214 protein-coding genes, 12 tRNA genes, 1 rRNA gene, 1 other RNA gene, 1 pseudogene, 4 riboswitches and 1 other annotated feature (2 of these 234 running past the window's edge) are annotated in these 230,686 nt (G+C 40.3%); of the genes and pseudogenes, 68 read left to right on the top strand and 161 right to left on the bottom strand.

Going from position 1 to position 230,686, the window contains the following annotated elements:
• The 7 genes from spoIIIAE to ACQV1I_RS09045 form a co-directional block, all read right to left on the bottom strand.
• Positions 1-296, bottom strand: partial view of a stage III sporulation protein AE gene (gene spoIIIAE / locus ACQV1I_RS09075; protein ID WP_094699097.1) — the beginning only. 889 nt of this gene lie to the left of the window's left edge; the window shows 296 of its 1,185 coding nt (coding positions 1-296); it begins with the start codon at positions 294-296; the stop codon falls past the left edge of the window.
• 19 nt (positions 297-315) lie between these two features.
• Complete coding sequence (spoIIIAD, locus tag ACQV1I_RS09070; protein ID WP_018672574.1) at positions 316-705, bottom strand: stage III sporulation protein AD; 390 nt, start codon at positions 703-705, stop codon at positions 316-318.
• 14 nt (positions 706-719) lie between these two features.
• Positions 720-923 (bottom strand): stage III sporulation protein AC, encoded by a 204-nt coding sequence (gene spoIIIAC / locus ACQV1I_RS09065; RefSeq protein WP_003337900.1) that lies wholly within the window; start codon positions 921-923, stop codon positions 720-722.
• A gap of 16 nt (positions 924-939) precedes the next feature.
• Positions 940-1,458 (bottom strand): stage III sporulation protein SpoIIIAB, encoded by a 519-nt coding sequence (gene spoIIIAB, locus ACQV1I_RS09060; protein WP_116333897.1) that lies wholly within the window; start codon positions 1,456-1,458, stop codon positions 940-942.
• The gene (spoIIIAA, locus tag ACQV1I_RS09055) at positions 1,446-2,408 is read right to left on the bottom strand and encodes a stage III sporulation protein AA (protein ID WP_018672572.1); all 963 of its coding nucleotides are present in this window, start codon (positions 2,406-2,408) and stop codon (positions 1,446-1,448) included. Before spoIIIAA ends, spoIIIAB begins: the two co-directional genes overlap by 13 nt.
• A 135-nt stretch (positions 2,409-2,543) precedes the next feature.
• Positions 2,544-3,035, bottom strand: a complete 492-nt coding sequence (locus tag ACQV1I_RS09050; RefSeq protein ID WP_094699099.1) for a CD1247 N-terminal domain-containing protein — start codon at positions 3,033-3,035, stop codon at positions 2,544-2,546.
• A 54-nt stretch (positions 3,036-3,089) separates the two neighbouring features.
• Positions 3,090-3,356, bottom strand: a complete 267-nt coding sequence (locus tag ACQV1I_RS09045) for a YqhV family protein (RefSeq protein WP_094699102.1) — start codon at positions 3,354-3,356, stop codon at positions 3,090-3,092.
• A 153-nt stretch (positions 3,357-3,509) separates the two neighbouring features.
• Here ACQV1I_RS09045 and ACQV1I_RS09040 point away from each other — a divergent pair, with 153 nt between their 5' ends.
• The 3 genes from ACQV1I_RS09040 to ACQV1I_RS09030 are packed head-to-tail and all read left to right on the top strand — an operon-like array spanning position 3,510 to position 5,550.
• A complete protein-coding gene (locus ACQV1I_RS09040) occupies positions 3,510-4,331 on the top strand; it encodes a phosphosulfolactate synthase (RefSeq protein WP_094699104.1) in 822 nt (273 codons plus the stop codon).
• Positions 4,322-5,041, top strand: coding sequence for a 2-phosphosulfolactate phosphatase (locus ACQV1I_RS09035; protein ID WP_116333698.1), 720 nt, complete (start codon positions 4,322-4,324; stop codon positions 5,039-5,041). The genes ACQV1I_RS09040 and ACQV1I_RS09035 overlap by 10 nt, the downstream gene beginning before the upstream one ends.
• Before the next feature lie 38 nt (positions 5,042-5,079).
• On the top strand, positions 5,080-5,550 hold the full coding sequence (locus ACQV1I_RS09030; protein WP_018672568.1) for a DUF441 domain-containing protein: 471 nt from the start codon (positions 5,080-5,082) through the stop codon (positions 5,548-5,550).
• Positions 5,551-5,733: 183 nt separating this feature from the next.
• On the opposite strand, the gene ACQV1I_RS09025 is transcribed toward ACQV1I_RS09030, so the two are convergent.
• On the bottom strand, positions 5,734-7,911 hold the full coding sequence (locus tag ACQV1I_RS09025) for a YcdB/YcdC domain-containing protein (RefSeq protein ID WP_116333697.1): 2,178 nt from the start codon (positions 7,909-7,911) through the stop codon (positions 5,734-5,736).
• The gene (locus ACQV1I_RS09020) at positions 7,902-8,471 is read right to left on the bottom strand and encodes a sigma-70 family RNA polymerase sigma factor (RefSeq protein WP_116333696.1); all 570 of its coding nucleotides are present in this window, start codon (positions 8,469-8,471) and stop codon (positions 7,902-7,904) included. The genes ACQV1I_RS09025 and ACQV1I_RS09020 overlap by 10 nt, the downstream gene beginning before the upstream one ends.
• A 167-nt stretch (positions 8,472-8,638) precedes the next feature.
• Here ACQV1I_RS09020 and ACQV1I_RS09015 point away from each other — a divergent pair, with 167 nt between their 5' ends.
• Positions 8,639-9,211 carry a DUF1349 domain-containing protein gene (locus ACQV1I_RS09015; protein ID WP_116333695.1) on the top strand — a complete coding sequence of 191 codons (573 nt, stop codon included), beginning with the start codon at positions 8,639-8,641 and terminating at the stop codon, positions 9,209-9,211.
• A gap of 92 nt (positions 9,212-9,303) precedes the next feature.
• Here ACQV1I_RS09015 and ACQV1I_RS09010 read toward each other — a convergent pair whose 3' ends face one another.
• The 5 genes from ACQV1I_RS09010 to ACQV1I_RS08990 all read right to left on the bottom strand — a co-directional run bounded on the left by ACQV1I_RS09010 (position 9,304) and on the right by ACQV1I_RS08990 (position 13,275).
• Entirely contained in the window at positions 9,304-10,401 is a 1,098-nt protein-coding gene (locus tag ACQV1I_RS09010) for a peroxiredoxin family protein (protein ID WP_161555065.1), read from the bottom strand.
• Between the two features lie 121 nt (positions 10,402-10,522).
• On the bottom strand, positions 10,523-11,080 hold the full coding sequence (gene efp / locus ACQV1I_RS09005) for an elongation factor P (protein ID WP_018672563.1): 558 nt from the start codon (positions 11,078-11,080) through the stop codon (positions 10,523-10,525).
• A 41-nt stretch (positions 11,081-11,121) separates the two neighbouring features.
• A complete protein-coding gene (locus ACQV1I_RS09000) occupies positions 11,122-12,195 on the bottom strand; it encodes a M24 family metallopeptidase (protein ID WP_116333693.1) in 1,074 nt (357 codons plus the stop codon).
• A gap of 28 nt (positions 12,196-12,223) precedes the next feature.
• Positions 12,224-12,673, bottom strand: coding sequence for a type II 3-dehydroquinate dehydratase (gene aroQ / locus ACQV1I_RS08995; protein ID WP_094699303.1), 450 nt, complete (start codon positions 12,671-12,673; stop codon positions 12,224-12,226).
• 62 nt (positions 12,674-12,735) lie between these two features.
• Positions 12,736-13,275, bottom strand: a complete 540-nt coding sequence (locus ACQV1I_RS08990; RefSeq protein ID WP_116333692.1) for a YqhR family membrane protein — start codon at positions 13,273-13,275, stop codon at positions 12,736-12,738.
• A gap of 134 nt (positions 13,276-13,409) precedes the next feature.
• On the opposite strand from ACQV1I_RS08990, the gene ACQV1I_RS08985 reads away from it, so the two are divergent.
• Positions 13,410-14,354 carry a DUF1385 domain-containing protein gene (locus ACQV1I_RS08985; RefSeq protein WP_094699120.1) on the top strand — a complete coding sequence of 315 codons (945 nt, stop codon included), beginning with the start codon at positions 13,410-13,412 and terminating at the stop codon, positions 14,352-14,354.
• Between the two features lie 26 nt (positions 14,355-14,380).
• On the top strand, positions 14,381-14,719 hold the full coding sequence (locus tag ACQV1I_RS08980; protein WP_094699122.1) for a TMEM14 family protein: 339 nt from the start codon (positions 14,381-14,383) through the stop codon (positions 14,717-14,719).
• Positions 14,720-14,725: 6 nt separating this feature from the next.
• Here the strand turns inward: ACQV1I_RS08980 and ACQV1I_RS08975 are convergent, their stop codons facing one another.
• The 3 genes from ACQV1I_RS08975 to ACQV1I_RS08965 all read right to left on the bottom strand — a co-directional run bounded on the left by ACQV1I_RS08975 (position 14,726) and on the right by ACQV1I_RS08965 (position 16,893).
• Complete coding sequence (locus tag ACQV1I_RS08975) at positions 14,726-15,658, bottom strand: patatin-like phospholipase family protein (protein ID WP_018674270.1); 933 nt, start codon at positions 15,656-15,658, stop codon at positions 14,726-14,728.
• 123 nt (positions 15,659-15,781) lie between these two features.
• Positions 15,782-16,234 (bottom strand): transcriptional regulator MntR, encoded by a 453-nt coding sequence (mntR, locus tag ACQV1I_RS08970; protein WP_094699124.1) that lies wholly within the window; start codon positions 16,232-16,234, stop codon positions 15,782-15,784.
• Between the two features lie 119 nt (positions 16,235-16,353).
• A complete protein-coding gene (locus ACQV1I_RS08965) occupies positions 16,354-16,893 on the bottom strand; it encodes an NADPH-dependent FMN reductase (RefSeq protein ID WP_116333691.1) in 540 nt (179 codons plus the stop codon).
• A gap of 216 nt (positions 16,894-17,109) precedes the next feature.
• Here ACQV1I_RS08965 and ACQV1I_RS08960 point away from each other — a divergent pair, with 216 nt between their 5' ends.
• Positions 17,110-18,159: a hypothetical protein gene (locus ACQV1I_RS08960; protein WP_094699126.1), complete on the top strand. Its 1,050-nt coding sequence runs from the start codon at positions 17,110-17,112 to the stop codon at positions 18,157-18,159.
• Positions 18,160-18,283: 124 nt separating this feature from the next.
• Here the strand turns inward: ACQV1I_RS08960 and deoC are convergent, their stop codons facing one another.
• The 3 genes from deoC to ACQV1I_RS08945 all read right to left on the bottom strand — a co-directional run bounded on the left by deoC (position 18,284) and on the right by ACQV1I_RS08945 (position 21,568).
• Positions 18,284-18,961 carry a deoxyribose-phosphate aldolase gene (gene deoC / locus ACQV1I_RS08955; protein ID WP_116333690.1) on the bottom strand — a complete coding sequence of 226 codons (678 nt, stop codon included), beginning with the start codon at positions 18,959-18,961 and terminating at the stop codon, positions 18,284-18,286.
• A 33-nt stretch (positions 18,962-18,994) separates the two neighbouring features.
• Positions 18,995-20,299 carry a pyrimidine-nucleoside phosphorylase gene (locus tag ACQV1I_RS08950; protein WP_094699130.1) on the bottom strand — a complete coding sequence of 435 codons (1,305 nt, stop codon included), beginning with the start codon at positions 20,297-20,299 and terminating at the stop codon, positions 18,995-18,997.
• Between the two features lie 330 nt (positions 20,300-20,629).
• Positions 20,630-21,568 (bottom strand): sugar-binding transcriptional regulator, encoded by a 939-nt coding sequence (locus ACQV1I_RS08945; protein WP_018674264.1) that lies wholly within the window; start codon positions 21,566-21,568, stop codon positions 20,630-20,632.
• Between the two features lie 143 nt (positions 21,569-21,711).
• Between ACQV1I_RS08945 and ACQV1I_RS08940 the strand changes: the two genes are divergently transcribed.
• On the top strand, positions 21,712-22,509 hold the full coding sequence (locus ACQV1I_RS08940) for an alpha/beta fold hydrolase (RefSeq protein WP_116333689.1): 798 nt from the start codon (positions 21,712-21,714) through the stop codon (positions 22,507-22,509).
• Positions 22,510-22,740: 231 nt separating this feature from the next.
• Here the strand turns inward: ACQV1I_RS08940 and ACQV1I_RS08935 are convergent, their stop codons facing one another.
• From ACQV1I_RS08935 to ACQV1I_RS08925, 3 genes are all read right to left on the bottom strand, one after another.
• On the bottom strand, positions 22,741-23,730 hold the full coding sequence (locus ACQV1I_RS08935; protein ID WP_116333688.1) for a sensor histidine kinase: 990 nt from the start codon (positions 23,728-23,730) through the stop codon (positions 22,741-22,743).
• Positions 23,727-24,434: a response regulator transcription factor gene (locus ACQV1I_RS08930; protein WP_018674261.1), complete on the bottom strand. Its 708-nt coding sequence runs from the start codon at positions 24,432-24,434 to the stop codon at positions 23,727-23,729. The genes ACQV1I_RS08935 and ACQV1I_RS08930 overlap by 4 nt, the downstream gene beginning before the upstream one ends.
• 126 nt (positions 24,435-24,560) lie before the next feature.
• Positions 24,561-24,899: a four-helix bundle copper-binding protein gene (locus tag ACQV1I_RS08925; protein WP_104033767.1), complete on the bottom strand. Its 339-nt coding sequence runs from the start codon at positions 24,897-24,899 to the stop codon at positions 24,561-24,563.
• A 210-nt stretch (positions 24,900-25,109) separates the two neighbouring features.
• Between ACQV1I_RS08925 and ACQV1I_RS08920 the strand changes: the two genes are divergently transcribed.
• The 4 genes from ACQV1I_RS08920 (at position 25,110) to ACQV1I_RS08905 (ending at position 29,940) form a co-directional block, all read left to right on the top strand.
• Positions 25,110-26,087 (top strand): cation diffusion facilitator family transporter, encoded by a 978-nt coding sequence (locus tag ACQV1I_RS08920; RefSeq protein WP_104033768.1) that lies wholly within the window; start codon positions 25,110-25,112, stop codon positions 26,085-26,087.
• Positions 26,088-26,190: 103 nt separating this feature from the next.
• The gene (locus ACQV1I_RS08915) at positions 26,191-27,303 is read left to right on the top strand and encodes an endospore germination permease (RefSeq protein ID WP_116333687.1); all 1,113 of its coding nucleotides are present in this window, start codon (positions 26,191-26,193) and stop codon (positions 27,301-27,303) included.
• Positions 27,287-28,786, top strand: a complete 1,500-nt coding sequence (locus tag ACQV1I_RS08910) for a spore germination protein (RefSeq protein WP_116333686.1) — start codon at positions 27,287-27,289, stop codon at positions 28,784-28,786. Before ACQV1I_RS08915 ends, ACQV1I_RS08910 begins: the two co-directional genes overlap by 17 nt.
• The gene (locus ACQV1I_RS08905; RefSeq protein WP_116333685.1) at positions 28,783-29,940 is read left to right on the top strand and encodes a Ger(x)C family spore germination protein; all 1,158 of its coding nucleotides are present in this window, start codon (positions 28,783-28,785) and stop codon (positions 29,938-29,940) included. Before ACQV1I_RS08910 ends, ACQV1I_RS08905 begins: the two co-directional genes overlap by 4 nt.
• A gap of 60 nt (positions 29,941-30,000) precedes the next feature.
• On the opposite strand, the gene cydC is transcribed toward ACQV1I_RS08905, so the two are convergent.
• The 14 genes from cydC to ACQV1I_RS08835 all read right to left on the bottom strand — a co-directional run bounded on the left by cydC (position 30,001) and on the right by ACQV1I_RS08835 (position 47,013).
• A complete protein-coding gene (cydC, locus tag ACQV1I_RS08900) occupies positions 30,001-31,764 on the bottom strand; it encodes a thiol reductant ABC exporter subunit CydC (protein WP_116333684.1) in 1,764 nt (587 codons plus the stop codon).
• Positions 31,764-33,527: a thiol reductant ABC exporter subunit CydD gene (gene cydD, locus ACQV1I_RS08895; protein ID WP_094699144.1), complete on the bottom strand. Its 1,764-nt coding sequence runs from the start codon at positions 33,525-33,527 to the stop codon at positions 31,764-31,766. The genes cydC and cydD overlap by 1 nt, the downstream gene beginning before the upstream one ends.
• The gene (gene cydB, locus ACQV1I_RS08890) at positions 33,527-34,543 is read right to left on the bottom strand and encodes a cytochrome d ubiquinol oxidase subunit II (RefSeq protein ID WP_116333683.1); all 1,017 of its coding nucleotides are present in this window, start codon (positions 34,541-34,543) and stop codon (positions 33,527-33,529) included. Before cydB ends, cydD begins: the two co-directional genes overlap by 1 nt.
• Complete coding sequence (locus ACQV1I_RS08885; protein ID WP_094699305.1) at positions 34,530-35,933, bottom strand: cytochrome ubiquinol oxidase subunit I; 1,404 nt, start codon at positions 35,931-35,933, stop codon at positions 34,530-34,532. The genes cydB and ACQV1I_RS08885 overlap by 14 nt, the downstream gene beginning before the upstream one ends.
• 348 nt (positions 35,934-36,281) lie before the next feature.
• On the bottom strand, positions 36,282-38,714 hold the full coding sequence (locus ACQV1I_RS08880) for a heavy metal translocating P-type ATPase (RefSeq protein ID WP_116333682.1): 2,433 nt from the start codon (positions 38,712-38,714) through the stop codon (positions 36,282-36,284).
• A 37-nt stretch (positions 38,715-38,751) separates the two neighbouring features.
• Entirely contained in the window at positions 38,752-38,955 is a 204-nt protein-coding gene (locus ACQV1I_RS08875) for a heavy-metal-associated domain-containing protein (RefSeq protein WP_018674250.1), read from the bottom strand.
• A 116-nt stretch (positions 38,956-39,071) separates the two neighbouring features.
• On the bottom strand, positions 39,072-40,262 hold the full coding sequence (locus tag ACQV1I_RS08870) for a multidrug effflux MFS transporter (RefSeq protein ID WP_094699147.1): 1,191 nt from the start codon (positions 40,260-40,262) through the stop codon (positions 39,072-39,074).
• 192 nt (positions 40,263-40,454) lie between these two features.
• On the bottom strand, positions 40,455-41,678 hold the full coding sequence (locus tag ACQV1I_RS08865) for a L,D-transpeptidase (protein ID WP_094699148.1): 1,224 nt from the start codon (positions 41,676-41,678) through the stop codon (positions 40,455-40,457).
• Between the two features lie 143 nt (positions 41,679-41,821).
• Positions 41,822-42,847, bottom strand: coding sequence for an AI-2E family transporter (locus ACQV1I_RS08860; RefSeq protein WP_116333681.1), 1,026 nt, complete (start codon positions 42,845-42,847; stop codon positions 41,822-41,824).
• A 157-nt stretch (positions 42,848-43,004) separates the two neighbouring features.
• Positions 43,005-43,721, bottom strand: a complete 717-nt coding sequence (locus ACQV1I_RS08855; protein ID WP_018672172.1) for an AAA family ATPase — start codon at positions 43,719-43,721, stop codon at positions 43,005-43,007.
• Positions 43,722-44,044: 323 nt separating this feature from the next.
• Positions 44,045-44,944 carry a DUF4097 family beta strand repeat-containing protein gene (locus ACQV1I_RS08850; protein ID WP_116333680.1) on the bottom strand — a complete coding sequence of 300 codons (900 nt, stop codon included), beginning with the start codon at positions 44,942-44,944 and terminating at the stop codon, positions 44,045-44,047.
• 50 nt (positions 44,945-44,994) lie between these two features.
• A complete protein-coding gene (locus ACQV1I_RS08845) occupies positions 44,995-45,558 on the bottom strand; it encodes an HAAS signaling domain-containing protein (protein ID WP_116333679.1) in 564 nt (187 codons plus the stop codon).
• Positions 45,551-45,874 carry a PadR family transcriptional regulator gene (locus ACQV1I_RS08840; RefSeq protein WP_018672169.1) on the bottom strand — a complete coding sequence of 108 codons (324 nt, stop codon included), beginning with the start codon at positions 45,872-45,874 and terminating at the stop codon, positions 45,551-45,553. Before ACQV1I_RS08840 ends, ACQV1I_RS08845 begins: the two co-directional genes overlap by 8 nt.
• Positions 45,875-46,026: 152 nt before the next feature.
• Positions 46,027-47,013 carry an ABC transporter substrate-binding protein gene (locus ACQV1I_RS08835; protein WP_116333678.1) on the bottom strand — a complete coding sequence of 329 codons (987 nt, stop codon included), beginning with the start codon at positions 47,011-47,013 and terminating at the stop codon, positions 46,027-46,029.
• A gap of 369 nt (positions 47,014-47,382) precedes the next feature.
• Between ACQV1I_RS08835 and ACQV1I_RS08830 the strand changes: the two genes are divergently transcribed.
• Together ACQV1I_RS08830 and ACQV1I_RS08825 are read left to right on the top strand one after the other, a co-directional pair.
• Positions 47,383-49,440: a stalk domain-containing protein gene (locus ACQV1I_RS08830; RefSeq protein WP_116333677.1), complete on the top strand. Its 2,058-nt coding sequence runs from the start codon at positions 47,383-47,385 to the stop codon at positions 49,438-49,440.
• Between the two features lie 240 nt (positions 49,441-49,680).
• The gene (locus tag ACQV1I_RS08825; RefSeq protein WP_116333676.1) at positions 49,681-50,838 is read left to right on the top strand and encodes an FtsW/RodA/SpoVE family cell cycle protein; all 1,158 of its coding nucleotides are present in this window, start codon (positions 49,681-49,683) and stop codon (positions 50,836-50,838) included.
• A gap of 158 nt (positions 50,839-50,996) precedes the next feature.
• Here ACQV1I_RS08825 and ACQV1I_RS08820 read toward each other — a convergent pair whose 3' ends face one another.
• Together ACQV1I_RS08820 and ACQV1I_RS08815 are read right to left on the bottom strand one after the other, a co-directional pair.
• Complete coding sequence (locus tag ACQV1I_RS08820; protein ID WP_094699155.1) at positions 50,997-52,937, bottom strand: PTS fructose transporter subunit IIABC; 1,941 nt, start codon at positions 52,935-52,937, stop codon at positions 50,997-50,999.
• A 142-nt stretch (positions 52,938-53,079) separates the two neighbouring features.
• Entirely contained in the window at positions 53,080-55,038 is a 1,959-nt protein-coding gene (locus ACQV1I_RS08815) for a BglG family transcription antiterminator (RefSeq protein WP_116333675.1), read from the bottom strand.
• Positions 55,039-55,306: 268 nt separating this feature from the next.
• Here ACQV1I_RS08815 and ACQV1I_RS08810 point away from each other — a divergent pair, with 268 nt between their 5' ends.
• Entirely contained in the window at positions 55,307-56,032 is a 726-nt protein-coding gene (locus ACQV1I_RS08810; protein WP_236645739.1) for an AzlC family ABC transporter permease, read from the top strand.
• A complete protein-coding gene (locus ACQV1I_RS08805; RefSeq protein WP_116333674.1) occupies positions 56,029-56,361 on the top strand; it encodes an AzlD domain-containing protein in 333 nt (110 codons plus the stop codon). Before ACQV1I_RS08810 ends, ACQV1I_RS08805 begins: the two co-directional genes overlap by 4 nt.
• A 99-nt stretch (positions 56,362-56,460) precedes the next feature.
• On the opposite strand, the gene pepT is transcribed toward ACQV1I_RS08805, so the two are convergent.
• Positions 56,461-57,693 carry a peptidase T gene (pepT, locus tag ACQV1I_RS08800; RefSeq protein WP_094699158.1) on the bottom strand — a complete coding sequence of 411 codons (1,233 nt, stop codon included), beginning with the start codon at positions 57,691-57,693 and terminating at the stop codon, positions 56,461-56,463.
• Between the two features lie 329 nt (positions 57,694-58,022).
• Positions 58,023-58,128, top strand: a riboswitch (SAM riboswitch).
• Between pepT and ACQV1I_RS08795 the strand changes: the two genes are divergently transcribed.
• On the top strand, positions 58,109-59,575 hold the full coding sequence (locus ACQV1I_RS08795) for a Na+/H+ antiporter NhaC family protein (protein WP_328588837.1): 1,467 nt from the start codon (positions 58,109-58,111) through the stop codon (positions 59,573-59,575). It overlaps the preceding riboswitch by 20 nt.
• A 382-nt stretch (positions 59,576-59,957) precedes the next feature.
• On the opposite strand, the gene ACQV1I_RS08790 is transcribed toward ACQV1I_RS08795, so the two are convergent.
• From ACQV1I_RS08790 to ACQV1I_RS08765, 6 genes and pseudogenes are all read right to left on the bottom strand, one after another.
• Positions 59,958-60,962, bottom strand: a complete 1,005-nt coding sequence (locus ACQV1I_RS08790; protein WP_116333673.1) for an ABC transporter substrate-binding protein — start codon at positions 60,960-60,962, stop codon at positions 59,958-59,960.
• Between the two features lie 95 nt (positions 60,963-61,057).
• Entirely contained in the window at positions 61,058-62,077 is a 1,020-nt protein-coding gene (locus ACQV1I_RS08785; protein WP_236645738.1) for a FecCD family ABC transporter permease, read from the bottom strand.
• Positions 62,074-63,033 (bottom strand): annotated as a pseudogene (locus ACQV1I_RS08780) (FecCD family ABC transporter permease); the annotation flags it as partial. The pseudogene ACQV1I_RS08780 and the gene ACQV1I_RS08785, both read right to left, overlap by 4 nt.
• A 62-nt stretch (positions 63,034-63,095) precedes the next feature.
• Complete coding sequence (locus ACQV1I_RS08775) at positions 63,096-63,941, bottom strand: IS3 family transposase (RefSeq protein WP_161555186.1); 846 nt, start codon at positions 63,939-63,941, stop codon at positions 63,096-63,098.
• A gap of 17 nt (positions 63,942-63,958) precedes the next feature.
• On the bottom strand, positions 63,959-64,255 hold the full coding sequence (locus tag ACQV1I_RS08770) for a helix-turn-helix domain-containing protein (RefSeq protein WP_094702890.1): 297 nt from the start codon (positions 64,253-64,255) through the stop codon (positions 63,959-63,961).
• Positions 64,256-64,712: 457 nt separating this feature from the next.
• Positions 64,713-65,978 carry an esterase/lipase family protein gene (locus ACQV1I_RS08765; protein WP_094699160.1) on the bottom strand — a complete coding sequence of 422 codons (1,266 nt, stop codon included), beginning with the start codon at positions 65,976-65,978 and terminating at the stop codon, positions 64,713-64,715.
• A 283-nt stretch (positions 65,979-66,261) separates the two neighbouring features.
• Between ACQV1I_RS08765 and ACQV1I_RS08760 the strand changes: the two genes are divergently transcribed.
• On the top strand, positions 66,262-66,657 hold the full coding sequence (locus ACQV1I_RS08760; protein WP_094699161.1) for an SET domain-containing protein: 396 nt from the start codon (positions 66,262-66,264) through the stop codon (positions 66,655-66,657).
• 133 nt (positions 66,658-66,790) lie between these two features.
• Here the strand turns inward: ACQV1I_RS08760 and ACQV1I_RS08755 are convergent, their stop codons facing one another.
• From ACQV1I_RS08755 to ACQV1I_RS08740, 4 genes are all read right to left on the bottom strand, one after another.
• Positions 66,791-67,501, bottom strand: coding sequence for a DUF421 domain-containing protein (locus ACQV1I_RS08755; RefSeq protein ID WP_094699162.1), 711 nt, complete (start codon positions 67,499-67,501; stop codon positions 66,791-66,793).
• 243 nt (positions 67,502-67,744) lie between these two features.
• Complete coding sequence (locus tag ACQV1I_RS08750; protein ID WP_094699163.1) at positions 67,745-68,341, bottom strand: C40 family peptidase; 597 nt, start codon at positions 68,339-68,341, stop codon at positions 67,745-67,747.
• 112 nt (positions 68,342-68,453) lie between these two features.
• Positions 68,454-69,914 carry an oligosaccharide flippase family protein gene (locus ACQV1I_RS08745; RefSeq protein WP_116334602.1) on the bottom strand — a complete coding sequence of 487 codons (1,461 nt, stop codon included), beginning with the start codon at positions 69,912-69,914 and terminating at the stop codon, positions 68,454-68,456.
• Positions 69,915-69,994: 80 nt separating this feature from the next.
• The gene (locus ACQV1I_RS08740) at positions 69,995-71,089 is read right to left on the bottom strand and encodes an amidase domain-containing protein (RefSeq protein ID WP_116334601.1); all 1,095 of its coding nucleotides are present in this window, start codon (positions 71,087-71,089) and stop codon (positions 69,995-69,997) included.
• A gap of 288 nt (positions 71,090-71,377) precedes the next feature.
• On the opposite strand from ACQV1I_RS08740, the gene ACQV1I_RS08735 reads away from it, so the two are divergent.
• Together ACQV1I_RS08735 and ACQV1I_RS08730 are read left to right on the top strand one after the other, a co-directional pair.
• Positions 71,378-71,590 (top strand): hypothetical protein, encoded by a 213-nt coding sequence (locus ACQV1I_RS08735; RefSeq protein ID WP_236645845.1) that lies wholly within the window; start codon positions 71,378-71,380, stop codon positions 71,588-71,590.
• Positions 71,591-71,705: 115 nt separating this feature from the next.
• Complete coding sequence (locus ACQV1I_RS08730) at positions 71,706-72,353, top strand: class F sortase (protein ID WP_094699167.1); 648 nt, start codon at positions 71,706-71,708, stop codon at positions 72,351-72,353.
• Between the two features lie 290 nt (positions 72,354-72,643).
• Here ACQV1I_RS08730 and ACQV1I_RS08725 read toward each other — a convergent pair whose 3' ends face one another.
• Positions 72,644-75,238, bottom strand: coding sequence for an adenosylcobalamin-dependent ribonucleoside-diphosphate reductase (locus ACQV1I_RS08725; protein ID WP_116334600.1), 2,595 nt, complete (start codon positions 75,236-75,238; stop codon positions 72,644-72,646).
• A 189-nt stretch (positions 75,239-75,427) separates the two neighbouring features.
• Between ACQV1I_RS08725 and dat the strand changes: the two genes are divergently transcribed.
• On the top strand, positions 75,428-76,264 hold the full coding sequence (dat, locus tag ACQV1I_RS08720) for a D-amino-acid transaminase (protein WP_116334599.1): 837 nt from the start codon (positions 75,428-75,430) through the stop codon (positions 76,262-76,264).
• A gap of 228 nt (positions 76,265-76,492) precedes the next feature.
• Here the strand turns inward: dat and ACQV1I_RS08715 are convergent, their stop codons facing one another.
• The 5 genes from ACQV1I_RS08715 to gcvT all read right to left on the bottom strand — a co-directional run bounded on the left by ACQV1I_RS08715 (position 76,493) and on the right by gcvT (position 83,569).
• Complete coding sequence (locus ACQV1I_RS08715) at positions 76,493-77,323, bottom strand: lipoate--protein ligase family protein (RefSeq protein WP_176452333.1); 831 nt, start codon at positions 77,321-77,323, stop codon at positions 76,493-76,495.
• 203 nt (positions 77,324-77,526) lie between these two features.
• Positions 77,527-79,236: a methyl-accepting chemotaxis protein gene (locus ACQV1I_RS08710; protein WP_116334606.1), complete on the bottom strand. Its 1,710-nt coding sequence runs from the start codon at positions 79,234-79,236 to the stop codon at positions 77,527-77,529.
• 378 nt (positions 79,237-79,614) lie between these two features.
• Positions 79,615-81,081, bottom strand: a complete 1,467-nt coding sequence (gcvPB, locus tag ACQV1I_RS08705) for an aminomethyl-transferring glycine dehydrogenase subunit GcvPB (RefSeq protein ID WP_116334598.1) — start codon at positions 81,079-81,081, stop codon at positions 79,615-79,617.
• Positions 81,074-82,429 (bottom strand): aminomethyl-transferring glycine dehydrogenase subunit GcvPA, encoded by a 1,356-nt coding sequence (gcvPA, locus tag ACQV1I_RS08700; RefSeq protein ID WP_094699172.1) that lies wholly within the window; start codon positions 82,427-82,429, stop codon positions 81,074-81,076. The genes gcvPB and gcvPA overlap by 8 nt, the downstream gene beginning before the upstream one ends.
• A 36-nt stretch (positions 82,430-82,465) precedes the next feature.
• Positions 82,466-83,569, bottom strand: coding sequence for a glycine cleavage system aminomethyltransferase GcvT (gene gcvT, locus ACQV1I_RS08695; RefSeq protein WP_094699174.1), 1,104 nt, complete (start codon positions 83,567-83,569; stop codon positions 82,466-82,468).
• Positions 83,570-83,741: 172 nt separating this feature from the next.
• Positions 83,742-83,823, bottom strand: a riboswitch (glycine riboswitch).
• 4 nt (positions 83,824-83,827) lie between these two features.
• Positions 83,828-83,925, bottom strand: a riboswitch (glycine riboswitch).
• Between the two features lie 219 nt (positions 83,926-84,144).
• Here gcvT and ACQV1I_RS08690 point away from each other — a divergent pair.
• From ACQV1I_RS08690 to ACQV1I_RS08680, 3 genes are all read left to right on the top strand, one after another.
• A complete protein-coding gene (locus tag ACQV1I_RS08690) occupies positions 84,145-85,851 on the top strand; it encodes a DEAD/DEAH box helicase (protein WP_116334597.1) in 1,707 nt (568 codons plus the stop codon).
• A gap of 71 nt (positions 85,852-85,922) precedes the next feature.
• A complete protein-coding gene (locus tag ACQV1I_RS08685) occupies positions 85,923-87,122 on the top strand; it encodes a YqhG family protein (RefSeq protein WP_094699178.1) in 1,200 nt (399 codons plus the stop codon).
• Between the two features lie 159 nt (positions 87,123-87,281).
• Positions 87,282-88,136, top strand: a complete 855-nt coding sequence (locus tag ACQV1I_RS08680) for a hypothetical protein (protein ID WP_094699180.1) — start codon at positions 87,282-87,284, stop codon at positions 88,134-88,136.
• A gap of 69 nt (positions 88,137-88,205) precedes the next feature.
• On the opposite strand, the gene ACQV1I_RS08675 is transcribed toward ACQV1I_RS08680, so the two are convergent.
• The 9 genes from ACQV1I_RS08675 to ACQV1I_RS08635 all read right to left on the bottom strand — a co-directional run bounded on the left by ACQV1I_RS08675 (position 88,206) and on the right by ACQV1I_RS08635 (position 96,875).
• Positions 88,206-88,466 carry a YkuS family protein gene (locus tag ACQV1I_RS08675; protein WP_018672138.1) on the bottom strand — a complete coding sequence of 87 codons (261 nt, stop codon included), beginning with the start codon at positions 88,464-88,466 and terminating at the stop codon, positions 88,206-88,208.
• A gap of 15 nt (positions 88,467-88,481) precedes the next feature.
• The gene (locus ACQV1I_RS08670) at positions 88,482-88,646 is read right to left on the bottom strand and encodes a YqzE family protein (RefSeq protein WP_018672137.1); all 165 of its coding nucleotides are present in this window, start codon (positions 88,644-88,646) and stop codon (positions 88,482-88,484) included.
• 51 nt (positions 88,647-88,697) lie between these two features.
• The gene (locus ACQV1I_RS08665; RefSeq protein ID WP_094699182.1) at positions 88,698-89,195 is read right to left on the bottom strand and encodes a shikimate kinase; all 498 of its coding nucleotides are present in this window, start codon (positions 89,193-89,195) and stop codon (positions 88,698-88,700) included.
• Between the two features lie 22 nt (positions 89,196-89,217).
• Complete coding sequence (locus ACQV1I_RS08660) at positions 89,218-91,059, bottom strand: stalk domain-containing protein (RefSeq protein WP_116334596.1); 1,842 nt, start codon at positions 91,057-91,059, stop codon at positions 89,218-89,220.
• Positions 91,060-91,286: 227 nt separating this feature from the next.
• Positions 91,287-92,759 carry an alpha/beta hydrolase gene (locus ACQV1I_RS08655; protein ID WP_197262241.1) on the bottom strand — a complete coding sequence of 491 codons (1,473 nt, stop codon included), beginning with the start codon at positions 92,757-92,759 and terminating at the stop codon, positions 91,287-91,289.
• A gap of 80 nt (positions 92,760-92,839) precedes the next feature.
• The gene (locus tag ACQV1I_RS08650; protein WP_116334595.1) at positions 92,840-93,601 is read right to left on the bottom strand and encodes a 5-oxoprolinase subunit PxpA; all 762 of its coding nucleotides are present in this window, start codon (positions 93,599-93,601) and stop codon (positions 92,840-92,842) included.
• A gap of 269 nt (positions 93,602-93,870) precedes the next feature.
• Positions 93,871-94,242, bottom strand: a complete 372-nt coding sequence (locus ACQV1I_RS08645) for a YlbG family protein (protein WP_018672132.1) — start codon at positions 94,240-94,242, stop codon at positions 93,871-93,873.
• Positions 94,243-94,352: 110 nt separating this feature from the next.
• A complete protein-coding gene (locus ACQV1I_RS08640; RefSeq protein WP_094699190.1) occupies positions 94,353-94,817 on the bottom strand; it encodes a YlbF family regulator in 465 nt (154 codons plus the stop codon).
• A 102-nt stretch (positions 94,818-94,919) separates the two neighbouring features.
• On the bottom strand, positions 94,920-96,875 hold the full coding sequence (locus ACQV1I_RS08635; RefSeq protein ID WP_116334594.1) for a hypothetical protein: 1,956 nt from the start codon (positions 96,873-96,875) through the stop codon (positions 94,920-94,922).
• A 55-nt stretch (positions 96,876-96,930) separates the two neighbouring features.
• Here ACQV1I_RS08635 and ACQV1I_RS08630 point away from each other — a divergent pair, with 55 nt between their 5' ends.
• On the top strand, positions 96,931-97,386 hold the full coding sequence (locus tag ACQV1I_RS08630) for a protease complex subunit PrcB family protein (protein WP_094699194.1): 456 nt from the start codon (positions 96,931-96,933) through the stop codon (positions 97,384-97,386).
• A 108-nt stretch (positions 97,387-97,494) separates the two neighbouring features.
• On the opposite strand, the gene ACQV1I_RS08625 is transcribed toward ACQV1I_RS08630, so the two are convergent.
• From ACQV1I_RS08625 to ACQV1I_RS08610, 4 genes are all read right to left on the bottom strand, one after another.
• Positions 97,495-97,926, bottom strand: a complete 432-nt coding sequence (locus ACQV1I_RS08625) for a hypothetical protein (RefSeq protein ID WP_018672128.1) — start codon at positions 97,924-97,926, stop codon at positions 97,495-97,497.
• A 120-nt stretch (positions 97,927-98,046) separates the two neighbouring features.
• The gene (locus tag ACQV1I_RS08620; protein ID WP_116334593.1) at positions 98,047-100,455 is read right to left on the bottom strand and encodes a heavy metal translocating P-type ATPase; all 2,409 of its coding nucleotides are present in this window, start codon (positions 100,453-100,455) and stop codon (positions 98,047-98,049) included.
• Positions 100,456-100,532: 77 nt separating this feature from the next.
• Positions 100,533-101,294: a thermonuclease family protein gene (locus ACQV1I_RS08615; RefSeq protein ID WP_236645844.1), complete on the bottom strand. Its 762-nt coding sequence runs from the start codon at positions 101,292-101,294 to the stop codon at positions 100,533-100,535.
• A gap of 394 nt (positions 101,295-101,688) precedes the next feature.
• The gene (locus tag ACQV1I_RS08610; protein WP_094699198.1) at positions 101,689-102,123 is read right to left on the bottom strand and encodes a CBS domain-containing protein; all 435 of its coding nucleotides are present in this window, start codon (positions 102,121-102,123) and stop codon (positions 101,689-101,691) included.
• Positions 102,124-102,277: 154 nt separating this feature from the next.
• Between ACQV1I_RS08610 and ACQV1I_RS08605 the strand changes: the two genes are divergently transcribed.
• Both ACQV1I_RS08605 and ftsW read left to right on the top strand, forming a co-directional pair.
• Complete coding sequence (locus tag ACQV1I_RS08605; protein WP_018672123.1) at positions 102,278-102,616, top strand: YugN family protein; 339 nt, start codon at positions 102,278-102,280, stop codon at positions 102,614-102,616.
• 93 nt (positions 102,617-102,709) lie between these two features.
• Complete coding sequence (gene ftsW / locus ACQV1I_RS08600; protein ID WP_094699200.1) at positions 102,710-103,867, top strand: putative lipid II flippase FtsW; 1,158 nt, start codon at positions 102,710-102,712, stop codon at positions 103,865-103,867.
• A 99-nt stretch (positions 103,868-103,966) separates the two neighbouring features.
• On the opposite strand, the gene ACQV1I_RS08595 is transcribed toward ftsW, so the two are convergent.
• Entirely contained in the window at positions 103,967-104,308 is a 342-nt protein-coding gene (locus ACQV1I_RS08595; RefSeq protein WP_094699202.1) for an Asp23/Gls24 family envelope stress response protein, read from the bottom strand.
• A gap of 251 nt (positions 104,309-104,559) precedes the next feature.
• Between ACQV1I_RS08595 and sleB the strand changes: the two genes are divergently transcribed.
• The gene (gene sleB / locus ACQV1I_RS08590) at positions 104,560-105,285 is read left to right on the top strand and encodes a spore cortex-lytic enzyme (RefSeq protein WP_116334592.1); all 726 of its coding nucleotides are present in this window, start codon (positions 104,560-104,562) and stop codon (positions 105,283-105,285) included.
• A gap of 93 nt (positions 105,286-105,378) precedes the next feature.
• Here sleB and ACQV1I_RS08585 read toward each other — a convergent pair whose 3' ends face one another.
• Positions 105,379-105,633 (bottom strand): hypothetical protein, encoded by a 255-nt coding sequence (locus ACQV1I_RS08585; protein WP_018672119.1) that lies wholly within the window; start codon positions 105,631-105,633, stop codon positions 105,379-105,381.
• A 138-nt stretch (positions 105,634-105,771) separates the two neighbouring features.
• On the opposite strand from ACQV1I_RS08585, the gene cax reads away from it, so the two are divergent.
• Complete coding sequence (cax, locus tag ACQV1I_RS08580; protein ID WP_116334591.1) at positions 105,772-106,818, top strand: calcium/proton exchanger; 1,047 nt, start codon at positions 105,772-105,774, stop codon at positions 106,816-106,818.
• Between the two features lie 55 nt (positions 106,819-106,873).
• Here the strand turns inward: cax and ACQV1I_RS08575 are convergent, their stop codons facing one another.
• The gene (locus tag ACQV1I_RS08575) at positions 106,874-107,134 is read right to left on the bottom strand and encodes a YlaN family protein (RefSeq protein ID WP_035312096.1); all 261 of its coding nucleotides are present in this window, start codon (positions 107,132-107,134) and stop codon (positions 106,874-106,876) included.
• 249 nt (positions 107,135-107,383) lie between these two features.
• Between ACQV1I_RS08575 and ACQV1I_RS08570 the strand changes: the two genes are divergently transcribed.
• On the top strand, positions 107,384-107,884 hold the full coding sequence (locus ACQV1I_RS08570) for a hypothetical protein (protein ID WP_116334590.1): 501 nt from the start codon (positions 107,384-107,386) through the stop codon (positions 107,882-107,884).
• A 91-nt stretch (positions 107,885-107,975) separates the two neighbouring features.
• Here the strand turns inward: ACQV1I_RS08570 and ACQV1I_RS08565 are convergent, their stop codons facing one another.
• The 3 genes from ACQV1I_RS08565 to ACQV1I_RS08555 all read right to left on the bottom strand — a co-directional run bounded on the left by ACQV1I_RS08565 (position 107,976) and on the right by ACQV1I_RS08555 (position 109,884).
• Positions 107,976-108,107 (bottom strand): sporulation histidine kinase inhibitor Sda, encoded by a 132-nt coding sequence (locus ACQV1I_RS08565; protein WP_018672115.1) that lies wholly within the window; start codon positions 108,105-108,107, stop codon positions 107,976-107,978.
• A gap of 293 nt (positions 108,108-108,400) precedes the next feature.
• Positions 108,401-108,595, bottom strand: coding sequence for a hypothetical protein (locus ACQV1I_RS08560; RefSeq protein ID WP_094699206.1), 195 nt, complete (start codon positions 108,593-108,595; stop codon positions 108,401-108,403).
• Between the two features lie 77 nt (positions 108,596-108,672).
• Positions 108,673-109,884 carry an MDR family MFS transporter gene (locus ACQV1I_RS08555; protein WP_094699207.1) on the bottom strand — a complete coding sequence of 404 codons (1,212 nt, stop codon included), beginning with the start codon at positions 109,882-109,884 and terminating at the stop codon, positions 108,673-108,675.
• A gap of 122 nt (positions 109,885-110,006) precedes the next feature.
• On the opposite strand from ACQV1I_RS08555, the gene ACQV1I_RS08550 reads away from it, so the two are divergent.
• The 3 genes from ACQV1I_RS08550 to ACQV1I_RS08540 all read left to right on the top strand — a co-directional run bounded on the left by ACQV1I_RS08550 (position 110,007) and on the right by ACQV1I_RS08540 (position 112,943).
• Positions 110,007-110,888: a LysR family transcriptional regulator gene (locus ACQV1I_RS08550; protein WP_116334589.1), complete on the top strand. Its 882-nt coding sequence runs from the start codon at positions 110,007-110,009 to the stop codon at positions 110,886-110,888.
• A gap of 683 nt (positions 110,889-111,571) precedes the next feature.
• Positions 111,572-111,805 (top strand): helix-turn-helix domain-containing protein, encoded by a 234-nt coding sequence (locus ACQV1I_RS08545; RefSeq protein ID WP_094699209.1) that lies wholly within the window; start codon positions 111,572-111,574, stop codon positions 111,803-111,805.
• Between the two features lie 598 nt (positions 111,806-112,403).
• Positions 112,404-112,943 carry a hypothetical protein gene (locus ACQV1I_RS08540; RefSeq protein ID WP_116334588.1) on the top strand — a complete coding sequence of 180 codons (540 nt, stop codon included), beginning with the start codon at positions 112,404-112,406 and terminating at the stop codon, positions 112,941-112,943.
• A 554-nt stretch (positions 112,944-113,497) separates the two neighbouring features.
• Here ACQV1I_RS08540 and ACQV1I_RS08535 read toward each other — a convergent pair.
• Together ACQV1I_RS08535 and ACQV1I_RS08530 are read right to left on the bottom strand one after the other, a co-directional pair.
• Positions 113,498-113,571, bottom strand: a tRNA-Gly gene (locus ACQV1I_RS08535).
• Between the two features lie 10 nt (positions 113,572-113,581).
• A tRNA-Leu gene (locus tag ACQV1I_RS08530) sits at positions 113,582-113,668 on the bottom strand.
• A gap of 603 nt (positions 113,669-114,271) precedes the next feature.
• Between ACQV1I_RS08530 and ACQV1I_RS08525 the strand changes: the two genes are divergently transcribed.
• The 4 genes from ACQV1I_RS08525 (at position 114,272) to ACQV1I_RS08510 (ending at position 118,937) form a co-directional block, all read left to right on the top strand.
• On the top strand, positions 114,272-114,457 hold the full coding sequence (locus tag ACQV1I_RS08525) for a hypothetical protein (RefSeq protein WP_094699212.1): 186 nt from the start codon (positions 114,272-114,274) through the stop codon (positions 114,455-114,457).
• A gap of 764 nt (positions 114,458-115,221) precedes the next feature.
• Positions 115,222-115,878, top strand: a complete 657-nt coding sequence (locus ACQV1I_RS08520; RefSeq protein WP_116334587.1) for a DJ-1/PfpI family protein — start codon at positions 115,222-115,224, stop codon at positions 115,876-115,878.
• Positions 115,879-116,589: 711 nt separating this feature from the next.
• Positions 116,590-117,912: a cytochrome ubiquinol oxidase subunit I gene (locus ACQV1I_RS08515; protein ID WP_104032155.1), complete on the top strand. Its 1,323-nt coding sequence runs from the start codon at positions 116,590-116,592 to the stop codon at positions 117,910-117,912.
• A complete protein-coding gene (locus tag ACQV1I_RS08510; RefSeq protein ID WP_116334586.1) occupies positions 117,909-118,937 on the top strand; it encodes a cytochrome d ubiquinol oxidase subunit II in 1,029 nt (342 codons plus the stop codon). The genes ACQV1I_RS08515 and ACQV1I_RS08510 overlap by 4 nt, the downstream gene beginning before the upstream one ends.
• 69 nt (positions 118,938-119,006) lie before the next feature.
• Here ACQV1I_RS08510 and ACQV1I_RS08505 read toward each other — a convergent pair whose 3' ends face one another.
• The 6 genes from ACQV1I_RS08505 to ACQV1I_RS08480 form a co-directional block, all read right to left on the bottom strand.
• Positions 119,007-119,306, bottom strand: a complete 300-nt coding sequence (locus tag ACQV1I_RS08505; RefSeq protein ID WP_094699216.1) for a YxcD family protein — start codon at positions 119,304-119,306, stop codon at positions 119,007-119,009.
• On the bottom strand, positions 119,294-119,746 hold the full coding sequence (locus ACQV1I_RS08500; RefSeq protein ID WP_018672101.1) for a hypothetical protein: 453 nt from the start codon (positions 119,744-119,746) through the stop codon (positions 119,294-119,296). The genes ACQV1I_RS08505 and ACQV1I_RS08500 overlap by 13 nt, the downstream gene beginning before the upstream one ends.
• A 315-nt stretch (positions 119,747-120,061) precedes the next feature.
• A tRNA-Thr gene (locus ACQV1I_RS08495) sits at positions 120,062-120,134 on the bottom strand.
• A gap of 3 nt (positions 120,135-120,137) precedes the next feature.
• Positions 120,138-120,209 (bottom strand) — tRNA-Asn (locus ACQV1I_RS08490).
• An 83-nt stretch (positions 120,210-120,292) separates the two neighbouring features.
• Complete coding sequence (locus ACQV1I_RS08485; RefSeq protein WP_258073341.1) at positions 120,293-120,904, bottom strand: phosphatase PAP2 family protein; 612 nt, start codon at positions 120,902-120,904, stop codon at positions 120,293-120,295.
• Between the two features lie 56 nt (positions 120,905-120,960).
• Positions 120,961-121,413 (bottom strand): YaiI/YqxD family protein, encoded by a 453-nt coding sequence (locus ACQV1I_RS08480; protein ID WP_018672099.1) that lies wholly within the window; start codon positions 121,411-121,413, stop codon positions 120,961-120,963.
• A 139-nt stretch (positions 121,414-121,552) separates the two neighbouring features.
• On the opposite strand from ACQV1I_RS08480, the gene ACQV1I_RS08475 reads away from it, so the two are divergent.
• Positions 121,553-121,873 carry a hypothetical protein gene (locus tag ACQV1I_RS08475; protein ID WP_094699219.1) on the top strand — a complete coding sequence of 107 codons (321 nt, stop codon included), beginning with the start codon at positions 121,553-121,555 and terminating at the stop codon, positions 121,871-121,873.
• 278 nt (positions 121,874-122,151) lie between these two features.
• On the opposite strand, the gene ACQV1I_RS08470 is transcribed toward ACQV1I_RS08475, so the two are convergent.
• The 5 genes from ACQV1I_RS08470 to ACQV1I_RS08450 form a co-directional block, all read right to left on the bottom strand.
• Complete coding sequence (locus tag ACQV1I_RS08470) at positions 122,152-122,382, bottom strand: hypothetical protein (protein WP_094699220.1); 231 nt, start codon at positions 122,380-122,382, stop codon at positions 122,152-122,154.
• Between the two features lie 393 nt (positions 122,383-122,775).
• Positions 122,776-123,627, bottom strand: coding sequence for an alpha/beta fold hydrolase (locus tag ACQV1I_RS08465; protein ID WP_116334585.1), 852 nt, complete (start codon positions 123,625-123,627; stop codon positions 122,776-122,778).
• Between the two features lie 180 nt (positions 123,628-123,807).
• Positions 123,808-125,502: a DUF4179 domain-containing protein gene (locus ACQV1I_RS08460; RefSeq protein ID WP_116334584.1), complete on the bottom strand. Its 1,695-nt coding sequence runs from the start codon at positions 125,500-125,502 to the stop codon at positions 123,808-123,810.
• Positions 125,456-126,052, bottom strand: a complete 597-nt coding sequence (locus ACQV1I_RS08455; RefSeq protein ID WP_116334583.1) for an RNA polymerase sigma factor — start codon at positions 126,050-126,052, stop codon at positions 125,456-125,458. The genes ACQV1I_RS08460 and ACQV1I_RS08455 overlap by 47 nt, the downstream gene beginning before the upstream one ends.
• A 332-nt stretch (positions 126,053-126,384) precedes the next feature.
• Complete coding sequence (locus ACQV1I_RS08450; protein ID WP_147304276.1) at positions 126,385-127,260, bottom strand: LysR family transcriptional regulator; 876 nt, start codon at positions 127,258-127,260, stop codon at positions 126,385-126,387.
• 98 nt (positions 127,261-127,358) lie between these two features.
• Here ACQV1I_RS08450 and ACQV1I_RS08445 point away from each other — a divergent pair, with 98 nt between their 5' ends.
• Entirely contained in the window at positions 127,359-128,267 is a 909-nt protein-coding gene (locus ACQV1I_RS08445) for a DMT family transporter (RefSeq protein ID WP_116334581.1), read from the top strand.
• A 184-nt stretch (positions 128,268-128,451) separates the two neighbouring features.
• Here the strand turns inward: ACQV1I_RS08445 and ACQV1I_RS08440 are convergent, their stop codons facing one another.
• Both ACQV1I_RS08440 and rnz read right to left on the bottom strand, forming a co-directional pair.
• Positions 128,452-129,567 (bottom strand): MSMEG_1061 family FMN-dependent PPOX-type flavoprotein, encoded by a 1,116-nt coding sequence (locus ACQV1I_RS08440; protein WP_116334580.1) that lies wholly within the window; start codon positions 129,565-129,567, stop codon positions 128,452-128,454.
• A 185-nt stretch (positions 129,568-129,752) separates the two neighbouring features.
• A complete protein-coding gene (gene rnz, locus ACQV1I_RS08435; RefSeq protein ID WP_104066342.1) occupies positions 129,753-130,697 on the bottom strand; it encodes a ribonuclease Z in 945 nt (314 codons plus the stop codon).
• A 207-nt stretch (positions 130,698-130,904) separates the two neighbouring features.
• On the opposite strand from rnz, the gene ACQV1I_RS08430 reads away from it, so the two are divergent.
• From ACQV1I_RS08430 to ACQV1I_RS08410, 5 genes are all read left to right on the top strand, one after another.
• Complete coding sequence (locus tag ACQV1I_RS08430; protein ID WP_094699228.1) at positions 130,905-131,900, top strand: ABC transporter substrate-binding protein; 996 nt, start codon at positions 130,905-130,907, stop codon at positions 131,898-131,900.
• Positions 131,901-131,903: 3 nt separating this feature from the next.
• On the top strand, positions 131,904-132,695 hold the full coding sequence (locus tag ACQV1I_RS08425) for an ABC transporter ATP-binding protein (RefSeq protein ID WP_116334579.1): 792 nt from the start codon (positions 131,904-131,906) through the stop codon (positions 132,693-132,695).
• On the top strand, positions 132,682-133,488 hold the full coding sequence (locus tag ACQV1I_RS08420) for an ABC transporter permease (protein WP_104032169.1): 807 nt from the start codon (positions 132,682-132,684) through the stop codon (positions 133,486-133,488). Before ACQV1I_RS08425 ends, ACQV1I_RS08420 begins: the two co-directional genes overlap by 14 nt.
• Positions 133,489-133,607: 119 nt before the next feature.
• On the top strand, positions 133,608-133,919 hold the full coding sequence (locus ACQV1I_RS08415; RefSeq protein WP_094699309.1) for an ArsR/SmtB family transcription factor: 312 nt from the start codon (positions 133,608-133,610) through the stop codon (positions 133,917-133,919).
• Between the two features lie 102 nt (positions 133,920-134,021).
• Complete coding sequence (locus ACQV1I_RS08410; protein WP_094699231.1) at positions 134,022-135,197, top strand: MFS transporter; 1,176 nt, start codon at positions 134,022-134,024, stop codon at positions 135,195-135,197.
• Positions 135,198-135,403: 206 nt separating this feature from the next.
• Here the strand turns inward: ACQV1I_RS08410 and ACQV1I_RS08405 are convergent, their stop codons facing one another.
• The 7 genes from ACQV1I_RS08405 to ACQV1I_RS08375 form a co-directional block, all read right to left on the bottom strand.
• Positions 135,404-136,915 carry a methyl-accepting chemotaxis protein gene (locus tag ACQV1I_RS08405; RefSeq protein ID WP_116334578.1) on the bottom strand — a complete coding sequence of 504 codons (1,512 nt, stop codon included), beginning with the start codon at positions 136,913-136,915 and terminating at the stop codon, positions 135,404-135,406.
• 461 nt (positions 136,916-137,376) lie between these two features.
• Positions 137,377-137,925, bottom strand: coding sequence for a hypothetical protein (locus tag ACQV1I_RS08400; RefSeq protein WP_116334577.1), 549 nt, complete (start codon positions 137,923-137,925; stop codon positions 137,377-137,379).
• Between the two features lie 177 nt (positions 137,926-138,102).
• On the bottom strand, positions 138,103-139,284 hold the full coding sequence (locus ACQV1I_RS08395) for an MFS transporter (RefSeq protein ID WP_116334576.1): 1,182 nt from the start codon (positions 139,282-139,284) through the stop codon (positions 138,103-138,105).
• Positions 139,285-139,315: 31 nt separating this feature from the next.
• Complete coding sequence (locus tag ACQV1I_RS08390) at positions 139,316-139,792, bottom strand: MarR family transcriptional regulator (RefSeq protein WP_116334575.1); 477 nt, start codon at positions 139,790-139,792, stop codon at positions 139,316-139,318.
• Between the two features lie 187 nt (positions 139,793-139,979).
• Entirely contained in the window at positions 139,980-140,582 is a 603-nt protein-coding gene (locus ACQV1I_RS08385) for a nitroreductase family protein (RefSeq protein ID WP_116334574.1), read from the bottom strand.
• A gap of 323 nt (positions 140,583-140,905) precedes the next feature.
• The gene (locus ACQV1I_RS08380; protein WP_094699237.1) at positions 140,906-141,856 is read right to left on the bottom strand and encodes a tetratricopeptide repeat protein; all 951 of its coding nucleotides are present in this window, start codon (positions 141,854-141,856) and stop codon (positions 140,906-140,908) included.
• A gap of 186 nt (positions 141,857-142,042) precedes the next feature.
• A complete protein-coding gene (locus ACQV1I_RS08375; protein WP_018672074.1) occupies positions 142,043-142,414 on the bottom strand; it encodes a hypothetical protein in 372 nt (123 codons plus the stop codon).
• A 246-nt stretch (positions 142,415-142,660) separates the two neighbouring features.
• Here ACQV1I_RS08375 and ACQV1I_RS08370 point away from each other — a divergent pair, with 246 nt between their 5' ends.
• Positions 142,661-143,080, top strand: a complete 420-nt coding sequence (locus ACQV1I_RS08370) for a DUF2621 family protein (protein WP_176452334.1) — start codon at positions 142,661-142,663, stop codon at positions 143,078-143,080.
• A gap of 58 nt (positions 143,081-143,138) precedes the next feature.
• The gene (locus tag ACQV1I_RS08365) at positions 143,139-143,375 is read left to right on the top strand and encodes a hypothetical protein (protein WP_018672072.1); all 237 of its coding nucleotides are present in this window, start codon (positions 143,139-143,141) and stop codon (positions 143,373-143,375) included.
• A gap of 204 nt (positions 143,376-143,579) precedes the next feature.
• Here ACQV1I_RS08365 and ACQV1I_RS08360 read toward each other — a convergent pair whose 3' ends face one another.
• Entirely contained in the window at positions 143,580-144,233 is a 654-nt protein-coding gene (locus tag ACQV1I_RS08360; RefSeq protein ID WP_094699238.1) for an HAD family hydrolase, read from the bottom strand.
• Between the two features lie 216 nt (positions 144,234-144,449).
• Here ACQV1I_RS08360 and ACQV1I_RS08355 point away from each other — a divergent pair, with 216 nt between their 5' ends.
• Positions 144,450-145,304 (top strand): sulfurtransferase, encoded by an 855-nt coding sequence (locus tag ACQV1I_RS08355; protein ID WP_116334573.1) that lies wholly within the window; start codon positions 144,450-144,452, stop codon positions 145,302-145,304.
• A 121-nt stretch (positions 145,305-145,425) separates the two neighbouring features.
• Here the strand turns inward: ACQV1I_RS08355 and ACQV1I_RS08350 are convergent, their stop codons facing one another.
• From ACQV1I_RS08350 to ACQV1I_RS08340, 3 genes are all read right to left on the bottom strand, one after another.
• Positions 145,426-145,794 (bottom strand): DUF4180 domain-containing protein, encoded by a 369-nt coding sequence (locus tag ACQV1I_RS08350; RefSeq protein WP_094699240.1) that lies wholly within the window; start codon positions 145,792-145,794, stop codon positions 145,426-145,428.
• 118 nt (positions 145,795-145,912) lie between these two features.
• Positions 145,913-146,053, bottom strand: a complete 141-nt coding sequence (locus ACQV1I_RS08345; RefSeq protein ID WP_176452325.1) for a hypothetical protein — start codon at positions 146,051-146,053, stop codon at positions 145,913-145,915.
• A 646-nt stretch (positions 146,054-146,699) separates the two neighbouring features.
• Complete coding sequence (locus tag ACQV1I_RS08340; RefSeq protein ID WP_116334572.1) at positions 146,700-147,764, bottom strand: YdcF family protein; 1,065 nt, start codon at positions 147,762-147,764, stop codon at positions 146,700-146,702.
• A 531-nt stretch (positions 147,765-148,295) separates the two neighbouring features.
• Between ACQV1I_RS08340 and ACQV1I_RS08335 the strand changes: the two genes are divergently transcribed.
• The gene (locus tag ACQV1I_RS08335; RefSeq protein WP_116334571.1) at positions 148,296-149,108 is read left to right on the top strand and encodes a GNAT family N-acetyltransferase; all 813 of its coding nucleotides are present in this window, start codon (positions 148,296-148,298) and stop codon (positions 149,106-149,108) included.
• A gap of 150 nt (positions 149,109-149,258) precedes the next feature.
• Here the strand turns inward: ACQV1I_RS08335 and ACQV1I_RS08330 are convergent, their stop codons facing one another.
• The 6 genes from ACQV1I_RS08330 to ACQV1I_RS08305 form a co-directional block, all read right to left on the bottom strand.
• Positions 149,259-150,056, bottom strand: a complete 798-nt coding sequence (locus tag ACQV1I_RS08330) for an energy-coupling factor ABC transporter ATP-binding protein (protein ID WP_116334570.1) — start codon at positions 150,054-150,056, stop codon at positions 149,259-149,261.
• Positions 150,049-151,014, bottom strand: a complete 966-nt coding sequence (locus ACQV1I_RS08325; RefSeq protein ID WP_116334569.1) for an energy-coupling factor ABC transporter ATP-binding protein — start codon at positions 151,012-151,014, stop codon at positions 150,049-150,051. The genes ACQV1I_RS08330 and ACQV1I_RS08325 overlap by 8 nt, the downstream gene beginning before the upstream one ends.
• Positions 151,011-151,778, bottom strand: coding sequence for an energy-coupling factor transporter transmembrane component T family protein (locus ACQV1I_RS08320; RefSeq protein ID WP_116334568.1), 768 nt, complete (start codon positions 151,776-151,778; stop codon positions 151,011-151,013). Before ACQV1I_RS08320 ends, ACQV1I_RS08325 begins: the two co-directional genes overlap by 4 nt.
• Before the next feature lie 27 nt (positions 151,779-151,805).
• Positions 151,806-152,408, bottom strand: a complete 603-nt coding sequence (locus ACQV1I_RS08315) for a membrane protein (protein ID WP_018673111.1) — start codon at positions 152,406-152,408, stop codon at positions 151,806-151,808.
• Positions 152,409-152,583: 175 nt separating this feature from the next.
• Complete coding sequence (locus tag ACQV1I_RS08310) at positions 152,584-153,819, bottom strand: MFS transporter (protein WP_094699246.1); 1,236 nt, start codon at positions 153,817-153,819, stop codon at positions 152,584-152,586.
• A 147-nt stretch (positions 153,820-153,966) separates the two neighbouring features.
• Positions 153,967-155,571: a peptide chain release factor 3 gene (locus ACQV1I_RS08305; RefSeq protein ID WP_116334567.1), complete on the bottom strand. Its 1,605-nt coding sequence runs from the start codon at positions 155,569-155,571 to the stop codon at positions 153,967-153,969.
• Between the two features lie 606 nt (positions 155,572-156,177).
• Between ACQV1I_RS08305 and ACQV1I_RS08300 the strand changes: the two genes are divergently transcribed.
• Positions 156,178-157,692: a carboxypeptidase M32 gene (locus ACQV1I_RS08300; RefSeq protein ID WP_018673107.1), complete on the top strand. Its 1,515-nt coding sequence runs from the start codon at positions 156,178-156,180 to the stop codon at positions 157,690-157,692.
• Between the two features lie 110 nt (positions 157,693-157,802).
• Here the strand turns inward: ACQV1I_RS08300 and ACQV1I_RS08295 are convergent, their stop codons facing one another.
• The 5 genes from ACQV1I_RS08295 to nirD all read right to left on the bottom strand — a co-directional run bounded on the left by ACQV1I_RS08295 (position 157,803) and on the right by nirD (position 164,096).
• Complete coding sequence (locus ACQV1I_RS08295; RefSeq protein ID WP_116334566.1) at positions 157,803-158,738, bottom strand: DMT family transporter; 936 nt, start codon at positions 158,736-158,738, stop codon at positions 157,803-157,805.
• A 253-nt stretch (positions 158,739-158,991) separates the two neighbouring features.
• Positions 158,992-160,887: a S8 family serine peptidase gene (locus tag ACQV1I_RS08290; RefSeq protein ID WP_328207765.1), complete on the bottom strand. Its 1,896-nt coding sequence runs from the start codon at positions 160,885-160,887 to the stop codon at positions 158,992-158,994.
• A 348-nt stretch (positions 160,888-161,235) separates the two neighbouring features.
• The gene (locus ACQV1I_RS08285; protein ID WP_094699249.1) at positions 161,236-162,618 is read right to left on the bottom strand and encodes a tryptophanase; all 1,383 of its coding nucleotides are present in this window, start codon (positions 162,616-162,618) and stop codon (positions 161,236-161,238) included.
• 222 nt (positions 162,619-162,840) lie between these two features.
• Positions 162,841-163,698 (bottom strand): formate/nitrite transporter family protein, encoded by an 858-nt coding sequence (locus ACQV1I_RS08280; RefSeq protein ID WP_018673102.1) that lies wholly within the window; start codon positions 163,696-163,698, stop codon positions 162,841-162,843.
• A 38-nt stretch (positions 163,699-163,736) separates the two neighbouring features.
• Positions 163,737-164,096 carry a nitrite reductase small subunit NirD gene (gene nirD / locus ACQV1I_RS08275; RefSeq protein WP_018673101.1) on the bottom strand — a complete coding sequence of 120 codons (360 nt, stop codon included), beginning with the start codon at positions 164,094-164,096 and terminating at the stop codon, positions 163,737-163,739.
• Between the two features lie 226 nt (positions 164,097-164,322).
• Here nirD and ACQV1I_RS08270 point away from each other — a divergent pair, with 226 nt between their 5' ends.
• Positions 164,323-164,541, top strand: a complete 219-nt coding sequence (locus ACQV1I_RS08270) for a hypothetical protein (RefSeq protein ID WP_094699252.1) — start codon at positions 164,323-164,325, stop codon at positions 164,539-164,541.
• A gap of 69 nt (positions 164,542-164,610) precedes the next feature.
• Here ACQV1I_RS08270 and ACQV1I_RS08265 read toward each other — a convergent pair whose 3' ends face one another.
• Positions 164,611-166,476 carry a bifunctional homocysteine S-methyltransferase/methylenetetrahydrofolate reductase gene (locus ACQV1I_RS08265; protein ID WP_116334565.1) on the bottom strand — a complete coding sequence of 622 codons (1,866 nt, stop codon included), beginning with the start codon at positions 166,474-166,476 and terminating at the stop codon, positions 164,611-164,613.
• A gap of 29 nt (positions 166,477-166,505) precedes the next feature.
• Positions 166,506-169,970 carry a methionine synthase gene (gene metH, locus ACQV1I_RS08260; protein ID WP_116334564.1) on the bottom strand — a complete coding sequence of 1,155 codons (3,465 nt, stop codon included), beginning with the start codon at positions 169,968-169,970 and terminating at the stop codon, positions 166,506-166,508.
• Positions 169,971-170,076: 106 nt separating this feature from the next.
• A riboswitch (SAM riboswitch) is annotated at positions 170,077-170,176 on the bottom strand.
• Between the two features lie 213 nt (positions 170,177-170,389).
• On the opposite strand from metH, the gene ACQV1I_RS08255 reads away from it, so the two are divergent.
• From ACQV1I_RS08255 to argS, 3 genes are all read left to right on the top strand, one after another.
• The gene (locus ACQV1I_RS08255; protein WP_094699255.1) at positions 170,390-170,491 is read left to right on the top strand and encodes a YjcZ family sporulation protein; all 102 of its coding nucleotides are present in this window, start codon (positions 170,390-170,392) and stop codon (positions 170,489-170,491) included.
• 52 nt (positions 170,492-170,543) lie between these two features.
• On the top strand, positions 170,544-170,642 hold the full coding sequence (locus ACQV1I_RS08250) for a YjcZ family sporulation protein (protein WP_018673096.1): 99 nt from the start codon (positions 170,544-170,546) through the stop codon (positions 170,640-170,642).
• A gap of 460 nt (positions 170,643-171,102) precedes the next feature.
• Positions 171,103-171,370 (top strand) — a binding site (T-box leader).
• Between the two features lie 208 nt (positions 171,371-171,578).
• On the top strand, positions 171,579-173,291 hold the full coding sequence (argS, locus tag ACQV1I_RS08245) for an arginine--tRNA ligase (RefSeq protein ID WP_094699256.1): 1,713 nt from the start codon (positions 171,579-171,581) through the stop codon (positions 173,289-173,291).
• Positions 173,292-173,432: 141 nt separating this feature from the next.
• Here the strand turns inward: argS and ACQV1I_RS08240 are convergent, their stop codons facing one another.
• Genes ACQV1I_RS08240 through ACQV1I_RS08230 form a run of 3 tightly spaced genes read right to left on the bottom strand, consistent with a single transcriptional unit; the run spans position 173,433 to position 177,007 of the window.
• On the bottom strand, positions 173,433-173,852 hold the full coding sequence (locus ACQV1I_RS08240) for a hypothetical protein (RefSeq protein ID WP_094699257.1): 420 nt from the start codon (positions 173,850-173,852) through the stop codon (positions 173,433-173,435).
• Positions 173,853-173,911: 59 nt separating this feature from the next.
• Positions 173,912-174,757, bottom strand: coding sequence for a deoxyribonuclease IV (locus tag ACQV1I_RS08235; protein WP_116334563.1), 846 nt, complete (start codon positions 174,755-174,757; stop codon positions 173,912-173,914).
• A gap of 54 nt (positions 174,758-174,811) precedes the next feature.
• A complete protein-coding gene (locus tag ACQV1I_RS08230) occupies positions 174,812-177,007 on the bottom strand; it encodes a PAS domain-containing sensor histidine kinase (RefSeq protein WP_094699259.1) in 2,196 nt (731 codons plus the stop codon).
• Between the two features lie 214 nt (positions 177,008-177,221).
• Between ACQV1I_RS08230 and asnB the strand changes: the two genes are divergently transcribed.
• Positions 177,222-179,066, top strand: a complete 1,845-nt coding sequence (gene asnB / locus ACQV1I_RS08225) for an asparagine synthase (glutamine-hydrolyzing) (RefSeq protein ID WP_094699260.1) — start codon at positions 177,222-177,224, stop codon at positions 179,064-179,066.
• A gap of 121 nt (positions 179,067-179,187) precedes the next feature.
• On the opposite strand, the gene rnpB is transcribed toward asnB, so the two are convergent.
• Positions 179,188-179,577, bottom strand: an RNA gene (gene rnpB, locus ACQV1I_RS08220) — RNase P RNA component class B.
• A gap of 128 nt (positions 179,578-179,705) precedes the next feature.
• Between rnpB and ACQV1I_RS08215 the strand changes: the two genes are divergently transcribed.
• Complete coding sequence (locus ACQV1I_RS08215; RefSeq protein WP_116334562.1) at positions 179,706-180,332, top strand: GNAT family N-acetyltransferase; 627 nt, start codon at positions 179,706-179,708, stop codon at positions 180,330-180,332.
• A gap of 139 nt (positions 180,333-180,471) precedes the next feature.
• Positions 180,472-181,002: a gamma carbonic anhydrase gene (locus ACQV1I_RS08210; protein WP_018673088.1), complete on the top strand. Its 531-nt coding sequence runs from the start codon at positions 180,472-180,474 to the stop codon at positions 181,000-181,002.
• 50 nt (positions 181,003-181,052) lie between these two features.
• Here ACQV1I_RS08210 and ACQV1I_RS08205 read toward each other — a convergent pair whose 3' ends face one another.
• Positions 181,053-182,207 (bottom strand): S-layer homology domain-containing protein, encoded by a 1,155-nt coding sequence (locus ACQV1I_RS08205; protein ID WP_116334561.1) that lies wholly within the window; start codon positions 182,205-182,207, stop codon positions 181,053-181,055.
• Positions 182,208-182,351: 144 nt separating this feature from the next.
• Positions 182,352-183,017, bottom strand: coding sequence for a DUF1385 domain-containing protein (locus tag ACQV1I_RS08200; protein WP_094699263.1), 666 nt, complete (start codon positions 183,015-183,017; stop codon positions 182,352-182,354).
• A 111-nt stretch (positions 183,018-183,128) separates the two neighbouring features.
• Here ACQV1I_RS08200 and yfkAB point away from each other — a divergent pair, with 111 nt between their 5' ends.
• Positions 183,129-184,244, top strand: a complete 1,116-nt coding sequence (gene yfkAB, locus ACQV1I_RS08195) for a radical SAM/CxCxxxxC motif protein YfkAB (protein ID WP_094699264.1) — start codon at positions 183,129-183,131, stop codon at positions 184,242-184,244.
• A 140-nt stretch (positions 184,245-184,384) separates the two neighbouring features.
• Here the strand turns inward: yfkAB and ACQV1I_RS08190 are convergent, their stop codons facing one another.
• The 4 genes from ACQV1I_RS08190 to ACQV1I_RS08175 form a co-directional block, all read right to left on the bottom strand.
• Complete coding sequence (locus tag ACQV1I_RS08190; RefSeq protein WP_094699265.1) at positions 184,385-184,582, bottom strand: hypothetical protein; 198 nt, start codon at positions 184,580-184,582, stop codon at positions 184,385-184,387.
• Between the two features lie 115 nt (positions 184,583-184,697).
• Positions 184,698-185,495 (bottom strand): carbon-nitrogen family hydrolase, encoded by a 798-nt coding sequence (locus tag ACQV1I_RS08185; protein WP_094699266.1) that lies wholly within the window; start codon positions 185,493-185,495, stop codon positions 184,698-184,700.
• 114 nt (positions 185,496-185,609) lie between these two features.
• Complete coding sequence (locus ACQV1I_RS08180) at positions 185,610-185,894, bottom strand: LysM peptidoglycan-binding domain-containing protein (RefSeq protein ID WP_094699267.1); 285 nt, start codon at positions 185,892-185,894, stop codon at positions 185,610-185,612.
• Positions 185,895-186,263: 369 nt separating this feature from the next.
• Positions 186,264-187,790 (bottom strand): fumarate hydratase, encoded by a 1,527-nt coding sequence (locus ACQV1I_RS08175; RefSeq protein WP_094699268.1) that lies wholly within the window; start codon positions 187,788-187,790, stop codon positions 186,264-186,266.
• 209 nt (positions 187,791-187,999) lie between these two features.
• Between ACQV1I_RS08175 and ACQV1I_RS08170 the strand changes: the two genes are divergently transcribed.
• Positions 188,000-188,689: a tetratricopeptide repeat protein gene (locus ACQV1I_RS08170; RefSeq protein WP_094699269.1), complete on the top strand. Its 690-nt coding sequence runs from the start codon at positions 188,000-188,002 to the stop codon at positions 188,687-188,689.
• 347 nt (positions 188,690-189,036) lie between these two features.
• Here ACQV1I_RS08170 and ACQV1I_RS08165 read toward each other — a convergent pair whose 3' ends face one another.
• Together ACQV1I_RS08165 and ACQV1I_RS08160 are read right to left on the bottom strand one after the other, a co-directional pair.
• Entirely contained in the window at positions 189,037-189,753 is a 717-nt protein-coding gene (locus ACQV1I_RS08165; protein ID WP_104033389.1) for an MBL fold metallo-hydrolase, read from the bottom strand.
• A gap of 717 nt (positions 189,754-190,470) precedes the next feature.
• The gene (locus tag ACQV1I_RS08160) at positions 190,471-190,815 is read right to left on the bottom strand and encodes a carboxymuconolactone decarboxylase family protein (RefSeq protein WP_018673078.1); all 345 of its coding nucleotides are present in this window, start codon (positions 190,813-190,815) and stop codon (positions 190,471-190,473) included.
• Positions 190,816-190,946: 131 nt separating this feature from the next.
• On the opposite strand from ACQV1I_RS08160, the gene uvsE reads away from it, so the two are divergent.
• Both uvsE and hutH read left to right on the top strand, forming a co-directional pair.
• A complete protein-coding gene (gene uvsE, locus ACQV1I_RS08155; protein ID WP_018673077.1) occupies positions 190,947-191,873 on the top strand; it encodes a UV DNA damage repair endonuclease UvsE in 927 nt (308 codons plus the stop codon).
• 958 nt (positions 191,874-192,831) lie between these two features.
• The gene (gene hutH / locus ACQV1I_RS08150) at positions 192,832-194,343 is read left to right on the top strand and encodes a histidine ammonia-lyase (protein WP_094699273.1); all 1,512 of its coding nucleotides are present in this window, start codon (positions 192,832-192,834) and stop codon (positions 194,341-194,343) included.
• Between the two features lie 177 nt (positions 194,344-194,520).
• Here the strand turns inward: hutH and ACQV1I_RS08145 are convergent, their stop codons facing one another.
• The 9 genes from ACQV1I_RS08145 to ACQV1I_RS08105 form a co-directional block, all read right to left on the bottom strand.
• On the bottom strand, positions 194,521-194,685 hold the full coding sequence (locus ACQV1I_RS08145; RefSeq protein WP_018673074.1) for a hypothetical protein: 165 nt from the start codon (positions 194,683-194,685) through the stop codon (positions 194,521-194,523).
• An 83-nt stretch (positions 194,686-194,768) separates the two neighbouring features.
• Positions 194,769-194,969, bottom strand: a complete 201-nt coding sequence (locus ACQV1I_RS08140) for a hypothetical protein (RefSeq protein WP_018673073.1) — start codon at positions 194,967-194,969, stop codon at positions 194,769-194,771.
• A complete protein-coding gene (locus ACQV1I_RS08135) occupies positions 194,947-196,164 on the bottom strand; it encodes a hypothetical protein (protein WP_116334560.1) in 1,218 nt (405 codons plus the stop codon). Before ACQV1I_RS08135 ends, ACQV1I_RS08140 begins: the two co-directional genes overlap by 23 nt.
• 218 nt (positions 196,165-196,382) lie before the next feature.
• Entirely contained in the window at positions 196,383-196,904 is a 522-nt protein-coding gene (locus ACQV1I_RS08130; protein ID WP_018673071.1) for an acyl-CoA thioesterase, read from the bottom strand.
• A gap of 16 nt (positions 196,905-196,920) precedes the next feature.
• Positions 196,921-197,676, bottom strand: a complete 756-nt coding sequence (locus tag ACQV1I_RS08125) for a DUF3109 family protein (RefSeq protein ID WP_094699275.1) — start codon at positions 197,674-197,676, stop codon at positions 196,921-196,923.
• Positions 197,673-197,993, bottom strand: coding sequence for a hypothetical protein (locus ACQV1I_RS08120; protein WP_018673069.1), 321 nt, complete (start codon positions 197,991-197,993; stop codon positions 197,673-197,675). The genes ACQV1I_RS08125 and ACQV1I_RS08120 overlap by 4 nt, the downstream gene beginning before the upstream one ends.
• A 108-nt stretch (positions 197,994-198,101) precedes the next feature.
• The gene (locus ACQV1I_RS08115) at positions 198,102-198,839 is read right to left on the bottom strand and encodes a class I SAM-dependent methyltransferase (protein WP_094699276.1); all 738 of its coding nucleotides are present in this window, start codon (positions 198,837-198,839) and stop codon (positions 198,102-198,104) included.
• A 238-nt stretch (positions 198,840-199,077) separates the two neighbouring features.
• A complete protein-coding gene (locus ACQV1I_RS08110; protein ID WP_018673067.1) occupies positions 199,078-199,764 on the bottom strand; it encodes a deoxynucleoside kinase in 687 nt (228 codons plus the stop codon).
• A gap of 10 nt (positions 199,765-199,774) precedes the next feature.
• A complete protein-coding gene (locus ACQV1I_RS08105) occupies positions 199,775-200,413 on the bottom strand; it encodes a deoxynucleoside kinase (RefSeq protein WP_018673066.1) in 639 nt (212 codons plus the stop codon).
• A 177-nt stretch (positions 200,414-200,590) separates the two neighbouring features.
• On the opposite strand from ACQV1I_RS08105, the gene cysK reads away from it, so the two are divergent.
• Entirely contained in the window at positions 200,591-201,517 is a 927-nt protein-coding gene (cysK, locus tag ACQV1I_RS08100) for a cysteine synthase A (RefSeq protein ID WP_116334559.1), read from the top strand.
• A gap of 119 nt (positions 201,518-201,636) precedes the next feature.
• Here the strand turns inward: cysK and splB are convergent, their stop codons facing one another.
• From splB to acsA, 5 genes are all read right to left on the bottom strand, one after another.
• Complete coding sequence (splB, locus tag ACQV1I_RS08095) at positions 201,637-202,746, bottom strand: spore photoproduct lyase (protein ID WP_094699278.1); 1,110 nt, start codon at positions 202,744-202,746, stop codon at positions 201,637-201,639.
• Between the two features lie 67 nt (positions 202,747-202,813).
• Positions 202,814-203,026 carry an SPOR domain-containing protein gene (locus ACQV1I_RS08090; RefSeq protein ID WP_003338143.1) on the bottom strand — a complete coding sequence of 71 codons (213 nt, stop codon included), beginning with the start codon at positions 203,024-203,026 and terminating at the stop codon, positions 202,814-202,816.
• Positions 203,027-203,227: 201 nt separating this feature from the next.
• The gene (gene thiD / locus ACQV1I_RS08085; RefSeq protein ID WP_116334558.1) at positions 203,228-204,025 is read right to left on the bottom strand and encodes a bifunctional hydroxymethylpyrimidine kinase/phosphomethylpyrimidine kinase; all 798 of its coding nucleotides are present in this window, start codon (positions 204,023-204,025) and stop codon (positions 203,228-203,230) included.
• An 86-nt stretch (positions 204,026-204,111) separates the two neighbouring features.
• Positions 204,112-204,867: a hypothetical protein gene (locus ACQV1I_RS08080; RefSeq protein ID WP_116334557.1), complete on the bottom strand. Its 756-nt coding sequence runs from the start codon at positions 204,865-204,867 to the stop codon at positions 204,112-204,114.
• A gap of 158 nt (positions 204,868-205,025) precedes the next feature.
• Positions 205,026-206,741 (bottom strand): acetate--CoA ligase, encoded by a 1,716-nt coding sequence (gene acsA, locus ACQV1I_RS08075; protein WP_094699281.1) that lies wholly within the window; start codon positions 206,739-206,741, stop codon positions 205,026-205,028.
• 481 nt (positions 206,742-207,222) lie between these two features.
• Between acsA and ACQV1I_RS08070 the strand changes: the two genes are divergently transcribed.
• Positions 207,223-208,350 (top strand): ABC transporter ATP-binding protein, encoded by a 1,128-nt coding sequence (locus tag ACQV1I_RS08070; protein WP_116334556.1) that lies wholly within the window; start codon positions 207,223-207,225, stop codon positions 208,348-208,350.
• Between the two features lie 51 nt (positions 208,351-208,401).
• Here the strand turns inward: ACQV1I_RS08070 and ACQV1I_RS08065 are convergent, their stop codons facing one another.
• Complete coding sequence (locus ACQV1I_RS08065; protein ID WP_094699283.1) at positions 208,402-208,617, bottom strand: YozQ family protein; 216 nt, start codon at positions 208,615-208,617, stop codon at positions 208,402-208,404.
• A gap of 152 nt (positions 208,618-208,769) precedes the next feature.
• Between ACQV1I_RS08065 and ACQV1I_RS08060 the strand changes: the two genes are divergently transcribed.
• Together ACQV1I_RS08060 and ACQV1I_RS08055 are read left to right on the top strand one after the other, a co-directional pair.
• Positions 208,770-210,260, top strand: a complete 1,491-nt coding sequence (locus ACQV1I_RS08060) for a S8 family peptidase (RefSeq protein ID WP_116334555.1) — start codon at positions 208,770-208,772, stop codon at positions 210,258-210,260.
• 26 nt (positions 210,261-210,286) lie between these two features.
• Positions 210,287-210,889, top strand: coding sequence for an NAD(P)H-dependent oxidoreductase (locus ACQV1I_RS08055; RefSeq protein ID WP_236645843.1), 603 nt, complete (start codon positions 210,287-210,289; stop codon positions 210,887-210,889).
• 325 nt (positions 210,890-211,214) lie between these two features.
• Here the strand turns inward: ACQV1I_RS08055 and ACQV1I_RS08050 are convergent, their stop codons facing one another.
• From ACQV1I_RS08050 to ACQV1I_RS08030, 5 genes are all read right to left on the bottom strand, one after another.
• Positions 211,215-211,718 (bottom strand): DUF3907 family protein, encoded by a 504-nt coding sequence (locus ACQV1I_RS08050; protein WP_094699286.1) that lies wholly within the window; start codon positions 211,716-211,718, stop codon positions 211,215-211,217.
• 102 nt (positions 211,719-211,820) lie between these two features.
• Positions 211,821-212,984 (bottom strand): ABC transporter permease, encoded by a 1,164-nt coding sequence (locus ACQV1I_RS08045; protein ID WP_116334553.1) that lies wholly within the window; start codon positions 212,982-212,984, stop codon positions 211,821-211,823.
• Complete coding sequence (locus tag ACQV1I_RS08040) at positions 212,977-214,173, bottom strand: HlyD family secretion protein (RefSeq protein ID WP_094699287.1); 1,197 nt, start codon at positions 214,171-214,173, stop codon at positions 212,977-212,979. The genes ACQV1I_RS08045 and ACQV1I_RS08040 overlap by 8 nt, the downstream gene beginning before the upstream one ends.
• 25 nt (positions 214,174-214,198) lie before the next feature.
• Positions 214,199-214,774 carry a TetR/AcrR family transcriptional regulator gene (locus ACQV1I_RS08035; RefSeq protein WP_018673053.1) on the bottom strand — a complete coding sequence of 192 codons (576 nt, stop codon included), beginning with the start codon at positions 214,772-214,774 and terminating at the stop codon, positions 214,199-214,201.
• A gap of 298 nt (positions 214,775-215,072) precedes the next feature.
• A tRNA-Ser gene (locus ACQV1I_RS08030) sits at positions 215,073-215,161 on the bottom strand.
• A 240-nt stretch (positions 215,162-215,401) separates the two neighbouring features.
• Here ACQV1I_RS08030 and ACQV1I_RS08025 point away from each other — a divergent pair.
• A complete protein-coding gene (locus tag ACQV1I_RS08025; protein WP_018673052.1) occupies positions 215,402-215,851 on the top strand; it encodes a hypothetical protein in 450 nt (149 codons plus the stop codon).
• Positions 215,852-216,122: 271 nt separating this feature from the next.
• Here ACQV1I_RS08025 and ACQV1I_RS08020 read toward each other — a convergent pair.
• The 5 genes from ACQV1I_RS08020 to ACQV1I_RS08000 all read right to left on the bottom strand — a co-directional run bounded on the left by ACQV1I_RS08020 (position 216,123) and on the right by ACQV1I_RS08000 (position 220,361).
• Positions 216,123-216,211 (bottom strand) — tRNA-Ser (locus ACQV1I_RS08020).
• A 96-nt stretch (positions 216,212-216,307) separates the two neighbouring features.
• Positions 216,308-217,600, bottom strand: a complete 1,293-nt coding sequence (locus tag ACQV1I_RS08015; protein WP_116334552.1) for a peptidase — start codon at positions 217,598-217,600, stop codon at positions 216,308-216,310.
• A gap of 14 nt (positions 217,601-217,614) precedes the next feature.
• Positions 217,615-218,301: a 3-oxoacid CoA-transferase subunit B gene (locus ACQV1I_RS08010; protein ID WP_094699289.1), complete on the bottom strand. Its 687-nt coding sequence runs from the start codon at positions 218,299-218,301 to the stop codon at positions 217,615-217,617.
• On the bottom strand, positions 218,280-218,981 hold the full coding sequence (locus ACQV1I_RS08005; protein WP_094699290.1) for a 3-oxoacid CoA-transferase subunit A: 702 nt from the start codon (positions 218,979-218,981) through the stop codon (positions 218,280-218,282). Before ACQV1I_RS08005 ends, ACQV1I_RS08010 begins: the two co-directional genes overlap by 22 nt.
• A gap of 15 nt (positions 218,982-218,996) precedes the next feature.
• Positions 218,997-220,361 (bottom strand): aspartate aminotransferase family protein, encoded by a 1,365-nt coding sequence (locus ACQV1I_RS08000; RefSeq protein ID WP_094699291.1) that lies wholly within the window; start codon positions 220,359-220,361, stop codon positions 218,997-218,999.
• 187 nt (positions 220,362-220,548) lie between these two features.
• Between ACQV1I_RS08000 and ACQV1I_RS07995 the strand changes: the two genes are divergently transcribed.
• Complete coding sequence (locus tag ACQV1I_RS07995) at positions 220,549-222,186, top strand: PucR family transcriptional regulator (protein WP_116334551.1); 1,638 nt, start codon at positions 220,549-220,551, stop codon at positions 222,184-222,186.
• Positions 222,187-222,203: 17 nt separating this feature from the next.
• On the opposite strand, the gene ablB is transcribed toward ACQV1I_RS07995, so the two are convergent.
• Positions 222,204-223,049, bottom strand: coding sequence for a putative beta-lysine N-acetyltransferase (ablB, locus tag ACQV1I_RS07990; RefSeq protein WP_116334550.1), 846 nt, complete (start codon positions 223,047-223,049; stop codon positions 222,204-222,206).
• A 169-nt stretch (positions 223,050-223,218) separates the two neighbouring features.
• Here ablB and ACQV1I_RS07985 point away from each other — a divergent pair, with 169 nt between their 5' ends.
• Positions 223,219-223,947 (top strand): glycerophosphodiester phosphodiesterase, encoded by a 729-nt coding sequence (locus ACQV1I_RS07985; RefSeq protein WP_018673045.1) that lies wholly within the window; start codon positions 223,219-223,221, stop codon positions 223,945-223,947.
• A 70-nt stretch (positions 223,948-224,017) separates the two neighbouring features.
• The gene (locus ACQV1I_RS07980) at positions 224,018-224,656 is read left to right on the top strand and encodes a CBS domain-containing protein (RefSeq protein WP_018673044.1); all 639 of its coding nucleotides are present in this window, start codon (positions 224,018-224,020) and stop codon (positions 224,654-224,656) included.
• Between the two features lie 93 nt (positions 224,657-224,749).
• Here ACQV1I_RS07980 and ACQV1I_RS07975 read toward each other — a convergent pair whose 3' ends face one another.
• From ACQV1I_RS07975 to ACQV1I_RS07935, 9 genes are all read right to left on the bottom strand, one after another.
• The gene (locus tag ACQV1I_RS07975; protein WP_018673043.1) at positions 224,750-225,739 is read right to left on the bottom strand and encodes a TIGR01212 family radical SAM protein; all 990 of its coding nucleotides are present in this window, start codon (positions 225,737-225,739) and stop codon (positions 224,750-224,752) included.
• Positions 225,740-225,967: 228 nt separating this feature from the next.
• Positions 225,968-227,212, bottom strand: coding sequence for a glycosyltransferase family 2 protein (locus ACQV1I_RS07970; RefSeq protein ID WP_018673042.1), 1,245 nt, complete (start codon positions 227,210-227,212; stop codon positions 225,968-225,970).
• A gap of 689 nt (positions 227,213-227,901) precedes the next feature.
• A tRNA-Arg gene (locus tag ACQV1I_RS07965) sits at positions 227,902-227,978 on the bottom strand.
• Between the two features lie 6 nt (positions 227,979-227,984).
• Positions 227,985-228,059, bottom strand: a tRNA-Cys gene (locus ACQV1I_RS07960).
• 17 nt (positions 228,060-228,076) lie between these two features.
• Positions 228,077-228,149, bottom strand: a tRNA-His gene (locus ACQV1I_RS07955).
• Positions 228,150-228,168: 19 nt separating this feature from the next.
• Positions 228,169-228,242 (bottom strand) — tRNA-Trp (locus ACQV1I_RS07950).
• 1 nt (position 228,243) lies between these two features.
• Positions 228,244-228,320, bottom strand: a tRNA-Met gene (locus ACQV1I_RS07945).
• Positions 228,321-228,341: 21 nt separating this feature from the next.
• Positions 228,342-228,432, bottom strand: a tRNA-Ser gene (locus ACQV1I_RS07940).
• A gap of 135 nt (positions 228,433-228,567) precedes the next feature.
• Positions 228,568-230,686: ribosomal RNA gene (locus ACQV1I_RS07935) — 23S ribosomal RNA — on the bottom strand; it runs 810 nt beyond the window's last position.

The following is a 230,686-nucleotide window of genomic DNA, read 5'->3' as shown; positions in this document are numbered from 1 at the left end:
ATTTCGTGAAAGAAGAATTTTAGAATCCCTTTAAACATGCCAGATGGCGATAACCCACCATCCTCCATCAGTAATTGCATGAAACCTTTTTGTTTCAGATCTGGCAGGTATCCCTCGTATTGGTCTAATGTCTTTTTCCAAAAGGTCTCAATTTGTTGCAGATTTAGGTGCTCCGCCTGTTGCTTGACCATTTTTTCTACCGGCGAGAATTTCTCGGGGGTTGATGCTGCTGCGATGGCACCATCTGCAAAGAATAGCAGAAGAAACAGGAGCAAGAGGGTACATCTTTGTGCCACCGTTCATCCTCACCTCCCTTTATGCAGGCAGTAAATTGACTACTGTTTCAATAATAATTTGAATAATGGGAACCGCCATGACAAGAATAAGCACTTTACCCGCTAATTCAATTTTGGAGGCGATCGCCCCTTGTCCAGCGTCTCTTGTCACCTGAGCCCCAAATTCGGCAATATAGGCAATCCCAATAATCTTTAGGATCGTTCCAAGAAAAACAAGATTGAGGTCAGCATGGACTGCTAACTTTTCCAAAACACGAATAACATCAGAAATCTTGCCAATTAAAAAGGTAAAAATGATGACACCGCTCACTACGGCCAACAAAAAGGCGAATAAGGGTTTTTGTTCTTTGATGACTAGGGCGAGAAGCGTTGCTACTAAGCCCAGACCGACAATTTGTACGATGTCCATCGGCTCCCCACCCCCTAATTAAAAAGGAAGACTCGTTTGACCTCGGTAAATAAATCACCCAGATAATGCGCTACCATAAACAATACAATGATAAATCCAACCAATGTCGCCCATTGAGCAATGTCTTCCTTTCCTGAGGCTTTCAGTACCGTCTGAATAATCGCAACGATAAACCCAACGCCGGCAATTTGAAACACTGGAGTCAAATCAAAGCCCACGCCCCACACCTCGCTCTTACATCATTAGTATGACAATGAGAAGTCCGCCTAAAAATCCTAAACTTTTGTACATTTTTTCATACTTAATCTGTTCTGCCTTCGCTTCTTCCTCTAAACCTCGCAGATGAAAGACGGTTAGTTGCAGATGCTTCTTCTGGTCCTCTCGATCCGAATTTCCCATCACATAGCCTAGATTCTTTAAAATTTCTTTCTCCTCTTTTCGCAATGCTGTAGAGTCCCATGTCTGCTCTAATGCGGTTTGCCAAACCATTTGGGTGGATTCGCCTTCTTTTGTTTGTAAAAGCTCACTAGCCCGCTTGTACAGATTCCCAACGCTTTGGATCACTCGAACAGAAATTTTTTCAAAGGCTAGCGAGAGAGGAGTAGCTCCATAAACAATCTCCGTCTCTAACATTTGCAATGAATGAAGCAAAGCTCTTAATTCTTTAACCCGGTCGCTATAACGCTTTCCTAGCTGGACACCAATCAGAGAGGCTGACAATAGCACTACGATAGCTGCCCCTATCTTAAGCATATGACATTCTCCTTTTGAATCGATCGCAAGTGCTCATCATATAGTCCATGAATTGTGCCGGCTCCGTGTTCACGACTAAGAATCACGTACCGTTTAAATACCCTTTCCGTGATTAAACGAGAAATCGTAGGCCGCTTCGCGATATCTTCAAGCGCTATTCCATGAGCACTGCATAACACGGCTACCCCTGCATGCAAAGCTTCCCATATAGCTTCGCTGTCTTCCTGTCTTCCGATTTCGTCCACCACAATAAGGTCAGGTGACATGGAACGAATCATCATCATCATTCCAATCGCTTTAGGACAAGCATCCAACACATCGGTTCGCGGCCCTACGTCTCGTTGAGGAATACCATTGTAACAACCTGCTATTTCGGAGCGTTCGTCTACAATCCCCACTTTTTTGCTAGAAGACCACTCATTACCGTAACTAATGCTTCTAGCCAAATCACGGAGTAATGTTGTTTTGCCACATTGAGGAGGTGAGATCACCAATGTTGATAGGAATTGCCCCTGGTCAAACAAATAGGCTAGAACGTCCCTAGCAACTCCCTTTTTCTCACGTGCAATCCTTATATTGAAACTGGTAATATCTCGTATCCCTTTGACATCTCCATGCTCTAGAACCACTCTGCCAGCAATACCGATACGATGTCCCCCGACAACCGTAATGTAGCCCCGCCTCAACTCTTCCTCCAGCGCATAAAGCGAGTGCTGGCTAATCTGATTAAGCAGTTTCACGCTTGAATCCTCACGGAACATCCACCCTTGGCGAAAATTGGCTGTAAGCTGACCAGTGGGTGTTACATAACTAGCCTGATGTCCGTAACGGATTTCCATAGGTAAGTTTTGACGTAGTCGAATCTCTTCTACATGTTCTTGCACTTTTACAGGCAGAGCGGCTATCACGGCGCGAATCTCTGTCGGCAACAAAGACAAGATATGTTTCATAAAGTCTCCCCTTTGTCCACTCAGACTTATCTCATCCTATGCAGGGAGGGACAACATTTATGACTAAGAAACAAGGAAAACTAGTACAACTTTTCCCATTGCTAGAGTGACCTATCTCTACTTGTAAAAATGGGGCTATGAAGGATTATGAACATCCTGATGGTAGCGATTCGTTATTTCATAGGAATGATAGCCCTCAGGATCAACCTCTTCTTTCACCATTAAAACCTCTCTGCATTGCGGACATTCTATTTCATGTACATGGGAAACAATCCCTTTCCTGTCAGCCGTGTGAAGCGCTTCGTAATAATACGCTTCGTCTGAGTCGTCCAAATCCGAGAATCGGTCTCGGTAATTCATCGCTTCTTGATAGTCTTCGTACACCGTTTCGTAAAATTCTTCATCATCATATAGCAAGTACTCCAAGTCGGTTAAATCTTCATCTACGGCTTCAACATATTGTTCACATTCTTCCACACGTACATGGATCGTTCTCAATTCCGCTACCAGATCATCACAAAGCTGTACAAGTCTGTACAAAGCTTTTTCTTCTAACCCTGCTAGTTCTGGGTCTAATCCCTCCACTAATCCTTGTAAGTAAGCTAAATGCTGTTCTACATGATCCATAAGAATTCCTCCTCACTTATGCTAGTGGGTAGTATTCCCCAGAACCATCGACCACTATTTACTTTTTACGCCAATCAAAATACAAGTCACCCCGATAAAGATCCATAATATTTTCGTAAGTGACAATTTGTCGGATATACCTACCATTCCCATCGTAGTAGTTGCGAGTAAGATCATGGGACCAACCAACGCTAAACCGGAATTATAGATCAACGCTTTATCGACTTGATTTACCTTGAGGATTAGCAAAGCTACAATAATTTCCAGACTGCCGGACAACAATCGTAGGGACGCCATCCCAATAATTGCTTTTTCCCACATGCACGTCTCTCCCTTCTCTTACCCACTCTATGCAACTTGTCCGATGTTATGTCCTTTACCAATCAAAAATAGATAGGCTCATACCTCTTCGACCATGTAGACACAGATTGCATATGGTAAAACAAATGCCTATGGATTGGAGAGAGCTTGCTAATGGAAAAAGAGACTACGTTCTGGCCGACTCAATGGGTAGATCCATCCTGTACCCGAGAATGTAAGCCACGTCATACCGGAGTTACAATGGTAATAGACAAAGGATTAGGCTTACACGCAATGAAAGACTTGCTACACACCGCTTCCTCCTATATTGATATTTATAAACTAGGCTTCGGAACCTCCGTTCTCTATCCCTTTTCTGTGCTAGAAGAAAAGCTAACTCTAGCTCTCTCTCTAGATATTGCGGTTATGCCAGGTGGAACCTTTTTTGAAATAGCCTATACGCAGGATGGGATAAAAACATATCTGGAACGAATACGCGATGCTGGATTTAATGCAGTGGAAATTTCAGATGGCAGCATGCCTATTTCAATCCAAGAAAGGCACGATGCAATTTCGATGGCTAGAGAAATGGGTTTTCGTGTATTTTCTGAATATGGTCAAAAGGCGAGTACCTTCCGTGCTGATCAAGAGATGCTCTTGTCTACACTCATGAAAGACGTGAATGCTGGTGCCGACTATGTCATTGTGGAAGCACGTGAAAGCGGAAATGTGGGGATTTATAACAAACAAGGAGAGATCGATTCGGAATTCGTGCAACAAGTCATGCAACAAGCATCTACACTAGCAACTAGGCTAATCTGGGAAGCTCCTCAGAAGCCCCAACAGATCGGTTTGTTGAAGACGATCGGACTTGACGCTAATCTAGGAAACATCGCTCCCGCTGATCTCTTATCTCTTGAAACCCTTCGTCGTGGGTTGCGTGGTGATACCGCCTATCAGGTATTAGAAGACAGGAGAAGATTAGTATGCGAATAGAAGTGGTTCCCACCGTAGAAGAAATTCGAGCCGAACAGATTATACATCGAACCGTCATCGTAATTGATGTACTCCGTTCCACTAGCACGATTGTCAGCGCACTAGCTCATGGTTGCCAGGCGATTAGTACTACTGAGACAATTGGGCAGGCTATGGCACTACGTACATCACAATCTCTTCTAGCTGGGGAACGCCACTGTAAAAAAATCGCCTCGTTTGATGAAAATAATTCGCCTATTGCCATGAAAAAGGTGAACTGGGAACACACACCTCATTTAGTTTTAACCACTACAAACGGTACCCGTGCCATGCAAAAGGCTGAGAAGGCTGAGTATTTGTATATTGCCTCTTTTCTAAATGCAACAGCTTGTATTACACAGGCCCTTCAGTTAAAACGCGATATCACTCTATATTGTTCTGGTACCCGAATGGAATTCGCTTTAGAGGATGGTCTGTGTGCCGGCTTATTAGTGCAAGAGGCGAAGCGTTTTCTTCCCGCCATCGAGGTATGTGATTTAGCTGAAGCATTGCAAGCAGCATATCAGACTTTTGCTCCCTCCCTCTTACAAGTAATGATGAATAGTAAGACAGGGAAACGTCTACAGCAACATCATCATCAAGAAGACATAGAAATGGCTAGTCAGCTCAATCTTTATAAAATCGTTCCTGTATGCAAGGAACAATGCATACTCCCCCTGCTTGGCTCATAAATTTGAGAGGAAGACAAAGGACAGGGGTTCGATGAAGCATGCATGTCGCAAGCGGTGAAATTATGTTGGTAGTGCTCATCATTGTTGGCCTAATTGGTCGTTCTCCCATCATTGCTACCGCAGCCAGCTTATTGTTGGTCTTAAAATTAACTTCGTTAGAACGCCTATTTCCATCTGTGGAGAGACGTGGTCTGGAATTGGGCCTTCTCTTTTTAACCGTATCCGTTCTCGTACCGTTTGCCAGTGAAAAGGTATCGCTTAAAGATGTAACTCCACTGTTTACCACCGTTGTCGGGATTATGGCACTGATAGGAGGTATCTTAGCTACCCATCTAAACGGAAAAGGGCTGGATATGTTACGCGCTGACCCTCAGTTAATTGTAGGTTTAGTTATCGGTTCTATTATAGGCATTGTATTTTTTAAAGGAGTGCCTGTGGGCCCTCTAATGGCCGCTGGTATTACAGCTTTTTTCATGAAACTATTGGACTGGATAGGCAAAGCAATGTGAGGGTTAGTTATGACAAGAAAAATGTAAAAATACACCCACTCATGTAGACGTTGGTTCTTAGGAGAGATCTGTATGTCTCTACTAAGCTTCCCAATGTCATAGGGTAGGGTGTATTTTTGTCCTCACTAAAGTAAACTGACTTGCGTTCTCACTAACATGATCAGTTACATTCTTTCTCTAAATTTATCGCAATTCTACTTTTCCTGTAATAGCATTTAAATAAATATGTTTATCAGCGTTCTCTTTCGTACTTAATGAAACGTAAATTAACTTTGGCTCTGATAATTTCTTCTCATCGACTCCCTTAAGAGTATATGCTAATTGAAGCGGCATAAATTTGAGGTATTCTTGTACAGCTTCCTTCACTGGAATTGCTTGACTCTTATCAGGCAGGACAACTTTGTCCTTCCATTGCGTATGATTTTGGAACCCATTGACCTTTCCTGTAGACGGATCAACTGATACATCATAAGCCTGGTTAAGATCTTGCTCAAGAACAGGCACCCCATCGTGACTCTTAAAGAATGAAAAATGCCAGTCACCAGAATTTACAGGATTAGCCTCTTCTGGCTCCAGGATTCGGCTAATTTGTACCTCCGTAACACCTGGGTCTACATATTTTTCCAGAGTTGCTATCGCTTCCTTTAAGGCGTCTTGTTGCGAAACGGTAATTTTACCATCAACTCTCGGGATATATATTTGCTCAACCTGACCTGTTTTGGCATTCGTAACCACCTCAAGGCGTTTCTCATTTTTTGTTTTCCATTGGAATATATGTTGTTTTGCTCCAAATCTAGAATCTTCTTCTCTCTCACTTAATGGAAGACCAGTTAACTGCACTCCAAATTGATCTGTCAATAGACGAGCCGCCTCTTCCTTCGTTTTGATAATGGTTGGTTGTGAGGCTTTGAGGCTGATTGGCTCATGGTTCGTACGACGATCATAATCAATCCCATTATTACCTAATCCATACTCCAATTTTCCAGTACCTGCATCTATATACCAGTTTAGTGAGCGAATTTCACCCATTTGTACATGTGAAACGACTGGAGTATAGTCAAGCAACGGGCGTTCTTCTATTACCTGATGTGTTACTGGATCACGCTTCACTACTGAACGCTCGATGTAGCGTAGTTTCATATTTTGAGTTAGCTCTTCTTCTGCTTTTTTCTGGGAAATTGCTTTTGATGGATCAGGTAAACTAGCTAGGTCGTACAAGCCTACAGCTTTCGAGTAATAAAGAATACGTCCCCCTTTATCTACCACAACAGTAAGATTATCCTCTAGAACAGGCAGTCCGTTATAAAAACGCATGTAGCTAGCTCTGTCAGGTGTTCCTGCCTCTTGATAATTGGTAAAATCGTCTCCGAGCATATGCTGCAAAAACAGATTCGCTTTTTCATTAGTCAACGACTTATGCGCCCATTCAAAACTCTCATCCCGAAGGCTTTCCAATTCGTAGCTTTTCAATAAATCACCTTTTCCCTCCGTCCTGATCATTACCGAGTTGCCGTCTTTATCAGCATTCGCTAATGAAAAATGGTACCCAGAGGACTCTACCTCTTTGTTTGTCAAACTAGCTTCGGTATTTAACTCAGGAATGGCTTCCTTCAGCTTGGTAAGCATCGCTTGCTCTGATTTGTTCAGTTCCCCATAGGAGACGATCCTCCCGGAACCATCCACCCATACCGATAGCTTAGCGAAAGGAACAGGTTCTCCGTTCTTCATCTGCTGGTAGGAGACATTCATTCCTTTAACATCTAACTCTAGGTACCCACTTTGTGGTCGTTTTACCTCACTTATCGCAATCTGCTGGTATTCTTCACTATGATCACCGAGTAGGGCTTTTAAAAATAGATCCGCCTTTTCTTTAGCGACCTTTTCTGATGGAACTTGCTCTGTGGAGTCTCCTTTAAACCACTTGAATACTTCTACACTTCCTGTTTCCTTGTTGATTGCCACTTTAGCAAGCTTTCCATCCGTTTTTCGTAACACAACGGTAATTCTATTATTCGCTGTTTCCTTTATGTCAACCTGATAGCTACTTAAATCGGGGATTGCTTTCTGGAGTGACTGTAGGACTTTTTCAACAATGGCATTCGTCTTTTTCTCCGTCAAAGCCGCTGCCGACTGTTTCAAAACCTCCTGCAATCCCGAAGGTGTCAATTTCCATACCGTTACCGCTAAGACAAGGCAGGCTACTGCCGTGGCCACTGTATATAGTCTGCGGTGGCGTTTTATGGCACCCTTGTTCGCCTTTTCTTTAATTCGTTTCTCCAAATCAGCGGTAAAACGTACATCCTTAACTGAATTATGGCTTACAGCCTGAACAGATTCACGAAACTCTTTTTCTACATCCATTCCAACCCCTCCTTTTCTAACAGTGACTTAAAGCTCATTCGTGCCCGATGTAGCTTCGTACGAACTGCCTCTGCAGATATTTCAAGCACTTGTGCTATTTCTTTAACTGTAAAATCTTCATAATAATGTAGTAAAATAATTTGCCGATACGAAGGTGACAGTGCCATAACCCTTTCTGCCATTTCTGCCTTCGTCAGCTTGCCAATGACCGTTTCCTCCACTTGCTGTTCTGTATGTTCAAATTGATTGTGAAAAACTTCTTCTTTTTTAAAGGTAGAGAAAATTCTCCGAAAGGACCATGAACGTAAGTATTTTTTTGCTTCGTTAATAGCAATACGGTACAACCACGTTTTAACATTACTTTCCCCTCGAAATGAATGTAAACCTCGAAAGGCTTTCAGAAATACCTCCTGTGTGATATCTTCCGCCATATTTTGATCCTTTACGATGAGATACACCAATTGAATAATTCTATCTCCGTACTCTTTCATCATGAATTCCAAGTATGCCTCTCTGGTCATCGTAAGATCCTGCTCTACCTGCTTTATATCCTCATACACAATGAAATCTCCCCTCCTTTTTCGTTTTGTATGTCTATTTGATCCATCTAAATGAAAAACATGACAGTTCCTTTTGAAATACTTTTACGATTGTTTGAAAAAGAGAAACAAATTGCTATAATTCATGATTGAATCCCAAAATTTATCAGTCGTAGGAGCGATTAAACATGAATCCTTTTGATCAATGGATAAATGAAGCAAACGTAACGACAAAAAATAACCTTGTCCAAATTACTGCACCTTCAAAATCAGATTTTTTTATCAACCCAGCTACTGGAGAACGGAAGTTAAACGCCCCTTTCTTCTTTACGGATATTCAAGGTGATTTTGTTCTACGTTCTAAAGTAAGTCATCAATTCCTGGCAACCTATGATGCAGCTGTTCTCATGGTCATGGAAAGCGAGACGATATGGGCGAAGCTTTGTTTAGAATTTACTGATTTCAATACATACTCGATCGTAAGTGTAGTGACTAATGGCGTATCTGATGATGCTAACGGTCCTATTATTTCGAATAAAAGTGCTTGGCTTCAAATGGCTAGAAAAGGGAATACCTTCGCCTTGCATTATTCCTTGGACGGAGAAAAATTTCAAATGGTTAGATATTTCGGTTTACCAGTTAGCGATACAGTAAAAGTAGGAATCGTTTCTCAATCTCCAACAGGTGAAGGCTTAACCAGTGATTTTTCTGAGCTCTACCTAAAACGAATCACTTTACATGACATTCGAGCAGGTCAATAAATAATAAAAACAAGCCCTAGATGCTGCAATGCTAGTGGCTTGTTTTATTAATCAAAAAGCAAAATGTTCATTTTTGCAATATATCCTGACATTCATCGCATGCGGGTCCCCGCAATCTCCCTTTTCTTATTGCCCCCAACAATGCCTTGTATTTGCTCATAGTTCACAGGTCCAATCACCTTTTGACGAATAATTCCTTGTTCATCAATAAAATAACTAGTTGGAATAGATATCGCTTGATATCGTTTAGCAACCTCTCTCGTGACATCCAATAAGATAGGAAATGTAACACCTTCCTGCTGAACAAAACCAGCCACCGACTCCATATTTTTCTCAGTTGCAGTTAAATTTACTCCTAGAATCACCACTCCCTTTTGCCGATAATCCTGATGAAATTCTTGTAAATCAGGCATTTCGATCTGACAGGGCGGACACCAGGTTGCCCAAAAATTCAGAATCACTTTTTGTCCACGATAGGTTGACAGCTTTACCTTCTGTCCTTCTAGCGTATTCAATTCAAAATCCGGAGCTTGCTCTCCTTTTTTTATCCCAATTGGAGCCTCCTGTTCTTTGGATAAGCCTCCTTGAAGATAAGAAGGTAAGTCTTTATGTACTAAAAACTCTGATGTTCCATAAAAAGTATCAATGATCGTTTTACATATGAGAGAAACCAACAAGGCTACGGACAATACTTGAGGAGTTACCCGTCTTTTTTTGACAAGGATCAAAAAGAGACAACCGGTTCCAATCATCAATAAATCAGCTGTCCAATCTTGCTTATCCCATAATAACGACAGTGACAAGTAAAAAACCCAAAATAGAACAAAACCAACAGCGATTGAGTCAACATACTCCCACATGGAGATTTTCTGCCTTTTGCTCCATACAAACAACAAAGCCATACAGCTAGCGACAGCAATCCATATTCCCGTTACACCACCAGAGTAGTATAACAGCGTCATGGGATTATCTATAACCTTCTGTGGGTGTAGGAACAAATAGCTACCTTTCCAAATGACAATTCCAAGCAAAATGAGTGAACCAATGGTATTCTCCATCAATTCTGAAGCACCCAGATTAGCTTGTTTTATCCGAAGTTTCATGACTAGATAACCAACCACTGCGGATACCACTATGACAATCCAACTACTTTTAATGAAAAAGGGCCCCAGTTGAAATACATCTGCCATGCCATGACTCCTTTCTTTCATGTAGCCATGTATATGTTATACCACTTCATCTAGCATCAGATAGTAAAAAAACCACCGAAAATCGGCAGTTTTTCTTTGTTATTCTGTGTAATTACTTTACTTATGCACGAGATACGTACGCTTGAGTACGAGTATCAATGATTAACTTATCACCTTGGTTTACGAACAAAGGTACGTTTACGATAAAGCCAGTTTCCAATGTTGCTTTTTTAGAAGCACCAGTAGCTGTATCACCTTTAATACCTGGTTCTGTTTCTGTTACTTCCAACTCAACAGTGTTTGGAAGTTGGATACCGATAGTCTCACCATTATATTGCATGATTTGAACGTTCATGTTTTCTTTAAGGAATTTCAATTCATGCTCAATTTGTTTTTGAGTAAAAGTGATTTGCTCATACGTTTCCGTATTCATGAACGTATAATCATCACCGCTTGCATACAGGTACTGCATTGTGCTTGATTCGATACGAGCAGGGTTTACTTTTTCTCCACCACGGAAGGTCATTTCCGTTACGTTACCACTGCGTAAGTTACGCAATTTGGAACGGACGAATGCCGCACCTTTTCCTGGTTTTACGTGTTGGAATTCAAGTACTGAATAAATATTACCGTCAACTTCAATAGTTAAACCAGTGCGAAAATCGTTTACAGAAATCATGCTTTTCCTCCTAAATATAACTCAACCTTACATAGTATAATTTATACAGGCAAAATCAGCAACTCTTTTGGCGTTTTGTTCAGAATCTCGATTCCATTTTCAGTTAATACCACATCATCTTCAATACGCACTCCACCAAGGCCTTCCACATAAATCCCCGGCTCAATTGTAATTACCATACCTGGCTCCAGTACAGTTTCTGATAGCATCGAGACCGCAGGAGCCTCGTGGACATCCATCCCCAAGCCATGACCTGCCGCATGACCATAATACTCCCCATACCCTGCTTCCTTGATGATATCACGAGTCAAGGCATCTACTTCTTTACCCGTCATACCAACCTTTACCCGATTTACACCTTCCAGCTCTGCCTTTAAAACAATCTCATAGATTTCTTTCATTTTCGGGTCAGGTTCGCCAACAGCAAAGGTACGTGTCATGTCAGAGTGATAGCCTTTATAATGTGCCCCAAAATCAATCGTAACCATATCTCCCGCTTCAATGACCTTTTCACTCGCACGACCATGAGGTAAGGCTCCACGTTTACCTGAGGCTACAATAATATCAAAGCCGGAGCCTTTTGCACCATGCTTACGTAGATAGTATTCCAGCTCACTGGCTACGTCTATTTCACGAATTCCTGGTTTAATCATTTTGATCACATGGGCAAAAGCATCGTCAGATAACTGGGCTGCCTGTCTCATGATAGCTAATTCTGCTTTCTCTTTGTACAAACGCAATTTCTCTACAAGACCTTTCGTAGCTACTAGCTCTACATTGTCTAATGTATGCTTCCATGCTTCAAAGGTAGCATAGCTCGTATGCTCCGCCTCAAATCCAACTCTGGCTACTTTCATATCTTGTAGCGCTTGTTTAATGGTCGGCAACGCTTGACGTTTATTATTAATGATTTCAAAAGCTGTACACTCTTTCGTAGCTTGTTCGATATAGCGGAAATCCGTTACAAATTTAGCTTGGTCCAAAGATACGATTGCCCACCCTGTGGAACCACTAAAATTACTAATATACTGACGATTTACTTCACTCTCAATAATGAGTGCATCCATATTTTGTTCCTTCAATACCGCTCTTAGTTTGTCCAAACGATGTGACATCATGATCTCTCCCATTCTTGTTGACTTTCTATGTACTTCTGTTGTGCTGCAAATGGCGAACCAAAGCCCGTAATGCCCATTCGTAACCATCGTTCCCCAGTCCAACAATCTGTCCCAACGCTACAGGGGCAATGACGGACGTATGTCGAAACTCTTCTCGTTTGTGGACATTGGAGATGTGAACCTCAATGAGAGGCAACGACACACTGGCTATTGCGTCACGTATCGCATAGCTATAGTGAGTGAACGCCCCGGGATTCATAATAATCCCATCGTATGCATCGCGTGCATCGTGAATAGCATCGATCAATACACCTTCATGATTAGACTGAAGATGTCCAATTGATACTTGTAGTTCATTTGCTACCTCTTGTAAATGCGCCACGATATCTTCTAACGTATCCTGACCATAAATAGTAGGTTCACGTTTACCTAATGCATTCAAATTGGGTCCATTTATTACCAAGACAGAGATCATATTGGTCATCTCCCTTCCCCCTCAATCTCTGTCTATTTTATCATATTCTTTTCATCGCTACATTATTGGTCTATTTCATTCTTGCTTGTTTCCTCTGTATCAAACCTCTCAGCTACGATACTCATCCCAATAAACATCCCAAGTGACATAAACCAGAAAAATTCAGTACTCCAGACCCCCCATCCCCAGTGACGCATCCGGAAGAAATATCCAAATACATAAAAAAATGCGATTCCATACAAGACACCAAGCCACCAATTATATAGGTTGCCCAGAACAAAGTTATATACCAAGCATGCGACAAAAACAATAAGAAATAACATAACCACTCCTACGGCTAAACCCGCATAGGAATTCTCATGAGCTTTGCCAAAGAATGGACGAGCAAAGATATAGGCACCATATGGTGTGAATTGAAAGAAATGCATAAAGATACGAAGAATGCTCCAGATCAACGTTCCACATACAGATATTTGTAAGATTGTCTTCGCTGAAATCGGTTTTGTTTTGATTTTTTTATCTGACGATGATCGATTATTTTGACGTTGCTCATCAGATTCCTTTGTTTTTTGCCCTTGTTGTTTAGAAATAGTTGCACTCACGTTAATCACCTCAGTACTAGTATGGCTATGTCTAGGAAAAACATGAGAAATCCATAGCGAAAAGTACCTTGGAACAATAGGTGGCAGAAGGATATAACTTTCGGTTACAATAGGAATAAGGATGGTGATTAAATTTGAAGCAACAAAATGTGCCTGCATATGGCGGGCAAGCCGTAATAGAAGGCGTTATGTTTGGCGGTAGGAAAGTGACCGTAACCGCCATCCGCCGAAAGAATCAGGAAATTGAATACTTTGAGGAACCTAAAAAGACGATCACATGGGTGAATAACCTAAAAAAAATTCCTTTTCTTCGCGGAATCGTTGGATTGATTGAGGCAAGTGCCAGCGGAGCCAAGCATCTGAACTTCGCTTCTGAACAATACAGCATGGAATCGGATGATGAGGCAGATAAAAGCTCTGGTCCATCTAAGATGACACTAATATTAGGCGTTGCCGTGGTTGGTGTACTTTCTTTTCTAGTCGGTAAAATTTTATTTACTGTTGTACCTGCCCTACTTGCAGGCTTTCTATTTGGTAAATGGGTTCCATCTGGAGTGTGGCAAAATTTAATTGAGGGCGGTATTAAATTCTTCCTGCTAATCGGTTATATTAGCTTGATTGCCCAGACTCCATTGATCAAACGATTATTTCAATATCACGGCGCTGAACATAAAGTGATTAACGCCTATGAAGCTGGGGTAGAATTAACGGTAAAGAACGTGCAAAGTTTTTCCACCCTTCACTACCGTTGTGGAAGTAGCTTTCTCATTTTTTCCATTATTGTCGGTGTATTTGTGTACTCCTTAGTTGATTACCACACCATGTGGGACCGTGTCGTTCAGCGTATTATTTTGTTACCAGTGGTAATTGGTGTTTCTTATGAAGTTTTGCAAGGGACCAATCTATTGCGAGATATTCCTGTTCTTCGTTTCTTGGGTTATCCTGGACTCTGGTTACAGCGCATCACAACAAGAGAACCTGATGATACGCAAGTCGAAGTAGCTATTGCCTCTTTTGAAAAAATGAGGGAACGGGATCAAGAATTTATGGAGAATCAAAAGCTTGCTACCACCGGTTAAGTAACTATCCAAAGAGGTGAAGCTAGTTGAAAAGAGGCTTTCTTTATCCGGTTTTTGGGGTAATCATACTGTTGGCGGTTGTAGGATTTACAACTAAATTTTTACAGAACCCCGGTACAATGATCGCGTTAGTTGCCTTTTCTGCTCTCTTGTTATATCTTGCACGTAATTTTTTGAAGACAGGCAAGTTCATGCCGCGTTTCACCAAAAAAACTCCCAAGGTCAAACCGATGAAACCAGGATTAAAGCGATCGGTAACAGCTAATCGTCGCCCTAATCCCTTTCAGGTTATTGAAGGCAGTAAAGGCACCAAAAAAGACAAACGTGATAAAGCGAAACAAAATAAGCCGAAGATGTATCAATAACAGCTTTCAAACCAGAAAGCTGTTATTTTTTTCGCTCCGAAAAGCAGTAACATACTTATTAAAATCCCACTTATCCAAAAAGTCTTCCGCTGCTTTTTTACCTGAATCAAATAACTCTTGTCGTTGAACTGCACTTAAATGAAAATCAATTGCACTATAACCCTTGGTGGGAATGAATACCGTTCGCACAGCCTCTGCTTTCTTCACATGAAAACGGTCATGGGCATCCATCATGGTCATCAGTAAAGCTTTAGATAACCCATATAGACTTTTCACTGTTTGAGGACGAACAGGAACAGCCCCATCATTTAATCGAAAACCAAAAGTCGGCCATAAGGGCTTCTCCTTAGAATCAAATAGCCAGACAGGAAAATTACTCAGCAGACCACCATCCACAATGATATGGGGGATCTTTTTTTTATATAAAAAATTAGGTTGAAAGAAGTAGGGGATTGCACAACTCATTCGAACAGCTTTGGCAATAGGGAAGGTTTCTGGAACAATTTCAAAATCAGGAAGATCATCTGGCAAAGTTAGCATGGTGCCAGCACTGATGTCAGAAGCAATAATACGCAGTTTTTCTTTAGGTAAATCACCAAATGTACGAATTCCTTTTTTGCGTAACAATTGACTGACAAAACGTTCAATTTCATCACTGGGATACAACCCCTTTTGGACTAGCAGGTTATAGCATGATCCAAGATACGGTATTTTTGACCAGCCTTTTCTTTTTAAAAATTGCAAAAAATTCAATGTTTCAAATATTTCTCGGAGCTCCAGATGACGATATCCGGCAGCCAAAAGAGCGGCGACGATAGAACCAGCCGACGTACCAGCAACACTCTCCCACTGGTACCCATGCTGTTCCATAGCCGTAATCGCTCCAATCAAGGCTATACCTTTCATGCCTCCTCCTTCAAAAACCGCATCTACTCGCATGTGCTCCCTCCGTTCATACAAAGATGCATCCACATGTAGTTTATGCGACAGGGGAGTTATCCTACTCCTGAAAGTTGAGCATCCAATACCAAAAAAGCAAGCTTAACTCGCTTGCTTTTTTTGTTATACGGAATCTGAGCTTGTATCCGTAGCCTCTTTTTGTTCGTCTTCTTCTCGAATACGCATGAGCTCAGCAACACGGGTAGGGTCCTCTTTTAAAAATTGAACTAAATATTCAATGCTGGCAATCGATTCCCAGCTTAGATGGTGTTCAATTCCCTCAACGTCTTTGTAAATTAGATCCTGATCTACACCGATTAGCGTCAAGAAATCTTCCAACAATGCATGTCTGCGCACCAAACGTTTACCCACTTTTTTTCCTTTGGCCGTTAAGACTAGCCCACGATATTTTTCATAGACTAAATAGTTGTCTTTATCTAGTTTCTGTACCATTTTTGTAACAGAGGACGGATGCACCTCTAACGCTTCCGCAATATCAGACACACGAGCATATCCCTTGGTATCAATTAAACTATATATTCTTTCCAGATAATCTTCCATACTTGGAGTTGGCACTCTCATCCCTCGTTTCAGCCAGTATCGCCCAAAGACATATGACTCTATCATACCGCTTCCGTTGCTTTTGTTTCAAGGGAAAGTTGAAAGATTTTCCGACATTTGCTAAAATGATTGTCCTATTTTAATCTTTTGGTCATCCAAACCAGTTCTTTTCCCAAATTCACAAAGCGATCTTGGAGACGTTCGTCGTGCAAGGTGTTGTCCTCTTTAAACGCTTTATAGGAATTAGAAACACTCGGAGAACCTGGTAATGGATAAGCATGCAAATTACGTAATATAAGCTGTAGTGTATTAACCGTATTAGTTGCTCCCATACCTCCGCCTGCTACTCCGATAATAGCGACTGGTTTTCCGTGTAAAAATCGCCCTTCCAAAAAATCAAAAGAGTTTTTCAACGCACCTGTAATGGTTCCATGATATTCTGGAGAGCCAACCACAAGCGCGTCCGCTTCTGCTACTTTCTTCACAAATTGATGAACAATCTCAGGATACGTGCTAACATCGTTTCTTGCGTCATATAGAGGCAGAGGCCATTTTGCTAAATGAATTAATTCAACTTCTGCTCCTTCCATTCTTGCCGACTCTAATACAATTTGCATTACCTTTTTTGTGCTGGATTCAACATTCATTGTTCCTGCTATTCCTACAATTTTCATAAAGAAAACATCCTTTCTTCTATAAGGGCATTCCATTTATTTCTTTTTATTTATTTCTATGATAACGAATCTCATCATTTCAGTAAACAATTATATTTAATAAGTATAAAAATCAGGCTGTTGTTCTGAATGAACAGGCTTAGCTCATAGACTGATATCAGGATATAACTCCTTGTCTACTTCATCATTTTTCCAACAAGAAAAGGAAGATGATCAATGATAAAAAATACCTTTCGTGTCACGTCCTTACTTACATCCTCAATGCTAGGGGCGGGATTTCTCAGTGGTTATGAATGGTTGCGTTTTTTCAGCTACTATGGCACCTGGGGTTCCATTGGTTTGGTTTTGTCTATTATAGCGATGACTTGGATTCTATATGAATCTCTTCACTCAGCCTATCGAAATCAGCTATTCTCACTCTCTCAGTTTTTAGCTCACCTGATTGGACCACAGCTCACTCATGTACTTGGTTTCTTTACAGCTCTGATCATCATTTTATACAGTGGAATCGCACTAGCTGATCAAGCACTCTTCTTGGAACAGACAACCTCCCTATCACCATTGCTTGGTTTACTTGTTATACTGGTGCTAGTCTTTTTCGGTGCCAGACTCTCCAACTCTTCCTTAGCTAAAATAGCCGCAGGGTGCATAATGGGGGCTCTGATCATTGTATTGTTTTTATATAGCAATCAGACCCATATTCCCTTACCCAGTCTATCTTATCAACTAAACCTGAAGTGGCTATGGAATGGATTATTATTTACTGGTCTACATTTATTTTTCAGCATGGCTGTGCTGTTCCCTTTAATAAGAGAAACGGAATCACTACCCTCACTTCGTCTAGGAATCGGACTAAGTAGCTTATTATTTGGTGTTATTGGATTGTTTATTCATTTGCAAATTTTATCTCATTGGCATGATGTTCATACCCAGATCAAACCTATTGTAGAAATTCTTATGGCTCAAATTCCGTATAGTGTGTATGCTTATCTCCCCATAAGTCTCGGACATGTCATTCTACTGGCAAGCATTCTCTTACGCAGTCTAACTAGACCATTAATTCAAGAGACGCAGGTGAGTGAACTACCACTAGTTCTTACCTTAGTAACCTTTGTTGGAGTGATCTCCTTCTTCGGCATCTTCTTCTCATTTCTCTACCCCTTGCTTTACAGTACGATCACCTATGTGGGCTTCGCTCTATTTAGCATTCTCATCGTGCAATTTAGTGGCAAGCGTAAGCCTCCTCCAGATACTAGTGATACCTGATACTTGTGAACACAATACAAGTGTAGCCATTCTATCTCATGATAAAAATGATAAAAAGCGCTTCTCTTTGCAGGATAGCTCCTGTAAGAGAAACGCTTTTTTGATTAGTACTTATATGTTGGCCCTAGTATTGCGAGTTCGATACTTCACCTTTTACGATGGACACACCCGCGCTTGCACCGATCCGGCACGCTCCAGCTTGAAGCATTTTTTCAACATCTGCATAGCTACGAATTCCACCCGAGGCTTTTACACCTAGCTCGGGACCTACTGTTTTACGCATTAAAGCAATATCTTCCACGGTGGCACCACCTGTTGAAAAACCAGTTGATGTCTTCACAAAGTCAGCTCCAGCCTTCACAGCTAACTCGCAAGCACGTACTTTTTCTTCTTCCGTTAGCAAGCACGTTTCGATAATAACTTTTACCACTGCTTTTCCTTTTGCTGCTTCTACTACTGCAAGCATATCTTGTTCAACTAGCAGGTCATTTTTATCCTTTAATGCACCGACGTTTATGACCATATCTACCTCAGTAGCACCATTTTCAATTGCGTTCGTCGTTTCATAGGCTTTCAGTTGCGGAGTGTTCGCTCCTAAAGGAAACCCGATAACCGTACATACTTTGACCTCTGGTGCTTCTTTTAATAGTTCCGCGCATAAGCTTACCCAAGTAGGGTTCACACATACGGACGCAAATCGGTATTCTTTTGCTTCTTCGCAAAGCCCTACGATCATGTCTTTAGTAGTATCTGGCTTTAGCGCTGTGTGATCAATATATTTTGCTACGCTTTCTTTGGACATGTACATCCCTCTTTCGTAACCGTTACCAGTTATCTATTCTTTAATCTCACAATAGACCAACGGCAATGCATCCACTGGATCTTTGGAGAATCCATACGATTGATATATACGTTCTACTACCTGTTCTACGTCCTGAGTATTACTATGGATCGTTACAAGTGACTCCCCTTGCTTAACCTGATCCCCAACTTTTTTGTGCAGAATCAGACCAACTGCTAGGTCGATTTCAGATTCTTTCGTTGCACGTCCTGCTCCTAAAATCATTGCCGCTGTACCAATATCATCTGCAATAATTTCGGCTACATATCCATCAGCTTTCGCTGGAACTTCCATTGTATATTGAGCTGTTGGCAAACGCTCTGGTTGATCGACAACGCTAGCATCTCCACCTTGTGCAGCCAAGAAGGTTTTAAAGGTATCAAGAGCTTTGCCGTTTGCAATCACTTCTTCTAGCTTCGTTCGCGCTTCTTCAAGACTTGTAGCTTCCCCTGCTAAATAAACCATTTGAGAGCCTAATACTAAGCAGAGTTCACGCAGATCTTCAGGACCCTCACCTTTTAAGGTGTCAATCGCTTCCTTTACTTCTAAAGCATTCCCGATGGCAAATCCAAGCGGTTGACTCATATCTGAAATAACCGCCATCGTTTTACGCCCTACTTGGTTTCCGATTTTCACCATAGTACTAGCTAATTCTTTAGCGTCATCTAGCGTTTTCATAAAAGCTCCAGCGCCCGTTTTTACATCTAAAACAATGGCATCAGCACCAGAAGCAATCTTTTTACTCATAATCGAACTTGCAATTAATGGAATGGAACTTACCGATCCTGTGACATCACGTAATCCATATAGCTTCTTGTCAGCTGGGGTAAGATTACCGCTTTGTCCGACAACAGCCACTTTGTTTGTGTTCACTAAACGGTTAAATTCAGCGTTATCAATCTCTACATGGAAACCAGCTACTGCTTCCAGCTTGTCTATTGTGCCTCCTGTGTGTCCCAGACCACGTCCTGACATTTTTGCAACAGGTACCCCTACGGCCGCAACCAGTGGAGCGAGAACTAACGTTGTGGTGTCACCAACACCACCTGTGCTGTGTTTGTCTACTTTTACACCTTCTATAGCGGACAAATCAATCTGATCACCCGATTCAACCATTGCCATCGTCAGATAAGCCGTTTCTTCTGGGGTCATTCCCTGAAAGTAAATAGCCATAGCTAAGGCAGACATTTGATAATCCGGAATAGATCCATCCGTAAAACCCTCAACGATAAAGATAATCTCTTCTTTGGTCAGTTCTTTCCCATCGCGTTTCTTTTCAATTAAATCGACCATTCTCATATTGATCACCTGCTGTTTCATTATGTATGTTGACAGCTACTACCGTGAGATTACCTACTTCAGTATCTCCATCTTCACCTTACCAGCCTCATGAAAAAATGTCAAATCTCGTTTGAACATTTGTCCAATTCACATCATATACAAATGGAGCTCTATTCAGAAGGTAGTAACGGGTTGCTGTCTTTAAAAAGGGTAAGCACCTATTTTAAGACATTTTGTGAAGATTACAAGCAGAAATTTTCGATAATCAAAAAGAGGCCTGCTCTGTAAGGTAGAGCTTGCCTCTTTTTCTTGTAAAATAAAAGTGATTTGAGTTGTTTCATCCACTCTTTATTTTTTTAATAGTTCCTTGGCAGTATATTGATCTGTAACCAAAACATTATTATAGCCACCACGGATGGCCCCTCGAATTGCCTCTAACTTGGTTGACCCTCCAGCCACTAGAATAGACCGCTCTTTACTCTTCAGCTCTTCTATAGGAATACCAACTGTCCGGTTCGTTAGCTCTTCATTTACAATGTTACCCTCCTGATCATAGAATCGAGAGCAAATATCGCCAACTGCCCGTTTGGCTAACAGAGCTAAATCATGTTCACTAAAATAGCCTAAACGAAACAATAACGCATCTGACATGACTCCACCAACAGTAAAAATAGCAATGTTAGCCTTTCGTGCCAAATCTAACTGTCGTTGTATGTAACGATCTGTCTCCACTGTTTCTTTTACCAACGCTGAGTCGACTATTGCAGGCAGAGGCAAATAATGCGGTGTCGTGTGATAGGCTTGTCCAAATAAATGTAATACCTCTGAAGCATAGGTGTTTGTTTGAGAATGACTCACACCGCCCTTCAATTGCACCACCTGTGCTCCCTGGATGGCTTTTGGCTGTAATTCCATGGCTACTCGGTACATTGTCGTGCCCCATGTAACAGCGATAATATCATTGTCTGTGACAACCTCATGGAGATACTGCGCTGTTCGTTTACCAATCATTTCTTTAATGAGCGACTCATCATTAGTCGCTACTGGAACAACCAAAGCATCTTTGAGATTATATTTTTGCGCTAGCTCCAACTCAATACGCTGAAGACTTTCATCTGGGTCCATAATTTCAATGCGCACAATGCCTTCCGCCTTCGCTTGCTGTAGTAGTCTCGATACGGTTGGTCTTGATACACCTAGTTGCTTAGCAATCTCTTGCTGGCTTAAATCCAGCTGATAATACATTTTGGCTGCTTCAACCATCTTACTAATTTTATTCTCTTCCATAAGTCACCCGTCTACCTTTACGTCATCTATCAAGACTATACAAGCAAACTCATGTTCTAGCAACCTTCTCTAACCACCTACATGTTTGAAAAAAGATTGCCTTGCGCAAATTAGTAACTAAACATATAAAACGGAGGTATCATATGCCTTACTTTATTGCTAACGGCGCAACCATCCATTATGAGATAAAAGGAGAAGGGCTTCCTATCTTATGTATCCATCCCCCTCTACTTACGGGTAGCATTTTTTATTATCAACAAAAAGAACTACAAGACCGCTATCAGGTTATTACCGTGGATTTGAGGGGGCACGGCAGAAGTAGTCTTTCAGCCCATCCCTTTACCTACAAAGGAATCGCTTCTGACCTAAATCAATTACTGGAGCATCTCTGTATCGAACAAGCAGTCCTCTTAGGCTACTCAACCGGTGGCTCTATAGCATTAGAAATGATGTTACAAACACCCCAACACATAAGAGGTGCGATTTTATTAAGCGGTATGGCACACTGTAGAAGCCCCTATCTACATCGATTAATTTCTGTTGCTGAAAAAATAGCACGACGGGGTGCTCTACACACATTAGCAATGGTTATCGGCTATAGCAATGCCAATAATCCTCTCACTTTTATCCGAAATTATCGAGATGCCGTTAAAGGAAACCCGATAGGTATTGCTGATTATTATCACTATGCTACTTGCTACGATGTATTGGATCGCCTCCATGAGATCAATCACCCCATTCTATTATTAACAGGGGAAAACGATCCACATTTTTCTGGTTTTGCTACAGAAATGGCTTCTCAATTACCTATGGCAAAAGTTCGTTCCATTCCTCGTTATAAGCATCAGCTACCTACCAAAGCTTATCATGAGGTAAATTTATTAGTTCATCAGTTTATTAACAGCTTTTGCCTTCGTACTCAAAACGATCAGCATCAATAGAAAGGTAGTCTTCACGAGCATAAATGTCGATCTAACAAAAAGAAAGTAATATATTCATCCCGTTAGCACGTATGTTTTTATAAAAAACCGACCGTATGTTAGATGTAACTCACACGGTCGGTTTTCCTTTTCTAGAAAAACGAAGCAGACTAGAAATGTGATAAAAACCTGCTTCACAGCGCTAGTCTGAACATGATAGTAATTTGTCTTTTTCCTATAGGGATATTCTGATTACTTCATCACATGACAGGGGAAAACCAACGAAACTGTCGTTCCCACGCCTACTTTTGAGGTGATGCTCACCTGATGCTCTAATTTATCGCTGATCTGTTGCACTAAATATAGCCCCATTCCAGTTGATTCACGATATTTACGTCCATTCTCTCCGGTAAAGAAAGGGCGAAATACACGCTTAATATCTGGCTCTGGAATTCCGACTCCTCGATCGGTAATCTCTAATCTAACCTCTGTCTCCTCTTGGGTACCAGAAATCGTAATCTTTTGCTTGGAGCCTGCGGAATATTTAATTGCATTCGTAATAATTTGATTTAACATAAAAGGAAGCCATTTCGAATCTGATTTCACATATAGTCCGTCCGGAATTTGTACATCCGGATAAACCTGGTTGCGAATAAAATAGGTTTTATTCTCCTGTATGACCCGTTGTACAATCGGCTTCAATTCAACGGAATCTACACGAAAGTCTCGTTCGAACACTTCCAACCGGGACGTATGTAGGACCATTTCTAATCCCCGTCCAATCCTCTCCGCTTCTTCCCTTATACTAGGAAAAGGAGGTTCATCCTCATCTTGCACTAATAGCTGGATAACAGATAAAGGTGTCTTCATCTGATGAACCCATTGATTCATGAAAGTAACATGCTCGTCTTTCTTGCGTTCATGTTCGAGGATCAATTGCTGATACATTCGATATTGACTCTGCATCGCTTCCGCATATGCTTCACTAACTGGTGTTTCATGAAAATCCACTAACGAATCTTCCAGGGTCTCCATTGGCTTTTCCAAATGCAAATAAAATTCTCTCGAACGGATATAGGTAATAAAAAGATAGATGGCTAACAAACCTATACTTAGTACAAACATATAGATTAAGACGGAATTTTTAGCATAACCATCTAATAATAAGATGAACAAAACAAATAGCAATTGAAAAACCTGAAAGAATATCAGGCGTAAATGTTCACGAAAGAACAACTTCACGCTTCATTCCCCCACGTTAGTACCAATCGGTATCCAGCTCCACGCACAGTTTCAATTGCATCTTCAATACCTAATTCCTGAAACTTTTTTCGGACACGTGTGATATTCACATTTAATGTATTGTCGTCCACGTATACCTGATCATCCCATAAATTTTCTAGCAAACGCTCACGGCTCACAATACGGGGGTAGCGTTTCATTAGTTCCTCAATTAATACTGCCTCTTTTTTCGTTAAACTCACCATTTCATTATGTAATGTGAGCTCCATTCGTTCGGGATATAATGTTAATCCTGCCTGCTGTACAATTCGTTCCTGCATTTTAGGAGCATAATCGCCATAATTACGGCGTAAATGGCTACGAATTTTGGCCATAACAACATCATAGTGGAACGGTTTTGCTATATAGTCATCTGCTCCGTTTTCCAAGCCTAGAATCTGATCCATTTCTCCTGCTCGGGCTGAAATGAACAGTATCGGACATGTAGAAATTTTTCTGATCTGGCGACACCAATAATAACCATCGAATTTTGGTAAATTTACATCTAAAAGAACCAATTGCGGATTCAGCTCTTGAAACTCTTCCATCACACGCTCAAAGTTCTTAACAATAACAGCTTGGTATCCATATTTTTCAATATAACTTTGTAAAAGTTCAGCCAGTTTGGGATCATCTTCCACGATGTATACAGTATTTACATTCATCTCATTTTCCCCTTTTCCAAACGTTTGCTTCCCTATAGTTTATCACATTTTTATCCTAATTCCTCTTGTAACATTACCACACACGAAAAAAGTCATCGATACAACGAACGACAGCTGTTCGCTAATTTAGTGAACCACCATTTCGCGACAAGCCGCTGCACATTGATAGCAAGTCTGGGCACATGTTTGGCAATAATCTTGTTCATGCTGACTGCATATTTTTGCACATGCTTCGCAGATTTCCGCTGTTAATTTGCAGATTTGACTACTAAACATACTATCCAAGGACAATGCACTAATAGCTAGCATACATATTTCTGCACTTTGCCGTACGATGAGAAGACAGTCTCTGAAGGTATCTAACTCACTTTCTTGTAAACAGGCTACATAGCATTCGTTACAGGCCTTTAAACAAGCTTTACACACTTGTAAGCAATTCTCTACCTGTTGAGGAGTTATTTGCATCTTTTCTACCTCCAACTCTTTAGTTCTAACTATTTACCCTTTCAAGAAAAGGAGAATCATCAGGGCATTCATTCAAACATTCAAATAAACATTTGAATGTTTTGCGGTTTGGTTATATAATATAAATCAAACAAGGCAACAATACATAAACCTCTATACACGTTTATAGGAATTTGAACCTACTCATTCGCTTTTGAAAGGAGCAATTATATGGGACACCCTCATGATCATTCTCACGGAGGAGGACATCATCATCACGGGAGGGGAGCCAACAAACAGGCTCTGTTAATTTCTTTATTTATAATCACTGCTTTTTTAATTGTAGAAGTGATTGGTGGCTTTCTAACAAACAGCCTTGCCCTCTTGTCGGATGCAGGGCATATGCTAAGCGACTCTTCTGCCTTATTTCTTAGTCTAATCGCCATGTTTTTTGCCGCTAGAAAACCTTCAGCAAAAAAAACATACGGCTTTTATCGCTTTGAAATCCTTGCCGCTCTCATTAATGGTGTAATGCTAGTGGTTATCTCCCTTGTAATCATTTGGGAAGCTTATCAACGTTTCTTTGCACCACCTGAAGTAGCAAGCCTTTCGATGATGGGTATCGCGTTCGTTGGATTATTGGCTAATATTGCAGCAGCCTTTGTTCTAATGCGTGGAGATTACAAAAACAACCTGAATATTCGTAGTGCTTTTTTGCATGTACTTGGTGATCTATTGGGATCTGTGGGTGCCATTCTAGCGGGTTTCCTCATGTGGAAATTCGATTGGTATATCGCTGATCCAATCATTAGTGTAGTAGTAGCTGTCCTGATTATGCTAAGTGCATGGCGTGTTACTAGAGATTCTGTCGACGTTCTAATGGAAAGCACCCCAGCTTCTATAGACGCTGAGCAAGTTTCACGTGCTTTATCCAAGATTCAAGGAGTTACTAGCGTGCATGATTTACACATTTGGACGGTTACCTCCGGATTTGATTCGCTCAGTTGTCACTTACATGTTCAAGACGGACTCGCCAGTTACCCTATTCTGCAAGAAGCATTACATACTTTAGAACATCAATTCGGCATTACTCACTCCACCATCCAGATTGAAGATTCGAGTATTTTACATCAGGAGCTTTTATGTGAAACAGGGCCTCAAGCTAGTGAGAGGCTTGAACATAATCATGATCATAAGCACAGCCATTAACCTCTAGGTCTTTCCTTTTTTAGGAAAGGCTTTTTTTCGGTTAATCTTACCTGATTTCGATCACACTAAGAAAAATCCATTTTTAGTAAATGGAGGATATCTTGTGAGATATAGAGATACACCTATTACGTTCCTACAAACCTGCTGTATTTTCTTTCTATCAGCAGGACTTCTTAATCATGTTATTTTAATTCCATTATTGCTTCGTACGGTTGAAAGAGATGGTTGGATCAGTATTTTAATCGCTATGGTACTTACAGTTTGCTGGCTTCCTCTGTTGCTGTTCATTATTCGTCGGCAAAAAGGAATGAAATTGTTTTCATGGATTAAACAACAGAGCAGTACTTGGCTTGCTTGGCTCATCATCGGACTGCTCATTCTCTACTTACTCTCAGATATATATGTAACAACTCTAGATGTGACAATGTGGACCAAGATATCTTATTTACCGCAAACTCCTGTATTTGTGGTTGCCGCCAGCATGCTTCTCTTGGCGATACTCTGTGCTTTATCTGGTATACAACCGTTAGCCATCTGTTCAGGAGTATTATTGCCGATCGTTATTTTATTAGGGTATTTCGTTATGGGCGCCAACTTTCAGTATAAAAATTACTCTCTTTTACTACCCATCCTTGAAAATGGTTATCTTTCTGTTTTTAAAGGAGCAATGGTCATCGGAAATGGCATGGTAGAAATCATCTTTCTTCTGATGCTGCAACATCACATCTCTACCTCCATTACCTTTAAAAAGGCAGTATGGCTCTGTATCTTACTCGCTGGACTAACACTTGGTCCCTATATGGGTGCAATTGCTAGCTTCGGTCCAAAGGAAGCAGCGAATCAAATGTATCCAGCTTTTGAACAATGGCGTCTTGTTACCATTGGCAAGTATATTGAACATGTTGATTTTCTCTCTATCTTCCAATGGTTATCTGGAGCATTTATACGTGTATCCCTAGCTTTATTCCTTATTTATGACGTTCTCCCTATTAAAAAACGTGGCCATCAAATTCTAGTAACTATTTTGTCTGGCATACTTATTGTGGTCATTATTTTATTCCATACGAAGGATCCTTTATTAATTGATACCTTTAAAAAGATCTATTTCCCCTTATCTTTACTTATTTTATTGGCCATTTCACTCTTACTTGCTCTCATTGGAAGCTGGTCAAAAAAGAACGCGAGAGGTACGGATGAACATGCGGAAGGAAACTAATCAACTTAACCAATTTACCAACACAAACAGCACCCAAAGCTTAAGTCAGCTTCTCTGTGACCATTTTGCAAAATGTGCAGATGTGAAAGTAGAAACATTTCAGTTTGCTACCACAGATTCGCCTGTGCCCATCTCGTTTTTCTATTGTGATGGACTTATCGATGCTAGAATGTATCGGCAAATTGTGTTTTCCGATCTCCAAAAAAAGTTTAGCATGTATTCCTCTTTAGAAGAGTTAGAGCAACATCGGACTTTACCTTTGCAGCCTATAGATTCACCTATTGATCTAAAAGAGATTGAGCGAGAGTTGTTTACTGGGAAGCTCATCATTACTCTAGATAAATATAATCGAGCCTTTTTATTGGATATTTCAGATCCACCAAATCGTTCACCCGAAGAATCTAACACGGAGATTTCAATCAAAGGACCAAAGGATGGGTTTACGGAAAGCGTTTCAACAAACATAGCCCTGATTAGAAAAAGACTTCGTTCTGAATCAATGTGGAATGAAAGCTTCACAATCGGTCTACGCAGTCAATCTCAGGTAGCTCTTTTGTATATCAATGATATTATTGACCCCACTCTCGTAGAAGATGTACGACTTCGGCTTACAAACATCAGTGTAGATGCCTTGGTTAGTAGCTCACAGCTTGGAGAAGCCTTGGGTGACTCCTCTTATGCCTTATTTCCTTTATTGGATTATATTGGGCGCCCTGATTATGTTGTACAGAGTTTATTACGTGGTCGTTTTATCATTTTTATAGAAGGTTCTCCTATGGCATTGATTGGGCCTACCAATCTTCTTATGACCTTGAAATCACCTGAGGATGCCCACTTTCCGTTCTATTTCGTTACTTTTGAACGTATCCTCAGGCTTCTTGGATTGATTGTTTCTATTTTTACGCCTGGACTATGGACTGCCCTGATTGCTTTTAATGTAGAACAATTACCATTCCCTCTGTTAGCTACAGTAACCACTGCACGACTTGGACTACCTCTTTCATCCTCCATGGAAATGTTTTTGATGCTAGGGTTGTTTGAAATTTTTCGCGAGGCAGGTGTTCGCCTACCAAAGGCAGTAGGACAAACAGTAGCAGTAGTCGGAGGATTAATTGTTGGGGATGCCTCTATCCGTGCTGGGCTTGGTTCACCCACTACCTTGGTCGTTGCAGCAGTGACGGCGGTGGCAACCTTTACCTTGGTCAATCAGTCGTTGAGTGGAACGGTTAGTGTCTTACGAATATTTGTACTCGTTTTATCGTCCTTTCTAGGCATGTACGGTTTTTTTCTATCACTTTTATCAATTGTACTCTATCTGTCTACTCAGGAATCGTTCGGTCTCCCTTATTTAGCACCAATTTCTCCGCCCACCTTTGGAGATATGCTGAAATCATTAATCGCTATTCCTTTAAAATCGATGAAAAAACGACCAAAAATCCTGCATACAACTGATTCTACTAGACAAGGCAGTGATCAATCATGAGGAAAAAGACTTGGGCTTGTTGCTGCTACCTTCTGATAATCCCCCTGTTGTTTTTGTTAACCGGCTGTTGGGATAATAAAAACATTCAAGACTTAAATTACGTGACCGCACTCGGGATTGATTATAAGGACGGAGAATTTATTATCTACACGCAGTCTCTCGATTTCACGAATATTGCAAAGCAGGAAGGAGCTACTACCAGAGTAAACAAGCCTATTTGGATCGCTCAAGCCAAAGGAAAAACGATTGACCGGGCCATCAATCATTTTTTTAAATCTAACCAATTGAGAGTAGTTTGGGATTATATTACCGGAATTGTTCTAAGTGAGAGGGTATTAGAGAAAGATATTTTAGCAAATATTGATAGCTTGCTCCGTTACCCTGAGGTCCGATACACCCCCTGGATTTTTGGCTCAGAGAAACCTATCGACAGCTTATTTGTTACTCCCTCTCTATTTGGGCTGTCTTCGCTACTTACCATCTTACACAATCCAGAAGAACCCTTTAAGCAGAACTCGATCATTGAACCGATTAGGTTCCACCGGTTTGTCTACGAAGTTAGGGAGCCCGGACTTACTTTATTACTACCATCCTTAAGTATTACCCAAAAGGAATGGAAGAAAGATCAAAAAAAAACACCTCAATTTAAAATAGATGGAGTCTATGCCATTAAAGCTGGAACCAATGGCGGGTGGTTTCCAGAAACTCAGCTTTCTGGTCTACGCTGGATGACACCCACTACTGTCCAATCCTTCGTTCATCTTGATCGAGAAGGCAAACCATTAGCTGACCTGGCCTTTTCCAAGCCCAAACATAAAGTAAAGTTTACATTTGATCAAAGTGGTCAACTTCGGTTTTCCATATATGTAGATGTGCATGGATTTATAGATGAATTATCCGAAAAAACGGATATGGAGGAGCTACGTAAAAGAGCCGAACAGAAAATAAAACAAGAAATTAGAGATACCTATCAAAATGGAATCAAAAAGGGAATTGATCTATATTCGTTAAAAAATAATCTGTACAAACAAGATATACAAACCTGGAAACGTCTATCCGAAAGTAACAAAATTACCTTAACGAAAGCGTCGCTGAAAACCATTCAAGTTCACGTCAGTTTAGACCACTCTGGCTTGTATCGTTTAAAAAAATAGAGAAAGTAGCAAAAGGGGCCATCTCCAATTGCTACTTTCTCATTTTCAAGAAAAAAATTTTCATTTCACTTGAAATTCCTCAGGTCGATCCAAACGATATAAATTCTGATAACGAGGCTCTTTGTTCATTAATTCCGCATGTGTTCCTCGCATGACAATCTTTCCAGCTTCCATAAATATAATTTCATCCATATACTCTGCACCTACTAGATGATGAGTAATCCAAATGAGTGTTTTCCCGTTCATGGTTTTAAAAATAGTCCGTAATAGCTCTCGTTCCGTACGAGGATCTAACCCTACTGTAGGTTCATCGAGCAACACGATCGGTGTATTTTGTAGAAGGATACGTGCCAGTGCAATGCGTTGACGCTCACCGCCTGAAAAACGTTGCCCCGTTTCATTCATCGGCGTCTGATACCCTTCTGGCAAAGACTCGATTAAGCGATCCAATTGAACCTGCCTACAAACCTGCTTCAATTCCTCATCAGATGCCTCTACATTTCCAAGTCGAATATTATTTCCTACAGTAGTGTCAAACAGATGAGGACTTTGATTTAATACTGACATGATCGTCGGTATATGCTCACCATAATGATCTGCCGGCATACCTTGAATGCTGACACGGCCTTGAGTAGGAAGTAGCGCACCTTGAATTAGCTTTAGTAAAGTAGATTTACCAGCACCACTTCGTCCAATGATTGCTATTTTTTTACCTTGTGGCACACTAAGCGATACCTGCCCAACCGCAATTGGTGCTTCTGGAGCATATTGATATGTGACTTCCTCTATTCGGATGTGTGCATCCTTCTGGGCTACTTGTATCAGCTGCTCATCTATCCTTGAATGGAACTCGCTTGTTTGATTGTTTCCATCTATCTTATTAATACTGTGCAAGCGGTCTAATGAGTTTTGATATTGGGGAATTTTCTCAATAGCTTCTGAGATTGGCAAAAAGATATCCATCACTGGAAACATGACCAGTACAAAAGCCGCAATCAACGTCACAGCAATTTCTCCCATAGCGTATTGATCACCTGTCCAAAATAACATGGCTACGACAATGCAACCTACAATACCTTGTCCCAAGAAATTGCGCCACTTACTCCATTCGCTTAATGTAGTGTCAATACGGGCTACTTTCGCCTCATCCTGCTCGTAGGAATGAACAAATTGCTCCTCTCTACCACTTATCACCCAGTCACTCATACCCATTATGGCATCTGTCAGTTTTTGATATAAACCATTGCGTTCTGATTTACTTTCTGTTTGCAGTTGTTTAGTCAGCATAAGGGAAATAGCCGGAAATACAAATAGCAATAACATGATTAAAAAAGCCAAGAACAAGGCAAATCCTGCATCAAACCACCCAATGACAGCAAGCACCACCATAAACATTACCAATGCAACAATGCTGGGAAAAATGGTGCGTAAATATACATTTTGAAGATACTCGACATCATCAGCTAGAACACCCAGTAAATCACCTGTACGAAAACGTGAACGAACAAATAATGCTTGCGGTTCAAGAATTTGATACAACCGTAAACGCATTTTGGATAGAATCCGCAAGATTGTATCATGCCCGATCAAACGTTCCACATAATGCACGACAGCACGACTGATACCAAACGTGCGAACTAATACTACCGGCACATAGACCAACAAAATATTCTCAGGTCGCAATGCCGACTTAGAAATGAGAAAACCTGATGTAAACATCAAAGAACTAGCTGTAAGAGCTGTACATACTCCTAAAAGGATAATAACAACAAACCTTCTCGCATGAGCTTTCATGTAGGGGAAAAACCATTCATCTCGCTTCATTAGATTTCCTCCCCTTGCATTACAATCATTTGATAGTATGTTCCTTGTTTGGCAAGCAACTCTGCATGTGTCCCTATTTCTTTTATCGTACCCTGTTCCAATACGATGATAAGATCCATATCAGGCATCCAATGTAGCCTATGTGTTGCCAGAAGCACTAATTTATCTTCAAACAAAGAGAGCATCGTCTCTTTTAGTTCATATTCAGTTTCAATATCAAGATGGGCGGTCGGTTCGTCCAATAAAATAATAGGGCGATTACTTAAAAAGGCACGAGCAAGAGCGACGCGTTGCTCTTGTCCACCACTTAGCGCACGTCCACCATTCCCGATTCGTTCCTCACCTTTTCTAGGTAGGCTGTTGAACAAATCACCTAAACCAGCAGCTTGAATCGCTTTTTCAACCTGCTCATCACTAGCTAAAGGAGAGTAAAACTTTACATTGTCATAGAATGAGCTTGAAAAAATATAGGGATGCTGAGGAATATAGGTTGTCTGGCTTTGCCACTCAGGTTGGCAAAGCGAAGATATCCGTTGCTCATTTAACTCCATTTGTCCAGATGTAGGGACTAAAAATCCAGCAAGTACATCTATCAATGTAGACTTACCAGCGCCACTTTCTCCAATAATTCCGATCTTTTGCTTTCCCGTTATAGTAAAAGAGATATCTCGTAAAGAAGGCTTGGCTTCCATATGAGCTTCTTCTACTTGAATTGAGTTTGTATTACTCTCATGCTTCATGCCAATAGAAGTAAGCACTAGCGAGCTTTCCTTCGTCCATTCGTTTATGGTTACGTTGGCATCGTCTTTCTTGTCTTGAGCAACCTGCTTCTGAAGGATCGCTTGAATCGCCTCTCCCGCTTCTTTCCCATTTAACGTCGCATGATAATCAGCGCCCACCATGCGAATTGGCAAGAAATACTCAGGTGCCAAAATCAACACGGTTAACCCTGTTAAGAGAAAGATTTCCCCTGAAATAAGACGTAGCCCTAGACTAACCGCAACACAGGCCACAGAAAGCATTGTGAAAAAGTCCAAAGCAAATGATGATAGGAATGCTACACGCAAAGTTCCCATCGTAGCAGAGCGATAACGATCACTCACCCGCTCAATTGTTTTACTATGTGTACGGCTTAATCCTAAATATTTAAGGGTTTCCAACCCACGTAATGCATCTACAAAATGGTTGGATAAAATGCGATATGATTTCCATTGGCGATCCATTTTCCCCTTAGCTGCAAGACCAATTAGAATCATGAACACAATTAAAATCGGCATAGTAACAAGCAATATAATCCCAGAAATCATATCCTGCCAAGCTACATAAGCAAGAATAACCCAAGGCGTAATCGCAGTACTAACCATACGTGGAATAATCAATTCAAGATAGGTACGAAATTGTGCAACGCCCTCTATCACGAGCGTTACCACATTCCCTGTACCCTGTGTTTTTGCAAAACGCGGTCCTAATAAAAATAGCTTCTCCATTAAACTTTTACGTACATCACTGCCTGTTTTCATCGCAAAACGATAGGCGATTTTCTGTTGCAACAAGTTGGTCAAATGACGAACGAGAAACGCCAGTAAAAATAAGCCCAATCCCATATATAGCTCTTGTAGTTTTTGACCAGCAAAAAGGGCGGAAATAACTTCCGCCAACCATTTTGCCTGGTATAGAATCGACAAGCTTTGGATTAGAACAAGCACGGCTACTGCTATTAGAACTGGCACAATTCCTTTATAACCGAGTAAGTTTTTACCCATTAATATTCCAAGTGCTCCTTCTCATGTACACGTTTATGAAATACGAAGTAACTCCAAATTTGATAGCCCAATACGAATGGTAGCAAGGATAAAGCTACGATCGTCATGATTTTAAGAGAGTAAGGACTAGACGATGCATTTTGAATTGTCAGGTTGAACATACTATCAATCGAGCTAATCATTACACGTGGGAACAATCCAATAAAAACTGAACTAATGGAAAGGGCAATCACTGTACCAGTCATCCCGAATGCCCAGCCATCGCGTTTTTTCGTAATAAAGTAACCAGCTAGCACATAAGCAATAACACCCAATACTGCTATCACACTTAGTATGCCACCACGAACGGCAAAAATATCCGTCATGAAGTAGGTCATACCTCCAAAGATAACCAATAGAAGCGCTAGTGGAACCAACAAAATTTTTGCTTGTTTGCGAGCACGCATGCGCAAATCACCTGTTGTCCGTAGCGTTGCAAACAAAAGACCGTGTACTTGGCAAAGAACAACGACAGTTACTCCACCCATCACACTATACAAATTAACCATGTCAAACAATCCTGCATTCATTTCCATGTTTGCATCGATTGGTAAACCCTTTAACAGACAAGCAAATACCACACCAAGTAAGAATGGTGGTAAAAAACTACCGATAAAAATCGCAACATCCCAAACTTTTCTCCATACGGGATTATCTACTTTTCCTCGGTATTCAAAAGCAACACCGCGACCGATTAACGCTAACAAAAGAAATACTAACGGCAAGTAAAACCCACTAAACAACGTTGCATACCAGTTAGGGAACGCAGCAAACATCGCTCCCCCTGCGGTCAATAGCCATACTTCATTCGCATCCCAGAACGGGCCAATTGAATTGATTAAAACGCGGCGCTCCATGTCTGATTTGGCTAGGAAAGTAGTAGACATCCCAATTCCAAAATCAAAACCCTCTAAAAAGAAGAATCCAATGAATAAAACAGCGATTAAAACAAACCAGAGTTCATTAAGAGAAAGCATGAGTTTCCTCCTTATTAAACGGGTCATTTGTGCTTGCTTCTGCCTTCACTAGAGCATAAGGACCCTTCTTGATAACACGAGTGAACAAATAAAGGAGCACAATGAATAGCACCAAATAAATCGTACTAAAAGCAATCAGTGAGAATAACACTTCCCCAGCAGATACGCTTGGAGAAATACTATCTTCCGTTTTCATCAATCCAAAAACAGTCCACGGTTGACGACCAAATTCAGTCATAACCCAGCCTGCCGTATTAGCGATAAATGGTAAGGAAATACTATATACCATTGAATACATAAACCATTTATTTGGCTTGTCTAGCTTTTTGCGCCATGACAGATAGAGTCCAATCATGGAAAGTAGAATCATTAAGCTACCACCGGCTACCATGATGCGGAAACTCCAGAATGTCGTACGAACAGGTGGAATATAATCACCAGGACCATATTTTTGTTCGTATTCAGCTTGTAATTCAATCATTCCAGGAAGGTCACCTGAGAATTTACTATAGGATAGATAGCTTAACATATACGGAATTGAAACCTGTATTCCATTTTTCTGATTTTGTGGATCAATCGTAGCAAATACTGTCCAAGGAGCAGGGTCCGGACTTCTTTCCCACAACGCTTCACTTGCAGCCATTTTCATAGGCTGTGTTCCCACCAAGTATTGTGCTTGTTGGTGACCAAATACAGCAACAAGGATAGAAGATATAAGAGCAATCACAATCGATAACTGAAATGATGATTTAAAGAATGGTATCTCTTGTTTACGCAATAATTTATAAGCACTAACACCAGCTACTAGAAAAGCTCCTGTTGCAAACGCGGAAAAAATCGTATGCGGGAACTCTACCATTAACTGTCCATTTGTAACGAGCGCAAAAAAGTCATTCATCTCTGCTCGACCATTATTGATTTCAAAGCCTACAGGTCGTTGCATAAAAGAGTTAGCTAACAAAATCCAGAAAGCAGACATTGTCGTACCGAAAGACACCAGCCAAATACAGAGACAGTGGACTTTCTTTGATAAACGCTCCCAACCAAAAATCCATAAACCAATAAATGTAGATTCTAAAAAGAAAGCTAATAATGCCTCAATTGCAAGGGGTGCACCGAAAACGTCACCAACAAATCTAGAGTAATTAGACCAGTTCATACCAAATTGGAACTCCTGTAGAATCCCTGTTACCACACCTACACCAAAGTTAATTAGGAACAGCTTGCCCCAGAACTTTGCCATGTGCTTATATTTTTCTTCGCCTTTGACCACATACATCGTTTCCATTATTGCGATTAGAAAAGATAATCCAATCGTCAATGGGACGAAGATGAAGTGGAAAATCGTTGTGGAAGCAAACTGAGTACGTGATAGCAATACCAGATCCAAATCCATTGATTTCCTCATCCCTCTCTCTTGATAGTTTTTTAACTAAAAGGTATTTTATCTATCCTTGCGTTATTTTCTCAGATTGTTCCATACCCTATGTGTGATATTTATCACATTTAGTTCGATAGTTTCAATCTAATTTGAAAAGATTCATCTATCCGACAAAAAGTAACATTTTAACAAAAAACTATTCAGAAAATTACCTATATAACAACGTTTAGAAAATGATTAGTTGATCAAGGTAATTTTATTGAAAAAATGTTATTTTTTTGATAAACAAAAAAAAGACGACTACTATTTTCTGTAGCCGTCTTTTTTATTTTCGTTTTACGTTCATTTATTCTCTTCTTAAAGTTTTACCCGTTGCAATCGCAAAGCATTTAACACAACTGATACGGAACTCAGTGCCATCGCTGCACCTGCCAACCATGGAGCTAATAAGCCAGCAGCAGCAATTGGAATCCCCAAACAATTGTAGGCAAGAGCCCAAAACAAATTTTGTTTAATGTTCGTCATCGTTTTCTTGCTCATTTTGAAAGCATCCGCGATGCTATTTAGATCGCCCCGCATCAATGTAATATCAGCTGCTTCCATTGCTATATCTGTACCCGTTCCCATAGCAATACCTATATCTGCTGTGGCTAAAGCTGGAGCGTCATTGATTCCATCTCCAACCATCGCTACTTTTTTACCAGCTTGTTGTAATCTGGTTACTTCTGCTGCCTTTTCCTCTGGTAACACTTCTGCAATTACATGATCGACACCCACTTGAGCTGCAATCGCTTTTGCTGTTCGTTCATTATCGCCTGTTACCATATAGACACTTAGACCCATTTCTCTTAAGCGAGTAATCGCTTCCCGGGAGGTTTGTTTGACTGTATCCGCTACCGCAATTATTCCAGCATATTGTTGATCAATGGCAGCTAGCATTGCTGTTTTCCCTTCCTGCTCCCATTTTTCCATAATAGGTAATGCTTGATCGATCTGTACGTCAAATTTCTTCATTAGTTTACGTGTTCCAACTAATAATTCTTTCCCATCAATAATGGCACGCACCCCATACCCTGGAATTGCTTCAAATTCGGTAGGAATTTGTAATACAATCCCCTGCTCGATAGCACCTGTAACAATCGCTTCTGCTAAAGGATGCTCGGAATTTTTCTCCGCACTAGCAATATATCGAATAAATTCCTGTTTTTCCCAAATATCTAGTGATAGGACATCCGTCAATTCAGGCTTACCTTTTGTAATCGTCCCTGTTTTATCAAGTAGTACTGTATCAATTCGATGGGTTGCTTCCAAATGTTCCCCACCTTTAAATAGTACACCCGCTTCGGCTGCCCGACCAGAGCCTGCCATGATTGAGGTTGGGGTTGCCAGACCGAGTGCACACGGGCAAGCAATGACAAGTACAGCTATTAGAATTTCTAGTGCGCTAGTAAAATCACCCGGTGTAATGAGGAAGTACCAAATCAAAAAAGACAAGATAGCAAGCGATACGACAATCGGAACAAAAATACCTGAAATCTTGTCGGCCACACGCTGAATCGGTGCTTTTGAGCCTTGTGCTTCTTCCACCACTTTAATAATTTGGGCCAATGCTGTTTCCTTACCGACCTTTGTAGCCCTTACTTGTAAAACACCGTTTTTATTAATCGTAGCTCCTATTACATGATCGCCTGACTGTTTTTCCACTGGGATGCTTTCTCCCGTGAGCATTGATTCGTCTACTGTAGATTTTCCCTCAACAATCTCTCCATCTACCGGTATTTTTTCACCTGGCTTTACGAGAAACAGGTCATCAACATGTACGTCCTCCACAGCAATGACCAGTTCTTCACCATTGCGAATAACCGTAGCTGTTTTAGCCTGAAGTCCCATTAAGGTTTTAATTGCTTCTGATGTACGACCCTTCGCTAATGCTTCAAAAAGTTTTCCTAATAGAATTAATGTAATAAGTACAGCACTAGTTTCATAATAAAGATGGACTTCATGATGCATGGTTTCCATACTTCTAATCGTTTCATAGAGACTATAAAAATAAGCTGCGGATGTTCCCAATGCTACTAATACATCCATGTTTGCTGAGCCATTGCGGAGTGCCTTGTATGCTCCTTGGTAAAATTGCCAACCAATAATGAACTGTACTGGAGTCGCCAAAAGGAATTGAAACCATGGGTTCATTAATATGTCAGGGGCCCAAATAAATGATGTAAACGAAAAATGCTTCACCATCGTCCATAACAAAGGCAGAGATAGGATTGCAGAGATAATAAGTTTACGCTTTTGCCGAGCAATCTCTTTTTTACGATGATCAGACTCCGATGCTTGCTCACCCTGCTTCAGACTTGCTCCATATCCCAGATTCTCTACCTTTTTTATTAAATCGACCATGGTTGTCTCAGATGGTTGATACACCACAGTTGCTCTTTCCATCGTTAGATTAACGTTTGCTTCCATGACCCCAGGAAGTTTGTTTAGTCCCTTTTCAATTCGAGTCGCACATGCGGCACATGTCATTCCCGTGATAAGAAGCTCAGCTTTTTCTTTGACTGTACCATACCCAAGGGATTCTATACGTTGTTCTAAATCAACCACACCTACCTTTTTGGGATCAAAAGTAACCGTAGCTCGCTCTAAACTCAGATTAACAGTAGCATCTTGAACCCCTTCTGTCTTCTGCAATCCTTTTTCAATTCGTCGGGCACATGCGGCACAAGTCATACCGGTAATTTGCATCGTTGTTTTTTGTTGCTTGGTTGCTGCGACACTCTCAGCCATGCTACTACCTCCTCACACATACTATACCCTAGTTGCCTTACACTATCTTATATCCCAATTTCTCCACTTGTTCTTTTAGAAGACCTACTTCTAGACTATTGGGGTCGTGCTCAATTTCTACCTGCTTTTGAACTAGATCTACCTGAACTTTTATTGCTCCTACTTCATTACATGCTTGTTCAATCTTTGCTGCACAACTTTTGCAAGACATTCCTTCTACATAAAAAACTGTTTTTGTCATTATGATATCTCCCCTTGTTTGTATCGTTACATTTATAATACTATACCCCCCTACCCTATGTAAAGGGTGAAAAAGAAAGACCTACATTTTATTGTAAGTCCTTCTTTTCTCATTATTTAATCGATTTTAGATGGAGTCATCAGGTTGTAGCTGACAATTACCTTGACCAGAGCCAATAAAAGAAAATACATTGGCATAGGAAGCAGTGTTCCATTATGAAGGTAGCTCATACCTGTAGTAATAAAACTAACAATAAAGTAATAGCTTAACCCAAATATAGCGCCTGCTGTTCCTTGTGTGTCATGATAATTCACCAGTGCTAAGCTTAGGCAATTAGGTATTGCCATCCCAATCCCCATCAAAAGTGTAAAAACAGAACTAACAAGTAATACCAATGACAGGATTGAAGAATCTAACCCAATAAGCACCAGACTTGTTAAAAACCCTGCACCCAATGTCGTTACAAGTGATCCTAGATAAATAATTCTCTCAGCTGAAAGTTTCTGTAGCAATTTCTTTGAAAGTAGCGCACCAATTATGGACGCTAAAGCTACAAAGACTCCAAAAAACCCAAACACACCTGGTGTCATATGAAAAAACTCAATGTAAATAAAAGGTGCTTCTGCATAGTAACTGAACAAAATCCCATTCGTTAGCCCAATCAGCAATCCAAACAACCATACTCTTTTATCACGAGCCATACGTTTAGCTACTAAACGTACACTACTTTTGGAAGTTACAGATAATTTTGTCTCAGGTAACGCCATAAACGTGTACACAAAAACAACCGCACCCAGCACAACAAGGGTAAAGAAAACAGCCCGGAATCCCCAAGCCTGATCGATGAATCCCCCAAGCAAGGGACCAATCGCAGGGGTAAAGGCAAGCGCAGCAGATATCTGGGCAAACACAACGTGACGCCTGACTCCGTCAATGCTTTCACGAAGAATCGTTTGTGTCACTACAGAGCCAGTACTCGCTCCAAAAGCCTGAACAAATCTGCTGATTAATAACCATTCAACTGCATTAGATAGATAGCAGCCAAGACTGCCAACTCCATAAATAATTATGCCCCATAGCATTGCGGGCCGCCTTCCAATCACATCAGATAGCCTTCCCCAAAAGAAAACCCCTAAGGCAAAGCCAAAGAAATAAAGGCTCAATGTTAACTGAATGATATTGCTGCTAACACCAAACGTTTGTGAAATATCAGGTAAAGAAGGTGTATATATCGTTTCACTAATTTGTGGAAAGCCCACAAGGATAATAAATAGTAACAGTGACGGTGTTGAGATTTTTTTGGTCATACCGATTCCCCCTATTATGTGCAAATCTCAAAACTCTGCACATACCCTACGGAATAGGGGGTTTACACTTACATAATCTAGTAAACGAGAGCATTTCTATCACCATACTTTTAATAGGGGGTCAAACCTTTTCTAAAGATAGTAGCATAGATAAAACTAGTACTCAACTTTGGTCACGCTATTCTCTACTGCTTACCCCCGCCAGTGATAGAACTTTTTTGACTTCTCATCTGATCTTCCTGATAGTAGATACGGCTTACCGTTTCCTGGGAGACCCTTTGTTGGTGATGATTTCAGCTTTGTCTTACCAATATGTACTTTTGTTCCCAATGGGACTAAGCTATACAACTCTTCCACATCTTGATTAAACAGTCTGATACACCCTTTGGACACAGCTTTGCCGATAGAAGATGGGTCATTCGTTCCGTGAATGGCATAATCTGGGTTACTCAAGGCGAGAGCACGTGTACCGTATACTTTGGTTGCTGATTTTGGCTTATTTACTTTTAATGCAATGCTAAAATCTCCTACAGGCGTCTGATTATGAGTTCCTAGTGCCACAGGATAGGAGCGTAATAGATAGGAACCACTCACTACATGCATCCGAAATTCAGGAATGGAGATGTTTAATTCAATTGGTTGAAGCCCCTTTGCTACCATGTCTAGCCCCTTTGCCCTTACTACTTGTTCCATACTTTCCCAAGGCCTTTGCGGTTGAAAGGCAGTTGGGTTATAAATCCATCCGTCCTGATCTCCTGCGGGAGGTACAGGGATTTGAGACAAATAATTATTTGGAGATGCTTGTGTCAATTGACTAAGTTGCTTGGGAAGCGTTTGGGTTTGAAGATAGTAATGATAAAGTGCTGTTCGCAAAGATAATAATCCTAGTAAAGAATGCTGCTGCTCACCTACTCTTTTTTTTATGGATTCGACGAGTTGCTGACTATCACAGGCGCAATGAGCATCCGTTATAGGGAACCATTCCCCGGCGGCATTCGTAATTCCAAGAACCTGTTCTGGTGTGTAAAAAGGTAGTGCTTGGTACACTGGGAGTTGCTTGTTTGGTGGTACGACGACGACTAAAGGAGATTCCTGACCCGTCTGCTGCACGTCATGAAACAACGGAGCTAAAGAGGTTGAAAGCTGAGCCCCTATAACACCCTCATTCAACTCTTTATGCACAGGTCCAGCGATAACAACCAAAGGACGCTTTTGCAAAAGTGATGCAATTGAACTAGCATGCAACGTCTTTTGTTCACTAGTGGACAAGAGTTTATCTGTGTTACGTGAATTAGTCGTAATTTGATCCGAATTCACCAGATTTCTGTTGATAATCTCGGAACCTCCTAAGAAAAGGGTCGTAACATACATGAACAGAATGACTAGAAAGATTACAATCCTTCGTTCGTTTACCATGTGTGCCTCCTTCCGCTTTTCGGAGCCTGAAATAAAAATTCTCTTCCTTTATGTAACGACAAATATTGGCACTTTTATGAGTAAAAAGCCCAACGAATCCTTTCTACAAGGAAATACGTTAGGCTTTTTGTCCGTACAAATCATTACTTTTCCATAAATTTAATTTCAAGTAAATCAAGTAGGAATATGAAGATAGGAATCCCCAGTATTAGTCCCCATACCCCGATAAAATGTTCTGAGATAATCAATACCGCAAATGTTACAAAGATCGGTAGCTTGGTTTTTGACGACATCAGCTTAGGATTAAGCACATAGGCTTCAATAGCATGCAGCACAGTAATCATGATAAGTACATAGATAATCTTGATAAAACCTCCGATACTAAAAGCGATAGCGCACAGAGGAATTAACGAAATAATGACACCTGCCACCGGAATCAAGCCAAGTACGAAAATCATTATTCCTAATGCAAATAGATGTGGAAAATCCATAATCCATAAAGCAATAATCGACATGATGCAGTTAACCATAGAAATCACAAATTGTACTTCAATTACTTTACCAAAGGACTGCGTAAACTTATTTCCGAAGTAACGAAAATCCTCGTAGAAATAGGATAGCTTACTTGTTCTTACTTTGGAGGTTAAGAAGAAAATCTTTTCTTTTTCCAGCAAGAAGAAGAGACTTAAAATCATGGCAATCACAAAATTGATACCTAACTTACTTGCATTGGTAACAACACCAACTAAAAATTCCATCCCATTATTCACATAGCTCGCCACATTAATCTTTTGCAACGACTCCACCATGAATTCTAGAATAAAATTATCCACTGGAAAAATCGGTTTCTCATAAAAAGCAATCACTTGCTGTACAAGCGGCGACAATTCAGTAATCACACTTGGTAAAAATCTTAGAATGCCAATGACAATTAGTGAAATAAACACTGCATATTGGAGAATCAATGTGATCTTCCTAAGTATCTTTCGCTCGATGCTTAGTTGACGGACAAGAAATTGATGTAATTCATTCATCAGAAAGGTGATGATGAAGAAAAGCAAGATCATGTTCATCATACTTCGAAATATGTAGACAAACGCAACTAAGATAAGTAATACAATAATTTTTTTCATGATTGTACTTTTAAATACTTCTTTTAGAGAGGTCATATAAGGGTTCCGTGCTCCTTTATGTTGGTATATCTTAATACGTTTCATAACGTAATCTGGTTTCAAATGTAGATAAGCATATTAGTAAAGTAACATGTTAGGGAATCCAAGTCCATTTTTTTCCTCTCTATCTTATTACATGCTGATAAGAAATTAATTATTCATCCTCATCACGAAATAACTCTGCTAGCATTGCCTCTCTATTTTCTAAAAAACGTCTTGTAATTTGATAGTGTAACGTCTGCTCATAGCTGGTCGTTGCAATAGGAGATTGGTCAAAATTATAAATTTTCGCTCCCGGAAATGCTAGCAAAATCGGAGAATGGGTAGCAATGATAAATTGCGCTGATTGCTCTAAGTCCTTCATTAAGCGTAATAAGGAAAGCTGTCGCGCAGGCGACAAGGCCGCTTCTGGCTCATCTAGTAAATAAATGGCTTTATGACCAAACCGATTGCGAAAGAGAGAGAGAAACGATTCACCATGTGACTGGGCATGTAAAGAACGTCCACCATAGTGACTCGTACCATATATACTGTCTATATGGCTAGCGAACTGATAGAAAGTTTCTGCCCTCAAAAAAAAACCATTTGTTATCTTAGGAAGCCATGACAACTGAATATACTCCCCTAGCGAAGCATCAGAAGCGTCTACCTCATAGTAATTATGTCTGCCCCCACCTGCTGTGTGGAAATCACATTGATAAGCAATAGCTTCTAATAGAGTTGATTTTCCCGAACCATTCTCACCTACAAAAAAGGTAATATTTTTATCAAACGATAAACTCTCTAGGTTTTGCAAAGCAGAAATCGAAAACGGATATTCCTTACGATTAGGGTATTTTTCTGTTAGTAGCCGCACTTGGCGAAGATACACGCTCTACACTCTCCTATTTGTTCAATGGTTGCATTAGAGGAAGTAATATTGCCAAGCCTATGACGCCAAGCAAAACTCTCATGGATCTCGAAAACATTTACTCGTTTAGCAAAAACCAAATGGAACTAAAAACTCCTCCTTGTTATTATACAACATCGTGGGAGAACCATTACGTTGCTTTTTTATAAACTTATTACTTCTATAACCTCTCTACTTGTTTATGATAATACTTCATTTATTTGAAAAAAAGAGAAACGATAGAAGTCTCACACAATATAGGTTATCTTCTAAGCCTAATCGTGTAGCTTTATCGTCCCTTTTTTCTATTGTTGCTTAAATGCTATATCTCCCGAAGTCGTTTCAATTCTCACCGTACGTTTAACCTCTTTCCCATTCGTTGCCTCTACGTTATCATTTGAGATACTGTTGAATCGGAACCCTTCTATATCAGTCTGAATCTCTCCAGAGGATGTCTTTGCTACAAACCGTGTATCTGTAGGCTGTTTATTCGTAACTACCTTAATGTTTCCGCTAGATGCTTCCAATGTTAGATCGTTCGTTACTTCAGCTGTGTGCAGAGCAATATTTCCAGAGGTACTATTTGCTTTTACCTCTCCAGTTACTAATTCTACTTCCACGTCGCCTGATGTAGATTCAAATGAAGAATACGTAGCTATAAGCCGTGAAATTTCCACATTTCCTGACGTAACCTGAATATCATTCTTTTCGCTTTCAAGACGTTCAATCTCTATGTCCCCAGATGTACTAGATGCTACAAATTCCTTGGTTAACACATCGTCCACCGTAATATTACCTGATGTGCTACTAAGCTTCATTTTCTCCCACGTTTGTTTAGGAAGCAAGATGGTTAGCCCTCTGTCATTCATGCTAAAATCAATGGTAAACCAGTTCTGGGGGTGTATTGTCGTAATCAGAAGCTTGTCATTCTCCTCCCTTACTTGTAGTTCTGAACTCTTAGTACCCAACCATCCAGATTTCTCATCCAAACGAATTTTTATTTGATTGTCATTACTTAAGACAATATGGATATCCTCACTAGCACTGTCCACCATAATTTGTTTGAATTGTGGGTGCTCGATCGTCTTTTCTCTGGTTGTATTTGCTGTTTCCTGTCCAAAAATCCCCCCAGATAAAAACCATCCCACACACCCGATAACACCTATAACAATAAACAGTACGCCTATGATTGCTGATTTTCTCATCTGAATCCTCTCCTATTTACCTTCTATACAGTTGCCCTAGCCAGATGTTGTTAAGAAGCTACATGTTTTGACCTTACGATCGTAATATTCATTTTCAAATAGCGAATAAACAGCTTATACATAAAGATAGTGGCATAATACATACCATTCATAAGTAAAATTCCAAGTCCGCATAAGGTAAGGGCTGCAAACACTTGCAACCATTGAGATGAAGAAAAACCAAACATAATGGCAGAAAGCACGACAAGAATGGGTGAAATCATAAATGCCAGGCTAATTCCCCATCCTGCCAATAAGAAACCTAGGATAACGATACTCGGTCCCAATACAAAGACGAAGTTCATAAAGCTTACTCCAATCATAGCTACGATAACACCGAATAAATTCCCTAGTGTAGGTTGACTCTGAGCCTTATCTAAATGGAAGGTGACCAGCAATTCCTTAGCAATCATTTTGGGAGAGCCCAGCTTTTCAATAATCTCTTTTTCACTCTTTCCTTCTTCCAGACCAATTTGAAAATGCTCTATATAATCGTACAAAATGTCTTCTCGCTCTTCTGCGGAAATGTTGGATAAACTAACCTTTAATTCATGCAAAAAAGCATCTTTATTCACTCCTCATGCCCTCCTCAATAATGATATTGACACTAGTAGCAAACATTCTCCACTCTGCAACCAACTGTTGCATATACGTTCGCCCTTGACTCGTAATTTGATAATATTTTCGGGGAGGTCCTTCGGAAGATTCCTTCAAATAAGTCGTAAAATACCCTTCATTTGTCAGCCTTCTTAATAAGGGATAGACTGCTCCTTCCGAAATCTCGAATCTACTGGATATTTTTTGTACCAATTCATATCCATAACGATCTTTTTTATCCAATAAAACTAGCACACAAAGCTCTAATACACCTTTTTTAAATTGTATATTCATCCTTTCACCACCTTGCATAAAACAGTACTATACAAACTGAGGTACTGTTTAACATATAATACATTATCGTATGTATTTACACAACACCACAAAGCACCTATCAAAAAAGCCACTCGATCCCTATATGACAAGGGCAAGTGGCTTTTCTCTGCTTATTTTTTATTTTTATTTACGAGTAGATCAACAATGATATCCAACTGTTTCTCCAAATTCAATCCATCTGTCATCCAGAACTTCTTAGAATCAAGCATGTATACATGATTATGTTTTACTGCCTCTAGATTTTTCCAGATTGGACTACTCATCATTTCTTTTGCCCGCTCTGCTCCACCGTCAGGCTCATATACGCTAATAAACATGTGATCAGCAGCATATTCAGACAACAGCTCTAAGGAAATATCCTTCCCTTGACCTGTAGGGAAAATCTCTTTTTTTACTTTTTCTACTGGCTTTAATTCAAACATTTCCATCAGATTGTATCCAGCATCACGTGTTTTTGGCCACACCCAGAAATTTTTGGCCCAGATCGAGTAGCTTCCTACTGTTTCATTTGATCCAATTATACTTTTTACTTTTTCTTTAGCTGCTTCAGCTTTTTGCTTATAACGAGTAATAAATGCTTCGGCTTCCGCTTCTTTTCCTACTAGCTCTCCAAAGGTCCGAACTTCCTCAATCGGATCCGTACCTTCAAGTGTTCCCGAAGGTAAAGAAACAGTCGGGGCAATTTTCTTCAACTGCCCCGTAATTTCTGTAGGTAAATAGGTTGGTACAATTATTAAATCGGGTTTCAACTGCATCACTTTCTCAATCGATACATCCCCTACATTTTCTACACCCTCAAGCTCTTTAGATAGCAATACAGAATTCTCTAATGCAATAGAGCCCGCCCCGACTGGTTTAACACCAAGCGCTGCCAAATCTCCCAAAAACGTAATGCTGACGATACGCTCTGGATGAATAGGAATTTCAATTTCACCCGTAGCATCCCTAAACACCTTCGTCTTCTTTTCGGCAGATGATTTGCCCTCGTTATTAGGCTGTGACACTGTGTTTGATGTGGTATTACAAGCACTAACCATCATAGCTAGTAGTAGCATAACTATAATCGGCATGAAGCTTCGTTGTTTGATATATAGCATGTTCATCCTCCAATATGTAAGCCAGGTCTTTTCATCAGAAACTCATAATTTTGATAACTATTATCAATCATTTTCTTCATTGCACATTTTAACTTTCTATTAAAAAGATGTCTATATTAAATTTCGCCATTTGGTAAAAGGTGTAAATCTAGTTCCTTACTAATGAAGGAACACATTTGAGCAAGAAAATGGCTATTTTATCTGAATTTCTGTGTAACTTATTCCCTTCTCCAACGTCTCTATTTACGATTACCAAAAATATGCTTTGGGGTTATCAACGACTTCCCCTGTTTTGCCCTGTTTTTTGGCTTAAAGAGGGAGTAGGTTGCTGTCTACAGGCAAAATTTATGGATATTCAGGAGGAAAACAATGAGGAAACAAATGAAGAAAAGCGCATTCTTACTGCTAGCCACAACTCTGGCAATCACACCCCTACTCTCTGTGCCACAAGGTGCTTATGCTGCATCAGATTTAAGTATCGACGCCAAGAGCACCAAAGCAGGTGAGAAAACTACTTATACGATAAAGTTTGAATCAGACAAAAAAACAAGTGAGATTGAAGTAGATTTTGATTCTGACTTTGACTTGAGCAAAGTAGAAACTGATTCTGTTGAAGTAAATGGTAAAGATCCAAAAGATGTTACTGTTAAAAAAGGCAAAGTTACAATTAAACTAAGCAAAACTATCGGTAAAGGTGATGATGTCAAAATTATCATTAAAGATGTCATCAACCCTGATAAAGCCGACGATTACAAAATCTCCGTTGATGATGGCGACAGTGATGATGATGAAAAAATCGAGATCACAAAAGGCTCCTCTAGTAAAAGTGGTTCTGAAAAAAATGCCTTCTCTGTGTCTTTAGGCAGTAGCTACTCAGATGAGAAAACCTCTATTGAACTTTCTAAATTTACTTTAGAAGACAAATTGGATGATTCAAAATATATTGAGGTTATTTTCCCTGAGTCTAGCATGGTTCCAAGCAGACTCAGCACGGATGATGTAGAAATTAACGGTCACACTCCTAAAGATGTCAGCGTCTCCGGTAGAACGGTAAAAATTAAACCGAGCTCCAAAGATAATGATGAGAAAAAACTTGAGATCTCATTTAAAAAAGGAGCTGGCTTTAAAACACCATCATCCAGCTCTTCCTATAAAATCGAAGTTGAGTATAAAAGCACCACATATACATCAAAAGAATTTGATGTAAAGAAAGGCTCTTCTTCTGTTAACAGCGACTATAGTGTTTCGCTCTCAGATAGCTCGGTTGGCGCACGTACAAGCGTCTCTATGGAATTGAGATTAAAAGAAGAACTAAGATACGGAAATGATATTTATATCGAATTCCCGTCCCAAGATATGGTGCCTGGTTATATTTCTGCTTCATCAGTAACAATTAATGGTACACAAGTCAGCACTGCAAATGTATCTGGACGTACCGTTTCTCTAAGAACACCAAGTAATTTCTCTAGCACTGATAAAATTCGTGTCGATGTAAAAATGGAAGCCTTTATTAAGAACCCAACAACATCAGGTAGCTATGACTTGGCTGTTAAGCATAATGATGTTACCTATCGTTCAAAATCCTTTACTGTTTCAGGTACTTCCGTAACACCTACGAACCCTACGAACCCAACATATCCGACTAATCCAACTCCAACCCCAGTGCCAGTGCCAGTGAATAACAGCGCTGCTACGGTAAAATTGAGTAAGCCGAATCCAAATGCGATTTCAGGTATGACAGTTGGAATTAAAGCGTTGGGGGTTGGACTCAGTACTAATGATTACATTGAAGTAGCGATGCCAACTACTTTCCGTGTACCTACTACCATTCCAACCAATGCTGTGACAGTAAATGGTGCATATCCTAGCTTTGTAGGCACTCGTGGTCAGAATCTAGTTATCTATCCATCACTTGCTCTTCCTGCAGGTCAAGCAGTAAGTGTAACAATCAACGAAAATGCTAAAATCCAAACACCAGCAGCATCCAATGTTTACAATATTGGTGTTTATACATCAGAGGAAAGAAATCCACTGTTCATTCGTCAAGTAATAGTAGGTGCACAAAATGGGGTCAGCTTCAAAGTTGGCACAGCTTCCTATAAAGCACAAGGTAAAACCTTCCCATTAGCTGTAGCACCACTAACTGTGAATGGTAACACAATGGTGCCTGCTACTTTCGTTCGTGATGGGTTGAAAGTAAGCACCTCCTATACAAAAACAGGTGCTACCGTTAAAAGTGGAAACACAACCATGGTGTTTAAAGTTGGATCAAAGATTGTTTCCATTAATGGTAAGAACTACACCATGACAGATGCGGTTCAATTGAAAAACAATGTCCCAATGCTACCAATCCGTACGATTACGGACAATTTACGTTTTAACCTGGCTTGGGATGAAGCTACCTCTAGCGTAGTTATTTTTAAATAAGAGAAAGGCACTTGCGAAGCTACCATTTGCAAGTGCCTTTTTTATAAAAAATAGCTATTTATTTCATCGTGGTACCTGTTAGACGTTTCTATGCTAGTCACATGGGAAAATTTTTTACTAGGATTGTTTTAATATACTGTTACCTCACGACTACATCATTCGTATTATAATATAAGCCTAAGTTATTACACATAGATTGATTTAAGGCTTTATACTTTTTTGAAACCAGAGGACTCTTACATGAATATGATTTTCAAACATCTGAAAAAATTAGATTGGCTCATCATGCTAATTCTAGCTATTTTTCTCGCTACTAGCCTTCTCTTTATTTATAGCAGTCAACAAACCGGTCAATACGGACAAACAAACTTTGTAGGAAAACAAACCATTTACTATGTAATTGGTTTTGCTCTCATGCTCTACATTTCTATTTTAGACATTGAACAGATTAAGAAATTGTCTTGGGTTTTTTATGTTTTTTGTCTGTTAGGTATTATTGTTCTTAAATTCGCTCCAGAAAAAATTGCACCTATCCTTAATGGGGCAAAGCGATGGTTTACCCTACCAGGAATAGGCTCCGTTCAACCATCAGAATTCTTAAAGGTTGCTATTATTCTGTTAGCTAGTCATTTGGTAATGGAGCATCAAAAAAAACACACCTTTAAAACAATTGGAAGCGATCTATTATTAATTGTTAAATTACTAGGAATAACCCTGCTTCCTTCCTTTTTAGTATATACCCAGCCAGATACCGGTATGGTTATTTTATACGTAATTTCCATAGTAGCAATAATGTTCATTTCCCAGCTACAAACAAAATTAATCCTAGCACTCTCATTAATTCCAGCCTTGTTGGTATCCTTTTTGCTGTATTTGTACTTTGAACTCCCTGATGTATTCAGAACCTATGTCCTCTCGCTCTTTAGTGGCCATAGACAGCAAAGAATCCTGGGTTGGCTTGATCCTTCTACCTTTAAGGATGAAGGCTATCAATCCATGCAGAGTCTGTTAGCAATTGGTTCTGGAGGCTTGGAAGGAAAAGGCATTGGACAAGGAAATGTTTATATTCCTGAAAAGCATTCTGATTTTATTTTTGCTACGATTGGGGAAGAAGGCGGATATGTAATTGCAGTACTGATTGTTTCACTCTTCTTTATTCTTATGTATCGTGTGATAAAAATCGGTAATGAATCAAATGATCTATTTTGCGCCTGCATATGCTCAGGAATTGTAGCTGTTCTCACCTTTCAAACCTTTCAAAACATAGGAATGACCATTGGATTAATGCCAGTAAAGGGAATAGCCTTACCGTTCTTATCTTATGGTGGTAGTTCTCTCCTTTCCAACATGTTATTGATTGGAATTGTTTTATCTATGCGTAAACAGTATAGGAGATAGACATTTTCAAGTAATCTGTATATTACTTGATTTTTATCATTTATGGAGCATGTAAAATGCAAGGCCTTCTCCCCCTTTACATAAGGAGAGAAGGCCTCGATCATCAGTGTATTTGTATACGTTATCTTACATGAGGTAGAATAACTTTTTTATCTTATTTATTCGATAGACGCTAATAGTTGATATGCTTCTTCCTTTGTATTAATAGACAATAGTTGTTCTCTAAAGCCCTCGTCCATCAGTTTTCGAGAAAGCATTTGAAGAATTTTTAAGTGTTCATTCCCTTCGCTCTCTTTTGGAACAGCGATCATAAAAATCAGTTTTGCATCTGTACCATCAAGACTTTTCCAATCTACTCCGTCTCGTTTAAGTCCAAACACCACACTTGTTTTTTGGACAGTATCTGATTTTCCATGAGGAATAGCAATGTTCATACCAATTCCTGTGGAACTTTCTTGTTCACGACTGAGTATCGCTTGCTTAAATTCTGATGTGGAACGAATTGTTCCTGCACGATCTAATTTTTGAATCATTTCATCAATGACCTCATCACGTGTTGATCCTGCTATGTCTACATCTATTAATTCTAAGCTGGTAATGTCAGTTAATTTTTTGATTTCCATCGGTGCTACTTTTGTTTCTTCCTTTGGCAAGCTTTGCTGAGCTATGGATTCTTCTACTGCTTGTGTAGTAGCAACATTTACTTTTTGTATATCTTTTTTTAAGAAATTGACCAGTACAGCTGTTACAATTGCACCCACAATAACTGCGATGAAGAACATTAACACATTATCAACAGCACCAAGAACAGCAACAATTGGTCCACCATGTGCTACTTTATCTCCAACATGTCCCACCATTGCAATTACCGAACCGACGATTGAACCGATCATAATACTTGGGATAACACGGAATGGGTCCTGAGCCGCGAACGGAATAGCTCCTTCTGTAATTCCAAATAACCCCATTGTAAATGTTGCTTTCCCTGCTTCTCGTTCTGTATCCTGATATTTCTTCTTACCTATAAAAGTAGCTAGACCCATACCAATCGGAGGAATACAGATAGCGACTGCAACCGCTCCCATGATATCGTAGTTTCCCTCTGCAATCATGGCAGAACCGAACAAGAAAGCAACTTTATTAACTGGACCGCCCATATCAAAGGAAATCATAGCACCTAGGATAATGGCTAAAAGAATCGAGCTTGTACCTTGCATACCTGATAACCATGCTGTTAAAGACTCAAAAACCTGTGCGATAGGTGATCCTATTACATAAACAAACACCAGACCTACAATAAGGGAAGCAAATACTGGAATGATAATGATTGGCATAATAGGCTGAATTGCTTTTGGAACTTTGATGCTCTTAATGCCTAATGCTACGTAACCAGCTAAAAAGCCTGCGATAATACCACCGATAAAACCGGCACCAGCTGCACTTCCATAAAAGCTACCATTCGCTGCAATTAATCCACCAATCATACCAGGAGCAAGACCTGGTCTATCAGCAATACTAAAAGCAATGAAACCGGAAAGAATGGGAACCATGAAAGTGAATGAAGCGGCACCAAGCTTTTCAATTGTCTTCCAGAATGAAGCATCTGGAATAACCAAACCACCAGGTGTTTTTTCTCCTCCAAGTGTTAAAGCAATCGCGATCAATAATCCACCGATAACAATGAATGGGACCATGTAGGATACACCACTCATCAAATGACGATAAAATGAATTTTGTTTATCAGCTTTCTCACTATTCTTGTTCTCTACCACATTTGATTGAGCCTGATAGACAGGTACCTCTCCACTTGATACTAAGTTGATTAGCTCTTCGGGTTTACGAATACCATCCTGAACTCCAACAAGTAATACTTTTTTCCCAATGAAGCGATCTTTGTCGACTGTTTTATCAGCTGCTATTATAATAGCATCCGCTTCACGTATATCCTGTTCCGTAAGTTTATTTTCTACTCCAATCGAGCCCTGCGTTTCAACTTTCATTTGGACACCTAATTTATCAGCAGCTTTTTGTAGATTTTCTGCCGCCATATACGTATGGGCAATTCCATTAGGACATGAAGTAATCGCTAAGAGTTTCATCACTAATCCCCCTTTATCTATTTCGAAATCGCTTACATATACTATACTGCGAAATCTTTCAGACAAAAGTTTAGTTTTTTTCCGTAGATTCCGGAAAAATGGATTTTATCTCCCTTGAAATAGGCAAAGCAAGATGGGGGGGTTATTTTTTGTGGTGGAGATGAGACAGAAATTGCATGGTATCCGTTTCCTTCATGAGGGTTTGGATAAAAGCAGGTTGCTCACTGATAAATGATAATTCACGGAATAGCTGTCTTGTATCTTCTTGATTGTCATTCTTTACTGCCAGCATAAATACGAGTGACACCTTCTCCGCTCCCCACTCAATTGGCTCTTTTAATGTAGCAATAGCAATGGCCGAATGTCTAATCAGTCTTGGATTGCCATGTGGAATAGCGACGCCTGCGCCAATATTAGTCGACGACATTCTTTCCCGGGTAATTGCATTATGGGTATATTCCTTTTCCACAAATCCTTTTTCATGTAAGACAGTTGCAAGCATTTCAATCAATTCATAACGATGCTCGATATCCTGATGTAAAAAAACTAAAAAAGGGGTTGTGAACTTCAAAAGCACAGATTCTTTTGGTGCTTTTTGCATAGGTTCATTCAGATGTTTTATAAAATTCTCCAGTCTTTTTTCTTCCGTTACTTCTAATAAAGGAGAAATAACAATATATGGGATATTCATTTCAGGCAGTGGAACGGTAGATATAATAAAGTCTACGTCATTGGTGGCAAGATACTCTTTTACGTCAGCTTTGGCTAGACACGCTATAATATGAATGGAAATAAATTTCCGTTCGAGCTTTGTTCGCAAGAGTTGCGACATTCCAATTCCCATATGGCAAACGATGACAACATCCTTCGTTTTTTCTCGATTGCTATGAAATCGTTCAATTGACGCTTGGAAATGTAATACAAGATAAGCTGCTTCCTCCTCAGGTATGGAAAGAGAAAGCGATTGGTATACTTCTTCTAGTACACAAAGCACCATATCAAACATATACGGATACATTCTTTTTATATCGCTTAGCATCGGATTCGATACAGAAAGCCCGTAATTAAGGCGATTTAAAGTTGTATATAAATGAACCTTCAAGCCGTCTATTAAGGTTTGATCATTCACAAATTCAATCATATTAAACTCAGACATTCGCTTAATTAATAGTGATAAAAGCTGAGAAAGAACAGGGTTATCTTCAGTAAAATCATCGATTTTCAATGGTTCATTCTTTTGTTGATAACGAAATTTACCGCCCAGAATGTGTAGGGCCAAATAAGTGATTTCAGCTTGTGGAAACTTTACTGCAAAAATAGATTCCAGTTGTTTAAGTAATTCAGCGGTCCATTCATATTCTTTTTTATCTTGTAGAAGTGTTTTTTCTTTTTCCGAGAGAGTAATAGGCTGTTTAAGCTTCGTTCGCCTAATCATCAAAAGAGCATGTACAATTAATCCTTCAAGCGTTTCATCCGTAAAAAAGAAGGAATGCCGCTTTTGTAGCTGTTTTAATTCATTCTTGACAATTTCAACCTCATGAGATGAAAATTGCTCCTTAATAAATGAATCACTAAGCTGAGAATTATTGGTCAACTGTGATAACCGAGCTAACGCGGTTCTTTTATCCTTTTCGTTACCTTCGATTATAAGACCTACTTTTTGCTTAGAAACCAAGGTTAGCCCCCAAACGTTTAACCAGTTTTCGATTTTATCCAAACTTTTTTTGATGACTGATTTGTTGACAAAGTATTTGGAGGCAAGGTCCTGAGCTGATATTGGCTTTACGTTCATTACTAACTGATAAGCTATTTCAAGAATCATTTTTTCATCAGATACATATTTGATTGGATGATTCACCATGTGTAATTTGTGAAATAAGCTTGCTTTTTCATGCTCCTCTACCTCTAAGAAAACACCTAATCCTGGTTTTCGAATTAAGGTAGCATGTGAATGTTCTTTAAGATAGTCCTGAATACTTCTAAAATCATTACGAATGGTTTTTTCCGAGCAGCCTACCGTTTCTGCAATCTCTTGTACCAATACATGCTGATCGGATTGAGTTAATAGAATACGCAAGATATCTATTTGTCTGGCATTCATTTGATTCACCTGCTTATCTACGTAGCGATCGTATATAAATTATCTATCGGATTTAACATCACTTTTTATACCATAGAATTGGTGAAAATACCACATACCGGTTCTAGTGATAGGTTCTTATGTCTATATAATAGTTGCTAATATCAAATATGCTTGATAAAATGTACTTTTTAACAAAAACAAAATGTTCTTTCTATATTTTTAAAAGTCGTAAGAATAATCCCATATGTAAAAATAAACTAAACAGCAGAGGGTGGTCACACTGGAAATGAATATAGGAAAAGAATCAAGGATGGAGGAAGCAAATGCCCCTACATTCCTGCAAGGTGTCAAAGATTGTATCCCTACATTGTTGGGATACATTAGTATTGGAGTAGCAGCTGGTGTGATAGGTGTATCTTCTCACTTGAGCATCTTAGAAATTACTTTACTATCAGCTTTGGTGTATGCAGGGTCGGCTCAATTTATCATTTGTGCCCTATTAGCAACAAACAGTCCCTCATCAGCAATTATTGTAACAACTTTTATTGTAAACCTACGTAACTTTTTACTAAGCGCAACTCTCGCTCCTTATTTTACAAAATATTCCTTATTAAAAAACATTGGTATTGGTGCACTGGTTACCGATGAATCCTTCGGTGTTGCCATCAATAAAATTACAAAGGGAGAACAGATTAATGATCGCTGGATGAATGGTCTAAATCTTACTGCATATATCATTTGGATCTTTTCGTGTATGCTAGGAGCTATTCTTGGGAAATGGATTCCGAATCCAACGATATTCGGATTAGATTTTGCTTTAACAGCAATGTTTGTTGCCTTACTGGTCTTGCAGTTGCAATCTATGCAGCCTTCAAAACTAAAGCATTCTCTCTGTCTAATTGTTTATATGATCATAGCTATGCTAGTTTTATCCTTTATTGTACCTTCGCACGTTGCAGTTATTTTAGCAACGGTCATTGTAGCTACTATTGGGGTGGTGACAGATAAATGAGCCTTAATCAATCAATTCTCCTTCTGATAGTAGGATGTACATTAGTGACATTCCTTCCACGTATTTTGCCATTTTTAGTGGTTCGTAATTTACAATTGCCTGCACCTGTACTGAAATGGCTTTCTTTTATACCTATTTGTATTCTCACAGCCTTAGTTGTAGAGAGTGTCATTGTGAAAACCAGTCATTCAATCGCAGTGAATTGGCTAACACTCATAGCGATCGTTCCTACCTTATTATTAGCATTGCGGACGAAAAGTCTGGCGATTACTGTCATTTTCGGCGTTATTTTTATGGGATTATTGAGATTATGTAGTACTTATTTATAAAAATATCCCCTTTGCTCAACATCAACGAATCCATGCTTGCATGGAACTTCATTAGTTGTTGACACTAAGGGGATTTGCTCTCATTTTAGCTGACTATCATCATGCTTTTTCTTCAAACAACCGGGCTATCTCGACAATAACATGAACAGCTTTTTCCATAATATCTACAGAAGCGTATTCAAATTTGCCGTGATAGTTTTCCCCGCCAGTAAAAATATTAGGTGTTGGCAGACCCATATACGATAATTGAGAACCATCCGTACCACCTCGGATCGGGCTGATTACTGGCTCGATTCCGAGGTTTTTCATCGCTTCATAAGCAATGTCAACAACTTCCTTAACCGGTTCAATTTTATCACGCATGTTGTAGTATTGATCATTCATCTCCATAATGATATTTTCTGCTCCGTATTTCTCCTGCATCTGTTTCACGATGCTTGCTGCTTTCTCTTTTCTGCTGTTAAAGTTGTCTTTATCAAAATCTCTAATAATATATTGAGATTTGCTTTGTTCAACATCGCCATTTATTGAGCTAAGGTGGTAAAAGCCTTCATAGCCATCTGTATACTCTGGTGCCTCATCTACAGGTAGTTGTGCATGGAATTCCATTGCTAGCTTACTTGCGTTAAGCATTTTATTCTTGGCCGTTCCAGGATGCGTGCTAATCCCCTTAAAGGTGAGCTTGAGTTCTGCGGCATTAAAGCTTTCATACTCCAATCCACCTAGAGGCCCTCCATCCATCGTGTAGGCAAATTTCGCGCCGAAAGCAGCTACATCAAAATGAGCTGGTCCTCTACTGATTTCTTCGTCAGGAGTGAATGCTACTCTAATTTTTCCATGCTTGATTTCTGGATGCTTTAGTAAGTAATCCATCGCTGTCATAATTTCAGTAATCCCAGCTTTATCATCTGCTCCGAGCAATGTTGTCCCATCGGTAGTAATTAATGTATGACCTTTGTAGGACGGTAGCTCTGGGAATAATTTTGGTGTTAGAACAACGCCAAGTTCTTTATTTAATGTAATAGCTTTTCCGTCAAAATTTTCGTGGACTTGCGGATTGACATTTTTACCTGTAAAATCCGTAGCCGTATCCAAATGGGATAAAAAACCGATCACTGGAACTTGCTTATCCGTATTTGCAGGGAGTGTCGCCATTACATATCCATTTGGATCGATTGTAACTTCCGAGAGTCCCATCGCCTTTAATTCTTCGACTAGCAAATTACCCAACTCTAACTGTCCTGGTGTTGACGGAACTGTCTGGCTTTGTGCATTGGACTGTGTATCAATCTTTACATATCTTGTAAACCGCTCTATGATATCTTGCTTCACTTACATTCACTCCCTTTTTCATTGCATCTTTCTTTATTATATCGCTTGATGGACGATATTTCCATTTGTACTCATGTAGCTGTTCTATCAATTGGAGCGAGCCAAAATGAAAGATTTACGCATATTTACATGTAGTGAGACTATATAAATTCAGGATATCCATTGAAGAGAAAAAATTGCTCAAGAAGCTGATGAATAATAACCAAAAGAGGCTTCTATATAGCCGGATCACTTGCATAAGTTAAATAGCACTAAAAAATATTTGACATTTTGTGTAGGAAAGAGTAAAGTAAAAAAAGATTAATCAATAGAGAATAAAATATGAAACCTTCTTATCAAGAGAGGCGGAGGGACTGGCCCTTTGATGCCTCGGCAGCGGACTCGTATTTAGAGTGCTGTGCCAAATCCAGCAAGCATGTGCTTGAAAGATGAGAAGAGTGTTTCTTATATGCCATATAAGACCTCTTCTCATAAGAAGAGGTCTTCTTCATTTTTCTCTAGGAAAAGTTTAGAAATAGAGAGGGTGTTATTGATGAATCAAACAAAAGGGAGTGCGTTGGCTTTATTGCCGCTTGGTATATTTTTAGCACTATTTATTGGCTCTGGGGTTATTACAGGAGATTTTTATCAGCTCCCAATCATCGTTGCCATTATAATTGCAAGTACAGTTGCATTAGTAATGAACCGAAAGGAAAGCTTTCATACAAAGGTAGAACGATTTGCTAAAGGAGCCGGCAATCCAAATATCGTCGTTATGTTATTAATCTTTGTGTTGGCTGGAGCATTTTCTCAAGCAGCAAAAGGCATGGGTAGCGTTGAAGCTACCGTGAACCTAGCACTTTCTGTATTACCTCAGAGTCTCTTAGTAGTTGGCTTATTTGTAATTGGATCATTTATCTCACTAGCAATGGGGACATCCATGGGGACTATTGCTGCATTAGCTCCGATTGCAGTAGGGATTAGCCAACAAACAGATATCTCGGTTGCATTCACAATGGCAACCGTTGTCGGAGGAGCTATGTTCGGTGATAATTTATCATTTATTTCCGATACGACAATTGCCGCAGTACGCACACAAGGAACGGAAATGAAAGATAAATTCAAAACAAACTTTTTAATTGTATTACCAGCTGCCATTCTGACGTGCATACTTTTAGTCGTTCTTACATCAGGAAATCATACAAATATTACAATAGGATCCTTCAATTGGGTGAAAGTATTACCGTATGCAGGAGTTCTGCTTGCAGCCTTACTTGGATGGAATGTACTAGTGGTTCTAATGGGAGGAACTGTATTATCAGGTATTATCGGCATGATAGATGGAAGCTACACACTTGCCACTTTCTTCAAAAATGTGACGTTAGGGATTAGTGGAATGATGGAGCTTGTCTTATTAACCATGCTTATCGGTGGAATGATTGAAATTATTCAACATAATGGCGGGATTCAATATCTATTGAATGTATTGACGCGCAATATTCGTTCGAAAAAAGGCGCAGAGTTTGGTATTGCTGGTCTTGTGAGCCTGACAAATATGTGTACAGCTAACAATACAATCGCTATTATTTTCGCAGGTCCACTTGCTAAAAACATTTCAGATCAATATGAAATCGATCCGAGAAAATCAGCAAGCTTACTGGATTTATTTTCTTGTAGCGTACAAGGAATCATTCCTTATGGAGCGCAAATGTTAACTGCGGCAGGATTTGCTGCACTCTCACCAATCGAATTATTACCATTTGCTTTTTATCCGCTGTTAGTTGCTGTTTGCGGTATCGTGTCAATCGTGATTAACTTCCCACGGTTTTCAGCTAATTCCAAAAAAGCTAGTGTCATAAAACCGCTGAAGGAGAAAGAGGAAGCCCTATATAAGACAACCTAGTGGTTATTCTCCTAGCATAAGTATCAACTCACACGAATTATGCTATTCATTTCAGAACATCGCTAAAATAAATGACAGGAAAACTAAATAAATTGTAGGAAAGAAAGCGGTAGGTACAAACCTACTGCTTTTTTATTGATAAATTTTTATCCTTAGCTGTCAAAGTGATGGTTCATGCTCAACTCCTAAATATGACCATTAATTTTTTTCATTCACTATCATTTACAAAAGACAAAGGTTATATCTACTCTCCTCGTCTTTCAGTGATGACGGATAGTTGGATTGATTCACTATCTGCTGTTATTCTTGTTGTTATAGCCATAGCTCATTCATTTGAAAACATAAAAAGCTACCTTCCGAAAAGGAAAGGTAGCTGTACTTTCTATGTGTATATTTTATCATGCTTCATTAAACGATATAAACTCTTTAGCTCTTTTTTTTTAAAAACGATGTCACGAACCATTTCAATCGCTTTCTCTTTTCCAAGCGGGAATGTTCCAAGAGACCATGTAGGGTTATCTAGCATATAGACATGTCCATTTTTTACTGCTTTTAGCTTACCCCAAAGCTCTGATTTCTGCATATCATCCAGCTTTTTCTGTGCAACAGCTAGATTGTCACCGTATAATCCTAAGAAGATATAGTCTGGATCAAACTTGAATAAGCTTTCAAGCGATACAATTTCCACAAGCTTTTCTTTCGGAGCACCTTCTGCCATAGGCAAGCCTAAATCAGTAAATAGAACGTCTCCTAAAAGCGCCTTACCATAGATACGATATTGGGAAGCGTTTGTTACATATAGAGCAAATGTTGCATCTTTCGATTGCTTTTTAATTTCATCCCCAATTTGTTTCGCTTTTGCATCGTATTGAGCAAGCCATTCGTTCATTTCCTTTTCTTTACCTAAAATACTTGCCATTTCCGGGAATCTTTCACGCCAAGTGTAAAAGTCTCCTTCAAGCTGAACGGTTGGTGCAATTTGAGAAAGCTGGTCGTAAAGCTTTTCAGTGCGGTTGCTTGTAAGAATCAAATCTGGTTGTAAGGCCATTACGTCTTCTACTTTAACTGAACTAGTTTCAACTAACGCTGCTCCGTCAAGCTTTCCTTTTAGATAGTCCGGCAAATCAGGTCCTGAAGTAGACATCACAGGCTTGATCCCCATAATTAATAATTCTTCGGTTGCATAAGCAAGGTCAACAACACGTTTTGGATGTACCGGAATTTTCACTTCTCCGCGGGAGGTTTTTACCGTTTTAAACTCAGTGTCCCCTGCTTGTTGAGATGCTCCTTCCTGATTACTTGCTACTGAAGCCGATTCCTTCTGACTGCAACCTGCAAAAACAAACAATAGTACAAAAATAATCATTACATTCATAAAACGTTTCATTGATTTATTCTCCTTTTTCATCTAAAAGCACTTTTAGCTGTACAATTCATGTCACTACGAAAAAAACATCTGACGGACACTGTTATAGTAGCTTGCTATGTTTTCGTTTTCATCAAAAGATAGATGAAATATGGCGCTCCAATAACAGATATTACGATTCCAACTGGAACTTCAGTACGAGTTAATATATTACGTGCTAGTAAATCGGCCAGCAATAACAGTAATGCCCCCACCAGCGTAGCAGTAGGAATGAGAAATTGATGCTTCGGTCCAACCAGTTTACGTGCAATGTGTGGTGCAACCAAGCCAATAAATCCGATACCTCCACCAGCCGCCACGCAAGCTCCAGCGAGTCCAGCACTCACAAAAATTAATTTTCCACGCTCTCGTTCTACTCTCACCCCAACACCAGTTGCTAACTCATCACCTAGATTAAATACATTCAGATATCGAGCTTTCCACATCGCATACGGAACGAGAATCAGAATCCATGGAAGTATGGCAATAACAAAGGTCCAGCTGGTGCCACACAGGCTACCTGCCAGCCAGACTGTTGCATATATAAAATCTGCAAATGCAAGCTTCAATGACACGACTGTATTTATCGCACCGATTCCTGCCGACACTGCAATCCCTACAAGGATCAAGCGAATGGGGGTAATCCCCCGTTTCCAAGCAAGCGTAAAGATAAGTATTGAGGATACACCGGCACCAATTAATGCGAACAAAGGAATCATCATAACAGGCAAAACATTCTTAATATCCTTTGTTTCGATTGCAAAATACATGAACAGCACTACGGCTAATCCAGCACCTGCGTTAATTCCCAGAATACCTGGGTCTGCCAATGCATTTCGAGACAATCCCTGTAAAATCACACCAGAAACAGCAAGGCCACAACCGATGAGTAAAGCAATGACCAAACGTGGCATGCGAAATTGAAATAGCACGGTTTCTTGTTGACGTGTCCCACCATTTAGTAACGTATCCCACACTTCCAGTGGTGAAATGGGAATTGAACCTGAATTCAAGCTAATTAAGACCACTGTAATAATCATGGCAACAAGCAATCCCATGATGAGGGGTGCCCGTTTGTATAAACTTGATTGCATCATAAACTCCTTCCTTCCCTACGAGCCATATAGAGGAAGAACGGTACACCAATAACAGCTGTAACAGTACCGATTGGTGTTTCGTATGGTGAGTTGAACCATCTTGCTGCAATATCTGCAAAGGTGACCAGTACGCCACCAAATACTGCCGAACAAGGTATAATCAACCGATAATCAACACCAACAATCGAACGCATGATATGGGGAATAATCAACCCTACAAATCCAACTCCCCCTGCAACAGATACTGCTGCCCCTGTCATGAACAATACGATAATCGTGCAACATGTCTTAATCAACATGGTTTGTTGCCCAAGCCCGGTAGCAACGTCTTCACCAAAACTGAGAACTGTCACATAACGCGACAGCATAATCGCCAGTATCAGGCAAACGGCACTAACTGGCACAAGCATACCAATTGCATCCCATCGCACCATCGTTAATCCACCCGCTGCAAAAAAGCTCATGTCCTGAGCGATTTTAAAATAAATTGCTAGTCCAGTTGATAGAGCACCAAATAGGGTGCTTACCGCTGTTCCAGCCAAAACGAGCTTAACTGGAGACATCCCTCCTGGTGACAAAGCACTGATAGCGTAAACAACCATGACCCCAACAGCAGCCCCACCAAAGGAGAAAATAACCATTTCAAAATAATTAATTGCTGGGAAGAAAATCATAGCGATCGCAATCGCCAGTCCTGAACCTTGAGACAGGCCCATAATGGAGGGAGTTGCTAATGGATTACGAGTGATTCCCTGCATAATTGATCCAGATACCGCGAGGCAAGCTCCAACGAAAATTCCACTTAATGCTCTTGGCATTCGTAATTCGTATACGAGTAAATGTGCAGGTGACTCAGAGTTGAAAAAAAAGATCATATCCCATACTTCTCGAAAACCGACGTCCGCGGCACCATATGAAATAGAAAGTACAAATCCAAGTATTAGTAGAAAAGCACCAATTGTAAACATCATGCTTGGTCAAGCCCCCGTTTTGTAGACAGTAAGAAAAACCCCGGCCGTTAGGCCGCTAACTGACGCCTAAATTCACTAGGCGTCAGTTTATTTAACTTCAGTTGAAGACGTTCTTCGTTGTAAAAATAAATGTAATTTTCAATTCTCCTTTGAGCATCTTGAAGATCTCGTATATCATAGGGATATAGGGCTTCGGTTTTCAAATGAGAAAAGAAGCTTTCTATCGAGGCATTGTCTAGGCAATTGCCCCGTCGGGACATGCTGATTTGGGCGCCAACCGTAGGCAGCATGTCGTGGTATGCATGGGACGTGTACTGGGAACCTTGGTCGCTGTGAACGATCAAACCAGTCACGTCTTTTTGCATTTCAAATGCTTTCCTAAAAGTCTCTAGAACAAGCGCATTGTCATTTCGAGTACTGATATGATAAGCGATAATCTCATGCGTACATAAATCTTTGATTGCAGAAAGGTAGATACGTTCTTCACCGATGCGATATTGGGTAACGTCAGTTACCCATTTTTGATTAGGCTCTTGAGCGGTAAAATCACGTTTGAGTAAATTATCTGCAACACGTCCATCCGATACCTTTGCTTGATGGGCAGTCATATAGGCACGTTTACGGCGAATGATGGCTTTGAGTCCCAGATTTTGCATGATGCGTAATACTTTCTTATGATTAACCCTACAACCAAATTGGCGTAACAGTTCGGCCTGAATTCGGCGATATCCATATATTCCTTTTCTTTGTTCATAGATCGTTCTGATCCGTTTTTTCATCGATTTATCCCTATACAAGTTTCTAGTAGAGAGGTACTTGTAATAGCCACTTCTCGAAACTCCTAACACCTTACAAACCTCAGTAATTGGATATATTGTAGACAAACTCTCCACAATTCGATACTTCTTCCTTACACCCCCCGCATCCAGATTTCCAAACACTTTTTTAGGATTTCATTCTCGCGCTTCAGTTTTTGGACATACCTATCCTGATCAATATAGGCCTGACGACGTCCGCGTCGATCTAGAAGTCCAAACTCACCCTGTTGTCTGTACTTTCTCATCCACTTTTTTAAGCGATCTTTGTCCTGAATTTCCAAATGCTCTACAATTTGTTTATACGTCCACTTTTCCTCAATGTGTAAACGAATAGCTTCCATTTTCAATGATTCTGGATAACTTTTAAATTTTTGTCCTTTAACCGCCATAAAAAAATACACCCCCTAAAGTCATCGGATAACCTTGGGGCTTTTTCCAATGTCTACTTTAAGGGGTGCACTTCACTAGCAATCCAAAAACGCGGTGCTTTTTCTACTGTTCTGGACAAAGAATGAGCCGCTCCTTCTTCTGACATCAGTATAACCACCTTTATGTACGATAAAAAATTGCAAAAAAAAAACATTAAAAATGCGACATTGATAATCGTTATCAACTGTTGAGCAGTATTTATTTTAGCAAATTTATCCTATATGTCAAGTGTGTATAATGTTAATTGATTTATAGAATGAAATTCGTCCAAATAAATAGCTATTATTTCACAATCAAGAGATCATGATGATTGTTAACAAAATGGTTGAGAAAAAAATAAGAGGAATGTTTTAAATAAACACTCCTCTCAAAAGCATATGACATATTTCATTTTATCTAGATAAGATGAAAACGCCTTCAATATACTATCTCATTTTCCGGTAATTTTGTTACCATCTTAGCAATTTCCCGATAATACGTAGTAATATCCGAAAAGCCTAATGAATCAGAGATACTTAGTCCAATAAGATCTAGATGATCCCATCCTGCTTTTTTGCCCAAATAGTTCCATTTTCCGATTTGTGCTTGCTGATTATACGGAACAATTTCATCTGTTTCGGGACCGATCATAGATTTTGTATTGATTACTCCATCATTTTCCCACCAGGATTCATCAATAGTCGGTCGATTATTATCATTTCGCAAATATGCTCCCATAAATAGTGCATTTCCCATTAATGCTTTATTCATTGATAAGATTGGTATATGCACCCCTGTCAATACTCCCTGCTTTGTTGCGCTAGCACTATAAGAGAAATAATATACATCTGGTTGAGTCTTTACCCAGTTATTTAATTCTCTAGCCCCATCTGTGCTAAGATCCCATTGACAAGTATCTTTGGTATCACTCCAAATGGGACTATTCCATACTCGCTTTGAATAATCGAAAAACGATTCACCTTTGTTCTTCTTAATGCCCCATTGATCCAGTTTAAAATCATACACCATGTAATCTGAGCTATGCACAAAAAAGGCAGTAGCGACAAGAAGATCCTTAGCAAACGGGATAAACGTTCCTATCCCATCAGCTAGGGTTGTCCCATTATGAGGACTAGCAATTGTTGTAACACTCCGAACGAATGATTTCCCACCTTCAAACAAGGAAGACATTTCTACTTCAGGATGCTGGTTTTTATATTCCTGTTCCTCATAACTACCTTCTTTTAATAATTGGACAAGAGTACGGCTTGTCTGTCCTCCCATACTATGACCGACTAGGTGAACTTTATTGTCCTCATTCCAATTCAACCCAAATCCTTTATAAGTACGACCAAAACGGGCATGTCCATGTTCTTCAGCATGGGCCGCTCCATAATCCACTGTTCCTCCATTTATTTGAGCATACAGCTCACAAGCACGATCCCAGTTACTTGAAACAGGCCCTACAGCTGAGGTAAATACTTGGTAGCCATCTGTTTTTAACTTTTCCTGTATATCATGAAATCCACCCCAATACTTAAAACCAAGTGCTTCTTCACGTCCCCAGCCTAGAAACCCATTCACAAGAATGATCGGTTCTTTGTTTTTATTTTCTGATAATTCATTCGCCTTTACAGCAGGTAAAAGCCCCATACAGGCATATGTCATCAATGAAATAACCAAGAGCAAAATCGCTTTCTTCATATTCCTTCTCCTCCTATCAAATAAGATTTGAATGATGATACACCCGTGCAAAAAAGCAATAGGAAACCAAATACACCTAGAACAAGGCAGTTAAAATGGAGAACACTCCTTTCATCTACAAACTAGGTTTCTATAAAATAACATCTAGTAATAACATATATTATCTTATTAATTTTTACAATATTTTACAATAAAAATAATTTGGATTATTTTTATCAGTTGCGTTTAATCTGATGAACTAGTAAGCTATAAAGATAATCAATTTCATAGAAGGAACGAGTAGATGACTAACATGATTGAAATTAGAAATTCCAAACTTAGTAATGGCGAATTTAATAGAGGAGTTTTTGCAACCCGAGATATTAAAAAAGGTGAGCTTATACATGAGGCACCTGTTATTCCTTATCCAAATCATGAGCATGTTTTCATCGAGAAAACGCTACTTGCTGATTACGCGTTTGAATATGGCAATGACCATACAGCTCTCCTCTTGGGCTACGGTATGCTATTTAACCATTCCTATCAGCCTAATGCCACTTATGAAAATAATTTTGAGAATCTCACAATCGATTTCTATGCTTACACAGATATAAAGGCAGGAGAAGAGATACTGATCAACTATAATGGTGAAGTCGATAACGAGGATCCACTATGGTTTGAAAAAGAACTAAATCAATAACAAAAGGCTGAAACCAAAGGATCATAACAAAGAGACAACGAAATGAAGCCGTTGTCTCTTTGTCATGATTTACAAGTTAAGGTTAGTTGTTTACTAACATGATAAAATCAAATATGTAGTTTCCATAAGACTGCTACTCTTTATCAATAGGAGATTTTATATGATCTGCATAAAAATCATAAACAATAGTCCCGTTTGTTGTTTTTACAGCATAGAAAATCTCATCTAGTTCCTTTCCAATACGGTTTATTTCTTTATACAGCCAGTCCTTTGACAAATTATTTTCGCGTAGATTGTCTTCTATAATTTGTCCGTCCATAACTAGCTCTACGGGAAATTTTTCTTTTTCTCCTGTATATACCTTCAAATCTTTCTTTGTTACACTTTGAAATTCTTTTTTCTTTTGTACAGATAATTTTCCATTACTCTCTACAATCGCATTCTCGACCTCTTGGATATTAAAAATATCTTTTTGCCGAAGTGATTGGTTAAGGGAATCCAATGTATATTTATTTTTTCTCATATTCTCCTCTAAAATTTTTCCATTTTCAATAAGTACTGTAGGTGCTCCTGATATCCATTTTCTAGATTTTTTCACTTTAATAGCTAAACCTGATATAAGATAAGAAGTCCCTGAAAATACCACTAAAGACAAAATCAATTCTAACGATTTAATTTTTTCATTAAAGGCAAGATTGGCTGCAATCGCCCCCATCGTAATCCCTGTCACAAAATCGTGAAACGTCATATTGGAGACTGTCTGCTTTCCTAGAATTCTCGCTATCAGTAAAAGAAGAACAAATGAAATGATTGTTCGCCCTATTGTTTCAATATATTCATACACGATTGCTCACCTCACGTACAGTTTTGACCAATTGTATAAATACATATACCTTATCAGTAGCAAGCTGTCGTTTCATTCAAATGCATGCCCTATCTATAGCCTATGTTGCATTATTGTCCCCCTTTTAAAGCTTTCCTTGATACCTCGCTTTGCTTATAAAAAAACCTCATTCAACCATATCCCCAATACATGCATGGGAGCTACCTGGTCTCATGAGGTGTAAATCACATTTCAAATCTTAATCTATTTGGTTGTCTCAGGAATAACCCTTTTTGCAAAAAGGAAGTAGTTGTACCAATAGTCTTCCTCTAGTTTATCATTTCGGAAATCACTAATAATTACACCTATTCCCTCTTCATAGGTGTGCAGGATTTTTCCATTTCCCAAGTAGATTCCAACATGTCGAACCTTATTTAGACCCGTTTCATTAGGAAATTTTTCATCTGCAAAAAATAATAGATCTCCCTTTTGAATTTGATCAAATGGAATCCATGTACCCTGTTTAGCTTGCTCTCTAGCGTGCCACCCTAGTGAAATGCCAAATTTACCATACAGGTACTGAACATAAGAGGAACAATCAAATGTTGTATCTTGAAAACGTTCTGCACCATAAACATAAGGAGTTCCCATATAGGTTTTCCCCAAAGAAATAATATGATCGGCCGTATCTTCCCACTTTGGTTTCGATACAGTTATAGTAGAGCTACTATTTGTTGTTCCTTTATCCTTTTTTTCATCTGTCGCCGTTGCAAAAGCAGTGCCACAGGTAAAAAGAAGACCAATAGAACATATAAACACGGACTTTGTTAGGATTGAGCTGAGTTTTATTCTTGAAGCCATACCTATATCCTCCCTTCTTTCCTCACACAATCCTATCAAAGTAATCGATACTTTCCATTAGTAAAAGCTTTCCAACATAAAAATACTTTCAAATCACGGCAAACTAAATACACTACATATAGATTATTCTTCTCGAAAAACGCAGAAGAACGTATAGAGATATACAACCAAAGTAAAGTACAACATGAATGAATAAAGGTAAACTATCTAAAATGCTTGCAAATGCATAGCACAAAACAAGAAATATGACAGACTCAATTAATATTTTCAATGATAAAAAATGTCGCATGTATTGTAAATTCCAAAGTAAAGAGGTTAGTTCAAACGATAAAATTCCAATGACAATCCCACTGTATTGAAATGACGGAATTCCAACCAGATAATAGTTGATAATGATTGAAATAATAGCGCCTAATACTACACCTACTAACGGTCCTTTTTTCCTACCTTTCACCCATAGGATGTTAGTGGAAATATCTCGAATCCCTGATAAAAAAGGAATCAAAGACAAACAAATCAAAGAATAAGCGAGCGACCCATCTCCCGTAATCGCTTGTGAAATGTTTTGTCCATATAAAAAGAAATACAAGGATGTACTAATTCCCCATAACCAGCCAACCTTCATGGCTTTGTTGACACGGCTCCTAAATTGCCCAACATTGTTTTTTTCCCAATTACCAGCAATTTTTGGAATAATTACATGTAGAAAAGCAGAGGTAACCATCGAAGGTAAATAAACAATGGTTAATGCCATACCTGTTATTTCTCCATAGATGATGGTAGACTGATGGGCAGTTAAACCTGAATGCATGAGACGGTTGGGAATTAATATGGAGTCTATAAAATCCGTTAATGGAAGCAAAAGCCTAGTTGCAAGCACACTTACAGACATTTTTAAAAAGACTGATGTTTCATTACTATGATTAAAACGAGAAGGTAAACTCAAGTAACGTAGTTTCTTTCGTTGCTGAATATATATCCCGATAAAAAAAAGAAGAGCTGACAATCCACCTAGTACAGCTCCAAGTATCGCTCCTCCAACCGCAACAGAAACTCCATACGCTATCCATAGATTCGCTAAAACCAGCATCGTAATAATTCGCATTGATTGCTCTAGTAGCTCAGAAAAGGAGATGACACCGTATATTTCAACCCCTTGAAAAAAGCCACGAAATAAATGGAGTTGAGGTACAAACAAAAAAACGGGTGACAAGAGTTGAATGGCCACACTTAATTTCGAATCCCCATACCAATCAGCAATTATCTCGGCGTAACTATATGATAGTACTGTTGCACTTCCACCTAAAATACACGTAAGAATTATCGATACCTTTAGAAAATAAATGCCTTTATGAACATCCTTAGCTGTTGATAAAGACAACGAGGTAGGTAGTCCTGCTGTTACTAAAGTTAAAACAAACCCATAAAAGGCATACACCATTTGATACAATCCCATGCCTTCTGCTCCAAATATACGGAATAACAAAATACGTCCGATTGCACCAATTATTTTGACAAGGAATAAAAGACCACTTCGTAAAAGAAATTGACGTATAATAAGCGGCAGCCCCATATGTTTACTCCTTATGAAGAGTTTTCATTAAGAGATGTTTATGTGGGGCTGTCCCATGTTATACCATAAATTCTTCCCTGTTAATCTCTAATATGGATCAGATAAAATTTTGTTTTCTTATCCCATCCTAAATCCCACGGTACATGATAACGATCAGCAGTATGAGAATTTACTAATACATAGCCTTGATCATCCCTAGCAGTTACGATAGAGAAATGGTCAATATTCCCTTCAAGTTCATAAGCAATTAAATCACCTGGTTGAAGATGGGAAAGTGCACCTTGAGGGAATTTTTTGTTCGGTTTAGCTACCTCTTCATAGGTTCCTCGCGTAATTAGCTTACCGTACCCACTATGAATAAGAAATTGATATAAGGAATCGGTTCTAATCCAAGCAACGCTCCCACCTTTTTTATAAAACCAGCTTCCATGCATAGGTAAGCCTCCACCCTCTAGCGAATCGCCCAGAACTTGAGAAGTGAAATTGGTACAATCCCCTCCTTCGTAGGTATAATCTACGTATTTCGGATTGTATCGGTGTTTGTTTCCTGACATGGAAGCTGCTCCAGCATACTTTTCCGCATAAGAAACTGCTTTTTCACGGTTATATCTTGTTCTTTTCTTTCTTTGCTTATATACGACTAACTCTTCTTTGGTAACTGCTTTTTTTGATACAGGAATTAAATTGGGGTTTTCCTCAAAAGGATCAAGGTACCATTCTTTTACAATGTGCCATTTCCTATCTTTTTGCTCTAGAGTCAAGAGATGTCGTGTTCCTATCCCAAATTTTTGTGGATTGAATGGAATACCGTGATGCTGGTACGTGATTAATTGCGATTGTTTTAAAAAAACCTTTGCTTTCGTACCTATGCGTTTGATATGTACAATCTGAATTTTACTTTCAGCATCAATAAATGATAGATTTCTTTTTGACCCCCATGTATGAATATAAGTACTTCGATCCCTTTCATGTTCTAGGGCAGATCGACTACTTTTATGATTAGAAAGATAATGATGTTTTATTGCTTCATACTCCTTGGTGATCATTGCGTTCGAACGTTCTTTAAACATGCTATGCAACAAACTCTCAATTTCTGCATGCTCCGCTTTGACCTCTTTTGTATTATTTATGAAAATAATGACCAAAGCTACAAAAATCCAAAATACCTTTTTCATTTTGAGTCCCCTACATTTCGTATTTTGTTCGATTTTTTATCTGGTATAGTAAGCCTTACTTACCTAATGACAATAAAAATAATTCATTTTATAGGTTATCCATTGACTATCAGGAGTATTTAGGATTAAATTACCAGTTACAATTCGAAATGAAGAGATTACTCCTTTCACTTCCTAAAAGGATACACAATGTACTCTTAGCTAGGAATATTTTACTGTCATATCCCCTTACCAAGTGGAGACTATATGAAATGTAGTACACCATTAGAATTGGAAAGGACGAATAAAATGAAAAAATTATTAGCTGCTACACTTGCCATTTGTTTTGTGTTCTCTAATGCTTCAGTATTCGCTATGGAAGATGGACACCATAAGAAACATCACAAGGCAAAAACAATGTCCCATAAAAAGCACAAAGTGAAAACAATGTCTCATAAAAAACATCACAAATTCCATATCAAAGGTATGCCTAAAACAGGCATGGGTGGTGCAAGTAACTAAGCAATAAACCATTTCAGTGTTTTCCATCAGGGAATTCTCAGATTCTGAACGATCCCTGATGGAATTTTATTAATGAACCAAATAGGAAAGAAGTTATGAATAAGAGGTATGTAAGATGAGAATAATTTTCCTTGCTTTACTTATATGTATACTTTCTGGATGTTCAAACTCTGCTAGTCCAGAAAAAAAGCCAAATATACCCACTCCTCTACCTATTGATCAAACCTTTCCTCAAATACAAGAAAAACAATTACACACGAAACAATCTAAAGCTGTTCCTTCTCCGAATTCACAGACAAAACCGGAAATGAATACAACATGCTTCATACCAAATCGTCTGCAAATTCCTTCTATTGGGTTAGATACAGCAATAGAAACAGTCGGTATAACAGTGGAAGGGAATATGGATGTTCCAAAGTCATTTGATAAAGTAGGTATCTTAACTCCCTGGACCAAACCAGGTGAAAAAGGGAATGCCGTTATTGCAGGCCATTTTGATCATTATACTGGTCCAGCAATCTTCTATCATTTGAAAAAATTGAAGCATGGTGATCACGTTATCGTCTCAGATTCAAACGATCATCAGCTTATTTATGTAGTCAAAGAGGTAACAGCCTTTAAAACAAAAGAGGCTCCCTTGGAGAGAATTTTCGGCGAAACAGGTACATCCAATCTGAATCTTATTACTTGTTCTGGAAAGTTTAATAAAAAAACACAAGAACATGCAAAAAGATTGGTAGTATTTACTGAATTAAATCAGTGAATACTTGTAATCAAATCAAAATAAAGGATATAGAAAGACCCCCGCTAGTCCAATTCCTCGAAAAAAATGAAAGTCCCCTTTCTGTTAAGTATGCAATTGTTTCAAATAGAGATCAACGTTACTATTCAAGTAATCGCTCATAATGAAAAAGGCTTCCAAAAAATGAAAAACGGCTCTCCCGCAAAAGATACGAAAAGAGCCGTTTTACAATTACTTTCTCTTACATCATGTATACAGGATCAAAAGCAGATTTTACGTTTCTTTACTCATGACCACTGACATTAGTCAAACTACGAACACTTCGAAAATCCGCAAGTGGTACATGTCTTACATCCTTCTGCATGCAATAATGTTGCAGATCCGCACGATGGGCAAAAATCTTTGTGATCAGCATCACCGTATACATCGTGATGTGCCTCTTCCTTGTCTGGCGCTGGGGTAATCGGATAGCTACTAGTAGCTGCTACTGCCTGATGCTCGTCTTCTCCGTCAAGATGCATTTCCAAGGCTTTCGCTACAGCATCTGGGATTGATTCCACACGGTTTGCTCCAAAACCAACCGCTCCTGAGCCACCAATTCCTTTTAAATGCTTAATTAACAAACGAGCCTTGTTGCCATCAGGTAACTCTCCAAAACGCAGGAATAATGTGGATACCCGCCCTAATGCCTCTGACATTGCAAAGACATCACTGCCTGCTTTTCCTACATTCACAATTACTTCAAACGGGGCATGATCTACATCATTAATCGTAATATAAGCTTTTCCCAATGGTGTGTTCATTTTATAGGTAGCGCCACTTAAGCGTTTCGGACGTTTGTTATAAGCACGATCCGCGGTCCCACCTTTTACGCTCTTCACACCCTGAGTCTGTATAGGAGATGAAGCTTCCTCGCTTGTATTTGACCCCAGGTGCTCTACTGCTTTCGCTTGTTCTTGATTTGCACCTGCTTCTACTTTATCTTCCTTTTTCTCCGTAGACAATACTTGGACATCACGACTACCATCTCGGTAGATCGTTACCCCTTTGCACCCTAAGTCAAAAGCCAACTCATACAGATTTTTTGTATCTTCTACTGTAAAATCGTGTGGAGCATTTGCTGTCTTCGAAATGGATGAGTCCACCCACTTTTGAATCGCAGCTTGAACACGTACATGATCTTCAGCTGCTAAGTCCATCGCACAAACAAAATGCACTGGCAAGTCTTGCCCCGGATGCGTATCCATCCATTTTTGAGCGATCGGTACATACTGCTTATCAAAACCGAGGCGGCTTTGACGGAAATATTCAAATGCATAATAGGGCTCAATTCCTGTAGATGTACCTACCATCGTTCCAGTAGAACCAGTTGGTGCTTGTGTTAGTAAGGTAACATTACGTATTCCCTTTTCACGTATGGCACCACGTACTTCTTCATCAAACTGTTTCATAAAACCGCTCATGAGGTACTTTTCTGCGTCAAATTGAGGAAAGCTACCTTTTTCCTTTGCAATATCGGCCGACGCCAGATATGCTTCACGGGCAATAAAGTTATACAGCTTGTCCAAAAAATCTAAAGACTCAGGACTACCATATCGAATCTCTAATTTAATCATCATTTCGGCAAGACCCATGGTTCCTAATCCTACTCGACGTTCTGATTGTTGATTTTCTCTGTTCTCTTCAAAATGATATGGAGTTGCATCAATTACATTATCCAAGAAACGAATAGAATAGCGAACTGCCTCACCTAAACTTCCCCAGTCTACATCATTATCGCGAACAAATTTAGACAGATTTAAAGAGGACAAGTTACATACGCCCCAAGCTGGAAGTCCTTGCTCTCCACACGGATTCGTACAAATAATTGGGTTAAAATACCAGCTATTGGACATGTCATTATAATACTCTGTGAATACGACACCAGGCTCAGCTGATTTCCAAGCTGATTCGATGATTGTATGCCAAACCTCCCGAGCACGTACGGTTTTAACCACTGTAACTGGTTTACCTAGCTCCTCGCGCCACTTTTTCATGTTTCCGTCCCACATTGCATCATAATCTGGGTCATTTACGTCTGGAAACACGAGTTCCCAATCTAAATCTTCTTTTACAGCTTTCATGAAGCTATTCGATACACAAACCGATAGATTGGCATTTGTGACAAGACCCATTGTCTGTTTTACAGTAATAAACTCCATTAGATCTGGGTGCCAATCATTCATCATTAGCATAAGAGCACCGCGACGCGAGCCTCCTTGCTCAATTAAACCCGTGGTATAACTGAACAAACCACCCCAGGATACTGAACCACTTGAGGAGCCATTTACTCCACGTACCAACGCACGACGTGGGCGTAAACTGGACAAGTTAATACCAACCCCGCCTCCTCGTGACATAATCTCTGTCATTTGTGTCAGAGTATCCATGATGCCACCTCGAGAATCATGCGGGGACGGAATCACATAGCAGTTAAACAAGGTTAATTCTTCGCTTGCTCCTGCGCCTGCTGCAATGCGACCACCTGGTACCAATTTCCAATCGTCTAGCAATTCACGAAATTTGCTTGTCCATTCTGCTTGTTTCTCTTCTGTTTTCTCCACAGAAGCAATTGCGGTAGCTAACCGATCCCACATTGCTTCTGGCTGTACTTCAATTGGACGGGTAGTTTTTTCTACCGTTGTGGTAATGGTATTGCCGCTTCTTAGTAGAATGGAGACTTGACTTCCCTCAAGGGCAATAATTTCACCCACTTCTTTTTGCGGAAACTTCGGGTCATCCTTGGTTAATAAGAGAACCGTATCTCCCACCTTTGTATTTTTGTAATTTAGATCTTTCATTGCATACCGGTCCAAAAAGATCTTTTCACTTAGGCCTTCTAATGGCTTATGTTCTACTAAACCCACGGTCTTTTCCCCTCCAAAATTTATTTCAAATTGACCCTCTCAGATCATTTTGTTATCTTTATGTAAGACGGTTCTAACGATACCACACGCCCGTCCACAAATCAATATATTGAATATATAAGAATTTTTTTCGACATTTATCACTAGATATTGTGTTACTATCATCCTATTCCCTTGGGAGGAACTTTCATGTATTATGTAGATGGAGCTTGGTACAAGCCAGATGAGCCTGCCATTTTTCCAGAGGATCGGGGCTACCAGTTCGGTGACGGGATTTATGAAGTTGTGCGTATCTATAATGGTCACTTATATCAATGGGATGACCACATGATTCGCTTGGAACGCAGTGCAAAGGAGCTTTCTCTAACGATTCCCTCTCGCAAAGAATTAACTGATATTGCCCAAAAAGTCCTTAAACAGTATCTGTTGCAATTTTCTGAAGACGCTATACTCTACATGCAAATTACTCGCGGAGTATCAGATCGGCAATTTCCATTTCCTTCAAATATCCGACCTATTTTAACTATGTATGCTACATCCAAATTACGCCCAATTCAACAGATGCAAAACGGTATACGCGCAGTGCTTGTCGATGACATTCGTTGGTTGCGTTGTGATATTAAAAGCCTAAATCTACTCGGCGCCAGTTGGGCAAAGCAACAGGCAGTGGAACAAAGGGTGGATGAAGCTATTCTTCATCGAAGTGGCACCATTACAGAAGCGACTTCAGCTAATCTATTTGCTGTTAAAGATGGCAAAATATATACACATCCAGCTACCAATCTTATTTTGCATGGTATTACTCGTCAAACCGTTATTCAATTAGCCAAAAATCTTGACCTACCGGTATTAGAAGAAGCATTTTCTGTGAATTTTGCGCAAATGTCTGATGAATTATTCATTACTGGAACCACCAGCGAAATAACTCCTATCGTTGAGCTTCAAGGTGCTCCTGTAGGAGATGGTAAAGTAGGTTCTATCGTTCGACGTTTACAAAAAGCCTTTGAAGATCACATCGCCACTTAAAGCACTAAGTAGTCTACGGTGTATAAAATAGAGCGAATTTGCCTTTAAAAAGAGAGATGCCCTCTAACAGTAAAATACATGTCTATAAAAAAGCCGTTCCCCTCGTTGTTGTTTTGAGGAAACGACTTTTTTACTATTATTACATTTTTTGAATCACATTATGTTTACTTGCCCCAATGCTTTATTGCGTTTTACGATAGCTTAAACGTAACGGTGGGGGATTTACTTCTATCGTCGGAAATTCCATTCATCCGTACTATAGCGATCTTCCGCTAATTCATTTGCCAATTGTTGCTCTTCATCTGTCAATTCCATCGGGACAAGCTCAATGCCCAGTCCCTCGGCAAAGCCCTGATAGAAGGCTTCAATAGCTTCTTCTAATGAAATTAGTTTTGAACTTACCTCGTTTATTGTAACAGCTTTTTGTTTAAAGCTTTTGATCATGCGTTCCTTGACACGTTCACTTGGGAACGTTAACAGAGAAAATAGCAGATCAACATCCATATCCAACAAGATGGAACCATGTTGTAAGATAACACCCTTCTGACGTGTTTGTGCGCTGCCTGCCACTTTTTTCCCTTCTACCACTAATTCATACCAAGAAGGCGAATCGAAGCATGCAGACGAGCCCGGGGAATTGTATTTTGCCTTCTCTTCCTCTGAAGCAAGTGACACCATCTCCGCTTGTAAACCTAACTTCTGAAATCCATGTAATAAGCCCATGGAGATCACTTTATAAGCTTCTGTTACACTTTTTGGCATCTGCGGATGATCCTCAGACACAATCACGCTATAAGTAAGCTCAGCATCATGAAGGACTGCTCGACCTCCTGTTGGGCGTCGTACCAATCCAAGCCCAAGACGCTTCACTTCATCAATTTTTATCTCTTTTTCCATTTTTTGAAAATAACCGATGGAGAGAGTCGCCGGGTTCCATGTATAAAAACGAACGGTAGGCGGTACTTTTCCTTGGCTGTGCAAAGTTAAAATGGCTTCGTCTATTGCCATATTCATTTCAGGTGACATAGGTGGAGTCACCAAATAACGCCATTTTTCCATTTCCATGCTAAATACCTCCCATATATCTACATCCAATCATGCGGCTGGGAGCAATCTGTGTTAATGAGGACTGCTCGCACTCTATATCATTGGCAAACAACGCTGCTTAGACATAGTACACTCCTCATTGTAAGGCTTCTATAGAGTAAGAGACAAGCGCCAACTGTCAAGCAGCCTGTTGCTATCTACATGCTTTTACCAAATTATACTTTGAAATTTTTCATGACATTCTGCATTTCATTGGTCATCTCAAACATAACCTCTGCTGTCGTAGCCACTTCCTGTGAAGAAGCTGTTGTCTGTTCAGAGGTGCTGGCAATCTCTTCTGTCTTCGCGAATATTTCTTCAGCAACAACTGTACTACTTTCCACTTTCGAAGAAATCGTTTCTTTTTCTTCAAGAATATGACCAGCGCTTTGACTTAGGTGATGAATTTTTGGTCCAATATCTTCTACTGCTTTTGTAATGTTGGTAAAGGAGTGCAATGCATTAGATATATCGTTTTTCTGAGTATACATTTCCATCTGCATTTCATCTGCTGTTTGTAACATATGTTCGGCATCTTTAGAAATGGTACCAATCTGGTCACTAATACGTTGAGAGAAAATACGAGACTGCTCTGCTAGCTTTCTCACTTCGTTTGCTACTACGGCAAAGCCCTTCCCATGTTCGCCGGCACGCGCAGATTCAATTGCTGCATTTAATGCTAATAAATTAGTCTGATCCGCTATCGTATTAATTAAACCAGTAATTTCATCAATCTTGTTCACATTCTCATTTACTTTTGAAATATTTTTAATTAGTCCCAAAAACACTTCATTGGTATGCTCTACAGAATGAGCTGCTTTATTCATATGTATGTCACTTTCGCGTGCAATGTCTTGAATATCACGAGTTAATCCATCAACAACTTGTATCGATTGCACAATTTCTGTTAGCTGTTCACCGAATTCTGCCAAGGTCTCAGAGATAACTACCAGATCTTTGGTCTGTTCCCCTACCCCTGTAGAGGTTTCATGGACAGATTGCGAGACTGTTTCAAACGCTGCACTTAACTGCTCAGATATAGCACTTAGATTATGCGAAGCCTTTGTTAAATCATCTGATTTTCGTTGTACAATATCAATCATTGATGAGGTAGTTATTACGGCATTAGCCAATGCGCCTCTCATCCTACCAAACTCTGTATTGTCAGCTTCCTCAATCTTAATTGTGAGATTTCCTTTTCCAAACTCTTCACAGTACTGAATCATTTCTTTAGCTGAATTATTAATTGAAGTAGAAAGTATGTATGATACCAAAATGACACAAAAAACAACACATCCCATTAAAACAGCGTAATAGTTCCATGCATAATCATATTTTTCTGTTGCATCTGAATCTAGCTTGTCTCCATTTGTTGTTAAGTAAAGAATGATATCATTTACATTTGTATCTAATCTATTCGAGAACTCAGCAAAAGTCTGCTCTACTTCATCCGGGACTGGTTTGTTTGCTTTTAAATATGTATCGTGAATAATCATCCACTTGTCACGATAACCACTTAACAATTGATCCAGTTTGATTTTCTTTTCTCGATCAAACTCATATTGATCACGGTTAGTAAAATAATCAGCTTCAGTAGCCAAAACAGTTTGGTATAGCTTGTCAACCTCTGCATTTTTTTGTGCATCATAATCACTTAGTGTTTGCAGAACAGCAATTCTTAGCTTATAAAAGTCTGAGCGTAAATTATTCGCTTTCACTAAAGGATCTACGACATCTCGATTAATTAACGTAGATGAATTATTAATATCATTCATAAAATACATTCCTAGCCCACTCATGATCAAGTTGAAAAGTAAACCAATCGCAACAAGGATGCGAATATTGGTCACTAGGCTAATTTTCTTACACATGTTAATTACTTTCATTCGGTATGATTCCCTCCAGTCATTCATATACACTTTTATATCGGACGAAAGTATCAAAATAAATGATAAATATGTTACAAATTTGAAAACTATTTTTGAAGTATGGATATTTCGATACTCCAAACAGTCAATTTTCACCGTATAAGGGGGGTAACCTGCTACTTTCATCTTAAAAATATAGCTGACGATACCTAAGCCTGATTTGCTTTGATTCGTTTGATACTTCAAGATGATCTGACTTTCAAATAGTAGAAGAGATGTATTCATTCAGAAGTAAGTGAATAACAAAAACCCCCTATCCTTTAAACAGGGGTTCATACAGAAACATCCCGTGTACCTTTTCAAAGGACACGGGATGTTTGATTTTAACGTATAAAACTAAGCTTCTGGTTGGTATCGCAAGATTGGTTTTCTCGCTGCCGTTGCTTCGTCTAGTCGTTTTACTACCGTTGTATGTGGTGCTTCTTGCACAACCTCTGGACTTTCTTCACATTCTCTAGCAATCTGTATTAGAACCTCGATAAATTCATCAAGGGTTTCCTTGCTTTCTGTCTCGGTTGGTTCAATCATCAAACACTCATCTACAATCAATGGGAAGTAGATTGTGGGTGGATGATAGCCGAAATCTAGTAAACGCTTAGCCATATCAAGCGTACGTACCCCTAATTTCTTCTGACGAACACCGGAGAGAACAAATTCGTGTTTACATACTCGGTCAAATGGTAGCTCAAATGCAGTAGCTAACTTACGCATCATATAGTTAGCGTTTAACACGGCGTTTTGAGACACTTGCAGCAAGCCATCTGGGCCCATCGTGCGAATATAGCTATACGCGCGAACCAGAATACCAAAGTTACCATAGAAGCCTTTTACCCGCCCAATTGAAGCAGGAATGTTATAATCAAGTGTAAAGCTTCCTTCCTCAGTCTTCTTCACCATTGGTTTTGGCAAGAATGGAATCAAATCATCTTTTACACCTACAGGACCTGCTCCTGGCCCACCGCCACCGTGAGGACCTGTGAATGTTTTATGCAAATTCAAATGCACAACATCAAAGCCCATATCACCAGGTCGAGCAATCCCTAAAATGGCATTCGCATTCGCTCCATCATAATACAGTTTTCCACCTGCTTCGTGTACGATCTTAGCCATTTCCACAATATTTTCTTCGAATAGACCGAGAGTATTTGGATTGGTGAGCATCAAGGCTGCCGTATCTGGACCTACTACCTGACGCAATGCTTCAATATCAACAAGTCCACGCTCATCAGACGGAATCGTGATTGTCTCTAGTCCCGCAATCGTTGCAGACGCAGGATTTGTACCGTGTGCAGAGTTTGGCACGATAACCTTTGTACGCTTTTCTCCACGACTTTCATGATAAGCACGAATCAATAGCAACCCTGTCCATTCTCCTGCTGCACCTGCCGCGGGTTGTAAGGTGACGGCGTCCATACCTGTGATTTCAGCTAGCTCATTTTGCAAGTTATACAGCATTTCGAGTGAACCTTGTATCGATTCTTCTGGTTGATAAGGATGTACCTGAGCAAATCCAGCATAACGAGCGATATCTTCATTAATTTTTGGATTATACTTCATTGTGCAAGAACCTAATGGATAGAACCCATTGTCAATACCATGATTGCGACGAGATAGTTCGGTATAGTGACGCACTAATTGTAATTCGGAGACTTCTGGCAATTCCGCTGGCGTTTTTCTGATCAAATGCTCTGGCAAATAGGAGGAGACCTCAGCTTCTGGTACATCGTTTTTCGGTAAGCTATAAGCTACACGGCCTGGCTTGCTCATTTCAAAAATGATTTCTTTTTGTTTGTCGTTACGCATGTAGAATCGCCTCCATTTCTTTTGCCAACTGATCAATTTCCGCTTTCGTTCTTAACTCTGTCACGGCGACCAGCATATGGTTGGCAAGTCCTGGATAAGCGAGACCCAGATCATAACCGCCAATGATGCCTTTTTGTAATAAGCTATGATTCACATCAGCTACCGCTCTTGGCAGCTTGATGACAAATTCATTAAAGAATGGAGCTGTAAATACATCTTCCACCCCATCTAACTGGCAAAGCACTTGTTTAGCATAATGTGCTTTATGCAGGTTCATTTGTGACATTTCTTGCACACCCTGTTTACCAAGTCCGGTTAAGGCAATCGAAGACGCTAGGGCTAACAATGCTTGATTGGAACATATATTAGAAGTCGCTTTTTCTCGACGAATATGTTGTTCGCGTGCTTGAAGGGTAAGAACAAATCCTCGTTTGCCATCCTCGTCCTTAGTCTGACCCACAATACGACCTGGCATTTTCCGCATTAATTTAGAAGTCGTAGCAAAATATCCGCAGTGAGGACCTCCGAAAGACACAGGAATTCCGAACGGTTGCATATCGCCAACCACGATGTCTGCTCCTAATTTTCCCGGTGCTTCTAACAAACCGAGTGCGACTGGATTGGAGGAGACAATGAGAAGAGCACCTTTTTCATGAGTAAGCTGTTCAATCGCACGTAAATCTTCTACGCTACCAAAAAAGTTCGGGTATTGAACCAGTACGGCAGCTGTTTCTATCTCTAAGGCATCCTGTAGTTGCGATAAATTAGTGGCACCCTCTTGAGTGAAGTCTACCTCAACTACCTCTACTTGTTGACCATATGCATAGGTAGCGAGTACAGCGCGTGTTTCTGGATGAACTGTCTTGGAAACAATTACACGTGGTTTTCCTTTATGACCAGCAGCCATCATTGCCGCTTCCGCCATTGATGTGTACCCGTCATACATTGAGGAATTGGCTACCTCCATACCTGTCAGTTCACAAACCATCGTTTGAAACTCAAAGATAGCCTGTAGCTCCCCTTGGCTGATTTCGGGTTGATACGGGGTATAAGCGGTAAAAAACTCACCACGTAATAACATATGGTTAACGGTGCTTGGCGTATAATGCTGATAAACCCCAGCGCCTAAAAAGTTTACATGAGTTGTAAAGTTAGCATTTTTTGAAGCTAATCCGCCCATAAATTTCACTAAATCTGGTTCAGATAGTGCTTCGTCTATTGCTAGTTCTCTTGGAAAACGTACTTCTTCAGGAATATCGGAAAACAATTCATCCACACTGGAAACACCCAGAAATTCCAGCATCTCTTTCTTATCTTGTTCCGTTGTTGGTAGATAACGATATGTCACGGATGGTTCCCCCTCTGATTTAACTTCTCGATTTCCTTACTTTTTAGGTCGTTTATAAAATGGAGTAGCGATAATTTTAGCACGTAGGCGTTTCCCACGAATCTCTACTTCCACCTCATTGTCGATACCAGCATGAGCAGTTTGAATCAACGCTAGCCCTACATTCTTTTTTAAAGTGGGGGATTGTGTCCCAGTGGTAACTTCTCCAATCTGTTTATCCCCAACAAATACAGGGTAATGTGTACGTGGAATACCACGATCAATCATTTCTAACCCAACCAGCTTTCGTGGCGCCCCGTTCGTTTTTTGCTCCAGCAATACATCATGTCCAATACTAGGTACATCTTTATCTACCTTTACCGCAAAACCAATGCCTGCCTCTATTGGAGTAATGTTTTGAGATAGCTCCTGGCCATATAACGGTAACTTAGCTTCAAATCGCAAGGTGTCACGTGCACCTAACCCGCATGGAACCAAACCATCCTCTTTGCCATTTACCAACAATTTTCCCCACAGTTCAATGGCATCTGCTTGATCTACATACAGTTCAAAGCCATCTTCCCCAGTATAGCCACTACGCGATACTAACGCGTTAATCCCCTCAATGGAAACGTTTTCTTTAAATTGGAAGAAACCGATCTCTTGCAGGTTCACATCCGTCATTTTCTGTAAAATGGTTTCAGCAAGTGGACCTTGAATCGCAAGTTGTGCTATTTTGCATGAAATATTAGTAACCGTGACATTTTCTGTTATATTTTCTTGCATCCAAGCAAAATCCTTATCAATATTGCCTGCATTAATAACCAGCAAGTAGTCATGATCTCGTTTTTTATAAATGATTAAATCATCGACAGTACCACCATCTGGGTAACACATCGCTGCATATTGAGCCTGACCGTCTTCTAATTTAGATACATCATTAGTAGTCAATCGCTGTAAATAATACAGTGCACCTTCCCCTTTTACTTCCACTTCCCCCATATGTGATACATCAAATAGCCCTGCTTTTGTACGAACTGCTTCATGTTCTAGCGTTATGCTACTAAATTGGACAGGTAAATCCCAGCCGCCAAAATCAATGGTTTTGGCCCCGTGTGTAGCATAGATCGGATACAATGGCGTTTGCTTCAACTCTGACATGTAACCACTCGCTTTCTTCGTCTCTTTGTTTTTCACCTAAAGTAAACTTGGCGCCGGTAGAGTCTTCGTTGCTCTTTTACTATCTTTCCTACCTATTATCGTTTTCGGATAGCACAAAAAAAGACAGCAAACCTGTGACAGCCAACGCAAATAAGCGCCCGCTCTCCAAGTTCTCTGTCCCGGTACCTGAGAGTTACCCTGCCCATAAGCAGGTTTCCCCTTTGGTGGCTTCTATGAAAAAGCTCTCTCCAGAGGTGCGTCCAGTAGAGGTTCTTTTGCCTGAGAGATTCACCATTTCTGGTTTGCTCCTTCGGCGCTGCACAGATAATACTCGCAGTCTCTCCCTACTACCTTCATTCGCAAAAGAAGGGTTATAAAATCTATGAAAGAAACGCATACTATAACGTGTCTTCCTGTTGTCTTCTTTATCCTAACATGACTTTGGAAAGAAGAAAACAGAAATTTGCAAACCAGCAATTATCTATTAACATTTAAGCGTTTTCACACAAAAAATGTTCGTTTTTTAATAGATTTAAAATGTATTTTCACGATAGAAAGAAGGGAGATATCCATTTATGACGAATTTTTCACTTTCATTCGATACGAGCTGGGCTGCTCCTTTGGAAGAATTAATTCAACAGGATGGACCTTGGAATAAATGGGAGTTGTTTCAGCTCGCATTACAGGCAGAGGAAGCAATGGCAGTAACTGATTTTGATCAGCTTCAATGTTTAAAGTATCTCCCTTACGTAGAACCCTTCCCTCATCAAATCGAAACAGCTAATCGAGTCTTGAATCAGATGAGAGGTCGGGCTATTTTGGCCGATGAGGTAGGGCTAGGAAAAACAATTGAAGCCGGACTCATTATGAAAGAGTATATGGTTCGTGGATTAGCCAAAAAAATTCTGATCCTTGTGCCCGCTTCTCTTGTCATACAATGGACCAAAGAGCTTAATCAAAAATTTGGTATTTCTGCCATGCCACAGAAAAAGGAGTACATGTGGCGCCAATATGATGTTGTTGTGGCCTCAATTGATACAGCTAAACGAGACCCTCACCGGCGTCATGTGCTTGATATTGATTATGATATGTTAATCATTGATGAGGCACACAAGCTTAAAAATAAGCGAACTAAAAACTATCAGTTCGTTAAAGAGATTAAGAAAAAATACTGTCTGTTATTGACTGCAACCCCTATTCAAAACGAGATGGACGAGCTCTACAATCTCATCAACTTACTTCGGCCTGGTCATTTAGGACATACGCAATCTTTTTCATCCACTTATGTAGATGGCAAACGCCAAGCTAAGAACAGTGGTAAATTGCAAAAGGAAATCAAAAAAATCATGATCCGTAATCGTCGTAGTGATGGCGGCGTTCATTTTACTCCTCGCCGTGTTCAATCTATTCCGATTGAGTTATCTCCTGAGGAACGTGCACTCTACGATGGAGTAACTCACTTCGTCAAGGAAAGATATCAGCAGGAGACAGGTAAGGTTAATGCTCTGGCTTTGTTAACGTTACAGCGGGAGGTATGCTCAAGTCGTGAAGCTGCTTTTATGACGTTATATCATATGCATCAAAAAGCTCCAGAGGACTCTCCCAAACGTGCAGAAATCATGCGCTTAGTGGATATGATCAAACAAATTGAGACGCATTCTAAAGCGGCTAAAACCGTTGAGCTGCTTAAACAAATCAATGATAAGGTGATCATATTTACCGAATATCGTGCTACTCAAAACTATTTACAAAAATATTTAAGCGAGAACGGTATTACATCGGTACCATTTAGAGGTGGTTTTAAGCGTAGTAAAAAAGACTGGATGACTGATCTGTTCCAAAATCGAGCACAGGTTCTTATTGCTACTGAAGCTGGAGGAGAAGGAATTAACCTGCAATTTTGTAATCACGTCATCAATTATGACTTGCCCTGGAACCCGATGCGCATTGAACAAAGAATCGGACGTGTTCATCGACTCGGGCAAACAAAAGATGTGTTCATCTATAACTTATCTACCACAGATACGATTGAAGAACATATCCTTCGTTTGCTATATGAAAAAATTGATCTATTTGAAATGGTTATTGGCGAGCTAGATGATATTGTAGAGCGCCTTGCCTTAACAAAATCATTGGAGCAAAGCCTTGTAGAAATTATTATGGATTCTCGATCCAATAAAGAAATGGCACTAAAGATGGATAATATGGGTAGTGTGCTTCGCACTTTACGCCAAAATACAAAAGAGTTGCAAAACCACCCACAATCTCTTTCGCAATCATAAGCATCTTTGTAACCAGTGGTACAGGAAATTCTCACACCTTCATCACTTATCGAGAAAGGACGTTCCCCCTCATGCAACAGACGGAAGTACGGGAATTCGTAGAAAAATATTTTGCTGCCTTTCAGTCACACGTGGTTGAGAATCATCCCGACTATGTCACTGTAAAATTACCAGAGGATGTAGATAAGGATATCGGCAATCGCCCGTTTTACTGGTCTTGGGTGGAGAAGATGAGCATCGCTCCTCAACCACTCCACCTTACCCTTTTCTTTCCTCAGACCGAGATTCCAAAGGAGCTACGGGCTGAGCATATTTATTTTGGTTCAAAGCGGCTACAACAAATCTTTGAATCTACCTCTAAGCACGGACGTTTTGTTTGTATGTACGAAGCTCCCAAGGGCATTTTACAAAAAACAAGTATGTCGACACGACGATCGACAGCGCTAACCCCTTGGCTCCATCTAAATATTAAAGTTTCTTTTATCTGTGACAAAAAACGCGATTTCCTTCTTTCTCTCGGGGTAAATCTACATCAAGCGCGAGTTGTTCAGGATTTTTATCCGTTTCTCAAGCGCTTACACCTTACCCCTGCTATACCTGATTATTTTTATACATTGGATCGTCGTCTGGACATTCCCCAAGCAATTGAGATGGCAAAAAAGGAAGTGTACCATTTTTTAGATAATCAAGATCATTCATGGGCTGACCAGGCTCGCCTCCGCCTTCAAGAGGAATTAGATATCTTAGAGGAATATTACAAGCATGTAGCACTAGAGCAAGAAAAAGTTTCAAAATCGGTTCCTGAAGGAGAAGATGATGTAGAAGACGATGTAGAAAAAGCTTCAGAGGCTTCCATAGAAATCGTTCCCCCTTCCCCTCATACAAAGGGCCAAAACATCAATAGTATACAAAGTGAAACAAGTACAACTTCAGTTACTCTACCTGATTCTCCTTCCTCATTAGGACAGTTGCTCTCTGTGAAACGTCCGACACCATTAGCTGACGATTCCACTCCTATCACACTCTCATCATCTCCTGCTACGATGGGGGAGCATGTGCAAAAGGGTGGACGTATTCTTGATTTTCTACGATTAAACGGAATTCAAGAAACACCAAAAGAGCAATTAGAACAAAAGGAATGGAAAGCAAGTAGTATAGAGGAAGAAAAGGAGCGACGTATGAGTGAATTACGTTGGCAATACGAACCGCGTGTCGAGGTAAAGCTGATTAATGGTGGCTTGTTTTATTTGTTTAATTTACCACCAATCTAACCCTGTGCTCGCTTCGTTAGACCTGATTCTACATAGCGCAGAAATTTGTAAAACAACAGCGAAGAAAAATAGAGGAGAGCTGACAGCAACCAACAAATCTTTTGGTGGCATTTGGTTACAATAGGTAACGTACCTTACGAAGGGATGGTGTCTCAGTGTATGAAACTACGTTCACTAGCGAGCCGATTCTTGCTGCTCCTCCTCCTATTCTCGCTTTCCTCTTCTCAAGCGCATGCTGCCCAAGAAGGTCCATGGACTACTGCTTTCACTCAACACATTCAGACATGGATGAAAAAATTAGAAGAAAAGGATAGTCAGTTTAAAACGTGGCAACATGCTAGCATCGAAATCCAAACATTAGGCCCTGGTTCACATGAATGGCTAGTCACTATGAAAGAAAACAAAAAACCCCTTGGCTATATGATCGTCGCTGAGTCACAGAAGACAGCAAATCAAGCAACTCCTGAATTTGTACTAATGGAATACGGACTCGGTGAATACACATTATTTGATGAAAAGTTAGCACCGAGAGATGCGGGTGCTGAATTATATTATGATGGATTTACTTCGTTTTGGCGAATACCTATAGCAGATACGCATGAATACATCGATGCCAAATCTGGTGAAAAGTTCCCTGCTCGACTTAAGCCCGATCCCTCTGTTATGCATCGTATAGCTAGTCAGAAATTAGTGGATAAAGAGGCTCAACTAACCTTGAGTCGGACGTTACTATCTACGGAGGCTGACCCTTTTTCCCGCATTGATTGGTTAACTGCCAAAGTTAATCGTTCCACTACTCAGACTCAGGAGCTTACCTACTTACTTACTCAAAAAACAAAAGAGCCGATTGTTATTACTGCTGATTTGTTCGAAAAAGAAGTGATGGCTCCCTTTACCATTGGAACCGTTCATGTATGGGATAATGAACCCTACATAGGTGTCTGGGACTCGGGATTACGTTTCTTACCCTACTCATATATCGAACAAGTGGGCAGTATCGTACACCCCTCATAAATCAATGTAAAATAGCAAAACGGTGGTTCTCCCTTTGACTTGGGAGAATACCACCGTTTTGACCTTTATTCAGCGAAAACCACCATCAGCAGGGGAGCACCGCTCATTTACCTGATGAAAAATTTCATCAAGTGTCATACCCTCTGCATTGATTACAGGTGCTCCTGCAATGCTTTTAGACTGATCTCCAATCAAGTTTTCATCCATACCTGTAATGACTACAGCATCTACCATCTGTTGCCAATTTCCTAATTCAACCACATCGAATCCATTACGACGCAACATCGTGCTCACATGGGATAATGTTTTTTCTACGGCTACTTTTGGCATAAGAACCCCCAGATGTTATTTTTTGAATAATAGCTTGATGGACATCGGGATGGCGCCAAACCATTTCGAAGACCAAGGTTCACGTGGCATTTCACGCTGACGCCGACGCTCTTCCTTAGGTGTCTCCAAATATTGCACAAAGCGCTTGGTCATATATTTTACATATTCTTGTGATGACATCGCGCATCCCTCCCTTGGCATTAGTTTTGCCGAAGAGGAGGAATTTAATCGTTACGCGTTCGTTATTTCATCGACAATTTCTTCTATCGTTTTCCCAGTTGTATCTACTTGAACAGGGGCAAAATCGTATGCCCCTGCACGTGCTTGTAGCAGTTCTCGCACTTTTACCTTAACATTCCCTTGGAGAAGTGGTCTATTCTGATCTTGCTCAACTCGGCGAATAATCTCCTGCTCTTCAGCGGTAAGTGCTACTACGATTCCATACTGAAGCATTACCTGAACATTTTCAGGTCGCAGCACCGCTCCGCCACCCGTAATTATCACTCGACGATTCCCGTCAACCAATCGGCGTAGCACATCCGACTCCAACTGCCGAAACATCTCTTCGCCATCCTCAGCAAAGATTTGGGAGATTGTTTTCCCCGTTGCTTTGACAATCTCTTCATCTAAGTCACAGCGCTCATACTGTAGTTGTTGTGCTAGATGTTCACCAACTGTTGACTTACCTGTGCCCATAAATCCAATGAGAATGATGTTATTTGGTTGCATGGTGAATTTCCTTTCGTCACTATTATTGAATGGTGACCGTCCTTTTTTCCTTCTGATAGGTAACTCGGTATCCTAAGCCCTCCTCCAACAGTGCGAGAGGGAATAAGCTACGTGCGTGCCACTCTAACAAAGGAACCGGCATTTTCTGCTCGATACCATTTAACACATAACGATCTGATTTTTCGTGGAAAACAATCACGTTACGTTTTGACTCCGCTCGTATGATACGATTGGCTTGATCCGATGTTACCTTAAATCCTAGCTGTTCCAAGGTTTCTCGTAGAGGTAAATAAACCACTTGATTACGGATGCGTGCCCTTGTAGCCGGATAAAAATGATTTTGACCGATAATAATATTTACATAATACTCAGCAGCAATTGGAATAAAGCTCTCTTGATTTTGTTTGTGCACATTTGGCACAAAATACTGGGCTTCGGCTCCTAAGATTTGACCTAACGCCTGATCCAAATGCTCTGGGCCAATGACTTTATGCTGGTAATTACTTTGCACCCTTTTTAAAAAGTCAAAGAACAATTCATCCCCAAGCTGCTTTCGTAAATTATCGTATAATAAAGCTGCATTGGAGTACCAGGTCCAATCGAATTCATAGTAATCCTTAAACTGTGTCAGGTGATTGGAGAGTTTCCCATATGGATAAGCTTTTGCTAATTTATTAACATCTGCTTGATATTCAGCTAATATTTTTGCTGCGGCTTTTTCTCCAAATCGCTCCCGATAATAGAAGGTGACACTCGCCTCTACTAACCCTTCATCCATCCATCCTGTATATGGCTCGATATTTTCTACAGAATTGTACCACCACAAATGGGCTAACTCATGCGGTAACCAATGCTCGACCTGATTAGCGTTAAACATATGCTTAGCGATAATAGCCATATTAGCGTATTCCATAGCGTACACTGTTTTATTTCCTGTCTCTGCTATACCAATACGGGGATAAGGAAGCTCTCCCATTAGTTTGGTGTAGATAGGCAGAACCTGTCTCGCTATATCCTTTAATCTAGCCAAGTGGGCTGCATCCGTCGACCCAATATCCACTGTCAACTTTGGTGAAATTTTGACCGTTTCAACTTTGTATAATGGACTGCCTACCATCGTAAAATTAAGCAACTTTCTACCAGTAAAATGATAAGTAGAGCGTCCGTCCCCATTACTGGATTTCATTCCTCTCCCCCATGAAGTTACCCATTCAAATGAAGAGGGTGCCACCATAGTGACTTCATAATCAGCATAATGATAAATATAAGGGTCTCCATAACCAATGACCTGTGGCGGTTCATACCAGCGCTTTTGTTGATCCATGGCCCCAAGCATAGGATACCAATGCGTTAAGGTCCAAATTCCTTCATGCACACCAAATCGAGTTGGCTCACGTGGAACCTTTGTTTCAAAAATCACTTCTAGTTGCGTGCGCGTCTCTTTTTTAGCTGGGTTGTCCAACACAATGACAGGATCGCGACGGCTAAACGAGATATTTTTTCCTTTCCAGCGAATCGCGGAAACTTTGTTGTTGTTCCATTTATAACCGTAATAATACAGATAAAGCTTATCCGTCTGTGGATTATCAAAAGTCATGGTAACGGTCCCTGCTATTATCGCTTGATCAGGCGACAGGGTTGCTTTAATCATATATGAAGGATTAAGCTCTTTGACGACTGGCGGTAACAACTCTTCTTTACGAAATGGATCTACCGATGTTCCACCGGAATAAAATAAAGAATCTGACTGTAAAGAAGACAAAAAATCCTTGATTTCAGGCGATTTCATGTAGGCTCCTATCACTCCGAAGCAAATCAATAGGCCTACACATACTGCTAAACTTTTCTTATGTATTACTTTCATGTAGAACTCTCCCCACTACTTCCCAAGCCAAAGCTGAATAATAATTCCTCTTACTGGTACAATCGGCTAATGCAAGAAACTTCTTTACAGATTGTATCATAGTCGTTTTCTACTGTGGCACATCATTTCAAATGAAATTAAGAAGAAACGCAGAATAAACCTGTATCCTGACAGGAAATACCTGTGCGTTTCTCTGTTACTACTGCCTTTATCTTTTTCATAACTCCCTATGGTTCCCTTTCCTCTCCAGTCACTACATCAATTACACGCGTTGGGTTAGTTGGTGTAGAAATGGTTTTATTAGCAGGAGGGCTAATTCCTTTTTCAACCCATTCGACTAGTAAATCAAAACACTGATGTGCATAAGGTAGCATAGGTTGTAATTCATGCTCAGGGTCAACCTTACTCCAAACCAAACCGTCCACATGATTAGCCTGTTTTATCATGTACAACCGATGCTTCTTTGCTTGGCCTGCTTGCTGGACTAACTCTGCATAGGCTTTGGCATGCAGATCGGGGAAAATCAGAGTGTCCCAGGTTCCTGCAAGTGAAATAAGCGGTACGTGTATACGACCTGTATTTGCAATCTGCTGAACTCCTCGTTTGACGGATGCAGGTCTTTTCTTATAATCATAAGAAGCATAAATATGGTCGTATCTTCTGTCACGCAAGCCAGTTTGATCAAAGCAAAGATAATCCTGCCAAGCCAATCGATTAGGAGCAGTGGGATCAAACTTATCTCGATAAATATTCAGGCTAACAAACCAATAGATCTGATCGTAGTACGCCCATAATTTTTCAGATCCTTCCGGCATTCCAGCCGCATAGATACATTCACGTGCTTGCTGCTGTATATGCCCTGTTTCATATATGGCAGCATGCGCTTTTTGTACAACAGTGGTGAGCGAGCTAATCAAATTTGGAGCCTCTGCTTGCCACATCACCCCTTCAAGCTCTACCCCTCCATCAAATAACGCAGGTTCTCCAGTAAGTTGAGGATCGTCATGTTCTAACGCAAATCGCACTACATAGCCACCGTTAGAAATCCCTATTGCATAGGTAGGAATAAGATGATGTTCAGTAAGTAAGACATAAGCCGGATTACAAACATCCTTGGCAGAAATTAATTGATCTCGATGATGCGTTGCTAAGTATCCTTGAGCAGCCTTTGTTACCTGTCGAAAGCACTTATGCCATTTAGCCATACTGTCATCTTCTGCTACCAGTGCATTTTTCACTTTTGCCAGCGGATCATCTGGATCGTTCCATCCCTGGGTTCCTTTATCGATGGCTGCGAAAGCGTAGCCTTGGCCAAGAACATAATCACTAAATAATAAATCGGTTGATGTTTCATTACGCGTTGCTGGTATACCAGACACCACTAATTTTCCATTCCATTCGTCCGGGATACGAATAAGGAATTTGGCGTCGTCAAGCATGCCATTGATCTGCTTTCCTGTAACCTCTCCGGGCTTGTACATATGATACCAGCCCGTTCCTTGCTCAGGCTCCCCCCAAGCCAGGGGAGCTAAGCTATCATTTCCATGCACAGTAGCTGCCTCATATTGAACAGGGTTTTTTGTAGTTAGCCAATTTCCAGCTTTGCCATCAAAGGATTGCACCGTAACACTGTGAGCACATGGAATGATCGAAGAATTATGTTGTACAAAATCAATTAACTTACTTTTCAGATATATCACCTCGATTTGAGATCACTAAAATAAGAAATAATACTAAACATATCATGTATGTAGAAAGGCGACCTAAGTCGCCTTCCCATTTAACAAACGGCAATTGCTTCTAAACGAACCTCATTTTGCTTTGCCCAGCGATGTAATTCCTTTAGAACGTGCAAGGAATCAGGGCTTTCTCTATGAATACAAAGTGTATCAGCCGCTAATTCGATTACACTTCCATCTACCGTTCGTACTTGCTGTTCTTTTACAAGCTGACTTGCCTGATGCAATTGCTCCTCCTTACTAATTAAAATACTTCCTTCCAATTCTCGTGGAGCTAAGCGCCCATTAGGCAGGTATGCTCGATCCGCAAATACTTCCTCCGCCACATACAAACCATGCTCCAAACCTACCTGAACCAACGAACTCCCTGATAATGCGTACAAAATTAAATCATCTCGAATATCTGTAATAGCACGTACAACTGCTTCTGCCAATTCTGGACGCTCGGCTGCTTCATTGTATAGAGCTCCATGTAGCTTCACATGATGTAATGTGCCTCCCAGTGCTCTCGTAATTCCTTCTAAAGCAGACACCTGATATAAAATCAATTCATAAACCTCGCACATGGACAAATTCATAGAACGACGCCCAAACCCGTGAACGTCAGGATAACCGGGATGAGCACCTATTTTCACACCTTGTTTCAGTGCTGCTTCTACCGTACGGCATATCACGTGTGGGTCCCCAGAGTGAAAACCACAAGCAATATTGACCGATGTAATCCAGCGTAAAATCCCCATGTCATCATCGAGTCTGTGACGCCCAAACATCTCTCCCATATCGCAGTTAATATCTAGCTTCATCCTGTCTTTGTCCCCTCGCTCTCTCTTATTGTCCATATTATTGTAAGCGCATTCAAATCGAACTGTAATAATTTACCTTACCTTAAACCTTATTTCCTTATCATACCACGTGGCCCAATTACAAAAAAGTGAAACAAATTTCACTTTTAATTTTACGGGTTCTTTACCTTATATCATGTCAAGAAAAATAGCAAAGGGCTTCTCCCATCACACCTAATTGGTTACATGAGAAAAGCCCCTATGTGTTTTTTGTTCGAACATACAGCTTGCTAGCTTTGAACCGGTACAGACCTTACAGCCTGATGTTCCGACTTACCAATCGACGAAGTATCACAGATTAACGATTCTGCCAAAGCCATCAGCTGATTTTTCTCTAATTGATAGTCAAATTCTTTCGCCTTATCCGGCTTCGCATTGTTATACTCAGTTGGGATTTCGTGGCGATGTGAACGTTCTACCTTTAATACAAAGTGGAGCCGTTCCAATTGTGATATCACTTGCTCAATTTCGTCTGCGTCCACATACATCGCAACGTAATTGAGCCTCTTGGATACGTAATGAATGGTGCCGAATTTTCGTAAATTCTTCGCAACACGAGGATTTTTAATCCAAACAGCTACTCCCAATCTTTTCAGTCTCATCGTACCCTGAAAACTCCTTCCTCTACTAACAATCCTATGTAATCAAGCTCAGCTACGCCTTTTTAGCAAACCAAAAGGCGTAGTTTTATGAGCTCTGTCGTATTTTTAATTTAAGCGTGTTTTTTTTCTTTATTACCGCAACCGCAACTGCCACCAGTACCGCAACCGCTGGCCATTGCCTCCATAATTGGGTTATTGCTAGGTACTTTAACACTCTCTGATACTGAGTCTGCTATAACACGGCCTACTTGATACAATAACTGGTCTAAACGTGCTTCCGCCTTCTTAAAATTACGAACAGTTGGCAATGCTTCGTATGATTGCTTTAATTCCCTAATCTCAGCCATTACCTTGTGAAAATCTGGGTGATATTTGCCAAACCGTTGCACTTCCTCATAGTCTTGCCTTTTACGGTTGAAGCGCTGGATATATAATAACACTGCCTCGTCATTTTCCATAGCTTGCTTCGTTTGTAAATAATCATTCACTTCTCGTGATTCATTTATCATAATGGCCAAGTCGTCAGCCTCAAGTAGCAAGTTAGCCATATCTAATTCACTTGGTATTTCTATCATGTTTTACCTCCTTTACAGGCAAACCTACTATTATTTTAGCACGAAACCCCTTATGGGCGCACAGGAAAGATTTAAACATCACACACTTTTTGCTTAATTTTCCTATAAATACGCCGGAATAAGGATACGTAAACGCGATATCTCATCCACTTTTTCTGTCCATGATTGATCTTTTGACATCATACGTACTTGCCAGTATCCATGTTCCAATGCAACTTCCTGCACTCTGCCCGTCCATTCATCTCGTCGATGCGTTTGACATTGTACCTCCAATCGAAGCTCCTGAGCTCGTTTTAGCATAACGCGTACCGTATTTGGATGATAGCTTTGATAATGTTCCGTCCACATTTTTGGTAAGGTTGACAAGCCTGGGATAGCTTCACCAACATCAGGAAAAATATTTTCAACCTTAAAATCAAAAAAGGGTGTTATCAAGGGAAAAAAGCCTTCTCTATCCGTATTTATCTCTAATGGAATTTGATTGTTGTTCGAATGATCCTCACCTAAGTGGAAACCTATAGATTGAAAACGACGAATTTCCCCTGATTGTGGCTCATACCCACATTCCCTAAGCAAGGTAACAAATTCATCTAATTTGCTTGTAGGAATCAAAAATGCAACAGGAGAGATAACCTCCGAAATATACGGAGCAAGAATTCCTATATCACGTAATTCAGCTAACAAGGTAGAGCTTGCTGTTTTAAAACGAATCACCTGCTCAAAGGAGAGCTGTTTTGCTTCACCTGACCATTTTATTATTAATTGAGCTACAGAATCCGGCACTGGGTGTGCTGTATTCTCTTGGAGAAATTGTAGGATTTGATCCACATTTCCTCCTGTAGATAAGTAGGATTGTACGCCTCGGGAGGTAAGATTGCATGATACAAAATCTCCAGCAACATTCATTTCTCCCAAACGGCTCAGCTCCCATAGTTGAGCTAAGACCATACCTGGGGGTACCATGACTTCACCAGTCGAATCCAAATACCATTTCGGCTGATGATCTCCCTTCTCCTGATGGTACGGATTATGACGAATCCATAGGTTTTGTTGATTATCTTCCCCTAGTTGAACCATGCCCAAACCCAGCAAGGGATGTAACCAGGTCTCTTTCAATTGCTCCTGAGCCTGTTCTGGTAGTTTATAGCCTATCTGTTTAAGTTTGGAAAGAATTTCATCTACCTTGTACCACTCTTCATCAAACAATTGCAGCTCAAACAAAAATGCTTCTTGCCATGACTCCTTTGGTGCGTAGTATCGGAATAAATTTGCTTTTATCTCCTCAATTTGTTCCACATTTTTCTTATGTAACCAATCATTTAATATTGCGTAATGCAGGCAAATTCTTTTATCTTGTAGGTAGACAAGCCGCATTCGTAAAGATAGATCTAAGAGAAAAGAAACGGGCGTTTGATCATCTACCTTTACTTCAGACGGCAAAAGACTAGAAAACCAGCCCCGCATATGTTCACCTCTCAAAGAAATGCGTTCCATCCATTTGAGAACCATTCGCCGGGGTATTCCATTTTTTTGTGTTAAAGAGACCGATTGTTCTCTTAAGAACAGCAGAAAGGCAAGTATGTCCATATGGATACCTCGCCCTGCTGGAAGTGCATAGGAAAACACATGCGGGATGGCTTCCTCTTTTATTGATGGTTCTATCCTTTTTTTGTGTGTTTGATTACTAAGAGGGTATAAATTTTTTCGTAATTCAAATGGCATCATGTAGCCTATTTCGCTCCACATTTTTCGAACCGTATAAATAATACCTAGCCGACGTAGCTTGGTAAGACCCGCTGTTAACAGAATATCTTGTTGAGTAATTGTCTCAAAGTCACGCTTACGTATAAAGCCTTGTTGAGCATTTGTATAAAAAAGAGACACTGCTTGGCGCTCGTGCTCTGTTAATGCATCCCATAATGTTTGGCAGAAAGCCGAATCTTGCAGTCGGTTAATTAAAGAGTTGTCGCATTTTATGTTTAATCGGCGATTTTGTTCCTGGATAATTTCCTCAATTGTACGTTCTGACAACATATCCAGACATTTATGTATATACATGAAGCTCACCTCTATTCGTAACGGTGGATGGAGGAAATCATAGGAGGGATAGAGAATGAAACAAGTATTAGCAGGTTTATTGCTAATGGGAGGAATCCTGGTCTCCTACGTCAACATGACTCCAACTGTAACAGCTCAGGATGCCTCTTTGCATCAAAATACTCAACAGTCCAACCAAAAAGGAGTTGTATCTATGAGTGATTTTAGCACTGCTCCTACTCCCTACCCAACTTCTGTAGACCTGGCGCTTGCCAATATACAAGAGCAGGGTGGCTATCAACTGATCCATGAAAATGATCTCACCTATGTAGCCATTGCGCTTGGTGAGCGCCCTACCAGTGGCTATTCTATCAAGGTTGACAATGTCCAGCAAGAGACTGACGGAACTTATGTCATCCATGTCGTAGAGGAACGCCCTCAAAAAACAATGTTGCTTCAAGTAATTACCTATCCAACTGCGGTGATTACCTTACCTCAAGATGCACAACACGTAACCATAAACTATCTATAATAACGAACGCGCAGGGCAAAAGCAAAAAGCTGTGGATGGTCTTTAATGGACTCCACAGCTTTTTCCTATGTAAGCGGGGTCGCATTTGGACTTTCATGTTTCATCCGCTTAGTTGACTACGATTTCAAAGGTCTGTTTGACACCATATGATTCATGGTTGTTATGGGCTAATTCTACTTCTATTTTGTGCTTTCCGGGAGCTACATCTGCTAAGGTAAATTGCGGGCCAAAAATCTTGGCTATTTTTTTCCCATCCACATATAAATGGACATGCCCTTCACCAACTTTATTTTCTTTTCCCATGTTTTCCAACGAGAATTGGAATCCTTGAACAACCAATTTCAATTCAAGATCATTACCTTTTACTTGATGTTCCACGATTAGTGAAGGCTTCTTCACTTCCTCAGCAAGTACATGTGTCTGATTGCTGTGAGTTGCTTTTTTTCCTTCCAAAGAATGCAATCCCATCATGGATAGCTCCAAAATAGCTACAAACAAAATAAATAAGTAAAAACGACGTCCACGCAATTTTTGGATCATACAGGACACTCCTTACTTTTTGGTGAATATAGCCCTAGAGTGCCCTGTTTCTCCCTGTTTATGCCACAAATTCTCTACTTCGTTCATCGGGTACCAAGTACGATTTACTCTCTTGTAAGATCACTTTCTCAATAATCTCATGCTATTAAGAATGACAATCATCGCTGCTCCTGTATCACTGATGACTGCCATCCACAGTGTGAGCCAGTTTGGTATGATCAAGAGTAGTGCTATAGCTTTGATCAATAAAGAGAAATATATGTTTTGCTTGATAATCGCTAGCGCTTGTTGGCTAAGCCCAATTACATATGGTAATTTTTCTAAGTCATCAGCCATCAATACGATTCCTGCTGTTTCCATAGCAGTGTCCGTTCCTGCTCCTCCCATCGCAATACCAACATCAGCGGTAGCTAGAGCTGGAGCATCATTAATACCGTCACCTACCATTGCAATTGTACCACTTTCGCGCTTTTTAGCTACCTTTATTGCCTCAAGCTTATCTTCTGGTAACAAACCTGCTTGTACGTGTCCAATCCCTACTTTTTGAGCCATATGTTGGGCCGCTCCTGCATTATCACCCGTAAGCAACAAAGTTTTTACGCCAATGCCATGTAATTGCTGCATCACCCTTTGACTTGTTGGTCGAATGGTATCAGATATGATAAGAGCACCCCAAATCTCTTTCGTCGTACCCACTAATACGATCGTTTTACCAGCTTGTTGCTCTTCCTTAATTTGCTCATGTAAAAGTCCCAGTTCAATCTTATGTTCGGTAAACAGCTTCTCATTTCCCGCCAAATACGTGATTCCTGACAACGTAGCACTAGCACCCTTACCAACAATGGTTTGATGATTATCAGAATCCTGTGTTAGAATGCCATTTTCCTTTGCCTGTAACAAGATAGCAGTAGCAATGGGATGATGTGAAGATTGCTCGATCATGGCTGCCTTTTCAAGTATCTCTGACTCGGTGTGTTGCTGGAGAGTAAGTATTTTTTCAACATGTAGCTTTCCTGTTGTGATCGTACCTGTTTTATCAAAAGCTACTTGCTTTAAATGACCAATGATTTCCAAAGCTGCTCCACCTTTAATTAAAACACCGTGACGTGCCGCACTTCCAATAGCAGACACTACTGCAACAGGGGTGGAAATAACCAAGGCGCAAGGGCAAGCGATAACCAATAGCTCTAGGCCACGGTAAAACCAATGTTGCCACTCTCCTGTAAATAAAGGTGGCAAAATAATAACAGCAAGGGCCACTACAATTACGATTGGAGTATAAATTCTAGCAAATTTCTCTACAAATTGTTCAGTTGGTGCTTTCTTCTCCTGTGCTTCCTCCACTAAATGAATAATGCGAGCTAGTGTGGAATCAGAACCTATCTTCGTCACTTCCATCTCAACAACGGCTGTTTCATTAATGCTACCAGCGAAGAGAGTGTCACCCACACCTTTGTCAACTGGCATAGACTCCCCAGTGATTGGTGCCTGATTAAAAGTAGATATCCCTTTAACGATAAACCCATCAAGTGGAATTCCTTCACCTGCTTTAATTAATAAACGCTCTCCAACTTCCACATCTTTTACTGGGATACTAACCCATTCTTGTTCTCTGTAAACCATGGCTTCTTTTGGTGCCAAACGTAGTAAGGAGCGAATGGATTGACGAGTCTTATTGATAGATAAGGTTTGCAAAGAGTTCCCAAGTCCAAATAAGAAAACAACCGTTGCCCCTTCTAACCATTCACCGATAAAAGCTGCTCCTATTGCCGCCAAACTCATCAGCAGGTTCATATCAGCTGATTTACTTTTTAGGGCATACCATGCGGCTTTTAAGGGTTTTAAACCAGCAACTACCATCGCAATAGCATAAGCAGTATTCCCGAGCAGTTCTATCTGGTACGCTTTTAACAAAAGCCCTACCAGAATAAAAAATCCTGCTATTCCTGTACGTTGAACTGCTTCATTTTGCCACCAAGCTTCTGGTTCAATGTTAGAAAAACGGTCACTCCCATCCTGATATGTACCTTTGTAACCAGCTTCTGTAATAGCTTGTAAGACTTTTTCTACATTAGCCTTTTTTCCTAATCGCATTTTGGCTGTACTAAAGTTTACTTCTACTTCTGGCATATTCAAGGTTTTTTGCACGTGCTTCTGTAAAGTTAGAGCGCATGAGCCGCAATCCATACCCTCAATATGATATACCTGTGCAGCGGTTTTATTGGCTAATACCGTAGTCGCCAATTCGTGTTCAGCAAAACAACACCCTGCACCGTGAGAATGCCCTGTATGTTTGTGTTCGTGATGATTATGTTCGTGATGTTTGTGACTATGATCGTTGTGATGATGGTCATGATGAGAATGACCTGTGTCTCCACAATGTTCGTGCTGATGGTGATCCGTATGGGAATGATGCCCCTGTTCACCACAACATGTTTTCGTTACAATCTCGTTATCTTGATGTTCTACGTGAGAATAATTGGAGTTTTTTTCTTGACCATTATGCTTATCATTCAAATTTTTCCTCATCCCGCAGCACCTCGTTTTCCGCTCTCTACTCGTAGTGTATCAGATAACATTATAATATTCAAACAATCATCGAAATGTTATTCCTTTGATTTTCTAAAACCTGCTTTGATAGCATCTTCTTCTGTATCAAACCACTCTTCTGGTTTCGTTTGTTCATAATAACGTCCACCAGGTACATGGTAAATTTTTTCACCCTTTGAATTAATATTTCCTTTGATTTGTTGCTTGCTGTTTTCCCTTTGCGTACTACTTTCCTTTTTTTCGGAATGGCTCTTTGAGGAAGAAGTGTTCTTTTTCTTACCTTGATCCGCTTTCTTATAAACATCTAAGGCCCAAAGTCCTCGGTTGTTTTCTCTAGCATTCTGTTCTGCTTTCAAGAACACTTCTGATTGAGCAACATTAGGTGGCACTGTCATGATGCGCGCATATCCTTCATATACGAGATGTTCATTATAGAATGTGCCATCTTCTAAATAAACATAAGCTAATAGTCTCTGATATTTATCGAAAGGCTGTACATCAAATTGAAGGGTAACTTCTTTGCCTTCTAACATCTTTTTCGTATAGTCACTCGCTTCTTTTCCATATGGCTCCACAGGACTATTGGGCTTCACAGTCTCAGGTGTGTCCACTCCGATCAGTCTTACCTTATCTCCCTTCGTTGTTTTAAAGGTATCACCATCGACTACTCTCTCTATTTTAACTTTCATTTTCCCATTGGGTGTGGGCTCATTGTTCTCTTGCGTGTCTTTGTCAGTAGCACATCCACTTACCGCTAAGGCTACTCCAAGGGAAAGGATGGCAAATATATGCTTTGTATTGGTTATCATTGTCCTCATGTACATATCCTCCATGTTTTTGATTAACTCTACCTTTCCCATCATACCAAACATACGTGCTTGTCTACAGTTTTTCTAATCTTCCAAAACAAAAAACGACCCACATAAGCTTGGTAGGCCGCTTTTTTATCTGGTCATTTATTCCCAGTCCCAATCAACTAGTAGAAAAAATAAAACAACAACAATTACGATGATCCATATCAGTTCCTCGCTATCTCCATTTAAGAAGTCAAAATCGAAAAAACCCATGTGGACCCTCCTTTCCTCTTCGTTACAGCCTATGCGAAAGGAATAATTTAGGTCCAAAAAAGACAAGCCCAAATGTTATAAAGTGACACATAAAAAAGACACTCGTTTCCGAGTGTCCACAAATGCTCTCTCTTCATCAGAAAAATTAATGGCGTGAAGCTGTTTCAGAAATCTCTGCTAATGCTTCTCCTGCTTCATCTTGTAAAATGTTGCGGATTGCCATGTCTCCAATCGCCACAATTCCTACTAACTTTCCGTTGTCCACTACTGGCAGACGGCGAATTTGATGCTTAGCCATCAGCTTAGCTGCTGCATCTACAGTCATTTCTGGAGTTCCCAGCACGACATCTTTACTCATGACCTCTTCGACCTTACTAGAGCCTTGATGTTTTTCAGCAAGGCCACGAATGACGATATCACGGTCTGTAATGACTCCGATAACATCTTTTTGTTCATTCACAACTGGAATGACGCCAACGTTCCAATCTCTCATTTTCACTGCTACTTCATATACATTATCTTGTAACGTAACGGTAGCCAAGTTATCTGTCATAATTTGGCGTAGTGTTCTTGTTGCCATTTTTCTTCCTCCTTCCATTCTTAAACAAAGGTTAGTTTCCCCCCTCCCGTATTCTTTCATGCAATCCAGCTATTTTTTACGTCTCATAATCATTGCACAAACAGGAAAAACCTACTATCATAAGGGAGTGAATATCACGAAGGAGGAAGGCAGAATGCTTCTCAAAGAAACGGGAATCGGCGGCCACCAAGGAACTTTAGCCGACTTAGACATTGCTATGAATAGCTCAGGTTTCACGCGTTTTGCTTGGGATTACGCCCACGCAACCTACGATTACAAGCTAAAGGATAGAGACACTACGTACTATCTTCGCATTCAAGCACATTGTGTAGAAGGCAAAATGGAAGATCCAGACACTGTATTAAAATTGGACGAGCCATTCATCGGCAAGCATCTGTTCCCACACGGAATCGATTATGACTGTCCTATGCCAGATGGCGTACTCAACAATGCAAAGCAAGTTTTACAAGGTTTAAAAGACAAATTAGCATAACAGTATGAAGGTTCAGTTTGTTCAAATACTTTACACAAGCAGAGAGGACATACCCACCTCTCTGTTTCATTTCTAGGGGTGATTTCTTTTTCAATGAAAACTCGGGGCGTACCAGATTTTCTCCTACTTTTTTTAACATTGCTACTTGTAGGCTTTGGAATTACGATGGTAATGAGCTCCAGCTACATCTATGCTCAAACCGGAATATTGACAGCTAAAGGTTGTAATCAATGTCTAGGTGACGGTTTGTACTTCGCAAAAAAACAAATCATCTTTGCCATTTTGGGTCTGTTTCTCATGCTCTTTGTTATGAACATCCCCTTCTCCTTTTATAAGAAAAACTTCCTGATGATTGCCGCTGGTAGCTTTTTCTTACTTTTACTTGTTTATATTCCCGGATTTGCGATCAAGACGAACGGAGCGCATTCATGGGTTAACTTAGGCTTTATGACTTTACAAACCTCAGAGGTTGCCAAGCTGGGACTAATTCTGTATCTGTCAGCCCTCATTGCTAAAAAAGGAGATGCCTTCCGAAGTTTCAAAACAGGCTTAATACCACCTTTGACAGTTACGGGTATTTTCTTTTTAATGATTTTGGGACAGCCTGACTTAGGAACAGCTGCCATTATTTTGGGAACGGCTGGGGTTATCTTAATAGTAGGTGGAGCTAATATTAAGCATATCTTTTTTCTTACTGTCCCTCCATCGACTCTGTTTATTACTACCTATATTTTAGTAAAACCACATGCTTGGGCCCGATTAACCTCTTTTACTGATCCTTGGAGTGATCGATTAGATAAAGGATTTCAAATGGTTCAATCCTTATTTGCTATTGCGCGAGGCGGAATCTTCGGTACAGGGTTCGGTAAAAGCTTGCAAAAATATCTGTACCTACCAGAGGCTCATACAGATTTTATCTTTTCCGTTATTGCTGAAGAGATGGGCTTAATCGGAACCTCTATCTTCCTACTTTTGTATCTGTTATTAATCATTCGAGGACTACAGATCAGCTTACGATCTACTGATACCTTTGCCACACTTGCTGGAACAGGTATTGTTACCATGCTTAGTATTCAAGCAATAATCAACATCGGCGGTGTAACAGGTGCTATACCAATGACAGGCGTACCCTTGCCGTTTATCAGTTATGGTGGATCATCCTTGTTAATTTGTATGACAAGTATGGGAATCCTATTAAGTGTCTCTCGAGATGTTAACAGACAAAAGCATACCCAGAGCTCCTCGATGTAAGGATACGTTCCTATCCTTTCAAGAACATAAAAAACCAACGACAGCAGAAAATCTGTCGTTGGTTTTTTTCTATTCCTGTTTATACCTATCTTACTCTTGTTATTCAATAGTGAGGCCCTCTACTCGTACATTTACCTCATACACCGTCAATCCCGTTAAAAACTCTACTGTTTCTTTTACTTTCTCTTGAAGATGCTGGCAGGTCTTGCTAATGATGGTACCGTAGCGAACAGAAACCCATAATGTAATAGAAGCACCCAAATCCCCTATTTCAACCATTATTCCTTTTGCATTATTTTTCGCACCCAATCGTTTCGTCCATTCATCATAAAATGAACTAGAACCACCTACAGCTACCTCTTCAATCTCTTGCGCTGCTACTCCTGCAATGACTGCAACTACTTGATCTGCCACTCTGATTTGGTCTTTCACGGATTCCATCCCTACCGCCTCCTTATGTGAACCGCCTTATGTAGCGCTACTTGCCTGTTGTACATAGTTTACCCAACTAATCATGTACTGCTTCAAAATGTTTTTTCTTTTATTATAACGGGTTTAGTCAACAGCTTGAAGCACTATTCTCGAAAATTTTACCAGCTTTTAAACCGAGAGAAAATCGGACAAACTACTCTTACAAACTAACTACCGTTTACAAACGTAGCTTTTTTACAAATAAGGGAGGCATACATACAGTGCAAAAAGTTATGTATTGGTGTTTCGGAGTAATCTTGTGTACTGCATTTCTGGTTAGTAGCATTCCAAGTATCACGCAGGCATTTACTATGGGTCCTACTTATAAAGAAGGGAGCACAGGTGCCAATGTAAGAGAACTACAAGAACGACTTAAACATATTGGTTTTTATACAGGAGATATCGATTCTATTTTCGGTCCACGTACAAAAGCAGCTCTACGTCTTTTTCAATATGAGTTTGGCATGGCGATTACTGGGGAGTTGGATGATAAAACGAAAGTTAGATTGTACAATTCAACAAAAAATTATGTCATGGGTACTTTTAAACCAAAAGAAAAAGGAAATCAAGTAATGACGCCTTCTAATGGCTTTTCTGCCAATGATCTGAAAATCATGGCCCAAGCTGTATATGGAGAAGCACGCGGTGAGCCTTATATCGGACAAGTTGCAGTCGCTGCCGTTATTTTAAATCGCACACAAAGCCCCTCATTTCCTAATTCACCAGCAGCTGTTGTGTTTGAGCCACGTGCATTTACAGCTGTAGCTGACGGTCAAATTTATCTTTCACCGGATGAATCAGCGCGAAAGGCTGTCCAAGACGCCCTAAAAGGCTGGGATCCTAGTGAAGGGGCAACCTATTATTTTAATCCAGATACAGCAACCTCTGCTTGGATCTGGAGTCGACCACAAATTAAAAAAATTGGTAAACACATTTTTTGTAGATAATATTTATATTAAACCATATAAAAATGTAAAACCTGGTATAAATAAATTACCAGGTTTCTCCCTTTTTAATGACATTATATTGTTTCAGCTTACTCATTTTGGGCCAAATGAGTGTTGTGCCATCTTTACGAATCGTTCTTCGCTTTCAATCGTGCCACAGATACCACATTGAATAAGATAATCATCCCCTTTATAGGGTTGATGAAAAGCATCTAGTTCGGTTTGGGTCAACTCTTCTATGGTCTCACCTGTTTGTGGATGTAAGCGGACATACTGTGGTTGTTGTCGTATAATGGTAAATCTCATACGATTGGTGCGACATACCGGACAACAATAGGGAGCAGACATAAAGCACCTCCTACAATTTTTCCTTAGTTTTCCTCTAATGTTAGTGGAATATGCACTCATGAATCTCGATAATCTTTACCTCATAGAGCAGAAAAGTAAGATTGAAATAATCCGGAAAGAAATGAGGGGTTATATGGTATGAAAAGCATGCGACTATTTTATTCGTTGGTAGGAGGAAGCTTTGCTCTGGCAGCTGGTTTTCACTATTTCACTGACAATGAAGTATTACGATTTATCACAGCTTCCATAGCTATTATCTTTCTCGCATCCTGGTTAGGAAAAGCTACCGAGAATGTCGCTCATTATGCAGGTGATCGTATTGGGGGATTCTTAAACGCAACCTTCGGCAATGCAGCTGAATTAATTATTGCGTTCTTTTTAGTTAGAGAAGGTTTGTTTGAAATGGTGAAAGCGTCTATCACAGGTTCCGTTATCGGAAATCTTTTATTAGTGTTAGGATTAAGCGTATTGCTTGGTGGCTTAAAGTTTAAAGAACAAATCTTTAATAGTCAACTAGCCGGACACAACGCTTCCATGATGACTTTAGCCTTAGTTTCCTTGTTTATTCCTGCTATCTTTATGTCTGAACTATCCCTTGAAAAGATTAACACCTTGTCGATCGTGATCGCTATATTATTAATTCTTGCATATGCGCTGTGGCTGATCTTCTCCATGGTAACACATAAATCATTTCTCACTGATGTGGAACAGCACGAGAGCGAGGCTGTCTGGTCTAAGCCAGTATCCATCATCATGCTCGTGGTATCTACTTTCTTTGTAGCAGTCGTATCCGAGTGGTTAGTACATAGTGTGGAAGCAGTCTCACATACCTTCGGCTGGTCAGAGCTGTTTGTGGGGGCTTTTGTCATTGCCATTATTGGAAATGCCGCTGAACATAGTGCCGCAATCCTACTTGCTATGAAGGGGCGTATCGGAGCAGCTGTGGAAATTGCTGTGGGCTCTAGTTTACAAGTAGCTTTGTTCGTAGCTCCTACACTGGTCTTAATCAGTCTCTTATTCGGGTCCCCTATGAACATCGTCTTTACTGTTCCAGAACTCACAGCAATTGCCGTATCAACCATTATCACGATTTCGATCTGTCGGGACGGTAAAACTAACTGGTTCGAAGGAGTATTATTGTTAATTGTGTATCTTATTCTTGGTACAGCCTTCTTCTTTGATTAGATCGTCCACACGTAACAAAAACTCGCTAAGGAAAGAAAGCTTTCCTAGCGAGTTTTTATTTTTTTTCGTTAAAGAGCTCATGTAAATCGGCTAATTTGTGTTCAAGATTTTCCAGAATAGTTCTGCCTTCATCTTCTACTACTACTCCTAGGCGAACCGCGAACTCAATTTCACGCGACAGACCAAACATCTGTGTATCAAGCACCTCTTCATACAAAGGGCACTGTGGCATGTTCAAGTTCTCCATCTGAACATCAATTAATTTATATATTTTATCCGCATCTGCTCTTAATAACGCTAAAGCTTTATTGGCCATATCGTTATGAATTTTTACGTCTGTCAAAACCTATCCCTCCGTTTGGACACGTCCTTACCATACATACATAGTACGTCATAACGCGTCATTTGAAAAGGGGATAACCTTTTATTCATAGTGTATAATATGTTAAATGCCTTTGAAAACGCTGTCAAAAAACACTTGTAACCAAGCACATTCATTGCAGCTCTCTACATCCTGCGATACAATAATTAAGTAGTAAGAGCGCTAACAGAGAGGAAGACCGAAATGGCAGACGTGATTGTAGTAAAGGGAGCTGTAGAATTCCCTATCACCATTGATCCAAGTGTTTGGGTATTTGATGACCGAAAATTCGAACTGTCTACTTATATGGAACAGGATAATCTGGAGCTACAAGAAACGCAGAAATATATCCGTGGTGCAGCTCTACATTGGGAAAAAGAAATGAAGGAAGGCTCCACCCCTCCTAGTCAACGCAAAAGCTTGGTAGAAGAACGAAAAGTGCTAGAGGGCGATTATGCAATCAAATTTGCACCTTTCTTGGAAAATGCCAAGCCTTATGCAAATGCTACGACTCTTCGTATTCACCGTGAACAAGAAGATTATGTAGATGTTTCTTTGGAAAAATCCAAGCAAATAATTCTCCAATTCTCAAAAGACGGTAGACCAATTCGAGAGAGGGGTCCAGTGTTTTTATATTTCCCAGAAGATTTGCATGAAAATAAGCAACCCTTGAATAATATTACGATGTTTGAAATCCTACTCTAAGTAGAAAAATAAGTGCCACCCTTACATAGGGTGGCTATCTCTATTTGCCCGTTTTCTATTTATATGTCTATAATTCTAATACCTTCATGACTTAAGCACTTTGAACAGAGAGTTTCCTACGCGCCATTTCAGCTTCTACCAAGAAAATAAAATCGGCATCGAGATGAAGGGCGACTGCACGTTGATATACTTCTATCAACATCGTATCACTTAAGTATCTCACGCTTGTCACCTCCCTTTTGTTCTATACCGTATTGTAACAGCTTATAAAAAAACGAACAATCGTTCCGATATCCACAAGTGCTGTGGAAATCCTGTTGATAGCCTGTGGGGCAATTGTGCAAAAGTTGGTTAAACAGGTATACATCCTTGTGGATTTCTTTTTTTAATTATCCACAAACGATTACATATTGTCGAAAAATATAGATGTTCCATAAAAAAAGACGGCCATAATGGCCGCCCCTCTTTCTATCCGATTCACGTTTACATTCTACATTCGCTTTTCTGAGTATAAGGCTAATGCATAGAGACACGAATAATCTCTGTGACAACAACCATAGCGAAGACAGCAAACCCGAATGAACCAGTGAAGAATAGCATGTGGCGAATTTTCTTTTTATCTTCCACCTTATGTCCCTCGCTTTCAACCAGAATCCAAACTCCGGTAGTATTATATATATCCATACGTATGAGAAGCCCATTTCGTTTCAATTTTTATGCACTCTTCTCTTTCTTTTTACCCCCAATTTCTGCGTTGAATCGACAACAGTAAAAATATCCAGCAAGAATTAGATAGCCACTCTCTTAGTTTGTACCGCCATTCTTTGCTCCATTCGATACATATGCCAGCATACAAGAAATCCGATTGCTAAACAGATTCCCCACGGCAACCATGGCATATACAATTGTTTTCCAAGCTCATAAGCCCATCCTCCTAATGAGGTTCCAATAGAGCCACCTATAGCAAGTGCATAGCCATTAAACCCGTAATAAGCGCCTAATTGGTTTTTAGGGGCAAAATACGGCACCATATCAATTAAATAAGGAACAGAGATCATTGTGCCGATCGCAAAAATACTAGCATCAAGCAAAATCATCCATAATTGATTTGAAAAGCTAAATAAAAATAGTCCAAATGCCATTATCAAAGTGCCTAATCCAATCAATGTAAACCGTTGACTATAGTTGCTCAACCATTGCAGTACCTTCATTTGAAACAGAATTGTTACGATAGCTACCGTTGACAACACAGTTCCTACTGCCATTTTATTTTGCAAGGTATCTTCAACAAATTGTGGAATGGCCAAAAACAATTGCATATAAATATAATAATGTCCTATCAATATAAACGTATAAAGCATAAAGCTTCGATCCAAAATGACAGTCTGAAAACTCCTCAGCACATTTGATTTAGTAGCTTTTACAGCAAGCGGTGGTAACACTAGCAAGGCAAGCCCTGCACATAAGAAGTATAACCCACCAGCGAAGATGGACAGCCAATAGAAATCGACCATAATTAATGCTGTACCGACCAATTGTGAACCCACAACACTTACATTGTTTAGGACATTCTTTACACCAAATACATCTTTACGGATTCCTTCAGGTGTCAATACAGCATACGAAGCACTAACAGCTGGTTCAAATAGCGAACCTCCCAGTCCAGAAAAGATTGCTGCAATGAAAAAATGCCAGGTTTCGGTACAAAAGGCAAAGGCGAGAAAACCTAAACCTCTCACAATCATCCCTAATATCATCGTTAACTTATATCCACATCGATCGGCAATAATTCCTCCCAAAAAGGCTACGCCCTGTTGAGAAAACTGGCGTACACTCAAAACCAATCCCGCCATCGATAATGCCCATCCATAGCTACCGGTCAAATAAAGTGTCAAATATGGAATTAAGGCATAAAAGCCAAGGTTCATGCAGAAGGACAAGGCTAGCAACCATCTAATGGCGCCTGGCGTTTTCTTTAAAATGTGAAATCCCTGTATCATCAACTGTCACTCACTTTCGATTTTTCGAATTATCAGTATCAACAGATTACAAAGTATTGTATGATTTGAGAAACGAATTTTTTTGTTCACAGTAATCAAATATATGCATAAGAGGTTATATTATGGACTTTGAGCAGTTAAAAGCTTTTTATACACTAGCGCAAACCCGCAATTTCACCCGCACCGCTGAAATTCTCCATTTGGTTCAATCCACAGTTACTATGCGTATTAAGCAATTGGAAGAACGAATTGGCAGGCCCTTATTTGTTCGGGATAAACGGAGTGTTGAAATCACACAAGCTGGACTCGCATTATTGCCATACGCAGAGCGTATCATCAAGCTAGCTCAGGAGGGTATGCAGGAGGTTGCCTCCTTACAACCCTATGAAGATCGTCTTACAATCGGTAGTGTCTCTTCGCTCTGGTCTTACGTTCTAGAGCCAATTCTAAAGGAATACTATCTACGTTATCCAACCATTGCTGTTAGGACGAAAACCGGGCATTCTTCAGACATTAACACCTATCTGCATGATCAAATTATCCAAATTGGTATGGTATATACCCCGCCCTCACTGCCTAATTATGAAATTATCCCGTTTTACGAAGATGAGATTCTGTTGGTAGGATCACCTCATCATCCGCTAAGTTCAGCTAAAAGTATTGATGTTGACGATCTAAGTAAAATACCATTGATTCTGGTCAATTGGGGTACACCCTTCACCGAGTGGATTATCAAGACTCTCCCACCTAGCTATATCCCACGTCTACAAGTAGATGGGGCTCATCTCGCCCTCGATTTGGTACAAGAAGGACTAGGATTATCACTAGTAACACGCTCTATGGTGCGCAAAGCTTTAGAGGATGGGAGTATCTGTCAAATTAAGCTAACAGGAAGTATCCCTCCTAAACGCCCTGCCTACATTGTTCTACCAAAGGAAAAGAAAGATCGTGCAAGTATAGAAAAGTGGCTTTTATTGATGCAGGAATTTGGTTACAATTTTTAGTTAAAACCAGTAAATCAGCAAAATTATCAAATGAAGTGTCAACGTAAATTGGAAGCTATTTTAAATAAGAGAATGTCGCTGAGTTAATTAAGGCGGCTTCTTGAATATTTGGTGCTTGATATTCAATAAGTGTAATAGAGTTGATTCTACATATTCGTAGATCCGACTCTATTTTTTTCAGCTTAAAACAACAATATAAATTAACATAGCCATTTTTTGCTTTTCAACACCATTAGCTCTTGGTCTTCTTCATAAATTTAATCGCTAAATAGAATATTCCAATCAATAAAGCCAATGCTCCAACCGATAAAGTTATTATGTTTTTAAAGGCTTGCCCACTAGCAACTGCGTGCCCGATTGCCTAGTGTAACAAGGATGTGATTGATTGCAGAGTTTTAGAAATTATGATTCTTCTATAAGGATATTGCTTCATTACTCTATCGTAATCACAAATAAACATTTGCACAAATTGTAAAATGTCAGTTTCGTAATGACAAATTACGTAATATACTAATCTCAACAGGACAATTATCTTTCTTGGACATCTACCCTTGTAATACACACTTTTATGTAGTGATAAATTACCGTATGACATACGGAAAGATCACTTACCTGCTTAAGAAAAAAAGAGGATTATCACTAGACGACAGAGCCAAAATAGTAACCTATAGGGAATGAATGTAATGGCATCTTACATACGTGGGAAATGCCTATTACAACCCGTTCTGAATCTTATTGGTATGAAACAAGCTGAGCTAGCGAGACGAACAGGTTTTTCAGCTAGAATGATCTCGCATTATGCCACTAGTACCAAACTGATGTCTCCAGAAGCTATGTATTCCATTACTTCTATCATTCAGATGTACATGCCAAACTTCCGCATGGAACACCTCTACGAATGGGAACGGGAACAATAGGCATTGATGAGTAGATTTTCTACTCTCTCCTGCGGCATTTAAGAACCTATAGGTACTTAATATTTTTAAAGCACTTGATTGCAAAGGGTGGAAACGAAAAGACCTTGTTATATCTTGATATATAATTAAGTCACCAACTGGTAATTCATGTAAAATGTAGAAAATTAAATTATTTTTATCATTTTTGTGGTTATCAGAGAAAGGAGGATAGCAAAGAAGGAATACTCATAGAAAGGAGTTGAAAAATGTTAGCATGGGACGACGATAGATGTCGAGAGAAGGAAGCTAAAAAGGTAATAAAAACGGGATGTTCCCATATGCCCTCAGAAAGCTTAGGAACACCCCGACATTCCAAGCATTTAAAAAATGCTCCATTCAAGTTTATCATGCCCTTGCGCTCAAAGGGGAAAAAATATTTTTTATTGGAAAAGTAATTGTCGCACATGTGAATAAGCTGTACGGAAAACCTTATAGAACAAATAAAGCCGTGTTTCAGAAATTCATTGAAGACAACTAGAATGATATGTATTCCTAATAATGTAAAATAGTTATATTTTTAGTAAAATATAACTATATAAAAGGAAAGAGGAGAAAAACAATGAAAAAAATAAGTAAATTATTTTCCGTTCCTGTTGCGTTAATAGTTACAGCCGTAGTAGTCACTGGTGCTAACGCCCATCCAAGTATTTCTACCGTTTCTCCAAATGTTTCTACTAATGTTAATTCTGATAATATTACTAAGCCAGAGGCTTCTAGTGCTGTAGTAATTGAAAAATCTATAGATGAAAAGACTATATCACCTTACGTTTCAATTGCTAAAGATGAGGACGTGAGCTATAAATCTGGTCAAGGTTCCTTTGTCTTCGATTACTCTTCTCATAATGGCAAGTACCCACACCTACGTGTACACGTAGAAAATACAGGAAGCAAAAGTTTCCGACTAGAACTTCTTTCTGAGGACGGTACAGAAATTTGGGGTATCGAGCCTGTGAAAACTGGTGAAGTAGCCGAGTATGTGGTTCCAAAAGCATCTAAATATTACGGCGAGGGCGAGTATAGACTTAGATTTACAGGAACAAAAGGTAGTGCTGTAAAGGCAAGAGTAAATGTACGCTCTTTAACACCTAACGATATTTAAGTTGAAGTTTTGTTATAAAAACTCTTAAATAGGGATAAAGCAAAAGACTAAAGAGATTTTTGGAACAAAGATTAGAAAGGTTAGAATTTTATCTAATTTGATGAGGGAGTTTGCAGTAGATCCAGAAACGTTTGCCTAGTTGGATCATATTATTTCAAAAGGGTTAAATGAGAACCAGGAAAAACAAATTTTAGATGTTTTAAGAGAACACCATAGTAATATAAAATCTGCTGTAGAGGCTGGTGTTCCTATCCCCCGATTTAGAAGGCTTATTTACCAAAATAATTCCCCTTCTTCACATTGAAGGGAGAACCACTAATAAGGAAAAGGTAATGCAGATTTTGAGAAGAGCTTCTAAATTACTTATATTTCCTTATCTGAATAAACATCTTTAGATTATAAAAGGTAAACCAAACGTCCGAACTTACATTCGGACGTTTTTGCTGTTATATTTTAGTCCCAATTCGTCCCCAATGTCGGATTATGAGAAAAGTTTACAGAGAGATAAAAATAAAAAAAGCCTTGATATACAAGGCTTTTATAGAAAAAATCTATGGAGCGGGTGATGGGAATCGAACCCACGCGACCAGCTTGGAAGGCTGGAGTTCTACCATTGAACTACACCCGCATCATTTAATTGGTGCGGACAAGAGGACTTGAACCTCCACGGTGTTACCACCACTAGAACCTGAATCTAGCGCGTCTGCCAATTCCGCCATGCCCGCAAAGGGAATGCATTTTCTAGGGCATTGTGACCGCGTCTTCTTTGGCGCTCTGTAATAGACCGTTCTGGCAACCGTTAGGCTTTCACGTTGGGCCATCACACTACTACGGAATAGACTCTACAAAAGCGTGCCTTCGCAACTTACAAAACTTAGTTTAATACAAACGACTTAAACTTGTCAATCACCGAACTATTTTGACATTTACCACGATCAATACAACACTTGGTCCAGTTGAGGGCAAATGAGAAAAGTTTGATGTTATAACGTTTACGTTCCGTCAATTTATAATTGACCGCCATGATTTTGTCGTGATCAAGGTCTGGTTGTCTACCCGGAATCGAATAAAACGTAAGGTCTTTTGCATATCATTGTCATCCCCACAATACTCTTACAATCTGAAGTAGTTATCTCTAATCTTAATGTTTCATGGGTATTTTTAATCAATTAATTTTATATAACGAAACAGAATATTATCATTTTTTAATTTATACTAATAATTTCTTGCTGTATTATTGAGAAAGTTTGAAATATAAAAAATAATATAATAATATAATAATATAATTGATGAACAATACATAATTTAACAGCAAAGGAGATCGTTTCATGAAGAAAATAATGGGTGTATTTTTTACTGCTGCATTAATCGTTGGAGGCATGGTTACAATTTCACCTAAGCCTACTTTTGCAAATTTGTGCAACCCCGATCCTTATGTTAAATCCGATTGTCCAGTAGGTAAACCTGAATGCAAACCAGCGCCTAAAGGTATGCAACGGGAATGTCCATGGTAACCATTTCTGAAAATTAAATTCCTACACTACTAAAAAGAGAGTGATTATATGAAAAAGATATGTACTATAGGATTTATTGCTTTGATGATCTTATCACTTTCCAGTGCGGCAATCGCTGCTGAACCACAAAGTTTTTGTAATGTTTGGCAATGTGATCAAATAAATTAATCTAATGCCTCCTAAAGGGAGGCTCTTTCATTTTTTAGATATTAATTTTCTTTTTCTTTACTACGATCTCTCATCCCATTCTTAAAACAGATAATACATGCTACTTTATTCTTCATTGTAAGGTCGTTGTTGTGGTACATTTTTCGTATTCTTCCGTTATCCAAAGACCAAACTTTCTCCCTCGCGTTACAATGCCCCCGCCAATACACCCCCCATATAATGCCAAGCCGGCCATCTCTTCCTTTGTAAGAATACAGGCCCTGCCCGCGTCTATCTTGAAAGTTGGAATTGAGTACCGTTCGAAGTAGCCACTACTTCGTCAAGAAGCGAGTGCGTTACTGGATAAAGATTTTGCGTACTATAATTGCCAATCAAACCACAGTAAGCATAGGAGGAATGTACACTATACAATCACAGCGTGGACATTTGGGCTTCCTTTGGATAGCTCCGTTTAAGACAAATGGGCCCTTCTGAAATTCGAATGACCATAACGTCCGAATAGTGTTCTTCACAATATCGACACTGATATACCTTACGTGGGTATAGTAATATGTATGTGAGATGAATTATTCATATTGCATACGGGAGGGATCATCATGGAAGTCGCAATCATGCTTTACAATGGGATCACAGCGCTGGATGCATTGGGGCCGTATGAAGTATTTGCTGCCGTAACGGGCAGCAAAGTAAAGTTTGTCGCTAAGGATAAGGGGTTAATCAAACTGGATTCGAAAATGGGTTATTTGCATGCGGATTACAGTTTTTCTGAAGTAACTTCAGCTGATATTCTCGTTGTTCCTGGTTGCAGTCCGCCTAATTATAAAACTCCGATGAATGATGAAAACACGTTGAATTGGATTAGGCAAATACATGAGACGACGAAGTGGACCACATCGGTGTGTACCGGTTCTCTAATATTGAGTGCCGCAGGTTTGTTACATGGAATGAAGGCAACTAGTCATTGGAGCTCCTTCGACCTACTCCATTCTCTTGGTGCCATCCCAACTGATGAGAGAGTGGTCCGCCAAGGCAAAATTGTTACAGCAGCCGGTGTCTCCTCCGGCATCGACATGGCACTCCAATTAGTAGCATGGGAATCGGGGGAAGATATGAGCAAAGCGGTTCAGCTGATTTTGGAATACGATCCTATGCCCCCGTTTGATTCAGGTTCACCAAAGAAAGCGCCGGCTCCAGTGGTAGAACAATTAAGAGGGATGCTTCAAGAGCTTGAAAAACAGGAGCCTGATTTGTAAATCACAAATAAGTCAGCAACGGTATTGGGGTTTAGCTTGAGGCGAAGGCATTGAACCGAGACCTTCATTCTGGTATCAAAGCGGTTAGAGAACTTGTTGAACTCTAAATTTCGATGAGTATGAGCTAAGAGAGACCTACCAATGGGAGTCGTGAACCTGAAGCACGGCTCTCTAGCAAAAGACAAATGTTGGGTCGCATAAAAGCTAGTAACTCTACAATAATACTGGTACCTCCAAATTCATAACTGTACCTTGAGATTATTTTGGTACCCAAATATATCTAAAGAAGGAGCGAATACTGCTCCTTCTTTTTTTTGTGCGATTGATAAATCGAACATCGATATTCGGTCGCCGATTTATTTTACACCTACAGTTGCGAAGGTATAGATTTCTCGTAAATAGACGCTAATAAATCCCTCCGCTAGATTACCATAATTTATCCGATAATATTCCGGTTCTCTACGGTCTGACACCGCATAGGCTTGCGTCGGACAGACGTTTGTTGCACGGGTGAACCTGAGTCTAGCACGTCTTCCAATCCCGCCATGACCGCAAAATTACGATTTGTGTAAAAATATTCTTGCATGTTTTTCCTTAGTATTCAATCCACTATCCCTAGTAAATGGGGTCTTTTTCCAGCTTTCATGCATAATAACAGGAAAAATATGCAAAGGTAAGGAGGAACTTGTTACGGAGAAAGGTTGATGGGATATGGATCAAATTCTGATCGCCAGAAGCACCTTTGGAATGACTATGGGTTTTCATATTATTTTTGCTTCGCTTGGCGTTGGCTTACCGCTAATGATTTTAATCGCAGAGCTGTTGTATCAACGCACGAAGGACACCGACTATTCACTAATGGCAAAGCGTTGGACCAAGGGACAGGCCATTTTACTTGGAATCGCTATTCCCTCTGGAACCATCTCAGGTGTTCAATTATCCTTACTATGGCCCGGCTTTATGGAAGTGGTCGGCAAAGTTATCTCCCTCCCATTCCAAATTGAAATCTTTGCCTTTTTTTTAGAAGCCTTATTTTTATCTATTTATGTATATGCAGCACATCGACTATCTCCCAAAATGCGTATCCTAAGTGTACTACTTGTATTGATTGGGGCGACTGCTTCTGCTGTGCTCATTACTAATGTTCACGCCTTTGAGGGAACCCCGACCGGCTTTCATTTGGTTAATGGAGAAGTGGTTGACGTAGATCCTTGGAAGGCATTTTTTAACCCCAGCTTTTTTGTCACAGCCGGGCATGTAGTTGTTTCCGCCTATATGACGGGTGCATTTGTAATTGCATCCATCGCTGCCTACAAAATGCTACGAGTTAACAAGTCCTCGCGTGAATATGCGTTTCATCAAAAAGCCTTATTAATGGGTCTGGTGGTAGGCGGTACATTTTCCTTATTAACAGGGATTAATGGGCATGATTCAGCTCAACATTTACATCAATATCAACCAGAAAAATTAGCCGCAGCAGAGGGCTTATTTGAGACTCAGTCCCATGCTCCTCTTGTTCTTGGTGGTGTTACAGATGAGGCAACACAGCAAGTAAAATATGGGGTCGAAATTCCTTGGATGCTAAGTGTGCTAGCCGGAAACACACCAAATGAGGTGGTAGTTGGGCTAAATGATTTTCCGAGGGATGAATGGCCACCACTCTTTGTCCACACTCTCTTTAATTTTATGGTCTTGGTTGGTGGTGCACTCATTTTTGTTGGTTTTATCGGTTTTGCTTGGAAAAAATGGCTCAAACATTCTCATTATCCTCGGTGGGTAATGTGGATTTTTGTCCTAAGTGGTCCTTTATCCATGCTAGGTATCGAGGCTGGCTGGATCTTCGCATGCACGGGCCGTCAACCCTGGATTTTATATCGTGTTATGAAGACAGCAGATGCTACTACGCAATCACAGGGCTTAGGTACGCTATTTCTGTTATTCTTAGGAATCTATCTGTTCATGTCTATCGCAACAATCCTAGTCTTCCGCTATTATTTCCGTCGACATCCCATCAGTTTGGAGGGAGAAGCATGAGTGAAACCATTATTGCCGTTACAATGCTGTGGGGCTTCGTATTTATTTATTCAGTCGCTGCTTCCATTGACTTCGGCGCAGGCTTTTGGTCCATGATTTATCGTGATCGTGAGCAGACGAAAGCAACTCAAATCGCTAATCGGTACCTCTCTCCATCCTGGGAAGTAACGAATGTCTTTATTGTACTTATCGTCATAGCACTTGTTACCTTCTTCCCAGGGGCTACCTATACATTAGGTACTGTATTGATTATACCTGGTAGTTTAATTTTGCTATTGCTGTTGCTGCGAAGTGCCTTCCTAGTCTTCTCTCATGTAGTAGAGGATTATCGTAAAATGATGTCGATAGTCTCAGGTATTACTGGCATCTTAATTCCTGCTCTATTAATCAGTGTGTTACCAATCACGCAGGGCGGTTTTATAACGCTTGAAAATGGCTATGAACAGCTTCAACTACTCAGGCTGTTTTCAAGTCCACATGAATATATGTATATTGGACTGGCGATAACTAGTACTCTTTTTCTTTCTTCGTTATTACTAGCCGATTTTTCTAATGTTCTTTGTGAGCGAGAAGCATTTCAAATTTATCGCAGAGATGCTCGGATTGTAGGTCCCATCTCAATTGTACTGGCTATTTCTGTTGTGATCACCATGTCTACCGAAGCTAATTGGATATATACCAATCTACGTTCTCAAATTGGCTGGCTCACTGCTTCTGCTGGTTTTTTCCTACTCTCCTATGCATCACTATTTGGTACGTCTAAACGAAAAGGCTGGCTTAGCTTACCACGCCTGGCTACCATTGCTGCCGTCATCCAGTACTTGTTAGCTAGCTATGCCTATGGCGTGGCTCATCTTCCGTATTTGGTTTATCCACATGTTACGATTGAATCAGGCTTCACACATCCAGATAACTTTCGAGCTATGTTTGTTGTCTATATCGTAGGATTTGCTATTCTTACTCCAGGCTTCCTATACTTCTGGAGATTATTTATGAATGATACTAGTGAGGCCAAAAAGTCGTAACAGAGTACTAACAACTAGTTAAACATGCAAAAAGCCACGTAGAGTGTATAAGCTCTACGTGGCTTTTAGTTATGAATTATAAGAAACAAGAGCAATCATGCCCTCTTCATCATCAATATCTAGCTGAATTCGAGCAGAAAATGGATCTAATTCCATTTGGTCACGTAAATACTTGCGCAGGGCCTCTAGCATGTTGGCCTCAATCAGCACCTGTTCACGTCCGTTCGCATTCACTTCTGCAGAATAACCATATTCCTCATCCCACATCAGTTCAACATTTACTTGAAAAGGTTCGATCTCTCTTTTTTCAGCAATGTAAAGACAGATTGCATTAATAAGATCTTGTTCTAATAGTCTTATTGTTTCCATCTGTTTTCCTGTTCCTTATATTTATTATTATTTTTATTATTTCGTACCATTTGGAAGAGACGAACCACCAACAAGATAATCCCCACTAAAATCAGGATATTCAATAATGCGGCAGCAAACGCTCCAAAACCGCCTAGGTGACCTAGGAGACCACCAAACAACATACCTGCCAATCCACCAAACAACAACCCTTTCATGAAACCGCCGCTTTTGCTAGCAGTACTTGCCGCTGGGGTAGTAGTGTTCGTTTTGCTATTTACGTTTTGATCTTGCTTTGCATTAGATTTGGGAGTAGTGGTACTTTGTGTAGGTTGGAATGACTTCGAACCAGATTTGTATCCACCACCGCGTTTTGCGTCTACTTCATGAGCGTTTATTCCAACGGTCGTAAACATTAGAGCTAATGCCATTAAGACCATCAACAGCTTGTTTCGTTTCATAATAGTATAAATTCCCCTCTCTTTTCAACTGACAAGTAAGGTATACGATCAAGCAGGTAAAAGGTTTCACCATGTAAAAAGTTATTTGAAGAACTGATTACACTACTGTCGTGTAGTCCCCAAAACAGCAACTCTTTTGCATACTGATGCATACCGATGTCAATATAAGTGTTTATGCATATCATTGTAACACAGTTTTTGTTTTTTTCCAGAAAAAAGCAAAGTTGAAACTGTTAAAAAGAAAATTTTCCTCAATAAAAAGAGACGCTCCCCCGCTAGGTCACGCCTCATCAATATAGTTAACGAAAAAAGGAGTGCTCCCGACAGGAATCGAACCTGCGACCTCTTCCTTACCATGGAAACGCTCTACCGACTGAGCTACAGGAGCATGGTCCTCAGGATGGACTTGAACCGCCAGCCTACCGGTTAACAGCCGGGTGCTCCACCATTAAGCTACTGAGAAATAGTCAGATAAATATAACAATTCATCTTTACCGTACCATATTTCCCATTAATATGTCAATAGAGTCTGTTTTGCTACTCTTTTTATTGATTGCTTACACCTCGTATCTGTCTTCTTTCATACAAATAGGCTGATACAAGAATACATCCAGCTGAATATAACCAAGCTGCGACAACATCACTGAAAAAATGAACCCCTAAATAAATTCGGCTACATCCAACCAACAAAGGAATTGCAATACCTATCATCGGCCAAATCCATGTGTTTGTACTCCCACGTTGATGCTTCCATAATAGATAGGCTCCCATTCCAAAAAATAAAGTACTAAAGGTAGTATGTCCACTGGGAAAGGACCATGAGGAAGGCAGATCGATCAAATTTACATCAATAGGTCGCTCACGCATAATCGTTCTTTTAAAAATTTCTTTACCTAAAAAACCAAGAGCAAGCGTGCCTAAAAAAAACAAGGATTCTACTCGATGTTTTTTCCACCAGCCAGTAACAAACAAGACAACAACAATCACTAAAATGTACACATCTCCCAATTGAGTGATAGCATGCATAATAATGGTTAAGTGGGGATTTCGTACTTCTTTACTCATCATGATGCCCCATTCATCCATTACATTAGAACCAAGCCCAATAACAATATAGGTTATCCAAAAGAAAGCAACAAACAAAACAACTGCTAACATAAGTGAAAACCTGCTATAAAAGGGCGAGGGGTCTTGCATTCTATCGTTTTCCATCACTATTCCCCTCCCTCTTGCATAAGGTACATCAGTGCATCCTGAAAATGTTGGTCGTCTATTGGAGTTCTAGCATGTGGTCCTTTTGTCCGTCCACCACCCCGCCGGAATCGCGCCTTTTCATTACGTACTTCTAAATCAAAAGCAATGCTATCTGAAGTAAAAACTTTACCATGTGGCGTCAGGGATTTTGCACCCTTTCCCATTACCATAGCTCCCAAACCAATATCCTGGGTCACCACAATATCTCCTGCTTTCGCTTCATTCGTTAAACGAATATCCACTGCTTGCGAGCCTGCATCAACAACCACATGATTATCATGCTGAAATTGATGGTTATAGCTAGCGAAGGTGATCAGCTCATAGCCGTTTTTTTGACATAGCTCTACTGCTATCTGGAGAGCCTTTTTTGGACAGGCATCTGCATCAATTAAGACTCTAGGCTTTTGATTCATATCATATTCCTTTCATATGACTGTATCTTGCATACATCAGCTTTTCTATTTTTGCAGTTTTATGTAGCATGGCTCTATATTCTTTGCTCTTTTTCGTATACGATAATTATAGCATGCTTTGCTGAAGGGAGTCAGATACGTGGTACGTTATGAATTTAAACGTGAGGAGCGGCTAGGTATTCCCCTTCCCTTTCTCTATCTGGAATGGGAAGAATACGATCCTTTTGAGCGAGCCGATATCTTGATAAAATGGGAAGAGATTCGTTCCAGAATACCAGATCGTGTCATCGCTCTTGAAGCTGTTATTAACCAAAAACAAGCTGAGCTGTATCAGGAAGATAATTTTGAACGCTCGTGTGAGCTTAATTCTGAAATTGCTGAGTTAGCTAGTACAATCAATGACCTAAACATTTGGTTTCATGTTCAGCAGGACTTTGAGCCGACAGAAATACACCGGTGATATTGCGATGCTAGAACTGTAAGTAGGTCAGCTTATCAACTATGTAAGGAAATATGTATGTAGCTGTGTTTGTAGAATGCCATTTTTATTCGACATACTACTGAATTACCTAAAAGAAAATTATATCAAAAATACCCATGAAACCTTTATATGTAAGGAATCATGGGTTTTATGACATTTTTCTTCTATTATGGTTTAACAGATAGTATAAGTATTCTATTCGTTAATCCGGTGTATTGTTGAATTACCTTGCAATAGGACTCGACGTGTTGGTCTTATTAGGCTCGAAGCCACTCAGCAATTACTTCATAAAAGATTTTTTCCTCTTTAAAATAAGCCATAGCATTTGTTTTCGCTAAATACTCCCCAATTTCAGCTAAACGCTCATCAGATAAAATCACTTGACGTTGCTTCCCATTTTCATCCCGAAATTCCACAGTGATCGCTACCTCATGCTCACGTCCATAATCAGCAAGCTCAGCTGGGGTTTGAAAAGTAATGCGTTTCATTATCTACATTCACTCCTGTCTGTTATTGACACTGTATGGCGACATTATGGCATTAAATGGGGCGTTGGTAAAGAGGAGAAGGTGTATAAGAAAAAAGAACGCCCAAATGAGCGTTCTACAGAAAATGGATCAAATCACTCACTTGGGCCAAGTATATCGAGACTCCAGTCTATGTCGTTATGATAAGTAGATGTTACCTCAATTACCCCATATTTTTTACAGGTCTACCTTTATCGTCATTATCCTTCTCAACGTCTAGTCGATGTACCTTGATATTCAGAATGAAATGAACAGGAATATTCTCTGGTAAATGCAAGGTATTTACTTACGTTATCTTACGGCGTAATTTATGGCAAACATATATCGTTCCCATTGTTGATTGACATATTCTTATTAATCTCTGCCTGCTCTAACCAGATTTTTGGCAATCATAGACGGTAGGACATAAAAAGAGGTCATATGATCCCCTTTTGATTTTATTAACCGAAACAATCCAAGCCGACTGGACATGTGTGGATGCCATCCGTACCGCTCTCCTTGTGGAAGCGCCGTATCCTCCGTGAGGTAATAGTAGCTTTTAGGAATAGAAAGACTATAGAATACGGAAAGATCCAGCTTCTGAAATAGTGGCCCTGCTGGTTCTGGAGTAACAGTCTGATAAATCTCCGAAGCCAGTTCAAGATCAGCTGTATTCATAAACGTTTCCCGCCAGTTTTGGAAAGGTAGCATGATCGTATTGTCAGGTGATTCTCTGGCAAGCTCCTCCCAAAGGGCCTTTCCTTCCGGTGGTATTTCGTCCGCAACACTATAGCCGTTACGTACAACGAACGCATCCATAAACACCAGTCGTCTGATTCGCTTGGGAATCTGTTCTGCCACTTTAGAGATCACTGTTCCCCCGAAGCTATGCCCGACAAGAACAAAATTACGTAAATTTCTTTCCTCTATGAAATCAATGACGGACCTCACATAATCGTCGTGAGTTACCGATTTATTCGTATCTCTCCCATGTCCTGGTAAATTTGGAGTATAAACTATGTTACCCATCTTACATAGTTCCTCCGCTGTATTATACCAATAGCTACAGTCACCCCAAGCACCGTGAACTAAAACAAAGGTGATAGGAGAAGAATATGGAAAATCACTTGGGTATGGATAATAGAAGTGCTGATGAAGATATGGGCATGGCACATTTTCAAGATCACCTACAGGATAAAAAGGGTTCTCTCTTATACCTTCGTACATTTTGGCCACCTGCTTCTTGTTTTTGTTACTTTTGCCTATATAATATGCCTAGAGTAGTAAAGTGGGTACTCAGAAAAAGTGTTATCCCACTCGCTGAAGTATTGCTTCTTCAAGAAAAAAAGCCATCCGAATCGGATAGCTTGACATATATTTTCGTACCTTTCATTGTATAGCTAATTATTATTTCTCTAGATGAATAGGTACTTCCCACTGTACGTTATGGTTTTGTTTTAACACTTTATCATAGGTAACTGTAAGCTCTTTCGGAAGCTTACCACCATTATCAAATATCAGCTTTCCTTGTAATTGTACGTTTCCTTCTGGAGTGATTATTGTCTTTCCAGAGGGGAAAACCGCATTTATTTTATTCCCAGTTTCATCCTTGATTTTCCATCCACTCACTATTATAAAATCTTTTGGGAAAACAGCTTCAAAGTCAATACTGCTTCCTCCCTTCGCTGCTTTTTCGTTTTGATTAAACTTTGTAAAACGGAATAGATTCCCTTGCCCCTCAACTTTTATAGGTTCTTTTTGTAGCTTCTCTATATTCAATTTTGCTTCGAAATTGGCTGCCTCACGTAGAATGAAAGAGGTAAGCTTAAAGGTCATTTTCTCTGAAGTTGGAGTAAAGGTATGGAACCATCTCTCTGACCCCTCTGCTAATCTAATACGCTCTGTGAGTGAATCTATTACATTTTTATTACTACTTCCATTCTTATCAGAAAGAGGCGCATCAATAGGAGGGGCTCCTCTGAAGCTAGGACTTTCCCATGCAGCCATATTCTTTCCTTGTTCATCAACAAGCTCATAGGTAAACTCCTTATCTGCCCCCTTGGCGGTTGTCTCCATAATAAGCTGAGTACCACTTGGAGCAAATACGACCTCTTTTAAACTAATCTTTAATCCCTGAGGACTAGTATATTCCTGATTAATCTTTTTCGTTTTTGTCGCCTCTTTGGCCTTTTTCATCTCAATTGGAACCTGTATTTTCCAATTCCCATTCGTTCCACCTAGTTTCTTCACATTAAGTTCAACGTTCATTTCATCTGGTAAAGCTTTTTCTTTTCTATAAAAATCGAACAGTGTTCGCTCTAGCACGATATAATCACCATTTATACGATGAGCCCAAAAATCTGACTCCTTTTCATAAAGAGGATTATTAGCAAGATCCTGATTCGGCTTCAATACATTTCCCTTTTTATCCTTTAAGCTAATTTCCTCTTCATCAAACAACTCACTTACATCTAAACGGTTTCCTTTACTATCCTTCACTCCAAGAATCATGGTAATCCGCAATGGATCGGCTAAAACCTCTTTTACTTCAAAAGTAAGCCCTTGATCTGTAACAGACAAATCCAGATGTTTTGAATATCCTTTTTGTATAGCATGTATAAGACCTTCATCAGCTTTCTTGTAGTCAGAAAATAAGCTATTTTTCATCGAAATAACATTTATACCAACATCTGTTTGACCAGTATATAATCCGTTTACATAGGTAGCAAAAGTAGGAGAAACAAGCGTTCCTAAAGATACAACCAATGCCAATCCAGCTACTGTTATCGTCATTTTTTTCATTATGTCTATACTCCTTTTTTTCCAATTCATTTTTTGGGACAACTTATGTGCGACTGATTGCTTTAATACACTTACAGGATAAGGGTGGATTTTATTTATGATGTCTTGTTCAAACGTTTCTGAAAACGAGTCGTCTGTCCATCTGTCATCACCAAAGCTAACCAATTCATCAACAAATTGCTCTAGCTGTTTTTGGCAATCACTACAATGATCCAGATGTTTTTCTAGATGCTCTCTCTTCGTTGTAGGAAGTTTATCGTGCATGTATGCTATCAGCTGTTGTTGGCTCAGGCACTTCATAAATAAACTCCCCCCTTTTGTTCATCCGAATAAATTCATCCTTTACCTTTTTTCTCGCATAAGAAAGACGCATTCTTACTGTACTCATCGATACGCATAATTTTTCACTTATTTCTTTGTAGCTTAAATCTTGAATATAGTGCATCTCAATAATGATTCGATACTCATCGTCAACACGTAATAAAAGTTGCTGTAAAAACTCTTTCTGCTCCTTGTCCAGATAGGCTTTTTCGGGTGTGTAACTATCCATTATTTCAAAGGTTAGGTCAATAACGGACGGTGTTCTTTTTCGCTTGCGTACCTCGTCTAGTCCACGATTAATGGAGATACGATATAGCCATGCCGAAAATTTTTGCTGTGATTGATATTCTGGCAAATGGTAGTATGCTTTAATAAAAATCTCTTGAACAATATCTTGCATATTCGATGAATGACCTAACATTTTCGTGAGAATAGAAGCCACCTTACCCTTATACTTGTGAATAATCTGAGCATATATTTCTTTGTTGCCCTGTAAGATTTGCTCAATAATCTCCTCATCTTCCTGCATTTACTATCCTCCCATTCCAAAAAGGGGCTGCGCAGCTCTTACCTTTTTGTCTGTTCATTTATATATAACGAAAAATCAGGGAGACCCCTCTTACATTTTTTAAAAATTTTTAAAACACTAGAATTCGAACTATTATTCCAAAAATAACCTGATTCTATTGCAATAAAAACAGCTGAACATTAGGAGAAGATTTCCCGTTTCTACATGTTATGTAACAAAAGGAGTGAGGCTAGTTTTTCCTCACTCCTTTGTTTTGTAACTAGTAAGCTTACTTTTGAACATTTTGATGAAGCATTTGGGGATGGATGATTTGAAACGCCCAATCCCATGTATTAATGCTCTCCAGAAAAGAGCTCACGTGCCGTGTGGATAAACATTTGAACAGCGATGGAAGACTCTTTCAATGAAGGAACTGCCAAACGGATCTCTCTAAATGCTTCTGGCTCCAGTTCTCGTTTGAGCACATTAGGTGGAAGCGCCCAAAGCGATAATTCCGACAGTACAGCAATTCCAAGCCCCTCTTGTACCATACTTAGTGCTGTGTTTACGTTTTTCACAACAAACCTGATCCTCAGGTCTACTCGTGCTCGATTAAACAAATCAACAATAGGCGGCTCATAACCTGATTTACAGCTAATCAACGGCTCGCTACTCAAATCTTTGACAGAGATGACCGAACGATTTTGCAAAGGGTGGTCGTCTCTTATCACAGCGTACATTCTCTCTCGAAAAAAAGGGATCGTTTCAAATTCATCGTCTGGTGGAATAATCAAACCGATATCCACCACTCGGGTTTCTAGCCACTCTTTAATCTCGTCGATGGTTCCTTCGTATATCACAAATTCCAAATGGGGATATTTTTCGGTCATGACTTTAATCATTTTGGGTAAAAAGTGAGCAGACGCCACCGGGAATGCGCCAACGCGTATCGTGCCAATTTCAAGACCTTTTTCACTAGCGATTTCTTGGTGTACTTTTTCAAAAGACTGTAAAATGTCCCGAAACAAAACTAGAATTCGTTTTCCTACATCGGTAAGCATGATACCGTTTTTCCGATCACGAATTAGAAGAGTCACATCTAACTCCGATTCCAGTGTAGAGATGGCACGACTAACGGCAGGCTGCGTCATATTTAATTCTAGTCCTGCTTTGGTGAAACTTCCAGTATCAGCAATTTTGACGAATAATTCCATTTGTGCATGTGTCATAACAAAATTGGTATGCCCCCTATAAAAAACATTCATTTTATTTATATGAAAAATCATTCTATCATGTATTGTGACAACAAGACAAGGAGTGGACTTACATGTATCAACAATCTCGAATAAAGGCGGCTCTATATCTCGCATTCTTGGTTCTTATGTGGGGCGTTAACTGGCCGCTTTCTAAATATGCATTAACCTATACACCGCCATTACTGTTCGCTGGCTTGAGGACATTTATCGGTGGACTTATTTTAATTTCCTTTGCAGTAGTAAAACGCAAACAGCTTCACTTAAAAGGAACATGGCATATCTATCTCATTTCCTCCGTTTTGAACATTATTCTCTACTATGGATTTCAAACCATAGGCTTGCAGTACATGCCAGCTGGACTGTTCTCGGCCGTCGTATTTCTTCAGCCCGTACTACTCGGTATTTTTTCCTGGCTTTGGCTTGGAGAATCAATGTACGGATTAAAAATCCTCGGTCTACTACTAGGATTTTTCGGCGTTGCTTCGTTATCGACTGATGGATTTACTGGCAACATGTCAATCTGGGGGATTATACTCGCCATCGCCTCTTCCTTCAGTTGGGCCTTTGGGACGATTTATATGAAAAAAACAGCAACACAGGTAGATTCTGTTTGGATGACGGCAATACAGATTACATTTGGTGGTATCGTTATGCTGGGCTCAGGTTCAGCTGTAGAAAGCTGGTCTGACATTGCTTGGAATACTTCGTTTATCGTTGCTACTCTTTTTATATCGATTTTTGTCATTGCATTGGGCTGGCTTGTTTATTTTAAACTACTCGCTACAATCGAAGCCAGCAAGGTGGGAGCTTTTACCTTTCTCATTCCGCTCATCTCCGTCATTATTAGCGTACTTTTCCTCAATGAGAAGGTGACAATTAACCTGATCGCTGGACTTGTATTGATTACCGGAAGTATTGTATTGGTTAATTTCAAACCGAAACGTTTGAACAAAACGTCTAAAATTGCGATACATCAATAAACCTGCTTACTCTCGTTTATTGAATATTTAACTAAATACTCACTTTATTGTAAATAAGTTTTGAATCAGAGGATTACCATCCGATCTGTAATGTTTTAGGATAGATAGTGTTCTAAACAATTGAAACAGAAAAAAGCCCGAATTGTAGGATTCGGGCTTTTACAGCCATCTTACTCATTTACATTTAATATAAACGCTGCTTGTACTCTTGGTTTGCCATGTCATCAAAAGCTTTGGCACTCATCCCTTTTATATATTTAGAATGGGCTAGTTGTTTCATCACCATCTCTCCCATCGTAGGGAACGTCTTTCGATCTATTTGATTGGCTGGATTCCATAATCCAGCATTCACCATTGCTTGAGAGTAAGACAAGGTCACTTCTTCAATCACTATCCATATGCCTAACGCTGGGCATTTGCCTTCTATTGATAAAGGTTCTAATAATTTTGCTTCTTTTACAATAGATGCTTTGCCTTGAATACTGAGGATCTGATCCACACCCGGAACAAAAAAGAGAACGCATATATACGGATTAACAAGTATATTTTGAAAATTATCGCAAATTTTGTTCCCGGGACGATCAGGAATTAAAATGGTTTGTTCGTCTACTATTTGTACAAACCCTGCTGGATCACCCTTGGGCGATATATCAGCTCCCCCCTCCATTTGACTGGAGCCGAGACAAATAAATGGAGAGTACTTCATAAACGATTGCATTTGTTCGTTTAGGATAGCCTGTCGAAGGAAGAGGTCATCTGTTGAAGGCATCCCCGCATGATAATTAGGCAGATAGGTTGTAGAATCCCACAGCTTAGAGCGAAAAAAGGCTTTGGCACAATGTAAAAAACACTCCTCGACCTCTACCTGTATCGCTGCTACTAGCTGCTGATCTGTTGGAAAATGAACGGTCAGTAATTCTTTTTCTCTAACAATGCTGGCTCTACCATTGACTCGTAGGGTTTCACTCACTCCTTGTACAAAAAATAATAGCCCGATGAATGGATTCGCATTGATATTTTCAATCATGCGCATGTAATCCCCATCTTCTGTTACTGGAATAAACAAACTATTCTCAGCAATGGAACGAACAAAGCCTTTCTCCCCACCGAACATAGACGCATGTAAGAGACCATTCTTTTGCTTCGTTGTGGCACATACAATAGACGAATGCTGAATGAAGTAGCGGCTTTGCTCCTCTAATGTGGGTAATATTTTTTCCATTAAAGCCTCAGACGGAGAACCTACTACTTCTCGCAACTGCGCTTCCGTTTGCACTGTGAAATCTATGGGCACCTTCATCTTTGTTACCCCCTTTTAAAGCATTCTTTGAAAGGATTCATTCACCATAATTATACCTAAAATGATAATCATTACCAACCAAAAATAAGGTCTTTTCTCAGCTAGGAAGGCTTCACAAATTAGAAAAAACCCTTGTATCACTTTTTGTGCTCCAAGGGTTTGACTGATGCTTATTACCATATACGTTACAACAAACGCGTTCTTTTCACTTCATAAACACCGAGATCCTGGGCAATCTGTGTGTTTGGAAAAACCTCCTGTGCTTCCTGTAACATATCATCAAGAGTAATCGATCCGTCCTCGATATCATAACGCGGGCTCAAATGCGTAAGCAACAAGCCTTTTACTTCTGCTGCAACAGCGATTTCCGCTGCTTGTTTAGCTGTTGAATGACCACTTCGTTCAGCTAATTCTAAATGCTGATGTACATAAGTAGATTCATGCACGAGCATATCTGCTCCTTGGGCTAAACGAACCATATTTTGACAAGGTACAGTATCTCCACTAAATGCGACCTTAAGACCTGGCTGAGGTGGGTTCACAAAGTCTTTACCATGAAAAACCCTGCCATCTTCTAATTGAATACTCCCTCCAGCTTTAAGCTGAGCATACATCGGTCCTTTTGGAATACCCGCTTCTTTTGCCAATTCAATCTTAAACGCACCAGGACGGGGCTTCTCCGTCATCGAATAGGCAAAAGCGGGAACACGATGCTTTACCTTTGCCGCTTCTACAACAATGGTATCATCCTCGTAAATAATTCCTTCCTCCACCACTTTAATGATAAGGGGATACTGTAAATGAACTGGACTAATACGCATAATAGCCTGTACATATTCATCAATGCCTTTTGGTCCATATAGCGTTATTCCACCTGTATCAGCCCCTCTTAGAGAACGACTGGCTAGCATCCCGATTAATCCGTATAAATGATCGCCATGCAAATGCGTAATAAATATATTTTCCAACTGCGAAATATTTAGCACAGAACGCATGATTTGGTGTTGCGTACCTTCCCCGCAATCAATGAGCCACCACGTGCCTCTATCCATGAGACGAAGTCCGATACCCGATACATTCCGCTTAGTGGTAGGGGCTCCTGAGCTAGTTCCAAGAAAAACAATTTGCATGCCCTATCCACCTCCATCCTTTATGTAAAATCCACGTGCATATTTTACCAATCTTATCATATTTGAAGCGAAATTTCATCTAACCCTATAACATTACAATTCCTAAAGGTATAGCGATAAATACTCCTTATTATTCTTTTATCCGTTCACCATTCACCGCGACTGGGCATAGGTTACAGTAAAACGAAAAGCCTAGGAGGTTTTTTCATGAAACGTTTCCTTATCCTAGGCATTATTCTTTGCCTAGGTCTTGCCTGTTTTTTGAGCGGTTGCTCCAGCAGTAATTCGAATAGAATCCGAGTAGGAGAGGTGACTCGCTCCCTTTTCTACGCCCCACAATACGTTGCATTAGAAAAGGAATTTTTTAAAGAAGAAGGGTTAGAAGTCGAAGTAACAACCACCTGGGGTGGCGATAAAACAATGACCTCCCTGCTATCCGATGGAATTGATGTCGCATTGGTTGGTTCTGAGACCAGCATTTATGTAGATCAACAAGGTCCGCAAGATCCAATCATTAATTTTGCCGTACTCACCCAAACCGATGGCACATTCCTCGTCGCTCGTTCTAAACCAAAGCACTTCGCTTGGGATCAGGTAAAAGGCAAGGTATTTCTTGGCCAACGAAAAGGTGGCATGCCCCAGATGGTCGGAGAGTTTGTACTGAACAAAAACAGCATTGATCCCCAAAAAGATGCCACCGTTCTGCAAAACATTGAATTTAAAAATATCCCGTCTGCCTTCGCCTCAGGTACTGGAGATTTTGTGCAACTCTTTGAACCAACAGCATCGCAATTTGAACAAGAAGGCATCGGTTATATAGTCGCCTCCTTTGGTAAGGAAAGCGGAAATGTTCCCTATACCAGCTATATGACCAAACAAAGCTATATCCTGAAAAATAAAACAAACATTCAGAGATTTACTAACGCCATTTATAAAGGGCAACAATGGGTACATTCTCATTCTGCCGAAGAAGTGGCAAAAGTGATTACTCCCTATTTTTCGGATGTAAAAGCAGATATCCTCACTCGTTCCGTTAAGCGCTATCAGGAACAGGCTGCTTATTCAGCTACTCCCTTATTAAAAAAAGACGACTGGGAATTATTGCTGGAAATTATGAAAGCTGCTGGAGAGCTGAAACAATCAGTACCTTATGAAAAACTAGTGAATGATACGTTTGCCAAACAGGCGTTAGGAGGTAAATAGCTCATGCTCCCTTCTCCTCAAGCAAAAATTGAGTTAAACCATGTCACCCACCTATACGTAACCCCACGCAACGCATTCATGGCAGTCAACAATATTTCCTTGCATGTGGAGGAAGGTGAGTTCGTCTGTTTAGTAGGCCCGAGCGGTTGTGGAAAAACCACCTTACTTTCACTCATAGCAGGACTTGAAAAACCTACGGCAGGTCAAATATACGTAGACAGAAATCACCTAACAGGAACTACTCGTAAGGTAGGCTATATGCTTCAACAAGATTATTTATTTAACTGGCGCACGATAGAAGAGAATGTGTTTCTCGGATTAGAGGTGCAAGGAATCCGTACCAAAGCAAATGAAGAATATGCCTTGCATCTCCTAGAAGAGATGGAGCTGATTCACTTTCGCAAGGCTTCCCCACAGCAATTATCTGGCGGAATGAAACAACGTGTAGCCTTGGTCCGAACACTTGCCTGTCAACCAGAAATCCTTCTTCTAGATGAACCCTTCTCCGCTCTGGATCACCAGACGAAGCTTAAACTTGAAGATCTTATTATTGAAACCTTGCGTCGCCACAAAAAAACGGCTATTTTAGTCACCCATGATTTACAAGAAGCAGTAGCTATGGGAGACCGAATCTACATATTAGATCGAAATCCGGGACGCATTCGTTCGGAAATGAAGATACCAGAGATCATCCGTCAGGCGTTGCCGTTCCAAGCTCGACAATTGACCGGCTTCTCCGATCTGTATAACCACGTGTGGAGAGAGATGGAGGGAAGTTCTGATGGAGCAGATTAACATCGATCGCATTCATCAGCAGTATAAACATAGCGTAACACGTACCAAATGGTTGGTTTTTCTCACTCAGCTTCTAATCTTACTCGTTTTTTTAGGTACGTGGGAAATGGCCGCTTTCTTCCAATGGATTGATGTTCTGTTGTTTAGCTCACCTAGTCGAATCTGGAGTTTGTTTATTGAAAAAATGACTGATATGAGCTTGGTGATGCATACCAGCGTAACCGTACTTGAAACTGTCATTGGCTTTATACTTGGAACCCTCTTTGGTACCTTACTCGCCATCATGATTTGGTGGTCTCCATTTTTATCACGAGTGCTGGAGCCTTATTTAATCATTGCAAATAGCATGCCCAAAGTTGCATTGGGTCCTCTGTTTATTGTAGGTTTAGGTCCTGGAGTCATCTCCATTATCGCAACGACACTCTCTGTTTCGATTATTATTACCGCCATAACGATTTATTCTAGCTTCCGTGAGGTTAATCCTAACTATTTGAAAGTCATGCAGACCTTTGGTGCAAGCAAAAGTCAGATGTTTGCCAAAGTGATCTTTCCCGCCACAATGCCTACGATTATTTCTTCTTTAAAAGTAAATGTCGGACTTTCTTGGATAGGCGTTGTTGTTGGAGAATTTTTAGTTGCTCAAAAAGGCTTAGGCTATCTAATTATTTATGGATTTCAGGTTTTCAATTTTTCCCTGGTCATGGTATCTCTCTTCGTCATTGCCCTCGTCGCCGCTTTTATGTACCAAGGTGTAAGCTATTTAGAGAAGAGGCTTACCAGCCAGTTTAAATAGATAGCAATACCGAAAAGTCGCTCCAATTCAGGGCGGCTTTTTCCTTTCATCCCCCTCAAAGGATAACAATGCACACAACTTACATTTACAAATCTATAAAAATAGATATAATAATCCGTATGGAACCTTCATTGATTTATAAAGCACTGACAAACGAGACGCGTAGACAAATCTTGCTATGGCTAAAAAATCCAGGGGAATTCTTTGATGAAAAACCCTATTTACAACAAGGGCTAAATTTTCAAATTGGTGTATGTGTGGGCGATATTCAAACGAAATCTGGTTTAGCACAATCAGTCATCTCTAGTTATTTGTTAACCATGCAAAAAGCTGGGCTGTTGGATTCTGAACGAATCGGAAAATGGACGTATTATCGACGAAATGAAAAGACCATCCAGGAATTTTCCGAGTATGTCCAAAAAGAACTATAAACGGAAAGGAGGTATATTTTTTTGATTTTTAATATCTAGATATATAGATATGTATATGTTAAAGAAGGTTCCCTATACGAGGAAGAATGGAGATTTATTTATATGAAACAGATTAACCCTCTTCTTATCATGATGCTGGCTTTAGGCGTATTCGGTATCATTACCACTGAAATGGGGATTGTAGGGGTTCTCCCCCAGATCACACAGAAATTTAATATAACAACTTCACAGGCAGGAGTACTTGTAAGTATATTTGCTTTAGTCGTTGCTATTTCAGGCCCATTTCTGACATTGCTTGCTTCTGGTGTCAATCGAAAAGTAATTCTGTTAACTGCTATCCTTATGTTCACGATTGCAAATATTGTTTATGCTTATACAACTAGCTTCGAGATCATGCTAGCTTTCCGTATTCTGCCTGCTATTTTTCATCCTGTCTTTTTTTCAGTGGCTCTCGTGACCGCAGCCAAGCTTGTCCCTCCAGAAAAAAGCGGGCAAGCAATCACAAAGGTTTTCGCTGGAATAACTGTCGGATTTGCTTTTGGCATCCCTTTGACATCTTTTCTCGCCGAACAATTGTCATTAGAGGCTGCTTTCCTGTTTGGGGCTATTGTAAGCGCAATTGCTTTTGCAGGAATTTTATTTTGGCTCCCCTCCATGCCTGTAAAAGAAAAGATGTCTTATGGAAAGCAGGTTAGTATAGTACGAAAGCCTGGATTATGGTTAAATATCGCTACAGTTATATGTATCTTTGCAGCTATGTTTTCTGTATATAGCTATTTTGCCGAATATCTGGGACAGGTAACACACATGAATGGCTCCTGGATTAGTTTAATGTTGATGGTGTTTGGACTAATTATGATAGTTGGCAATTTTTTGTTTGGGGGTTCCTTACAAAAAAGCCTACCAAAGACAGTGATATCGTTTCCGCTTCTATATATGGTCATTTACGTACTTGCTTACTATTTGGGTTCATGTTTCATCCCGATGGTGGTTATCGTATGTATTTGGGGAATCATACATTCTGGTGGCCTTATCATCAGCCAAACCTGGCTCATGACTGAGGCAAAAGAATCTCCTGAGTTCGGCAATAGTTTATTTGTCTCGTTCTCCAATCTTGGAATTACGTTGGGAGCTTCTATCGGTGGCTGGTTTATTTCTCAACTGGGAATCCATCAGCTTCTCTGGAGTGGAATAGCATTTGCATTGCTTGCTTTCCTCTTCATCATGATAAAAATAAAAATATTCAGATCTGCCAAAGAGGAAATAGATGTGGCGTAAAATCTGGCATAAGAGTTTGCAAAAGAAATCCCGTCTCGTCTGATGAAAAGTTGATTTTTTCGTATGTAACACAGTACTGTTAATCATCCCTCCTGTATACTACTCAAATTAGAAAAATAGCCGGTATACCCATGCTAGTGTGGTATATCCGGCTTTTTTATCTTAGATTCAAAGTTCTCTATCTTCATAGAGTACGATTTATGAGCCTATAACGTTTTAGTGAAATCTACCAAGGACTGTGACATTTTATTGATCTCATCCATCGATGAATTTACTTGCTCTGTCAAGGCGGCTTGGGTCTGTGTAAGAGTACTCATTTTTCCGATATGTTGTAGAATAGTTTCAATGAGTTCCTTCATATCATTCAAACTGTTTTCAATGTTTACGGTAGCATTTGCACTATGTACAGCTAATTTCCTTACCTCATCTGCGACAATACCAAAACCACGCCCCTGTTCACCTGCACGAGCTGCTTCAATTGCTGCATTTAAGCCTAATAGATTCGTCTGTTCAGCAATTTCTTTAATAAACTTTGAAATATTTTTCGTTTCATCTGCACTACCTTTTGCTTTATTAGCGGCTTCAGTAGATTGATCCTGAGCAATGGCAAGCTCCTGTGCCTGATTGGTTATTGAATTGACACCTTTAACCATATCGCTAATAGAGTCTGACAGATGCTGCATTTGAGTGGTCATCTCACGTACGACCTGTTCTTTGTTTTTTTCGAGGGTAATATCCCGTATCGTCCCAGCTACTCGTAGTGGAATACCTCTACTACTTCGAATGGTTTCACCACTGGCATGATACCAGCGATACTCACCATTTTTTAAACAAAGACGATAATCAATATCAAATGGAGTATTCCCACTATAATCGTTTAAATGATTAGCAAAGGCTTCTAATGTCCGTTTTTCATCCTCTGGGTGAAGTCTACTACTCCAGCTACTCATCACATTTGGGAAATCTGTTTCGTCTTTAAATCCAAGTGCTCTTCGGAATTGAGGTGACCACCAAAATTCATTATTCGGATTAATAACGTCCCCCTCAACAACGGTCATATCCCAAGGAGCTTCCACGAGAACTCGATTGATAAGATCATACCGCTCAGCCAAGGACACTAATTCTTGTTCTTTCATCTTCTTGTCATGTATATCAAATAAAGCACCTGCTACTCGTAAAGGAATGCCATCCGGATCTCGAACTGTTGCCCCAGTAGCTCGGAACCAGCGATATTCGCCGTTCTTTAACAGTAAACGATATTCCACATCATAAGAAGTTTTTCCTGAATGGTCCAATAGATGTTTTTCAAAAGCTTCTAGAACCTGACCATGATCTTCTGGATGCAGTTTTGATGCCCAACTATCAAGGACATTGGGAAAATCCGTTTCATCCCGATAGCCTACCATTTTGCGAAATTCATTCGTCCATGTAAAGGTGTTCTGAGGATTTACAGGATCGCCCGCTATAACATTCATATCCCATAAACCCACTTCAATGGCTTCCGTCACCAAATCAAGCCGAACGGCTACATTTTCTCTGAAGCTTTGCATGGCGTTTAGAACAACATTCAGATTCTCAGCAATTTCCTTTAATTCTGGATTATCTGTAGACGGTTGAAATACACTTGAAAAGTCATTTTTTTCAACCATCTTTCGTAATTTTCGACTTTCCTCTACGAATGCAGTAAGCTCGTTAGCTTGTCCTGACTTAAAAAACATAGATCATCTCCCCTTTTACAGTTGTATAAAATCCTAAAGTAATCGAATCCCTAACCAAACCTGCCCAATCTATGAATCTTCTGCTGAATTATTTAACTGCAATTTTACCCATTATGGAAAACAAGGCTTAAAAAGCTCTTTTGCTTTCGAAAGGGCTTTTTCTGATCATTTGTTATTCATACTTACTGTTGTTCAATCAAACGCTAGACTAAGAACTTTACATTTTCCACCATTGGATTGAAAGATAACAAGTTTGAAAGGTATGCTTATTATACAAATTTCGTCAATATACGACAATGATTAAAATGCATTAACTCGTCACTATTGCATCTATGACTGTAACGTTCACCATTACTGGTGGGCACAAAAAAATGACTCTGAACGAATAACAGAGTCATTTTTTAATTTATGGGTATGTTTTCATATTTTCCTTTGAGGATATAACGCTTGTTTCTCTCAGCCTAGTTTTCTATTATTTTGACATCCTTAGGTAAATCAAGAGTAAAGTCTTTTTCATTGAATTGTGGATGAAAATCTACTTTAGTAACTGTATACTCGGAAATTTGTTTGTCATTCGCATTCGATATTTTGTTATCGACAGCAGCCTTTACTCCCGTTGAAGATATTACAGCTTGCTTATTACCTTCCATACTTTCTTCCTTATAACTAGTAGACGTACCACCCTTACTAACATAAAAACTCGTCCTACCATCCTTTGTAGTTTCTATACGCATCTCATTATTTATCGTATTGTCCCACCATTTATAATTCGTTGTAGCTGTTTTAGGACTGTTTTCAATAAGTCGATTCTGCGTCGTAAATGTTGCCTCCGTATAGGTAGAGATCGGCGTTTTTTTATTCATTTCAGCAATTATCTGATCCAGAGTTAGAGCTTGCTGATTCTTGCTAGCCGCTGCATTCACTCTATCGGCTAGCACTGGAGAAAATGGGGATATGGCTGATAACATTACTGCCAATGTACTTACTACTATAACCGTTTGTTTCTTCATATAAGTTATCCTCTCTTTCTTTGATTCGTTTATTTGATCCAGCAAAACAGAGAGCATTACACTATATTTTTATTTTTAGACAATGTCGTTCTAAAATGGCTTTATGTTTTTATCTCTTAGTCTGATGGGTAACAAAAAAGTCACCCACTTCCCTTGGATGACTTTATAGCCCCTATATCATTGCAAGAACAGCTTTTCGCGTATTCTAATCATTTTCCTAGCAAATAAAATGACAATCGCAAATCCAATGGCTCCTACTCCAAATGTCAAAACAAATCGACCATCTTGATACAATAAGCTACCGATAATAGGTCCTACCGCCATACCAACATAACGAATAAAATTATAGAAGCCAATCGCCGTTGCCCGCTCTGCTACAAAGAGCTCGGTTAATAACGTGCTTTGGAATGGCATGGCATAACCACCACTAAATCCATATAAAGATAAACTAAACAAGAGCCACCCAATAGATATATTTGCTGTCAGTGTAAAAATGACGACTGCTATCAGGTGCAAAAAGCAAGTGAACAGCAATCTTTGTTCGCTTCTCCCCAGTTGTTTATCTTTTAATCGACCACTTACAAAACTCCCCGCCATCAAGCTTAGGGACAATGGTAAAAAAGCAAGCCCTGTTTGTTGTGCAGATAAGCCGTATATGTTCTGTAGCACATGTGGTAAAAACACCAACACACTGTAAAATAAATAGAATTGAGCAAAGCCAAGCAACAATACTAGCCGGCCAATCGGGTGAACAAGTACTTTTCCATAGGCTTGTAGTTGGAATGTTCGTGCGATTCCCTTTGTTGGCTTAGTTTCTGGGATAATGACTAGACTAGCAATAAACATAATAAGACCCGTTACACCTAAAAAGGAGAAAATACCCGTAAATCCACTCTGACCTCCAATAAACCCGCCTAACAACGGTCCGATTACCGAAGCCAAGGAGAGAAGCATCTGGTAGTTACTCATTGCTTGTGCTCTCTGTGATCCTTCGAATATATCTCCAATTACCGTAGCAGCCACCACGGGTATTGCAGCTACCCCAATCCCTTGTAATACACGAAAGAATAAAAACCAAGAAATGCTTCCTGAAAAGGCGCATCCCACAGAAGCTATAACATAGAGGAACAGACTAGGTAGTAACACAGCTCTGCGTCCTTTCGTATCAATAAAGGGGCCATAGACAATTTGCATGATAGCTAGGGCAATAGTGAACACAGAAATACTTAGATTGATCAGGTATGGCGATGTTTGTAATTGCTCCTGCATTTGCTGTAAGATCGGCGTGTAGATGTTTTGAGACAGCGATCCTACTAACGCGCTGATTGCTAATGTATACAAAATCAATTTTGTTTTCATGCTAATTTCCTCCTAACCAATTAAATATGCTCTATTCTGTCTGCTTGCTCTTATGTTCTGCAATGGCATCGGCCAGCAGACGATCGATAAAAGCTAGCTCAGAGCTAGAGTATTTTTGTAAAAACCTCTCTATTCTCCTCTCTGCCTGTTCATGTAGCCCCTCATGTAAACGGAAAATTTCAGCTCCCATAGATGTTAATTGAAAATGAACCTCCTTTTGATTATCAGCTTTTTGTTTTTTTACTAGATAACCTCTTTTCAAAAGCTTCGTACTAATCTTAGAAATAGCTCCACGAGTCATATCCATCTCTTGTGAAATGGCCGTCACATTAACCTGTCCATATTTTCCTATACAAGCGATAACATGCAGTTCTGATAAAGTCAGCTCCTCTGTCGGTCTGTCTATATCTCGAATGGAGTTCAGTAAGCCTGTTTGTCGTTTTTTACTATTTTCTTCATGTTGGTGTAGTAGCTTTTGCAACTTTCCTACAATTTGTTGTGTAGTCATGTATTTACTTCTCCTTATCTTTCGGTCATTTTTGTTTCCTAGGAAACAAAATAAGTATATCCTGCCTAATTTCAAATCACAAGATTATGCAAAATTACTTATGTCTCTTACCTACATATAAAAAAACATTCCATCACCACACACTGGTGGTACATGGAATGTTGATATTGCTATTTTCGAACCTATATTATTTGACACCCTCTTGAATACTCGATACCCATTGATCTAACGACCGGCGTTCCTTGGCTTTAGGTATTTGTTGCGGATAGCCTAAATGAAGCGAGCCTACAATTTTTTGGTTGGAACGAAAACCTATTTCCTTTATAAATTCTGAATCAAAAATATAAGGATTGGTCCGCCACACAGCCCCAATATTCTGTTCCCAGCATAGCAGTTGAATGTTTTGGATAAATGCACAAGTAGCCCCGACTGATTCAAAATCCTTTTTTTCATGGTCGAACATATCTGTTGCTATCAGAATCGAAATTGGTGTACCTTCAAAGTATTCCCGATAGGACTCTCTTACCTTTTCTATTTTTTCATCCGTATAAGATTCAAAAAGACCAATACGCTCGTAACTCTTAAAGACACATTGAAAAAAATACTTTTTTTCTTGCTCAGTCGAAGCAATTTTGACTGCCCAAGGCTCTACTTCGCTATGAAATGGAGCGTATGCTGCTTGTTCTAAAATTTTATAAATCTTCTCCAGCGGAATAGGAGTGTTTTTCGTTTGTCGTACCGTTCTTCTCGATGTAATCAGTGTTGCCAACGTCTGCGTTGCTTCTGTCATGTGTATATTCCTCCCCAATGGTTTATTAATCTGATGGTATCGTGCAGTTTTTTATATGTGTGTAAGCAATAACAGGTAGCCCTGTTAGTTAGCATTTTTACGTTTACATTTGTAAGCTCATTCCACGAAATATATCTCCATCACTAAAAATGATAATCATTATCAAATATACAATTGCATTTTATCACCTTTTTGACTAGGATACTAGAGGATATCGTCAACAAACTGTTTACGCTACGAACATCGATAAAACAAAAACAAGACCCTATCTTCCCAAAAGGGAATAGAGCCTTGTTTCAATTTTTATATGTTTATGTTGCTTATTACCAAACTTTCCACCAAGGTTTCTTTGTTTCTCCGTTGGTAGCTGCTGTATTTTTCTCATCTGCTTGGTGTGCTTCTAGCAGTTCCTGTGGCAATCTGTCCACGTACTCTTGTACCGCTGGTTTAAACTCTTCACGTGTATGTTCAACTAATTCTTTTAGGACATCAATCGCTTTTTTTGTCTCATCGGTTTGCAAGAGCGCATTGATATAATTAAAGCCAGCATATGGTCGCTCAAAGCTTGGTTTCCAATATTGCTCGCTAATTTGGATCAGCTGATAAACGTACCCTGCTTGTCCTAGTTCCCCTGTCACGTTCATTACAATTTCTTCATGACCGTTCACTTTATCTAGTGTTTCTTTAAACATGTTCATAGCAGTCAAGAGGTCGCCTTCCTTTAATGCGACAAGTGCTAACACATAATGCGGACGCCATGCACCTTCTCGGTTTCCAAGTTCTGTTAAATATTGATATAGCTCTTCTTTTTTTCCTGCCTCCATAAAGGAATTGGTCAACCATTCTAACCCATTATCTTGGTTTGGATCAATAAGTAATGACTTTTGCAACAGCAAACCAGCTGTATGCTCTTCCCCTCCCTGTGCATAAAGGCGGGCTAGGTTAAGATGAGCGGTAGCTGATTCTGGATATTGATCAATTGTTTCATGCAACAGCTTCTGTGCTTGAGGAAATTCCCCTAATTGCATATGTACAATGGAACGGAAAATCATTGCTGGTTCAATTGGACCATACAATTCCAATAAACGATCCGCTGCTTTGGAAGCATGTTCAGGAAATTCCTGACGTACCAGTTCCATAGCAAACTCTCGTAATTTTTCATTCTCATTCCAGTAAAGATCCATATACTTCGGAATTATTTTATTTTGAAAATCCTCGCGGGATAACTGCATACTCTGTCCATCTTCATTTTGAAATTCGATAAAATCTGACATGGCTAAAAGGCCTCTCTTTCCATGGCGATACAAGCTTCGTCACCTAGTTTTTATAAAATCGATCTCTTCTCTAACAGACTTCTTGTTATCCCCCTGCAATTCCTGCAATGGAGGTATAGAAAATACAAAATGATCTCCCCAAGCCAACTTTCTTTGGCCCTATGGGGAAATCATTTTGGTAGTCACTTATATCCAAGCTTTCATATTTACCTTACGAATAAATTCCTCAGGTGATTCCTTTGTCGCACCTTGTTCAGGCTCTTCGTCAGCGAGACCTACCACTCTACGAAACAATGCTTCATTTTTGGTAGCCAACGCAAAGTCAAGCAAAGCTTCTTGCTGCGCTCGCTCAGCTGCTTCTTCCCAAATGCTCTCTTCTAAAGAGATATCTTTATCCGTCACAGGAAAATGCCGATCATATTTTGGGACACGAATCAACCAGTCAAAAGCCGAATCCGGGTTGCGATCGCGGCCAATAAGATAGGCATGTTCTCCGATTGGCAACGATTGTTCGAAGGAATCTGCTGTGATAATTACCCGTTGTCCAAGTGTAAACATAGGCACGAGCCCCCCTTTTCCAACAGCTATTGTACTATCTATCTTACTCATTTCGTGTAGAATTGGAAAGAGAAAATCCTTGATTAGGCAAATCAGGATAGGTAAATGGTGTTCATTTGGGTAGTTTCTGCATATTCCTCCTCTTAAAAAAACAAAATATTTGTTGTACAATGAAAATATTAGGTCAATAGTTGAATTACGGATACTAAGAAGCATAATGATAAAGAGGTGTAGCTTGTGAACGGAATGTTTTCCTGGTTTATTATCGGCTGGACCATTGTGCTGGTTGGACTGTTTGCCATTGGTGGCTATTTTATGTTCCGAAAATTTCTAAAATCCATGCCCAAACAAGATGGTAAATCTGACTTAGATTGGCAAGATCACTTTATTGATCAGACAAGGCATATGTGGGACGATGATAGCTTAGAGTTATTAAACGAATTAGTACACCCTGTTCCCGAATTATTCCGTCCAGTCGCAAGACGTACGATTGCTGCTAAAATTGGACAGTTGGCTCTGGATGAAAAAGCTGAGCATATGACGACAGAGCTGATCATTCGTGGCTACATCATTGCCACGCCAAAACGTGATCATAAATTTTTGATTGCTCATTTAAAAGAAAAAGAGATTGACTTTACACCTTTTCAAAAATATTTACAAGCCTGAAACTTCCCCGCTCCTATTTCGTATATATTACTAACCGACTCAAAGGGGAGACACAGAAATGAAATTCTTACTCATTTTAGCGATGTTAGCTTTAATTCCGATTGTATTGATTGCCGTAGTGGCACTTGTTATAGCAGGCAAAGCTAGTCGGTTTATCCAAGGACTGAAAAATGGCAATAACTCTCGTAGTTTTACCAGTACCGTGTCACATAAAAACGAGGCTTTTCAGAACAAACCTCGCGAACATTCCATCTCAGATGATGACGATGTCGTATTCCTTGGTAAACGTCAATAACAAAAACAAACGAAAGTAGCTTCTTGTAAAAAGCTCAGTGAAAGCTACATTCGTAGTTTATGATAAAACATCGATGTAGATAACAAATCAAAACCCTTCTGATCATCCCCCACCTCAAAAAGAGGGCTGGAGCATCAGAAGGGTTTTCGTATGGAATTTTACATAGCGTATGCTTACATAAAAAATCACTGCTCCAACAGAGCCTTATTTAAAATCTTCTAACACCTGCTCCAGCTGTCTCTCTGCAAGAGATTCCATCCGTACATCATACTCTGCAAAAGTATGCTTCCGAGATAGCTCATGCGGTGTAATAATACAGTACATACCAGCCGCTTTGGCAGCTGTCGCCCCTGTGACTGAATCCTCCACGGCAACCGCTTCATACGGTCTTACCCCAAGGCAATTAAGCGTTTTTATGTAAAGCTCTGGGTCAGGTTTGACTTGTAGCACATCATCCTTGGTTAAGACACAAGAAAAATAATCACGTATGCCATATTTCTTTAAATGAGGGTCTACCCATGAGCGGGGGGAGCTAGATGCAAGACCAATTTTTAACCCTAGAGAACGCGCTGCTTCTAAATATTCCCTCACACCTGGACGCAAATCTGTTGTCTGCAACAATTCTCTGTGGCGATTCAACCATCTATCTTCTGTTGCAACTCGGTCAACAGGCGCCTGGATCATCTCTTCTAAATGAGCAAAAGGATCAAATACAAGCTCACTCCCCACCCCTTGTGACCATAGATCAATAGGAAGTATTACACCATAAGAATCATAGATTTCCTTAAATGATTGATATAATGTCCATTCTGTATCCAAGATGGTTCCGTCAAAATCAAACACTAGCGCTTTTATCATGATATCCTCCTACCTGTTTATCTATCTTACATATGAACCTGGCAATCTATGAAAACCAAAACTGCTTCTTTGCTCTAGATATGTACCCCATGGAATTTGGGAAGTATGCCCCTCTATACCTCAATGTATCATCCTTTTCAAAGACGAAACAACTTTTAATCTGTTATAGTAGAAAAAAGGCAAGAATTTCGATCTTTTTTGGAAAAGAGGGATAGAATGTCACAGGATAAGCTGCAAGACCCCATGGTACAGGTTGATTGGCTTTATGAGCATCTTAACGATCCTTCACTAGTGATACTAGACTGCCGTTTTATTCTCGGACAACCAAATGCAGGGCGTGCAGAATACGATGCAGGTCATGTTCCCGGCGCCACCTACATCAGCTTGGAGTCAGACCTATCCGGTCAAAAAACAGAGCAAGGGCACGGTGGACGCCATCCATTACCGAACATTTCCGCCATGGAAGAGTTTTTTTCCAAAATGGGTATTGACCAGCATACAACCGTTGTTGCCTATGATGGAGATGATATGGCAATGGCAGCTCGCTTGTGGTGGATGTTACGCTACGTTGGACATGAGCGTGTGTATGTACTGGATGGTGGTTATACCGCATGGAACCGAGCAAATTATCCGACTAGCACAGAAATCCTTCAGCGGGAATCGCGTTCCTTCACAGCTAATGTTCAATTAGATATGCTTCTGACCAAGAGTGCGGTTGAACAACGAGAGGCTACTACACCTCTTCTCGATTCTCGTGCACCGGAGCGTTATCGAGGTGATGTGGAACCATTGGACTCTAAGGCAGGACACATTCCTGGAGCTGAGTGCTTCTTTTACAAAAACACTCTGCAATCAGATGGTACATTAAAAACGAAAGAACAGCTACAAAGCCATTTTGGTGAGTTATTACAGAAAAAGCAAATCATGGTTTACTGTGGATCGGGTGTAACAGCATGCGTCAACCTCCTAGCACTTATGAGAGCAGGTCGAGCCGATGCAAAGTTATACGGAGGTAGCTGGAGCGATTGGTCATCCTATGAGGATAGCCCTGTGGCGATAGGAGATAAGTAATTACAAGAAAGACCATCTAGTAAGTTTAGATGGTCTTTCTCTAGTGGGTTGGTAATATTGGGATTGTACACATATGTGGAAATATTGGCTACAAACAATACTGATCTGACACCGCTCATTTTTACGTATTTATGCCATGTAGTGCTTCCAATGCTTCCTCTTCTGTTTGTTTGAAAAATACCTGGTTTCCTTTGTTGCTTTCGTACATAAAGTCATTCAAACTTTTGCTGTTATAGGATTTAAACTCACCAACAAATGCAATTTTCATTCTATAATTTGTATACTTTTGTAAAACTTCACCAGCAAGACCTGTTTTTAAATCAAAGAAATCCTCAGTCAGGTGCTCTTTTCTTAGCAACATTTTCTCGCATTCATTATATTGTACGTTTGCCATTACATCCAAGGCATCGTTTACGTTATTAATTATGATGCTGTCACTTGATATAATGGCGACTTTTGAATTACCTTTCTGATCTATTTTCATTTCCATCCATATACTCCTCTCTATTTATTTACTTATTACACGTATATTCATATAACAAAATCCAAACATATGGATTTATACAGCAAACGCTCTGGTTCATCTTTTATGTACCGGGGATTTAATTTTACCATTTTTCCTTTTTCTTAGCTAATAAAACATCAACAATAGTATCAAGCTGAAGCTCCAGCGAGTATGGATCCTCCATCACAAATTCATCACCTTTATCGCCGAATGAACCGTACATATATACCTGACCTTTTTGCACAGCAGGAATCTTCTTCCACAAATCACTGTGTATAATTCGATCTGCCCCTTCATCGCTTCACTCCCCCGTTGCAAATCTGCCTATTACCAACCATGTTGGGTTTACGTTCATCATAATTGACAATCGTTCTGACTAGCATTCTGACCAGCAATTGCTTACAAATAGATCTGGCTTGAGCAATCTCATTTTGTCAAAGTAAAAGGTATTCTTACAACCGTTATTATCAAGCGCTTTCGTGTGGTTTGCCCTTCAAATTTTCCCAATTTAATGCTCGAATGTGTAGAGACGCTCTTTTATTGATATTGATTCTCATTTTGTGATTTATCATAAGATAAGAGCCATCCATATGCAATGAACTTATAATGTCCGCAGGGCTTCTACCAATAAGTTTTGGTGATCCGATTCCCCTGCCATTTATTAGTCACAGTGGTATTCATCTGATTTACCAATTCATTGCTATCGGCATCATAATAAGTGTATATAGACACAAAGATATGATAAGTACACAAGCTCAGGTAAAGTAGACATTACGATAAAAATACTAGAAGGACCTTAAATATATTATACACTTTCCTCTATCACTCTGCTGTTCTACAAATAGTAAAAGCCCCATTCAACGGGGCTTTTACTTCTTTTATCTGTTCGATTAGCGCTGATAGCCTGGGAATGCCCAGATTCCTGAGGTACGTAATAAATCACGGTAAATCCCTAGCTTTTCATCCTTTGTTACTTGCTTTGCTTTATCAGCAGAAGCGTAATCCATATATACCATATTCGTAAAGGTACGTTTATTTTCTTTTCCCATAAGGCGAGCATAGTGGTCACTAGATGCTTGGAAGCCAGATAGAGCTCGACGCATATGAGTTGCATTTGTTACTAAGGTTGCATCAGTAATCTCCATGGTTTCTATAATAGCCGTTGTGCATAATGCGTTTTCTACTGTATCAGATGCACTTTTTTCTAGAACAATACGATTCTTATCTACACCTTTTTCCAACAACCATTTGCTCATCGCTTCCGCTTCAGTAATGCCATTTTTAGCCGAGCCACCTGTAACGATAATTTTTGAATTAGGATATTTTTTTGCAATAGCTAATCCAGCTTGTAAACGTTCAATTAATGGCTGTTTCATAGAACCATCATTTTCAAGTGCAAAGCCTAAAATGATAATGGCATGATTTTTTTGAGGTAGGTTTTGAGGCACTGTGGTATTCAGTTCAGTCTTTAAATAAGCATCTGCTGCCTGTAGCTTCGCTTGAAAAGCAGCTGCTCGCTGTGGATCAATCTTTTGTAAGGTAGCCATGGATTTGTTATATGTAGCCTCATCACCATTTACCTTTGAATAAACACCATACAATAGATTTGCCTCGAAATGATTAGGCTGGAAGTTAACGATTTGTTTGTAGATGCCCACAGCCTCTTCTACTTTCTTCTGAAAAACCAAGGTTGAGGCCAAATAAAACTTTAACTCCATATTAAATGGGTCTAAAGAGCTTGCTTCCTTCAGATTTTTTTCCATTAGCTCAAATTTATCTTTTTGAGAGCTATTACGAAATAGGTCAATCGTTGAATCAACCAAATGCTGTATCCGTTGTGCTGTTGTTTCATTTTTTACAACAGGAGTTTTTTCTCCTGCAAATGCGCTAGTCAAAGGAGAGACGGAGAGTGCCAGCGCTAATGACAGGATCAGTTTGTTTTTGTGTTTTATCATGGTAGTTCCTCCTAAAATATCTTGGTGATGTAAATTACCTTTTGATTCATAATAGGTATAGCTAGTTCATGTAAGCGCATAAAAAATAATAGAATAAAATAAAAAAGGCATGACCCAAAAAACGGCAGAAAAAGCTCCGTTTAATTGGCTTATGCCTAGTCTAACTAGTAACACGCCGTATGATTGATATCGCTTACAAAAAACATGATACCACAGTCTATTTATACAAACAATTGTAGATAATGATTATTTTTCATCCGAAAGGTAAAAAACTGACTAACTTACTAAAAATGTAAGGCATATACAGTAAAAAACACCTTTGGTACAGAAGCAGAAAGAATAGGTAAAAATGACCAATCAACGAATGATTCTTCTTTAAATGCGCTGTAGTGATAGGCTCGTAAGTAATTATCAGAATATTATGGGAGGATGTAAATATGGTGAAACCAATTTCTATTTTTCTTCTGCTATTGTATAGTTTTTACATATAAGAGCGCTCTTACACCATAAAATTTAGAAAGGAACATAAAAATGGATAACGATCAAAAATATTACAAGCATGTAATTTTGACAAATTTGATTGCCAAAGTTTCATTTATAGCAAATAACGTAGCTGGAATGTCAGTTGAAAATACTGAAAATTACGTCAAAACAGATTGTGGTCTTCCCGCAGATACGTTTAACATTATCGTGTTACGAAATAATCATCTCAACCAATCGGAGGCAGACGAGGTAAAAATAGAGTTCCATCAATTTTATACAAAGAAATTCCCAATGGCGTTTTGGTATTGGGAGGATGACCACGATTTGAGTCATATACTGGAAGGTACTGGATTAGTAGAAGCCGAAATGAATGTGGCAATGATAGCAAATTTAGAACAATTAGAACCAGTTGTATTGGTACCAGAAGGCCTTGTCTTGAGGGAGATATCAACTGCTGAAGACATCGTAGAATTTGGCGAAGTACTTGCCTCTTTGTTTGGTACATCACAAGAATCCATCTCGGTACGCTCTTATTATGAACAGCTCTCCTCCTATCCACAATTACTTACAGAAAAGATGAAGCTCTACCTTGGTGAGTACAAAGGTGAACTTGTATCAATTGGATCTTTGATTTTCACAAAAGAGAGTGTTGGTATCTACGATATTGCTACAAGATCAGAATACAGAGGAAAAGGCTTTGGATCGGCAATGTTTAATTTTCTTGTCGAAGAAGCAAAGAAACAAAAGATTCCTCTGTGTGTTCTACAAGCCTCTCCTGATGGAATCAATATCTATAAAAAATCTGGCTTTCAATCCGTCGGTCAGATAAAAGTTTTTGAGAATAGGCATTTAGTTGAATAAGCCTAGATAGCTCTCCTCAAAATCTAATCTCCATCATGTGATGCTTGTTAGGCTTTAAACGCGAAAAGCCCATGAATCCCCCCTATTGTGGAAATCGTGGGCTTTTCGATGAAGTTTTATGTCACTTACAAGACAGGTATCCGTATACCACTAGCCCTTTTTTGACCATCTTTCAATCAGTTCTTCCGCTGTCAATATGGTTTCGATTTCCCCCCACTCTTTGCCAAGCTGCGTCACATATGGCGTGTCCAAACCTGCGCGTTGTAAAAGCTCCTGGTGGGAAAAGACATGGCGAGTGTCTGCGTCTATTAGTACCTGCCCTTGGTTCAAGACAATTGTTCGCTCAAAATGAGCAGCGACAAAATCCATATCATGTAAAATAGCCAGCACTAGTTTACCTTCCTGCTTCAACTGCTTGATAATCTCTGCAATCCGACGTTTTCCGGCGTCATCCTGTGCAATTGTTGGTTCATCTAAAATGATGACGTCTGTATTCATAGCAACCACAGATGCGATGGTTATTAGTTTTTTCTCCGATAGCCCCAGATCATGTGGATTCTCAGCATGACGATCCCATAAACCTACTAGCTGCAAAGCTTCCTTGGTACGTTGCTTTGCCGTTTGTACATCTACCTTGAGCTGTAGGGGGCCAAACATCACTTCATCTAATACTGTTCTTTTAAAAATCTGATCATGTGGATTTTGAAAGACGAGCCCAATTGTACCAGCAAGCTGTGCTACAGTCGCTGTTTTGGTATTAACCTCTCCAATACAAATGTCACCTGCTGTTGGTTGCAATAAGCCTTTTAATAGCTTGACTAAGGTCGTTTTCCCAGCACCATTCTGACCAATAATAGCCGTTGTGCGTTGGTCAAAAGCAAGTGATATTCCTTTTAGTACTTCCTGTCCACTTTGATAACCAAAACGAAGATCCAATAGTTTAATCATGCTGGTCACCCTCATTAGACTGCGATCTATTTTGTCCATAGTGCTGTTTAGCCTCGTTTGTGATTGCCGAGGAATCTTGTATTCGTTTTGCTTCAGCTGGCTTTTGTCTATTTTGTTGCTGATGTGCCTCATAAGAGCGCTGTGCTTCTTCTAACGTAACAGGATATGTATTTGTACCAGGTAATCTCAGACCTAATTCCCGACATACTCGGGTATAGACGGGCGGTTGAATATCATACTGTGCCAAGTCATCTCGTGAGAACAGGCGAGACGGTGTATCCACATCAATCAATTTCCCCTGGTGAAATAAGGCAATACGGTCAGCGTATACGGCCAGCTTTTCCATTTTGTGTTCAGCCAATATGACGGTCATGCCTTCTTTACTCAAACTTTGAATAGCGAGAAATACCTCTTCGGAACCTTGAGGATCAAGCTGAGATGTAGGCTCATCTAACACAATCACCTGAGGCCGCATAGCAATGACGCTAGCAATTGCCATGCGTTGCATCTGACCACCTGACAAGTCAAAAGGGGCACGGTCTTTGCATTCTTCGATATCTAACAAATACAGGACGTGATCAATTCTCTCGATCATTTGTTGCCGAGGTACACCCAAGTGCTCTAGTCCAAACGCAATCTCTTCATACACCGTTAGCTTAGCACCTGTTACCTGTGTAAAAGGATTCTGGAAGACAATGCCCACCTTGCGTATGGTTTCGTCAATTCCCTCTTTGCCCACATCCGTACCATCAATCAACACACTACCACCATAGGCTCCTTTATAAAAGTGGGGCACTAGTCCAGTTAATGCTTGGCAAAATGTTGATTTACCAGCTCGATTTTGCCCAATCACACCGAGGAACTCACCACGTTGTACTGTCATGCTTACACCATCTAACGCCAATTGTTCGCTCATTGGGTACCGATATTTTAGCTGATTAATCTCAATGTGACTCATCCGATAACCCTCCAAACAATCGCAATCACTATGCATACTCCCATAAGTGCTCGTAACATTTTTCCATGTGCATATTGTGTTTCTTCTTGTAGAAACGTCTTGGGACCCGATACATTAAATCCGCGAACCTGTAAAGCAAGACTCCGTTCCTTCGTATCTATGAGCGAGCTTAATACAACCGGACCGATTAGCGGAACAAATGCTTTCATTCTGGCCAACAAGCCCCCTTGTGTCTCCATCCCGCGCGATCGCTGTGCATCTGTAATCGTTTCCATTGTTGTCATCATTTGTGGGATAATTTGAAATACAGAGCTTAACACATATCCGAAGCGAGGTGACAAACCTTTTCGGACGAGTGATTCAATTAAATCCGACGGTTTAGTAGTTAATACCAGAATGAGAAAAGCTCCTACAATATTAAGGGCACGAAAACAAATACCCAGAGCATATAGTAAGCCTTCCTGATAAAACACCCAAGAGCCTATTTGAAAAAGCACCGTTTCATTTTTCACATAAAAAAATCCTTGGATAAGAACAATGGTTACCAGTACAAATCCAACAAAGCTAATGACTGCCAAAGCACGCCTGAACACCTTGCCCATCAATAAAATAAGGAAGCTAACGAGCATACCAATCAAAGCAGTGTACAAAGACGGTAAAATGATTGGTACCAATATAGCAAAAACAATATAGAAAAGCTTAGTAATCGGATCAATCTGGTGTATTACCGTATCCTTTGGAACATATAGACTCAATGTTTTCATGGTTTCTACACCTCTTATCTACCAACTTTAGTCCAGTGACTCAATATCTGACTTGTTTTTGTACATATGAATAAGGCTCTTTGGCAACACACGATATATGCCATAGGCAACCAAAACAGTTAATAATTTATCAGGAACATCCACCACTAATTCGTCTAAGAAAGAAGCAAGCCAGATCGATTGCGTCTTGTTCATTACAGAAGCAAACACAATGTCGCCCCATAAATTCCCAGTCTGTCCACCCCAAAACCATACATTTAATGGTGTAGAAATGAGCACAGCAGTTACACCAACAGTTAGTCCAACAACAGCCGCCTTACCCCAACTGTTTATCCAGCCTTTGAAAGCCATTGCCCCTGCAACTAAGCCCATACAAAGACTAGTCAAAGCATATACAAACGAAATCGGGTCCACCGTTAAACCATAAATAATGTTATTAATGAGTCCAGACAATCCCCCGATAATAGGACCTGCAAGTAAACTAGCCAGCACTGTTCCAATAGCATCCAGCCACAGAGGTAATTTTAAGAGTCCAGCAAACAATTTACCAATGTAATTAACACCAACCGCTACTGGAATAAGTACGAGCGCTGTAGTTGATAACGACCACATGCTGCGTTTTGTAGACATGATCATTCCTCCTTAACAAAATTAGTTTTAGTATGGGGGCTAAAAGCCATACTAGCAATAGTTTCGTAACAATTTGAGCAAGAAGTTTTTTATTTCTCTTCGTTCTCTAATAGATTTACCATGTAATGACAATTCACTCCTCTAAAAATCAAATTCTCCCCGTTACGACGCCATATTAGCGCCGCACCGGAGAGACTGCTTGCCACTTTTTATCCTGAAACAAAATACAACACACACTAGCCGTCATCAGTACGAGGAATCCAGTAAAAAAGGAACGGCTGATATTATCATACATTCCAGCTACTATCGGGCTTAAAATGGCTCCAGCAGACATTATAGCAGAGTAAAAGCTAAAAGCAGTACCGTAGAGATGACGTGGTGAATAGGAAGTCAAAATGGTTGTCATTGCAGGAAATAACAGCCCAAAGGCTCCCCCTACTAAAAACATCATCCAGTAAATCGAGACATTCCAATTCATTGCTGTCACATAAAACATGGCACTCAAAATGGAAAGACCAAATAAGCAGCGAACCACTGGTGACTTACGTTGTATCTGTGCCAAACTCAGTGTCAGCAATGAACCTAATCCCATCATGCTGAAAACCATACCAGTTACAGTAGGGTCTAAATGCTGACGAGCAATCAATAATGGCACTTCATACATCATAGTTCCTTGTGCATACATGATTGCAAAAGCAGAAAAGAAAGCAGGATACATCCCAACACTTCCAAATATCACGTGCAGCGTTTCTTTTACAGTTTTCTTTTGAGTCTGGTTGTTTTGGTGATCCTGCTTTTGTTCATCTACGTCTGCTTTGAATAAATACTCCTCAGGAGTCACCTTCCTTCCTTCTCCGCTATGCTTCGGTAAAAAGAGTAATGCGATTAGTCCTGTGATTAGCATTACCCATCCCAAGATGACAAAGGAGTTAGCAAATCCAAACCTTCCCGCTAGAAATCCCCCCACTGCTGGTGACAAAATGGAGGCAAAGGTTAGAATAATGCCTTTTTGTACAAATATTTTATTTTGTTCATCAATCGTATCCGCAGATGAGGCGAGCACCGCAAAACAAGCAGGAGAGACAAAAGCCATAACATACCCATAGGTCAACCGGATACCGAGCAATTGCGTAGAGCTATCAATAATCCCATGCAGCATTAATAAAATTCCTGAGATCATCAAGCCTGCGCTAATAAATCCTTTTTTGTTATAGCGATCGATGATAGGTCCTGCTGTCAAATTGCCAATGAGATTAGTGAAGGAATACGCACTTAACAAAAGTCCAATTAACAAAGCAGGCGCTCCCAATTCTTCAATAAAGGGTGATAAGAGGGGCATTTGTGCATGCATGTCGAACGAGGCTAAAAACAAAATGACAAACAGCAACCAAAGGGCATACTTTCTCCGCAAAACATTTCCACTCCTTCCTTTGCTACTGCTCTTTTCACTATATGAGAGTGGCTGTCCGCTTCATGAATGAAAAAACCTTTTTATACAAGAAAGACGCAAAAGATGTCTTTTGCATCCTTGCGTCTTTTGGTATTTGCTTGGCTTATATTAGTCCGTCACTCGGTGTAATCCTAAGGAACTCTCGTGGAAAGTAAGCTTCGGATATTTTTCTTGAGCCATGCGTAATTGGTATTCACTATCAAATAGCATGACTAGACGGCCAAAACGATCTGTAACGGATTGGCTGCGGGATTTAACCGCATCCATTGCTTCCTTATCTCCTTCGATCCAACGTGCAATTTGGTACGACATACGTTGCAAATCAATATCAACGCCGTACTCTGCTTTCAAGCGATACTCCAGTACTTCAAATTGCAAGACACCAACCACTCCAAGAATGAGCTCTTCCCATGGATGGGTCTTAAACAACTGCACTGTACCTTCTTCTGTCAGTTGCATGATGCCTTTTTGGAACTGTTTATGCTTCATCGCATCTTTAACGGTCACCTTGGCAAAGAATTCTGGAGAGAAATGCGGCATTTCTTCGTATTCAAAGGCAGGCCCAACACAGAGTGTGTCCCCTATTTGAAAAATTCCCGGGTCAAATAAACCAATTACATCACCAGCAAATGACTCATCAACTATTTCACGATCTTGCGCCATAAATTGCATAGGCTGAGCCAATTTGATATCTTTACCTAACCGCACGTGGCGAACGCTCATTCCTCTTTGGAATTTACCTGAGCAAATTCGCATAAATGCTACCCGATCCCGATGTGCTGGGTTCATGTTAGCCTGAATTTTAAAGATGAAGCCAGAGAATTTACCATTTAATGGATCAACTTCTCCGATTGTACTTTTCTTTGGCGAAGGTGGCGGTGCCATCTGCAAGAAATTTTCTAGGAAGGTTTGTACTCCGAAGTTATTGATCGCCGAACCGAAAAACACAGGAGTCAACTCCCCCTTAGCGATCAGTGACTCATCGTATTCATCACCTGCGATATCTAACAGGGAAACTTCTTCCTGTAGCTGATCGTACAGAACCTCGCCTACGCTACTCTTAATTTTGGGATCATCAGGTCCACTTACTTCAACGGAGGAAATCTCTTGGTGATCGCTACCATCCTGATACAGCTCCACGCGATTTTTCACACGGTCATATACACCACAAAGATCGCTTCCCATACCAATTGGCCAGTTCATTGGATAAGAGCGGATTCCCAATACATTCTCTAATTCTTCTAAAAGAGAGAACGGGTCTTTTCCGTGACGATCCAATTTGTTGATAAAGGTAAAAATAGGAATTCCACGCATCCGACAAACCTTAAACAGCTTGATGGTCTGCGCCTCTACCCCTTTTGCTACGTCAATGATCATGACCGCAGCATCAGCAGCAGTCAACGTACGGTACGTATCCTCACTAAAATCTTCATGACCAGGTGTATCCAGAATATTAATATGGTGTCCTTTATATTCAAAGTCCATCGCGGAGGAGGTTACTGAGATACCACGTTTTTTCTCAATTTCCATCCAGTCGGAAGTAGCATGTTTAGAGTTTTTACGTCCTTTCACCACGCCGGCTTCTCGAATGGCGCCTCCATAATACAATAATTTTTCAGTCATCGTCGTTTTCCCGGCATCCGGGTGGGAAATGATAGCGAATGTACGCCGTCTCGTGATTTCATTCTCCCAATTCGCTTGTGATTGAGTCATTTATTCATTCTCCTATGGCAATCAAATTCTTCCTTACGCTTCTCTACCAGTACGATTATACAAACAAACTCGCTTCGATAAAAGAGAAAAGTCTACAATTAGCGTGATTCTCTTCTACTACATCCTACTTTACATGAAACTTTATCCAAAATGACTCGTAATTCGTATATAAGATTTAAAGGAGATCGGCTGACTATTAAAGACAGTATTAGTAGCAAAGTTTATGTAATTAAAGAAAATTTGCTCTTAAATGACACAACAGTAAAACCTGAGTTTGTCGGTGAAATTATCAATGAAGGTCAAAAACTATCAGTCGGTTCAATCTAAAGATACCCACAATAGTGATAAAAACTGGACTATCATTATGGCACCAATCGTTGCTATCTTCTTTATTGGCTATATTATCATCAGTTATTCAAAACGAAGAGCGGGCAAATAAATCGCCTGCTTTTCTGTTAGAAGATAGATGTACATACACAAAAAATCCGCTATAATAATGAGACAGTCAGCATGTGTAAGCGAAGATAATCCTAGGCACGCTATATATACATAATTTTCGAACAAAAACTTTTTATCAGAAAATTTTCTTTAGGAGGCGTTCTCTCTATGAGTAAGATTAATCAATTAGCTACAGATTTTACTACTTTCTCTAAAAAAATTCAGGCGTACAATAATGCAACCGCTGTCTTATACTGGGATCTCCGTACGAAAGCACCGAAAAAAGGGATGGATGCACGCTCAGAAGTAATTTCTACCTTATCCACTGAGGCATTCAAGCTCTCTACATCCGAACAAATGGAGGATTACCTACAACGTCTGACTGAGGAGCAAACCTACAAGCAATTAGATGCGGTTACTCAAAAATTAGTGGAAGAATCTAAAAAAGAATTTGATTTAAACAAAAAGATTCCAACCGACCGTTATCAAGAATATGTGCTCGTGACAAACCAAGCTGAAAATCTCTGGGAAGAGGCTCGCGAAAAAAATGATTTTTCTCTGTTCCGTCCCTACCTAGAAAAAATCGTTAAAATGAAATTGGAATTCATTAATTATTGGGGAGCGAAGCCAGATAAATATGATACCCTATTGGATCAATATGAACCAGGTATGACAGTAAAACAATTGGACCAAATTTTCACCTTATTGCGTGATAAAACGGTTCCATTGGTACATGCAATCAATGAATCTAATCGTCGACCAAATATTAGCTTTATGGAAAAACATTTCGCCAAAGCAGATCAAGCAGCATTTAATCAGCTTGTGTTGAAGAAAATTGGCTTTGACTTCCAAGCTGGTCGCCTAGATACCAGTACCCATCCCTTCTGCATTCACTTTGGTTCCAGCGATGTCCGTCTAACCACCCGATACGATGAACAAGATTTCCGTTATGCTTTATGGAGTAGTATTCATGAAGCAGGTCATGGTATGTATGAGCAAAATGTAAATACAGCTTATAATGGTCTATTGCTAAGTAACGGTACTTCCATGGGCGTTCATGAATCCCAGTCACGTTTTTGGGAAAACATGGTCGGTCGTAGTCTGCCTTTCTGGGAGCATTTCTATCCAGCTGCACAACAAGCATTCCCTGAGCAATTTGCCGGCGTAGCATTGGAAGATTTCTACCGGGCAGCCAATTTAGTAGAACCATCCTTTATCCGTACGGAGTCAGATGAGCTTACTTACAATTTGCATATCATGGTTCGCTATGAGATCGAAAAAGGCTTAATCAACGAAACCATTGAGGTAGGCGAACTACCACAAATTTGGAATAAGAAAATGAAAGAATACCTAGGCGTCGATGTACCTAGTGATGATCTTGGGGTCTTGCAGGATGTTCACTGGTCTAGCGGTTTAATGGGTTACTTCCCAACATATTCCCTAGGAAATGTTTATGCCGCACAATTTACACATGCAATGAAGAAGCAGCTTCCTAGCTTTGATGATCTCTTACGTGCTGGTGACTTTACACCGCTTAACCAATGGTTACGCGAGAATATCCACCAATTCGGAAAAATGAAATCTCCACAGGAGTTATTGCAGCATGTAACCGGAGAGCAAGTGAATGCAAGCTATCTAGTTGATTATTTAGAAACGAAATATAAAGACTTATATCAGCTCTAAAAATAAGCATAGCCTATTCTTTATAAGAGCATAAAAATAGCCTCCTTGTGCGCTCATCATTTTCTAGATGCTACGACACAAGGGGGCAAATTACTCTTTTATTCCCTTATTTATAATTTAGCTTCGTCTGTTTTTACCACATTCATTCCTACTGATTTTTCATTTGTTCTGGTCAGAACAATTATCCCCAATACTACAAACCCCATTCCTAAAATATGATACCAGTAGATGTCTTCCTTGAGCACTAAGCTCGATAATAAAATCGTAGTAATTGGCGTTAGTGCAGTGAACACGGAGGCTACACTAGCAGGTATCACTTTTAATCCTTGATTCATTAAAATGACTGCCAGTATTGTAACGATAATGGCTGTATAGAAAACCAATAGCCAAACCGATATAGATATTTGAGAAAAATCGATGCTCAATGAATCATGAATAGCTAGTGGTAAAAATAAAATGGCCCCTATAATACTCAATGCCGTTGAAATAGCTAAAGGAGACCACGCTTTCGATAATAGTTTTCCGAACGAAAAAAAGATAGCATCCCCTATAACAGCACAGAGAATCAGAAAATTCCCAAAAAGCGAATTAAAACTTAGACTATTTGTAGAAATAATTCCAAAAACATTTATTGAAATTGTGCCTAAGATAGTTAATAAAATTCCCGAAATCTTTGCAACACCTAATTTCTCTTTAAGAAAAACGTATGCAATGACTCCCATTGCAGCAGGAGTACAACTTAGAACAATTCCACTTTCTACAGCAGAGGTATATTGTAAACCATATAATAAGCATACACTAAATAGAAAAATTCCTACGAAGCTTTGTACAAGTAGAACAAAAGCATCTTTTTTATATAAGGTAGGAAACCTTCTTTCTTTTCGATAAAACATTGGCAGCAAAATAAGACTAGCAATAAGTAGCCTTAATTCAGATGCTAAAAAAATAGGAATTTGTTCCAAAATAAATTTATTTACTACTACAAAGCTTCCTACAATAGACATCGCAATGGATACTTTTACATACGCAATCGTGCTATTAGACAAGTAAATCTCTCCCACTATTTAATAAAAAAATCGCTTTTTCTCTATTTAGCTTATATTTATGGCAACCCGATTGTTTACCATCAACAGTAATAGTACCATAATTAGCTATTCTATTGGTTTTTTTTAGAAGCAAAAGTGCACTCATATTCCTGTTAGGTTACGGATGAAATATGCACAATCTATTCATAGTACAAAAAAAGGCTTTTTGACTAGAACAAAAAGCCTCACCTTTAGAACGATTTTTCAAATTAAACTAGTGAATATTTCTAGCCAGCTGTACAGCTTTCTTTGCATTAGCTAGTCCGCTTCCTGTCGCTACATCACTTCCAGGGCCCGCAGGTGCACCTAGAGCATTTACTCCTACTGTAATATCTGTTGCTGTACTCATTAGTACTTCTTTTATTTTTTGTGGGGTTATGGCTGGGTTCGCTTGTTTTAGCAATGCACATATACCTGCTAGCTGTGGTGCTGCTGCTGACGTTCCACTAAATCTAGCCCACCCATCACTTGGCGTTGTCCCATCCACATCTGTACTTCCCGACATCGGATCAATTTTTGCTTCAGCTTCATCTAACTCATCTCCTGGTTCGACAGGAAGCATGATATATTGTGCACGAGGTTGCATTCCTACTAGACCACATACATCAGGAACCTTACGTCCAGGAAAGATACGACTATTAAAACCACTTGAATAGTTAGATGCTTGCATACGTCCAGTTTCATCGACATAGACCCCACCTGCAGAAATTACGTCAGGATGCTGTCCCGGAAATGAAATATGACCATTCCCTGCTGAGAAAACCACTGTAATACCTTGCCTTACTGCATTAGCAACTGCGGTAGATAGCACTCTCTCAAAAGCTGATATAGAACTGCGCTGTTTTGTATCAAATCCCCAGCTACATGTAATGACATCTGGTTGAAGCTGTACTGCCGTGTTGAAATCACCTGCTGCATTGACAGCTGCATCAACATTTGGTAGCCCTCCCTGTTTTACCATCGTAAAGGTAATATGTGGAGCTAAGGCAAAAATATTAGCCGACTCTCCCGTCCCATGCCCACTCTCATCATGGGTTGGAGCAGTTGCACCAGGTGCTAGTACTACTTGATTGGCATGATATCCTTTCGCTTCAAAATACGGATGACGATACCACCCACTATCTACCATGGCAACATGAACGCCTCGTCCTGTAATGCCTTCATCGTGAACAGAATCTGCTTGTAAAATACGAGCTACGTCTTCTGGAACATCCAAATAATAGCCTTGTACGTTTGGCGCAGTAGCTAAGGGAGGAGTAGCCATCGAGGAAGGCCTCTCTAATGTAGCCACACTACCATCACCTAATGAAAGATAATAGACTGGTTCATTGATTGCTACACCTTCTAATACATCAGAAAGCGTACTATTAGACGTATCGATCAGTCCAGACATCTCCGTTGATGGATCATCTAAAATCGTGGCAGTACCCATCTGACCATGTTTCATGACACTGCGTTCTTCTGCTACAATCTTCGTGTTAAAGGCCTTCTCATAAGTCTCTGGTGGAGCTGATATGTTGATTGTCGTATTTCCAATATGTAAAACTTCAAACCCTGCCTCTTTCAACTTTTCCACCGCTTTATCCACTAATTCTGGTTTGTTATAGTAACGTTCAACATTTTCATGCGTGATAGATCCTGTTGTTGCAAATAGAGACTCTCCCTCAACAGAATGTACAGATGCTTCCGCAAATATGATAGGAGGCATTGAGGATACCTCTGTTACGTCATGATTCTCAGTCATTTCTTTCCTCCCTTTTCCACTAGTTTTGTCATAATAAACAGGCTTGTTTTCTTGAAACACAACTTGTTCTACGACATGTTGCATATGAGAAGGAATCTGTGGATTTCCTTTATTCCATTCCTCTCCTAGCCATTGTGCAAACTGCTTTTTCGTCCCACTTACAGTCATTGTCACACCAGCGGTATGTACTGTTAGACCATTCGCTTCAATGAGTTGCTTCGCTTCTGCCAATACTTTTTCACTTGGCTGAAATAACTCGACGTTTTCCGACGTAATTGGTACATTTGTTGTTAAGAGAGATTGTCCACTTTTTGACTGTAAGACTACCTCAGCAGAAATCATTTGATCGGATGAATGAATGTTCATATATTCCCCCACCAAATCAGGATGTTTTTATTATTACAAATGTCCATTTTCTTATTCTGGTAACATACTCTCTTCCTATTCAAAAAATACAGTGATTGCCGTTCCTCTGGCGACATCAGAGTCGTAGTTGCATTTTTACTATCAGAGAGTATAAAAAAGGAGCGACTTTAATCGCTCTCTACCTAATCTTTTAGCCGTCTACCTCCTTATTATATGTATTTTTTTGATTTATCTATTAATTGTTGTATATATTTACTGTCTTTTCTGATAATGAAAACTCCATAAGCCTATTAGACATTATTCTGTATGACAAGACTGCTCTATACAGTGATTGATCTCTGCTTGTAGCTATTTTTCCTCAACCGGTTTCAAGCGCGCAGTGAAATGGCGGAGCATTGATGGTTCGTATGTAAACGTAAGCCCCCGCAACTCATGTGCACGCTCTTTAATCCGAATTAAACCGTCTGCAATAACATCCATATGGGCATAGGTGTACACCCTTCTCGGAATCGTTAGGCGTAATAATTCTAGGGGACTTAAAAGTTGTTGGTTGGTTTCCGGGTCTCTTCCCAGTAATAATGAGCCTACCTCAACCGCCCGAACCCCGCTTTCTACATAAAGCTCATTGGCAAGTACCTGACCTGGGAATTGATCAAACGGAATGTGTGATAACATTTTTTTGGCATCTACAAATACAGCATGACCTCCAGTTGGCGTCTGGATCGGGATTCCACTTGCTACCAGTCGATCTCCTAAATAAGCAATCTGCGCGATCCGATAGTGCAAATACTCCTCCTCTACAACCTCCTGCAAGCCTGCTGCTAATGCTTCCATATCACGTCCCGCCAAACCTCCATATGTCGGGAACCCTTCAAGAGGGACAACAGCAGAACGGATTTGTTCATACAACTCTTGTTCTTCACGAATCCCAATAAGTCCTCCAATATTGACCAATCCGTCCTTTTTAGCACTCATGGTAAAAGCATCTGCGTAAGTAAACATTTCCCGAACAATTTGACGAATTGATTTTTGCTGATAGCCAGCTTCACGCTGTTTAATAAAGTAAGCATTCTCAGAAAAACGAGCGGCATCTAGCAAAAATCGAAGACCATATTCTTTGGCTAATGCTGAAGCTTGCTTAATATTCTCCATAGATACAGGCTGGCCACCTGCACTGTTATTTGTAATCGTTATGATTAGTAAAGCAATATTTTCCTTCCCTGTTTCTTCGATAACTTTTCTTGCTTTCTCAATATCTATATTTCCCTTAAAAGCATGGTAGGTATTTGTGTCTAAAGCTTCATCCGTCACAAGATCAATGGCTTTTCCGCCTGCCAATTCCACATGAGCTCGGGTAGTATCAAAGTGCCAGTTACTAATGACAGACTGGCCTGGCTTGATCAGCAGAGGAAAAAGAACTTGTTCGGCTCCCCTCCCCTGATGAGTTGGAACAACATAAGAATACCCGATTACATCTCGCACACTATCTTGTAAATGATAAAAACTACGACTACCTGCATAGGATTCATCGCCTTGCATAAGCCCTGCCCATTGCCGATCGCTCATTGCTCCTGTTCCACTGTCCGTTAGCAGATCAATGTAGACATCTTCAGCGCGAAGTGAAAACGGATTATACCCCGCTTCCTTTAATGCAGTAATCCGTTCGTCTCGTGAAATAAGTCGCAATGGTTCTATCATTTTGATTTTAAATGGTTCCGCTGGATATTTCATTTTTTCCTCACCTCTTCACATATTTTCTTACCAATTATTGATACGGATACCTGTTATACTACGTTACTGATCTTTAGACTCTTTATTTTATGATGCAAAGATTCGAAGCATATCAGGTAAACAAGAAAAAATTTTAACCAGTAAACACCTAAAAAATAAAAATATAAAAAGCCTGTTCCCATGTGCCGAGGAACAGACCTTTCTTCACTTATGAAATATATATTATTTCGCTTGCAGGCTAGCATTCTCTGCTGTAGCTAACTGCTGCTTTTCTGTACGTTCTTCCTGTTGTTTTCCTTTTGTTAACTTGGTTTTGATAGGCGATACCAACCAGTACATGGTACCTACAAATAGTGCTCCCCCGACAATGTTTCCTAAAGTAACAATGCTCAGGTTATGAACCCAGCCCGCAATGGTAATCGTCTCTGGGTGTGGAAGCATTAGCGCCAGTGTTAGCACTGTCATGTTGGCTACGCTATGCTCATAGCCAGAGGTAATAAAGGCAAACAACATCCAGAAAATCAAAATTAGTTTCGCTGTATCTTCCTTTGCCCGGGTCGCTGTCCAAATAGACAAACAAACTAACCAGTTACAAAGAATTCCTCTGAAAAATAATTGCACAGTTGGTAGGTTCATTTTTTTAGCTGCTAGATAAAAGAGCATATGGTCGCTTGAAGCGTGACTAAACACTCCCGAACCTAAGATGATCAGGCAGAAAACAGTTGCACCGAGTAGGTTACCAATCCAGCACCACACCCAGTTCTTCCCTGCATCCTTCCATTTAGTCGCACCACTTAATGCACCTATTGTGAAATACATATTATTGCCGGTAAACAAATCGGAACCAGCGAAGATCACCAGGGTTAAGGCAATCCCAAACGACACGCCCATCAATGTCATAGTAAGGGGGGAACCAGCTTGTAACAGTGGTTCACCCACCGTTAAAATTAATACGATTCCGATCCCTACATAGCATCCCGCTAGAGCAGCGTGTAACAAGTAGCGTGCTATGCTTTTATCCAGCATCTCTTTTTTCTTTAGTGCGTTCTTAGCCATCACTTCCAGAGTATCAGTATACAAGGTCTCCAACTCCTTAGGGTGTTAGGCACGTGTTGTCGTTAAGATAAAAAGTTATCGCAAGCAGGCAAGCCTAGTTTCACCGTTTTTCCTTCGACCTTTACGGGGTATACTTCTATCTGACCTCTATCAGGAGCTTGCACCATTCCATCCACTAACGAAATTTTCCAGTCATACAAAGGGTCATACAAAAATAAATCAGAAATGATTCCGTCTACTAATGTACCCCCTTTAGGATGTGGATTACGGTTAGCCACTGCATAGAATTGATTATCTTCTAAACGAAACAGAGCGATCTCTGTTTCTTCTACACAGACAACTCTGCCTACTTTCTTTGGAAAATCATCAATGTTCCCTATTTCATAGAAACAAACTAACTGTTCAGCAACAGGATACAGCATGCTTCTAACACTTCCTTCCCTTTGGACATACAAGAAATAATCTCTATTTCATTCTACATTCGTAGTATAACGGGTTCGATTGAAATGCAAAAGTTATATACGTCACTTTATGAGAAATTTTTCACTTTCTTTTCTGTTTTGTCACATTTGGGAAGAAAATTTGTTGTTTATCTCCCCATATATAGAATACTAACCAATAATATCTAGCCATTTTGGAGGTGTAATAATGGATTTTTCTCAACTACGCCAGTATTTTAACGACATCGCACACAGTATTGGAGATATCAGTAGTAAGACAGGGAATGCTTTGATAGGTATTCATTCTGAATTAAGTAAAATAAGTAAAGCTATACAAACTACAAATATTTTGCTTGCTATTCTCATTTTTATGGTTGTGGTTCATTTTATTTATTCTGTTGTCCAAAACAGAAAAAAGGGTACATAACGAAGAAGACCTCCTACGTTTTTGTAAGGGTCTTCCTTTATCTAGACGGTATGGTCTGTTTCTTGCTCTTTAGGAACTCGACACTTCCTTAAATCCTGCTTTTACTTGCTCTTGTTGTCTAATATGTTGTGTCAACTCTACGGTCATCTGATAGTAATTGAACGGGGTTATCAAGTAAATTCCATTAAAGTATTGAAGCGTCACATCGATTAGTTCCTTTGCCATGCGATTACCTTCCTGACGGGCAGCCTCACCTGTAAATAGCTTCATTTGTTCAAGCGCATAGGTGGACAGCTTAATGCCAGGTACTTCGTTATGCAAGAACTCCGCATTACGTGAGCTCGTTAATGGCATGATGCCTATAAAGATAGGTACACGAATATGTTTTGTAGCTTCATAAATCTGAACGATGGTCTCTGCATCATAAACGGGTTGCGTCATAATGTAATCGGCCCCAGCCTCAATCTTCTTTTCCAAACGTGCCACAGCTGCATCCAAATGGCGCACATGTGGATTAAAAGCCGCTCCGACAATAAACTGAGCATGCTGCTTCAATTGTTTGCCTGAAAACGCATAGCCTTGATTTAACTGCTTTACCATGCGGATTAAATCAAACGAGCTCACATCATAGACAGAACTAGCACCTGGCAAGTCTCCAAAGCGTGAAGGATCACCAGTAATGACTAGTACCTGATCAATACCCAGAGCGTGAAGGCCCATTAAATGTGATTGTTGACCAATCAGATTACGATCTCGGCAGGCAATATGAAGTAGCGGCTCTACTCCTAATCGCTTCATCATAGCTCCCAAAGCCATATTGCTCATACGAACTGTTGCTAGTGAGTTATCTGCTAACGTTATTGCATTAGCACCAGCAGCATGTAAAGCACAACAGCCCTGTAAGAAATCTTCTGTATGCAGGTCTTTGGGCGGATCAAACTCAACGATAATCGTCGGATGATGCTTCACTTCCTCGATGATACTTGGTTCAAGACGTTTTTGAACCGCCTGTACCTCAATTGTCTCCGAATGAACAGAGACTGGTGGATTCACCCGTGGCACAGGGACGCATCCGGCCAATTTTTCAGCAATTGCTCTCGTATGTTCCGGCGTCGTGCCACAACAACCTCCAATCAGTCTTACACCCTGTTCATGTAAACGCAAGGCACTTTCTGCAAAATAATCTGGTGAAGATTTATAAGACAGAGTTCCATCAGCCAATCCAAGACGGCCTGCATTCGGAAATGCAGAGAGATAAACATCATTTGGACATACTGTTGCTTCAAACGAACGCAAGATTTCCGCCGGCCCCAGCCGACAGTTAAGTCCAATTACATCCGCTCCTGCCTCTTTAATCAGTTGGAATGCTTGAGTCAACGAATGACCATCACGAGTAGTTCCCACTTCCAATGTAGCAAGCTGAGCTATGATAGGTAGCTCTGTTAGGGGACGAATCACCTCTAGCGCTAGCAATAATTCATCAACATCCAAGAACGTTTCTAGCAAAATACCATCTACTCCTGCATGTAGCAGGGAAGTAGCTTGCTCTTCGAACTGATCTTTAAATTGGTCGATTTGCTTGTCGCGGACACGTCCCGCAATAATAGAGCCCATTGCTCCAACTACGAACGCATCATCTCCAACCGCTTCTCTTGCAATGGTAACCGCAGCACGATTCATCCGTGTAACCTTATTCTCTAGGCCATACCGAGACAAGCTATCCCGATTAGCCCCGAATGTATTCGTCTCGATCAAACGTGCACCCGCTTCATAGTAAGCAGCATGTACGTTACGTATTATTTGTGGATTACTTAAACATAACTCTTCGTAACTAACACCAATAGGAACTCCCTGCTCATATAGCTGAGTAGCCATCGCCCCATCACCCACTAGTAAGTGTTCCGTGAGATAGGCTCGTAAATCCCGTTTTCCCACCTAGACTCCTCCTTTTCGTCGTTTTATGATTACACTTCCGCTCCAACTGGTGGAGTTGCATTAAAATACCGAGCTTCAGGGTGAGCAAATACCATAGCCGACACGGATGCTTCAGGGTCCATCATAAAGCCTTCCGTTAGTTGAATTCCGATGTCTTGTGGTGATAATAGCTTAAAGAGCTTTTCTTGATCCTCTAAATCAGGGCAAGCGGGATAGCCAAATGATACACGGATTCCCTGATAACGAGCCCCAAAACGCTCTAGCATCGTCATATCGGCTGGGTCTGGAAAGCCCCATGAATCGCGAATAACATGATGAATACGTTCGGCAAACGCTTCTGCTAGCTCTAATGCTACTGCTTGCAAGACATGAGACCGCAGATAGTCCCCTTTCTCTTTCCATTGCTGTGCTAAATCTCTTACGCCCTTTCCAGCTGTAACCGTCAAGAAAGCTACGTAATCCATCTCATTCGTTTCTACAGGCCGTAAAAAATCGGCTAGGCAAAGGTGAGGAGCTTGTGGTTGTCGCGGGAACGTGAAACGTTCTAGCACCTTCGTGTGATCATTTGGATCATAGATCAGGATGTCATTGCCAGAAGATTGGGCCGGGAAGAAACGATACATCCCACTCGCCTGCAAAATCTGATTGCGGATTGCTTCATTCAACAAATCATCTACGATTTCATACAATTCGGTCGTTTTTTTGTCTCCGGATTCGATTAATTTATCTACGTTGCCCTTAATGCCCAGATGCTTTCCAAGCAACATACGTAAATTTACATAAGGACGCAAATGGTTAATCGGATAATTACGCAAGACATGGCGCTCCAAATCAGGCGCTACGTAAACCGGTGTCGTAATACTGGTCGTAGAGCGAATAATCTCAGTCTGTGGAATAACAACCAATTCGCTAGCTTTTTCTTCTGTTTGAGCTTGGGTAACAGTCGCTTGTGCTTGTAATTCTTCCTCCAGCTTCGTTCGCGCTTGTGGATCTTGTAATTTATTAGCTAGATCCAATCCATCCATTGCATCTTTTGCGTATAAGACTAAACCTTCGTATTCAGGAGCAATTCGGTTTGTCGTAAATTTACGCGTGAGGGCTGCTCCCCCAACCATCAACGGTACATCAATACCTGAACTTCGCAAATCCTGCGCGGTAATCACCATCTGCTGCGCCGATTTTACCAATAGGCCTGAAAGGCCAATTGCATCTGGTTTTTCTTGCTGACACGCAGCAATCAGCTGATCTGGTGCAACTTTAATCCCTAAATTTACTACCTCATAGCCATTGTTGGATAAAATGATTTCCACTAGGTTTTTACCTATATCGTGGACATCCCCTTTTACAGTAGCTAACAAAATTTTTCCTTTTACTATTGTCTCAGACTTTTCCATGTATGGTTCCAGAAAGGCAACTGATGCTTTCATGACCTCTGCACTCTGCAATACTTCTGCTACAATTAATTGGTTTCCGTTAAACAGACGACCTACTTCTTCCATCCCTCTCATAAGTGGACCGTTAATAATATCAAGTGGCACATATTTTTCTAAAGCCAGGGACAAATCTGTAAGTAATCCATCTTTAGAGCCTTCCACCACATAATTAGCTAAACGTTCTTCTAACGACAGATTCGATACCTCTTTTACAACCTCTTTCTTTTTCTGGCGATAAAAGTCAGTAAATGTCGCTAAGGTTTCATCGTTTGTATGAAATAACAAATCCTCTGCTAATTTTCGTTCTTCTTCTGAAATCGAAGCATAACGTTCTATCTTTTCAGTGTTAACAATGGCATAATCAAGACCGGCTAACGTCGTATGGTATAAAAAGACCGCATTCAGAACCTCACGACCTGCTGGTGGTAAGCCAAAGGAGACATTGCTCACACCAAGAATTTGCTTACATAATGGGAATTTTTGTTTAATGGAACGAATTCCTTCTACCGTTTCTTTTGCTGAACCAATGTACTGCTCGTCTCCTGTTCCAACTGGAAACACAAGGGCATCAAAGATTATGTCCTGCGGATTAATCCCAAACTTATTCACTAACAAATCATAGGAACGTGTGGCTACTTCCAGCTTCCGTTCGCGAGTGATTGCCATACCCACTTCATCAATGGTACCAACAACAACAGCCGCTCCATATTTATGAATGAGTGGTACAACCTCTTCAAAACGATCTAAACCATCTTCAAGATTAATCGAATTAATGATTGCCTTCCCTTGAGAGTATTTCAAACCCAGCTCCAATACCTTCTTATCAGTGGAATCAATCATCAGCGGTGCTTTTACCTTGCGGCTTACGTATGGAAGAAATTTTTCCATGTCCTCATACTCATCACGATCAGGGTCTGCTAAACAAATATCGATAACAGCCGCTCCCCGCTTTACTTGTGCCCGTGCAATGTCTGATCCTTCCTCAAATTGACCAGCTGCAATCAAGTCACGAAACTTTTTAGATCCGATGACATTGGTACGTTCACCTACAAAAATAGGGCGATTGTCGTCCTCAATATATAGCACCTCAATACCTGATACAGCAGTAACATGTGACTGTTTATTGGCTCGAGGTGTAATATCCTGCAATGCTTCGTGTAGTGCACGAATATGTTCAGGTGTGGTTCCACAACAACCACCTGCTACATTAAGCCACCCCTTTTGCGCGAATGCTTTCATTTTCATAGCTAACCCTTGTGGTGATTCGTGGTAATGACCATTCTCATCAGGTAAACCTGCATTGGGATAACAACTAACCCCACACAAAGCCAGATCAGATAAGGTTCGTAAATGGTCACGCATGAATTCCGGACCTGTCGCACAATTCAGACCAATCGTAATAGGCTTAAGATGTTCAATCGACACGTAAAAGGCCTCAATGTTTTGGCCCGCCAGAGTCGTTCCCATCGGTTCAATTGTTCCAGAAATCATGATAGGAATCTCATAGCCAAGCTCTTCAAAAGCTTGACGTATGCCAATACCGCCAGCTTTTACGTTCAATGTGTCCTGCGATGTTTCCAACAGTAGTAAATCTACGCCACCCTCCATCAATGCTTTAGCTTGGCGATAGTACGCATGAATTAATTGCTCAAATGTAACGCCTCCTGTTAACGCAAGCGTTTTTGTAGTAGGACCCATAGAGCCCGCTACATAACGTGGCCACGCCTCTGTGCTAAATTCATCCGCTACCTCTTTAGCAATACGTGCAGCGGCCAAATTGAGTTCATAATCTCGATCTGCTATGTCATATTCAGCAAGAACAATATCGGTTGATCCAAATGTGTTGGTTTCTACAATGTCAGCTCCTGCCTCAAAATAGGTGGCATGAATATACCGGATGACGTCTGGTCTTGTTACATTCAATAGTTCATTACAGCCTTCATATTCCTCACCGCCAAAATCGTCCGCTGTGAGATTAGCTTGCTGTAGCATCGTTCCCATTGCGCCATCGAGTATCAATATTTTACTTGCTAGCTGCTCTTGCAATGTTGGTTTGTTCATCCCCCATACCCTCCGTAATCTCCCTTAGACTTGGCAAATAAAAAATCCTCTTCCTGCCTGAAAGCAAGAAGAGGATTACTAATGTTCGCTATTAGGAACTCATCCCCTCTTATCTTTCAAGGCATACAGCCCTGCTGGAATTGGCACCTGATTTATCGGTTGCCGAGGCATCTCTGGGCCAGTCCCTCCGCCTCTCTAGATAAGAGAAATCATATTTAGTTAAATGTCTATAGATCGTTTTGTTCGTGTTTTGAATACAGGTATCTTAACATTCAGTTATTACGACGTCAATGGATATCTGACAATCTTTCTTAGTTTGTAGCCTTCTGCCCAATTTTACTTCCTTTAGGCGTAAGCCCACACCAGATAGACAGATATGTATAGACTGTAGAATAACAAAGCGAAGGAGGAATTGCCAGATGAGTACATCGTTTTGCGGTAACTGGGGAGGCGGAAGTTTTTGCTTCATTCTAGTGTTGTTCATTCTGCTGGTAATCATAAGCTGCGGCTGCGATAACTAGCAACAGAGCAGCAACACCTTCAAACATATAACCATTAAGGAGGAATTCTTTCATGAGCACATCCTATAGCGGAAATTTCTTCGGTGATAACTTCAGCTTCATTTTAGTGCTGTTCATCCTACTGGTCATCATTTCTTGCGGCTGCTGCTAATATAGTAGGTTATTTCACCGACAAACCTGAATACAGTTATGCTCTTCTTTATCTACACGCAACTCTACATGATCCTAATTTATTAGATACAACAACAAAGCCACCAGAGAATCAAATCAGGTTTGCACACTTCACCAATATACCTAGAGGAAAAGGGGCAGGCACATGCCCCTTTGCTCTCTTTTCCTTACATTTCCTCGCTTGTAGAGATACTTGCCCTCTGCTAGGATAAAGGGGAAAGATGGAGGGATTTACATGGAAAATAATCAAGCATGTTTACATACATCTGTGTTTCAAGCCTCATTGACCCACATAAAGATTACAAACAGCAGTTTGAGTCTGCCACTGATAAAGAAGCTCTGACCACCTATTTTTTTAAACAATGGGATCAGCAAAAAAAGAGACAGTGATAAACCTTGCTAGAATGCCTTTTGTTGGGTATACTAGACGCTATATAACCATGTATTCGATGATGAGGAAAGTAATGATGGTTCCGTGCTACTAGCGAGTCAGGATTGGTGGAAGCCTGATAGAACGGCCATGATGAAGCGCACCTCGGAGACGCGGCTTGAATCTTGTCTATAGACAATGTATAGAGTTCGCCGGGTTTGCCCGTTACAGCTATCAAGCAGGTTTTTTTCCAATTAAGATCAATGATTGGTCTAATTGAAAAAAACAAGAAGAGTGGCACCGCGGGAGTATGCTAAAAATAACCTCTCGTCTCTTTACGGATTGATTTGTGATGGTATCTATCCAAAAGAGACGGGAGGTTTTTTGCTGTTGTTACTTTGTACCATCGTATGTTCCTTCTAATCAAAACGATCTATGCTTGTATACCCTATGGTTATATTTATATTTGTATCCCACTTTTCACGGAATGATCAGATATTCCCTGAAAGTTTGTGTCGATCGATTAAAAGAAAGGATGAAATAAACATGAATTACAAACAGCTTGTTGCCGAACAAATCTCCACTGCTCTAACTGACATGGGCGTAGAGGATTTTTCCTGCGAACGTGTCCTAGGCATACTCGAAACTCCTCCTAACCCACAGATGGGTGATTTAGCCTTCCCTTGCTTCCAATTAGCGAAAGCTTTGCGAAAGGCACCACCAATGATCGCAACAGAGTTAGCTTCTAAGATTTCCTTGCCTTTCTTACAAGAAGTACAAGTGGCAAATGCATATATCAATCTGTTTTATAATCAAACCAGTGTTATTACCACTTGTATTGAAACCATTCTAGAGCAGGGTTCTGCTTATGGTACTACTGATGTTGGTGCTGGTAAAAAGGTACCAATCGACTTATCTTCTCCAAACATTGCGAAACCATTCTCAATGGGACATTTACGCTCAACCGTTATCGGAAATGCACTTGCAAACATCATGGAAAAGCATGGTTATCAGCCAGTTCGAATCAATCACTTAGGAGATTGGGGTACACAATTTGGTAAACTAATCGTTGCCTATAAAAAATGGGGCGACGAGGATAAAGTAAAAGCCGAGCCTATTAAGGAATTGCTGAAGCTATATGTTCACTTCCATGAACAAGTAGAAAATGATCCAACACTTGAAGACCAAGGTCGCGAATGGTTCAAAAAATTAGAAGATGGCGATGAGGAAGCCCAGCAATTATGGCAATGGTTCCGCGATGAATCCCTAAAAGAATTTAAGAAAATCTATGAATTGATGGGTGTTTCCTTTGACTCCTTCAATGGAGAAGCATTCTACAACAATCAAATGGATCGCGTTGTAGATTTGTTGGAGGAAAAAGGATTATTAACAGAATCGGATGGCGCAATGGTTGTATCCTTAGATGAGTACGACATGCCTCCTTGCTTGATTAAAAAACGCGATGGCGCTACCTTATACGCGACGCGCGACCTAGCTGCCGCTTTTTATCGTCATGAGCACTATGATTTCGGAAAAGCATTATATGTAGTTGGTGGAGAACAGCGTCTGCATTTCCAACAATTATTTAAGGTCTTATTAAAAATGGGTTATGACTGGGCGAATAACATGCATCATATTCCATTCGGCATGATGTTAAAAGATGGTAAAAAAATGTCCACTCGTAAAGGGCAAGTTGTTCTGTTAGAAGAAGTATTGTCTCAAGCAATTACTGATGTACTCAAAGTTATCCAAGAGAAAAATCCATCTCTTCCAAATAAAGAACAGGTCGCTCGCCAAGTCGGTGTAGGTGCCGTTATCTTCCATGATTTGAAAAATTATCGTTTAAATGATGTCAACTTTTCATGGGAAGAAATGCTTACTTTTGAAGGAGAGACAGGGCCTTACGTACAATATACACATGCCCGTGCTTGCTCTCTATTGAAAAAAGGTGGCTACCAACCAGGAGCAGTCACAGTAGTAGATCAAGCTCTAGAGGGTCCAGAAACGTGGGCGGTCGTTACTACTCTCATGCAGTTCCCTGTTATTCTTGAGAAAGCTTGTGATCAATTCGATCCTTCTCAGATTGGAAAATACGTGATTGATCTAGCACAAACCTTCAATAAGTTCTACGCACATGTCCGTATTGTTGCAGAAGATGAACAAGTAAAACAAGCTCGCCTGCAATTGGTTGCAGCAGTCATTGTTGTACTAAAAGAAGGACTTCGTCTATTGGGATTGGAAGCTCCTGAAGAAATGTAAGAAAATAGAAGGGCACCTAACACAGTAGGTGCCCTTCTATTTTTAAAACAAAAAGCTTCTTTCCATGAGGAAAAAAGGAAGATTTTTCTCCCGCCTCTTTTAGATCCTGCTTTAACAAAGCACCTCTAATGTAATACTCTCTTACTCTTTTTCATTTATTTTTGGTTCAACAGCTGGCTTTGGTGTTGAAAACCAAGCTTTTGCTAATTGCTCTACCAGCTTTTTCGGTAAGGAAACTGGCTCTACTTTCACAGTTCCAATAGGATCAACACCGCGATACAACATTGCCTTATCGTCATTAGGGTCTGACATCGTTTCTAAAATCAGCTCGTCTATTTTACCAGCCACTTTCCATTCCATAATCATCAGCTCATACTCATCAGGTGCTAATTCAATGTACTCTTCTTCTGTAATATCTACAATAGCATAGCCATCTGTTTCAATCTCTGCTTCTAAGACTTTGCCGTTTGCTTCTTCATAAAGCTTTAGTTCATTAATCTCCGCTAGATTTTCTTTGATTTTATCAAAGTTGTGAATGGTTACTTTAATTGTACGTGTCATAGTATCTCCTCTGTCTAGTAAAATTGCCCGCTCTCAAGTACGGTCACTCTAATCATATCCTACTGTGGACTTCCAAACAATTGTTTGACAAAAGCGATTTCTGCCTTATGGCCACCAGGTCGTTCTCCAGGCGTTTCTAAAAATAGGGGAACCTCACGAATAACCTTACTTCTAATCAATTCACCTAGTCTTTCTACTCCGATCTCTCCCCACCCAATATCAGCATGACGATCACGATAGGAGCCTGTAGGATAGCGAGAATCATTGAGATGAACCGCTTTCAAATGAGTAAAATACCCTAATTCCTCGCCTCGTTTCTGCACATCTATCCAATTTTCTCCTGTCCAAAACCCACTTGCAAAGGCATGGCAGGTATCTAAACAAAACCCGACCAGTTCTGGTCTGTTGATAAGTGCACGTACTTGAACAAGCTCTTCTAATGTCAAACCCATCTTATTTCCCTGCCCAGCATTATTTTCAAGTAAAATGAGCGCATTGCCTGTCCACCCCTCTAAAATTTCATTTAGAGAATGGATCATCAATTGATAGCCATATAACGGATCTGAGTGATTTCCTTTATATTGCCCAAAATGAACGACAACTCCAATAGATCCACAGGCATCCGCAATCTCCAAATCATTGCGTACGGAGGCAACCATTGCCGCATGTTCCCCCTTCCCCTCTATACACAGATTAGTTGGATATGGTGTATGAGCAATGGAAATCATTCCGTTTTCTTCACAAAAATCACGACATTTATGCGCATCCTGTATCGAAAATGATTTGACCTGTAAACTGCGCGGGTTTTTAGGAAAATACTGATAGCAAGACCCTCCCAAGCGTTTCGCTATCCGCGAGGCCTCTGTATACCCCTGGCGTACACTTACATGACAACCGATGTGCAATTTGTCACCTCCTTTGACTGTTGTTTCTCGTTGCTACTTTGTTATTTTTTTTTATTATTGTTTCAGACTAGAGAGAGGTACATTCACATGCACAGTTGTTCCTTGATTTATCACACTATCAATGAGTATGGAACCCTGATGATCTCGGATGATTTTTTTACTAACCATGAGGCCCAGCCCTGTTCCTTTATCTTTTGTAGTATAAAAAGGCTCTCCAAGTTTACTAACACGATCTTCCGGTATACCGCATCCTTCATCACGAAAACAAATATCAACCATCAGCCCTTCTTGTTTTACCGTTATATGGATCATTCCACCATTAGGCATTGCTTCCATGGCATTCTTCATGATATTTATAAAGACTTGTTTCATCTGATTTTCTTCACAAGTAATCAATATGGGCTGCTCTTCAACATCGAGTTGAAAAAGCACATTATGCATCAATGCTTGGCTCTCTAATAACGTCATCACATTGCGGACGAGATCTACTACATTTTTTTGCTTCACATGTTGAACCTGTGGCTTCGCTAGTACTAATAACTCACTTACAATAAAATTGATTCGATCTAATTCAGATATCATGACCTCAAAATAAAAATTATGCTCATTTGTTTGATCTTGTAACAATTGAATAAAGCCTCGCAATGCGGTTAGCGGATTACGAATTTCATGGGCAACCCCTGCTGCCATCTCCCCAATGAGCGATAGCTTATCCGAATTACGTAATAAGACCTCCGCTTGTTTACGATCGGTAATATTTCGAGCTACAAAAACAAAGTGCTCTAAATTTTGTTTTCCATTGAATACTGGAGTTCCATTAGCCTCCAAATACATCCACTCACCTGAAGAACACTGATAGCGAAGCTCCACTTGCGTAACGGTACCTTCAGCGATTAATCTCTTACGCCCCTGCTTCAAAAACTCTCTGTCATCTGTATGTACCCACTTACGATAATCCATTCCCAATAAGCTTTCTGGCGTATAGCCTAAAATTGTCTGAAACGAAGGAGACACATAAATATAGCGTCCACTCCGATCCAAAATGGCAATAAGATCAGTCATATTTTCAGAAATCAGTCGATATTTAGCCTCACTGTCACCTAGTGCTTGCGCAATTCTCCTTTGTTCCGTCACATCTCTCGTAATCAAAGCTACCGCCAAAATCTTTCCTTCATGATTTCGAATCGGAATATAAGATGATAGGGTGTGAACAATATGTCCATTCCGATGAGTGAATTGATTTTCCTCTTCCAAAACCATCTTTCCGTCCATAGCCTTTTGTGTGTTACCAATAATCCCTTTCAAAATGACTGGCTTTAGTAGATTTTCTTGATGCATAATCAATTCTTCATAACTGTACCCATACATTTGTTCACAAGCAGGATTTACCATTAAAATATTCCACTCTAAATCAATAAGCACGATGCAATCAGAAGCACTGTTTACGAAAGATTCCAACAGTTCTTTAGCATCTCGTAATTCAGTCTCAACCTGAACACGCTCGGTAATATTACGCATCACCGCTACTACACCTATAACACAAGCATCTTTATTACAAACAGGTTTATAAGTCATGCAAACCTCAAGAAGATTGCCCTTCTTGTGACGTCGTTTCGTATAAAATAATACGGGCTTCCCCGTTTTCATGACATAATCGAAATGTTGCTGTTGTTCTTGTAATGCAACATCGTCAGGAAGTAGGATTCTGGGGTTGTCATAAAGTTCCTGAGGAGAATATCCAGTCATGATCTGAAATGAATTGCTCATACGTAATACTTTAAAATCCGGAGAAATCAGGAATATAGCATCGCGTGTGTACTTGATGAAGGTATCAAGGCTCTGTTCCACTTCCTCAAGCTTCCTCTGTCTTTGCTTCTGCTCTGTCACATCTCGTACAAGGGCCCCTACAGCGGCTTTTCCTTTATACCAATTAATTGGAAAAAGTGTAAATGAAATGTCCATCATCCATCCTTTTTTATGAGGAATTTGAACAATGTGGGGCTCATGACTGGTACTCAATGGTTGTATGACACTTGGCTCTATTTTTACTAACCCTTGCCTGAATCGGAGTAGATAAGCATCAATATCTACTTCACATTCGTCAGTAAAACAATTGCCTGCTAGGTGATACCAGGACTGGTTGGCATACAATATATTCCCTTCTGTAGAAAAGATTAAGACTCCATCTGGACAATTTTGAACAAAAGAGACAAATCCGTCTGTTTCTGACCACGAGATGACCTCTCGCACAAACCGCACCTCCAAAATAAGGATAAAATGTATGTATATTTCATATTCGCATCAAAGCTCAGGCATTGTAAAGGAAAAAGAACTTTTTTATCGTTTGTTTTAAAAAAGGGACAGGGTACCATGTTAGCCTATATTGCATACGATGAGCCTAGATGACCCGTTTTGCTTAGTATCGTTTGAATAGAAAAGTACAGAAGAGAAAGGGTGAGAAATGATGTGTGGAATTGCAGGCTGGGCTAGTTTTATGCGGAATGTAAAAGATGAACAAGAGATCATAGAAGCAATGACTGAGACACTTCAATACAGAGGTCCAGATAGTACGGGGTATTTCTTCCATGATCGGGTTGTGTTTGGACATCGTCGTCTTATTGTTGTAGATCCTGAGGGCGGAACTCAGCCAATGACCAAACGCTATGGAGACCTAAGCTATACACTGGTATATAACGGTGAATTGTACAATACGGAAGATTTACGCAAAGAATTGCTAAACCGTGGTCACCGATTCTCTTCCCACTCAGATACGGAAGTACTACTCACGGCATACGTAGAATGGGGAGAAAAATGCCTTGAGCGACTAAACGGAATTTTTGCATTTGCTATTTGGAATGAAAAAGAGCAGCTCTTATTCGTTGCACGTGATCGAATGGGCGTGAAACCGTTCTTTTATCTTGAAAAAGATGGGCAGTTCCTATTCGGTTCAGAAATGAAAGCAATTCTTGCACACCCTGAGATTGAGCCTATTGTTGATCGGGAAGGTTTAGCGGAAGTACTGCTTATTTCACCCGCTCGCACACCTGGACACGGTGTATTCCAGGGAATGCATGAATTACGTCCCGGCTATTTCGGGGTATACTCTCGGAGTGGTTTTACTACAGAATCATACTGGAGCTTGAAAAGTCATGAACATCCCGACAATTTTGAGACAACCGTCGATACGATACGGGATTTAGTCGTTAATGCAATCGAACGTCAACTCGTTGCTGACGTTCCTGTCTCGATGTTGCTATCAGGAGGGCTTGACTCCAGTGCCATTACCGCTATTGCGGCAAGATATTATCACCATCAAGGAAAAGGAATGGTTCATACCTACTCCATTGATTACAAAGATAATGACCACTTTTTCACTGCTCATGCCTATCAGCCTGATTCAGATTCTCAATGGATTAAACGGGTGAGTGATTATATAGGAACCCAACACCACTATATCGAATTTGACACCCCCGAGTTGGTGCAAGCCCTCCAAACTGCTGTATATGCCCGTGACTTACCAGGCATGGCAGATATTGATGCTTCCCTGTATCTCTTTTGTGCGGAAATGAAAAAGGAAACTACAGTCGTGCTTTCTGGTGAATGTGCTGACGAAATATTTGGAGGCTATCCTTGGTTTCATCAAGAAGAAGCCCTGTTTGCAGATACTTTTCCGTGGGCGAGAAAAAGTGATCAACGGTACAAATGGCTTTCGGATGAAATGAAGGCTTGGTTACAACCTGATTCATATGTAAAAGGGCGTTATCGGAATTCACTAGCTGAAGTTCCTCGCTTGGATGGGGAAGATCGGCTAGAAGAGAAACGACGGGAGATGTTTTATTTAAACCATACTTGGTTTATGAATACTTTACTTGATCGAAAGGATCGCATGAGTATGATGGCTAGTTTAGAAGCACGTGTTCCATTTTGCGATCACAGACTTGTAGAATACATGTGGAATGTACCTTGGGAGATGAAAATGCACGATGGCAGGGAAAAAGGCATTTTACGTAAAGCACTAGAAGGGGTTTTGCCCTCTGATGTGTTAGATCGTAAAAAAAGTCCTTATCCTAAAACTCATAATCCTGCATACGCCCAAGCAACTAGACAATGGCTTATCGATGTATTAGATGATAACAGTTCTTCTCTTCATACGCTATTGGATGTTCCTTATTTACGTACTCTCCTGCAAACAGATGCTTCGGCAATTGAAATACCTTTTTTTGGTCAATTAATGAGTACTCCCCAAATGTTTGCCTTTTTGGCGCAAGTAGACTTCTGGATGAAAAAATATAAAGTACGTATCATGTAAGAAAACAAAAAAGCCGGCGCTCCGATGCACCGGTTTTTTCTTGTTGTAAACTATCATATTTGTTTGTTGCCTTATTGTTGCATTTACATTTATACTGAAAAAATATTGAATAAGCAAGGAATGCTATAAGCCAGGTTCTGTATCTCTCGTGCTGCAAACGGACCTTCCCCTCGCACGAAGAGTTGTAGTCATCTATCTATGGCAAAATTCCTTTTGCCATCCGTCCTTTTCGTTCAATTCCGTCCAGACGGTTCCCCTACCTAATTTGGGTTTCTCGCTCGCAGGGTTTACCGCGTTCCATCTTCTCTGTCGCCAGAGAAGCTACGTTTCTGTGGCACTTTCAGCGTACTTGGGTCTCAGGGAGAACCCTTTCTGCGCCGTCAGTGAGGCAACCCTCACTGCCCTAGTTTGCACTAGGTACGAACACTCCGGGCATCTCAGCCCGGGCGAGCCTGGACTTTCCTCTATCGTCTCCCAGAAAAGCTGGTGACAACAGCGACTACCCACAATCCTTGCCTTTACTAAGGATTAATCTATCATATATAGGGGTACAATTCAACCTTGACATTCTGGAAAGGTTACTAAAAGATGTAAAATATCACTTTTTTCTTACTCACTTTATTTTTAGGAGGATTCGAGATGAATTTATTTAACCTGCGAATAAAAGGTAAACTTATTTTTTTACAATTACTAACACCTGCACATGCAAAATCTTTTCTAGCTTATTTACTTACGAATCAACAATTTCATGCTCCATATTCACCTTTGCGTGATGAGAATTATTTCACACTCGAAAATGCCATAAATCAAACTACTCAATGGGAGGAGGTTAAAGGGGATCAACGATATTCTTTCGGAATCTTTGAACAAACTAGCGAACGACTTGTTGGTAAAATAACACTATCACAAGTATTTCGTGGCCCTTTTCAAAATGCTTTTATCGGTTATGATATAGATCATTCTTGTCAAAGCCAAGGATATATGACCGAAGCTCTCCATCTCATTATTTCATTTTCGTTCGACAGACTACTTTTGCATCGTATACAAGCCAATATCATGCCACATAATAGAGCATCCCAACGCGTTTTAGAAAAGGTAGGTTTCGTCAAAGAAGGATTCGGTGCCAATTATCTCCAAATCAACGGTAACTGGGAAGATCATCTATTCTATGCTCTAACAAAAGAAAAGTTTGACGAGCAATATAAAAACGTCCCATATCCTGTTGGTTATGAAGAAAAAAATGAGACTCCCAAAGTAAAAGAATAAGACAAAGCGATCCAAGGCTTAGAATCGCCTAAGTAAAGCTTGTTATATGGTTGTGTGTTAGAATTGTGGAAAGAGTATTACAACTCTACATAGTACCCACGAATGAAATACTCATCATCGAACAGGAGGCTTATTTTCCATGCTATTACTTCCTTTTGAAGGCAAAGAGCCACAGATTCATCCTAGCGTGTTTATTGCTAAAGGTGCTGTCGTCACAGGAGACGTTAAGATCGGTGAGGAGACATCGATCTGGTACAATTCGGTCATACGAGGCGATGTCTCTCCCACTATCATTGGTAAGCGAGTCAGTGTTCAAGATAATAGTACGCTTCACCAAAGTCCACTTTGTGCCCTCATAATTGAGGACGATGTAACGATTGGCCATAACGCCGTATTACATAGTTGTACCGTACGTCAAGGCGCTCTGATTGGTATGGGTTCTATCGTGCTAGATGGAGCTGAAATCGGTGAAGAGGCTATGGTTGCTGCCGGTGCTTTGGTGCCACCTGGTATGAAAGTACCACCTCGTACACTAGTCGTAGGCTCTCCTGCGAAGGTAAAGCGCGAATTAAACGAAGACGATTTTAAGGATTTACGCCGTGTTCGTCAATCTTATGTGGAAAAAGGTAAAATGTATCGAAAGCTGGAAGAGAATCCACTTTCAAGGTAAACCGAATAAAAAACGATCGTACCCTCACTTCAAAGGGTCACGATCGTTTCTTATTTTTGGATATGAGTAATTTTAGTAATAACCCAGCCATACGGATTACTACTCTGCTCGCTTTTAATCATCTCATACTCCACTTTATAGTTACCCGTCATACTTGAAAAATAAGCTCCCTGCGCCTTGATTGTGTTGTCATTACTGTCAATGACTTGATAGCTACCCATGATATCATGCAAAGGTAGCGGTCGTAGCTTTTCTATCGTATGTAATGCATCTTTACTGAAGTAGGAAGTCATCAATTGCTCATTCTTACTTAGATAAGCATAGGTGGCCGCTGTTAGCATCAGATTGCTAATGCGTGTTTTCTCTTGAACAGGGCCGCTCCATTGTTTTTGTTTTTGCTGTTCATTTGCAATCAGTAAACGCTGTAAAATGACAGCGAATTGGGCCCTCGTCATGGTCTGGGTTGGTTGAAAAAGACCTGAATGATCTTCCAGCAATTTATACCCTTTAATTCCGGTAGCATACAACGATTGCGTATCCTGATAGGCATTCGAAACCGTCGCCTGATAATAGCCGTTCAAACCTTCCTGAAGTTTAGCCGGCTCAATATGTAAATCATATCGAATATTCGGCAGAATCGTATGAAATAGTAGCATACTAGCTTCTTCTCGATTTAACGGTGCTTGTAAATGTTCGGAAGATAGCCACCAATCACTTTCCAAGATTCTCCCGATTTTCAACGGTTTTTTAACAGCGCTAAGGTGAAGTAAATATAACGCATTATCCCCTGGATTAAAACGCGTATATGCCTTCTGATCCGCATACAACATAGCATTCATAGTGCCTACCGCTTGCTTGATTTCTTGAACAAGCGGGTATCGTTTATCTACTTTAGCTGCTTCAGAAGGAGAGGCTACGACTCCATAGGAATACTGAGTCACCCGATTCAATAAAGCAATTGCCTCTCCTCGAGAAATCGGAGCATTGGGACGAAATGGGATATATTTTCCTTTTACGATGCCACGCTCTGCAAGAAATTGAATGTAAGATCTCGCCCAATGTTCATCTATATCAGTGAAGGTACTCGCTTGTACAATGCTAGAGGTTTTTGGATTCGCCGCTTGTGTCTGAAGAGGCATACAAAAAGCCGCAATCAATACAAACATTGTTGTTATACCTGCTACGATGCCTTTACTAAACTTCATATGTCTGTTCCCACTCTCTTTCTTTTATCTCGATCTTTCATATTCCTTTCCCAAGTAATGTGTATGAAAGAAATAGTACCAGACAAAAAAATGGGAATCCATCGAACTTTATTCATAGACAGATACCAACTAAAGACCTATAACCTAATCCCTCTCCTCCTCCATACTCCGAAAGTAAATAAACAAAGCATAAGACCGAATGGCTGTATCCATATGTAGTCGCTCCGGTTCCTTTGTTGTAACATAATATTGCAAGCAACCAGATACACGATACAATGGTTCCATTAGCCTTGGTGCATATTTGGATAATAGATTACATACTCCTATTCCAGCAAGTCCTATCAGAACAGCTATCCACAGTGGAAAAAAACAAATTGTTGGGAGAAAAAAGACAAAGAAAAAAGTAACCATATTCGTAGAGCAGCCTCGATTGATAATAGAAGCCTGCTGTATATTCTCCCAATTCTCAGGTTTAATTTCCCCATAATAACTAAATACTTTATGCTCAGCTCCGTGAAACTGTTTTAATTGTTTTGGAAAAATAAAGTGGAAGCCTGCTCCATAAACCACCAACCACAATGGATCAACTTCTCCAAAAACCGGGAAATAAACATACAAAATCAACAACAAATGTAGAATATGATAGTACCAAGGCAGAGAGCTGACAATACGCCACCACATTTTACATAGCGTTCCTATCCCCATTTTCTCGGCCCATGTATGGATGACACCGTTCTTTACCTCAGCACATGCAATGACATTTTTGTTGTGATAAAAGACTCCATTGCCAAATGAAATGCCTGCAATCATGGTGTTGGTATTCTCACCCTCTCCATTTATGGTTATAATGGTGTTTGTTCATATAGCCTCATTATAAAACTACTGAGGCAACGTTATGTTTCTATTAAGGAGGTTTCACCATTGAAACGCTTTGTTCCAACTACACCCATTACACCTCAAAAGGACCCATGGGAGCCTTTATATAATGCTACACCACCTGCCTACAAATTGACCAGTATTGAGTTTACTGTGACCAATCTATGCAACCTGCGCTGTGAACATTGCGCTGTTGGTGAAACATTACGGATAAAAGATGATCCACACTTGCCAATAGAACTTATCCTACAGCGTCTAGATGAAGCCAAGGATTTGTTAACCCTTAGCATTACGGGTGGAGAACCTATGTACAGTCAGCGAACAGTAAATAACGTAATTGCGCCTATTTTGCAGTATGCTACTGAACGGGGTTTACGCACACAGATCAACTCCAATTTATCTCTGCCATTTTCCCGTTACGAAGCTGTTTTGCCATACATTGATGTGATGCATATGTCGTGGAACTATAGTCAGCCTGAAGATTTTCATGAAGTGGTATACGTAAATAGTCCGCAAAAGGTTTCACTCACCCAAGCAGAGAAACTGTACCAATTAACAATGGACAATGCAAAAAAATTAGCAAATGCAGGCGTAATCGTCTCTGCCGAAAGCATGCTGAATACTCGGACGTGGCAAAAGCTCCCGAAGATTCACCAATTAATTAAAGAAATGGGTTGTGTTCGCCACGAGGTACATCCTATGTACCAAAGCGATTTTGCTAAAAATCTACCTGTGCTAAGCTTGCCTCAGCTACGTGAATCTATTCACACCCTTTTAGACGTACGCGATGAAGAGATGTGGATGCTGTTCGGTACCCTGCCGTTTTTTGCATGCAGTCAAGACCCTGATGATCAACAGCTTATTCTGCGTCTGCGTCAATCTAAGAATGTTACTGTACGCAACGACCCTGATGGGCGCTGTCGTTTAAATATCAACATATTTACCGGAGATGTAACTGTAACTGACTTTGGGGATGTAGGCATTCTAGGAAATATTCAGACAGATACCCTAGAGAGTATGTTTGCTCGTTGGCAAAGTCATTCGCTAAATCAATCCATTAATTGTTTTTGTCCAAATGCCGAATGTGCTGGTCCAAATCTTCTCGTATATCATAGCTATTACTTGAACACTGATTTCAAAAAGCGGAAGGCACTTATATAAACTCGTCTTGAATAGCACATGTAAACTTTAAAAAGTATCTTCCTTCGAACAGGTAAATAAAATCATCCTGCAAAAATCGTCCTGCTACACATTGAAAGGTTGCCTAAAAAAGGGCAACCTTTCAACTTTAGTTCTCCATATTATTCCATATCATGCGGAATGTTTTCTCTTCTTTTTTTAGGCTTAAAAGGGTTAACCGATTTTCCTAGTTCACCCATTCGGTCGAATGAAGTAAATACGGTGTCAACCGTCTCCACTAACTCTCGGATTTGAACAACTTTTGTACGAATCCCTGAGAAATGGTGCATTATCCCTTTGCTATTAAATAGTCCAGCCATTGTTCTCCACCTCCTCACATTCCTTACTAATAGGCTATGTAAAAAAGGGATAAACGCTGTAGGCAGAAGCATAGATGCGGCCCATTTTCTCCATGCTACAATCAACTTTATCTTCTTAGCTGTAAATATTAGGACGACGATCGGCAAACACAGGAATCTTAGAACGAACCTGATCGACAATATCTAAATCGATCTCAGCAGTTAGAATCATTTCTTCTTCACCAGCTTCAGCAATCACTTCTCCCCATGGATCAATTACCATGGAATGACCGAAGAAGCTACTCGCAGAATCAGTTCCTACCCGATTGCAAGCAACTACATACATTTGATTTTCGATCGCCCGGGCAATTAATAGAGCGCGCCAATGAGCCAATCGAGGGTTTGGCCACTGAGCACATACGAACAAGACCTTAGCTCCCTTTACTGCATGCAGACGAATCCATTCTGGAAAACGAATATCATAGCATATAACCGCTCCCACCTGCTGATCGTCCATTTGGTACAAGCCCAATTGATCACCCGATTGAAGGAACTGGTGTTCATTCATTAGCTTAAATAAATGGGCTTTGGAATATGAGCCGACCAAATTCCCCTGCTTATCAAATACATAGGTAGTATTGTATACACCATTCTCCTTACGTTCGGCAATAGAACCACCATATACATGGCTATGTAGTGAGCTAGCTAGATCTTTTAAAAAAACCTGGGCATTCTCACCTTGTTCATCTGCAATATCATCTAAGCGCCTCAAATCATAAGCAGTATCCCACAATTCGGGTAATAGTATAACATCAATCGGCCTGACTGATTCGTGTAAATTTTCGGTCATTTTCTTTATCTTTTGTCTGTTTGCCTCTGGATTTCCCAGCACCACATCCATTTGGATTAGAGCGATTCTCCACTTGTTACTCATCCCGTATTCCTCCTATGGCCCGCATATTTATCACCATTATAGTAGTGGAATTTTGTCAAAAAAGAAAGAGGAGCGGATGCAGCTCCCCCCTTCCATGCATAGCATACTAGTAAATTAAGTACGACTACGTTGTTCTAAAGCTCTAACGCGTCGATTTAAATCTCGGTATCTTTCATTTAATCTTGCCACTTCACGCTCTAATCGGGCGATTCTGCGATCTTCATCTGCATCGTTCGGTGATGGATTAGGTACCACCTGCTGAGGAATGTACAGTGGTTGACCAACGTACAGTGCATATGGTGGACGTAATCGATTAGCGCGTATAATTACATCGATAGGCACCCCATAGCGTTGAGCAATAGAATATAGTGTGTCGCCACGTTGAACAATATAATTCATACGTATCAGCCCCCTATAAAAAATGATCTTCTATGTTAGTAACCTATGCCCGTTTTGGTTGAGAGGAAATAAACGAACACCTATTTTCCAAAAGGTAGGCATCGATCTATGACCTGACAAGTATTGGCAGGTAAAAGCCCTCCCTTACTTCATCATTTGTATCGCAACCCTCATTCTCTTCTGTACCTCTCTCAGAACGGGCATCCTCTCCTTTTCTTCTGAAGCCATTAATGGCTGACCTGCCGTACTTATCCTCATAGATCGATGCACAAAAAGGCCTTGCATCCGCTACGATTAGCGCTGCAAGGCCTTTTTCTTTTCCATGCTTTTGGACTCTACGTATCTTTGCTTTACTCGCTCTTTTTCTTCTTATTTAAAAACGGGATCTGCAAACATAGCGAGCTTCTCAGCAGAATCCTTATCTACCTCAGCATGCAAGCTGTTTCCGTGTGAATCCATTGTGACTATTGCTGCAAAGCCTTTAACACGTAAATGCCACATTGCTTCTGGGATACCAAATTCCATGAAATCTACACCTTCTACCTGCTCAATACAATCCGCGTAGTACTGTGCAGCTCCACCAATAGCATTTAAGTATACGCCTCCATGCTCTTGCAAGGCTTTCAAGGTTTTTGGACCCATGCCACCTTTTCCCATAACTGCTCGGATTCCAAATTTTTTCATGATGTCACCTTGATACGGCTCCTCACGAATACTAGTAGTAGGACCTGCAGCTTTTACATGATAGTTGCCTTCTTCATCTTTTAGCATAACAGGACCACAGTGATAGATAATGCCACCTTTTAGGTCGATTGGGCAATCGTGATCCATCAAGTATTTATGCAAGGCATCGCGTCCGGTGTGCATCATACCATTAATAATGACCACATCACCCACTTTAAGACTGCGAATCTGTTCTTCCGTTATAGGTGCCTCTAATACAACCTCACGGCGCTCAGCTTGTTCCTCGCTTGAGGACATGTCCATATCCACATGATTTTCTTCTGTATATAAATAACGAATGATTTCTCCTGTTTCTGGGTTAATATGCACCCCTTGACGTCGGAATGCCCAGCAATTATAAGCTACTGAGACGAAAAAGCTAGCTGGCAAGCGATTTTCTACACCAATTTTACAGCCAAGCAAGGTGGTATTACCCCCGAATCCCATGGTTCCAATTCCCAGTTCATTCGCTGTTTGCATAATATAATCTTCCAATTCAGCTAACTCGGGGATTGGATTAGAATCATCTGCGCTACGGAACAATTGATGCTTAGCCAGTGAGTAGCCACTCGTACGGTCTCCGCCAATGCCTACTCCGATAAAGCCAGCGCTACAGCCTTGACCCTGCGCCTGATAGACAGCATGCAAGATACACTTACGGATTCCATCCAAGTCACGACCAGCTTTTCCTAGATGGGGAAGCTCACAGGGGAGAGAGTATTGTACGTTTTTATTTTCACAGCCGCCACCTTTAAGAATTAGCTTCACTTCGGCATAATCTTCTTCCCATTGTTCAAAATGAAGAACAGGTGTACCTGGTCCAATATTATCTCCAGAGTTGGCACCCGTTAACGAGTCTACAGAGTTAGTACGTAATTTACCAGTTCTCGTTGCTTCTGCAATCGCTTCCAGAATTGCTTTCTTCATCACGATCTGGTTAACCCCTACCGGTGTCTTAATTTCAAATGTAGGCATTCCTGTATCCTGACAGATTGGTGAAACATTTTCTTCAGCCATCTTAATGTTTTGAGCAATGGTAGTGAGCGATAAAGCAGCACGCGTGCCAGCATCCTCTCTTTTTTTCGCAGCGTTAATGGCATGCCGAACGTCTGGCGGCAGATTAGTGGAGGTCTCCACGATCAACTGCAACATGCTATCTTTGAACTTATCCATGATGGAAGTCGCCTCTCTTTTCAAAAAAGAATAAATACTCTACACAACGATCATAATTATAGCATAGCAAAAAAATAGGTGCGACCCTTCCGATTGTGCGTTTTTTCTCAGCCAACTGAGATACAACCTCTCCCTATACCAGTCATCCTCGCTGTGATATCATGAAGATACTTTTTGAACGGAATAAATGGAAGAGGAGTAGGGCCCACATGCATTATTTTCAAATGACGTTGCCTGCTACACTGACCGGATTGGCAGTAGTTTTACTCATTGGCTTACTCCGCTTGCAGTGGCCTTTTCGCTACCATTACAGAACGCTGTTATGCAAGCGGAACCCTGAGCGGATGCAAATAATCTTGGAGTCTTCTTACCTAAAAAACAAAACGCGCTCAGTAGCACTACTCGACAAATCGAGTCAACAGTTACTACAAGGAAAGTACGATGCTGCTGAATCATATGTTACGCAAGCCATTATACTGTGCAAAGAATCTCCAACACTGTTTCATCGTGCTCTCTTACAGCATCTCTTTTACAATTTGGCCGTTGCCTGCTATTATCGGGGACGATATCGGGATGCACTGCAAATTGGCATACATCTATATAAAAGGGACCCACGTATGCATAGTGCTCTGGGCATCATTATTTGCTGTCAAGCTCGAATGGGAGACCTTCCAGCTGCTAAGCACGCATTATCGTTGTTACAGCAAAGACGAATTCGCCCTGTCCTGCTTTATTTTTGTTTAGCAGAAATGGAAGCCGCAGAAGGCCATTATACTCTTGCAGTAGAACATATTGAAAAAATCAGGCATTATGCATATTCTCAAACGCTGTTTCTCCGTAAAGAAGAACTTGAATTGCGTCTAAATGAATGGACAAAAGCGGCTTCTCACGCTGGATGATACGGTGCTGTATTTAACTTGTGGGCTGTAGTCATTTTTCCTTCAGCTCACAAGTTTTTTGTGTAAAATTTCGCCCAAAAATTGATCCAATCTTTTGCAACCTCATTTTTTCATATATTCATCGTCCGATTCTTATCGTAATACTGGTATGTTAACATTCTTCGTTCTCATTATTCCAAAAATACAAGGATATAAGTTCTCTGTGCAGATTTCATTTACTCAAATAGAAAAACCCTTGATGTACAAGGGTTTCGGAGCTTCATGAAAATATAATTGAATGAAATACGCGTCTTTTAATCCTCCTACCTTGGTGAGGATTTTTTTATCTAACTAGTCACTCGGATTAGCTAGGCCAAGCGTTGCTCCGTGTATTGAGACAATATGCCTACAATTTCTTGGAGAAATTGCTGAATATTTCCTTGTAGAATGGGACCATGTCCTGTTGCCAATATCTCAATGGGCCATTGTAGTAATGATTTGGTTGCTTCTAAAAATCCAATAACTTGATCTACATCTGGACAACGTTGTAACCATGCTCCGAAATAAAAAATAAGTTCTTTTCGACAATTCTCCTGATAACCGATCACCTGCTCAATATCCATACCAAAAAAATGAAGATGATCGCCAATAAAACAAATATTTGTTTCGGAATCAAAAAAAGCTACTGAGCCCTCTGTATAAGTTGGTAAGTTCACAAATGAAAACAGCCCAATCTGACCTTTTTCTCCCGTAAAGGAATGACCGAATAACGTTTGTGAAAAATCATCTAGTTCAAAAAAATCATGCAGGTGAATCCAGTTTTGGCTTGTAGCAAACAACTCCACATTACCAATATGATCAGGCAAACGATGGGTACATAGTACATCTTCCACTTTATCTGAAGTGGCACCAATATCCACAAGTGCTTGCTGAAAATACGAACGATGCTTTTTAAGATTTGTATCAATTAAATAAAACCGTCCATTTCGTTCCACTACATAATTATTGATGTAACTTTTCCATGAGTCTTCATAAGTGATAATCGTCCAAACACCGGGAGCAATTTGGCAGGTGACATTGGTCAAATTCCCATCTCTCCTCTCCGTGAACCGTTATGTAACATCCATCGTAAATACGATATCCTCCGTTATTTCCCTCTTATATTCCTATTATACAACATTTTTCACGAAAAGATTGCGAAAAAGCATGATTACCCTCGTTTTTCTTCCAATTTCCGGTCATCTGTAAAAATGTTGTCAGAAATAGGTACGTTTCATTTTAATATATATAAAAAATAGTTTACCAAAAAAATATTGTAAATATTCAGAATATACATTATACTGAGCATGTCTTACAAAAACGAACGATAAAGGAGGTGCTTACTTATGAAAATCCAATCTAAAAAAATGGAGAAAGTTGCTCCTACTCTTGTTGGCTCTTCCGTTTAATTTGGAACTAGGTCGTCTTTTCAGGAAAATTACAAACTAATAAACTTACAACACAAAGGGGGTACCATTATGAAAATCCAAGCTAAAAAAATGGAGAAAGTTGCTCCTACTCTTGCTAACACTTGCGTTTAATTTAAATAGTTCAATTCATAAACAGTTACATTAACCGAAATTACATTACAAGGAGGTACTCACTATGAAAATCCAAGCTAAAAAAATGGAGAAGGTTGCTCCTACTCTTGCTAACACTTGCGTTTAATTTAGTTCGAAACGAGGCACTACATATTAACCCAAGCTAGTAATAAAAAAGATGGTTGGGCCATTTCTGGCTACCATCTTTTTTACCGTATGAACTTATTGGATTTGATTTTTCTCTTCCATAACCTCGGTAACTAAAATAACACCATGCGAGAAAGTTGTCCCGCCTCCGTAAGCACCTGCGACCCCCACCGTTTCTGCAATTTCTTGCTGGCTAGCTCCTTCTGCCAAAGCAGCCTCCATATGATAAACAATACAGTGCTCATTACCTGTATATAAAGAAATTCCAAGGGCCATTAGATGCTTCTGTTTGCTATCAATTACACCTGGAGCAAAGCATGCGCTGGTAAATTGATTGTAGGCTTGTAATACATTGGGCATCATTCGTCCAAACGACTGTAAGCCATCGCGATATTGTTCCGCTAATAAATGTTCTGCCATGTTACTTCCTCCTCTAGTATCCAATTCCCCCTTATGTTTCCACCTTCTTCTTACATTCATGTATTCTTTTTTTCGTGCCATCGGGTAATACTACTTTCATCGAACCTATTTGGAGAAAGGAATGAGCATGATTGATCCGCCTAGGCTATGCCTGCATCAGTATGGCAACCAAGAACAATCCAAATAAAAAGACAACTTTAGGACAACTAGCAAAGCTTTCTCCTCCTGATCAGTTAAAAAAATTACGGAAAGTCATGCAAACCAATTTTTTTAACCTATTAGATCTGCTGCAATACAATGTGGAGCATGGAATATTTTTGTACCGATTACCTTCTGAATTTGTGCCTTTTGCCACCCATCCTGTTGCCGAGCATTGGGATTGGGCAAAGGAATTTACTTGGGATTTTAATAAGGTAGGAGAATATATCCGTAAACACGGCATACGAATGACAGCCCATCCAGGTCATTACAGTATTTTAAATACTCCGTCAAACAAAGTTCTGGAAAGTACCAGAAAGGATTTTTATTATCATGCCTCTGTCTTTGATTTAATGGGCTTGGATGAAAATTCAGTGTTAGTTACTCATGTAGGAGGCGTTTATGGCGATAAAGAATCCTCACTCACTCGATTTGAGGAGAATTTTTCAAAGCTACCAGAGATAATAAAAAAGCGCTTGGTAGTAGAAAACGATGACACTTCTTTTACTATGCAAGAAGTCTTACACTTATGTGAGCGTATTAAGATCCCTATGGTTCTTGATATTCATCATCATCGCTGCCTCCATAATGGAGAGAATTTGGCTGAATACTTACCTCGTATCATCAATACTTGGGGAACTCGGATAGTTAAAATGCACTTTTCTACACCTAAATCAGAAAAAGAGTATCGCAGTCACGCAGATGATATCTTGTATGAAGACTTTATGTCATATCTCCCTCTATTAAAGGATTACAATGTTGATATCATGTTGGAATGTAAAAACAAGGATGAAGCCCTGTTGAAATTGCGCAATGAGATGCTGGCAAATGGCCAAACTCACGAATCGATTTATATGTAAGCCGTTAAACAAAAAATAAGCCCACAATCACCGGGATAGTGGGTTTTAACTGATATGAAAGAATTCAAGCTTCCAAGTGGACTATTTTCTCCAACGACCACATTTACCGCTACACGTACCGCTGCATGTACCTCCACATTCACCTCCACCTTCTTTTCCATAATGGGAGGAACTAGGGGCTGCAGATGAGCAGCTGGATGAGGAATGGGAAGTGGAGTGCGCGCTACATGAATCAACTGAATGATAGTCGTCGTAATCATAACATTTTTGGTAGTAGTAATTCATTTTTTCCTTGTGATGCCTATACATTTGATAATATTTGTGATAATGCCTTGGAGACCTTCTATATCGCAAGCATTTATCCTCATAACCCATCATCTTTTCATAATGGAAATGGTACTTAAAGATATAAATCTCTATTTTTGGTTGTACTACAGGAGGAGTTGGTTTTCGTTTAGGCATCTTTGGCATTGGTTGCATGGGCCTTGGATGCATAGGCCTTGGATGCATAGGCATTGGGTGCATGGGCCTTGCAGGCATTCTGGGATATTCCTTTTTTGGTGCTGGTCTTGGCATCATACCCTTAGGTGGATACTTTTCTCTGGCAGGTATATATCTGCTACTACTTTCCATTCGACTGACCCCATCCTTTCATTAATCCATAACTTACATGACATATTGCATGGTATGATAGATAACCAGTATATGCACCCCTGACCATGGCCCAATTTGGGTGAAGACCCGTGCCCAAAATTAATTTTTACAAACACTTGTATTGACCTTTACCTATCCTTTTGCCATAATAACGATATTAAAAAAAGCGAGGAATAGCGAATGAGGGTAACATGCCAACGTGAACGTGACATGTCAACTATATATCAGGGTAACAAGGGGTTAGGAATTCGTTCCTAGCCCCTTTTATTTTCGCTCTCTGCTCTGCTAAAGGAGGAAATTAATAATGTCCATTCAACACGCACTAGCATTAGACGGTACTTCCCTTTCTATCGAACAAGTTGTCATGGTAGCTCGCAATCATCATGCGATTTCTCTTTCTTCTGAAGCTGTGTCCAAAGTACTCCGCTCTCGTGTAATGGTTGAAGAAATGGTACGAGAAGAAAAAGTGGTATATGGAATAACGACAGGGTTTGGTAAATTTTCAGATGTGATGATCTCTCAAGACGATGTTAGCCATCTTCAAGAAAATTTAATTATGAGCCATGCTTGCGGCATGGGGGAGCCATATCCTACAGAAGTGGTTCGTGCCATGATGACTCTAAGAATCAATGCTTTATCTCAAGGCTTTTCAGGCATTCGTTTGGAGACCCTCCAATTGTTGGTAGAGATGTGCAATCGTGGTGTTCATCCCATTATTCCTCAACAGGGTTCTCTAGGAGCTAGTGGCGATTTGGCTCCTCTAGCTCACATGGTATTGGTTATGCTAGGTAAGGGGGAAGCTGAATACCAAGGAAGTCGGATGCCAGGGAAGGATGCTTTGCAAAAAGCTAATCTAACTCCTGTTCGTTTGGTAGCAAAAGAGGGTTTGGCACTAATTAATGGTACACAAGCAATGACCGCTCTCCTATGCCTTGCCCTGTATGATGCTCGTTCTCTTATGGAAAATGCTGAGGTAATTGCTTCGTTAACAGTAGAAGCGCTCCATGGAATTCCCAAAGCGTACGATGCCAGATTGCATGCTGTTCGACCTCATCCAGGTCAGCAAGAGTCTGCTCGTCGGATGTTACAACACCTAGCAAATAGCGAACGTACAACCCAACAAGGTGAAATTCGAGTACAGGATGCCTACAGCCTGCGTTGTATCCCACAGGTACATGGAGCTACTCGTGATACACTGGAATATGTTTGGCAAACCGTAACACGTGAGTGCAACAGCGTAACGGATAATCCAGTCCTGTTTTCTGAAACGGGAGATGTCATTTCAGGCGGAAATTTCCATGGTCAACCAATGGCGCTAGTTGCCGATTTTTTAGCCATTGCTATGTCTGAGTTAGCCAATATTTCCGAACGACGTACAGAGCGACTTGTTAACCCTCAACTCAGTGACCTCCCTGCATTCCTGACACCGAATGGCGGTTTGCATTCTGGATTTATGATCGCTCAATACGTTGCTGCTTCTATCGTTTCTGAAAACAAGGTACTATGTCATCCGGCTTCTGTTGACTCTATCCCATCCTCTGCGAATCAGGAAGACCATGTAAGCATGGGAACGACCTCAGCTCGTAAGCTTCGTACCGTTTTAGCCAATGTACGTAAAGTACTAGCTATTGAATATATATGTGCAGGTCAAGCAATTGAATTCTCTACCGGAAAACTGGGAGAAGGAACTTCAAAAGCATACCAGCGTCTGCGTTTTGCAATACCAAAGCTCGTGGAAGATAGAGAGTTGCATGTAGATTTAGCTTTAGCAGAACAACTTTTAAAAGAAGATATCTTATCTACAAACGAAGAATGACAGCAACACACTCAAAAAAGGCACAGATGTCATGAAAGTCCTCTGTGCCTTCTTGAGTTTATCGTTACATACAAGAACAGATATTTTATTAGACTTTCTGAAAATAACAAGAAAAAGAGCAAAAGATAGGCTTCTACTCTTTTCAGTAACTATTATTTTTGTACAATATTTACTCTTTTATTTCATAATGAAGCGAATCCGCTCTTTATATTGATTCCAGTGAGTAAGGATTTGATTTGCTTTATCTGTGCGCTTCTTAATGATTTGTTTCATCGAATCATTTGGTATCTTTTTGGGGTAGCATTTCAGATCAAAAACATTTTGTTTAGGACCAGCCTTCATCCTTCCCCCTCCTTTTTATCAGTATATGGAGAAAAAACAAAATGTAAACTCCACAAGGAGAAAATAAAAAAAAGCCCTAATTCTTAGGACTTTTTATCTGCATGCTTTGATCCACTAAGTGTCGCAGCAATTTGTATATTATTCTCTTCTACAACACGGGAAGCCATAAGATTAAAGCCCTGAATGATATCTTTAGCAGCCTTTTGTCGTTTTTTATTTATTTCATTTTGTGTTAAGGATACGATTCTTTTTAGGTCAGTATCATCTTGATAAGAGGTTGTCATCTGAGCTCTCCTCCTTCTTAGGAAATCCAGTACTTTGCAGTAAAAGACATAGAACATGAATCAACCTAAACAGTAATTTATTATCAATTATATCACGAATAGTCAAGTCTACCGCTTTTTTGTTTCGATCTCGATGGAAATGAAGATTATAAACCCACATCTCATTATTACCCATTTTCATCAGATAAGAAGCGATATAATAGTTTTTACGAGGTTCGTTGAAAAGAGGGTCAGTAGATTTAGTTTTAACGACCTGCACAGCAGCCCAGGTTGCGTGTTCCTTGGAATCCATACTGATTAAACCTAAACTATGACCACTTGTGCCTTCATCAGCAATTTTCTTTAGGAATGCCCCTTCCATCTTATAGATCGTAAAGTCTGCAATTAATTTCAAGTCAGAAACCGAAAACCGGCCATTCCGATATCTGTATAAAATGGTAATTAGCCGGTCAAGTAAATCGGCCATGTATTCAGAGGATAAGTTGGCCTCACTTAGTTCATTGTATAGCTGATTGAGAGATTGATCTGCTTTCGTAATAATTGAGTTTATAACCTCTTTTTGCCGTAATAATTCTGCTTCTAAACCATTGTTTTGTTTTAAAAGATAGGCTTCTTTTTCCTCATATCTGGCTTGATGAGTCGATGTAAAGCTATCAAATTCAATTTTTAGCTTTTCAAACGTCTTATTTAATTCTTCTTCACCATTTAGAGAATTATTTACAATGTATAACAACCCTTTGAAGGAGAAATCCGAAAACAAAAAGCTCCCAGTAAAAAGATCATACTCTCTTCTTTTTAAAAATCGGTACGCTCCCACATGAAAATGAATACTATCTAATTGCGTCATCAGCCAAAGATTCCTGCCTGTTGAGATGACCAGAATGAACCCTGATATTGTGAAACCTAGTAGAGATGAAACACCTAGATAGGGAACTGCAAGAGGGATGCCAATAATACTGGCACTAGGTATCACTGAGCCTAGTGATTTAACAATCCCTTGTGAATCTAAATTCTTCACGGAATCAATTATTCTTTTAAAATCTGGAACAAGCTTTAATAAGAGTGGCATAATCCAGCCTTGGTTCTGAGTATCCTCGTAGCTTTTACGAAACTTTTTCATAACTGGGTCAAAATTTTCTGACAGCCTGATGAGTGAATTATGGTAATTGGTACCTATTGTTTGTTTGATACCCATTTTTCCCAGCCTAAATGGCTGATTCACCTCCTATGGGTGGAATATTTGTTACGAACTGTCCCATAGGTGCTATTTCTTTACGTCAGCTATTTTACTTATTCTGCTTTTATTTACTTTTCCCTAGTATTTTCTGGTATTTATTTTTCTTTTTTAGCCCAACATAAAAAAAGCCCAATCCCTAGTAGCGATTGCTCTTAGGATTAGGCTTCTCTTTTTTGCTATATATCCTTCGTAATATCTAATGAATCATAGAACTGCTGAGTTGCATTACGACGTTCCCTACGCATTTTAATACGTTGTGGTGCTGTTTGATATAGATAAATTTCTTCTTCCGTTTCTGGAATGATTGGTGGTACAGGAGTAGGTTTTCCATTTTCATCTAAAGCGACAAATGTGACAAACGAAGTAGCTGTTAATTGGCGTTCCCCAGTTTGCAAATTCTCACTGATGATTTTGACAAAAACTTCAACAGATGTACGCCCCGTAGAGGTAACGAACGCATCCACACACACCGAGAAGCCCAGCTTTGCAGGTACGATAAAGTCAACCGAATCAATCGAAGCTGTCACAACTGGCTTGCGAGAATGGCGCATTGCTGCAATAGCGCTCACTTCGTCAACATAAGACATAATCGTCCCGCCAAAAATGGTTCCATGATGATTCGTATCTGAAGGTAAGATAAGCGATGCTTTCACCGTGCGTGATTCTTTGACCGTCTTTCCTTTTAACTCCATGTCCATAGCAGTTTCTCCCTCTCTAGCTGTACTGATATATGGCTTCTATAACCGCCTGATACGCATCCTCACCAAAAGAGCGTTCGATAAGCTCTCGGCCCCAGATATAAGCAGGCTGATATCCATCTAATGAAAAAAGCTGTTCGTCAATATGCGTTGCTTGTTTACGTTTTTCCTGGTTAGCACAGTAGAATATTTCCAAATATTCATGACCCCAACGTGAAAAGGATGCGGTCTCTTCCGTTAAAGCAGTTATTAGAATGTTTTCATTATCCATCATCACGAAATCAATCGGGTATAACTGACAACTAAACGGTTTTATGGAATAAACATCCTTTTGCTCGCGCAGACCATGAGCATGAAGCAAGCAACAACGCTGTCCATCTACTTGACCATAGAATAGACAGGAACCTTTTTCCATACGCACAACTCCTGGTTCAGCCGATTCAAAGCAACCGTGCTCCATGACCCTTTGTTGTGATCGACCGTTCAGATAGGCGGCAGCAACAGAGCGACTCTCTGCTTCAATTAGAGAAAGCTGCCAGTCTTGCACGGCATACGGTTGTCCATTCTCACAACACGTTTCACGATGAACAATATGACAATTGAAGCAATCTAGATGACAAGGCCTTTGCAGGGCATCTACATCAATGTAGAAATGCCCCTTTTGCACAAGGCGATTTTTTTTCTTCTTTACATATTTATGAAAATGGTACGATTCTTTTTGGGACATCCGCTCCGTCGTACCGTAATATCCGTAGGTTACATCATTTCTCATTTTGCTAGAACAAGCTCCGCCTCTGTACCGAAAATGCGTACTAGTTGTTCTTCACTTACTCCAAGGTCTTGCTCATTTGCTGGGATTTCCATTAGAATCTCAATTTCGTCCTCTTCTTCTAAGAAACGAAGTGTAAGATCTTTTTCCTCAAACTCATTATCTTTTAGGCTCACCTCAAGCAAAGTTCCACGAAAAGTAGTTACTACCTCGTCTTCTTGCTCATCGCCTTCCCAGTCTGTATAAGTGACTTGTACTTTCTGATTCACATATGCTTTATCTAGTATTTCCATAAGGGCAGCATGGTTATGAATATCCATAGTTACCTCCTTTTATTCTGAAAGAGTAGCACTTTATCTGTTAGCTTACCCGCTACCGTACTCTTTTGAAAAGCTTTTTTTATTTGTAAACGTTTCCTTTTTTCGACTTTACTTTTTTATTGCATGAAAAATCATACGTGGAGAGCTTTCCTTGTCGTATGGTTGGAAGGCGTAGTCACCAAAGACTTGAATCTTGATAAATCCAGCATCCTCTAGCATGCCCATCATCTGTTCTAGTTCAAATAATCGAACCTGCTCCTGATAGATACGTGGCTCTCTTTCTTCAGCATCGTGGATCGAAATCTCTTTTTTTACAAAACCATCTTCAAGACGACGACGTTCTGTAATCAATAAGCCATTTGCTTCTCGTTCAGATTTTGGAACCAGATGTTCTTTTACATAACTAGGGTTAAGGTAATCAATAACGACTTCTCCACCCGAACGTAAAGCTTTCGCCATATTTTTAACAACCTGAGCACTCTCTTGGTCATCAGAAAAATATCCAAAGCTCGTAAACAAATTAACAACAATATCAAATTCCGATTCAAACGGAATGTCTCTCATATCATACTGATAGTACGTAACCTGCTGTGGATCATTAAGTAGCTCGGCCTGCTCTAACAGCACGGAAGATAAATCGATTCCCACTACCTCATAGCCACGTTTTACAAGAGCTCGTGAATGTCGACCGCTCCCACAGCATAAGTCTAGAACTCTTCCCTCACGTTTAATAGGTAAACGTTCCAATAAATTATGTATTTCTTGATCCGCAGAAGCCTCATCTCGATGCTGGTATACCAGCAGATAGTCTTCTCGGAAGCTTTTTTCAAACCAAGCGTCTCCCATGCTCTCTACTCCTTTGATTCTCATTTCGTCTGTTACATCTGTAACTACTTCGGTTATTATATCATACCCCGATCTGAACCTTTTACATTTGCCTGTTTGAAGAAAACTTAGCTTTACGATCTCTGACCAGGCAAGCTCTTCACCCTAGATAATCAAAATCCAAAGCCTTAGCTATTCCACATCGTTGTAGCAAAACGACGGCTTTGCTTGTTCTTTTCAGCAAAGCCGTCGGGCACTACTAGCGTCTATAGTGACGAGCTGTATTAATTTTATCAGACAAACGTGCCAGTACAACTTCTACAGAGTTGATATCGTCCATCACATCGTATTCATTGATATTAACACGCAAAACCGGGCAAGATGTAAAATTATTAATCCAATCGTCATACCTAGCATACAAATCCTCCCAATAGCTGAGGGGTGTTTGTTGTTCCATTGGACGGCCGCGTTCTTGAATGCGATGAATGATATCCTCGTAGTTTCCCTCTAGCGAAATCAGTACGTCTGGGTGTGGAAAATAAGGCGTCATCACCATTGCTTCGAATAGATGTGTATAGGTCTGATAATCCTCATCCGTCATATTGCCCTGATCATGTAGCATCTTGGCAAAGATGCCTGTATCTTCATAAATAGACCGGTCTTGCACAAATCCTCCACCGTAGTCAAAGATACGTTTTTGTTCCTTGAAGCGTTCTGCTAGGAAAAAGATTTGTAAATGAAAACCCCACCGCGATAAATCATCATAGAAAAGGTCTAAATAAGGATTGTTGTCTACTTTTTCGTAGGAAACACGGAATCCAAGCAAATCAGCTAGCGCTTTCGTAAACGTTGATTTGCCCACACCCACCATTCCAGCAATCGTAATGACCGCATCGCTTGGAATTTGATACTTTTCACGCAATTGATTCGTTTGAAAAACCGACATGATTAACTCCTTATCGCTGTTTAGTAAGATTGTTAGGCAAAAATTCTGCGACACGCTTTATGACATAATCCAAATCTTCTGGTTGGTGTACATAATCAAGTTGGTCACATTCAATTGTCAGTACAGGGATTTTTGGATGCAACAATTGAAATTGGTGCATAAATTCCTCATAATCTGAGATCAAATTCTCCATATAAGTCCGTTCAATCATATGCTCCATCTCACGACCACGTAGTGCTATCCGTTGCATCGCCGTTTCGACAGAAGCTTTTAAATAAATGACTAAATTAGCTTGAGGAATATCACTGGTCAAGATACCATAAATTTGCTGGTACTTCGGTAAATTATCTTCACTCAATGTCCGTTTAGCAAATATTGTATTCTTAAAAATATTGTAATCAGCCACAACGGAATACCCATTTTGCAGCCGTTTGGTTATATCTTGTAATTGTTTATATCGATTGCAAAGAAAGAACATCTCAGTCTGAAAGCTCCACTCCGAAATATTTTCATAGAACTTGTCCAAGAATGGATTCTCATACACAATCTCTTCCAAAAGCTCCAAGCCCCACTGCTTGCTAATCGCCTTTGACAAAGAGGTTTTGCCAACCCCAATCGGGCCTTCCACCGTAATAAAAATGGATTTCATACGTATCTGTACCCCTCCCAGTAAAACCAAAACGAATTTCATTTTACCATGTAAAACAATCATTTGTCGAAAGGAAAAAACATATTGCCTAGGTAACAAGTCATTATACATACAATTCCGATATGTTATTATGTAATTAAGAATTACCGGGAAAAAAGTCACAGGGAGGAATAGTACATGCGTGTTGCTCAAACCATGGCTGATTTAATCGGTCAAACTCCGATTGTCCAGCTACATCGATTGGTAAGCCCAGACATGGCACAGGTCTTTGTCAAATTAGAAAAATATAATCCGAGTGGCAGTGTCAAAGACCGAGCTGCGTACCATATGCTTGTAGAAGCAGAAAAAGCAGGAAACCTTTTAGCCGATTCTACCGTCATCGAACCAACCAGCGGCAATACAGGCATTGGTTTAGCAATGGCATGTGCCGCTAAAGGATACCCTTGCCTTATTGTTATGCCAGATACGATGACCCGCGAGCGTATTCAACTGTTACGTGCTTACGGAGCAGAGGTCGTTCTCACCCCTGGCGATGAAAAAATGGCGGGTGCCATCCGTAAAGCCCACGAGTTAGCCGCTAGCATTCCAAACAGCTTTATCCCAATGCAGTTCGAGAATACTTCCAATCCAGATATTCATCGTCATACCACTGCTTTAGAAATTATTCAACAGATGGGGGACTCGCTTGATGGATTTGTGGCAACGGCAGGCACAGGTGGGACCATTACAGGATGTGGTGAAGTATTACGTCAGCATTATCCAGCTCTGCACATATCCGTAGTAGAACCTTCTGGATCACCTGTATTAGCAGGCGGAAAACCAGGTCCCCATCAAATTGTAGGTACAAGTCCAGGTTTTATACCATCAATTCTCAATCAACAAATTTACGATGAAATCATTCATATAACTGATGAGCAAGCAATTGAGACCACACGTAATCTTGCTCGACTAGAGGCGATCTTAGTTGGTCCTTCTTCAGGTGCAGCAGTTTATGCAGCTTTGCAGGTAGCCAAACAATTGGGTCCTGGAAAAAACGTGCTTGCCATTTGTGCAGACAGTGGAGAACGTTACTTGTCTAGTAATCTATTTTCATTCCTACCCTGAATTTTGTTACATAGGTGATGCTACTGTGCATATATGCAAAAAGATCATGCGAGGACATATACCTGCACGATCTTTTTGTTATACGCGTCCAGAAGAAGCCGTCTACTCCTAGCATGGGCTTACGTAAAATATTCAATCTTAGCATCTGGAAAGAGCCGAACGATCTCTTTTTGCATGTGTGTCTTTAATGCATTGGCTTGGATATCAGGGTAGATATACTTGCCCTTCCCATACTTCCCCCATTTATATTTCCGTTCTTCTTCGTTCATGATTAATTTTGTTTTCGGGTATCTCTTTAGAATTAGTCCTTTGGCTATTTTAGTAAATCGGTGCTGTATCAATTCAAAGGTGATATCCTTTTTGGCATCATCATCAAGTCGTGAGCTGAGACGTTCCAACAAATCTGTATATCCTGCTTCCCAGCCCTCAAACCAATACAGTGGTGCAATAATAAATCCCAGTGGATATCCTGCCATAGCTACCTTCCCCGCTGCCTCAATACGCTGTTCAAAAGATGATGTTCCCGGTTCAAAATTACGAATGACATAATCTGCATTCATACTAAAACGAAAACGGGTATGCTTGTTATGCTTTGCATCCAGTAAAGAGTCGACTTGATGAAACTTGGTTACAAAGCGTAACCGGCCCAATGGTTGCCTTCCCATAAATTCAATCGCTTTTTTTAGATTTCCCGTTATATGTTCAATATTAATCGGATCTGATGTACAAGCCGCTTCAAATCGAGTGATTTCAGGTATACGCTCCTGTATATATGCTTCTGCCTTTGCTAAAATTTCGTCTGTATTAACATAGACACGAACATATGGTTTTGTACCTATATTTGTGTTTAGATAGCAATAGTGACAGTGAGCAGCACATCCCGTTGCAAGGGGAAGCGCATATTCAGCAGACGGCTTAGACTGTTCGAATTTAAGTGTTTTTTTGACGCCAACCACTAAAGTACGTTTAGCATTGCGGTACTGTTGCAGGTCCGTTTCTCCCGGAATCCCACGTACTTGATTGTGGCTTGTTGTCATTTTTATAGGGATGTCTGATTTCTGGTATTTCTCATGCAGTTGTTTACCTAGTGGAAAGGTAAGCGCATCTGGTTCAAAATAAACTAAATCGGGTTCAAAATATCGAGTTGGACCTGTTGTTCCATTCTCCCCTGTCTGATTTCCAAAGACCTGCTTGGCAGTGGATGGTCTTTCCAATACCTGAGTAGTCATGTTATCACTCCCCTTACTACTAGCATTTCCGTGTTTAACACATCAGTAGCAAGGTGAATATTGGTTATTATAATTGCATTTCTTTCTTCATAGTATGAAGTACCTGCAATGCCCTGTCTTTTTCTCCAATAGGAACCTGGAGATTATAAATGAAGGTTGCTCCGCTCTTTTTGGACGTAATTCTACTTCGGATATGAGCCAGTTTTAATCTCTGCCGATAATCCTCAGCTGCTCTCGGCAAACCATACGACTGATGTATACTTACCCATTTAACCCACATGAAGCATCACTCCTTCCTTAATTTACGAAAACGCTTACATCTATAGATAATTCTATCCAGAAAAAGGTAAAAAACAGAATAATTATTCTACTATCATATGCGATCTGTCTAACAAAGCACACCTCTCCCGTCAAGATTTATTTCAATTTTTTTTGTAAAATCGTGATAATAAACGAGAGAGGGCTTCCATCATGAGGTAACTTAGAGTGGGAGTTGAACCCAATGGTTTGTTGGCCCATGACCAGAGCCAAGATTCGGTGCCGTCTGAATAGCTGTTACGATAAACTGCTGTGCGGTATGAAAAGCAGTTACAGCATCAGCACCTTTAGCTAATTCAGCTGTAAGACATGCTGAGAATGTACAGCCTGTTCCATGTGTATGTCGAGTGGGAATTCGTTCATGTTCAATTTCATGAAAATGCTGACCATCAAATAATATATCGGTCAGTCGATGATCAAGCATATGCCCACCTTTCATGATTACATGAGCTACTCCATAATCGTGGAGATGTTTTGCTGCTTCCTTCATATCAGACAAGGTTTCAATGGTTCTCTCTACTAAAACTTCAGCTTCCGGTAAATTGGGAGTAATAACGTAAGCTTGGGGAAGAAGATGCGTCAAAAGCGCTTGCACCGCTTCATCCTGAAGTAATTTGGCACCGCCTTTAGCAACCATAACAGGATCAATAACCAATTTTGTTTCATGATGCTTGCGGAGTTGTTCGGCTACCGCTTCGATAATTGGAGCATTAGCCAGCATGCCTGTCTTAATAGCTTCAGCAGGCAGGTCATCCAATACTACTCTGATTTGATCTGAAACGAACTCTGGTGTCATTACGTGAACACCGTGAACACCCTGTGTGTTTTGAGCGGTAATAGCAGTAAGAGCACTGGTACCATAAACTCCTCTTTGATGAAAGGTTTTAAGATCCGCCTGTATTCCAGCTCCTCCTCCACTATCGGAACCTGCAATTGTCATGGCTATATATGGTTTCTTCACTTCGACTCCCCCGCTCTATGTACCAATCTTCTGTCTATTCCTTTTTCAGTATAACAGAAGAAAGTCATATTCCCCAAATGTCAGCTTTAGCCACCTACTGATTTCCGTCGCTGTTTTCTCTGTATTTGGTAAACAATCCAAGTCGGATGTTTGCGAGCCGTCTTATAGAGGGACAACTGACGTACAAATAATAAAAATAATAATGCTGTAACAAATAAAAGAAATACCATGCTAATCTGTCTTGTTGTTGTGTAAGGTAAAACAAATAATAAAGCCAATGGACATAAAATAATGAGTGATGCATTTGTAAACCGTTTCTCTCTCTTCTTTACTTGCTCTGCTGTTACAATCTTCTTATCCAAACAATCTCGTTGCTGAGAAGTTAGGATAGGGCGCCACTTGCCAGCGGTACTAATTTCAAGACCGGCTCCTACATAAATCACACCAAGTAAGGCGTACATCCACCACGCTGTTACATTAAAAAAGGTATGTATAAGTTTTCCTGAAATAAATAACAAATCAACAGAGGTTAGAAAACCATAATACGCATGGAACAGCAGGCTTAAAACTTGTCTTCGATGTTCATAAGGCTGAATAGAAATCCAAATTCCCATGACAATCGTAATAAAATGCAAGGCAAGTAAAGCATAGGTAACTCCCTCAGGATGCGCAGGCTCTATTTGAAGGGCAAACCATATGACTAAGATATGAATCAATAGAATGGCTATGTACATCGCTCTTGAATGAACAAACGGTATAGCAATGAAGTGATGACTCTCAGATTTCATTTGTTGGTTTTCTGTTTCAAGGGGCAGGTTCTGCTTGATGAGGTTTACTTTCACAGGAATTTACCTACTCTCTTTATATGATAAGTATTTATAATAAAAGTAGGCGAATTTAGCTCTATTTTGCAAGCAATTTTTTAAGTAAACATAATTTTCATTTATATCTGAAAATAAACAAGCAGCCGAATTCATTCGACCGCTTGTTTATTATGCCTTTAGTCTTCCATAGTAGATAAATCTCCGGTCGGTAAACCTAACTCCCACGCTTTTAGCACACGACGCATGATTTTACCAGAACGAGTTTTTGGCAACTTATCGCGGAACTCAATCTCACGTGGTGCTGCATGTGCTGCCAACCCTTCTTTGACAAATCGCTTGATGTCATCCATCAGCGTATCGCTTGGCTCATATCCATCACGAAGAGCAATAAAGGCTTTAATTACTTCTCCACGTACTGGGTCTGGTTTCCCGATGACCCCGGCTTCAGCAACAGCAGGATGTTCAACCAATTTACTCTCTACTTCAAATGGTCCAACACGTTCACCAGAAGTATTAATTACATCGTCAATACGCCCCTGGAACCAGAAATAACCTTCCTCATCCTTATAAGCAGAATCACCTGAAATATACCATCCAGGTATATGAAAATACTCTTCATACTTGGCTGGATTCTTCCAGATTGCCCGCATCATAGATGGCCAGCCCGCTTTAATAGCCAAATTCCCCATGCGATTTGGTGGCAATTCATTTCCTTGATTATCCAAAATGGTCGCATAGACACCCGGTATTGGTTTGCCCATGGAACCAGGCTTAATTTTCATGCTTCGATAATTTGATATTAATTGTCCACCTGTTTCTGTCATCCACCAGTTATCATGAATACGTTTTTCAAATACCTTCATACCCCAATACACAACTTCTGGATTAAGAGGCTCTCCTACACTCAATATATGACGTAAAGAAGAAAGATCATATTTTTGAACTGATTCTTCGCCTGCTCCCATCAGCATGCGGAAAGCTGTTGGGGCACTGTACCAAACGGTAATCTTGTTTTTCTCAAGCGTTCTGTACCAGTCATCTGGTGTGAATCGGCCACCACGCACAACATTAGTTACACCATTCAGCCAAGGAGAAAAGATACCATAAGAGGTTCCCGTCACCCATCCTGGATCGGCGGTACACCAATAAACATCATCATCTTTTAAATCCAGCACCCATTTTCCTGTTTGGAAATGCTGAATCATAGCATTGTGCACATGTAATACTCCCTTTGGTTTTCCAGTTGAACCTGACGTATAGTGTAAAATCATACCATCTTCTCGATTCAACCAAACCATGTCGAATTCGTCGGAAGCTTGTTCCATTTGTTTCTCATAGCTTACTTGTCCCTCTGTTACCTCATCTTTCGCTCCCACTAAAATCACATGCTTGAGGTGAGGAAGCTCCTTAACCGGAACTCGCGGTAGTAAGTTCGGAGTTGTTACGATAGCTACTGCTTCGCTATCTGCTAGTCGATCACGAACAGCAGCCTCCATAAAAGCTTCAAATAAAGGCCCTACAATAGCCCCATTCTTTAAAACCCCCAACAAGCTAACATACAGCTCTGGAGTACGTGGCATGAAAATAAATACGCGATCTCCTTTATTTACTCCCAAATCATGAAGTACGTTAGCAAAACGATTAGAAAGCCTACTTAAGTCACCGTAGGTATAGCTTTCTTCTCGTATAGAATCACTATAGACAAGCGCTACTTTATCTTTCTTTTCTGAATTAGCATGACGATCAATCGCTTCATAGGCCATATTAACCTTCCCAGTCTCGTACCAACTGAATTGTTTCTCAACATCTTCCCATTGGAAGGTTTCATAAATGTGATCGTAATCTGTTAAGTTACTATTTTCTTGTGTTGCTGGAATGCTTTCAACCTTCATATCCTTCACTCTCCGATTCTCTAGGTTCATGTACTGAGAGGTCTTCCGACATACATATTTCTCCATTTAATAACCAATTCCTCTTAACCTTTTGATTATTCTAACATTTTAGATAAATCAACGCTACCCATGAATATGGCACCATCGGCATAGTGGGAGCGAAGCTGGCTCCCTCATTACCTTGAGAGTATCAGGTTACACGATCCATACATTTAGGTGAGTGAAAGATCCCCTACTTTGTTTTTGTATGAAAACAGGCTAATATAACGGTTAGATATTTAAAAACGTGGAGTAAGTAGACTCAGCTCATACTCATATTCATCCCCGAGTACATACTCTTTTAAGATGTGACTCATCCTACTAGCTACCTTTTGCTGAGGTTGTTCCCCTCTAGCTTAAGGTCACCTTAGAATTTGTTTTGTTCAATCGTACCACCTCTAACATACAGCTTAGCAAAAGCGCTTTAAAGGAGATTTCAGACATGACTCTCGTGCGTCTTCAGCATGTTTATAAACGTTATGCAGGTAGTGTAACTGCTGTTTCTGATTTTGATTTGGACATTCAAGATAGAGAATTTTTAGTAATTACAGGTCCCTCTGGTTGCGGTAAGACAACTACTTTGCGTATGATCGCAGGACTAGAAGATATTAGCCAAGGAAACCTTTATCTTGGAGAACAAATAGTAAATGATGTTAGCCCTAAGGATCGCAATATTTCTATGATCTGCCAAAGTTATGTGCTTTATCCACATATGAACGTTTATGAAAATATGGCTTTTGGACTTACATTACGCAAATATTCAAAAGAGGAGATTGACAAGCGAATTAGAGATATAGCCCAAATTCTCGATATTACCCATCTGTTATATCGTAAACCAAGAGCCTTATCAAGTGGTCAACGTCAACGTATTTCCCTAGGTCGGGCCATTGTACGACAGCCACAAGTTTTTCTAATGGATGAACCCTTCTCCAGTCTTGATGCAAAATTACGCGTGCAGATGAGATCTGAAATTGCGACCTTACATAAACGTAGAGAATCCACTATTATTTATGCAACTGATGATCAGAATGAAGCAATGACTATGGGGGAACGGGTTGTCGTTATGAAAGAAGGTTGCATTCAGCAAGTGGCATCTCCTGCTGAGATCTATCATTATCCAGCAAACCAATTTGTTGCTAGCTATATTGGTTCTCCTCCCATGAATTTCATTCCTGGAATATTAGAGGAAATCGTTAATCAAATTTATTTTGTTAGTAATGGATTTCAGGTGGTCCTTCCGCAAGATAAAGCCAACATTGTCAGAAACAAAAGCTATGTCGGAAGGAAAGTTATTTTTGGCATCCGTCCTGAAGATTTTCACTGTTATGATTTTTTGTCACAAACGTCCACTCTAGCTCTGGATAATAGGCTAAGCGTTGTAATTGAAGTAGTGGAAAATATGGGCCCTGACCAGTACATTTATTTTAGTAATACCCAAACGAATCAAATGGTAGCTAAATTGGATGCTCGCGAATATATCAAGGTAGGTAGTAGTATCTGTATAGGCATGGATCTACATAAAATTCATCTATTTGATAATGAAACGAAATTGGCTATTTTCACAAAATAATATGATTGGCATCTCCTACAATTAGATAAATAGTAGGAGATGCCTTTATTTTTACTCTGTACGGACGCTTGCCTCGCTATCCTCTTCTCGTATGTTTGTCTCGTCAACAGTCCCTAGCGCATAGGAATCACTTACCTGCTCATGGGTCACTGCTAACCCTTTACTCTGCATGTCATTGCTTTGGTAATCATTGATATCATATGATTTCGTGACGTACTGATTACTTGAAGTCTTTTTATTGAAAGCCTCATTTTTTTGGTTAGCCAACTTACATACCTCCATTGGTCATTTATCATTCGTTCCTCTTTTAGTTTGCTTTGTACCTTTTATTTTTAACCATTTGCCCCACTAAGATTTTCCGTCATAAAGAACCGGTAAACGTAAAGGCTAAGGATAATCAAATGTGGGGAGGAGTTTGAGTGAAAACCATCTTTACACTATTATTTGTTGGCCTTTTAGCAGGTGTTTTGTTTACGGGAGGTCATTGGCTCACTCCAGGAAAACAAATGCCGCAAGCAGTGAAATCCCCTACCTCACGGACTTTAGAAAACAAAAAAGAACCACCTACCGTGACCCAAGATGAAGTGCGGGTTCCCAAAATTAACTATGTAGAACAAGTTCGAGACATGCGCCGAGATATGGAGCGTCGACAGCATATCAAGACCATTCATCACAACAAAAAGGATAAGAGCCATTATGTGGAGCGAGAGGTAGTGGTTCACTTCACTCCCCGCCCTTCCAATCAAGATTTACAGAAGATGCTACGTAAGGTAGATGGCTATGTAAAAAAGGACTTTAAAAAAGCAATGATCATTAAATCTCGCTCACTATCTACTGAACAGCTTATGAGGTATTTTGCAGAACATCCAGACTCAGTGTATGCCGAGCCAAATTATTTACTGTTGCCAAATAAACAGCCTAATGACACCTACTACAAACGCTATCAATGGAACCTAAGCCAGCTTGGGATGGAACAAAGCTGGGAAATTACTGAAGGCTCCAGTCAGGTCATTGTAGCCGTAGTCGACACAGGGGTTGATTTAACCCATCCTGAGTTTAAAGGGAAATTGGTGAATGGATACAACGTAATAAATGTCGGTAAGCGTCCACAAGATGATAACGGTCACGGTACACATGTAGCAGGAATTGTCGCCGCTCGTACCAATAATCAGGATGGGATAGCCGGTATTTCGTGGAAAAGTAAAATTATGCCTGTTAAAGCAATTGGAGCAGACGGTAGTGGCAGTGCCATCGACATCGCACAAGGAATTGAGTGGGCTGTTGACCATGGGGCCTCTATCATTAATTTAAGTGTAGGTAACTACGTGTCCTCCGCAGCCCTGAAGGCAGCATGTACGTATGCTTATCAAAATGATGTAGTTCTTGTAGCAGCCACTGGGAACGATGCAAGTGAGCAGCCTAGTTACCCTGCTGCTTTTCCAGAAGTAATTGGCGTATCAGCCGTCGATCAGGATGAGAATCTAGCTGATTTCTCTAATTATGGGAAAACGGTTAGTTTAGTTGCACCAGGAGTAGATATACCTAGTACTTATATACACAAAGACTATGCCGCATTGTCAGGTACATCTATGGCTTGTCCACATGTTGCAGCTGTAGCCAGTTTACTCCGTTCTGTCAATCCAACTCTTAGCAACAGGCAGGTCAGACAAATCTTAGAGAAAACAGCAACAGACTTGGGTACACCAGGTAAGGATTCGTTATTTGGGTACGGATATATCAATGTAAAAAAAGCACTACAGCAAAGTCAAATGGGACAGGAAGCTGCACCTTTATCACCTCCCCCATCTACACCTTCCACTGGTAACCAAGCTCCAGTCACTGGTTTCCAGCGTTTTATAGAGCATCTGATCGGTCGTTATCTTCAGTCGTTTCGTACTCACCAGCAATAAAGTATAGTCCCAAATGAAAGGATGCGGTGTCATTGAAAGCCGTCATATTGTTTGCTCATCCCGGATCTCAGAGCTTTAATCACGCTATTTTACAGCAAGTAACAGAGAGCTTACACCAGCATGGTATAACCCCAACCTTACGTAATTTGTATGAGCAAAAATTTTCACCTATTTTTTCGCCTGCTGATATGCACGGATTAGAAACAGAGCAAGTCCCAAAGGCCATTGAAGAGGAACAAACCATACTCACGGAATCTGATCTTTTGATTATGATCTATCCAGTTTGGTGGTGGTCACAACCAGCTATTCTGAAAGGCTACATTGATCGTATCTTTTCTGATGGGTTTGCCTTTAAATATGAAAAATCTGGCCCTGTTGGTCTGTTAACTGGTAAACAAGCCCTCGTTTTTACAACAACACGAGAATCACAGCAAGAAATGCAGGCGAGTGGATTGGATGAGGTTGTTAAGAAACAAGTCGTGGATGGTATTTTGCGTTTCGCTGGATTTGATCCGGTTATCTATCACAATTTTGCAGAAGTACCATATGTGGAAGAAACGATCCGAAAATCATATCTACAGCAGGTAGATCAAGCTATTACTTCTCTGAAACTTCCTGTACTAATGTAAAAACTATGTAAAAATAGGCTTTCCTTAAAATGGAATCTAGATTTTGTTTCAATACTTCATTTCCATTAAAATTATTGGAAAGCCTATTCTTTATAAAAGAAAATCAGTTCATTTATGTAAAATTTTGTATACAGACACAAAAAGTCAAAAAAATTGACACTTTTCGTACATATCATCCCTTTCAATTTTCAGATTTATTTGTATAATAGAAAAAGAAAGCATACAACATATTATTAGAGAAAAAGAGACCCTTCAAATTCGAAAGGTCCCCACCTAAATATAATGCCGTTATAAAAATAAGTTACTTCGTAAACCCATTCTCCTGTTAATTGCTCGGTTGCATCCGCTTTTTCGTAATGTAATCTGTTTCATAGTACTGCAATTCATCACGTAGAGGCTCAAAGATTCTCGACAAACCTAATGTTAGGCTCTCTAGATCAGGAGTAACCTCTTTGCGGAAAATAATGCAGTCTTGCCCTGTGTACGAGTACCTGCCATCCTCATCGTAAACCTCGCCTTTGGGATAGTAAAAATTAATTACACAGGTGTGGTACACCTGGTAGAGTGCTTCTTCAGCAAACTCCTCGTTAAAGCGAGCGCGTCGAAGACAGATTCCCAATTTCTCATAGGCATTCTCTGCATAAACCAACAAACGACGTAAATCAGAAAGATAGCTACCATAGTAAGCTTCATACTCTTGAGCATCCCCGGATCTTTCAACCAAATCTGCTAAAGTAGTTTGATTTAGGAATCTCTCCACTTCTATGCTAACCTTCTTCAACCGCATAAAGGTATCTTCGCATAACTGTTTTACATGAGCGTCTGACATAGAGAATCCTCCTTAGGGCAACAGATATAAAGATTTACGTTTATTGTAAAAAAACTACCCCGGAGTTACAAGAAGTTTTTATTTTATAACAACAGTTTCTGATTAAGATTGATAGTTTGTTCTCGTATTTTTCTTCTGAAACATATACGTAACGAATGCCACAAATAGCGCAACGACAATCATAAAGAGCAGTATGATGTTGTCGGTACTAACAAATTCCCATCCATGTCCCTTACTGATAATTTCTCGTACCGAATGTAAGAAATAAGTGAGCGGCAAGGATTTTGCTATGATTGCAATCACTGTTGGCATGGAAGTGATTGGCCAAGTCCATCCAGATAGCATAAATGATGGTACTGCAATTAACATGGCTGTTTGAGTAGCTTGTAGCATATTGGAAGAGAAAAACGAAATAGCAAATCCAATTGCGACTACTGCTAGATTGAAAATAAATCCACATAGGAAAAGTAAGCTTAGGCTTCCGTAGTATGGAACAGCAAAAAATTTAAAGATCAATACATATGTTAGTAAAAAGTTAAACATGGCAAGGATCATATGAGTTGTTATTTTACTGAGCGCAATTTTTATAAACCCATTTCCCTTCAAGGTATCCATCCAAGTTCCTTCTTCTTTTTGACGAGTTACGCTTAAAGAAACGCTCAAGAATGCCACCTGTTGCAATACAGTTCCTGCTAATCCAAAGATCATGAATGCTAGATAGTTAAAGGTTGGATTATGTAGTATACGATAACGGTAGTCAATCCCTGTTGCAAAGTTTGTTGCCGCACTACCCCATTCACCTTTTGCCTCTAACTTTTTTAACGTCACTCCACCAGAAATGGTTTTCACTAGAGAGCTCGCAGCACGAACAGATGTATTTGAAATCATCATGTTACTTCCATCAATCAGATTTAAAATCTCTGTTGGTTTACCCAATTTAGCGTTGACGGTCAAGCCTTTTGGAATGATAAACCCAACTTGCGCCTCTTCATAAGTCATCAGATGTTGTAGCTGTTCTTCTGTTGTAACTACACTTGTTACAGAGAACGTTTGATCATTGTCAATCGCTCTGATTAATTCTCGTGTTAATTCGGTTTGATCTAAGTCTGCTACCACTGTAGGTATCTCCATCACACGCTTTTCCTGATACAGGTATCCGAACATCAGCATGTAGACACATGGCACAAGAAATACAATATTTCGAATCGTTTTGTTAGTATAGACGGATCGCCATTCGTCAGCTACTAATTGCCAAAAGCTATTCACGAGCGCCAGCCCCTTTTAGGTGCCATTCGACAGTAAAGCCAGGGCGTACATCTTTATCCTCCACTTGCAATTTCACTTGGAACGCTCGCAAATCACGGGAGTTTAGTTCCTGAGTTGCTTTCTTCGTCGCAAAATCTGCCGCTGGTGCTACCATTTGTACAGTTGCATTAACTTCTTTATTCAAACTTGGAACAAACAGCGTAGTTTTCTCTCCCACTTTCACGCTGCCAAGTTGGTTTTCATCTACATACATTTTTACGAATTTATCGTTTTCTACTTGAATTGTCATGATGGAAGAGCCTTGTGCCACAAGTTCCCCTTTTTGTGAGGAAATCGATTTTACCACACCGCTAACAGGTGCAATCATCTGTGTATTACGCAAATATGCTTCAGCTTCATCCAATGCACCTTTTGCTTGTTTTACGCCTGCTTCCGCTGATTTGACATCAGATTCTCGTAATCCTACCTGACCAAGGCCTGCAATCGCATTTTGGTATGCTGCATTCGCTTGGTTTACTTGAGCAGTAAGTGCTTCAATCTGTTCTGGACGAGCACCTTTCTGTGCCATGTTTAATTGTTCTTGTGTTGAAGTATATTCAGCAGAGTATTTCTCAAACTCAGCCTGAGACTCTTCTAATTTAATTTTTGGAATAGCCCCTTCTTTTAATAAATCCTGCATCCGTTTCATGTTCGTCTGAGCCAAATCACGCGCTGTTTTTGTTGCTTGAAGTTTCCCTTTTAATTGCGCGATCTCTTCTGGGCGAGCTCCATTTTTGTTAGCTTGCAAATTTGCTTGAGCTGCTTGTAGAGCTGCCTGGGCCTGCTTCACCGTTGCATCACTTGACCCACTGGTGATGGAAACCCCTTTTTTGGCCTGTTCCAATTTTGCTTGAGCTAACTGGTACGCTGCTGCTGCCTGATCGCGTTTTGCTGTAATTTCATCGCTTCCAAGCACAGCTAGGAGTTGACCCTCCACTACGATGTCGCCCTCTTTTATTTCAATCTTGTCAATTGTTCCTGGGACCTTGAAGGCTAGATCTACTTCAGTACCTTCTACAACAGCAGTTACTTGCTTCGCAGAGCCTCCCGCATAACTATTCTTTTCAGAAAACAGTAAGTATCCACCTAAAAGTACGATAGCTGCTACAAGCCCCACCAAACCAACCATCATCTTTTTATTCTCTCTCATAACCTTCTCCACTCCAATTCGCAATTTAAGCGAGTCCCAGAGCCCCTTTAAATAGGATGAGTAATGTATCTCTGGTCTCTAGCGTATAAACTGGCTCATTACGGAACATCTTGCGAAGAACGACAAATCCAATACTCCCAAACAGAGCGGATACAACTGTCTGCGTTTCCATATCGCTTTTTATAAACCCTTGTTCCTGCATGTTAGCCAGGTATTTCTCCATTAAAGAAAAATAATTGCCTAATAATGTTCGAACCATATTATCTCGTGTTATATCTCCTGAGGAGAAGCTTAACAGCAACAGACAAAACTCACTGTTATTCGAAAAGAAGCGCAAATGCTCATCTAGTACGTGCAAAAGACGTTCCTGAGGCGTCATGGTGGTATCTTCCGTCGCCCCTTTGACGGACTCCATTAGCATTTCCACTCCCTTTTGATTTACATAATAGAATAACTCCTCCTTCGTCTTAAAGTGGTAATACAACGTCCCCTTTGCTACCTGGGCAAATTCTGCAATTGTATCCATCGTTGTATCCGTATACCCATATTGGGCAAATGCTTGCAGGGCACTCTCATAAATTAAATCCTTCTTTTTGCTCATTAATATGTACCCCCATATAAACTGACCAGTCAGTACAGAGATTAGTGTACTCTGCTTTTTGTTGACCGTCAAGGTATTTTTGGAAAAAAGTGATTGCCCATTCACACTTCATTCGTGTGATGTCTTCGTTATGATATTTATTTACAATTATCGATACCCGTAATCTCAATGCTTCAAACGATTGCTATCTAAGATTGATTATCCATATCCTAGTCAGCTCGTTACATTGTATAGCCAATTGTTTTTATGAAAGTAAAAAAGCCGATGAACAAGTCATCGGCTTCCCATTTAAGTAATATGGCGGAGGGAGAGGGATTCGAACCCCCGTGACGTTGCCGCCTAACGGTTTTCAAGACCGCCCCGTTATGACCACTTCGGTATCCCTCCATATAACTGCTGATAGACATTATGTAAAAAACAATTTCGAATCACGAAATACATCAGCAAGTATTATTATACTAAACCCAAATTAAAAAGACAAGCATTTTTTAAATATTTTTTTCTAAAATTGTTGTGGAGTTTGTATCCGTTCACTAGATTGTGTATGATAGACTAAATAAGTAATTGGTAAGTTCCTACAATAGACTTATGGTTCTTACCGTTTCATGAAGGAGTGACTTTGTAACAATGGACCAACTCATTACATTTGCCAAAGACTATTGGATGATTCTTATTCTGGTCTTATTGGCAGTGTTTGTGCTTAATTTTTTTCTAAAAGCTTTGTACAAAATTGTTTTATTTAGTCTGGTCGTCGGAGCTATTCTGGTCTTTGGTTTCAATTATACGCCAACCGAAGTGATGAACATGGGACGCCAAGTGGTAAACGGTGTCGATGAAGTGTTCACATCTACTGTAAGACCTTTAATCGATTCTGAAATTAAAGATGCCACTTACAATTTCCGCGACGATGGAAGTTATGAAATTAAAACTACGAATATCCGTATCGAAGGCAAAAAAGGCGATCCGAAAGCCACTGTCTACTATAAGAATTTTAATTTCTCCATTAATATTAACGACCTAGGTGAATTGGCTCAACAGCATATTCAGAAGGCTTCTGATGGCAAATCAACACCGTAATAGCCAATACATTCGTTTTATCTAAAAATGCTTCGTAAAAAATCCCGGTTCACGCCTATTCTCAGGCTACGAACCGGGATTTTTCGTACACGGTATATTTTATATTCATTGGAAACTTTTTTTGCTGACAGGATGTTTTATGTCTCTCTTCTGTGGTACATCGTTTTTCATGAGGGGTATACTTACCCTAATGGTAAGCAAACACTATACACATATACAAAAAAACCGACGAAGCTCTCAGCTCATCGGTTTACTATTTCTTCTTTATGTATGGCGGAGGGAGAGGGATTCGAACCCCCGTGACGTTGCCGCCTAACGGTTTTCAAGACCGCCCCGTTATGACCACTTCGGTATCCCTCCGCGTTGCTACATAAAGAATATAGCATATAAAAAAATAAATAGCAACACCTTTTTTAAAAAAATTATGAGGTTAATAGTTTTTCTTTCGTTTATTTATCAATCATCTATCTCACACCACTCTATGAGAGTCAGGGCGAATAGCTCAGCACAAGCAAAAATATCATCAAGCACGATATACTCATCTGGATAATGTGCGACTTGGGTTACCCCTGGTCCTATAATAATTGAAGGAGTATCAGCCAGCTTTGTTAATAAACCACCATCAGTTCCCCAGGGCGATGCTTCTATGACCGCAGTCTCTCCTAAAACCGATGGATAAAACTCTTGCAACAGTTTAAGCAATGGATGGTCCATATCTACCTCACCTGGTACCCATCTCGCTCCATACCATTCTAACTCAACAGGATGATCTGCAAACCATTCATCTTCCTCCGTAAGCTTCTGTAACGCAGTTTGCATTTCCTGTTGGGCTTCCTCCATCTCTTCCCCAGGTGCTACACCCATACGTCCTTCTAGTGTAACCAAATCAGAAACGGACGACGGCCATTTTCCTCCTTGTATTACACCTAAATTAATAGGTATCGGTATGGGTAATTTAGCGTATAAAGGATCTGACATTCGTTGATTTCTTTCTTGCTCTAAGCGCTGAATCTGCCTAATTACTGTCATGCTTTTTTCAATGGCACTAACTCCTTCATAACGTGTACCTCCATGTGCCGATCTGCCACGTATGAATAAACGGAACCACATAGAACCTTGTTGTTTCGGAAAAATTTTCAGATTTGTTGGCTCTGGTATCAAAGCAGCGTCAGCTTTATACCCACGTAAAATAGTGGATAAAGTCCCAGCCCCACCGCTTTCTTCCTCTACAACACTTTGAAAGATAACATCTCCTTTTAGACGTACACCAAGCTTTTGCAAGGTTTGTATAGCCAATAGAGACGAGAGATTGCCACCTTTCATGTCTGTTACCCCACGACCATACAATTTCCCATCAACAATTTCTCCGCTAAACGGTCCTTGTGTCCATTGATTTAGCTCCCCTTCTGGCACAACATCAACGTGCCCATTGAGAATAAGAGAACGCCCTCCTCCAGTTCCCTTCCATACCCCTACTACGTTAGGACTCCCTGTAAATTCTGCACGCGGTGAAACAAAATAGGCATGTTTCTCCAGCTTTTCAAGCTCATCACCTGTCATCTCCCAAATATCTACTTCAAGTCCCAGCATTGCCAAGTGATTTGCTATTTTCTGCTGAATACCCGCTTCCTGCCCTTGAACACTGGCCTCACGCACCCATTCTTGCAACAAGCCTATAGCATCCTCTCGATCCATTTGTAGCTGCTCACGAATTCGTTCTTGCCATGTCAGTGTTTGGCTTACGCTCATGGTAGTCTACCCCCTTAGAAAAAAGTGGTTACTTCTCCGCTAAATAATAGCTCTGCTTCGGTAGCACCAATGACATCTGCTACTGTGTAGGGATGCATCACTTCCAATAGATGCAATCCATCTGTTTTTACTTCCATCACTGCCATATCAGTGATTATCATATCTGCACTTCCCTGAGCAGTCAGAGGCAATTTACACTCACGTACAATTTTAGAACGACCATTTTTGTCCAGATGGGTGGTGAGAACTAAAACCTTCTTAGCCTTTTGTGCTAATTCCATCGCTCCTCCCATTCCTGGAACTCGTTTACCAGGAACAATCCAGTTAGCAATATCACCACGCTGACTTACCTCTAATACTCCAAGAATCGTCATATCTAGCAAACCTCTGCGAATGATAGCAAAAGCAGTAGCGCTATCAAAAAAGGAAGCTCCGGGCATTAAAGTAACAGGAAAGCCCCCTGCGTTGCACAAATTAGGGTTTTCTTCTCCAAGCTGAGGACTGGGACCTGTGCCTACAATGCCATTCTCAGCATGAAACAAAACGTTTTTTTCTTCTGGTATAAAATCCGCCACAAGCGTAGGAATACCGATCCCTAAGTTAATTAGCATACCGCTTTTTACTTCCAAAGCGGCACGCCTAGCAATTCGTTCTCGATAACTCTCAGTCGTACCTTCTTTTAATACTTCTCCCATGCCCATCGCCAATTCACCCCTTCACTTTGCACGATATAATTTACGAACACTCCTGGTGTCACGATTTCTTCAGGGTCCAGCTGTCCAATCTCAACAATCTCTTCCGCTTCCACGATAGTGATATCACCAGCCATTGCCACCAACGGGTTAAAATTACGTGCACTTGTATCAAAAACAAGATTGCCAAATCGATCTGCCTTTTTTGCAGAGACGATAGCTACTTGGGCAGTTAACGGTGTCTCAATCAAATACGTTTTCCCATCCACTAACACCTTCTCTTTGCCTTTTTCAGCGATCGTATCGATTCCAATATCAGATAAAATTCCTCCTAGACCTACTCCTCCTGCTCGAACTCTCTCTGCTAAAATACCTTGTGGGCAAAATTCCACTTCCAGCTCACCCGCTGTCATTTGGGCACCTGCATTCGGATTGGAACCAATATGAGAAGCAATGACCTTACTTACCCGCCGCTGTGTAATTAATCTTCCGACTCCTATGTCAGGAAAAGCTGTATCGTTACTAATCAGTGTTAATCCGCTAATTTGTTTCTCTAATAGTCCTTGTATCAGCGTAGGAGGGTTGCCCACCCCACCGAAGCCACCAACCATCAATGTCATCCCATCATGAAAATGCTCTAATGCATCCTCTAATGAAACCTGTTTATTCCAGGTTGATTGTGAAATCATATGTGCTCCTCCTCTCTACCAGATGCCCTCTTTCGTGAACTCCGCTTCCGCTTCTTGTAGGGTCTGACGCAGTAAATGGATCAATTCATCAATTTCATTTTGCTCAATAATGAGTGGGGGAGAGATAATTACAGCATCACCTGCTACTCCATCTAAACCACCAATAGCCGGGTAAATCATTAATCCTTTAGCAAATGCTCTCTGGATAATTCGATTTGTCACCTGATGTGAGAGTGCAAATGGCTCTTTTGTCTGCTTGTTCTTCACAAATTCTAGTCCACACATTAGTCCTTTTCCACGAGCTTCTCCAACAATGTCAAACTCCTGCTCTACTTGTTTTAAGTGTTGTAATAAATACTTTCCGTTCTCCTCTGCTTTTTTCACTAACTGATGCTGTTCCATGTAACGTAAAACAGACACGCATATAGCTGCTGATTGAGGGTTGGCACTGTACGTATGACCTGCCATGATAGAACCGGAGCCTTCTGCAATAGTCTGCATGATGGAATCACTCACCATCGTAGCTGCCATCGGTGTATATCCCGAACTCATTCCTTTTCCCAGCGTCATCACATCAGGAGTTACCTGCCAATGATCAATTCCAAAGTTTCTACCAGTACGCCCTACTCCTGTCATTACTTCGTCTGCTATAAATAATATTTGATGCTTGGTACAAATTTCACGAATGCGAGCAAAATAGCCATCCGGTGGTACTACAGCACCTCCAGAAGCGCCAATGATTGGCTCTGCTATAAATGCTGCAACATTTTCCGCCCCCGTTCTGATAATTGCCTCCTCTAACTCGTCAGCTGCCTTGCGTGCGTATGTTTCGCTATCGAGTCCCTGCTGATTTCGATACGGATAAGGAGCCGATATGCTCGGGTAATCTGCCAATAATGGTACGAAACGCTTCCGTCTTAACACATGTCCTGACATTGACAAAGCTCCCATCGTAATTCCGTGATAGCTCATCCATCGTGACAGGATCCGATTTTTGGTCATGCGTCCCTGTTCTTGCCAATACTGAATCGCAATTTTTTGAGCAGTCTCTGTCGCTTCTGATCCACTGCTGACGAAAAAGCTCCAATTCACATTACCAGGCGCCCATGTAGCAAGAATATCAGCTAATTCCTCCACTGCTTCGCTACTGAAATGCGAGCGATAAGCAAATGATACCTTCTCAGCTTGCTGTCTCATGGCATCGACAATTTCATCTATTGCGTGCCCAATGCTGACAGTTACAGCCCCTGAACAAGCATCCATATAACGCTTTCCGCTCTCTTCATATAAGTAAATTCCCTTTCCATGAGAAATTCGTGGATATTGTTTACCCCATTCAGGTTTAATTACATAGCTTTTTCGTTCTGTTTTGCTATCCATGCTCTTGTGCTCCCTTCCTTTTGCAACCGCCACTTTATACTCATCGTATCGAATACCAAGCCTTCTGACATTCTACTTACTGGCAAAAAAACACTAGATAAAAAGCAGAATTTTTTGTACATTTTGTATAATGATCGTTTGTTCGGAAAGTGAAACATGTAAAAGCAACAGAGAGGATGAGGAGCATATGTCAATAACGATCCGTGAAGCCATGCAGTTACCTGATATGGTGCACACTAGGTTGGTAGCAGGGGAATCTGGACTAAATCATCCGATTCATTGGGTAACAATTGTAGAAATTGTAGAGGATTTGGAACGTTTACAAGCAGGGGAATTTCTAATTACCACTGGTTTTGGTCTGGAGATGAACACCGATAAACATGATCAGTTTATACCTTCGCTGGCAGCCCGAGGATTGAGTGGAGTTGCCATTCATACAGGATTTTATTTACGTGAAATTCCAGCGCTTTTTATTGAACAAGCCAATCAGTTTGGACTCCCTTTAATTGAGATTCCCACTGAGCTTAATTTCTCTACCATCACAAAAGCCATTCTTCAACCCATCGTGAATCGTCAATTTGAACTAATTCGCTATTCAGAGCAAATTCACCAACGACTGTTAAATGTAGCCTTGCTAGGTGAGGGACTTTCTGCCATTGCAGACGAATTAGCCGCTGTCACCCAAGGAGAAGTGGTAATAACAGATGTACTAGGTTATGAATTAATCCGTACATGTTCACGCACATGTAGACCCACTACTGCTGGAATGCCGTCAGTGGAGTATTCCAATCAGGTATTCTCTAATCAAAACTGTGAACCCACCTCCCCTGACCCTGTCGAATTAACCCATTCCATCGAAGCCGCTCGTTTTACCTTTGGCACCATCACCTTACGCAAACATCAAACAAACCAGCAAGAATGGGACATTATCGCTTTACAGCATGCCTCAACATTAGCAGCCTTAGCTTGTAGTAAAGATCGGGAGGTAGCACAAGCAGAATGGCGTCTAAAAGGCGATTTTTTGGATGAGTTACTAAGTGGGACCTTTAAGCTCAATGCAGAATCTGAGGCACGTAGCCGTTTGTTAGGTTATCCCCTTCATATTCACGCACGTCATCTTGTTGTTGCATTATCCATACCGGTTACGACTTATACAGAAGAGTACGATTTTACCATGCTACAAAAGCTACCCACCTTATTAAAGCGGGTAGCAGAGGTCTATCAGCCTACCTATCTCAGTAAGGTACGTGCAACCGATATCTTATTACTAATGCCTGAGGATAGGGCTAGTGAAATTTTTGTACAAAAAGTGGCTGCGAAGTGGCTTGATTTGTACCCTCAGCATCCTTTGGCGATCGGGATCAGTACTCCCCGCGCTTCCTTCAATACCTTGTCAATTGCCGTACAAGAAGCGATCTACGCTATGAAATGTCGGGGAGCACTCCTCCCAGCATCCGAAATTCAGTCTGTATCGCATTTTGACCGGTTATCTGGATATCAGTTCCTATTTCCCTATCACGCGCAACCTGAGGCCTTACAGCAGCTCTGGGAGCCATTATTAGTAACATTACTACAATACGATCAAAAACATGGGCAACAATTGCTAGAGACCATCCAAACCTATTTTGAAGAGTATCTGAATGGGCAAAAAACGGCACAACGTCTATTCATTCACCGACACACGCTTAAATATCGTCTACAGCAGATAGAGGAAAAAACAGCGGGATCACTTTATGACGCATCTCACCGCTGGCAACTACAGCTAGCCATCATGGCCTATCATTTGCAACAAATTTTATACCCAGACCTGCCCGACATTCCATAGAGTATGTTACGAATCTATTAGTCCCTAACAGCCCGTAACGGCTTTACCCATATATTCATATCCTCAAATCCGGTTGAAATAACACAATTATTAATTAGTCTGCCAGTATACCGATAACCCATTTTAGCGGCTGTCACATTCATCGCAGCGGAATGGGCACGTGTAATTGTATAAAGATAGTAAATACCCATCTCCTGCATATGTTGTTCCAAAGCCACAAATAAGTGCTGAAGCAATCCTTTCCCTAACCAATCTGGATGAGTGGCACAATCCGTCATTTCTGCTGATCCCCAATTCGGAGTCACTTCAGCAGAAGCAGCGCAAACAATCCTCCCCCCTGCTTCTACAACAGCGTAGTGGGTATCTGCTTGCATCGTATTACGTACATATTCAGGATCATGCATGGGGGTTGGATAGGTCTCAAAGACAACTTGATACAGATTAGCCAGCTCTTCTTCATCTTGCAGTTTAGCCCAACGAACACTACAATCGTCTGGCAGCGCCTTTAAGACACTACTGTCTGCTTGTTTGGCTAAACTAATTTGCATAATTTCGTCTGCAAGTGGTTCATTTTTAGGAGTACCGCGTTCTGATGTTACAAAATATCGAAGCATGTGTGCATTCTGACCTTGTATACACCCTTCCAAAATCCCTTCACGTATAAACCCATGTGTACTCCAAGCGGATAGATCCTCATGTCTAGCATAGACAATTAGCTTGGTCATACCTAGTTTGTCAGCCTGTTGTTTACACGTCTTTGCAATCGCGTCAATTTGAGTAGAGTCATACTCCATTACCTTGATACGCTGGTTATGTATATCCACAATTATTTGTGAATGATTTTCAATAGATTCCATCGCCATTGTTTTACACCTCATTGATTTATTTCTTTTATTATAAAAGCCCTTGCATTGCTAGTCATTCGACAAGTTGTCCAAAGTACCTCTTTGATACAATTCGCTTCTTTCATATCTAAACCACAACCTTTGCGCATAGGTATCAAGAAGACAGGAAAAAAGGAGGATTCCACCCATGCATACCCTCATTTATGCTCACAGGGGTGCCTCTGGCATGTATCCCGAAAATACATTTCCAGCTTTTCATGCAGCCTATCTACAAGGCTCGGATGGTATGGAAATCGACGTTCAACTGACCGCTGACAAGCAGCTTATTGTCATGCACGATACCAATGTAGAGCACACCACAGATGGGGTCGGAGAAGTGCGACATCTCACCTATCAACAGATCCATCGCCTAAATGCTGCTGCCAAAAGCGGAAAGAATTATCCCCCGACAAAGGTTCCAGAGCTATCAGATGTCTTATTGTTTGTCAAAACAACTGGACTCCGACTTATCATTGAACTTAAGAACTTTATCGTCCCCCAGCCTCATTTGGAAGAGCATGTGATTCGTCTTATCCATGATCTTCGTTTACATAAACAGGTGGTGCTTTCCTCTTTTAATTATCACAGCCTCTTGCGTGTAAAGGAGCTGGATCCACACGTTCGCACCGGAATGCTTTATTTCGGTCAGCTACATAATCCTTGGGAGATTGCCAAACAATTTCGTGCAGACGAACTACACGCCCCCGAAGAGCAGGTAAATAAAGCGCTTCTGCAAGCTACTCGTCAGCATCATTTATCGCTACTTGCTTGGACAGTAAACACTCCAGAACGGATGCGAGACCTCTTTTCGTTACAAATTGATGGCATAATTACAAATTATCCTAATTTAGCACGAAAATATTTGCGTAAGAAGTAAAAGGATTGTTTACAAGCCCTACGGGATATTTCTATACTAAAGAAGAATCAGGATATAAGGGGGTTATTGCATGTTCATTACCGACTGTCTATCACCACTACATTCTCTCACAGTGGTAAAGCCAACCGACACCATTGCCCATGCTCTGGAGGAAATGAAAAAAGGAAAATTGCTTAGCATGCCTGTCATTAATGAAGACGGTACTTATTTTGGGACGCTAAGTAAACGCAGTTTGTTTGAAAGATTTGAACAAGATCATGCGGATAAAACTTTTACAGAATTCACTCAACTTCCTCTTGCAGATGGTGTTGATCAAAATTTAAAGCCACTTACAGCCGAACATCTTTATGAAGACGCCCTCCCCATCATTGTGCGTTATCCATTTGTACCGATTGTAGATGAGAATAATCATTTCCTTGGTATCATTAAACGAAAAGATATGGAGCTTGTATTAGAATCCGTTTTTGGAATGGGTGTGAAAGGAACAAGAATGACCTTGACCCGCTTTGAAGGAAAAGGTGTTTTACGAGAAATTTCCAGTATTTTAACCGAACACAAATCAAATGTGATCTCCTGTGTGGCCTTTGATTCTAAACACTCTGGTGTCCGACGTATTCTAGTCAAGTTTAAAACGGAAGATAATATTATTGATATTATTCAAGAATTAGAGAATCACGGCTTTGCCGTTACCTCCGTTCATGAAAGCTAACCTTTTTCCCACGCTATAAGCAACTGAGCAAAAAGTTATTATAAAAAAGGAACGCTAGTATACCTGCGTTCCTTTTTTTACATTCCTATTCGATTATTTTCCAAGATCTAGAGGTGGTACCCAATTGGGATCAAAGAACTTACCTTGCCACGTATTGCGACGCTTCATTTCAGCCTCAATCCCATTAAGTACTTCCCATTTCTTACGACTCCACATCGGCCCAATCAAAATATCTGGCGGACCATCACCAGTAATACGATGCACAATCATTTCTGGTGGTAGAATTTCCAAGGTGTCGACCACTAATTTCGTATACTCTTCTTGTGTCAAGAATTCCAATAGCCCTGCATTGTACTGCTTCACCATAGGAGTTTTCTTTAACAGATGTAACAAATGTATTTTAATTCCTTGTACATCCAAGTGAGCAACCGCCTGCGCAGTCTCCATCATATCTTCGGCAGTCTCTCCTGGTAATCCGTAAATAATGTGAGAGCAGACACGAATGTTATGTTTACGCAGCTTCTCTAATCCATCAAGATAGCATTGATAATCATGCGCACGATTAATAAGTAGCTGTGTACGTTCATGTACAGTTTGTAAACCCAATTCTACCCACAGATAGGTGCGTTCGTTTAATTCTGCCAAATACTCAACTACATCATCTTCTAAACAGTCAGGTCTGGTCGCTATAGCGAGACCCACAACATCATCTTGTCGTAAAATTGTTTCGTACATATCGCGCAACTCTTCTACAGGCGCATAAGTATTACTAAATGCCTGAAAAAATCCCAAATACTTCGCTGTCGGCCATTTTTCATGCATACGATCTTTGACATCATGAAATTGCTTCTCTAACGTCATACGGCGATCCCCTGCAAAATCACCAGAACCGCGCGCACTGCAAAACGTACAGCCACCTACTGCAACATTGCCATCTCGATTTGGGCAAGAAAAGCCTCCGTCTAGCGGTACCTTAAATACCTTGTGTTGAAACATACTACGTAAATGATAATTCCATGTATGATAACGCTTGTCACCCCATAGTAAAGGCTGACAGCTATTTTGTATATCCTCCGTTGACATCGTTATACTCCCTTCTGTCCCGTGCATTTCTACAGTATACCAGTTTCTGTGCTGCTTTTTAATAGTGAAAAATATTACACCACACATTTTGGTATAACTCAAGCTTTCGCCAATAATTGCTTTTATACTAACATCAATAACATTTCGAAGTTTTTAATAGTAAAAAAAGAACCGCAGTTCTTTCCCGCGGTTCCTCATCATTATATTTCCCACTTTATTACGTTTGCATTACTGTTGCATTTCTTCAATCTGAATAGCACGTGTATGTGCAGTATGGCTCCATTCTTGGTTGTTCTTTGTAAAGAACGCGTAGATGAAGATAGGTAACCACGTCAGGAAGAAAATTGGCAACAGGATGAGTCCCAAATAAGCTTTTAGTGGGACTTTCTCTAAATACAATGCGAGTACAGGCAACAAATAGAAAATACCTGTTGTCGCGTAAATCAACCAATCAGGCAAGAAGCCCGTTGTAGGTAGGAACGTGTTAAAGCTCAACAATCTGGCCATAAACAATACCGACATAAATGTAACAATCAACACATACATGGGTTGAAAGAGGTAGAAAGCTGCGTCAAGCATTCCTAGTCTTCTTGCTTTTAAACCGTTTTTCATAACTGAACCAATGTAACGTCCAGCTACATCATAATGTCCTTGCATCCAACGAAGTCGCTGCTTCATTGAAGATTTTAGGTCGATTGGTTTTTCGTCAAAAACCTTTGTTTCATGAGCCCAGCAAGGATAGATGCCACGTTCAATACATCTCGTTGCAAATTCCAAGTCCTCAGTTAAGCTGGTCGCTCCCCAACCCATATCTTTTAACAGCTTACTCTCAATACAAAGCCCTGTACCACCTAATGTGTTTGGCAAACCTAGGTTATGGCGAGCCAATTGCCACATACGGTTGGTGAACCAGTACGTACAAGCGTACGAAAGGGTAATCCAAGAGTCAAACGGGTTTTTGGAGTCAAGGTAACCTTGGATAACTTGTTGTCCTTTGCAAAGACGATCGTTCATGATAGTTAGGAAGTTTTTCTCTACCAAGTTATCTGCATCAAACATTACGACAGCATCGTACTGCTTTTCTCGTGACCATAAATTTTCTAACATCCACTCAATACCGTAGCCTTTGCCACGCTTTGAAGTGTCAAATCGTTCGCAAGCATAGGCGCCATGCTTCCGAACAATCTCCGCGGTGTTATCTGTACAATTGTCACAGATAACAAAAATGTCATACATCTCACGCGGATAGTCCATTTTTTTCAAATTCTCGATCAATGGTGCAACAACCGCTGATTCATTGTGTGCAGCTATCAATACAGCAAATGTTTTCTCTGGTTTGTGGGTCACAGGCTTTTTCTTATGAAGCAAAATGCCTCCGCCTACTGAAATTGCTGTTTGATAGATGCTGACTAACCCCATTGTGGTGGTAAAACCGATGAAAAGCCCCTCAATTATATCTTTTAAGTCAACCATCTTTTCTTCTCCTCGACCTGGTATGCTTATATGCATACAGGTAGTGTTATATCTCCTTCAAACCCTATTTGCGAGTTTACACGATTCACAACTAGCCTGCAATCGTTCAAAAGTGGGAAAAATCAATGTTTAGTTCTCTCTATATCTATTTGTTGCTTAATATGACGCAAAAGCTCAGTGATTCGATTCATCTTGCAAGCAGTTTTTAAGAAACACTTGTCCCTATCACGATTCCCTCTTCATCCTACTCTTATTCTGCAACCTCCAAATTTACTACAGAAAAAAAAGCCTGCTATAAAAAGGTGTACCCTTTTCAAATAGGCTTGAATCCAGAAGATGCAAAAATCTGGCCTCTATAATTAAAGGTCAGCCGATATTCCTAGTAAAATTTCTATAGAGATATTTTTATTCCAGGGACAAAAGAACTATTTGACATTAAATTAATAATCTATCTATATTATTCCCTGTCTCCTATAAAAATCCTATTACATCAACAAATATTTTTTTAAAAAAATGACAAGGATTGGTTTTTACGGGATATTTTAAATAAAATTCTCACTTCTTACTTTTCTTTACAACTGTAAAAACAAATAAAAACTCAGCGATACGAACCCTTTTGGTCGAGCAGAGTCTTATGTGATTTCCTTTTTTGAAGGTTGGCATTCAATTTTCATAAAAATACATAAAAATGGCGTCCCAGGAGAGACTCGAACTCCCGACCGACCGCTTAGAAGGCGGTTGCTCTATCCTGCTGAGCTACTGGGACGCATTTTGGAGGGAGTACCCGGATTTGAACCGGGGAATAAAGGTTTTGCAGACCTGTGCCTTACCACTTGGCTATACTCCCTTATGAAATTAAAAAGGGGCGATCGATGGGAATCGAACCCACGAGTGTCGGAGCCACAATCCGATGCGTTAACCACTTCGCCACGACCGCCATTATGTAAGTAAAAATTTGGCAGGGGCAGTAGGAATCGAACCCACACCAAAAGTTTTGGAGACTTTTGTTCTACCACTAAACTATGCCCCTATGGTAGCGGCGGAGGGGATCGAACCCCCGACCTTTCGGGTATGAACCGAACGCTCTAGCCAGCTGAGCTACACCGCCAAAAAACTACATAAAACAGTATGGCGGAGAGTGAGGGATTCGAACCCTCGCTACGCTTACGCATACTAACGGTTTAGCAAACCGTCCCCTTCGGCCTCTTGGGTAACTCTCCGTATAATAACTCCTCAGAATAAATCTGTACGATACCAGTCAATCTGTTACTTTATTTAAACACTAAGGAATAATTATACTAATAACATGTCTTTATTCCCTGAAAACTAGATAATGAAGTTAGCATAAAGGCAATGTGGATAAGTCCTCGACCGATTAGTATTCGTCAGCTCCATGCATTACTGCACTTCCACACCGAACCTATCAACCTCATCGTCTATGAGGGGTCTTACTAGCTTGCGCTATGGGAAGTCTCATCTTGAAGGGGGCTTCACGCTTAGATGCTTTCAGCGCTTATCCCGTCCGCACATAGCTACCCAGCTGTGCCACTGGCGTGACAACTGGTGCACCAGAGGTGCGTCCATCCCGGTCCTCTCGTACTAAGGACAGCTCTCCTCAAACTTCCTACGCCCGCGACAGATAGGGACCGAACTGTCTCACGACGTTCTGAACCCAGCTCGCGTACCGCTTTAATGGGCGAACAGCCCAACCCTTGGGACCTACTTCAGCCCCAGGATGCGATGAGCCGACATCGAGGTGCCAAACCTCCCCGTCGATGTGGACTCTTGGGGGAGATAAGCCTGTTATCCCCAGGGTAGCTTTTATCCGTTGAGCGATGGCCCTTCCATGCGGAACCACCGGATCACTAAGCCCGACTTTCGTCCCTGCTCGACTTGTAGGTCTCGCAGTCAAGCTCCCTTGTGCCTTTACACTCTACGAATGATTTCCGACCATTCTGAGGGAACCTTTGGGCGCCTCCGTTACTCTTTAGGAGGCGACCGCCCCAGTCAAACTGCCCACCTGGCATGGTCCTTCCACCCGATAAGGGCGGCAAGTTAGAAACTCCGTACATCAAGGGTGGTATCCCAACGACAGCTCCACGAAGGCTGGCGCCCTCGCTTCACAGCTTCCCACCTATTCTGTACATGATGCACAAAGTTTCAATACCAGGCTACAGTAAAGCTCCATGGGGTCTTTCCGTCTTGTCGCGGGTAACCTGCATCTTCACAGGTATTATGATTTCACCGGGTCTCTTGCCGAGACAGCGCCCAAGTCGTTACGCCTTTCGTGCGGGTCGGAACTTACCCGACAAGGAATTTCGCTACCTTAGGACCGTTATAGTTACGGCCGCCGTTTACTGGGGCTTCGGTTCAAAGCTTCGCTTGCGCTAACCCATCCCCTTAACCTTCCAGCACCGGGCAGGCGTCAGCCCCTATACTTCGCCTTGCGGCTTCGCAGAGACCTGTGTTTTTGCTAAACAGTCGCTTGGGCCTTTTCACTGCGGCCTCCTCGGGCTATAAACCCTACCGAGGCGCCCCTTCTCCCGAAGTTACGGGGCCATTTTGCCGAGTTCCTTAGCAAGAGTTATCCCGCGCACCTTAGGATTCTCTCCTCGCCTACCTGTGTCGGTTTGCGGTACGGGCACCTTGTTCCTCGCTAGACGCTTTTCTTGGCAGTGTGAAATCAGGGACTTCGGTACTTATATTTCCCTCGCCATCACAGCTTGTGCTTATTGGTGTGCGGATTTGCCTACACACCACACTTACTGCTTAGACGGCCATCCAATAGGCCGCTCACCCTATCCTCCTGCGTCACGCCATTGCTCAAACGGAACAGAGGTGGTACTGGAATATCAACCAGTTGTCCATCGCCTACGCCTTTCGGCCTCAGCTTAGGTCCCGACTAACCCTGGGAGGACGAGCCTTCCCCAGGAAACCTTAGGCTTTCGGTGGACAAGATTCTCACTTGTCTTTTCGCTACTTACACCGGCATTCTCACTTCCAAGCGCTCCACCGCTCCTCACGATACGGCTTCACTGCTGCTTGGAACGCTCCCCTACCCAGTCCATAAGGACTGCCATAGCTTCGGCGGTATGTTTAGCCCCGTTACATTTTCCGCGCAGAGTCACTCGACCAGTGAGCTATTACGCACTCTTTAAATGGTGGCTGCTTCTAAGCCAACATCCTGGTTGTCTGGGCAACTCCACATCGTTTCCCACTTAACATACACTTGGGGGCCTTAGCTGATGGTCTGGGCTGTTTCCCTTTTGACGATGGATCTTAGCACTCACCGTCTGACTCCCGGATATAAGTACTTGGCATTCGGAGTTTGACTGAATTCGGTAACCCGATGAGGGCCCCTAGTCCAATCAGTGCTCTACCTCCAAGACTCTAAATCCGAGGCTAGCCCTAAAGCTATTTCGGGGAGAACCAGCTATCTCCGAGTTCGATTGGAATTTCACCGCTAGCCACACC

Origin of the sequence: Brevibacillus sp. JB24b (assembly GCF_051713385.1) — a bacterium.
Taxonomy (GTDB): Bacteria; Bacillota; Bacilli; order Brevibacillales; family Brevibacillaceae; genus Brevibacillus_B; species Brevibacillus_B laterosporus.
Note: the sequence above shows the minus strand (reverse complement) of the source record. Positions and strands in the feature narration are given on the sequence as shown.

What these genes read in the sequence shown, in the direction of transcription:
- spoIIIAD (WP_018672574.1), bottom strand. Translation starts at nt 705, where the DNA reads ATGGACATCGTACAAATTGTCGGTCTGGGCTTAGTAGCAACGCTTCTC.
- spoIIIAB (WP_116333897.1), bottom strand. Translation starts at nt 1,458, where the DNA reads ATGCTTAAGATAGGGGCAGCTATCGTAGTGCTATTGTCAGCCTCTCTG.
- spoIIIAA (WP_018672572.1), bottom strand. Translation starts at nt 2,408, where the DNA reads ATGAAACATATCTTGTCTTTGTTGCCGACAGAGATTCGCGCCGTGATA.
- ACQV1I_RS09050 (WP_094699099.1), bottom strand. Translation starts at nt 3,035, where the DNA reads ATGGATCATGTAGAACAGCATTTAGCTTACTTACAAGGATTAGTGGAG.
- ACQV1I_RS09045 (WP_094699102.1), bottom strand. Translation starts at nt 3,356, where the DNA reads ATGTGGGAAAAAGCAATTATTGGGATGGCGTCCCTACGATTGTTGTCC.
- ACQV1I_RS09040 (WP_094699104.1), top strand. Translation starts at nt 3,510, where the DNA reads ATGGAAAAAGAGACTACGTTCTGGCCGACTCAATGGGTAGATCCATCC.
- ACQV1I_RS09035 (WP_116333698.1), top strand. Translation starts at nt 4,322, where the DNA reads ATGCGAATAGAAGTGGTTCCCACCGTAGAAGAAATTCGAGCCGAACAG.
- ACQV1I_RS09030 (WP_018672568.1), top strand. Translation starts at nt 5,080, where the DNA reads ATGCATGTCGCAAGCGGTGAAATTATGTTGGTAGTGCTCATCATTGTT.
- ACQV1I_RS09025 (WP_116333697.1), bottom strand. Translation starts at nt 7,911, where the DNA reads ATGGATGTAGAAAAAGAGTTTCGTGAATCTGTTCAGGCTGTAAGCCAT.
- ACQV1I_RS09015 (WP_116333695.1), top strand. Translation starts at nt 8,639, where the DNA reads ATGAATCCTTTTGATCAATGGATAAATGAAGCAAACGTAACGACAAAA.
- ACQV1I_RS09010 (WP_161555065.1), bottom strand. Translation starts at nt 10,401, where the DNA reads ATGGCAGATGTATTTCAACTGGGGCCCTTTTTCATTAAAAGTAGTTGG.
- efp (WP_018672563.1), bottom strand. Translation starts at nt 11,080, where the DNA reads ATGATTTCTGTAAACGATTTTCGCACTGGTTTAACTATTGAAGTTGAC.
- ACQV1I_RS09000 (WP_116333693.1), bottom strand. Translation starts at nt 12,195, where the DNA reads ATGTCACATCGTTTGGACAAACTAAGAGCGGTATTGAAGGAACAAAAT.
- aroQ (WP_094699303.1), bottom strand. Translation starts at nt 12,673, where the DNA reads ATGATCTCTGTCTTGGTAATAAATGGACCCAATTTGAATGCATTAGGT.
- ACQV1I_RS08975 (WP_018674270.1), bottom strand. Translation starts at nt 15,658, where the DNA reads ATGCGAGTAGATGCGGTTTTTGAAGGAGGAGGCATGAAAGGTATAGCC.
- ACQV1I_RS08965 (WP_116333691.1), bottom strand. Translation starts at nt 16,893, where the DNA reads ATGAAAATTGTAGGAATAGCAGGAACAATGAATGTTGAATCCAGCACA.
- ACQV1I_RS08960 (WP_094699126.1), top strand. Translation starts at nt 17,110, where the DNA reads ATGATAAAAAATACCTTTCGTGTCACGTCCTTACTTACATCCTCAATG.
- deoC (WP_116333690.1), bottom strand. Translation starts at nt 18,961, where the DNA reads ATGTCCAAAGAAAGCGTAGCAAAATATATTGATCACACAGCGCTAAAG.
- ACQV1I_RS08950 (WP_094699130.1), bottom strand. Translation starts at nt 20,299, where the DNA reads ATGAGAATGGTCGATTTAATTGAAAAGAAACGCGATGGGAAAGAACTG.
- ACQV1I_RS08945 (WP_018674264.1), bottom strand. Translation starts at nt 21,568, where the DNA reads ATGGAAGAGAATAAAATTAGTAAGATGGTTGAAGCAGCCAAAATGTAT.
- ACQV1I_RS08940 (WP_116333689.1), top strand. Translation starts at nt 21,712, where the DNA reads ATGCCTTACTTTATTGCTAACGGCGCAACCATCCATTATGAGATAAAA.
- ACQV1I_RS08930 (WP_018674261.1), bottom strand. Translation starts at nt 24,434, where the DNA reads ATGAATGTAAATACTGTATACATCGTGGAAGATGATCCCAAACTGGCT.
- ACQV1I_RS08925 (WP_104033767.1), bottom strand. Translation starts at nt 24,899, where the DNA reads ATGCAAATAACTCCTCAACAGGTAGAGAATTGCTTACAAGTGTGTAAA.
- ACQV1I_RS08920 (WP_104033768.1), top strand. Translation starts at nt 25,110, where the DNA reads ATGGGACACCCTCATGATCATTCTCACGGAGGAGGACATCATCATCAC.
- ACQV1I_RS08910 (WP_116333686.1), top strand. Translation starts at nt 27,287, where the DNA reads ATGCGGAAGGAAACTAATCAACTTAACCAATTTACCAACACAAACAGC.
- ACQV1I_RS08905 (WP_116333685.1), top strand. Translation starts at nt 28,783, where the DNA reads ATGAGGAAAAAGACTTGGGCTTGTTGCTGCTACCTTCTGATAATCCCC.
- cydC (WP_116333684.1), bottom strand. Translation starts at nt 31,764, where the DNA reads ATGAAGCGAGATGAATGGTTTTTCCCCTACATGAAAGCTCATGCGAGA.
- cydD (WP_094699144.1), bottom strand. Translation starts at nt 33,527, where the DNA reads ATGGGTAAAAACTTACTCGGTTATAAAGGAATTGTGCCAGTTCTAATA.
- cydB (WP_116333683.1), bottom strand. Translation starts at nt 34,543, where the DNA reads ATGCTTTCTCTTAATGAACTCTGGTTTGTTTTAATCGCTGTTTTATTC.
- ACQV1I_RS08880 (WP_116333682.1), bottom strand. Translation starts at nt 38,714, where the DNA reads ATGGCTGAGAGTGTCGCAGCAACCAAGCAACAAAAAACAACGATGCAA.
- ACQV1I_RS08875 (WP_018674250.1), bottom strand. Translation starts at nt 38,955, where the DNA reads ATGACAAAAACAGTTTTTTATGTAGAAGGAATGTCTTGCAAAAGTTGT.
- ACQV1I_RS08870 (WP_094699147.1), bottom strand. Translation starts at nt 40,262, where the DNA reads ATGACCAAAAAAATCTCAACACCGTCACTGTTACTATTTATTATCCTT.
- ACQV1I_RS08865 (WP_094699148.1), bottom strand. Translation starts at nt 41,678, where the DNA reads ATGGTAAACGAACGAAGGATTGTAATCTTTCTAGTCATTCTGTTCATG.
- ACQV1I_RS08860 (WP_116333681.1), bottom strand. Translation starts at nt 42,847, where the DNA reads ATGACCTCTCTAAAAGAAGTATTTAAAAGTACAATCATGAAAAAAATT.
- ACQV1I_RS08850 (WP_116333680.1), bottom strand. Translation starts at nt 44,944, where the DNA reads ATGAGAAAATCAGCAATCATAGGCGTACTGTTTATTGTTATAGGTGTT.
- ACQV1I_RS08840 (WP_018672169.1), bottom strand. Translation starts at nt 45,874, where the DNA reads ATGAATATACAATTTAAAAAAGGTGTATTAGAGCTTTGTGTGCTAGTT.
- ACQV1I_RS08835 (WP_116333678.1), bottom strand. Translation starts at nt 47,013, where the DNA reads ATGCTATATATCAAACAACGAAGCTTCATGCCGATTATAGTTATGCTA.
- ACQV1I_RS08830 (WP_116333677.1), top strand. Translation starts at nt 47,383, where the DNA reads ATGAGGAAACAAATGAAGAAAAGCGCATTCTTACTGCTAGCCACAACT.
- ACQV1I_RS08825 (WP_116333676.1), top strand. Translation starts at nt 49,681, where the DNA reads ATGAATATGATTTTCAAACATCTGAAAAAATTAGATTGGCTCATCATG.
- ACQV1I_RS08820 (WP_094699155.1), bottom strand. Translation starts at nt 52,937, where the DNA reads ATGAAACTCTTAGCGATTACTTCATGTCCTAATGGAATTGCCCATACG.
- ACQV1I_RS08815 (WP_116333675.1), bottom strand. Translation starts at nt 55,038, where the DNA reads ATGAATGCCAGACAAATAGATATCTTGCGTATTCTATTAACTCAATCC.
- ACQV1I_RS08810 (WP_236645739.1), top strand. Translation starts at nt 55,307, where the DNA reads ATGAATATAGGAAAAGAATCAAGGATGGAGGAAGCAAATGCCCCTACA.
- ACQV1I_RS08805 (WP_116333674.1), top strand. Translation starts at nt 56,029, where the DNA reads ATGAGCCTTAATCAATCAATTCTCCTTCTGATAGTAGGATGTACATTA.
- ACQV1I_RS08795 (WP_328588837.1), top strand. Translation starts at nt 58,109, where the DNA reads ATGTGCTTGAAAGATGAGAAGAGTGTTTCTTATATGCCATATAAGACC.
- ACQV1I_RS08790 (WP_116333673.1), bottom strand. Translation starts at nt 60,962, where the DNA reads ATGAAACGTTTTATGAATGTAATGATTATTTTTGTACTATTGTTTGTT.
- ACQV1I_RS08785 (WP_236645738.1), bottom strand. Translation starts at nt 62,077, where the DNA reads ATGATGCAATCAAGTTTATACAAACGGGCACCCCTCATCATGGGATTG.
- ACQV1I_RS08770 (WP_094702890.1), bottom strand. Translation starts at nt 64,255, where the DNA reads ATGGCGGTTAAAGGACAAAAATTTAAAAGTTATCCAGAATCATTGAAA.
- ACQV1I_RS08765 (WP_094699160.1), bottom strand. Translation starts at nt 65,978, where the DNA reads ATGAAGAAAGCGATTTTGCTCTTGGTTATTTCATTGATGACATATGCC.
- ACQV1I_RS08760 (WP_094699161.1), top strand. Translation starts at nt 66,262, where the DNA reads ATGACTAACATGATTGAAATTAGAAATTCCAAACTTAGTAATGGCGAA.
- ACQV1I_RS08750 (WP_094699163.1), bottom strand. Translation starts at nt 68,341, where the DNA reads ATGGCTTCAAGAATAAAACTCAGCTCAATCCTAACAAAGTCCGTGTTT.
- ACQV1I_RS08745 (WP_116334602.1), bottom strand. Translation starts at nt 69,914, where the DNA reads ATGGGGCTGCCGCTTATTATACGTCAATTTCTTTTACGAAGTGGTCTT.
- ACQV1I_RS08740 (WP_116334601.1), bottom strand. Translation starts at nt 71,089, where the DNA reads ATGAAAAAGGTATTTTGGATTTTTGTAGCTTTGGTCATTATTTTCATA.
- ACQV1I_RS08735 (WP_236645845.1), top strand. Translation starts at nt 71,378, where the DNA reads ATGAAAAAATTATTAGCTGCTACACTTGCCATTTGTTTTGTGTTCTCT.
- ACQV1I_RS08730 (WP_094699167.1), top strand. Translation starts at nt 71,706, where the DNA reads ATGAGAATAATTTTCCTTGCTTTACTTATATGTATACTTTCTGGATGT.
- dat (WP_116334599.1), top strand. Translation starts at nt 75,428, where the DNA reads ATGTATTATGTAGATGGAGCTTGGTACAAGCCAGATGAGCCTGCCATT.
- ACQV1I_RS08715 (WP_176452333.1), bottom strand. Translation starts at nt 77,323, where the DNA reads ATGGAAAAATGGCGTTATTTGGTGACTCCACCTATGTCACCTGAAATG.
- ACQV1I_RS08710 (WP_116334606.1), bottom strand. Translation starts at nt 79,236, where the DNA reads ATGAAAGTAATTAACATGTGTAAGAAAATTAGCCTAGTGACCAATATT.
- gcvPB (WP_116334598.1), bottom strand. Translation starts at nt 81,081, where the DNA reads ATGCGTAACGACAAACAAAAAGAAATCATTTTTGAAATGAGCAAGCCA.
- gcvT (WP_094699174.1), bottom strand. Translation starts at nt 83,569, where the DNA reads ATGTCAGAGTTGAAGCAAACGCCATTGTATCCGATCTATGCTACACAC.
- ACQV1I_RS08690 (WP_116334597.1), top strand. Translation starts at nt 84,145, where the DNA reads ATGACGAATTTTTCACTTTCATTCGATACGAGCTGGGCTGCTCCTTTG.
- ACQV1I_RS08685 (WP_094699178.1), top strand. Translation starts at nt 85,923, where the DNA reads ATGCAACAGACGGAAGTACGGGAATTCGTAGAAAAATATTTTGCTGCC.
- ACQV1I_RS08680 (WP_094699180.1), top strand. Translation starts at nt 87,282, where the DNA reads ATGAAACTACGTTCACTAGCGAGCCGATTCTTGCTGCTCCTCCTCCTA.
- ACQV1I_RS08675 (WP_018672138.1), bottom strand. Translation starts at nt 88,466, where the DNA reads ATGCCAAAAGTAGCCGTAGAAAAAACATTATCCCATGTGAGCACGATG.
- ACQV1I_RS08670 (WP_018672137.1), bottom strand. Translation starts at nt 88,646, where the DNA reads ATGTCATCACAAGAATATGTAAAATATATGACCAAGCGCTTTGTGCAA.
- ACQV1I_RS08665 (WP_094699182.1), bottom strand. Translation starts at nt 89,195, where the DNA reads ATGCAACCAAATAACATCATTCTCATTGGATTTATGGGCACAGGTAAG.
- ACQV1I_RS08660 (WP_116334596.1), bottom strand. Translation starts at nt 91,059, where the DNA reads ATGAAAGTAATACATAAGAAAAGTTTAGCAGTATGTGTAGGCCTATTG.
- ACQV1I_RS08650 (WP_116334595.1), bottom strand. Translation starts at nt 93,601, where the DNA reads ATGAAGCTAGATATTAACTGCGATATGGGAGAGATGTTTGGGCGTCAC.
- ACQV1I_RS08645 (WP_018672132.1), bottom strand. Translation starts at nt 94,242, where the DNA reads ATGAGACTGAAAAGATTGGGAGTAGCTGTTTGGATTAAAAATCCTCGT.
- ACQV1I_RS08640 (WP_094699190.1), bottom strand. Translation starts at nt 94,817, where the DNA reads ATGATAGAAATACCAAGTGAATTAGATATGGCTAACTTGCTACTTGAG.
- ACQV1I_RS08635 (WP_116334594.1), bottom strand. Translation starts at nt 96,875, where the DNA reads ATGTATATACATAAATGTCTGGATATGTTGTCAGAACGTACAATTGAG.
- ACQV1I_RS08630 (WP_094699194.1), top strand. Translation starts at nt 96,931, where the DNA reads ATGAAACAAGTATTAGCAGGTTTATTGCTAATGGGAGGAATCCTGGTC.
- ACQV1I_RS08625 (WP_018672128.1), bottom strand. Translation starts at nt 97,926, where the DNA reads ATGATCCAAAAATTGCGTGGACGTCGTTTTTACTTATTTATTTTGTTT.
- ACQV1I_RS08620 (WP_116334593.1), bottom strand. Translation starts at nt 100,455, where the DNA reads ATGAGGAAAAATTTGAATGATAAGCATAATGGTCAAGAAAAAAACTCC.
- ACQV1I_RS08615 (WP_236645844.1), bottom strand. Translation starts at nt 101,294, where the DNA reads ATGAGGACAATGATAACCAATACAAAGCATATATTTGCCATCCTTTCC.
- ACQV1I_RS08610 (WP_094699198.1), bottom strand. Translation starts at nt 102,123, where the DNA reads ATGGCAACAAGAACACTACGCCAAATTATGACAGATAACTTGGCTACC.
- ACQV1I_RS08605 (WP_018672123.1), top strand. Translation starts at nt 102,278, where the DNA reads ATGCTTCTCAAAGAAACGGGAATCGGCGGCCACCAAGGAACTTTAGCC.
- ftsW (WP_094699200.1), top strand. Translation starts at nt 102,710, where the DNA reads ATGAAAACTCGGGGCGTACCAGATTTTCTCCTACTTTTTTTAACATTG.
- ACQV1I_RS08595 (WP_094699202.1), bottom strand. Translation starts at nt 104,308, where the DNA reads ATGGAATCCGTGAAAGACCAAATCAGAGTGGCAGATCAAGTAGTTGCA.
- ACQV1I_RS08585 (WP_018672119.1), bottom strand. Translation starts at nt 105,633, where the DNA reads ATGTCTGCTCCCTATTGTTGTCCGGTATGTCGCACCAATCGTATGAGA.
- cax (WP_116334591.1), top strand. Translation starts at nt 105,772, where the DNA reads ATGAAAAGCATGCGACTATTTTATTCGTTGGTAGGAGGAAGCTTTGCT.
- ACQV1I_RS08575 (WP_035312096.1), bottom strand. Translation starts at nt 107,134, where the DNA reads ATGGCCAATAAAGCTTTAGCGTTATTAAGAGCAGATGCGGATAAAATA.
- ACQV1I_RS08570 (WP_116334590.1), top strand. Translation starts at nt 107,384, where the DNA reads ATGGCAGACGTGATTGTAGTAAAGGGAGCTGTAGAATTCCCTATCACC.
- ACQV1I_RS08555 (WP_094699207.1), bottom strand. Translation starts at nt 109,884, where the DNA reads ATGATACAGGGATTTCACATTTTAAAGAAAACGCCAGGCGCCATTAGA.
- ACQV1I_RS08550 (WP_116334589.1), top strand. Translation starts at nt 110,007, where the DNA reads ATGGACTTTGAGCAGTTAAAAGCTTTTTATACACTAGCGCAAACCCGC.
- ACQV1I_RS08545 (WP_094699209.1), top strand. Translation starts at nt 111,572, where the DNA reads ATGGCATCTTACATACGTGGGAAATGCCTATTACAACCCGTTCTGAAT.
- ACQV1I_RS08540 (WP_116334588.1), top strand. Translation starts at nt 112,404, where the DNA reads ATGAAAAAAATAAGTAAATTATTTTCCGTTCCTGTTGCGTTAATAGTT.
- ACQV1I_RS08525 (WP_094699212.1), top strand. Translation starts at nt 114,272, where the DNA reads ATGAAGAAAATAATGGGTGTATTTTTTACTGCTGCATTAATCGTTGGA.
- ACQV1I_RS08520 (WP_116334587.1), top strand. Translation starts at nt 115,222, where the DNA reads ATGGAAGTCGCAATCATGCTTTACAATGGGATCACAGCGCTGGATGCA.
- ACQV1I_RS08515 (WP_104032155.1), top strand. Translation starts at nt 116,590, where the DNA reads ATGGATCAAATTCTGATCGCCAGAAGCACCTTTGGAATGACTATGGGT.
- ACQV1I_RS08510 (WP_116334586.1), top strand. Translation starts at nt 117,909, where the DNA reads ATGAGTGAAACCATTATTGCCGTTACAATGCTGTGGGGCTTCGTATTT.
- ACQV1I_RS08505 (WP_094699216.1), bottom strand. Translation starts at nt 119,306, where the DNA reads ATGGAAACAATAAGACTATTAGAACAAGATCTTATTAATGCAATCTGT.
- ACQV1I_RS08500 (WP_018672101.1), bottom strand. Translation starts at nt 119,746, where the DNA reads ATGAAACGAAACAAGCTGTTGATGGTCTTAATGGCATTAGCTCTAATG.
- ACQV1I_RS08485 (WP_258073341.1), bottom strand. Translation starts at nt 120,904, where the DNA reads ATGTTAGCAGTTGTTTTGTTTGTTGCTTTCTTTTGGATAACCTATATT.
- ACQV1I_RS08480 (WP_018672099.1), bottom strand. Translation starts at nt 121,413, where the DNA reads ATGAATCAAAAGCCTAGAGTCTTAATTGATGCAGATGCCTGTCCAAAA.
- ACQV1I_RS08470 (WP_094699220.1), bottom strand. Translation starts at nt 122,382, where the DNA reads ATGAAACGCATTACTTTTCAAACCCCAGCTGAGCTTGCTGATTATGGA.
- ACQV1I_RS08465 (WP_116334585.1), bottom strand. Translation starts at nt 123,627, where the DNA reads ATGTACGAAGGTATAAGAGAGAACCCTTTTTATCCTGTAGGTGATCTT.
- ACQV1I_RS08460 (WP_116334584.1), bottom strand. Translation starts at nt 125,502, where the DNA reads ATGAAGTGCCTGAGCCAACAACAGCTGATAGCATACATGCACGATAAA.
- ACQV1I_RS08455 (WP_116334583.1), bottom strand. Translation starts at nt 126,052, where the DNA reads ATGCAGGAAGATGAGGAGATTATTGAGCAAATCTTACAGGGCAACAAA.
- ACQV1I_RS08450 (WP_147304276.1), bottom strand. Translation starts at nt 127,260, where the DNA reads ATGACACATGCACAAATGGAATTATTCGTCAAAATTGCTGATACTGGA.
- ACQV1I_RS08445 (WP_116334581.1), top strand. Translation starts at nt 127,359, where the DNA reads ATGTATCAACAATCTCGAATAAAGGCGGCTCTATATCTCGCATTCTTG.
- ACQV1I_RS08440 (WP_116334580.1), bottom strand. Translation starts at nt 129,567, where the DNA reads ATGAAGGTGCCCATAGATTTCACAGTGCAAACGGAAGCGCAGTTGCGA.
- rnz (WP_104066342.1), bottom strand. Translation starts at nt 130,697, where the DNA reads ATGCAAATTGTTTTTCTTGGAACTAGCTCAGGAGCCCCTACCACTAAG.
- ACQV1I_RS08430 (WP_094699228.1), top strand. Translation starts at nt 130,905, where the DNA reads ATGAAACGTTTCCTTATCCTAGGCATTATTCTTTGCCTAGGTCTTGCC.
- ACQV1I_RS08425 (WP_116334579.1), top strand. Translation starts at nt 131,904, where the DNA reads ATGCTCCCTTCTCCTCAAGCAAAAATTGAGTTAAACCATGTCACCCAC.
- ACQV1I_RS08420 (WP_104032169.1), top strand. Translation starts at nt 132,682, where the DNA reads ATGGAGCAGATTAACATCGATCGCATTCATCAGCAGTATAAACATAGC.
- ACQV1I_RS08415 (WP_094699309.1), top strand. Translation starts at nt 133,608, where the DNA reads ATGGAACCTTCATTGATTTATAAAGCACTGACAAACGAGACGCGTAGA.
- ACQV1I_RS08410 (WP_094699231.1), top strand. Translation starts at nt 134,022, where the DNA reads ATGAAACAGATTAACCCTCTTCTTATCATGATGCTGGCTTTAGGCGTA.
- ACQV1I_RS08405 (WP_116334578.1), bottom strand. Translation starts at nt 136,915, where the DNA reads ATGTTTTTTAAGTCAGGACAAGCTAACGAGCTTACTGCATTCGTAGAG.
- ACQV1I_RS08400 (WP_116334577.1), bottom strand. Translation starts at nt 137,925, where the DNA reads ATGAAGAAACAAACGGTTATAGTAGTAAGTACATTGGCAGTAATGTTA.
- ACQV1I_RS08395 (WP_116334576.1), bottom strand. Translation starts at nt 139,284, where the DNA reads ATGAAAACAAAATTGATTTTGTATACATTAGCAATCAGCGCGTTAGTA.
- ACQV1I_RS08390 (WP_116334575.1), bottom strand. Translation starts at nt 139,792, where the DNA reads ATGACTACACAACAAATTGTAGGAAAGTTGCAAAAGCTACTACACCAA.
- ACQV1I_RS08385 (WP_116334574.1), bottom strand. Translation starts at nt 140,582, where the DNA reads ATGACAGAAGCAACGCAGACGTTGGCAACACTGATTACATCGAGAAGA.
- ACQV1I_RS08380 (WP_094699237.1), bottom strand. Translation starts at nt 141,856, where the DNA reads ATGTCAGATTTTATCGAATTTCAAAATGAAGATGGACAGAGTATGCAG.
- ACQV1I_RS08375 (WP_018672074.1), bottom strand. Translation starts at nt 142,414, where the DNA reads ATGTTTACACTTGGACAACGGGTAATTATCACAGCAGATTCCTTCGAA.
- ACQV1I_RS08370 (WP_176452334.1), top strand. Translation starts at nt 142,661, where the DNA reads ATGTTTTCCTGGTTTATTATCGGCTGGACCATTGTGCTGGTTGGACTG.
- ACQV1I_RS08365 (WP_018672072.1), top strand. Translation starts at nt 143,139, where the DNA reads ATGAAATTCTTACTCATTTTAGCGATGTTAGCTTTAATTCCGATTGTA.
- ACQV1I_RS08360 (WP_094699238.1), bottom strand. Translation starts at nt 144,233, where the DNA reads ATGATAAAAGCGCTAGTGTTTGATTTTGACGGAACCATCTTGGATACA.
- ACQV1I_RS08355 (WP_116334573.1), top strand. Translation starts at nt 144,450, where the DNA reads ATGTCACAGGATAAGCTGCAAGACCCCATGGTACAGGTTGATTGGCTT.
- ACQV1I_RS08350 (WP_094699240.1), bottom strand. Translation starts at nt 145,794, where the DNA reads ATGGAAATGAAAATAGATCAGAAAGGTAATTCAAAAGTCGCCATTATA.
- ACQV1I_RS08340 (WP_116334572.1), bottom strand. Translation starts at nt 147,764, where the DNA reads ATGATAAAACACAAAAACAAACTGATCCTGTCATTAGCGCTGGCACTC.
- ACQV1I_RS08335 (WP_116334571.1), top strand. Translation starts at nt 148,296, where the DNA reads ATGGATAACGATCAAAAATATTACAAGCATGTAATTTTGACAAATTTG.
- ACQV1I_RS08330 (WP_116334570.1), bottom strand. Translation starts at nt 150,056, where the DNA reads ATGATTAAACTATTGGATCTTCGTTTTGGTTATCAAAGTGGACAGGAA.
- ACQV1I_RS08325 (WP_116334569.1), bottom strand. Translation starts at nt 151,014, where the DNA reads ATGAGTCACATTGAGATTAATCAGCTAAAATATCGGTACCCAATGAGC.
- ACQV1I_RS08320 (WP_116334568.1), bottom strand. Translation starts at nt 151,778, where the DNA reads ATGAAAACATTGAGTCTATATGTTCCAAAGGATACGGTAATACACCAG.
- ACQV1I_RS08315 (WP_018673111.1), bottom strand. Translation starts at nt 152,408, where the DNA reads ATGTCTACAAAACGCAGCATGTGGTCGTTATCAACTACAGCGCTCGTA.
- ACQV1I_RS08305 (WP_116334567.1), bottom strand. Translation starts at nt 155,571, where the DNA reads ATGACTCAATCACAAGCGAATTGGGAGAATGAAATCACGAGACGGCGT.
- ACQV1I_RS08300 (WP_018673107.1), top strand. Translation starts at nt 156,178, where the DNA reads ATGAGTAAGATTAATCAATTAGCTACAGATTTTACTACTTTCTCTAAA.
- ACQV1I_RS08290 (WP_328207765.1), bottom strand. Translation starts at nt 160,887, where the DNA reads ATGAACATTCATTCATCCGATCAAATGATTTCTGCTGAGGTAGTCTTA.
- ACQV1I_RS08285 (WP_094699249.1), bottom strand. Translation starts at nt 162,618, where the DNA reads ATGAAATATCCAGCGGAACCATTTAAAATCAAAATGATAGAACCATTG.
- nirD (WP_018673101.1), bottom strand. Translation starts at nt 164,096, where the DNA reads ATGCTGTATCCTGTTGCTGAACAGTTAGTTTGTTTCTATGAAATAGGG.
- ACQV1I_RS08270 (WP_094699252.1), top strand. Translation starts at nt 164,323, where the DNA reads ATGGATTTTTCTCAACTACGCCAGTATTTTAACGACATCGCACACAGT.
- metH (WP_116334564.1), bottom strand. Translation starts at nt 169,970, where the DNA reads ATGAACAAACCAACATTGCAAGAGCAGCTAGCAAGTAAAATATTGATA.
- ACQV1I_RS08255 (WP_094699255.1), top strand. Translation starts at nt 170,390, where the DNA reads ATGAGTACATCGTTTTGCGGTAACTGGGGAGGCGGAAGTTTTTGCTTC.
- ACQV1I_RS08250 (WP_018673096.1), top strand. Translation starts at nt 170,544, where the DNA reads ATGAGCACATCCTATAGCGGAAATTTCTTCGGTGATAACTTCAGCTTC.
- argS (WP_094699256.1), top strand. Translation starts at nt 171,579, where the DNA reads ATGAATTACAAACAGCTTGTTGCCGAACAAATCTCCACTGCTCTAACT.
- ACQV1I_RS08240 (WP_094699257.1), bottom strand. Translation starts at nt 173,852, where the DNA reads ATGACACGTACAATTAAAGTAACCATTCACAACTTTGATAAAATCAAA.
- asnB (WP_094699260.1), top strand. Translation starts at nt 177,222, where the DNA reads ATGTGTGGAATTGCAGGCTGGGCTAGTTTTATGCGGAATGTAAAAGAT.
- ACQV1I_RS08215 (WP_116334562.1), top strand. Translation starts at nt 179,706, where the DNA reads ATGAATTTATTTAACCTGCGAATAAAAGGTAAACTTATTTTTTTACAA.
- ACQV1I_RS08210 (WP_018673088.1), top strand. Translation starts at nt 180,472, where the DNA reads ATGCTATTACTTCCTTTTGAAGGCAAAGAGCCACAGATTCATCCTAGC.
- ACQV1I_RS08205 (WP_116334561.1), bottom strand. Translation starts at nt 182,207, where the DNA reads ATGAAGTTTAGTAAAGGCATCGTAGCAGGTATAACAACAATGTTTGTA.
- ACQV1I_RS08200 (WP_094699263.1), bottom strand. Translation starts at nt 183,017, where the DNA reads ATGATTGCAGGCATTTCATTTGGCAATGGAGTCTTTTATCACAACAAA.
- ACQV1I_RS08190 (WP_094699265.1), bottom strand. Translation starts at nt 184,582, where the DNA reads ATGGCTGGACTATTTAATAGCAAAGGGATAATGCACCATTTCTCAGGG.
- ACQV1I_RS08185 (WP_094699266.1), bottom strand. Translation starts at nt 185,495, where the DNA reads ATGAGTAACAAGTGGAGAATCGCTCTAATCCAAATGGATGTGGTGCTG.
- ACQV1I_RS08180 (WP_094699267.1), bottom strand. Translation starts at nt 185,894, where the DNA reads ATGAATTATATTGTTCAACGTGGCGACACACTATATTCTATTGCTCAA.
- ACQV1I_RS08175 (WP_094699268.1), bottom strand. Translation starts at nt 187,790, where the DNA reads ATGGATAAGTTCAAAGATAGCATGTTGCAGTTGATCGTGGAGACCTCC.
- ACQV1I_RS08170 (WP_094699269.1), top strand. Translation starts at nt 188,000, where the DNA reads ATGCATTATTTTCAAATGACGTTGCCTGCTACACTGACCGGATTGGCA.
- ACQV1I_RS08160 (WP_018673078.1), bottom strand. Translation starts at nt 190,815, where the DNA reads ATGGCAGAACATTTATTAGCGGAACAATATCGCGATGGCTTACAGTCG.
- hutH (WP_094699273.1), top strand. Translation starts at nt 192,832, where the DNA reads ATGTCCATTCAACACGCACTAGCATTAGACGGTACTTCCCTTTCTATC.
- ACQV1I_RS08145 (WP_018673074.1), bottom strand. Translation starts at nt 194,685, where the DNA reads ATGAAGGCTGGTCCTAAACAAAATGTTTTTGATCTGAAATGCTACCCC.
- ACQV1I_RS08140 (WP_018673073.1), bottom strand. Translation starts at nt 194,969, where the DNA reads ATGACAACCTCTTATCAAGATGATACTGACCTAAAAAGAATCGTATCC.
- ACQV1I_RS08135 (WP_116334560.1), bottom strand. Translation starts at nt 196,164, where the DNA reads ATGGGTATCAAACAAACAATAGGTACCAATTACCATAATTCACTCATC.
- ACQV1I_RS08130 (WP_018673071.1), bottom strand. Translation starts at nt 196,904, where the DNA reads ATGGACATGGAGTTAAAAGGAAAGACGGTCAAAGAATCACGCACGGTG.
- ACQV1I_RS08125 (WP_094699275.1), bottom strand. Translation starts at nt 197,676, where the DNA reads ATGAGAAATGATGTAACCTACGGATATTACGGTACGACGGAGCGGATG.
- ACQV1I_RS08120 (WP_018673069.1), bottom strand. Translation starts at nt 197,993, where the DNA reads ATGGATATTCATAACCATGCTGCCCTTATGGAAATACTAGATAAAGCA.
- ACQV1I_RS08115 (WP_094699276.1), bottom strand. Translation starts at nt 198,839, where the DNA reads ATGGGAGACGCTTGGTTTGAAAAAAGCTTCCGAGAAGACTATCTGCTG.
- ACQV1I_RS08110 (WP_018673067.1), bottom strand. Translation starts at nt 199,764, where the DNA reads ATGTCGGTTTTTCAAACGAATCAATTGCGTGAAAAGTATCAAATTCCA.
- ACQV1I_RS08105 (WP_018673066.1), bottom strand. Translation starts at nt 200,413, where the DNA reads ATGAAATCCATTTTTATTACGGTGGAAGGCCCGATTGGGGTTGGCAAA.
- cysK (WP_116334559.1), top strand. Translation starts at nt 200,591, where the DNA reads ATGCGTGTTGCTCAAACCATGGCTGATTTAATCGGTCAAACTCCGATT.
- splB (WP_094699278.1), bottom strand. Translation starts at nt 202,746, where the DNA reads ATGACTACTCAGGTATTGGAAAGACCATCCACTGCCAAGCAGGTCTTT.
- ACQV1I_RS08090 (WP_003338143.1), bottom strand. Translation starts at nt 203,026, where the DNA reads ATGTGGGTTAAATGGGTAAGTATACATCAGTCGTATGGTTTGCCGAGA.
- acsA (WP_094699281.1), bottom strand. Translation starts at nt 206,741, where the DNA reads ATGAAGGTTGAAAGCATTCCAGCAACACAAGAAAATAGTAACTTAACA.
- ACQV1I_RS08070 (WP_116334556.1), top strand. Translation starts at nt 207,223, where the DNA reads ATGACTCTCGTGCGTCTTCAGCATGTTTATAAACGTTATGCAGGTAGT.
- ACQV1I_RS08050 (WP_094699286.1), bottom strand. Translation starts at nt 211,718, where the DNA reads ATGTCAGACGCTCATGTAAAACAGTTATGCGAAGATACCTTTATGCGG.
- ACQV1I_RS08040 (WP_094699287.1), bottom strand. Translation starts at nt 214,173, where the DNA reads ATGAGAGAGAATAAAAAGATGATGGTTGGTTTGGTGGGGCTTGTAGCA.
- ACQV1I_RS08035 (WP_018673053.1), bottom strand. Translation starts at nt 214,774, where the DNA reads ATGAGCAAAAAGAAGGATTTAATTTATGAGAGTGCCCTGCAAGCATTT.
- ACQV1I_RS08025 (WP_018673052.1), top strand. Translation starts at nt 215,402, where the DNA reads ATGGACCAACTCATTACATTTGCCAAAGACTATTGGATGATTCTTATT.
- ACQV1I_RS08015 (WP_116334552.1), bottom strand. Translation starts at nt 217,600, where the DNA reads ATGAGCGTAAGCCAAACACTGACATGGCAAGAACGAATTCGTGAGCAG.
- ACQV1I_RS08010 (WP_094699289.1), bottom strand. Translation starts at nt 218,301, where the DNA reads ATGGGCATGGGAGAAGTATTAAAAGAAGGTACGACTGAGAGTTATCGA.
- ACQV1I_RS08005 (WP_094699290.1), bottom strand. Translation starts at nt 218,981, where the DNA reads ATGATTTCACAATCAACCTGGAATAAACAGGTTTCATTAGAGGATGCA.
- ACQV1I_RS08000 (WP_094699291.1), bottom strand. Translation starts at nt 220,361, where the DNA reads ATGGATAGCAAAACAGAACGAAAAAGCTATGTAATTAAACCTGAATGG.
- ACQV1I_RS07995 (WP_116334551.1), top strand. Translation starts at nt 220,549, where the DNA reads ATGTCAATAACGATCCGTGAAGCCATGCAGTTACCTGATATGGTGCAC.
- ablB (WP_116334550.1), bottom strand. Translation starts at nt 223,049, where the DNA reads ATGGCGATGGAATCTATTGAAAATCATTCACAAATAATTGTGGATATA.
- ACQV1I_RS07985 (WP_018673045.1), top strand. Translation starts at nt 223,219, where the DNA reads ATGCATACCCTCATTTATGCTCACAGGGGTGCCTCTGGCATGTATCCC.
- ACQV1I_RS07980 (WP_018673044.1), top strand. Translation starts at nt 224,018, where the DNA reads ATGTTCATTACCGACTGTCTATCACCACTACATTCTCTCACAGTGGTA.
- ACQV1I_RS07975 (WP_018673043.1), bottom strand. Translation starts at nt 225,739, where the DNA reads ATGTCAACGGAGGATATACAAAATAGCTGTCAGCCTTTACTATGGGGT.
- ACQV1I_RS07970 (WP_018673042.1), bottom strand. Translation starts at nt 227,212, where the DNA reads ATGGTTGACTTAAAAGATATAATTGAGGGGCTTTTCATCGGTTTTACC.